This window comes from Pseudomonas sp. PME37.24/025 (assembly GCF_055556615.1).
Genome location: NZ_JBVHNK010000006.1, coordinates 56983 through 284847, shown reverse-complemented (window position 1 = coordinate 284847; position 227865 = coordinate 56983). Strand labels below are relative to the sequence as shown.

The window sequence follows — 227865 nt, the reverse complement described above, 5'->3', positions numbered from 1 at the left end:
ACGCCGGCGCGTGATGGAGAACCGCGACAAAGCGATGTCCACCAACGGGTGGCGGTCGGTAAACACGTCGATGCTGCGGTGCAGCTGAATGGCCGCTTCGATCTCCGGATCGAACTGCCCTTGCAGCCGTCCTTTGACGAAATCGCCATACAGACTGCCGAGCATTTGACCGGGGCGCTGGCCACCGAGGTGCAGATGTGCGAGATAGTTCATGCGCGCAGCTTAGCACTGCGCCATCCATATCGTTATAACCCGATATACCGATTTACGCGGTCATCAGATCAAATTCATATTGGTATATCGCGAAGTACCGATTTAAAGTTCGCCTCATCGCGATATAGCGTTTTACTCATCACGAGCCCAAACCATGACCATCGACCTCGACGAAATAATAAAAGCGCTGGCACACCCAGTACGCCGAGACATTCTCATCTGGCTGAAAGACCCCAAGGTCCAGTTCCCGGAACAGCTCCACAACCACGAGTACGGCATTTGCGCCGGACAGATCGATCAACGCTGCGGCCTGTCGCAGTCGACCGTGTCCGCCCATTTGGCGACCTTGCAACGGGCGGGACTGATCAGCAGCCAGAAAGCCGGTCAATGGCACTTCTTCAAACGCAACGAGGACGTGATTCAGGCGTTCCTCGACGCCATCGACAAGGAGCTCCGCGCTCCGACAAGGAACTGACAATGCCCCTCTCGCTACTCATTCTGGCCTTGAGCGCCTTCGCCATCGGCACCACCGAGTTCGTCATCATGGGCCTGTTGCCCGAGGTGGCGGCCGACCTTGGTGTGTCGATCCCCGGCGCCGGCTGGCTGGTGACCGGTTACGCCCTGGGCGTGGCCATCGGTGCACCGTTCATGGCACTGGCCACCGCCAGACTGCCGCGCAAGGCCGCTTTGGTAGCATTGATGGGCATCTTCATCATTGGCAACCTGCTCTGCGCCCTGGCCAGTGACTACAACGTTTTGATGTTTGCCCGTGTGGTCACCGCTTTGTGTCACGGCGCCTTCTTCGGTATCGGTTCGGTGGTAGCTGCAGGCCTGGTACCGGCCAACAAACGTGCATCGGCCGTGGCCCTGATGTTCACCGGCCTGACCCTGGCCAACGTCCTCGGCGTGCCGCTGGGTACTGCGCTCGGTCAAGAAGCCGGCTGGCGCTCGACCTTCTGGGCGGTGACGGTGATCGGTGTGATTGCGCTGATCGGCCTGATCCGCTTCCTGCCGGCCAAGCGCGACGAAGAGAAACTCGACATGCGCGCCGAACTGCGCGCCCTCAAAGGCGCCGGCATCTGGCTGTCGTTGAGCATGACTGCGTTGTTCGCTGCCTCGGTCTTCACCTTGTTCACCTATGTCGCCCCTCTGTTGGGCGAGGTCACCGGAGTCTCGCCACGCGGCGTGACCTGGACCTTGATGCTCATCGGCCTGGGCTTGACGGTCGGCAACATCATCGGCGGCAAGCTGGCGGATAAAAGCATGGCTGCGACGCTGATCGGTGTGTTCATCACCATGGCGGTCGTGTCCACCGTGCTGACCTGGACCAGCATTGCCGTGATTCCAACCGAAATCACCCTGTTCCTCTGGGCCACCGCGTGCTTCGCCGCCGTGCCAGCCCTGCAAGTGAACGTGGTGACCTTCGGCAAGGCGGCACCCAACCTGGTCTCGACCCTGAACATCGGCGCGTTCAACGTCGGCAACGCGCTCGGTGCCTGGGTCGGCGGCAGCGTCATCGCCCACGGTTTCGGTCTGACCAGCGTGCCGCTCGCGGCAGCCGCACTGGCGGTACTCGCCCTGCTGGTGACCCTGATTACTTTCCGTCAGAGCGGCGATCCCGAACTGGCCCCTGCTACCAACTGATACCTAACGAGGGTTGTATTAAATGACGACTATTTTCGATCCGATCAAACTGGGCGACCTCGAGTTGGCCAACCGCATCATCATGGCGCCGCTGACCCGCTGCCGCGCCGACGAAGGCCGTGTGCCGAACGCGCTGATGGCCGAGTACTACGTGCAACGCGCCTCTGCCGGTCTGATCCTCAGCGAAGCCACGTCGGTGACGCCGATAGGCGTGGGCTACCCGGACACTCCCGGCATCTGGTCCAACGACCAGGTGCGCGGCTGGAGCAACGTGACCAAAGCAATCCACGGCGCTGGCGGCAAAATCTTCCTGCAGCTGTGGCACGTGGGTCGGATTTCCCACCCCTTGTACCTGAACGGCGAAGCACCGGTCGCGCCGAGTGCCATCCAGCCTAAGGGTCATGTCAGCCTGGTGCGTCCATTGGCCGACTTCCCCACCCCGCGCGCGCTGGAAACCGCTGAAATCGCCGACATCATCGACGCATATCGCGTGGGTGCCGAGAACGCCAAGGCGGCCGGTTTCGACGGTGTGGAAATCCACGGCGCGAACGGTTACCTGCTCGACCAGTTCCTGCAAAGCAGCACCAACCAGCGCACCGATAACTACGGCGGCTCCCTGGAAAACCGTGCGCGCCTGTTGCTGGAAGTGACTGATGCCGCCATCGAAATCTGGGGCGCGGGCCGCGTAGGTGTGCACCTGTCACCACGTGCCGATCTCCATGACATGGGCGACGACAACCTGTCCGAGACCTTCACCTACGTCGCTCGCGAACTGGGCAAGCGTGGTATCGCCTTCATTTGCTCGCGCGAGAAAGAAGCCGGCGACAGCCTCGGCCCACAACTGAAAGAAGCCTTCGGCGGCCCATACATCGCCAACGAACGCTTCACCAAGGACAGCGCTAACGAGTGGCTGGCCAGCGGCAAGGCCGATGCGGTCGCCTTTGGCGTGCCGTTCATTGCCAACCCGGACCTGCCGGCACGCTTAAAGGCCGATGCGCCGTTGAACGAGGCGCGTCCGGAACTGTTCTATGCGAAGGGTCCGGTCGGCTACATCGACTACCCGGCGCTGTAAACGTCTGCCGTTGAAACGCAAAAGCCCCGACTCGAAAGAGCCGGGGCTTTTGCGTATGGAAGATCAAAGGGTCGTTTGGAGGCGATCCTGTCAGCGCTTGCGCTGCCCCCAGGCGACCGCAAGACCGCTGAGGCAAATCACCGCGATACCGATCACGCCAAAGCTGTCCGGGGTATGGTCGAAGATCAAATACCCGTACATCCCGGCAAACAGAATCTGCCCGTAACTGAAGGGGGCCAGCATCGCCGGCGCCGCATGGCGGAAGGCCTGGGTCAGCAGCATGTGACCGAGCATGCCGCAAGTGCCCAGGCCAATCATGAACAGGCCGTGCAGCAGCGTTGGCGTGCTCCAGAAGAACGGCAACAGTGCAGTCATGATCAGGCTGTTGAGAATGCCGGTGAGAAAGTTGCTGGTGGTCGGACTGTCGATACCGCTGAGCAAGCGGGTGAGCAATTGATAGAAGCCAAAACACAGCGCCGAACACAGCGGCAGCAAAATCGCCGGGGTGAACAGCGCACCGCCGGGCCGCACGACGATCAACACCCCGACGAATCCACCCAGCACCGCCAGCCACTGATTGCGGGTTACCCGCTCATGCAGCAACGGTACGGACAACGCGGTCACTAATAAAGGAGCAAGAAAGGTGACGGCGGTGGCTTCGGCCAAGGGGATGTAACGCAGGCCGGTAGTGAAAAACAAGCTGGTGCCGATCAGGCACAGGGCGCGTAATAACTGCAAACCCGGACGCTTGGTGCGCACTACCACCGAGAAACCACTGCGTGGCACGAAAATCACCAGCATCAACAAGGTGTGCACCACGTAGCGTGCCCAAACCACCATCACGATCGGGTAGAACCCGGACAGGTACTTGGACAACGTGTCGTGACTGGCGAACAACAAAACCGCCAGGCAGATCAGCGCAATACCCTTTATCGGCTGCTCGGCGCCCTTGTAGCCCGGGTTGTTAACATTCATTCACAGACTCGACACAAAATTCCTACAAAATACGTAGCTCGCTACCTATCAACCTGGCAAACGTACGTATATAAAAGCACCCCATTACAGAAAGGCGAGCGAAGCAGGGACATTTCCCCCGCTTCAAGTCTTGACACAAACGGATCCAATTACGCATTTTGTTTCAATTGCGCAGGCTCGGACTCAAGCGCAGCATATCCAACCCTGTATCGACCAAACGCTCGGCTTCGGTGTGCAGTTGAAAACTGTCGGGGGCCAACAGCCACTGATACAGGATGCCGTCGACGTACGCATGCAGGCTGATGGCCGCGCGGGCAGTGTCGAGGTCTTCCGGCAATTGCCCGCGATTCATTGCATTACTCAGGGCCAGAGCAATTCGCACATTGCAATCGAGACTGGCCGTTCGGCGCTGCTGGCGCAGATCGCACATTTCATCGGTGAATTCGCACTTATGAAACAGAATCTCGTTGATGCGTCGGGTTTTCGGGTCCAAGGCAACTTGATGAAACAAATGAATCAGCAGCTTGCGCATGCAGCCCAGCGGATCGAGTTCATCTTCGCTTTCACTGGCCTTGGCCATTTCATCCAGCGGCTCATGCAAGGTATCGAGCATCGCCTGCACCAGATCCGCCTTGTTACTGAAATGCCAGTAGATGGCCCCGCGAGTCACGCCGGCCAGGGTAGCGATGTCCGCCAGCGTCGTGCGGGCCACGCCCCGCTCGAAAAAGGCTTTTTCTGCCGCTTCGAGTATCTGGCTTCGGGTTTCTTGAGCTTCCTCTTTGGTACGACGGACCATGGCAGTAAAACCTCAATCAGGGGTGCTTCAGCGATGTCTGAATATCAGCTGAATAAAAGTGGGGCGAGCGCTCTTGGGCGTCTCATCAGGCCTGGAATTCAAACCTTTGAACGGCTTCTGTAACCGTGTGGGTACACCGCCAAGGCCTTTACAAACAACCATGAACGTAAGTATATTCATTAGCAAGCTACTTATCCACCCGGCAAAAATTTTTTAACCTTCCACATTTCTTGTGCGCAATTTGCGCGCCTGACCCGAGGATCTTCATGCAATTCAAGCCAGCTGTTACCGCTCTGGTTACTGCCGTCGCCCTGGCATCGCTGCTCAGCGGATGTAAAAAGGAAGAGGCGGCACCTGCCGCACCCACCCCTCAGGTCGGCGTCGTAACCCTGCAACCACAAGCCTTCACCCTGACATCCGAACTTCCGGGGCGCACCAGTGCGTTCCGCATCGCCGAAGTTCGCCCACAGGTCAACGGCATCATTCTCAAGCGACTATTCAAGGAAGGCGGCGACGTCAAGGCCGGTCAGCAGCTCTATCAGATCGACCCATCGGTCTATGACGCCACCCTGAAAAGCGCCGAAGCCAACCTGCGTTCGACCAAGTCGATCTCCGACCGCTACAAGCAATTGGTCGACGAACAGGCTGTCAGCCGTCAGGAATACGACACCGCGCTGGCCAACCGCCTGCAATCGGAAGCGTCCCTGCAAAGTGCCCAGATCAACGTACGCTACACCAAGGTTTACGCACCGATCTCCGGTCGCATCGGCCGCTCGTCGGTGACCGAAGGCGCGCTGGTCAGCAGCGGCCAGACCGACGCCATGGCAGTCATCCAGCAACTGGACCCGATCTACGTCGACGTAACCCAGTCTTCGGTGGAGCTGCTTGAGCTGCGCCGCGAACTGGAAAGCGGTCGTCTGCAAAAGGCTGGCGATAATGCCGCCGCGGTCAAGCTGACTCTCGAAGACGGCAGCCAGTACAAGGTGGACGGCAAGCTCGAGTTCTCCGAAGTTTCGGTTGACCAGACCACTGGCTCCGTGACCCTGCGTGCCGTGTTCCCGAACCCTGATCACATTTTGCTGCCGGGCATGTTCGTTCACGCCCAGTTGCAGGCCGGTGTGAACAGCGCGGCGATTCTGGCCCCGCAACAAGGCGTGACCCGCGACCTCAAGGGCTCTCCGACCGCGCTGGTTGTCGGTCCGGACAACAAGGTCGAACTGCGTCAGCTCAAGGCCAGCCGCACTGTCGGTAACCAATGGCTGATTGAAGACGGTCTGAAGGCAGGTGATCGCGTGATCACCGAAGGGCTGCAATTCGTCAGACCTGGCGTTGAAGTCAAGGCCACTGAAGCCACTAACGTTGGCATAAAGAGCCCGGCCCCCGCACAGGCAGCTAACACAGCTGTCGGCGGCAAAGGGGAGTAAACCATGTCGAAATTTTTTATCGACCGTCCGATTTTCGCCTGGGTGATTGCCCTGGTGATTATGCTGGTCGGGGCTCTATCGATCCTCAAACTGCCGATCAACCAATACCCGAGCATTGCGCCTCCAGCCATTGCGATCTCTGTGACCTACCCGGGCGCGTCTGCACAAACCGTGCAAGACACCGTGGTGCAAGTGATCGAGCAACAGCTCAACGGTATCGATAACCTGCGTTATGTCTCGTCGGAAAGTAACTCCGACGGCAACATGACCATTACCGCGACCTTCGAGCAGGGCACCAGCTCCGATACCGCGCAGGTTCAGGTCCAGAACAAGCTGAACCTGGCCACCCCGCTGCTGCCGCAAGAAGTGCAGCAACAGGGTATCCGCGTGACCAAGTCGGTGAAGAACTTCCTGATGGTCATCGGCGTGGTATCGCGCGACGGCAGCATGACCAAGGACGACCTGTCCAACTACATCGTGTCGAACATGCAGGACCCGATCTCGCGCACAGCCGGTGTCGGTGACTTCCAGGTCTTCGGTGCCCAGTACGCAATGCGGATCTGGCTCGACCCGGCCAAGTTGAACAACTACAACCTGACCCCGGTAGATGTAAAAACCGCCATCGCGGCGCAGAACGTCCAGGTATCGTCCGGTCAACTCGGCGGCTTGCCTGCCCTGCCCGGCCAGCAACTGAACGCTACGATCATCGGCAAGACCCGTCTGCAGACTGCCGAGCAGTTCAAGGCGATTCTGTTGAAGGTCAACAAGGACGGCTCGCAAGTGCGTGTCGGCGACGTTGCGGAAGTCGGTCTGGGCGGTGAAAACTACTCGATCAGCGCCCAGTTCAACGGCGCCCCGGCCTCCGGTCTGGCGGTGAAACTGGCCAACGGCGCCAACGCCCTCGACACCGCAAAAGCCCTGCGCAAGACCATTGACACCCTCAAGCCCTTCTTCCCGGAAGGGATGGAAGTGGTGTTCCCGTACGACACCACCCCGGTGGTGACCGAGTCGATCAAGGGTGTGGTTGAAACCCTGGTCGAAGCGATCGTACTGGTGTTTTTGGTGATGTTCCTGTTCCTGCAAAACTTCCGTGCCACCGTCATCACCACGATGACCGTGCCGGTGGTATTGCTGGGTACGTTCGGGATCCTCGCGGCGTTCGGTTTCAGCATCAACACCCTGACCATGTTCGGTATGGTGTTGGCCATCGGCTTGCTGGTGGACGATGCTATCGTCGTGGTGGAGAACGTCGAACGGGTCATGAGCGAAGAAGGCTTGTCACCCAAGGAGGCCACCAAGAAATCCATGGGTCAGATCCAGGGTGCGCTGGTCGGTATTGCCCTGGTTCTATCGGCGGTACTGCTGCCGATGGCGTTCTTCAGTGGCTCCACCGGTGTGATCTACAAGCAGTTTTCGATCACCATCGTCTCGGCCATGGCCCTGTCGGTACTGGTAGCGTTGATCTTCACCCCGGCGCTCTGCGCCACCATGCTCAAGGCGATTCCAAAAGGTGAGCACGGCACGCCGAAACGCGGCTTCTTCGGCTGGTTCAACCGCAGCTTCGACCGTGGGGTCAAAAGCTACGAGCGTGGCGTGGGCAATATGCTCGCGAACAAGGCGCCGTACTTGCTGGCCTACATCATTATCGTCGTCGGCATGATCTGGCTGTTCACCCGTATTCCAACGGCGTTCCTGCCGGAAGAAGACCAGGGTGTATTGTTTGCCCAGGTGCAGACCCCGGCCGGTTCCAGCTCCCAGCGCACGCAAGTGGTCGTGGACGAAATGCGCGAGTTCCTGCTGCGTCCAAGCAACGAGGGTGGCGAAGGCGATGCGGTGGCCTCGGTGTTTACCGTGACCGGCTTCAACTTCGCCGGCCGTGGTCAGAGTTCGGGTATGGCGTTCATCATGCTCAAACCATGGGACGAACGTAACGCCGACAACAGCGTGTTCAAACTGGCGGCCCGCGCCCAGCAGCACTTCTTTACCTTCCGCGATGCGATGGTGTTTGCCTTCGCCCCGCCAGCGGTACTGGAACTGGGCAACGCCACCGGTTTCGACGTGTTCCTGCAGGACCGCGCCGGTATCGGTCACGACAAGCTGATGGCGGCACGTAACCAGTTCCTCGGCATGGCGGCACAAAGCAAGGTCCTGTCGCAAGTCCGTCCTAACGGCCTGAACGACGAGCCGCAATACCAGCTGGAAATCGACGATGAGAAGGCCAGCGCCCTGGGCGTGACCCTCACCGACATCAACAACACCCTGTCGATTGCCCTGGGCAGTAGCTATGTGAACGACTTCATCGACCGCGGTCGAGTGAAGAAGGTTTACATACAAGGCCTGCCTGGCGCTCGCATGAGCCCCGAAGACCTGAAGAAATGGTATGTGCGCAACAGCGCCGGCACCATGGTTCCGTTCTCGACGTTCGCCAAGGGTGAGTGGATCTACGGTTCGCCGAAACTGGCCCGTTACAACGGCGTGGAAGCGATGGAAATTCTCGGTGCCCCGGCGCCAGGCTATTCCACGGGTGAAGCGATGGCCGAAGTCGAAGCCCTGGCCAAGAAACTGCCGGCCGGTGTCGGTATTTCCTGGACCGGTCTGTCGTACGAGGAACGTCTGTCCGGCTCGCAAGCACCAGCGTTGTACGCCTTGTCGCTGCTGATGGTGTTCCTGTGTCTGGCGGCGTTGTATGAAAGCTGGTCGATCCCGATCGCAGTGATGCTGGTGGTGCCGCTGGGGATTATCGGTGCGCTGATGGCGACCAGCCTGCGCGGCCTGTCCAACGACGTGTACTTCCAGGTGGGGCTGTTGACCACGATCGGTCTGGCGGCGAAAAACGCCATTCTGATCGTCGAGTTCGCCAAGGAACTGCATGAGCAAGGACGTAGCCTGCGCGATGCCGCGATCGAAGCCTGCCGGATGCGTTTGCGACCGATCATCATGACCTCGCTCGCGTTCGTGCTTGGTGTGGTTCCGCTGGCCATTTCCACGGGCGCAGGTTCGGGTAGCCAACATGCGATCGGTACCGGGGTGATTGGCGGTATGATCACGGCCACTGTGCTGGCGATCTTCTGGGTCCCATTGTTCTTCGTCACCGTGTCGTCCATGGGCCAGCGCAAAGTCGCCGACCAGGATGACGCCATTGAACCTTCTAAAGAGGCTGGCTAATGAGCAAGTCGCTACTCTCCATCGCAGTCGCCGCCTTCGTGCTGAGCGGCTGCTCGCTGATACCCGATTATCAGCAGCCTGAAGCGCCGGTGGCGGGCCAATACCCGCAAGGCCCGGCCTATTCGCCGGCCCAGGCGCCTAACCAGGCCGCCGCCGAACAGGGCTGGAAGCAGTTTTTCCATGACCCGGCGCTGCAACAGCTGATTCAGACCGCGCTGGAGAACAACCGTGACCTGCGCGTCGCGGCGCTGAACATCGACGCTTACGCGGCTCAGTACCGCATCCAGCGCGCCGATCTGTTCCCGGCCGTTTCGGCCACTGGCAGCGGCAGCCGTCAGCGAGTTCCGGCACGGTCATCGCAAACCGGTGAAGCGGCCATCAGCAGTTCCTACTCGGCCACCGTCGGCATCAGCGCCTATGAACTCGACCTGTTCGGTCGGGTGCGCAGCCTGAGCGAAGAAGCCCTGCAGAAGTACTTCGCCACTGAAGAGGCGCGCCGCAGCACCCAGATCAGTCTGGTGGCCAGTGTGGCCAATGCCTACCTGACCTGGCAGGCTGACAAGGAGCTGCTGAAACTGACCCAGGAAACCCTCGGCGCCTTCGAGGAGAGCTACAAGCTCACCTCGCGCAGCAACGAAGTGGGCGTAGCCTCGGCGCTGGATCTGGCCCAGTCGCGTACCTCGGTGGAAAACGCCCGTGCACAACAGGCCAAATACACCCGTCAGGTCGCCCAGGATGAAAACAGTCTGGTGCTGCTGCTCGGCACCGGTATCCCGGCCAATCTGCAAGCGGCCAAGCCACTGTCGGACGACCTGCTGAGCGAAGTACCGGCCGGCCTGCCGTCGGACTTGCTGCAACGTCGTCCGGACATCCTTCAGGCCGAGTACAACCTCAAGGCTGCCAACGCCAACATCGGCGCTGCACGGGCTGCGTTCTTCCCGAGCATCAGCCTGACCGCCAATGCCGGCTCCCTGAGCCCGGACCTGTCCGGTCTGTTCAAGGGCGGTTCGGGCACCTGGTTGTTCCAGCCGCAGATCAACCTGCCGATCTTCAACGCCGGCAGCCTGCGCGCCAGCCTGGATTACTCCAAAATCCAGAAAGACATCGGCGTGGCGAACTACGAGAAGTCCATTCAAACGGCCTTCCAGGAAGTCGCCGACGGCCTGGCCGCACGCCAAACCTACACCGAGCAGTTGCAGGCTCAGCGTGACTTCGTCAGCGCCAACCAGGACTACTACCGTTTGGCCGAGCGTCGCTACCGCATCGGTGTCGACAGCAACCTGACCTTCCTCGATGCCCAGCGCCAGCTGTTCAGTGCCCAACAAGCGCTGATCACCGACCGTCTGGCGCAGCTGGTCAGCGCGGTCAATCTGTACAAGGCGTTGGGTGGCGGCTGGAATGAACAGACGGCGAAGAACGAGCCGTTGAAAGAAGAAGCGCCGAAGATGAAGTTGTTCTGATAGCGCGGTAAACACGAAGCCCACCGATTGGTGGGCTTTTTGTTGGCCATCGGAAAAGTTGTATTGACCATGCTGGCCCCATCGCGGGCAAGTCGGACCGCCGCACCGCCACTCCCACAGGTTCAGCGGGGCTCACAGAGTTTGTGTTCGATATGGACACCGCTCAGCGGGCTCACAGAATCTGGGTTCGACACGGACACTGTGGGAGCGGGCTTGCCCGCGATGAGGTCGGTCCCGACACCACAAAGTCCGGATCAATCTTACGTTCGATAATCGCCCAAAACCCGCCCTCCCCCGATTGAACCATTTAGTCCATTTCCCTCACCATCTGTCGTACAAAACCAATAACAACAGGTTCGACACCATGTCCCCGCGCCCTGCCCTGTCCGGCTGACTTCGCCCCCGCTTTTCTGAATTCGAATCTTTTGTCTGCAACCCGAACGTTGCGGCATCGCCCAGTTTTACCTCCAGGAATTAGAGAGACCCGAGCCCATGACGCCTTCCACGCAGTATTTCTTTCCCAGCCTGATCGCCATCGCACTGACCGGCGCGGCCCTGCCCGTCATGGCCGAGGAAGCCGGTTTTGTCGAAGGTGCCAAGGTCAACCTGAACCTGCGCAATTTCTACATCAACCGTAACTTCACCAACCCGACCAAGAGCCAGGGCAAGGCTGAAGAGTGGACGCAAAGTTTCATCCTCGACGCTAAATCCGGGTTCACCCAGGGCACCGTCGGGTTCGGCATGGACGTGTTGGGGTTGTATTCGGTCAAGCTCGACGGCGGCAAAGGCACCGGTGGTACGCAGTTGTTGCCGCTGGATCACGATGGTCGCCCGGCGGATAACTTCGGTCGCACCAACGTAGCGTTCAAGGCCAAGCTGTCCCAGACCGAAGTGAAGGTTGGCGAATGGATGCCGGTGCTGCCGATCCTGCGTTCGGACGACGGTCGCTCGCTGCCGCAAACCTTCCGTGGCGGCCAGATCACCTCGAAGGAAATCGACGGCCTGACCCTCTACGGCGGCCAGTTCCGCGCCAACAGCCCGCGCGACGACAGCAGCATGAACGACATGTCGATGACCGGCAAAACGGCCTTCAAGTCAGACCGCTTCAACTTCCAGGGCGGCGAATACGCCTTCAACGGCAAGCGCACTCAAATCGGCCTGTGGAACGCGGAACTCAAGGACATCTACAGCCAGCAATACGTCAACCTGATCCACACCCAACCGCTGGGCGACTGGACATTCGGCGCCAATCTGGGGTTCTTCTACGGCAAGGATGACGGCAGCGCCCGGGCTGGCGAGCTGGACAACAAGACCTGGTCGGGCCTGTTCTCGGCCAAATATGGCGGCAACACCTTCTACGTCGGCCTGCAAAAACTCACCGGCGACAGTGCCTGGATGCGGGTAAACGGCACCAGCGGCGGCACCTTGGCCAACGACAGCTACAACGCCAGCTACGACAACGCGAAAGAAAAATCCTGGCAACTGCGCCACGACTACAACTTCGCCGCCCTTGGCGTGCCAGGCCTGACCCTGATGAACCGCTACATCAGCGGCGACAACGTACACACCGCAACCACCACCGACGGCAAGGAATGGGGCCGCGAAAGCGAACTGGGCTACACCGTGCAGAGCGGCACGCTCAAAGACCTCAACGTCAAATGGCGCAACTCGACCATTCGCCGCGACTTCAACAACAACGAGTTCGACGAGAACCGTTTGATCGTCAGCTATCCGATCAGTCTGCTGTAAACACAAAAAATGTGGGAGCGGGCTTCTGTGGCGAGGGGGCTTGCCCCCGTTGGGGCGCGAAGCGGCCCCCAAAGCTTTGCGACTGCTTCGCAGCCGAACGGGGGCAAGCCCCCTCGCCACAGAAGCTCGCTCCCACAGGGATTGTGGTGAACAGTTACTCCCGCGATTCAACCCCCAACTCATCCCACACCGACTCGGCCAAATGGAAGGTCGCGTTGGCCGCCGGGATGCCGCAGTAGATTGCGCTCTGCATGATCACTTCCTTGATCTCGCCGCGGGTCACGCCGTTGTTGGCGGCGGCGCGCAGGTGCAGTTTGAGTTCTTCGTTGCGGTTCATGCCGATCAGCATGGCGATGGTGATCAGGCTGCGGGTATGACGCGGCAAGCCTGGACGGGTCCAGATGTCGCCCCAGGCGTGGCGGGTGATCATCTCCTGGAACTCCGAGTTGAACTCGGTCAACGCATTCAGGCTGCGGTCGACATGGGCGTCACCCAGGACCGCGCGACGGACATTCAAGCCCTCGTCGTAACGTTGTTTCTCGTCCACAACAATCCCCTCAATGAGCTGACAAAAACGCCACTACCCGGTCGCTGAAGGCAGCGCCGGCCTGGACGTTGGACAGGTGCGCGGCGTAAAACTCGGCGTACTCGGCGCCCCGCACATGTTCCTGAATGAAATGCCCGCCGGACGGCGGCGTCACCGCGTCTTCGGTGCCAGCGATCACCAGCAGCGGCACCTGAATCAAGGACAACTGATCACGGAAATCAGCATCGCGCACCGCCGCACAATTAGCCGCGTAACCTTCAGGCGAAGTGGCCGCGAGCATGTCGGTAATCTTCTTGGCTATAGCAGGATTGGCCTCGGAAAAGTCTGGAGTGAACCAGCGCGCAATCGATGCATCGCGCAGGGCAACCATTGCCGTCGCGCCGTCACGCAGCACCGTTTCGATCCGTGGATTCCACACCGACGGATCGCCGATTTTCGCCGCGGTGTTGCACACGATCAGTTTGTTCAATCGCTGACCGGCATTGATTCCCAGCCACTGGCCGATCAACCCGCCCATGGACAAACCACAGAAATGTGCGCGTTCGATGTGCAAGGCATCCAGCAACGCCAGCACGTCGTGGCCCAATTGTTCGATGCTGTACGGCCCCGGCGTCACCAACGACTGGCCGTGGCCACGGGTGTCAAAACGCAGCACGCGAAAATGCTCGGTGAGCGCCGGGATCTGCGCGTCCCACATGTGCAGGTTGGTGCCCAGCGAGTTGGACAGCACCAGCACCGGCGCATCGACCGGCCCATCGAGTTGGTAATGCAGTTCGCCCTCGGCGAGTTGTACGAATGCCACGGCAGTCTCCTTCAAAAGGTCAACGCAAAATGTTCAGCCACCGCTCGCTCGACCCAGGTATGGGCCTGACCGAGGTAATGGGCAGGGTCCAGCAGACGATCGAGTTCAGCGTCCGACAGCTCGGCAGTCACCTGCGGCTCGTCGCCGAGTATCGCGCGCAGATGACGTTGCTCGGCCACTGCGCGCTTGCAGCATTGCTCCAGCAGATGGTGCGCGGTGTCGCGACCGACCCGCTGCGCCAGGACGATGCTCACGGCTTCGGCCAACACCAGGCCCTGGGTCAAGTCGAGGTTGCGCGTCATTCGCATCGCGTCCACTTCCAGTCCGTCGGCCACCAACAGCGCTTGCTGCAGGCTGCCTGACACCAAACAGCAGATCTCCGGCAGGGTTTCCCATTCGGCATGCCACAGGCCCAGGCTGCGTTCGTGCTCCTGCGGCATCGCGCTGAACAAGGTCGAGAGCAAACCCGGCACCCGCGTCGCCGCGCCGATCAGCACCGCTGCGCCCACCGGGTTGCGTTTGTGCGGCATGGTCGAAGAACCGCCCTTGCCCGGTGCCGACGGCTCGAACACTTCGCCGGCCTCGGTCTGCATCAACAGGCTGATGTCGCGACCGAGTTTGCCGAGGCTGCCGGCGATCAATCCAAGCACCGCGCCGAACTCCACCAGACGATCACGCTGGGTGTGCCAGGGTTGATCCGGCAAGGTCAGTTGCAGTTCTGCGGCCAAGGCTTCGGCAATCGGCATCGCCTGCTCGCCAAGAGCCGCGAGGGTGCCGGAGGCGCCGCCGAATTGCAGCACCAACAGGCGCGGTTTGAGTTCCAGCAGACGCTGACGGCTGCGCGTCACCGCGCCCAGCCAACCGGCGATTTTCATGCCGAGGGTGACGGGCGTCGCGTGTTGCAACCAAGTGCGCCCGGCCAGCGGCGTGGCGACGTAACGCCAGGCCTGGGTCGCGAGGGTTTCCCCCAGTTGCGCCAGATCAGCTTCGATCAATTCAAGCGCGCGGCGCAGTTGCAGCACCAGGCCAGTGTCCATCACGTCCTGACTGGTCGCGCCCAGATGCACGTAGCGCTCGGCTTCGGCATCGTTCTTGGCGATCTGCTTGCCCAATGCCTTGACCAGCGGAATCGCCGAATTCCCCGCCGTGGCAATCGCCTCACCAAGCGCGGCGAAGTCGTAATGCTCGGCCCGACACGCCGCTTCGATAGACGCGACAGCCGTCTGCGGAATCAGCCCGACCCGCGCCTCGGCCCGGGCCAGTGCCGCTTCGAAATCGAGCATGGCCTGAACCCGGCCCTGATCACAGAACACCTCACGCATGTCGCGTGCCGTGAAGTAGGCATCGAACAATTGATTGCCCGGTCGCTGATTCATAAACAGTCCTTGCAGGCGAGGGCCGGTCCGGCCCCCGCGTAAAGATCAAAGGTCGTTTTGCAAATACTTCGCCTGTTTCGGCAGGCGCAGGCTGAACAGGAACGCGACCGCCATCATCACCGTCACGTACCAATAGAACGAGTTTTCCATGCCCCCGGCTTTAAGGCTCAGCGCCACATACTCCGCCGAACCGCCGAAGATTGCATTGGCCACCGCATACGCCAGGCCGACGCCCAAGGCGCGCACCTCTGGCGGGAACATTTCGGCTTTCACCAGACCGCTGATCGAGGTGTAGAAACTCACGATTGCCAGCGCCAAGGTAATCAGGACAAAGGCCAGGAACGGACTGCTGACACTTTTCAGGCTCAACAGGATCGGTACGGTGGACAACGTCCCGAGGGCGCCGAACCACAGCATCGAATTGCGCCGGCCGATCTTGTCGGCGAGCATGCCGAAGAACGGTTGCATGCACATATAAAGGAACAACGCGCCGGTCATGATGTAGCTCGCGGTCTTGGCGTGCATGCCGGCGGTATTCACCAGGTACTTCTGCATGTACGTGGTGAAGGTGTAGAAAATCAGCGAGCCACCAGCGGTGTAACCCAGCACGGTAATGAAGGCTGCCTTGTGATCACGGAACAGCGCACGGACACTACCGGCGTCCTTGTTTTCGCGCATTTCCTTGCTACTGGTTTCCTTGAGCGCACGACGCAGGAACAACGAAATCAATGCCGCAGCCGCACCGACCACGAACGGAATTCGCCAGCCATAGGCACGCAATTCATCCTCGCTGAGGAACTGTTGCAGGACCACCACCAGCGACACCGCCAGCAACTGCCCGCCAATCAGCGTGACGTACTGGAATGAAGCAAAGAAACCGCGCTGGCCCTTGAGGGCGACTTCGCTCATGTAGGTCGCGGTGGTGCCGTACTCGCCGCCCACCGACAAGCCCTGCAGCAAACGCGCGAACAACAGCATGATCGGCGCCCAGACCCCGATGCTGTTGTAGGTCGGCAGACAGGCGATGAGCAACGAACCGAAGCACATCATCAGAATCGAGATCATCATCGAATTCTTGCGCCCGTGTTTGTCCGCCACCCGACCAAAGATCCAGCCGCCAATGGGCCGCATCAGAAACCCGGCAGCGAATACGCCTGCCGTGTTCACCAGCTGCACCGTAGGGTTGTCGGAGGGGAAAAACGCCGGAGCGAAATAGATTGCGCAGAAGGCGTAGACGTAAAAGTCGAACCATTCAACCAGGTTGCCGGACGAGGCGCCGACAATCGCAAAGATCCTTTTATTGCGTTCTTCACGGGTGTAGAGCGCTGTGAGGGTTGTCATTGTTTTTCACTCTTTTGGGGACCGTGAGAGTCTAGACACACTTTGCAACAATCCCGTTCCGCAGATGCATAACCTGAGAGCAATGCAATCTCTGTGGCGAGGGAGCTTGCTCCCGCTCGGCTGCGAAGCAGTCGTAAAACCGGTTGGCGCGGTTTGCCTGATGCATCCTGTCTGCCGGGTTTGGGCTTGCTTCGCAAGCCAGCGGGAGCAAGCTCCCTCGCCACAAGAGCAACGATCACTCAATAATCGAAGAACACCGTCTCGGCATCCGTCCCCTGCAGAATCACATTCCACTGATAAACACCCGCAGCATCCTGCTTCGCCAGCAAGGTCCCGCGGCGTTCGGCAGGCACGCACTCCAGCAGCGGATCGGCGACGTTGGCCGGTTCACCATCAAAGTAAATCCGCGTCAGCAAGTGCTTCACCAACCCGCGAGCAAACACCAGCACCACCAAATGCGGCGCCTGGGTCGTGCCCTTCAAGCCTTCCACTGTGCCCGGTTTGATCGTGGTAAAGCGGAAGCGCCCTTGCGCATCCACCGGCACCCGGCCAAACCCTTCGAAGTTCGGGTCCAGGGGTTTGTCCTGATCGTCTTCTGGGTGGTCGTACTTGCCGGCGGCGTTGGCCTGCCAGACTTCCAGCATGGCGTCGTTGACGAAGTCGCCATTGCCATCGACGACTTGCCCGGTGATCGCCACGCGCTCGCCCAGGGTCTGCGCAACGGTCAGGTCTTCGCGGTTCAGCCAGGTCAGGCCGATGTGGTAATACGGCCCGACGGTGTGGGACGTGGTCGCGTTCAGCGTCATCTTATTTCTCCATCGGCGTGGCTTCGCGGCCGCGCAAGACGATGTCCCAGCGATAACCGAGGGCGTAGGAAGGGATGGTTTTTTCCAGGTCGAAACTGGCGATCAAACGCTCTTTGGCACTCGTATCAGGCACGCAGTTGTAGATCGGGTCGTAGGCCAGCAACGGGTCGCCCGGGAAATACATCTGGGTCACCAGGCGCGTGAGAATACTCGGCCCGAACAGTGAGAAATGGATGTGCGCCGGGCGCCAGGCGTTGTGATGGTTACCCCACGGATAGGCGCCGGGCTTGATGGTCTGGAACTGGTACCAGCCATCGGCGTCGGTCACGGTGCGGCCGGTGCCGGTGAAGTTCGGGTCCAGCGGCGCGTCGTGCAGGTCGCGCGCATGGTTGTAACGACCGGCGGCGTTGGCCTGCCAGATCTCCACCAGAATTCCCGGCACCGGCAGACCGTTTTCATCCAGCACACGGCCGTGGATGATGATCCGTTCACCCAGTGGTTCGCCCTGATGCTGAGCGGTCAGGTCGTTGTCCTGCTCCTGGATGCGATCGGCGCCAATGGTCGGGCCGGTGATTTCCGACAGCGAATGAGGCAAAAACACCAACGGCTTGGACGGCGAGCGAAGGTTGGTGGATTGATAAGGAGGGTGCAGGTATTCCGGCTGAGTGCCCGCCTGTGGGCGACGGTAACCAGGTTTGTCAGTCATTGCGCTTTCCTCAGTTCTTATTAGTCGACGCTTTTAATTCACAGCCAGCGTGTCAGACCCGTTCGATCGCCAAGGCCAGACCTTGTCCGACACCGACGCACATGGTTGCCAGGCCTTTCTTGCCACCGGTCTTTTCCAGTTGATGCAGCGCGGTCAGTACCAAGCGTGCACCGCTCATACCCAGCGGATGGCCCAAGGCAATGGCGCCACCGTTCGGGTTGACCTGGGCCGCGTCATCCGCCAATCCCAGTTCACGCAGCACGGCCAAGCCCTGGCTGGCGAAGGCTTCGTTGAGTTCAATCACGTCGAAATCGCTGACCGCCAGGCCCAGGCGCTCAGTCAATTTGCGCACCGCGGGCACCGGGCCGATGCCCATCACACGAGGCGCGACACCGGCACTCGACATGCCCAGCACTTTGGCGCGGGCGGTCAGGCCGTGTTTTTTTACGGCGTCGCCGGAGGCCAGAATCAACGCCGCCGCACCATCGTTCACGCCGGAAGCGTTGCCGGCAGTAACGGTTTTGTCCGGGCCATTGACCGGTTTGAGTTTGGCCAGGGTTTCCAATGTCGTGTCAGCGCGGGGATGCTCATCCTGCGTGACCACGCTTTCACCCTTCTTGTGGGCAATGCGCACTTCGACGATTTCTTCGGCAAAAAAACCTGCAGCTTGTGCGGCGGCCGTGCGTTGCTGACTGCGCAGGGCGAAAGCATCCTGATCGGCGCGGGAAACCTGGTAATCGTCGGCGACGTTATCGGCAGTCTGCGGCATCGCATCCACGCCGTACTGGGCTTTCATCAACGGGTTGATAAAACGCCAGCCGATGGTGGTGTCCTCCAGCTTCATGTTGCGCGAGAACGCCGCATCGGCCTTGCCCATCACGAACGGCGCACGGGACATCGACTCGACGCCGCCGGCTATCGCCAACTCCATCTCGCCGCTGGCGATGGCCCGGAACGCCGTGCCGATCGCATCCATGCCCGAAGCGCACAGGCGATTGAGGGTGACCCCGGGAATGGTTTCCGGCAGGCCCGCCAGCAGCAATGCCATGCGCGCCACGTTGCGGTTGTCTTCGCCGGCCTGGTTGGCGCAGCCGAGAAACACCTCGTCCACCGCGTTCCAGTCCACCGAGGGGTTGCGCGCCATCAGCGCCTTGATCGGCACGGCGGCCAGGTCGTCGGCGCGAACCGCCGACAGACCGCCGCCGAAACGGCCGATGGGGGTGCGAATGGCGTCGCAGATATAAACGTCACGCATCAGGCTTCTCCGGGTGTTTGGCCGTGGGCCGCAGCGGTGCGGGCTTCCAGATCGCGCAGCGCGGTCAGCTCGACATCGGTTGGCTCGGCGGTGTTTTCCACCTGATCGGCGAAGCGAATCGCCCAACCGGTGGCGGCGATCACTTGCTCGCGGGTCACGCCTGGGTGCAGCGCGGTCACCACGAATTCATGGGTATCAGCTTCGGGCTCCATGATGCACAGGTCGGTAATGATGCCGACAGGACCGGCGCCCGGCAGGCCGAGACGCTTACGTGAATCACCGCCCTCGCCATGACCGACCGAGGTGATGAAGTCGAGTTTGTCGACAAAGGAACGCGCCGACTGTTTGAGGATGATCAGCACACTCTTGGCGGAACCGGCGATTTCCGGCGCGCCACCGGCACCCGGCAGGCGAACTTTCGGTTGATGGTAGTCACCCACCACCGTGGTGTTGATGTTACCGAAGCGGTCGACTTGCGCGGCGCCGAGGAAACCGACGTCGATGCGCCCGCCCTGCAACCAGTAGCGAAAAATCTCACCGGTCGGGACGACAGTGTCGGCGGTTTCCGCCAGTTCACCGTCACCGATCGACAGCGGCAATACGCTCGGCTTGGCACCGATCGGACCCGATTCATAGATCAGGACTACATCTGGCGAGGAAGTCAGACGTGCCAGGTTGGCGGCTTTCGACGGCAGGCCGATGCCGACGAAGCACACCGAACCGTTTTTCAGACGGCGGGCGGCGGCAACGGTCATCATTTCATTGGTGGTGTAAGTCATTACTTGGCCTCCGAAGCAGCGGCCAGCTTGGCCTGGAACTCGCTGAAATCAGCACTACCGTGGATGTACTCGTTGATCCACGCGGTGAAGGTTTCACGGTCGCGGGCAATCGGGTCCCAGGCCTGGTAGAAACGGTTGTCGCGTTCGGTGTAACCGAGGGCGTAGGACGGATGCGCGCCACCCGGTACATGGCAGACCGCGCTCAAGGCCCAGGTCGGCAGCACGCAAGCGTTCATCGGGGCGTTGAGGTCGTCGACAATTTCTTCAACAGTGACGATGCAGCGCTTGGCGGCCAGCGCGGCTTCTTTCTGCACGCCGAGAATGCCCCAAAGCAGCACGTTGCCTTTGCGGTCGGCTTTCTGCGCGTGAATCACGGTGATGTCCGGGCGCACCGACGGCACCGCCGCCAGCACTTCGCCGGTGAACGGGCACGTGACGGTTTTGATCAACGGGTTGACCTTTGGCAGGTCGGAGCCAGCGTAGGCACGCAGCACCGCAAACGGTAAGCCCGAAGCGCCCGCGACGTAGGCATTGGCCAGGTCGGCGTGGCTGTGTTCTTCGATTTCCAGCGCATGTGGCCACTGCCTTTCGACCGCGTCACGCAGACGGTGCAGCGAGCCCACGCCCGGGTTGCCGCCCCAGGAGAAAATCAGCTTGCGAGCACAACCGGCACCGATCAATTGGTCATAGATCAAGTCGGGCGTCATCCGCACCAGGGTCAGATCTTTCTTGCCCTGACGGATGATTTCGTGACCGGCCGCCGTAGGAATCAGGTGAGTAAAGCCTTCGAGCGCGACGGTATCGCCGTCGTTGACGAACTGCTTTACCGCGTCATGCAGCGAAAGGATTTCAGCCATGGGGCAGGCTCCCGTTTTGTTATGAACCGACAGTGGTAGAAAAAGGCGCGAGGTTCAGCGCCGGAATGACTGAAGAGTAAGCCCCTGGAAAAACCCAAACAATCCGATAATCGACTGAGTGTTCGTTTATCGAACAGATTGTTGTCTCCCTACCGATCCCTAAAAGCATCGCGGACAAGCCCGCTCCCACAGGTTGATGCGCAATCCTTGTGGGAGCGGGCTTGCCCGCGAAGAGGCCATCAGACTCGCTAAAGAATCTGAAACCCGTCCTCAGGTCGCATCCGCATGGCTGACCATGCCCTTGATCACCACCGCCGTGGTTGCCAATGCGGCTGGAATCACCAGCGCCGTCAGCACCTGTTCGAAATTCCAGCCCAGACCCAGCAACATTGCGCCCATCCACGCACCGAGGATCGCGCCGAAGCGGCCAATCCCGAGCATCCACGACACACCGGTCGCCCGCCCTTGAGTCGGGTAGAACCGCGCCGCCAGCGACGGCATCGCCGATTGCGCGCCGTTGACACACATCCCGGCCACCAACACCAGGGTTGCCAGCAACGTGATGTTGCCCAGGCTCTGCCCTACCGCGTAGGCAAACACCCCGGCGAATAAGTAGAAAATGCCGATGACCTTGTGCGGATTGAATCGATCCATCGCCCAGCCCACACCCACTGCGCTCAACACCCCACCGAACTGGAACAGCGCACCAATGAATGCGGCCTGCTCCATGCTCGCGCCGCTGTCGCGCATCAGCGTCGGCAGCCAACTGGTCAGCAAGTAAACGATCACCAGGCCCATGAAGTACGTCAGCCACAGCAACAACGTGCCGGTGCTGTAAGTGCCGGAGAAGATCACCGCAAACACATTGCGCGCCTTCACGGTTTTCTGTTCCGGCACGCTGAAGCTCGAAGCCTGAGCCACCACCGTCGGGTCGATCGGCGCCAAGGCCTTGCGCACTTTGTCCGTGCCGCGATTGCGCACCACCAGATAGCGCGCCGATTCCGGCAACCAGAACAGCAAGACGACGGCGAGGATCAACGGCAGAATTCCGCCGATCATCAACAGACTGTGCCAGCCGAAGGCCGGGATCAGTTTGGCCGAGATGAATCCGCCCCCAGCCATGCCAAGGTTGAAGCCACAAAACATGCTGGTCACCAGCAGGGATTTCTTGCGCTCCGGGGTGTATTCGGACAGCAGCGTGGTGGCGTTCGGCATGCCGGCGCCCAGACCCAGACCGGTGAGGAAACGCAGTACCAGCAACTGATCGACGTTGGTGCTGTAGGCCGACGCCAGGCTGAAAGCGCCAAACAACAATACCGCGCCCACCAGTACGACTTTTCGCCCGAATCGGTCAGCCAACGGGCCGGAACCCAAAGCGCCGAAGACCATGCCGATCAACGCCGCACTCATCACCGGGCCGAGACTGGCGCGATCGATGCCCCAGTCCTGGGACAGTGCAGGCGCGATAAAACCCATGGCCGCGGTGTCGAGGCCATCGAGGAAAACAATCAGGAAACATAGAATCACCACCCGCCATTGGTAGCGCGAAATGGGTTGAGCGTTGATGAAGGACTGCACGTCGAGGCAGTTTCCTACGGCAGACTGAGGCTGGTTCATTATTTTTATTCCACGCAAAGAACGCAGTCGAACAAGTGCCAGCCAGGGCTGACGCTGTCACTAGAAAAGGAGGTCGGGATCAGGCGATTCGGTTTCGGCAGCTAAACCGGCGGGAACAGCGACAGTCGGGAAACGTGCGCATGACGATGCCTCTTCTCATTATTATTGGGGCGTGGTCCGGCGGCTGACTGAAGGCCAACAGTGCCGGATGACGCTGCCGCGACATTAATGATCCAAGGGAAAGAGCGTCAATTCGATAAACGCGACTCTGTGCGTTTATCGAACAGCTTAGGCGAAGAGTTGCGCGCTCAGGTCACGACTGGCGCTTAGCAGACCGGGCAAGAAACGCTGTTCCAGCTCGCTGCGACTGACCCGGCCGGCGTGGGTGCTGACGTTTAACGCCGCCACTACTTGGCCGGAAGCGTCGTACACCGGAACGGCAATCGAGCGCAGGCCCTGCTCCAATTCCTGATCGACGATGCACCAGCCTTGTTGCCGTACCTCTTGCAGGCATTCGAGCAACGCCTCGGGGGTATGCAACGTGCGACTGGTCTTGGCTTGCAGCTCTGCATGGTCGAGGTATTCGCGCAGTGACGTGTCGTCCAGCGCGGCGAGAAGAATTCTGCCCATGGACGTGCAATAGGCCGGTAAACGTCCACCCACCGAGAGGTCGACGGAAATCAGCCGCTGGGTGGTCGCCGAGCGCGCGATGTACAAAATGTCATCGCCTTCCAGCGTGGCCATGTTGCAGGCCTCATGCAGTTGCTCGCTCATGCGGTCCAGGTACGGCTGGGCAGAAACCGCCAATGGCGTCGACGACAAATAGGCATGGCCCAGGGTCAGTACTTTGGGCAGCAGCGAATAGGTGCGCCCGTCGGTGGTGGCGTAGCCGAGCTTGATCAGGGTATGCAGGCAACGTCGCACTGCGGCGCGAGGAATTTCCGTGCGATGGCTGATCTGCGCAATGGTCAGGTGCCGCTTGCGCTCCTGGAACGCTTGCACCACCGCCAGACCACGGGCCAGGGAGGTCATGAAATCCGGGTCACCGGTCAAGGCCTGGATTCGCTTGGCGGGCGAGGCAACGATCGGCGGTGCCACTGAAGCGAAGGAATTGCGCATTTGATCGTTCATATCAGTTGTTTCCCACACGGATCAGCGACTATTACAAGCGGCTCCCGGCCTGACACACAAGCCACCGGCCACCAAGATTGGGCGATTATCGAACCGCAGGCCGATAATCGCAATCGATGGTTGCTTAGGGTGAGTCATACTGCTTTCACTCCTCATGCAATACGATTGTTATTTTTGGTCACTCATTTAAAGAAGCACAGGTGTACTAATTCATTCGGCTTAATGGCGCCAGAAAGTCACCACCGTAACTGGCATCACCTGCACCGTAGTTACCGGTAAAGTTTGCGAGTAACAAAACAATCACACACGAGGAACTACTTTTAACTCTCAAGAGATAGTGTTCTTCGGATCGACCGCTATAATGCATCTCAGTGGCGAGCGGTTTTTTACGTGCCGACTCTGCCAACCGGCAGCGCAATATCCATTGCCGCTGTCCGCAGCAAGCGCCTGACGCTCATTTCATATGCACCGCCAACGCGCTCGCTGAAACAGGAGACTGATGCTACGTCAGCTGTTTTTCTCTGGTGCCGTGGCCGCCTGCAACAAGGACGAATTGATTACTCCGAGGGAACGATGCCGTGTCAGGCATTGTCCCTTCAACGAGCGTGGTCAATAAATCGATGCAGCGCGTTTCACCAGAATTAATCTCAACTCAATCAGGTAGCACTGTGACGAAAGACGAACTGCGCGCGGAACTTGAGCGCCAGGAACAACGTTACAAGGAAGTTTACGGCGGGGAAGTCACCACCTACGCCGCTCAGCCCGAACCCGAACGCAAACCCTGGCGTAAACGCGCCACCGTTCAGGACCAGGCCTTCTCCCAGGAATTGCAGAAGATGGAAAAGGAACTCAAAGCCGAAGAGCCATGACTGCCTCGGCTTGAATCCTTTCAAGAGCCTGCGCCCGCACCCGTTAAAAGCGGGTTGTATGGATGATGCTTTTCGCGCCCGCTACAAGCGGGCAGCGGTCCTCCTCATCCGTTGGATGAGGCAAATGGCTCATGTCTGACCCTTTTCCGAGAAATTTCACACAACGCGTTCAAGCCTCTCGCCTCGCAGGGAGAAACCCTTGTGGCTGCGGCCTTTCCAAGTAAATTCAACGACTTGTAAAACCCTGAAAAACCCCGGGCCTTGGGGGATTGCCACAAATTAATTCGTTGAAGAATGTTACCGATGAGCAGCAAGTGCATCGATTAGCAGTCTTTTCTGGCATAATCGCGCCCCCTTACGACCGGGTCAGAAAACCTTCATGATCGATTTATTCAGCGGACTGGATGCTTGGGTGCTTGTGAGCCTCTTGCTCGCCCTGGCCTTTGTCCTCGCCTTCGAGTTCATCAACGGCTTTCATGACACCGCAAACGCGGTGGCCACTGTTATCTACACCAAAGCCATGCCGCCTCATCTGGCAGTGTTCTTTTCCGGTGTGTTCAACTTCCTCGGCGTGCTGCTGGGCGGTGTGGGCGTGGCATATGCCATCGTCCATTTGCTACCGGTAGAACTGCTGATCAATGTGAACACCGGTCATGGACTGGCCATGGTGTTCTCGTTGCTCGCCGCCGCCATCACCTGGAACCTGGGCACTTGGTACTTCGGTATCCCCGCCTCCAGCTCCCACACGCTGATCGGTTCGATCCTCGGTGTCGGCCTGGCCAACGCCCTGATCAACGATATTCCGTTGGCCGATGGCGTGAACTGGCAGAAGGCGATCGATATCGGTGCGTCCCTGGTGTTCTCGCCGATGGCTGGCTTCCTGGTCGCTGCCCTGGTGCTGATCGGCCTTAAATGGTGGCGTCCGCTGTCCAAGATGCACAAGACCCCGGAACAGCGCCGCAAGATCGACGACAAGAAACACCCGCCGTTCTGGAACCGTCTGGTGCTGGTGATTTCGGCGATGGCAGTCAGCTTCGTGCACGGCTCCAACGACGGCCAGAAAGGTATCGGTCTGATCATGCTCGTGCTGATCGGTATCGTGCCGGCCCAGTTCGTCCTTGACCTGAACAGCACCACCTACCAGATCGAGCGGACTCGCGATGCGACCCTGCACCTGAGCCAGTTCTACAAGCGCAATGCCGATACGCTGGGTGAATTCCTGGCCTTGGGCAAAAGCGTGGAAGGTGATCTGCCAGAGAAATTCCGTTGCAACCCGCAACAGACCGAACCGACCATCGCCGCCCTGCTCGACACTCTCAAAGGCGTAGCCGACTACCACTCGCTGCCGTCGGAAAGCCGCATCGAAGTGCGTCGTTACCTGCTCTGCCTGGACGACACGGCGAAGAAAGTCAGTAAGTTGCCTGGCCTCGCAGCCCGTGAAAAGGCGGACCTGGACAAGCTGCGCAAAGACCTGACCACCACCACCGAATACGCCCCGTTCTGGGTGATTCTGGCGGTCGCACTGGCACTGGGCCTGGGTACCATGGTGGGCTGGAAACGCGTGGTACTGACCATTGGCGAGAAGATCGGCAAGCAAGGCATGACCTATGCCCAAGGCATGTCGGCGCAGATCACCACAGCGTGCATGATCGGCCTGGCCAACATCTTCAGCCTGCCCGTCTCCACCACCCACGTTCTGTCTTCAGGCGTGGCTGGTACTATGGTCGCCAACAAAAGCGGCCTGCAAGGCGGCACTGTCAGAACCATCCTGCTGGCCTGGGTCCTGACCCTGCCAGCCACCGTGGCCTTGTCAGCCGGCCTGTTCTGGCTGGCGTCGAAGGCACTGGGTAGCTGATACACCGCTACTGAAAAAGGCGCGTTCCGTGAGGTTCGCGCCTTTTTTATTGCTGCAATATCTGAGCTCGGCGCAGATCCCTGTGGGAGCGGGCTTGCCCGCGATGACGGCGGCAGATCCGACATTGGTGTAACAGACATACCGCTATCGCGGGCAAGCCCGCTCCCACAGTTGCCGCATGCATCCGATAGAAATTCGCAGGCAAAAAAAAGGGCGACCGAAGTCGCCCAAAATGCCTTGCGTGCTCATTGCTCCAGAAAGACCTACGGTTTGCGCTTATGCGAATCCTTCCAGATAAAAAATCCAAACCCTGCAAAAAACAGAACCATGAGGCCGACTGTCAGCACTCCGGCGATCACCACGTTATCGAAAAACATGACTAGCCTCCTGCACTTGCCCTGTTGCGATGGGGCTAAGTTAACCAATCGGGCAGGAGAGAAAATTGACCGGGATCAATGCCGCCCGAGACAGGCGTAAAAGGAAGGGAAATAACTGACCTGCATCAACCGATGCAGGGTGTTTCAACGTTTTTTCGGTTTGTTCTTCGGCTTTTTCTTCGCTTTGCCCAACGGCATCGCCTGCTCGAACGCCTGGCGCACTTCGTTCAGGCGCTTTTCATTAAGGTCATGAACCCGCTTGGCGCGTTCGGTATTGAGGTCGATCAGCTTGTCATCTTGGCTCATGGCGTTCAGTGCATCGCTTGGAAATGAATTCAACTGCCGGTAAAGGCGACAGGATTACGCCAATAATGCGGTCTGGCGCGGGCGCTTACCAGTGATCCGACACTTCAGATTTCAATATCGACCCACACCCCCTGACGTGGCTGATCCTCCATCAACGGCACCACCGGTACGGTGTTGTCAGCATTGAGCTCATTACCGGGAATCGCCAGGTGCTCTTCGGGATCTTCATCGGCCTCACGACGGCGCCGCTCCCGTTCCTGCTGCCGACGCTGTTCCTCGCGCAGTTGCAGGCCCGCCTCTTCCGGATCGCGCTTTTGCAGGTCGATGGTACTTTCGTTGGAGCTTTCCTGCACCGGCACCACGGGCGGAATATCCGGGCGCTGGCGGATCGGATCCTGCTGTGAGGTGATCGGTACGGCGCTCAAGGGGAGCATCGGTGGCAGCATATTATTAGTCTCCTGTCAGCAGGCTGTCGGCTGCGGGAATGGCGACTTGAGCCATCGGTCGCAAACTTGTGACCCGCCCGGCACCGTATGAGCTGGCGCAGCCTGGGATCTTTTGATCTTCATCTCCCGAAAAGTTCGCATCCTCCCGCAGCCCGCGCATGTAATCCTTTGGTCCTGAAGGCTCATTCCGTTAAGATAGCCCGCTTTTTCAAGGTGGGAGTCAGGCAGCATGGCGCAGCAGTATCAACCGGGGCAACGCTGGATCAGTGACAGCGAAGCCGAGCTGGGTTTGGGCACCGTTCTGGCACAGGACGGCCGCTTGTTGACCGTGCTCTACCCGGCCACTGGCGAGACTCGCCAGTACGCGCTACGGAATGCGCCCCTCACCCGCGTGCGGTTTTCGCCGGGTGACAGCATCACTCACTTCGAAGGCTGGAAACTGACCGTACAGGAAGTCGACGACGTCGATGGCCTGCTGGTCTACCACGGCCTCAACGCGCAGAACGAAGTGGTCACGCTGCCGGAAACCCAACTGTCGAATTTCATTCAGTTCCGTCTGGCCAGCGACCGTTTGTTCGCCGGACAGATCGACCCGCTCGCCTGGTTCTCCCTGCGCTACAACACCCTGGAACACACCAGCCGCCAGTTGCAATCCTCGCTCTGGGGCCTGGGCGGCGTGCGTGCGCAACCGATCGCGCACCAACTGCACATTGCCCGTGAAGTTGCTGACCGCATCGCGCCACGGGTTCTGCTGGCAGACGAAGTGGGCCTGGGCAAGACCATCGAAGCCGGTCTGGTGATCCATCGCCAATTGCTCTCGGGCCGCGCCAATCGCGTGTTGATCCTGGTGCCGGAAAACCTGCAGCACCAGTGGCTGGTGGAGATGCGCCGCCGCTTCAACCTGCAAGTCGCGCTGTTCGACGAAGAACGCTTCATCGAAAGCGATGCCGCCAACCCGTTCGAAGACACCCAGCTTGCATTGGTTGCGCTCGAATGGCTGGTGGACGACGAGAAGGCCCAGGACGCGTTGTTCGCTGCCGGCTGGGATTTGCTGGTGGTCGACGAAGCGCACCACCTGGTGTGGCACGAAGACCAGGTCAGCCCTCAGTACTCACTGGTAGAGCAACTGGCCGAAGTCATTCCCGGCGTCTTGCTGCTGACCGCGACCCCGGAACAACTGGGTCAGGACAGCCACTTCGCCCGTCTGCGCCTGCTCGACCCGAACCGTTTCCATGACCTGCACGCCTTCCGCGCCGAAAGCGAAAACTATCGCCCGGTGGCCGAAGCCGTTCAGGAGCTTCTGGACAAAGGGCGCCTGTCGCCTGAAGCGCACAAGACCATCCACGGTTTCCTCGGCAACGAAGGCGAAGCCCTGCTGACCGCCGTCAATGATGGCGACACCGAAGCCAGCGCCCGTCTGGTCCGCGAATTGCTGGACCGCCATGGCACCGGCCGCGTGCTGTTCCGTAACACCCGCGCCGCCGTGCAGGGTTTCCCGGAGCGCAAACTGCACCCGTACCCGCTGCCGTGCCCGGCCGAATACCTCGAACTGCCATTGGGCGATCACGCCGAGCTGTACCCGGAAGTCAGCTTCCAGGCCCAGCCGGACGCCAATGAAGAAGAGCGCTGGTGGAAATTCGACCCACGCGTCGAGTGGCTGATCGACACCCTGAAGATGCTCAAGCGCACCAAAGTGCTGGTGATCTGCGCCCACGCCGAAACCGCCATGGACCTGGAAGACGCCTTGCGCGTACGTTCCGGTATTCCGGCCACGGTCTTCCACGAAGGCATGAACATCCTCGAGCGTGACCGCGCCGCCGCCTATTTCGCCGACGAAGAATTCGGCGCTCAAGTGTTGATCTGCTCGGAAATCGGCAGTGAAGGTCGCAACTTCCAGTTCTCGCACCATCTGGTGCTGTTCGATCTGCCGTCGCACCCGGACCTGCTGGAGCAGCGTATCGGTCGTCTCGACCGGATCGGTCAGAAGCACATCATCGAACTGCACGTGCCGTACCTGGAAACCAGCCCGCAAGAACGGCTGTACCAGTGGTACCACGAAGCGCTGAACGCCTTCCTCAACACCTGCCCGACCGGCAACGCCTTGCAGCATCAGTTCGGCCCGCGCCTGCTGCCGCTGCTGGAAAACGCCGACGATGGCGAGTGGCAAGCGCTGATCGACGAAGCCCGTGCCGAACGTGAGCGTCTGGAAGCCGAACTGCACACCGGTCGCGACCGCTTGCTGGAACTCAACTCCGGCGGTGCTGGCGAAGGTGATGCGCTGGTCGAAGACATCCTCGAACAAGACGATCAGTTCGCCCTGCCGATCTACATGGAAACCCTGTTTGACGCCTTCGGCATCGACAGCGAAGACCATTCGGAAAACGCGCTGATCCTCAAGCCAAGCGAAAAAATGCTCGACGCCAGCTTCCCGCTGGGCGACGACGAAGGCGTGACCATCACCTACGACCGCAACCAGGCGTTGTCTCGCGAAGACATGCAGTTCATCACCTGGGAACACCCGATGGTTCAAGGCGGCATGGACCTCGTCCTGTCCGGTTCGATGGGTAACACCGCTGTGGCGCTGATCAAGAACAAGGCGCTGAAACCGGGTACCGTGTTGCTGGAACTGCTCTACGTCAGCGAAGTGGTTGCCCCGCGTTCGCTGCAACTGGGCCGTTACCTGCCGCCGGCCGCCCTGCGCTGCCTGCTCGACGCCAACGGCAACGACCTGTCGACCCGGGTGTCGTTCGAAACCCTGAACGATCAACTGGAAAGCGTGCCCCGCGCCAGCGCCAACAAGTTTATCCAGGCCCAGCGCGACCAGCTGACGCCACGGATCAACGCCGGCGAAGAGAAAATCACCCCGCGTCACGCCGAGCGCGTGGCCGAGGCGCAACGTCGTCTGGCGGCGGATACCGACGAAGAACTGGCACGCCTGACCGCGTTGCAAGCGGTCAACCCGACCGTGCGCGACAGTGAACTGGTTGCCCTGCGCAAGCAACGTGAGCAAGGCCTGGCCATGCTCGACAAAGCAGCGCTGCGACTGGAAGCGATTCGGGTGTTGGTGGCGGGTTAACACCCCTCCTCCACCGCTATAAAAAAAGGCCCGCAGCGATGCGGGCTTTTTTTTGTCTGTTTAGTTGTTGTGGTGTTACTGGTGGCCTCATCGCGGGCAAGCCCGCTCCCACAGGACTTCGGCTGAATACAAGTTTTGTGAGCAACCGAGATCACTGTGGGAGCGGGCTTGCCCGCGATGCGGTTAAGCCGTCGCCGCAGAACCCACAGGCTCAACCACCGCGACCAACCCTTCCTTCATCCGCTTGGCATCCCTGACAAAACACCGCGACGCCAAAAACAGAAACACCATGGTAAAGAACAGCGCCACCGGAATCAGGTACATCGCATCATGCAAACCAACAGCCTTGAACGCTTCAGTCATCTGCCCGGCACCCGCCGAGAGCATCGCGGTGTGCGCAAAGTGATCCGACAATCCACCCACCACCACCGGCCCCAAGCCACCACCCAACAGGTATAACCCGGCAAAGAACAGCGCCATCGCCGTGGCCCGCAGGCGCGGTTCGACCACGTCCTGGATCGCCGTGTACACGCAGGTATAGAAGTTGTAGGCGAACAACCAACCCAAGCTGAACACCGCAACAAATACCCCGATCTCGATGCGTCCGGCGTGCAGCGCCCAAGCCGTGCACAAAGTCGAAATGATCAGGCTGAATGCGGCGAACAACAGTCGTCCATTGGCCACACGCTGGTGAATCTTATCGGCAATCCAGCCGCCAAGCGTCAGGCCGAACAGCCCGGTCACCCCGACGATCACCCCGGTCGCCACCGCCGCGTCCTGTAACGGCATCAGGAAATAACGCTGCAGCATCGGCACCAGAAACGAGTTGCAGGCATAGGTGGCGAAGTTGAAGCACAGCCCCGCCATTACCAGCCACAGGAAGGTCGGCACCGCCAGCACTCGACGGATCGGCCGGTCTACGCGCTCCTGAGACACTTGCACGCTTTCCGCCGCGCCGCGTTTCGGCTCCTTAATGAAGAACATGAAGACCGCCAGGATCAGCCCCGGCACTGCCGCGATAAAGAACGGCGCGCGCCAGCTGTCGAACGCCTTGACCATCCAGCCGATGGTGAAAAACGCCAGCAGTAACCCCAGCGGCAGGCCAAGCATGAAAATGCCCATGGCCCGCGCCCTACGATGAGCCGGGAATAAATCGCCGATCAGCGAGTTGGCGGCCGGTGCATAACTGGCTTCACCGATGCCGATGCCCATGCGCACGATCAGGAAACTCCAGAAACTGCCTACCAGCCCGTTGACCGCAGTCAGCCCGCTCCAGGCTGCCAGACCCCACCCCATCAACTTGCTGCGCGAACCGGTATCGGCCAATCGCCCCAGGGGCAGGCCGGCAATGGCGTAAACGATGGTGAATGCGGTCCCGATGATCCCCAGTTGAAAGTCGCTGAGGTGCCATTCCATGCGGATCGGCTCGATGATGATGGCTGGAATGGTGCGATCGAAGAAGTTGAACAGGTTGGCCAGGAACAGCAGGAACAGAATGCGCCAGGCATTCGCCGCTTGGGTCGAGTTCTGCATGGGTCCGTCTCTTTATTGTTATTGGGGCTTCACTGCCAACGCATTCGAGCCCGGAACCGTCAATCTAGTCAGGCCCGCCAGTGCTGTCTGTAATTATTCGTAATCCTGATACCCCTCCATGGCCACCCATGCGGGCCATGAAACAATTTATTTCCAATCGTTCTAAAAGCCATTCCAAAAACATTGGCATTAATATGCCACCACCTCTTGCGCTCCATGCAAGGCCTCTATACTGCAAGCATTCGCCAGCGTACATGGCGCAGGATGATTCAGAGATGGGGCATGCTATGGAGTGGCTTGGTTTGCATTTCATGACCGGGCTACCGGAGAGCGGGCAGGTCATACTCGATTGCACCCATAACCCTTTTCTGGTGTTGCTGGCCTATTTGGTGGCTTGCGCGGCCGGCTTCGCCACGCTGGACATGACCGAGCGGGTCGGCCATGTGGAAAAATCCGCCTCCCAACGACTGTGGCGCTGGGTCGGTGCCGGGTGTCTGGCAGGCGGTATCTGGGCCATGCACTTCATCAGCATGCTGGCGTTCCAGGCGCCGATCGAAATCCATTACCACCTGCCCACTACCCTGCTCTCGCTATTGTTCGCCCTGACCGCCTCGTGGCTGGCCATGCATACCCTCAGCCATCCTCAGCTGAATTTCTGGCAATACCTGCGGGCCGCGGTATGGATCGGCCTGGGCATCGCAACCATGCATTACGTGGGCATGGCCGCCCTGCGATCGAATGCGATGGCCTACTACCAACCCGTGCTGTTCGTGCTTTCCATTGTGATCGCCATCGGTGCCAGCCTGGCCGCCCTGTTGATTTCCAGTCACCTGCGCGATGGCGCCGGCGTGTTTCATCAATTGCTCAAATACACCGCCAGCCTGGTGCTCGGGGCCGGCATCGTCAGCATGCATTTCACCGGCATGGCGGCGTTCAACCTGGTGCTGCCCGCTGGCAGCCTTCAGCCGCTGCCCGGCGACAACAATCACCTGCAACTGGGGCTGACGGTGGCAGTGATGACGCTGTTGATCATCGGCAGCAGCATCAGCGCTGCACTGGCGGACAAGAAGCTGCAACACAAGGAGCATGACCTGCAGCGGGTCAACGCCCTGCTCAGTCAACTGGATCAGGCGCGCATGTCGCTGCAACAGGTGGCCCATTACGACCCCTTGACCAACCTGATCAACCGCCGAGGCTTCAATCAGATCTTCGCCGAGAAACTCATCGAGAAAACCAACGAAGGCGGCATGCTGGCGGTGATGTTCCTGGACATCGACCACTTCAAGCGGATCAATGACAGCCTCGGCCATGACGCCGGCGACGAGTTGCTCAAAGTCCTGGCCGGCCACATCAAGGCCTCGGTGCGCAGTCACGAAGACGTGGTGGCGCGCTTCGGAGGCGACGAATTCTGCATCCTCATCACCCTGTACGACCGTGAAGAAGCGCGGCAAATGGCCCAGCGCATCATGCTGAAAATGAAGGAGCCCATCGAGTTGTCCGGACGGCGTATGGTCATGACCACCAGCATCGGCATCAGCCTGTTTCCGGAAGACGGCAAGACCTGCGAAGAACTGCTGAAAAACGCCGACCTGGCGCTGTACCAGTCCAAGGATTGCGGTCGTAACGCCTTGCATTTTTTCAGTTCAAACCTGAAAACCCGCGCCACCCTGGAGTTGCAACTCGAAGAGGAACTGCGTCACGCCCTGCGCGAAAACATCGGGTTGATGCTGTATTACCAACCCATCTATGACCTCAGAATCGGCCAGGTCACCAAACTTGAAGCGCTGATTCGCTGGCAACACCCGGTTCACGGATTACTCACGCCGGATCGGTTCATCGCCATTGCCGAAGCCAATGGCCTGATCGCCGACCTGGACAACTGGGTGCTGCGCAAGGCCTGCGAAGACTTGGGCGAGCTGTCCCGCCACGACTGCGAAGAACTCAAAATCGCGGTGAATTGCTCGCCCCTGAACCTGGCGCGAGAAGAACTGGCCAATGAAATCGAACACGCCCTGCACGCCTTCGGGGTGGCGCCACACCGGCTGGAACTGGAAGTCACCGAGAATGCGTTGATGGGCAATATCACCAATACCCTGGTGTTGCTGCGGCAGATTCGCGCCCTCGGGGTCTCCTTGTCGATCGATGACTTCGGCACCGGCTATTCCTCCCTGGCCTACCTCAGGCGCCTGCCATTAAACACGTTGAAGATCGACCGCTCGTTCATTCAGGACATCCCCAAGGCCACCCAGGACATGGAAATCGTCCAGGCCATCATCGTCATGGCCCACACCCTGCATTTACAGGTTGTCACTGAAGGCGTTGAAACCTTCGAGCAATACGACTTTCTTGAACGCCATGGCTGCGATTTCGTTCAGGGCTACCTGCTCAGCCGTCCGGTGCCGCTGGCGGAGTTGCGTCCGGTGCTGGCCGAAATCAACCAGCGCAAGCACACACATACCGTCAATCCTTTGAGTCTGGCTCGCGGTATAGCTGCACTAGCGTCGACGGATCCTTATCCAGGAACCCCTGCCCCCCATGGAGGCGCATCAGTTGTGCGGCCAATCCGCTGATCGGCGTGGCCGAGCCTTGTTCGCGGGAGAATTTCACGGCGGTATCGAGGTCCTTGAGCAGCGTGCGCACGTGCCATTTCACCGGCTCGAAACGGCTTTCGGCCATTTGCGGCGCGAGAATCTGCAAGGGTTTTGAATCGGCGAAACCACCGGCCAACGCTTCGGCGATCAGCCGGGCGTCAACCCCGGAACGCTCGGCCAGGGCCACCACTTCGGCAATGACCAAGGCATTGCAGGCCACGATCATCTGATTGCAGGCCTTGGTCACCTGCCCCGCACCGACGGCGCCCATGTGGGTCACGCGCTGGCCAAGGGTCAACAACACCGGCCGCACGCGCTCAAGGTCTGCCGCTTCGCCACCGACCATGATCGCCAGGCTGCCGGCCTCGGCACCGACCACCCCGCCGGACACTGGCGCATCGAGCCAACTCATACCGGTTTTACTGGCCAATGCGCTTGCCATTTCCCGCGTCGCGGTGGGTTCCAGGCTGGAAAAATCCACCAGCAACTGGCCGCTTTTCGCACCCTCGGCAACGCCCGCCGCGCCAAACACCACCTCACCTACAACAGCAGTGTCAGCCAGACACAGCATCACCACATCAGCGTACTGACACAGTTCGGCCGGTGTCGCCACTTGCCGCGCTCCGGCCTCGACCAGCGCTACGCACTTGTCGGGGTTGCGGTTCCACACCGTCAGCGGATAGCCCGCCGCCAACAGGCGTCGGCACATTGGCAAACCCATCAGGCCGATACCGGCAAACCCCAACGAAGGTAACGCTGCCATCATTTAGCCTCTTTTTGATTAAAGATCATCGAATACTGGCCGATTCATCATGATTAAGGAAAGGATTCCCCCGAGCGATGCTCAGGCCCAGGCTCTGACGCTTGGGCCACATTCGCGCAGTAAAAAGACGCGAGATCCCATTCCGTGATGACTCGATGACACTTGTCGCCGAGCCGACCAGTCCAGGTATATGGCGCACAATGACTTCTAAAAACAATCCGGCCACCGTGGTATCCGACCTGACCCTGAGCCCCGCAGCGAACAGCCCCTCATCGTCGAAGCCATTGATCCCGTCGCGTCCGCTGGCAACTCAGCAATACCTGTACTTCACCGAAACCAATACCGACCGCATCCTCGACAACCTCGACGGCCTGCGCGACCTTGTGTTCCCGCGCCCGCCCCACTTGGAAGGCGACAGCGAACAGCACAGCGATCAGGAATTCCCGTCGGTGTGCCTGATCGGCCTGGGCCGCTGCGGTTCGAACATCGCACTGGACGTGGCGGAACTGGTGTACAACGCCCGCAAGTTCTACCTCAACGAATTCAACAACGAAGACCGCCTGTCGCCGGACAAACGCTATGCCGAAAAGGGCTACAGCCCGGCGCAGTGGATCCGCAACAACCTGCGCCTGGGGTCGAACAAGGCCAGCAAACCGGTGTTCCTGGTTGAGCCGCTGGTGATGCTCGGCGACTTGGACAAAGACATCGCCGGCCGCATCCGTTTCTCGCGCAAGGGCGAAAAAAGCGGCTTTTTGCGCGACTACAGCAAAATGAAAATCATGGACTTGTCGGAAGTCCACGCCGGTGGCGCCGGTAACGCGCCGATCCTCGGCCAGTACCTGGCCAAGATCATCCTGAACAAGGATACCCAGCGGTTTTCCAGCCCTGACTGGAAGATGATTCACTCGTACCTGATCGACAGCTGCGGGATCAAGGCCAACCAGTCGCGCCTGTATTTCTCGATCTTCAGTGCCGGCGGCGGTACCGGTTCGGGCATGGCCTCGGAGTTCGGCCTGGCTCAGCAGCACTCGTACATGAACAAGACGTTCGACACCAAACCGATGGACGAGCACGACAGCAAGAGCGGTCATTCCTTCGTCTTCGAGCCGATCTTCACCAGCGGCATTTGCGTACTGCCGAACATTTCCGATCACCGCAGCGAAATGTCCGAGGCGCTGCACATCAACGCCGGCCGCCTGCTGTGCAAATACCTGTCGGAAGAGTGGGACTTCTCCTACAACTTCGCCAATGAAGACAGCAGCGAAGCCAGCGTCATGGGGCGTATCCGCCCATGGAACGCGATGATGCTGATCTCCAACGACATCATGCGTTATGCCGAAGAAAGCGATGACGGCAACATCCAGAACATTGATGTCAATGCGATGGAAAAGCACGCCAACCAGTACATCTCACAGCAGATCTTCAACATTCTGACGGCGCAGGCGGTCACCACCGACTACGACCAGAACTATTTCCGTCGCGCCGGCATCGACATCGGCGAAACCATTCGCCTGGATGCCAACGACCTGTTCATGAGCCTGGCCGGCCCGGTGGCGATTGCCTACGCCGAGTCTGTGGTGCCGGAAACTCCGCCGCCGAGCAGCGACAAGTTCAAAGTGTTCGAGAAAGAGCCACAGCGCCTGAACATCGACGACCTGTTCTTCCGCTCCATCGACCTGCCGCACTTCAACAAGGTCACCCAGGCGATCGAAGGCATCAGCCTGTTGCCGATCGAGTCCAAGCGCTATCGCGCCTCGCTTGAGCAGTACAAGAATTCGGGCTATGACGCAGCCGCGTTGCACGACCTGCACTTCTTCAAGAATTGCTCGTCGGTGGTGTCGATTGTTTCGTTGCCCAAGGACTACAAGCTGTCCTACATGGACCTGAACCGGTTGAAGACCCATCTCAACAGCCTGTTCCCCAACACCACGCTCAAGCGTTACGCGCTAGTGATCGGTGCCTCGGCCAACCTGTCGCTGACCACCCTCATCGCCAAGAGCCCGTGCTTGTCGGACGACTTTCTGACCCTGATCGTCGCCTTCATCAAGCGCTGCTTCGCGAAAAACCCGTACCGCTTCGACGAGACGCTGGACAACTCGATCCTGGACTTCATCATCAATGAAGACTTCGACGAAGGCCGCATCGACGAACTGCTCAACGAATTCGAAAACCCGGCGAAGATCCTCGATACCAACTGGTACGCGATCAAACCGATGTACGAGAAGAAGTACCGTGAGCTGATCAACGACAAGGACAAGTTCGTCTCGATCAATGACATCCGCCTCTCTCGGGATTGCGTGAAGAAGGCGATCAAGTATCTGCGCGAGATTTACCGTCACCGGATTGGCAAGACCAAGGTTATTTCTTTGAATAACCATACGGGCAAGACCGCTTAAACCGCGGCACCGCCATTCGCGAGCAGGCTCGCTCCCACAGGGGACCGCGTTCTTTCAAGGAGGAATGCGATCACATTGTGGGAGCGAGCCTGCTCGCGATGGCGGCATAAGCATCAGCACAAATCCCAACATCCAGAAACAATTAAGCAGTCCATTGGCTGCTCAATAAACTGTTCCCGTTACGTTTACGTCACCCTCGCCAAGACCCTTCTGTGGCCTTTCTCTACGGCAACATGCCATCACGCTACTCGCCTACACACTTTTAACCGGCAAACCTGCGCACCAATTAAGTGCAAGCATTCAGCTCGTCGCCCTTTCCTGGATCAGAATCCACGGCGAAACCACCACGGCCCAAAGCTCCGGATCGCGTTCGAAAAGATCCAGCGCCCGCGTTTCAGACAGCTTGGCGACCTTGTCGGCGGCCAGCCAGGCAGCGACTTTCTCGCCTTCATCGGTTGCCACTGCTTCTGCTGCAGCGATCAAATCCAGGCCTGGATCGACCCACAATAGGGCACCCCTGGCGAAGAACGGCTCCAACTCTTTCCAGGTAATAGATGCGGTCTCACCAAGCAGCTTGGCATAGAGGGTGCTAGGTTCTTGAGTCATGGGTTTCTGTCCGCAAAGAAAATCGACGTGAATGATAACGTCGGTATTGCGCCAGAAAAACCCGGATGCAATTGCGTTACCGATTGAAAAACGTAGGAAAGCCAAGGATTGCTGCTGAATCAAGTATTAGCCAGCTAACATCCCGCCGCGATTCTGTCTTTTTCTTTCAATAAAGCGACACCCTCAGGTTTTGCCCCCTGGCGCCAGCTTCCCAGGCTAACAATCGGCGCTCTACACTGTACCGGTACAGTTGCCGGGGGCATTTTCCGGAGGATATCGACGATATCTGACCCGGTTCTGCTGCTGCGGCGCCAGGACTATAAAAACTACAACAGTAAGAGTGGAGCACTATGACTAAGGCTACTAAGCAGATTTCAAAACTGTTTGCCGCTATGGTTCTGGCCGGGGTTGCCAGCCATTCGTTCGCCGCTGACACCATCAAGATCGGCATCGCCGGCCCTAAAACCGGCCCTGTAGCCCAATACGGCGACATGCAGTTCAGTGGCTCCAAAATGGCCATCGAACAAATCAACGCCAAGGGCGGCGTAAACGGCAAGAAACTCGAAGCCGTTGAATACGATGACGCCTGTGATCCAAAACAAGCGGTTGCGGTCGCGAACAAAGTCGTCAACGACGGCGTCAAGTTCGTGATCGGTCACCTGTGCTCCAGCTCCACTCAACCGGCTTCGGACATCTACGAAGACGAAGGCGTGATCATGATCACCCCGGCTGCCACCAGCCCGGACATCACTGCCCGTGGTTACAAAATGATCTTCCGCACCATCGGTCTGGACAGCGCCCAGGGCCCTGCTGCCGGTAACTACATTGCCGATCACGTCAAACCGAAAATCGTCGCTGTTCTGCACGACAAACAGCAATACGGTGAAGGCATCGCCAGCGCAGTGAAGAAAACCCTCGAAGCCAAAGGCATCAAGGTTGCCGTGTTCGAAGGTATCAATGCCGGCGACAAAGACTTCTCCTCGATGATCGCCAAGCTCAAGCAAGCCAACGTCGACTTCGTCTACTACGGCGGTTACCACCCGGAACTGGGTCTGATCCTGCGTCAATCCCAGGAAAAAGGCCTGAAAGCCAAGTTCATGGGTCCGGAAGGCGTGGGTAACGACTCCATTTCGCAGATCGCCAAGGAATCTTCCGAAGGCCTGCTGGTGACCCTGCCGAAATCCTTCGACCAGGATCCGGCCAACATCGCCCTGGCTGACGCGTTCAAAGCCAAGAAAGAAGACCCGAGCGGTCCGTTCGTGTTCCCGTCCTACTCCGCTGTCCAGGTGATTGCCCAGGCCATCACCACGGCCAAGAGCGAAGACGCAGGCAAAGTGGCTGAAGCCATCCATGCCGGCACCTTCAAGACCCCAACGGGTGACCTGAGCTTTGATGCGAAGGGCGACCTGAAGGACTTCAAGTTCGTGGTTTACGAGTGGCACTTCGGCAAACCTAAAACTGAAGTTTCGCCTCAGTAAGGCCTTGCCTGACTGACTGCCAATAAAGCCCACGGCGTGCCGTGGGCTTTGTTTTACGAACGTATTGGGCCGCGCTGGCGTGATCCGCCAGTCTCCCCACCTGAAAATCTCAAAACCGTCATCAGCGGTTCGCTGGCAAACCTCGAATTCGAAGTGGATGCAGATCCATGGGGCTCGAGCGGGAAAATGACTCCACCAGTGAAATGCGTATCAGGTTTTTAGGAGCGCTGTAATGCCTGACATCTATCACTTTTTCCAACAGCTGGTTAATGGTCTGACCATTGGCAGCACGTATGCCCTGATCGCCATCGGCTATACGATGGTTTACGGCATCATTGGAATGATCAACTTCGCCCACGGCGAGGTGTACATGATTGGCTCTTACGTGGCGTTCATCGCCATCGCCGGGCTGGCCATGCTGGGACTCGAGAGTGTTCCGTTATTGATGACCGCCGCTTTCATCGCGACCATCGTTGTTACCAGTGCCTACGGTTACAGCATCGAACGGATCGCCTACCGCCCCCTGCGCGGCAGCAACCGTCTGATTCCGCTGATCTCCGCCATCGGTATGTCGATCTTCCTGCAGAACACGGTTCTGTTGGCGCAAGACTCCAAGGACAAATCCATCTCCAACCTGATCCCTGGCAACTTCGCCATCGGGCCAGGTGGCGCACATGAAGTGCTGATTTCCTACATGCAAATCGTGGTGTTCGTGGTGACCCTGGTCGCCATGCTCGGCCTGACGCTGTTCATCTCCCGCTCTCGCCTGGGTCGCGCCTGCCGCGCCTGTGCCGAAGACATCAAGATGGCCAACCTCTTGGGTATCAACACCAACAACATCATCGCCCTGACCTTCGTCATCGGTGCCGCACTGGCGGCCATCGCGGCCGTGCTGCTGAGCATGCAATACGGCGTGATCAACCCGAACGCCGGTTTCCTGGTCGGCCTCAAGGCCTTCACCGCAGCCGTATTGGGCGGTATCGGCAGCATCCCCGGCGCTATGCTCGGCGGGCTCGTGCTTGGGGTGGCGGAAGCCTTTGGTGCCGATATCTTCGGCGACCAGTACAAGGACGTCGTGGCGTTCGGTCTATTGGTCCTGGTGTTGTTGTTCCGGCCAACCGGCCTGTTGGGCCGTCCGGAGGTTGAGAAAGTATGACTAGGAATCTTAAACAGGCGTTGTTCAGCGCCTTGCTGGTGTGGGCTGTTGCCTACCCGGTACTCGGTCTGAAACTGACCATTGTCGGCATCAACCTCGAAGTCCATGGCACCAGCACTGCAACGCTGATCACCATCGCCGTGTGCTCGGTGCTGATGTTCCTGCGGGTGCTGTTCGACCAGCAGATCAGCTCGGCCTGGAAATCCTCGCCGAACATGCCGGTGATGCCGGCCAAGGCCAGTACTTTCCTGACCCTGCCGACCACCCAGCGCTGGATCATCATTGCGTTGATCATCGGCTCACTGGTCTGGCCGTTCTTCGGCTCCCGCGGGGCGGTGGACATCGCCACCCTGGTGCTGATCTACGTGATGCTTGGCCTGGGCCTGAACATCGTGGTCGGCCTGGCCGGCCTGCTCGACCTCGGTTACGTCGGTTTCTACGCCGTAGGCGCCTACAGCTACGCGCTGCTGTCGCACTACTACGGCCTGAGCTTCTGGATCTGCCTGCCGATCGCCGGGATGATGGCGGCCACGTTTGGCTTCCTGCTCGGCTTCCCGGTACTGCGTTTGCGCGGTGACTACCTGGCCATCGTGACCCTGGGTTTCGGTGAAATCATCCGGCTGTTCCTGCGTAACCTGACCGGCCTCACCGGCGGCCCGAACGGCATCAGCAACATCGAGAAGCCAACGTTCTTCGGCCTGACCTTCGAACGCAAAGCCGCCGAAGGCCTGCAGACATTCCACGAGTACTTCGGCCTGGAATACAACTCGATCAACAAGGTGATCTTCCTTTACCTGGTGGCGTTGTTCCTGGCGTTGTTCGCCCTGTTCGTCATCAACCGCTTGCTGCGCATGCCCCTGGGCCGTGCCTGGGAAGCGCTGCGTGAAGACGAAATCGCCTGCCGTGCGCTGGGTCTCAATCCTACGATCATCAAGCTGTCGGCCTTCACCCTGGGTGCCTGCTTCGCCGGTTTCGCCGGTAGCTTCTTCGCCGCGCGCCAAGGCCTGGTGACACCGGAGTCCTTCACCTTCATCGAATCGGCGACCATCCTCGCCATCGTGGTGCTGGGCGGCATGGGCTCGCAACTGGGCGTTGTGCTCGCCGCTACGGTGATGATCCTGTTACCGGAAATGATGCGTGAGTTCAGTGAATACCGCATGTTGATGTTCGGCGCCTTGATGGTGCTGATGATGATCTGGCGTCCTCAAGGTCTGCTGCCGATGCAACGCCCCGAACTTAAATTAAGAGCGGAGCTGCGCAAATGAGCCGCGAGATCCTTAAAGTAGAAAATCTGAGCATGCGCTTCGGCGGCTTGCTGGCGGTCAACGGCGTAGCCCTGAGCGTCAAAGAAAAACAGGTGGTGGCACTGATCGGCCCCAACGGCGCCGGCAAGACCACCGTGTTCAACTGCCTGACCGGTTTCTACAAACCGAGCGGCGGCAGCATTCTGCTGGATGGCGAGCCAATCGAAGGCCTGCCCGGCCACAAGATCGCCCTCAAAGGTGTGGTGCGTACCTTCCAGAACGTGCGGCTGTTCAAGGACATGACCGCGGTCGAGAACCTCTTGATCGCCCAGCACCGTCACCTGAACACCAACTTCCTGGCGGGCCTGTTCAAGACGCCGGGCTTTCGCAAAAGCGAACGCGAGGCAATGGAGTTCGCCGAGTATTGGCTGGACAAGGTCAACCTCAAGGCGTTCGCCAACCGTCCGGCCGGCACGCTGGCCTACGGTCAGCAACGTCGCCTGGAAATCGCTCGCTGCATGATGACCCGCCCACGGATCATCATGCTCGACGAACCGGCCGCCGGCCTGAACCCGAAGGAAACCGAAGACCTCAAGGCGCTGATCGGCATGCTGCGTGAAGAGCACAACGTCACCGTGCTACTGATCGAACACGACATGAAACTGGTCATGAGCATTTCCGACCACATCGTCGTGATCAACCAGGGCACGCCTCTGGCCGACGGCACGCCGGAACAGATCCGCGACAATCCTGAAGTGATCAAAGCCTACCTGGGGGAAGCGTAAATGCTGCAGTTCGAAAACGTTTCCACCTTCTACGGCAAGATTCAGGCGCTGCACAGCGTCAACGTCGAAGTCCGCCAGGGCGAGATCGTGACCCTGATCGGCGCCAACGGTGCCGGCAAGTCGACCCTGCTGATGACCCTCTGCGGTTCGCCGCAAGCCCACAGCGGCAGCATCCGCTACATGGGTGAAGAGCTCGTCGGCCAGGACTCGTCGCACATCATGCGTAAAAGCATCGCCGTGGTCCCGGAAGGTCGTCGGGTGTTTGCCCGTCTGACCGTGGAAGAGAACCTCGCCATGGGCGGATTCTTCACCGACAAGGGCGATTATCAGGAACAGATGGACAAGGTCCTTGGACTTTTCCCACGCCTGAAAGAGCGCTTCGCCCAACGTGGCGGCACCATGTCTGGCGGCGAACAGCAAATGCTCGCCATCGGCCGTGCGCTGATGAGCAAGCCCAAGCTGCTGCTGCTCGACGAGCCGTCGCTGGGCCTGGCACCGATCATCATCCAGCAGATCTTCGACATCATCGAACAACTGCGCAAGGACGGTGTAACGGTGTTTTTGGTGGAGCAAAACGCCAACCAGGCCCTGAAAATCGCTGACCGTGCCTACGTGCTGGAGAACGGCCGGGTGGTGATGACAGGGACAGGTGAAGCGCTGTTGACCGACCCGAAAGTGCGCGAAGCGTATCTTGGTGGTTGAGTGATTGCGGTAAACAAGAAAACGGCCTTCGGGCCGTTTTTTTTATGTCTGCCACCCACCTGACAACAATGCCTCCCATAGGGGATTTTTGATGATTTGGGGGAGTGTGTTTAATCAGTGTGTATTTTTCAAAAATAAACGCCGCTTGATCTACAGATACATTATCAATATATTTGTATCCACAGACAAAACCAAAGTGATTACCATGACAGCAACCCTCCAAGCACAAGGATTCACCAAAGACCAATGCGTGACTGGCTTGCGAGCTGCTGTAGGCATACTCGAAAAGTGGCAGGCGTCGAGCGATCAGGCCTGTCGTATCCTGCGCATTTCCCGCAGTACGTACTCCCGGGCAAAGCAGCGCGATCCCGATTGGTCCGTCAGCCTGGATTCAGACCAGATGCAGCGCATTAGTTTTATTCTCAACATCCACGCCACGCTGCGCCTTGTCTTTGATAACCCTGAAAACGTCTATGGTTTTCCGGCGATGGCGAACGAAAACGAGTTCTTCAACGGGCGTACCCCGCTCGAAATCATGTCTCAGGGGGATATGATTTCCCTGTATGAGACGTTTCGGCGAATCGACGTGCTGCGAGGCGCACAATGGTGATGGTGAGCCAGTTGGCGACATTGCCCGGTGAGCAGTTGCAGGCCTATCGATTGGTCAATTCAAAGTTTCCGCCCATCGCGTTGTTTGACGACGTGGCGGATGCGGACGAATTTGATGTTCTGTATCAGATACAGGCCCTCACAAACCCGAGGCTGCAAAATGAGCTAGGTCGGCTTGAGCTGATACCGCGTGCGCAGATTCCTTTTGGCATCCCTGGATGCTCTTACGCAACAGCTCCTTTCACCCATATCAACCCAGCTGGTTCGCGTTTCAGCGATGGCAGTTTCGGCGTGTTGTACTTGGCCGCCTCGATGGAAACCGCGCTGGCTGAGGTGCAGCATCATCAGAATCAGTATTGGTCGAAAGTCCAGAGTCTCAATTATGAGAGGTTTGTTTTCCGGGGGTTATCCTGCACTTTCATTGACGAAGCAATGAAGGATGCCGTATCCATCCCGATGAACGATCCTATCTACGATCCCGTCGATTACACGCACTCCCATTGCTTGGGAAAGGCAATCAAGGATGCTGGGTGGCGGGGTCTGCGGTACAACTCCGTGCGCATGCATGGGAACTACTGCTGGGCCCTCATGACCCCGAGACCCATCTCATCAGTCACTCAAACAGCCCACTACGAGATGATCTGGAACGGATCGATCACCAGCGTCAATAAAATCAGCATTGCCTGACAACCTTATTGGTGCGATAGCACGAATCCGCTATCAATCAGCATCAACACTGAATTTCATGGCGCTATCGCAAGTCCCCTCCCAAAGGGGATTTATGGTGTTTTGAGAATTTCTGAAAAAGTTTTGGGGTGCGCTGTAACGCATCGCCCTGTCGTTTCTCTAGAGCAGTAAGCAAGCACAAACGCTTGCCAACCCAAGCTCAATTTCGGAGAAACATCATGACTGCTACCACCCGCACCCTGTCCGCCACCGCCCTGGTTCTGGCCCTCGGTTCTGCCCTGAGCATTGCCGCTGTCTCCACTGCCCACGCCGCTGACGCCAACATGGAAAAATGCTTCGGCGTGGCCATGAAAGGCCACAACGATTGCGCCGCAGGCGCTGGCACCACTTGCGCTGGCACGGCAAAAACCGACTACCAGCCAAATGCTTTCAAACTGGTGCCTAAAGGCACCTGCGCCACCACGATGAGCAAAACCTCGCCAACCGGTTTCGGCCAGATGGAAGCCTACAAAGCCAAGTCGTAATCAGCACCCAGCCGGAGTGCCGACCATGAACTCTTTATCTTCCGGGCTCCCGCCCCGCTCCGGGCTGGGGCTCAAGACCGAGCACTTTCGTGAAGTGCTCGGTGCACAACCGGACATCGGTTTCTTCGAAGTCCACGCCGAAAACTACATGGTGGCCGGCGGCCCGTTTCATCATTTTCTGGGGTTGATCCGCGAGCAATATCCGCTGTCGCTACACGGCGTTGGCCTATCCATCGGTGCCGAAGGTCCGCTGGATAGTCAGCACCTGCAAAGGCTGGCCGCGCTGATCGAACGCTATCAACCCCAATCCTTTTCCGAACACCTTGCCTGGTCCAGCCATGGCCCGGTGTTTCTCAACGATCTGCTGCCCCTGGCCTACGATGCGCCGACGCTGAACCGCGTCTGCGAGCACATCGATCAGGTGCAGAGCACCCTCAAACGCCCGATGCTGCTGGAGAACCCGGCGACGTATCTGGCATTCCAGCGCTCGACAATCGATGAAGCCGACTTCATCAGCGAAGTCATTCATCGCACTGGCTGCGGCCTGCTGCTGGACGTCAACAACGTCTACGTCTCCTGCATCAATCACCAAAGAGATCCGCTGGCCTACATCGACGCACTGCCGCTGCACACAGTGGGAGAGATTCATCTGGCCGGGTTTGCCGAAGACACCGACAGCCTCGGCGACCGTCTGCTGATCGACGATCACGGCGCCCCCATCGATCACGCGGTGTGGGCACTGTATCGGTGGGTGCTGGAGCGAGTCGGCCCGATCGCCACGTTGATCGAGCGCGATAACCGGTTACCGGCCTTCAGCGTGCTGCATGCCGAAGCTCGCCAGGCCGATGAGTTGCTGCATTGCGCGGGGGGCCGATCATGAGCACTCAAGTCGCGTTTGCCACCGCCCTGCTCGATTCGCATCGGCCCTGCCCCGACGGTTTGCTCAGTGCCAACGGCGCCGATCCGGCCAGCCGTTTCGCGGTATATCGCAACAATGTGCAGAGCTCGCTGATCAACGCCCTGGCCGACAGTTACCCGGTGGTTTTGCAGTTGGTGGGCGATGAGTTCTTTCGGGCGATGGCGGGGCTGTATGTGCAGAGTTCCCCGCCTCAAGGCCCACTCATCAACGACTACGGCAAGGACTTCGCCGAGTTCATCGATAGCTTTGAACCGGCAGCCAGCGTGCCATACCTGGCCGACATGGCGCGGCTGGAGCGGTTGCGCGTTCAGGCCTATCACGCGGCCGATGCGCAGCCCCTGCGCCATGAACAGATTGCCGCCGGGCTGTCGGACCCGCAGGCGCTGAGCGAGCTGACGGTCGGGTTTCATCCTTCGCTGAATCTGCTGACTTCGGCCTTCGCCGTGGTTGCGATCTGGGCGGCGCATCAACAGGACACAACGCTGGCCGGGATCGATCTCGGCCACGGGCAAAATGCGCTGGTGTTGCGCAATGGCCTGGAGGTTGAGGTCTTTGCCATCGACCACGGCGCCAGCACCTTCATTCAGAACCTGCGAAACGGCCAATCCCTGACCAGAGCGTTAGAGACAGCGCCCGCCTTCGACCTCAGCCAAACCCTGGCGCTGCTCATCAGCCACGACGCCATCACCCACTTGCACCCTGACAAGGTATCGCCATGAACGTCCATCAGAACCCCATCGCCCGCGTCATCGCGCTGCTGGAAAAAATCCCCCACAGCCTGATCGCCTTTATCGCGCGTTTTTCCATTGCCGCGGTGTTCTGGAAATCCGGGCAAACCAAGGTGGAAGGCCTGGCCATCGACTTGATCGACGGCACGTTTCAACTCGGCGTACCGAGGCTGGCGGACTCGACTATTGCGTTGTTCCAGAGCGAATATCACCTGCCGCTTCTCTCCCCGGAACTGGCGGCGCACCTGGCGGCCTTCGCCGAGCATTTCTTTCCGGTACTGATTCTGATTGGCTTCGCCACACGTTTTTCGGCGCTGGCACTGCTGGGTATGACGCTGACTATTCAGCTGTTCGTGTACCCCGATGCTTATCCGACCCACGGCACCTGGGCTGCGGTGTTGCTGTACTTGATGGCGACCGGGCCGGGCAAGTTGTCGATTGATCATCTGATTGCCCGACGTTACGCCCGCTGATGCCGACCTCAGAACTCCAGACAATAAAGAACCCCTGTGGGAGCGAGCCTGCTCGCGATAGCGGAGTGTCAGTCAGCATCAATGTCGAATGTCACACCGCTATCGCGAGCAGGCTCGCTCCCACAAGGGTTGCGTGGTGAGACGTCATCGTTGAAGCCGATCCAATGCCTCGCCGCTGCGCTTGAACCAACCAATCAAATAATCCGCCAGCACTTGGGTACGTTTCGGCAAACCGCCCTGATACGGGTGCACCAGGTACATCGGCATGCTGCGAGTCTGATAATCGCGCAGGAGCCAGCGCAAACGCCCGTCAGCCAATTCCTCTTGCAACAAATAGGACGGCAAACGCGCAATGCCCGCATCCGCCAGCGCGGCTTTCTTCAAGAGGTTGTAGTGGTTGCTGGCGAACGGTCCCGACACCCGCACCCGCAGTAACTCGTGCTGTTGGTGATAGAGCCATTCTTCGCGACCGCTGTAATGGCTGTTGAGCAGGCAGCGGTGTTCGGCCAGGGCCTGAGGCGTCAGCGGTTCACCGAATCGCTCAAGGTACGCAGGGCTGGCGCAGGTCATCTCGTGCCAGGCCAGCAACGGGCGGGCGACCAGGCGTTCGTCATTGGCCACTTCCGAGCGGATCGCCAGATCGAAACCGTCCCGGGACAGGTCACGGTAGTCATTGTTGAGCTCCAGTTCGATCTGCACCTCGGGGTACTGCCGGGAAAATTCCAGCAGCGCGCCGTCAAAGAAGGTTTCCCCCAATGAAACCGGAACCGTCATCCGCACCGGGCCGGCCATGTCGTCTTTCAACCGCGCCAAGGCCTGACGCGCTCGCTCAACTTGAATCACCAATGCCTGGGCTTGCGGCAACAACGCCGCGCCCGCCGCCGTCAGGCTCAAGCGGCGCGTGGTGCGTTGCAGCAACACCACGGCAAACCGCGTTTCCAGCAGGCTGATGCGTTTGGAGAGTTGCCCTTTGCTGCAACCCAGTTGCTGCGCCGCCAGGGTGAAACTGCCCGCCTCGATCAACACCGCGAACGCCGCCAGGTCGTCCATTTCGCTCATGGGATTGTTTCCATCTGAAAACCAAAAGTTGCCTATTAGCACGCTTATCAATGGAAAAAACCACTCTAAACTTGAACTTCAATCCAACCCATTCAGGTACAGCACGATGAAAATTCTTTTGATTGGCGCTTCTGGCACCGTCGGCTCGGCCATTGACCATGAACTGTCCCAGCGCCACGAAATCATCCGTATCGGCCGTAAAAGCGGTGAGTTTCAGGTCGACATCAGTGACAGCACCTCGATCCGCAAATTGTTCCAACAGACCGGCAACTTCGATGCGCTGATCTGCGCCGCCGGCAGCGTCAACTTCGTGCCGCTGGCGACCATGACCGAACAAGACTTCGAGCTCGGCTTGCGGGATAAGCTGATGGGTCAGGTCAACCTGCTGCTGATCGGCCGGGAATTCGCCAATGACGGTGCATCATTCACCTTCACCACCGGCATCCTCAGCCACGATCCGATTCGCACCGGCAGTTCGGCCTCGCTGGTCAATGGTGCGCTGGACAGCTTCGTCCGTGCAGCGGCTATCGAACTGCCGCGCGGTCTGCGCATCAACTCGGTCAGCCCGAATGTGCTGGTCGAAGCCATGGGCAGCTATGCCCCGTACTTCCGTGGTTTCAAACCGGTGCCCGCCGCCGAAGTGGCGCTGGCCTACGCCAAGAGTGTGGAAGGCTTACAGACCGGCCAGACCTACCGCGTCGGCTGACCCTGGTCCATATGGCACCCGCGACGATCATTCAATCAATGTGGGCAGGAGTTTTTTAGCAATTGATCGCGGCATCGCAATCCTGAGCTGCGCCCCCAGAACCGAATGCACCGTCGCTGTACTTATCGGATGGCCATTGATCGATAAGGTCAATGGCTGGCCCAACGACTCACGACTGATTTTTTGTATACGCTCGGTGGCCTGCGGACTCAACGTGACTGCCAACATGACGTGATCCGGATTGGCACCGTCGTTATCCTTCAGTAACATTTCCATCCTGATAAAGTCGGCGGCTGACGAGAAATCAATCTCGCCAGCATGGCTCGACCCGGCGCTCACCATCGCCAATAGCACCATCCAGATCTTCCAGCTCATGACGCCTTCCTCCTATCCTCATCACGTTTCAAATGCTGGGTACCTTACCTGTCAGGACCAGGGCTTGCGCGCAAAAACAATACACAGAATGTTGCTAACGTCACCGGTGACTGACGCCGGATGAATACTCACCTTGTGATCGCCGGCAGGGCTCAGTAACGTGACGACACTTGTCAGGAGACTCAAAGATGCGTGTTGCCCGTTCCTTAGTGCTTGTTGCCCTGCTTCCGCTGTTCGCCGCCTGCCAGTTGCTCGATGGCCCACGGGAAAGCGCTTCCCATGTGGGCCAGACTCGCATGCAAGGCCAGTTGACGGCGGCCGACGGCAAGCTGCTGTTCCAGCCATGCAATGAGCAGCGCAGTTATGTGGTCAACGACACCGGCGGCACCAGCGTCCTGCAAGAGGCCGCGACCCTGGCCGATGATCAGGGCAAGTTGTTTGCCGACGTGCGTGGCCGGATCGTTGCCAATGGTGCCGATAGCCGGCTCGATCTGGCCCAGCTGTACCGCGTCGAGCGCTCGGGCACGGCATGCGACGATCCCAATTTCAAACTGCTGATCCTGCGCGCCGCCGGCCATGGCCCTGAATGGAACGTCAAAGTCAGCGGAAAGGGCATGGTCATCGACCGCGCCGGCCAGCCGCCCTTGGCCCTGCCGTACGTTGAAGAGCAACTGGGCGATGGCCGTTTCAACCTGAGCACCGAAGCCAATAATCAACGCATCGAGCTCTGGGTCGCACCGCAACGTTGCGTCGACAGCAGCACCGGCAGCGTGCAACACATGAGCGCCGAGCTGCGCATCGATGGCCAGGTGCAACGCGGCTGTGGGTATTTTGGCGGATCGCGCGACGACTGATCGTTTTTGCCTCACGGGAATCATCCTTTGAGGCTTATAATCGCGGGCTTCAAACGCCCTGGCGCAGTTGTGCGCCCCGCGAACCGGATCCCGTCATGTTACGAATCACCGAACTCAAGTTGCCGATCGACCATCCCGAAGAAGACCTGCGCCCTGCCATCGTGCAGCGCCTGGGCATCGCCAGTGATGACCTGCTCGATTTCACCTTGTTCAAGCGCAGCTACGATGCGCGCAAAAAGTCCTCCGAACTGTGCTTCATCTACACCATCGACCTCAACGTTCGCGATGAGGCGTCGGTGCTGCACAACTTCGCCGATGACCGTAACGTCAACGTGGCGCCGGATGTCAGCTACAAAGTGGTCGGCCAGGCGCCGGCCGATCTTGAGCAACGTCCTGTCGTGGTGGGTTTCGGCCCGTGCGGAATCTTCGCCGGGCTGCTGCTGGCGCAAATGGGCTTCAAGCCGATCATTCTCGAACGTGGCACTGAAGTGCGTCAGCGCACCAAGGACACCTGGGGCCTGTGGCGTAAAAGCGTGCTAAACCCCGAATCCAACGTGCAATTCGGTGAAGGCGGCGCGGGTACGTTTTCCGACGGCAAGCTCTACAGCCAGATCAAGGACCCGAAATTCATCGGTCGCAAAGTCTTGCACGAGTTCGTCAAGGCCGGCGCGCCGGAAGAAATCCTCTACGTCAGCAAACCGCACATCGGTACGTTCCGTCTGACCGGTGTAGTGGAAAACATGCGTGAGCAGATTCGCGCCATGGGTGGCGAAGTGCGCTTCCAGCAGCGCGTCACTGACGTATTGATCGAAGACGGCCAATTGGTCGGCGTCGAGCTCAATGGCGGTGAGCAGATCCATTCGAAACACGTGATTCTGGCCCTCGGCCACAGCGCCCGGGACACCTTCCGCATGCTGCACGGTCGTGGCGTGTACATGGAAGCCAAGCCGTTTTCGGTGGGTTTCCGCATCGAGCACCCGCAATCGCTGATCGACCGCGCGCGCCTGGGCAAATACGCCGGGCACCCGAAACTCGGCGCTGCCGATTACAAACTGGTACATCACGCCAGCAACGGTCGTTCGGTCTACAGCTTCTGCATGTGCCCGGGCGGCACCGTAGTGGCGGCGACCTCCGAGCCGAACCGCGTGGTCACCAACGGCATGAGCCAGTACTCGCGTAACGAGCGCAACGCCAACTCCGGGATCGTCGTCGGGATCACCCCGGAAGTCGATTATCCAGGTGGCCCACTGGCTGGTATCGAGTTGCAGGAACGCCTGGAATCCCACGCCTTTGTGTTGGGCGGCAGCAACTATGAAGCACCGGCGCAATTGGTCGGTGACTTCATTGCAGGCAAACCATCGACCGAATTGGGCAGCGTCGAGCCGTCCTACAAGCCGGGCGTTGCCTTGGGCGATCTGGCCCTGGCGTTGCCGGCGTTCGCTATCGAAGCGATACGCGAAGCCTTGCCTGCGTTCGAGAAACAGATTCGTGGCTACTCGCTGCACGACGCCGTGTTGACCGGGATCGAGACGCGCACGTCATCGCCACTGCGGATTACCCGTAACGAGTCGATGCAGAGTTTGAACGTGAAGGGCTTGTTCCCGGCCGGTGAAGGCGCGGGTTATGCGGGCGGGATTCTGTCGGCGGGCGTCGACGGGATTCGGATTGCCGAAGCAGTGGCCCGAGACATCCTTGGCCTCGAAGCCTGACACGCAAATCCCCGACACAACGTAATACCTGTGGGAGCGGGCTTGCCCGCGATAGCGGTGGATCAATCAACATTTCTGTTGAATTTGAATCCGCCATCGCGGGCAAGCCCGGCTCCCACAAGGGTCTTCAGCGTCTGAAATATCTTAGATATTTGCGCGCAACACGCTGGCCGGCAGCGGCTCGCCGCGCTCGACACTCGCCGCCACGGCATCCATCAACCCACTCAACTCATACCCTTGGGCCTTGAGCCAGGCCTGATCGTAATAAGTGGTGGCATAGCGCTCGCCGCCATCGCACAGAATCGCCACGATCGACCCCGATTCCCCCGCCGCTTTCATCTGTTGCGCCGCCATCAAGGCGCCGATCAGGTTGGTCCCGCTCGACCCGCCAACGTGACGCCCCAAACGCTGGGCCAGATAATGCATGGCCGCCAGCGACAACGCGTCCGGCACCTTGACCATCGCATCGATCACCTTGGGCAGGAACGACGCTTCCACTCGCGGCCGACCAATGCCTTCAATCCGTGACCCGCACTCCAGGCGCAGGCTGGCATCGCCGGTCTGGTAATAATCGAAGAACACCGAACGCTCGGCATCGGCGCACAGCACGCGGGTGCAGTGCTGGCGATAACGCACGTAACGGCCCAGCGTCGCGGTGGTGCCGCCGGTACCGGGGCTGGAAATCAGCCAGTTCGGCTCCGGGTGCTGCTCGAAGCGCATCTGCTGGAAGATCGATTCGGCGATGTTGTTGTTCGCCCGCCAGTCGGTGGCGCGCTCGGCGTAGGTGAACTGGTCGATGAAGTGCCCATCGTGTTCGCGAGCCAGGCGTTCGGACTCGGCGTAGATCTGGGTCGGATCGTCCACCAGATGGCTCTTGCCACCGTAGAAAGCGATCTGCGCGATCTTCTCTTTGGAGGTGGTCGCCGGCATCACCGCGATGAATGGCAAGCCCAGCATTCGAGCGAAGTACGCCTCGGAAATCGCCGTCGAGCCGCTGGAGGCTTCGATCACCGGCGCACCGGGTTTGAGCCAGCCGTTACACAGGGCGTAGAGGAACAACGAGCGCGCCAGCCGATGTTTCAGGCTGCCGGTGGGATGGCTCGACTCATCCTTGAAATACAACTCGATGCCCGGCAACCCCGGCAGAGGCAAAGGGATCAGGTGGGTATCGGCGCTGCGCTGGAAGTCGGCTTCGATGATCCGGATGGCTTCGCGGGCCCACTGTCGGTTGTCGCTCATGATGGTCTTCTCGTTGAATCAGGCAAAGAGTCGGCCTTGTCGCAAGGCTCAGCCCACAAGCTTAGGAAAGAACCTGCATCATGCACAGATACAGCTGAGGTCCAATACGTCCGGCAACTGCTAGGCTCAGGCCTTTGCTGCCCGTCCACGTTGTAACGGCATATAACAAAAAAGAATATAACTTTTGTTTTAACAACTAACGGTACGGGTTAGGGTGTGCCACCTTTTGAATTCATCGATGGAGAGCGACCTTGCCTCTGCGTAGCACGTTCACGCGTTTCTTTCAGTTGGAAGCTGCCAGCGGTCTGTTATTGATCGCCGCGGCCGCTCTCGCCCTGATCATCAACAATTCATCGCTGTCGTGGCTCTATAGCGGCTTGCTGGACACCCCCGTGGTGGCTCAGATCGGCGCGCTGAAAATCGCCAAGCCGCTGCTGCTGTGGATCAACGACGGCCTGATGGCCCTGTTCTTCCTGCTGATTGGCCTGGAAGTGAAACGTGAGGTTCTCGACGGCCAGCTGTCAAAACCGTCGCAAATCGTACTGCCCGGCGCGGCGGCGATTGGTGGCATGGTGGTGCCGGCGCTGATTTACTGGTTCCTCAATCGCGACAACCCGTCCGCCTTGGGTGGCTGGGCCATCCCGACCGCCACCGACATCGCCTTCGCCCTCGGCGTACTGGCCCTGCTGGGCAAACGCGTGCCGGTGTCGCTGAAACTGTTCCTGATGACCCTGGCGATCATCGACGACCTGGGCGCGATCATCATCATCGCGATCTTCTATTCCGGCGCGTTGTCGACCTTATCCCTGGCGTTGGCTGCGGCCTGCATCGCGGCCTTGATCGGGATGAATCGACTCGGCGTGGTGAAGCTCGGGCCGTACATGATCATCGGGCTGATCCTCTGGGTCTGCGTGCTCAAGAGCGGCGTGCACGCCACGCTGGCCGGCGTGACGCTGGCCTTCTGCATTCCACTGCGCACGAAAAACGCCGAGCCTTCGCCGTTGCTGACCCTGGAACATGCCCTGCACCCGTGGGTGGCCTACGGCATTCTGCCGCTGTTTGCCTTCGCCAACGCCGGCCTGTCACTGAGCGGCGTGACGGTCGAAAGTTTCACCCACGACGTGCCGATGGGCATCGCCGTCGGCCTGCTGCTGGGCAAGACGGTCGGCGTGTTCGGCCTGACCTGGCTGGCGGTGAAAATCGGCATCGCCGCCCTGCCCCAAGGCGCCAATTGGGGCCAGGTACTGGGGGTGGCGATCCTCTGCGGCATCGGTTTCACCATGAGCCTGTTTGTCGGCTCCCTGGCCTTCGTGCCCGGCGCCAGTGAGTACGCAGGGATGGATCGAATGGGGATTCTGACCGGCTCGATTCTGGCGGCATTGATCGGTTATGCGGTGACGGCGGCGGCGAGTCGCAAGAGCACTGCACCTGTTTTCCTGAGCGAAAAAGAACACTCTTAACGACATTCAGGATTCGTCCTACAGCCACGATTAGCCACGTTCGTTAACGTCGCGCAGCCCGCTTTCGGGGGTTGCCGATGGACGAGCGAAAGGACAATCAGTGGCTGGCAACAAGGACATTCCACGGGTTAAAAACCCACCGTCAGGTGATGGGCATCACGTCACCCACCGCTACATGACGGCCACCGAACTGGCCGAGCGCGATGCCAGACAAAACGCTTACGACGCCATGCTCGCCCGGCAGCAGATCTTCGAAGACAGCCTTCAAGTCGCTGCGAAAAAGGACGACGTTGTCCGCGCGGGATGCGTGTTCGCCAAGTCCTGCAAGCTGTCCGATGCAATCATCGACTACACGAATCCCTCCGGCGTTGTTCCGACTGACAGCCTGAAGGATTACGGCGAACTGGTTCTGCTCGGCGCTCGCGAGGCCGATGAAAGTGGCGTCATGCCGCTGAAGAAAATCAGCGGCACCGCGATTCCGGCGGGTTTCGGCAGCTTTGCTTTGACCGGCTCGGCGTTCGCCGCACTGCCCGCTGTCGCCGCCAGCACCGCTGCGGCCACCCTGGCAGGTTTGGTGGCCCTGGTCATACCGTCGAGCCTTGGCGACAGCTCGCTCTACACCGAAGACCAACTGCGCGCCCTTAAACAGGCCCGCACTCGCGTTCGCCTGCGTGTCGAGCAACAGGCTGACGGCAGTCTGAAGGGATACGGGTTCTACACCGGCAAAAACCGTGACTGGGAGATGGTCGATGTCGTGCAGTTCACCTTGCGCGGCAGTCAGCAGGTGGCTGACCTTGGGGACGGCGTTGAGCTGATCTGGACACCGGCCGAGGACGGTTCAAACATCCTCGGCATCCCCGCGCTGGAAGCCGCACCGCAAGCGCCGCATATTTGGGTTTATCCGCCGACGAAGGCGGCTGACAACATCATCGTGAACCCGGTATATCCGCCGGAGTACAAGGATTTCATTCTTGTGTTTCCGGCGGATTCGGGGGTGTTGCCGGTTTATATTGTGGTGAGTAATGCTGGAAGACGAATTCCTAACCCCGATCACGACTATCACTCTGCACCTGAAACAGAGGAAATCACTGGCTTCTCGGGTTTGAAAGAAGCAAAAAAGAAAACCCCACGACAAGGGGGCGGTGGACTTCGAGAGCGTTGGATTGATGCCAAAGGTCGAACAATTTATGAATGGGACTCTTTGCATGGGGAGCTGGAAGCTTATCGGGCAAGCGATGGGAGCCATCTAGGCTCGTTCGACCATACAACAGGCGAGCAAATAGATCCGCCCAAGAAAAACCGCAGCATTAAAAAGTACTTGTGAGGATGGCATGGGACTGAAAGTCAGATTGGATTGGTATGACAAGGAAACGGAAATAGCGGAAGGAAAGGAGTACTCCGCAGACCTTGGCGACGATGGTTCAATCATCGAAGCATTAGGTTTGATGGGAGAAAGCGAGATCTATGATGGAGGATTTGATGTTTTAGCGTCTTGGGTGCCGGAGCTTCAATCTCTGTTCAACCATCAAATTGATATCACCGCTTTTGACTACCAAGTTGCGTTTCGATATCGGCAAGTATGGTGAGATCCAAGGCCGATATTTTCCAGAACCTAGCCCCATAACGCACCGACGCAGTAGGCCAAGACTGTCAGTGACATACCTGAGAGGCGCATATCGATAAAGTAATGATGGGGAAGAGAATGATATTTATCGCAATCTCCGGTTTCTTCGACGAACCGAACCCGGACGATTCATTGCAATACAAAAAGGATGTGCCGCAGGCCTTAGAGGGAGTGGTACTTAATGTCATGGGCTGGTCAATTTTGTGGGACGTACCGATGGGAGAGCACAAATTATCCACCACTCAAGCCAGCACAATTATGGAATCGGTCGGCGACTCTTTCAGAGACGACTTGGTGTACTACATGGGACTTTGCCAAAACTAACGATGTTGAATCTGACGTCACTGAAAGCAGCAGACACAAAAAACCCCGACCAGTCACCTGATCGGGGTTTTCTTTTACCCTTCGCTCCGCTTAGTGCGCAACGCGGCTCGTACCATCAACAGTGGCGATCCGCACCCGCTCACCCACGCGGAATACTTCGTTTGGCTGAACTTCCTGCACGTAGGCGCGCATGCTGCCATCGTCTTCGCGCACGGTGATCTCAACACCTTGCGTACGGGTCAGGCCTTCTTCGGCAGCCGAGCCCATCAGGCCGCCGGCGACGGCGCCGATGACCGCTGCGACGATGCTGCCGCGACCGCCGCCGATGGCGCTACCGCCGACACCGCCCACGACTGCACCGGCGGCGCCGCCGATCGGGGTTTTGGTGCCTTCGATTTTCACTGGGCGCAGGGCTTCGATGGTACCCATGCGAATCGTCTGCACACGACGCGCTTCGTCACGGGAGTAGGAGTCACCGGTCAAGCTCGATTGGCAGCCAGTGAGCAACATCGCCATCGTGGAAAAGGAAGCAACCAGCAGAACAGACTTACGCATAGCATCAAACTCCATAGGACAGGTATCCATTAAACTCCGCAGCTTGACGCCTGTCACGGCATCGCCGGGATAAAATTGGTTTCATTCAGGCCAAGTACAGGCGCTTTCTCGAACCCACACACAGTAGCGTCAAATTACAAAATCTGCGCCACCGACCCAAGGATTTTCATGGATTACTTCATCATTGTCGTCACGACCGTCGCCGGTTTGTACTTCCACTGGTGGCTGTACGTGCGGATCAAACGCTGGATGGACCGCGATCTGGCGTTGTCACTGGCGGGTAAAGACGAACAGAAAAGAGCCTTTATGCTCCAGCAACTGGCGAACGCTCAAACGCAGAAGATCAAGCGGCGGGACCTGCCGCAGTGGCTGGAGGCCGCTGCGGCAGGGTATCCCGATCGGTAGGCTGTTTACGGCGCCAGGCGTTCACGAACCCAGTCGGTGCCTTGCAAGCGGTAGTTGAGGCGATCGTGCAGACGGCTCGGACGGCCCTGCCAGAATTCGATGCGCTCGGGTAGCAAGCGATAACCGCCCCAGTGCTCGGGGCAGTGAGGCTGAGTGTCGCTGAAACGTTGCTCGGTGTTCTTGAGCAGCGCTTCCAGCTCGGCGCGATCAGCAATCACCCGGCTCTGGGGCGAGGCCCAGGCACCGAGGCGGCTGCCCAGAGGACGAACCTGATAATAAGCGTCGGACTCTTCAGGCGTGACCTTCACCACCCGCCCTTCGATGCGCACCTGACGCTCCAGGGCTGGCCAGAAGAACGTCATGGCCGCAAATGGATTGGCTGCCAGATGCTGACCCTTGTCACTTTCATAGTTGGTGAAGAAGGTAAAGCCCTGCTCGTCCAGGCCCTTGAGCAGCAGAATGCGGCAATGCGGCCGACCGTCTTGATCGACGGTGGCCAGCGTCATGGCATTCGCCTCCACCGGCACCTGCTCGGTTTTCACCGCATCGGCAAACCACTGATGGAACAGCTCGAACGGCTCGGCCGGAGCTTGCGCCTCGGTCAGGCCATCTCGGGTGTAGTCGCGACGCATATCTGCCAAGGGCCGGGTCATGGCGCATTCCTTTTGGTTAACGAATCACTTTTTTGTGTCATCAACGGCGGCGGTGCTCTTCGAATCAACAGCGGCTTTGGCCGGCGCAGTCTTTTTCACCACTGCTTTTTTGGCTGGAGCCTTGGCGGCCGCTTTCTTGGCTGGTGCCTTTTTCGTCGCAGGCACAGCCGCTTTCTTCGCAGCAGGCGCCGGAGTCACAGGCTTGGCCACTGGCTTGATGTCTTGTGCAACGACCGTAGTTTTCACCGGTGCTGGTGCCGGCATGTTGTACTTGCTCAGCAACGCGACCATGGTGTTTGCCGGCGTCACCAACAGCTCGACGCGACGGTTCAAGGCACGACCTTCAGAACTGTCGTTGGCGGCACGCGGAGCCTCACCACCCATGCCGCGCAGCATCAGGCGATCACGCTGCAGACCGCTGAGACGGAAGATCGCCGCCACTGCCTGGGCGCGTTCCTGGCTTAGCTTCACGTTGGCCGGTGCGGCGCCCGACGTATCACTGTGACCGAGTACCAGCACGGCGGTCTTTGGATCGGCTTCAAGGATTTTCGCGACACGGGTGAACGGGCCGAGTGTTACCGGCAGCAGCATGGCCGGACGATCGGGGTTGAACGAGCCGTCTACCGGTGCCGTGACAACCAGCACGTTTTCACGGCGCTCAAGTTTCAGATTGCTGTCCTTGATCGCCTCGCGCAGACGCGGTTCGTAATCGTCGAGCCAGGCCTGGGTGACTTTCGGGTCAGGCATCGGCACGACTTTGGCGGTGCTCTGCTCCTTGCCGCCGAACGGCCACCACCATTTGCCACCGGCATCGGCTTCAGCCTTGGCCACAGCGACCGGTTTGGCTTCAGGTTTAACCTCAGGCTTCACGTCGGGCTTGGCGACCTTGTCGGCAGCGTCATCGGAACCGAACGGCCAGTACCAAGGGGATGCACTGTCAGCCTTGGCGACGGGTGCTGTTGCAGCAGGTTTCAGCGGGGCCGGGGCCGGCGCTTTGGTCGCAACCTTATCGGAAGAGCCGAACGGCCACCAGCTGCCGCCGTCTGCGTCATTTTGTGGGGTTTGTGCGCAACCGGTGATAGCGAAGCACAGGGCCAGGGCGAGAGTTTTATTGGATGACATTGGATATCCACAAAATGAAGTAATGAAAAATCAGACCGGGTTAGCCCGGATAAACAGCGCTTTGAAACCACAAAGGCTTTCGGGTTCCGGCCCTGGCCCCCTTAAGCGTGATTTACAGACAAGTGGCCAGTACTCGCACAAGCTTTTGCGCTCGTGGATCCATCAAGACGTACGGCCCCAGGGTATTTGTCACAAAGCCGAAGGCCACATCGTATTCTGGGTCAGCAAAACCGATGGAGCCGCCGGCGCCCGGGTGACCGAACGCCCGTGGGCCGAGGCCGTAGGTGGCGTTGGGTACATCCGGTTGATCGAGCATGCAACCCAGGCCGAAGCGGGTCCGGGTCAATAAAGTCTTGTCTTCGCCGACGCTGTGTTCGCGGGTCAGCTCGTCGAGCATTTCGCTTTCCAGCAGACTGCCGTCGAGCAGACCGGCGTAGAACCCGGCCAGGCTACGGGCATTGCCATGGCCATTGGCGGCCGGTTGCTGCATGCGCCGCCATTCCGGTTTGTTGGTACTGGTCATTATAGACGGCGGGTTGGTGAAGGCCCGCGTGCTCATGGCTGTCGGTTCGCGCATGGTCACTTGTAGCAAGCGCTGGGCCGCGGCATCGCCGAGGTTGCCCTTACTACGAGCAATGTGCGCCACGCGATGGAACTCTTTGTCGGCGAGGCCAACGTGGAAGTCCAGCCCCAAAGGCTTCGCGACCCGTGCCACGATGGATTCGCCCGGTCCACGACCGTCAGCGCGACGCAGCAACTCACCGACCAGCCAGCCATAGGTGATCGCCGCATAACCATGACCTTCACCCGGCGTCCACCATGGCGCCTCGGCGGCCAGGGCATCGACCATGGTCCGCCAGTCATAAAGTGCTTCAGGGGCCAGCAACTCGCGCAGCGCAGGCAGCCCGGCCTGATGGCAGAGCAAGTGGCGCAGGGTCACGGATTCTTTGCCGGCGGCAGCGAACTCAGGCCAGTAACGAGCAACCGGGGCATCCAGTTGCAGCTTGCCTTCAGCCACCAGTTGCAGCGCGGTCACGGCGGTGAAAGTCTTGGTGCAGGAAAACAGGTTGGCAATGGTGTCACTGTGCCAGGCTTCAGTGCCATCCTTATCGGCGGTACCGCCCCAGAGATCGAGGACAGTTTCACCGCCAATCCGGATGCACAACGCCGCGCCACGTTCCTGAGGATCGTCGAACAGCGCCGCAAAAGCTTCGCGCACCGCTTCGAACTTAAGCTCGTAATGACCCTGAATCTGCACCCACAACTCTCCCGGATAAACGCTCTATAAAGTGGCCCGCATTGTTCCAGCCCTTGAGGGTTTTGGGAACAGGGCCGGGCCGGGCGGTGTACCCACCCATAGAATTAATCAGAAACCTTTGTGGCGAGGGAGCTTGCTCCCGTTGGGCTGCGAAGCGGCCCCAAAAAAGGGACTGCTGCGCAGTCCAACGGGTGCAAGCTCCCTCGCCACAGGGGATATCAGTGCTTAATGGCCACTGCCCGAATGCCCGCCCGCGTGGCCAGCGCCCTCCCCCGGGCCTTTGCCTGCCTCACCTTTCCTGCCGCCCTCGGCATCGTGACCTGCTTTTTCCGCCTCGGCCCTTGCCTTCTCGGCCTCTTTGCCGAGTTGATCGACAGTCTGCAAATTGCTTTTGCGCACAGTGTCGACAAAGCCCTGGAACGGCAGGTCAGTAATGCCCACCAGCCCGAAGTGACCGTTCTCGCCATCCAACAGGCGACCGGTCACCGGTTGATCGAGGTACTGGAACCAATGCACCCCGACAATCGACGGTTCGCTCATCGCCTGTTTAAGGAAGTAGGCGTAGGCCGGGCCGCGGTCTTCTTCCTTCGCCAGTTGCGTCACGCCGCCCCAGAACGGGCCGCGATCCTTTGATCCGAAGTTGAATTCGGTGATCAGTACCGGCTTGTCCAGGCTGCGCAGTCTGGCGAAGTCGTAACCGTCCTGGGGTTGCAGGGTGTACATATTGAAGCTCAGCACGTCGCAGTATTGCGCGCAGGACTCGACGGCTTCGGGGGTACTGACGGCAAAACGCCCCCCCAGCAACAACTGGTTCGGCGCATGCCATTTGAGCGAATCGGAGACGGTTTTGAAGTAGGTGTCGGCGAACACTTTCTGGAAGTATTTGAAGTCGGCTTCGATTTCCGGGTATTCGGCGCTCGGCTGCGGCGGCACGAAGCCCGGGTCTTCCATCAACTCCCAGGCCGGCAGATCAATACCCCATGCTTTGGAAAGGCCCGCCTGGTTGCGGTACTTATCACGCAGCTGTTTGAGGAAGGCACGTTTGGCCGGCACATCGGTGGTCATTTTCAAAGTGCCGTAGGCCAGCGCGTAACGGGCCTTCGGGTCATCGCCGGGACCGGCCCAGGCCAGTTCATTGTCGGCGAAGTAACCGATCAGCCACGGATCGTCGCGATGGTCGCGAGCGGCGATGGCCACGGCACGTTCGGTGGCCATGGCGAAACGCGGATCGAACGGGTCGGGCATGCCGCCCCACCAATCGGTGCCGGTGCTGATGCTGGCGTAATCGCCGACGATCGACAGCGGCAAGGTGTACGGCACCCGATCAGCGTTGCCCAACACCGGTGCGCTCCAATTGCCGATGGTGTTGAAACCCCAGGCTTGCAGGCGATCGAGGGTATGACTGGCCCAGCGTTGTTCGTCGAAGATCACTTTGCAGGGTTCGGCGGCCGTTTGCTCGGCCGCTTTTTCGACTGACGCTTCAACGGCGCCGGTCTTGGCCGCGTCGGCAACACCCGCCGCGGATTCGGTCGCCGCAGGAGCGGCTGATTGCTCGGCAGCCTTATCGGTCGTCGCCTCGACCGCATCAGCCTTGGCCGCTTCAGCGACACCGGCCTTGGTGTCGCTGCCCGGTACGCAAGGTTTGCCATACAGACGCTGCAGGTTGGCGCCATAGAAATCGTACCAGCGACCGGCGTTGTAGGCTCGGCCCTGATCGACGCCATTGCCGCCACGGTTGTCGCCTTCGCCATAATAGCTGGCAAGGGGCTCGTCGGGTTTGGGCAGGGACTCGAACATCCACTCGCGACCGGCGACGTAGGTCTGGTTGACGCTCGGGGTCGCGCTGTTGACGCCGAGGGAATAGAACGGATGCCCTTCCGGGGTCACCAGGTACCAGCGGCCGTCACGCTTTTCGGTGCGGAAAAAGCCGCTGGCCTTGAACGCCGGGCCTTTGGTCCAGCCGCCGAACTTGTCCAGCGAGGTCTTCTCGCGCTCAGCCAGCCAGGTTTTCAGTTGTTGCTGTTCTTTGGCCGCCGCGGACTTCAGTTGCTCGTCGCTGCTGACCTTCTCTGGCCATTTGGCCCGGGTCGATTGACCGTAAGCATCCACCAGAGCGCCATAAGCGGCCTTGGTGACCGCCTCGCCATCCTGCACGCCGAAGCGCTCGAGCAGGATGCTTTGGGCGACTTTCGGCTGATCCATCGACAAAGTCACCGACACCACCTGGCTGCGGTCCAGCTCACCGGCGCTGCTGGCCAGCAATACACGCTGGCCTTCGAAGGTGATCGGCATCGGCGGGCCGGCTTTCATGCCCTGGCTCAATGGCGAACTCGGCTGCAGCGGTACCAACAACGTCTGCGCAGGCCCGGCCGGCAGATCGACGCGGCTGACCAGGGTCTTGCCGTCGTTGCTCTGGATTTTCACGTACAGGGTCACGGCCCAGTTCATCGCGCTCTGGATCCGCAGGCTCATGACACCCGACTGCGACCAGTCCCAGGCACCGGTCTGCGGCGTCAGGCGCAACGTCGGCTGGGCGACCGGGTTGAAGGTCACGCGGCGCAACACTTCGCCTTCGGCCGTTTGCTCAGCGTTGGATTGCGGCAGGCTGGCGTCCTGAGTCGCCACCTGGACCACGTCGGCGGGACGCACAAAGTTGAACAGCGTTTGCTGACCGGCAGGGGCTGCCAGCAAAGGGGCTGCGAACATCAAGGCAAAAACAGCGGGCAACGAACGGCGAATCATAGAAACGTGGATCTCCCAAGCGACCATCAATGGGCCAGTGGAAAAGCGGTGGCAATGAGGTAGACAACGCGGTGGGCTTATTTGCCCACCGGGGCATCAGGAAATTTCACGACGGAATGGCGGCAATGCATTGAGAATAGCTTTGCCGTAGCGCTGCGTGACCAGACGACGGTCGAGCAAGGTGATGGTGCCGCGGTCTTCTTCGGTCCGCAGCAAGCGACCGCAGGCCTGGACCAGCTTCAGCGAGGCGTCCGGCACGGAGATTTCCATGAACGGATTGCCGCCGCGAGCCTCGATCCATTCCGCCAGCGCCGCTTCGACTGGATCGTCGGGCACCGAGAACGGAATCTTGGCGATCACCACGTGCTCGCAGTACGCACCGGGCAAATCCACGCCTTCGGCGAAACTCGCCAGGCCGAACAGCACGCTGGAATCCCCGCCATCAACCCGCGCCTTGTGCTTGTTCAGGGTTTCCTGCTTCGACAGGTTGCCTTGAATGAACACTTGCTTGCGCCAGTCGCGGTCCAGACCGTCGAACACGTCCTGCATCTGTTTGCGTGAGGAGAACAGCACCAGGGTGCCACGGGAGCCTTCTACCAGTTGCGGCAGGTCGCGGATGATCGCCGCGGTGTGGGCCGGCGCGTCACGCGGGTCGGCTTTCAGGTCCGGCACCCGCAGCACACCGGCGTCGGCATGATGAAACGGGCTCGGGACCACCGCGGTCACGGCGGTTTTAGGCAGGCCGGCACGCATGCGGAAGCGGTCAAAGGTGCCGAGGGCGGTGAGGGTCGCCGATGTCACCAGCGCCCCGTAAGCCACGTTCCACAGGTTGCGTCGGAGCATGTCCGCCGCGAGGATCGGGCTGGCATTGACCTCGATGTCGAACAGCGAACCGCTTTCGGCCAGGGTCAGCCAACGGGCCATGGGCGGGTTGTCTTCCGGGTCTTCGACGGTGAAGGCGGTCCACAACTCCCAGTTGCCCGAAGATCGGGACAACAGGCTGCCGAACAGCGGATACCACTCTTCGGCCTGGTTACTGGCGATGCCGATGTTGACCTCGCCGTCCATGCCTTCCTTGAGCAGTTCGGTGAGCCGGGTGAACAGATCGGTCAGGCGGGCAAAGCCCTTCTTCAGCTCGATGCCCATTTCGCGCATGTGCTCGGGAATTACCCCGCCGACGAAACGGTGACGTGGCCGCTCGCGACCTTCGACATCTTCGCCGGGTTTGAAGTCGGCGGCTTGCTCACAGGCGCTGAACATGAATTGCTGCTGGGTTTTGATCTCCCGGGCAAGCTCCGGCACCTGTTCGATCAACTTGCCCAGATCGCCCGGCAGCGGGTGCTGAGCCAACAATTTGGTGAGGTTCTTGGCGGTGGTTTCCAGCCAGTCGGCAGTGGAGCGCAGACGCGTGTAGTGGGCGAAGTGACCGATAGCCTTGTCCGGCAGGTGATGGCCTTCGTCGAACACGTAGATGGTGTCCCGCGGGTCCGGCAGAACCGCGCCACCGCCCAGGGCCAGGTCGGCCAGGACCATGTCGTGGTTGGTGACAATCACGTCGACCTTGCCCATGCCTTCACGAGCCTTGTAGAAGGCGCACTGGCCGAAGTTCGGGCAATGACGGTTGGTGCACTGGCTGTGATCGGTGGTCAGGCGCGCCCAGTCGGCGTCTTCCAGCGCCGTCGACCAACTGTCGCGGTCGCCGTCCCACTTATTACCGGCGAGCTTCTCGATCATGCTGGTGAACAGCTTCTGGCTGGCCTCATCGACCTCGATCTTGAAGCCTTCTTCTTCGAACAGCTGCGCGGTGGCAGTCTGCGCGTGACCTTCCTGGAGCAACATGTCGAGCTTGGACAGGCACATGTAGCGCCCCCGGCCCTTGGCCAGGGCGAAGCTGAAATTCAGCCCGCTGTTGCGCATCAGGTCGGGCAAATCCTTGTAGACGATCTGCTCTTGCAGGGCCACGGTGGCCGTGGCGATCACCAGACGCTTGCCGGCGGCCTTCGCGGTCGGGATGGCCGCCAGGCTGTAGGCCACGGTTTTGCCAGTACCGGTGCCGGCTTCCACCGCGACAATCGCGGGGTCGCCACTGCGCCGGCCTTCGTCGTCGGTGTCGATGGCACCGAGGACCTTGGCAATTTCGGCGATCATCAGGCGTTGGCCGTAGCGCGGCTTGAGGCTCTTGGCTTCGAGAAAACGCGAGTAGGCGCCCTGGATCGTGGTTTTGAGTTCGGTGCTGATCATCAAAAAAGGCTGGATAAATTTTCAGTGGTTCGGATCGGCCGCTATCATACCCCGCTAATCAATCCCGCGCAGAACGGAGTACCTCAATGACACCTTTTGGCATCGTTTATACCCTGCATGTCCTGGCCGCCCTGGTGTGGGTCGGCGGCATGTTTTTCGCCTGGATGGTCTTGCGCCCCGCGGCAATGAAGGCGCTGGAAGGCCCTGCCCGGTTGAAGCTGTGGGTGGAAGTGTTTCAAGGTTTTTTCCGCTGGGTCTGGATCGCTGTGGTGCTTTTGCCGATCAGCGGCGTGGGCATGATTCATCTGCAGTTCGCAGGATTTGAAGCAGCGCCGCGGTATGTGCAGGTGATGATGGGATTGTATGTGGTGATGACGGCGCTGTTTATCCGGATTCAGGCGTTGTTGCTGCCGGAACTGCGCACGGCGGTGACGGCTCAGGATTGGCCGACAGGTGCGGCGGTGCTGGGTAAGATTCGGCGCCTGGTGGGGATTAATTTGGTGGTCGGGTTGGTGCTGGTGGCGATTGCGGCGGCTCGGCCGATGTTTTGAGGAATATATAGTTCTGGGAAGCTTTTGTGGCGAGGGGGCTTGCCCCCGTTGGGTCGCGAAGCGGCCCCAAAACCAGCGATCCCATTCGTTCAGAATGAACGCGGTGACTGGTTTACGACTGCTTCGCAGTCGAACGGGGGCAAGCCCCCTCGCCACAAGCAAGCTCCCTCGCCACAGAGTTACTTGCTGGCTCTTACAACCGCTGAATTGTCACCGAACCCGCCACCCCCGCAGGTCCCGGCTGGCCATCTGCGCCGGGACGACCACTCTTGCCACCATCGGCTTTATAGACGACGCAGCCCTTGGATTTGCCGCCCGCTCCCGGTTTGCCACCAGGTCCTGCCGCGCCACCCACCCCGCCGGCAATCTCGACCTTGATCCGCTGCGCAGGGTAATCACGCGGCACTTCCAGTCGAACCAACGCCCCCGGCGCACCCGGCTGACCGTCGCTGCCATTACTGCCATCGGCGCCGCGACCGGCCTGGCCCCAGGTGCAACCCGGTGCTTGACCGTTGGCCCCGTCGAGGCCGATAAAACCCGGAGCGCCCGCGCCACCGCGAGCGTCTACCGACAATTGCGGCGCGTTCAACGCTTTGATCTGCAGATCCAGATTGCGCCCGGAACGAGCGGCCTTGAGGTAAGTCCCCGGCGCGCCCCGTGCAGTGATCTGGCTGCCTTCGGCCAACTCGGCACGGCTGACCTTCAACACCAGGGCTTGCTCGCTCGGCACAATGGCGATCCGCGCGTCACGTCCCAGGTGCAGCTCACCGACCGTCACTTCGGTCACGTTCGAGGGAATCAGCAAGGTGCCGTAATCGGCGACTTCCAACCGCTCCAGTTGCAAGGTACTGGCGGTGTTGGGCAAGCGCATCAGCGAGTTGGTTTCGACGCTCACCACCTGCGCGCAGGCCAATGGGCTGATAAGTGCAGCGAGCAGACAGAGTTTACGCATGGGAGGCCTTCGAAGCGGCCGGGGCCGGAATGGTTTGCAGGTGGAAAACGCCGAAAAAGACAATCTTCAGGCGATCACGCCAAGGGTGGGCTCGACCTTTGAGGCTGCGGTTGCAGAACACCAACTCCAGAAGATGGAGCCCTGCCAACACGCTGCCCGCCAGATTGACCAACAGGTGCAGCGGATGAACAAACGGTATGAGCAGGTTGACTAGCGCCACCAACCAGAACAGCAGGGTCAGTAACTTCCCCAGCCCCCAAAACACCTTCATACGCTCCTCCGTTGAGAATTATTCTTTGCGCGCACAGTAACGGCTTACGTGCGGGATAAGCCAGAGGGCAACAAAAAATTCTTCCCGAAGGTCGCGGATTGGCCGCCGGACAAGCCTGAATCGTCATCCGACGGCTCTATCACATGGCTCAGCGATTGATATGCAACTCCACGCGACGGTTTTGCGCCCGCCCTTCTTCCGTGTCGTTATCGGCTATCGGTTGGCTTTCGCCCCGGCCTTCGCTGGTGAGTTTGTTCGGCGCCAGCCCCAGGCTCAACAGGTAGGCCGCCACGCTGCTGGCACGCCGTTCCGAGAGTTTCTGGTTATAGGTGTCCGAACCCTGGCTGTCGGTATGGCCGACGACTTTGACGCTCACCACATCGGCGCTCTGCAACTTGGCCATCAACGAATCCAGCTGACTGCGCGCTTCGGGCATCAGGTCGGATTGGTTGTAGGCGAACAGCACGTTGCCGTTCAGGGTGATGACTTCCGATACCGGTGGTTCAACTGGTTTCACGCTGGCCGGGTATTGCGGCAGCGGGCAACCGTGATGTTCGACGGGGGTATTGGCAGGCGTATCAGGACAGCGATCACGTCGATCGAAGACACCATCATCGTCTTCATCGCCATCCTGGGCGTAGCAGATCAGGCCACCGGTCAAGATCCCGAGCGCCGCTCCACCCGCTGCCCAGCCACTGCTTTCAATTGCGCCCAAACCGCCACCGACCAGCCCGCCTATGACACTGCAGATCGGCCAGGTGCGTTGATTGAGGGGGGCGGTACCATCGCTGTGAGTCGCACAACCGGTCAGAAGACTGCCAAGCAGCAGAACCGGCAAGACGGTCCTTGTGAGAACGCTCATTGTGAATGCTCCTGTGTCACCGGCCCATACCGGTCACACAGGAGTAAAGACCCGCATCCGCGACTGTACAAGCCGCGGAGCACAAGGGATCTAGCGGTTGATTTTGATTTCCGTGCGACGGTTCAACGCACGGCCGTCAGCGGTTTTATTATCGGCCACCGGCTGGCTTTCACCGGCACCGGTCACGGACACGAAACTGCTGCGTGGCACGCCTTGGGAGATCAGGTATTCCACCACCGAATGGGCGCGTCTATCCGACAGTTTCTGGTTGTAGGCATCACTGCCTACGCTATCGGTATGACCGGTCACGGTCAGTTGGGCGCTGGAGGATTCCTGTTTCAGACGCGTGGCAATGGTGTTGAGTACGTCTTTATCGGCAGGGGTGAGCTTGGCCGAGTCGAACTGGAAGTGCACATCACGGATAACGATGACTTCTTCCTTGACCACCGCCGCCTCCTCGACCACCGGCGCAGGCGCTGGTGGAGGGCAGCCGTCGGCATCGACCCGCACGCCTTTAGGTGTACCCGGGCACTTGTCGCGGCTGTCCAGCACACCATCGCCGTCTTCATCGCCATCGCCGTGCACCCAGCACCAGGCTGCCGCCGTGCCGCCGACCAGCAGCGCGCCATACCCCGCCCATGCCGAGCTCTCGGTCGCGCCGAGCCCTGCACCGACGACACCACCGACCGCCGCACAGGTCGGCCAGTCGGTTTTCTGCAAACCTGCGCAACCAGTCAACACACTGGTTAGCAGAACCAAGGGTAATGCTGTCCGAATTATGCTCATCTAGTTCTTCTCCTGAGGGATCGGCTTAAAACCGATTCTAGGGAGTAAAGACCCGACTTTTAATCTCCGCCAGCAATAGGCCATTGCTGTTTGGCCCCCTGTTCATGGAAGATCGGTGCTTTTTGGCTAAACCGGCGAGACAGGAACTAGGCTCGGACGTCTGGGCAGGCTAGTCTTGGCGATCTGATTGAGGATCTTCGATGATTGCAGGTATCTCTTCGCGCACGCCCCAACAGGCGTTGGCTGCTTTGCTTGATCGTTATGCCCCGGCGCGTCTGTTGCTGATTGGCGCCAGCGAATTCCCCGCGCTCGAAGCGTTCAAAACCGCGCACCCGGATAGCAACGTCGCCTTTGCGGCGCCCGGGCCATTGCCGGCCGAACTGGCGGCGCAACGGTTTGATCTGGCGCTGGTGGTCGATTGTCTCGAGCACTTGCCCAAGCGCGACGGCCTGAATCTGCTCGGTGGAATACGCAACCTCAATGCCAGTCGCATCGCGGTGCTGGCCGACTTGCCGGCCAGCGGCTGGCAGGAGACGGACTTTTTTTCCCTGGCGTTGCAAGCCAGTGAACGCTTCCAGCGCGACGATCAAGTGCTGACCCTGTTTACCTATGATCTGCTTGACTATAAACAGGTGCCCGACTGGCTCAACTCACGCTTCTGGGCCAATCCGGAAAATTTCGGGAAATATTGGTGGTAACGCAATGACTACATCCATTTGCCCTTGCGGCAGCGGCACGCTGCTCGATGCCTGCTGCGGTCATTACCACGCCGGCCACCCCGCCCCCAGCGCCGAAGTCTTGATGCGTTCGCGCTACAGCGCCTATGTACTGGGGTTGATCGATTATCTAGTGGCGACCACCCTGCCCTCGCAACAGGCCGGCCTGGATCGCCAGTCGATCAGCGACTGGAGCGCCCAAAGCACCTGGCTGGGCCTGGAGGTGGAAAGCGCCGAGGTTTTCGGCGGTCAGCCGGAGCACGCTTTCGTCACTTTCACCGCTCGCTGGCACGACAGCAGCGGCGAACACAGTCATCGCGAACGTTCGTCATTCGTACAGAACGCCGGCCACTGGTATTTCATCGACCCTACCGTGTCACTCAAGGCGGGACGCAATGACGCGTGCCCTTGCGCCAGCGGGCAGAAATTCAAGAAGTGTTGCGCGAGTTATTTCAGCGTTTGAGGTCACCGACCGCAAAAAAGATCGCAGCCTTTGGCAGCACCTTCTATAGGGAATCGACCTGTAGGCGCTGCCAAAGGCTGCGATCTTTTTTGCGGCTAGACTGGGGTCAAGGGAGAAACACGACTATGACCAACCGGCGACTCGCGCTCTGTCTAATCACCTCGTTCCTGTTTCTGGGACTCGGCGGTTGTGCATCGTGGTTCGACTTCGACAACGACCTCCCGGAGCCGCAAGTGCACTTGGTCAAGGTCGAGGTGGTCCGGGCCAAACTACTGGAGCAGAAGTTCCTGCTGCACTTTCGCGTCGACAATCCCAATGACCAGGACCTGACGGTGCGCGCCCTGGAATATCGCATTCACCTCGGGGACATACTGCTGGCCGAAGGTGAGCACGAACACTGGTTCACGGTCGGCCCCAAACACAGCGCTTATTTTAAAGTGCCGATCCGCACCAACCTTTGGCCGAAAGTCCGGGACCTGGTGAAATTGCTGAAAAAACCCGACCAACCCATTCCCTATCGTCTGGAAGGTGAACTGGAAACCGGTTTATTCATCGCGCACTACGTGCACCTGGCACGTAATGGCGTAATAATCGCCGCCGATTTAATTCCGGAGTGACCCCGATGACCCAGCAACCTCATGTCCATGGCCCTGACTGCAACCACGATCACGACCATCACGACCATCACGACCACCATGATCACGACCATGGCCATGTCCACGGCCCGAACTGCGGCCACGCCCACCAGGAACCGGTGCGCAACGCCCTGAAAGACGTCGGCCGCAACGACCCTTGCCCATGCGGCAATGGCAAGAAATTCAAGAAGTGCCACGGCGCTTGATGCTTCGGGCGGATATCTTTTTCGCCTGTTGAATCGCTATCGCGAGCAGGCTCGCTCCCACAGGGATCTTTTGTGAACCACAAAATTGTGAACACCGCCGATCAACTGTGGAGCGGGCTTGCCCGCGATGACGGCGGCACATTCAATACAACTGTTTCAGTTAGATCCTCATCGCGGGCAAGCCCGCTCCCACAGGTTTTTTAGTCGGCCTGCAGAATTTTCGCAGTACTGACGACCGTCGCATACTCACCCTGCAAATTACCCAGCGACATCGCATGCACTTCCTCGGCTGAATGGGCATTGCCGAAAAAGTCCGCCTTGTCGAAGGTAAAGCACGCATCCTGCGCAACCCACGTTTCAAACCCCAGATTCCCGGCCGTTCGCGCCGTGGACTCCACCGAGTTGTGGGTCGCCACGCCAACGATGATCAACTGATCGATCCCCGCCTCGCGCAAACGCGCCTCCAGACCCGTCGAGCAAAAGGCATCCGGCACCTGTTTCTGAATCAGCCACTCACCGATTGATGGTTGAAAACGCTCCTGAAACTCCACCCCCGATTGCTGTGGCCAGAACACTGAATCCTCTGAGCGGGACAGGTGCTGCACATGAATCACCGGCCGCCCGGTTCGACGCCAATGCCCCAGCAATTCCAGGATGCGCTCTTCGGCTTGAGGGTTGTTTCGACGGCCCAGTTTTGGATGCAGGATGCCTTTTTGTTGATCGATGATGATCAGCGCCGCGTTTGTCTTGAGCTCCATGCCGACTTTTCTCCTGCTGGGGCATTGAATTTCCCGCACTTCAGCATCACCTCTTCCTACTGGCAAGCCATCAAACGCAAACAGGACGACCTGATGCCGACGGTCGCTGTCCGACATCCAGAACCGCCCGGCGACGGTGAAAGGCGTATGCGCTGGTGGCCAAGATTAATCCGCCTAAACCCTGATGCGAACACACCCCCTCAGGTATCCACCAACCCTGTGGCGAGGGAGCTTGCTCCCGCTCGGCTGCGAAGCAGTCGCAAAATAGACGCTGTGCTCTCGAATAGTATGCAGGGCCTGGGTTGGGAGCGCTTCGCACTCCAGCGGGAGCAAGCTCCCTCGCCACAAGGGCCATTATTGTCTGTGGATTTGCGGTTTATCAGACATTTCCTGAAATAACCCCATACCCCGCTTGCGCGGCCACCTCCTGCTCACTAACGTAGCGCCTTTATTGTGCCCCGCCTCGGAAGTCCGTTCAGTTTTGACGAGTGGCTAATGTTGTCAGACAAGGCGCCGCGACGAGTCATAGCCCGCTATGGCGAAGAGCGGCAACGCAGTCTGACGACATTAGACACCGTCAACACTGAACAGCGAATTTCGAGGCGGGGCACCACTTACCCCCGCAGGAGCTTTGCCATGGCCTCGCCAGCCCTCACACATTTTCTTCCCCGGTTCGGCGTTGCCGCAGCAGTGGCCAGTGTTTTGAGCCTGACTGGTTGTCAGACCTGGAACACCCAGGACACCCTCCCGCCAGCCTCCGGCGTGCAACCGCTCAAAGGCCTGGCGCAGAACGTTTCGGTTCGGCGCAATGCCATGGGCATGCCGCTGATTGAGAGCAACAGTTTCCACGATGCGCTGTTCACCCTCGGCTACGTGCATGCCAGCGACCGCATCAGCCAAATGGTCACCCTGCGTTTGCTGGCCCAGGGCCGTCTGGCGGAGATGTCCGGTTCGGACCTGCTCGATGCCGACCGCTACATGCGAGCAGTCAATCTGAAGAAAAGCGCGGGTGAGCTGTATAAGGCCTCCTCGCCACGCCTCAAGCGTTTCTTCGAAGTCTATGCCCGTGGGGTCAACGCCTACCTGTTCCGCTATCGCGACAAACTGCCTGCCGATCTCGCGGCCACTGGCTACAAGCCTGAGTACTGGAAGCCGGAAGATTCGGCGCTGATTTTCTGCCTGCTGAATTTCAGTCAATCGGCGAACCTGCCGGAAGAAATTTCCTCGCTGATGCTGGCCCAAACGGTCAGTACCGACAAACTGGCATGGCTTGCGCCGTCCGCCCCGGACGAAAAACTGCCGGTCGCTGAAGCCGAAAAACTTCAAGGCATCAAACTCAACGGGCAAATCCCGGGGCTGAGCGAAATCAGCAAGGCCACCGGCCAACTGTCCGACCTGAATCTGCTGGGCGCCACCTCTTCGAACAACTGGGCGATCGCCCCGCAACGCAGCCGCAGTGGCAAAAGCTTGCTGGCCAGCGATAGCCATGGGCCGCTGGGCGTGCCGTCGCTGTTCAGTTACGTGCAGATTCGCGCGCCGAAATACCAGGCTTCCGGCGTGACCATTGCCGGGCTACCGATGGTGCTCGGTGGTTTCAACGGCAAAGTGGCGTGGAGCATGACCACGGTCATGGGCGACAACCAGGACCTGTTCCTGGAAAAAATCAAACGCCAGGGCAACGGCCTTTCTTACGAAGTGGGCGGCAAATGGCAGCCGGCGATCGTGCGCAACGAAACCTACTTCGTCAAAGGCCAGCGGCCGATTCGCGAAGCGGTGTACGAAACCCGCCACGGGCCGCTGCTCAATAGCGCCCAAGGCACCGCACTGGCGAATGGTTTCGGCCTGGCCTTGCAGACGCCGAACTTCACCGACGACAAAACCCTGGACGCCTTTTTCGACCTGTCCCGAGCGCAAAGCGTCGAGAAGGCCTCGGACGCCAGCCGTGAGATACGCGCCATCGCCCTGAATCTGGTGTTTGCCGATGCCAGCAATATCGGCTGGCAAGTTACCGGCCGCTACCCGAACCGTCGCGAAGGCGAAGGCTTGCTGCCATCTCCGGGTTGGGAAGGTCGCTACGACTGGGACGGTTACGCCGACCCGATGCTCCATCCGTATGACCAGGACCCGGCTCAAGGCTGGCTCGGCACCGCCAACCAGCGGGTCATTCCTCATGGCTATGGCATGCAGCTGTCCAATTCCTGGTCGGCACCGGAACGCGGCGAACGCATGGCCGAACTGGCGGGTGTGGGCAAACACGACACGCGTAGCCTGATCGCCATGCAATACGACCAGACCACCACCTTCGCTGCCAAGCTGAAGAAAATGTTTGAAGCGCCGGGCATGTCCCAGCCACTCAAGCAAGCCATCGAAGCGCTGCCGGTTGCCGATCGCGGCAAGGCTCGCGAGGCCTACACGCGCTTGATGGCTTTCGACGGCAAACTCAGCCCGACCTCCGCCGACGCGGCGATTTACGAGCTGTTTCTGCAGGCAAGCACTCAACAGATTTTCCTCGACGAACTGGGCCCGGAAAGCAGCCCGGCGTGGAAAGCCTTTATCGCCAACGGCAAGTTGTCCTATGCGGCGCAGGCCGATCACCTTCTGGGCCGCGAAGACAGTCCGTTCTGGGATGACGTGCGCACTGCGCAGAAAGAAGACAAACCGACGACTCTCGCCCGCAGCCTGGCAGCCGCGATCAGCGCGGGTGACAGCCAGTTGGGTGGCGATCACAAAGCCTGGCAGTGGGGCAAACTGCATCGCTACGAGTGGAAGAACGCCAGCGGTCAGACCGTGCGCGGTCCGTTGGCAGCCGGCGGCGACCACACCACGCTCAACACCGCCGCGTTCACCTGGGGTCAGGACTTCAACACCACGCTGGCGCCGGCCATGCGCTTTATCGTCGATTTCGGCCAGGCCGAACCGCTGATGGGCCAGAACGGTACCGGCCAGTCCGGCAACCCGGCCAGCCCGCACTACCTCGACAGCGTCGATCCATGGCTCAAGGGGCAATACATGAGCCTGCCGATGCAGCCGCAGAACTTTGACAAGGTGTATGGCAAGACGCGGTTGACGCTGACGCCTGGCAAGTAACTTCGAGTGGGACCGGGCTTGCTCGCGAAAGCATGCTGCCGGTCCCATTGTTGCTGAAAATCCATTGTGGCGAGGGAGCTTGCTCCCGCTCGACTGCAAAGCAGTCGCAAAACAGACGCCGGTGTTCTATCTGGATTCCCTCGGCGGCAGATTCGGGGCCGCTGCGCGCCCCAACGGGAGCAAGCTCCCTCGCCACAAGTGCGATGTTCCTCTCTAAGAACTTTCACTGGCTTGCTCGCGAAGGCGGTCTGATTAACGCCTCTATTCTTCTTCGAAAATAAATAGAACTTCTCGTCTCGCGCAAACCTCCTAGCTAACAGGCCTCTCCATTTGGGTAACAATATGGACCTTGTTATCGCTCGTCCTGAAGGTTTGTACTGCCCGCCCGGTGATTTCTATATCGACCCATGGCAGCCGGTCGAACGCTCGGTCATCACCCACGCCCACAGCGACCATGCTCGCCGCGGCAATCAACATTATCTGGCGGCGGCACCGGGTGCAGGCATTCTGCGCGCGCGTCTGGGCCAGGACATCAACCTGCAAACGCTGCCCTATGGCGAGCCATTGCTGCACCAAGGGGTAAAACTGAGTTTTCACCCCGCAGGCCACGTGCTCGGCTCGGCCCAAGTGAGTTTGGAATATGGCGGGGAAGTCTGGGTCGCCTCGGGGGATTACAAAACCGAACCCGACGGCACCTGTGCGCCGTTCGAACCGGTGCGTTGCCACACGTTCATCACGGAATCGACGTTCGGTCTGCCGATTTACCGCTGGCAACCCCAGAGGCAGATCTTTGCCGAGATCAATCAGTGGTGGCAGACCAACGCCGCAGCCGACAAAACCAGCGTGCTGCTCTGCTACGCCTTCGGCAAGGCTCAGCGGATTCTCCACGGCATCGATGCCAGCCTCGGCCCCATTCTGGTACATGGCGCGGTTGAACCCATCAATCGGATTTATCGCGAGAGCGGCATTTACTTACCGCCAACGATCTATTGCGCCGAAGTAAAAAAACATGACCCGATGATGCGCAAGGCCTTGGTTCTCGCGCCGCCTTCGGCGGGTACCAGCCCTTGGGTACGGCGTTTCGGTGACTACAGCGATGGCTTCGCCAGCGGTTGGATGCGCTTGCGCGGTACACGGCGCCGGCGCGGCGTGGACCGTGGCTTCGTGCTGTCTGATCACGCTGATTGGCCCGGCCTGCTGTGGGCCATCGAACAAACCGGAGCCGAGCGCGTGATCGTCACCCATGGATCGATCGGGGTGCTGGTGCGCCATCTACGCGAATCAGGCCTCGATGCCATGAGTTTCAGCACCGAATACGGCGATGATGAAGACACCACAATTCTCGAACCCGAGCGCGCCGAGGTGCTGGCATGAAAGCCTTCGCCGACTTGTATGCCGAACTCGATACCACCACCTCGAGCAACACCAAACTGACGGCGATGCAGAACTATTTCGCCCAAGCCTCGCCCGAAGATGCCGCCTGGGCGGTGTATTTTCTGTCCGGTGGACGACCTCGGCAATGGGCGCCGGTACGAATGCTGCGGGAAATGGCCACAGCGTTTTCCGGGCTCTCGCCCTGGTTGTTCGAAGAAAGTTATCAGGCCGTCGGTGATCTGGCGGAAACCATCTCGCTGGTGCTGCCCGAAACGCAGCACACTTCTACCGACGGACTGGCGGTGTGGATTGAAAACAAACTGCTGCCGCTGCGTAATGCGCCTCCACTGACCCTCGCCGAATGCTTGCCCGCCCTGTGGGCGCAACTGGATCGCCAGAGTCTGATGCTGTGCATCAAATTGATCACTGGCAGTTTCCGTGTCGGTGTCTCCAAATTGCTGGTCACCCGCGCGCTGGCGACCATGGCCGGGCTCGACAGCAAGCGTGTGGCCCAGCGGCTGGTGGGTTATACCGATCTGTCCAACCGCCCAAGCGCCGCCAGTTACCTGAAGCTGATCGCCCCCGAATCACCCAATGAGCATGCCCAACGGGGTGGCCAGCCGTACCCGTTTTTCCTCGCCCATGCTTTGTCGCATCCGGTCGAGCAGTTCGAAGCCGTGCTCGGCCCGGCCAGTCAATGGCAAGTGGAATGGAAGTGGGACGGCATCCGCGCTCAAGTGGTCAAACGCGACGGGCGCTTGTGGATCTGGTCGCGAGGTGAAGAACTGGTGAGCGAACGCTTCCCCGAACTGGAGAGCCTGGTTCGTGACTTACCCGATGGCACGGTGATCGATGGTGAAATTGTCGCCTGGAAAGCCGTGCAACCGGGCATCGAGGACGCTTTCGACGCGCAATCGCCATCGTCACCTTCTGTGCTGCCTTTCGCCCTGCTGCAACAGCGGATCAGCCGTAGAACGCTGAGCAAGAAAATCCTCGATGAAGTGCCCGTGGTCATCCAGGCCTATGACCTGCTGGAATGGCAGGGTGAGGATTGGCGCAATCAGACTCAAGCCACGCGCCGCACTCAGCTGGAACAACTCGTCAATTCCTGCGCAAACCCGGTGTTATTGAGCTCGCCCGTACTGGCCGGTGAAGACTGGTTCGACCTCGCCCGCCAACGAGAGGCCTCTCGCAAATTGGGCGTCGAAGGCATGATGCTCAAGGCCCGCGATGCGCTGTATGGCGTCGGGCGGACCAAGGACATGGGCGTATGGTGGAAATGGAAAGTCGACCCGTTCAGCGTTGATGCAGTGCTGATCTATGCCCAGCAAGGCCATGGCCGCCGGGCCAGTCTCTACACCGATTACACCTTCGCTGCGTGGGACGGCCCGCCCGACGCGAGCGAGCGAACGCTGGTGCCTTTCGCCAAGGCCTACTCCGGATTGACTGACGAAGAAATGCGGCAGGTCGATAGCATCGTGCGCAAGACCACGGTGGAAAAATTCGGACTGGTCAGTAGTGTGAAGCCGACTTTGGTATTTGAGCTGGGGTTCGAAGGTATTGCCCTGTCGAAACGGCACAAGAGCGGGATTGCGGTGCGGTTTCCGCGGATGCTGCGTTGGCGGCACGACAAATCGGTGGAGGAAGCTGACAGCTTGGCGACGTTGCAGGATTTGCTCGCCTGACCTGATCCCTGCATTGCACCAATGCAGGTCAGTGAAGTTGCAGAACCTGTGGGAGCGGCGGTGCGACGATTCGACTTGCTCGCGAAAGTGGTGTGTCAGGCAACATTAATGTCGACTGACACTCCCTCTTCGCGAGCAAGTCGAATCGTCGCACCGCCGCTCCCACATGGATTGTGACTACTGATCTGGCATTGTCTCCCCCACACTTGGCACCACCCTGGCGCAGGAATCTGGCGATGCCCATTTTCGTGCACTATCGCGCTTTGCCACTTCTTGTATTACCTTTTAAACGCTTGTTCGGGACTCTGGTTCGGAAATTGCTACTTTTAATAGGTCTTACGCTTTCCAGTAACAGTACTTCTGCGCCACAAGCGCTCATATTGGTTCTTAGGGATTGAATAATGAAAAAAGCATTGCTGACCCTTTCTGCACTGGCGTTGTGCATGGCTGCTGGCTCCGCGCTGGCCAAGGAATACAAAGAATTGCGTTTTGGCGTTGACCCTTCCTACGCGCCGTTCGAGTCCAAAGCAGCCGACGGCAGCCTGGTAGGCTTCGACATCGACCTGGGCAATGCGATCTGTGCCGAACTGAAGGTCAAGTGCAAATGGGTCGAAAGCGATTTCGACGGCATGATTCCAGGCTTGAAAGCCAATAAATTCGACGGTGTGATCTCATCGATGACCGTCACCCCGGCCCGCGAAAAAGTCATCGACTTCTCCAGCGAGCTGTTCTCCGGCCCTACTGCTTACGTGTTCAAGAAAGGTTCCGGCCTGACTGAAGACGTCGCTTCACTGAAGGGCAAAACCGTCGGTTACGAGCAAGGCACCATTCAGGAAGCCTATGCCAAAGCCGTGCTGGACAAAGCCGGCGTGAAAACCCAGGCCTATCAGAACCAGGATCAGGTGTATTCCGACCTGACTTCCGGCCGTCTCGACGCAGCCATCCAGGACATGTTGCAAGCCGAGCTGGGCTTCCTGAAGTCGCCAAAAGGCGCCGATTACGAAGTCAGCAAGCCAGTCGACAGCGAATTGCTGCCCGCTAAAACAGCGGTCGGTATCTCGAAAGGTAACAAAGACCTCAAAGCACTTTTGGATAAAGGTATCAAAGCGTTACACGACGATGGCACCTACGCCACCATTCAGAAGAAACACTTTGGCGATCTGAATCTGTACAGCGGCAAATAATGCCCGGCGCCCATCTCGCGATGGGCGCTTTTTTCACCCGATCAGGTTGCTGATTTATGTTCGAAAACCTCTTACAAAACCTGGGGCTCTCAGCCTTCAGCCTCCAGGGCTTCGGCCCGTTGCTGATGGAAGGCACCTGGATGACCATCAAATTATCGGTGTTGTCGCTGTTAGTGGCCGTGTTGCTCGGCCTGTTGGGCGCCAGTGCCAAGCTGTCAAAAGTCAAACTGCTGCGGGTACCGGCCCAGCTCTACACCACGCTGATTCGCGGGGTGCCGGATCTGGTGCTGATGCTGCTTATTTTCTACAGCCTGCAAACCTGGCTGACCTCGTTTACCGATTTCATGGAATGGGAATACATCGAGATCAACCCGTTCAGCGCCGGGGTCATTACCCTGGGCTTCATTTATGGCGCGTATTTCACCGAAACCTTCCGTGGCGCGATCCTCGCCGTACCGCGGGGCCAGGTCGAAGCCGCCACCGCCTATGGCCTCAAACGCGGTCAGCGTTTTCGTATCGTGGTGTTCCCGCAAATGATGCGCTTCGCCTTGCCCGGCATTGGCAACAACTGGATGGTGATGCTCAAGGCCACTGCGTTGGTTTCGATCATCGGCCTCGCCGATCTGGTCAAGGCTGCGCAGGACGCCGGTAAAAGCACTTATCAACTGTTCTACTTCCTGGTGCTTGCCGCATTGATTTACCTGCTGATCACCAGTGCGTCCAATTTTGTCCTGCGCTGGCTCGAACGCCGCTACGCCGCCGGTTCCCGGGAGGCGGTACGATGATCGAACTCTTGCAGGAATACTGGAAACCCTTCCTTTATACCGACGGCTACAACATCACTGGCCTGGCCATGACCATGTGGCTGCTCAGCGCGTCGATCTTCATCGGTTTTCTGGTGTCGATCCCACTGTCCATCGCCAGGGTTTCGCCCAAGGTCTACGTCCGCTGGCCGGTGCAGTTCTACACCTACCTGTTCCGGGGTACGCCGCTGTATATCCAGTTGCTGATTTGCTACACCGGCATCTACAGCCTGGCCGCCGTGCGTGCCCAGCCAGTCCTTGATGCGTTCTTTCGCGATGCGATGAACTGCACGATCCTGGCTTTCGCCCTGAACACCTGCGCCTACACCACGGAGATCTTCGCCGGGGCGATTCGCAGCATGGCCCACGGCGAAGTCGAAGCGGCCAAGGCCTACGGCCTGTCAGGCTGGAAGCTCTATGCCTACATCATCATGCCGTCGGCCCTGCGTCGCTCGTTGCCTTATTACAGCAACGAAGTGATTCTGATGCTGCACTCGACGACCGTGGCGTTCACCGCGACCATCCCGGATGTACTGAAAGTCGCTCGCGATGCGAACTCTGCGACCTTCCTGACATTCCAGTCGTTCGGCATCGCCGCGCTGATCTACCTGACCGTTACCTTTGCGCTGGTCGGCCTGTTCCGTCTCGCCGAACGCCGATGGCTGGCCTTCCTCGGGCCGACTCACTAGGACAACTCGTTCATGCGCCACCAGATTCATGACCTGCTGGCCCCGCTGCCGGGGACCGTGCGACAGATTCACAGCTTCCACTTCGGCCCGCAGTCGGCCAAAGGCAAGATTTACATTCAGTCCTCCCTGCATGCCGATGAATTGCCCGGCATGTTGGTGGCCTGGCACCTCAAACAACGTCTGGCGGAGCTGGAAGCCGCCGGCCGGCTGTGCAGCGAAATCGTGCTGGTGCCCGTGGCCAACCCGGTCGGCCTGGAACAAGTGTTGATGGACGTTCCACTGGGCCGCTACGAGCTGGAAAGCGGGCAGAACTTCAATCGCTGGTTCGTCGACTTGAGTGAAGAAGTCGGCAATGAGATCGAAGGCCTGCTCGGCGACGATCCGCAACGCAACCTCGAACTGATCCGCGACAGCCTGCGCAAGGCGTTGGCGCGGCAGACCGCAGGCACGCAACTGCAATCCCAACGCCTGACCCTGCAACGGCTGGCCTGCGATGCGGACATGGTGCTGGACCTGCATTGCGATTTCGAAGCCGTGGCGCACCTTTACACCACGCCCGAGGCTTGGCCGCAGGTCGAGCCGCTGGCGCGCTACATCGGTTCCGAAGCCAGCCTGCTGGCCACCGACTCTGGCGGCCAGTCGTTCGATGAATGCTTCACCCTGCTCTGGTGGCAGTTGAAAGAGCGCTTCGGCGAGCAGTTCGAGATTCCGCTGGGCAGTTTTTCGGTCACCGTCGAATTACGCGGCCAGGGCGACGTCAATCACCCGCTGGCCAGCCTCGATTGCCAGGCGCTGATCGATTATCTGATTCATTTCGGCGCGATTGCCGGTGAGCCGGCGCCATTACCCGACCTGCCCTACCCGGCCACACCGTTGGCCGGCGTCGAACCGGTGGCGACGTCGGTGGGTGGGCTGCTGGTGTTCACCGCCCTGCCCGGGGAATACCTGGAGGCCGGGCAACTGATCGCCGAAGTGATCGACCCGATCAATGATCGTGTCACCCCTGTTCATTGCACCGCCGCCGGGCTGATGTACGCCCGCTCGCTGCGGCGCATGGCCACTGCCGGCATGGTGATCGCCCACGTTGCGGGCACCGAAGCCTATCGCAGCGGTTACCTACTTTCGCCTTGAGGATGCATGCCCCATGTACAAACTGACCATCGAAGGCCTGCATAAAAGCTATGGCGATCATCAGGTGCTCAAAGGCGTTTCGCTCAAGGCCAAAACCGGCGACGTCATCAGCCTGATCGGCGCCAGCGGCTCGGGCAAAAGCACCTTTTTGCGCTGCATCAACTTTCTCGAACAGCCCAATGACGGCGCCATGACCATGGACGGCCAGACGATCCGCATGATCCATGACCGTCACGGAATGCGCGTCGCCGATGACGATGAATTGCAGCGAATCCGCACGCGCCTGGCCATGGTGTTCCAGCACTTCAACCTGTGGAGTCACATGACGGTGCTGGAAAACATCACCATGGCTCCGCGCCGGGTGCTCGGTTGCAGCAAGAAAGAGGCCGAAGACCGTGCCCGACGTTACCTCGACAAGGTGGGTCTGGCGGCACGCGTGGCGGATCAATACCCGGCGTTCCTTTCAGGCGGCCAGCAACAACGGGTAGCCATTGCCCGCGCGCTGGCCATGGAACCGGAAGTCATGCTGTTCGACGAACCGACCTCGGCGCTCGACCCGGAACTGGTGGGCGAAGTGCTCAAAGTCATCCAGGGCCTGGCCGAAGAAGGCCGGACCATGATCATGGTCACCCACGAAATGAGCTTCGCCCGCAAGGTATCGAGCCAGGTGCTGTTTCTGCACCAGGGATTGGTGGAAGAAGAAGGTGCGCCGGAGGATGTGCTGGGTAATCCGAAGAGCGAGCGACTGAAGCAGTTCTTGAGCGGCAACCTGAAATAAAAAGATCGCAGGTTTCGCCCACCTCTACAGATCGCTCTGTAGGAGCTGGCGAAGCCTGCGATCTTTTGATCTGGCTTTTCGGCTGTGAAATCTCGCAACCCACCAAAGATCGTCCGAACGCGGCCCGAGCCTTCGGCAGCGCCTACAGGAGCGGATTTCAGCGACAGGGATCAGACCACAGGCGCAGGAGGCGGCTCATCCGGCAGAGTGGGCTCTCCGGGTTCTGTCGGATCTTCATTGGGGGTGTCGGGATCAGGCTGATGGGGGATGCCCCCTGCCATGCTGACTGGCGGATATGCCAACAAGGACCAAGCCAGCAGGCCAACCTGATTGGGCTCAAGCCTTGCCAGTTCGGCACTTATTCGCGGATCGATCTTCATGAAACACTCCTGAGCGATGGCCCGATCCGCCTTGCGCGAATCGGAGCAGTACATTCCATAGAGTGTACGCCCGCTCAGGAATTCCAACGGCTTGTCAGACGGCTGACTCAGGTACGCGGCAGGGTCACGCCACGCTGGCCCTGGTACTTGCCGCCACGGTCCTTGTAGGAGACTTCGCACTCTTCGTCCGACTCAAGGAACAACATCTGCGCCACACCTTCGTTCGCGTAGATTTTCGCCGGCAGATTGGTGGTGTTGGAGAACTCCAGGGTCACGTGACCTTCCCACTCAGGCTCGAGCGGCGTGACGTTGACGATGATGCCGCAACGCGCGTAGGTGCTTTTACCCAGGCAAATGGTCAATACGTTACGCGGGATGCGGAAGTATTCGACGGTGCTGGCCAGAGCGAAGGAGTTCGGCGGAATGATGCACACGTCGCTGTGGATGTCGACGAAGCTGCCAGCATCGAAGTTTTTCGGGTCGACGATCGCCGAATTGATGTTGGTAAACACCTTGAAGTGATTGGTGCAACGCACATCGTAGCCGTAGCTGGACACGCCGTAGGAGATCACACGGCTATCGTCGCTGCCGCGCACCTGGCGCTCGACGAAAGGCTCGATCATGCCGTGTTCCTGCGCCATGCGGCGAATCCACTTGTCCGATTTGATGCTCATGGCGGGTGTCCTGAATAGCGAGGTGGAAAAATTCTGTCCGGCATCTTACCGGGCAGGCGCTCCGGGTTCAAAGTCCGGGAGACAATTCTCGACGATCCCCCGTGAATTCAGGGCCTTCACCGCCATTCGATGCACCGTCAGTCATGAAAACAGAGAAACCTTCGCAAGAACCATTGGCACGTTCCGGAAAAAGGGTTAAGGTGGCGCCACTGTGCTGCTTGTGTCACTGAGAATCTCTACACGATATGTTGAATTTCGATCCAACCATCTACAAGAATTTTTCCTGCTCTTTGCACTCAGTCTCGGCCAGGGTTCTTCCTGCGTCGCAGTTATCTTTGTTCAAGGAGTTACACCATGTCTAATCGCCAAACCGGTACCGTTAAGTGGTTCAACGATGAAAAAGGCTTCGGCTTCATCACTCCACAATCCGGTGACGACCTGTTCGTTCACTTCAAAGCTATCCAATCCGACGGCTTCAAAAGCCTGAAAGAAGGCCAACAGGTTTCTTTCATCGCTACCCGCGGTCAGAAAGGCATGCAAGCTGAAGAAGTTCAAGTTATCTAACTTGTAACTGCTTTAGTAAAAAGCCCCGCCCTTAAAAGCGGGGCTTTTTTGTGCCTGTGTGTTTTGCATGGCAAAAAAGATCGCAGCCTTCGACAGCCCCTACAGGATGTACCTCAATCCCGTGCAGGAGCTGCCAAAGGCTGCGATCTTTTAATTTTTCAGCGTGTTACCAGGCCACGCCAAACCCTGCGGTGTATCGGGTTTTGCTCAGGTCAGCCTCATCACTTCCGCTGATGATATCTCTCTCGGCCTTCAGGTTCAGCGACGCCCAATCGGTAACTTTGTAGCGCAGGCCGACCTCGGCATCGAGGGCGTAATCCGCCACGCCCGACAATGGTTTTCCGACCTCACCATTGGTGAAGAACTCGACCTTCTTGCCGACCAGATAGCGGTTGTAGTCCCACTTCATCGCCAAGGAATAGAAGTTTTCCTTGCTGCCGTTGGAATACTCATAATCCGTGTTATTCAGCAGCGAACCCAAGGAGAAGGCGCCCAGCTCGTTATCCCAGAATTGATAACCGGGACCGGTACCGATGGTGCGCTGACGGGAAAGCTCTTCGACCTTGTCTCGCTTATAGTTCAAACGACCTTGCCAGAACCACTTCTCGGTGAGGAATCGGTCAAGAGAATATTCGGCACGCCAGTTATCAGTGGTGACGACGTCATCCTGGAACTCGCGGTTGTATTCACCTTCCGCCGTATGACGCCACCGACCGTGACGTGCGCTGGTTTTGAAGCCCACGTCATAATCATCGGTATCTTTTTCGGCCCGCCGATAATCCAGCGCCATGTCGACATTACCTTTCCACACCAAATCCTCGACCACCGGCTTGGGCTTGAGCATCTGCCGGATGCTCGCCAGCTCCACCGTTTTGGGTGCGTCACCATTGGCCAGAGTGACCTTGCCGTCTTCCGCCGCGTGCAGCGACTTGGCCACCTCGCCGCTGTAGGCATCCTGCTTGACCAGCATATGCTGATCACTCTCCAGGGTTTTTACCTTGTCCCAATCGATCGGCACTGCACCGGCATACTCGGTCTGGACCAGCAGCTTGCCACCGTCGAAGAGCGTGATTTTACCGCTCAATTTGTCACCGTTCTTCAACCAGACGGTATCGGCAAGCAAGGGAGTGGAAGCACTGACGACAGCAAGGCACAGCAAGGTTCTGGACAACATAAGCGAATCGAAGGCTCAACTTTGCGAAAAAAAGTCGGCATTATCCTTACGAATAAGGCCCTGACAAGGACTGACCCGACTATTTCTATTGAGTTCAATTCTCAATAGGCGATCCAGGATTTACTCTACAGACGGTCAATGCACATTTTTCAGGAAGCCCGGGACGTGACCGATTCAACCTCTGAAACCGAAAGCGCGGCGCAAATCCGACGCACGGCGCTCTACCTGACCCTGGCACAAGTGCCCGAGGGCAAAGTCGTGAGCTATGGCCAACTGGCCGAGCTCGCGGGACTGGGTCGTGCTGCCCGCTGGGTCGGGCGAACACTGAGCCAACTGCCCGGCGACACCAAATTGCCTTGGCACCGCGTGCTGGGTGCCGGCGGACGAATCAGCCTGCCCGTGGGCAGCCCCTCGGGGGATGAACAACGGGCCCGATTGCGCATGGAAGGCATCAGTATCCTGAACAATCGTGTTGATATTCAGCGCCATGGCTGGCGCCCGGTAGAGCACAGCGGTTAGAGTGCGCGCTTTGTTTCCGTAATTCTTGAGGCAGACTCCAGCCCATGCCCCGTAAAACCTGGCGCGCCGCGCTCGCCGCCTATGCCAGCCCCTCGACGCTCGTGCTATTGCTGCTTGGTTTCGCCGCCGGCCTGCCCTACATGCTGGTGTTTTCGACGCTTTCAGTCTGGCTGCGCGAGGCCGGTGTTGCCCGCGAAACCATCGGCTATGCAAGCCTGATCGGCCTGGCCTACGCCTTTAAATGGGTCTGGTCCCCGCTGCTCGACCAATGGCGCCTGCCACTGCTCGGCAAGCTCGGTCGACGACGCTCCTGGCTTGTGCTTTCCCAGGCACTGGTTATTCTCGGCCTGATCGGGATGGGTTTCTGCGACCCGCAAAAGCATTTGTCCTGGCTGATCGCTATTGCTGTGGTCGTTGCTTTCGCCTCGGCGACACAAGACATTGCAGTAGACGCCTATCGCCTGGAAATCGCCGACGACACCCGCCAGGCCGCGCTCGCCGCCAGTTACATGTCCGGTTATCGGATCGCTGCGCTGCTGGCCACCGCCGGCGCCCTGTTCTTCGCCGAAGGCTTCGGTTCCACCGGTTTCAACTATAAGCATTCGGCATGGGCCGGCACTTACCTGCTGTTTGGCGCGCTGATGGTCCCGGCACTGCTGACGTCCCTCTTCATGCGTGAACCGCCAGTGCCGTTGCGAACTCAACTTCAGGCCGGGCGCTACAGCTTTGTGCATCAACTGGCATCGGTGTTTGTGCTGATCGTGCTGCTGGTTTCCGTGCCAGCCATGTTTACCCAGCTGTACAACACCGATTTCGCCAGCGTGCTGTTCGAAGGCGTGAGCGTGCTCGACCTGCTGCTCGAAGACCGCGCATTCCTGCGTGCGATCCTCTACACCACGCTCACTGCCATGTGCCTGTCGGCCATTGGCCGACGTGGCTTGGCTCCGGTGCTGACGCCGATCAACGACTTCATTCTGCGCTACCGCTGGCAAGCGTTCCTGCTGCTTGGGCTGATCGCCACCTATCGGATGTCCGATACGGTCATGGGTGTGATGGCCAACGTGTTCTACATCGACCAAGGCTTCACCAAGGATCAGATTGCCAGCGTCAGCAAGATCTTTGGCCTGATCATGACCCTGGTCGGCGCCGGCATGGGCGGCCTGCTGATCGTGCGCTTCGGCATCTTGCCGATTCTGCTCATCGGCGGCATTGCATCAGCCGGCACCAACCTGCTGTTCCTGATGCTCGCCGACATGGGCGCCAACCTGAACATGCTGATCCTTACCATTTCCCTGGATAACTTCAGCTCGGGCCTGGCGACTTCGGCGTTTGTCGCCTACCTGTCGAGCCTGACAAACTTGAAGTTCTCCGCGACCCAGTACGCCCTGCTCAGCTCGATCATGCTCCTGCTGCCTCGCCTGATCGGCGGCTACTCAGGGGTCATGGTGGAGAAGTTCGGCTATCACAATTTCTTCCTGATCACCGCCCTGCTGGGCGTCCCAACCCTGCTGTTGATCGCCTTGCACTGGTTCCAGGAAAACCGCCGCGCCGGCCCGACACCGACGCCCGAACCAGCTCAAACCCAGGTCGCGGAAGAGTCGTAGGCTTTTTTACGCAGGAAGCATTGCAGAGGGCGGGCAGATTCTCGCCCTCCGCGACACAGCCGGCCGCACTCCTGTACGCCAGCAGATCTCGCCCGTACAATGTTCCGTCATTTCTCGTCATCAGCAACCGACAACGGCCAACCATGCGCACCAGTCAATTTTTGCTCGCCACACAGAAAGAAACGCCTTCCGACGCGGTCGTCATCAGCCATCAGCTGATGTTGCGCGCCGGCATGATCCGCAAACTCGCCTCGGGCCTGTACACCTGGCTGCCCATGGGCTTGCGAGTGATGCGCAAGGTCGAAGCCATCGTGCGTGAAGAAATGAACGCCGCCGGCTCTCTCGAAGTGTTGATGCCGAGCACGCAACCGGCTGAGCTGTGGCAGGAATCCGGTCGCTGGGAAGAATACGGCCCGGAATTGCTGCGCTTCAAGGATCGCCACGGTCGCGACTTCTGCGCCGGCCCGACTCACGAAGAAGTCATCACCGACCTGATGCGCAACGAGCTGAGCAGCTACAAACAGCTGCCGATCAACCTGTATCAGATCCAGACCAAATTCCGTGACGAAATCCGCCCACGCTTCGGTTTGATGCGCGGTCGCGAGTTCATCATGAAGGACGCCTATTCGTTTCACGCTGATCAGCCTTCGCTGCAGATCACCTACGACCGCATGCACCAGGCGTACTGCAACGTGTTCACCCGTCTGGGCCTGAAGTTCCGTCCGGTTGAAGCCGACAACGGCTCGATCGGTGGCGCCGGCTCCCACGAGTTCCACGTACTGGCCGAATCCGGCGAAGACGATATCGTTTTCAGCAATGGTTCCGACTACGCGGCGAACATCGAGAAAGCCGAAGCCGTGCCACGTGAAACCTCCCGCGCCGCACCTAGCGAAGAGCTGCGCCTGGTCGACACGCCGAACGCCAAGACCATTGCGCAACTGGTCGAAGGCTTCAACCTGCCGATCGAAAAAACCATCAAGACCCTGGTGGTGCACGCTGAAGAGCAAGGCAAACTGATTGCCCTGATCATCCGTGGCGACCACGAGCTGAACGAAATCAAGGCCGCCAACCAGCCTGGCGTTGCCAGCCCGCTGGTCATGGCTTCCGAAGCCGAACTGCGCGACGCCATTGGCGCCGGCGCTGGCTCTCTTGGTCCGTTGAACCTGCCACTGCCGATCATCATCGACCGTTCCGTCGAGCTGATGAGCGACTTCGGCATCGGTGCCAACATCGACGACAAGCACTACTTCGGCGTGAACTGGGAGCGTGATCTGCCGGTTCCGACCGTCGCCGACCTGCGTAACGTCGTGGCCGGTGATCCGAGCCCTGACGGCAAAGGCACCCTGGAAATCAAGCGCGGCATCGAAGTCGGGCACATCTTCCAGCTGGGCAACAAGTACAGCAAAGCGATGAAGTGCGAAGTGCTGGGCGAGAACGGCAAGCCGGTCACCCTGGAAATGGGCTGCTATGGCATTGGCGTGTCTCGCGTGGTGGCTGCCGCCATCGAACAGAACAATGACGAGAACGGGATTATCTGGAGCGATGCTCTGGCTCCGTTCCAGGTTGCCCTGGTTCCGCTGCGCTACGAAACCGAACAGGTTCGCGAAGCCACCGACAAGCTCTACGCAGAACTGACTGCCGCCGGCTTCGAAGTGCTGCTGGACGACCGCGACAAGAAAACCAGCCCGGGCATCAAGTTCGCCGACATGGAACTGATCGGCATTCCACACCGGATCGTGGTCAGTGATCGCGGCCTCGCCGACGGCAATCTGGAATACAAGAGCCGCACAGAGGCCGAGGCGCAAGCGCTGCCGGTCGCTGACGTGTTGTCTTTCCTCCAGGCCCGTATCCGCCGCTGACACCAGATAGAGACGTCATGTTCAAGCGAAACACCTTAGGCCTCGGTAGCGCCGCCCTGTGCGGCGCGCTGCTGGTCAGCGGCTGTGCCAATCAGATGTCACAACGCAGCGAGCACGAGGAACGGGTCGAGCGCAAATTGCTCGATCACAGCCTGCAGATCGATGTCGGCGAGCCCAAGGTGCTTGAGCTGCCGCAACGTCGGGTGAAAATCCACGAGCAGAAAACCTTCGAAGTCACCGAGTTCGAAGTCACGCGCCGCTATGATCGCTATACGCCTTACCAACCCTGGAGGGAGGTCTACGAGATCCCGCTGGGCGCGGTGGCCGTGGTGGCCGGCGTCGGTGCGAATGTGGTCAACGTGTTCGCCCTCGGCAATCTGCCGGACAGCGTGACGAAGGACTGGCTCAGCTATGGTTTCGCCGGGCTCAATCCGTTCATGAACGCGCAGTCCCATGGTCGGGCGCAACAGAACCTGGCGGGTATCGACGAAGTCCAGCGCGACAAGCGCACGGAATACTCGAGCCTGCCATGGAGCGAGCGCCCGGTGCAGGTCAAGGCTGGCAAGAACACCTTCGAACTGAGCACTGACCGTAACGGCGTGTTACGCCTGAACCTGCTGGACAGCCCATTCGCCGAACATGACCTCAATCATCTGGGCAAGCTGCAGATCAGTGTCGAGGACAACAAGGACGATGTGCATACCGACTCGTCTTTGGCGATCAGCAACACTTTGCGCAGTAAGCTGCTCGAAGCGCACGGGCTGATTTACGACGACCTCGAAGACGACGAAGTGAGCCAGTGGGTACACCGGGTTAAACGTCTGTCGGAACTGGGCCTGGAAGAAGAAGCCAGCGAGCTGGAACAGAGCCTGATCGAACTGACCCGCAACGACCCCGAGTTGCAGACCGAATTCCTCAAGTCGCTGACCAAGGATGCCGGGCGACTGGTGGCGGACCCGGGGCCGAATTAAACGCTTAAAAGCATCGCGGGCAAGCCCGCTCCCACAAGGACGATGCAGTTACCTGTGGGAGCGGGCTTGCCCGCGATGACGCCATTACATTCACTGCAAAACTACCGCTCAAACAACTCCATCTGCTCAAACCCGCCCCGCAAATCCTCGAGCCTCACCCCAATCCCCAATAACCGCACCGGTTTCCCACCACGGTTAAAGGCTTGGGTCAGCAGCAACTGATAACTCCCCAGATCCCGCCCTGCCCCGGCCTGCTCCAAAGTAGTCTGGGTAAAATCATGAAATTTCACTTTGACGAACGGCTTGCCCGGGCGATAACTGCTGTCGATCCGTGCCATGCGGCCATTCAGCGATTCCAGCAACTCGGGCAATTTATCCAGACAACTCACCAGGTCCGGCAGATCCACGTCGTAAGTGTTTTCGACGCTGATCGACTGCCGTCGACTGTCGTTGTGCACCAACCGCTCATCAATCCCACGGGCCAGGCTCCAGAGTCGCTCGCCAAAGCTGCCGAATTCGCGCACCAGCGCCAACTTGTCCCACTCACGTAAATGCGAGCAATCGACGATGCCGAGCTTGCCCAGCTTATCGGCGGTCACTTTGCCAACCCCGTGTAGCTTGCTCACCGGCAAACCACTGACGAAATCTTCCACCTGATCCGGTGTGATCACGAACAAGCCGTTAGGCTTCTTCCAGTCACTGGCGATTTTGGCGAGAAACTTGTTCGGCGCCACACCGGCCGACACGGTGATGTGCAATTGATTGGAGACCCGGCGGCGAATGTCCTGGGCGATTCGCGTGGCGCTGCCGCCGAAATGCGCGCTGTCCGACACGTCGAGGTAGGCCTCATCCAGGGAAAGCGGCTCGATCAGGTCGGTGTAATCGCGAAAGATCGTATGAATTTCCTTCGATGCCTCTCGATAGGCATCCATGCGCGGCTTGACGATGGTCAGGTCCGGACACAGTTTCAAGGCATGTCCGGAAGACATGGCCGAGCGTACGCCATAAGCCCGCGCTTCATAGTTACAGGTGGCAATCACCCCACGTCGATCCGCCGAGCCGCCCACCGCCAATGGCTTACCGGCCAGGCGCGGGTCGTCACGCATCTCGATGGCGGCGTAGAAACAGTCACAATCGACGTGGATGATTTTTCGCTGCGTCATATAAAAGCAGTGTTCATGGCGAAGAAATGATGTGTGGGTGAGTCGTACCGGCAGTATCTCACTGACACCTGTATATAGCACCAGTACTCTGAATGTTCTTTTTCCTTTGTAGGAAAAGTACACAGGAATTTATTTTCTCAATCGAAAGAGCCCTACCGATAGAGCCACAAGCCTTACCCTGGCTGCGTTTCAGACCGATCAGCCATTGCTTTTTTCACCTAAACGATTGAACAGGAACAGGTTTTACCGAGATTGAAGGTTGACAGCCCTGCGATCCTCTGTAGAATGCCGACACACAGACGCGGGATGGAGCAGTCTGGTAGCTCGTCGGGCTCATAACCCGAAGGTCGTCGGTTCAAATCCGGCTCCCGCAACCAAACATCAAAAAAGGCTACTCGAAAGAGTGGCCTTTTTTGTGCGCGCCTGTTTTATAAAAAATCAACGATCCATGCCTTATGGCACAGAAACAAGAAATCGTTCTGATTCCGAAACTTAGGTCTCCCCTGCGACCGTTCGCCATCGTTTTACATTTATTTGAGCCATACTGGGATTAACGGTTGACACTCCGGCGTTCGCCTGTAGAATGCCGCCACACAGACGCGGGATGGAGCAGTCTGGTAGCTCGTCGGGCTCATAACCCGAAGGTCGTCGGTTCAAATCCGGCTCCCGCAACCAAACATCAAAAAAGGCTACTCGAAAGAGTGGCCTTTTTTGTATCTGTTGAAAAAGTCCTTTCGCAACAATGATCTGTCACTGTGCAGCGAGCTGTTCGGGATCGCCAGACTGTGAGTTCAGAGCAGACTGAACCGCAGATGAAACCTTCTACGACTGATGACGCGCCATCGCCCACATCCGGTGAGAGGCGTTAATATTTGTGATTATTTTTTTCTACAGGGATTGGTAACTTGGCTGGATACCTCCATCCTGTCGCGCACAATCCAAGAGGTGATTGATGCGCGCCAACTCGTCTGATCCACAAGACACCGTCACAGCGACACAACCGATCAAAGCCGAGCGTCTGCGCTTGCTGGATCGAATCAGCAAATATCGCCAACCCATTGGTCTGGCGGTCACTTTGCTGTTGTTCGCCATTGCGCTGATTGCCTGTCGTCACCTGCTGAGCGAACTCGATCTGTACGCGCTGCACGACTCGATTCTGGAAGTGCCGAAACCTGCCTTGCTGGGCGCGCTCGGCGCGACCGTCATCGGCTTCATCATTCTGCTGGGTTACGAATGGTCGGCCAGCCGTTATGCCGGCGTGACGCTGGCGCCGCGACTATTGGCATTGGGCGGCTTCACCGCGTTTGCCATTGGCAATGCCATCGGCCTTTCGCTGCTGTCAGGCGGCTCGGTTCGCTACCGTTTATATGCACGTCATGGTGTGGGGGCTTCGGAAGTTGCGCACATGACCCTGTTCGCCAGCCTCTCGCTCGGCTGCGCCCTTCCGCCCCTGGCCGCCCTCGCCACCCTCAGCAACCTGCCCGCCGCCTCCATGGCCCTGGGTTTCTCCGAGACGTTGCTGGGTGCGATTGCAGTGATCGTGCTGCTGCTCTCTACGGTACTGGCCATCGGCATCTATCGCCGTCGCTTGCCGGAACAGCCTTACCCGGACAACCTGCTGGTCAAGGTCGGCCGTCGCACCTTGCGCCTGCCGGGTCGCCGACTGACGTTCCTGCAACTGGTCATCACCGCTCTGGACGTGGCCGCCGCCGCGACAGTGCTCTATCTGTTGCTGCCGGAAGCACCGCCCTTCGGTGCGTTCCTGCTGGTCTATCTATTGGCCCTGGCCGCTGGCGTGCTCAGCCATGTACCGGGCGGTGTCGGGGTATTCGAAGCGATTTTGCTCGCGGCCTTCGCCGACAAGCTCGGTGCCGCGCCACTGGCCGCCGCGCTGCTGCTCTACCGCCTGATCTACGTAGTGCTGCCGCTGCTGGTGGCTTGCGTACTGCTGCTGATCAACGAAGGCCAGCGCCTGTTTCAATCGCGCCAGTCCTTGCGTGCTGCATCTGGCATGGCCGCGCCGATTCTGGCGGTGCTGGTGTTCCTGTCCGGCGTGGTGCTGCTGTTTTCCGGCGTGACGCCAGAAATCGATACCCGCCTTGAACACATTGGCTTTCTGATTCCGCATCGTTTGGTCGACGCCTCGCACTTCGGTGCCAGCCTGGTGGGCGTGCTCTGCCTGCTGCTGGCTCAGGGGTTGCGTCGCCGTCTGTCAGCCGCGTGGATGCTGACCACCATTCTGTTGTTGGTCGGCGCCCTGCTCTCTCTGCTTAAAGGCTTCGACTGGGAAGAGGCTTGCCTGATGACCCTGACGGCGAGTTTGCTGGGGGTTTTCCGACGTTCGTTCTATCGCCCCAGTCGCCTGACTGAAGTGCCGTTTTCACCGCTGTATCTAGTGTCCAGCCTCTGCGTGCTCGGCGCGTCGATCTGGTTGCTGCTGTTCGCCTATCAGGACGTTCCCTACAGCCATCAACTCTGGTGGCAGTTCACCCTCGACGCCGATGCCCCGCGAGGCCTGCGCTCGCTGCTCGGCGCTGCGGTCCTGCTGGTGGTGGTGTCCCTGACCTGGCTGCTGCGCACCGCGCGCCCGGTGATCCACCTGCCAACGCCCGATGAACTGGAGCGCGCGGTAAAGATTCTCATGGCCTCCGCCCAGCCGGATGGTGGCCTGGCCCTGACCGGTGACAAGGCGCTGCTGTTTCACCCTAACGACGAGGCGTTTCTGATGTACGCCCGCCGTGGTCGCAGCCTGGTGGCGTTGTATGACCCGATCGGCCCGACCCTGCAACGGGCGGAAATGATCTGGCAGTTCCGCGACCTCTGCGATATCCACCACGCCCGCCCCGTGTTCTACCAAGTGCGCGCCGAGAATCTGCCGTACTACATGGATATCGGCCTGACTGCGATCAAGCTCGGCGAAGAAGCCCGGGTCGATCTGCACCGCTTTGATCTCGAAGCCAAGGGCAAAGAGATGAAGGACCTGCGCTACACCTGGAATCGCGGCACCCGTGATGGCCTGTCGCTGGAAATCCATGAGCCTGGGCAAGCGCCGATGGACGAGCTCAAGGTGATTTCCGATGCCTGGCTGACCGGCAAGAACGTGCGCGAGAAAGGCTTCTCGCTCGGGCGTTTCAGTGATGATTACCTCAAGCACTTCCGTGTCGCGGTGATTCGTTTCGAAGGGCGCCCGGTGGCATTCGCCAACCTGCTCGAGACCTACGGCCATGACCTGGCCAGCCTCGACCTGATGCGCGCGCACCCCGACGCCCCGAAGCTGACCATGGAGTTCATGATGGTCGGCCTGATTCAACATTATAAAAATCATGGATACGCGCGCTTCAGCCTGGGCATGGTGCCGTTGTCGGGGTTGCAACCCCGACGCGGCGCGCCATTGACCCAGCGCTTGGGCTCGATGGTATTCCGCCGTGGTGAGCAGCTGTACAACTTCCAAGGTTTGCGCCGCTTCAAAGACAAGTTCCAGCCCGACTGGGAACCCCGTTATATGGCCGTGCCCGCCGGACTCGATCCGCTGGTGGCCTTGGCCGACACTGCCGCCCTGATTGCGGGCGGCTTGACTGGATTGGTGAAACGCTGATGATTCAACGCTCCCTGCGGTACGTACTGGCCACACTGGTAGTGCTGGCCCTGATGGTCGGTGGCGGTTACTGGTACCTGAAACGCCCGGCACCAGAACCGACCCTCGAACGGCTAACGCCGGCCGATGGTGCCGCGATGACCCGCGTCATCCCCGGCAACACGCCGAAGGCTCAGGTGCTGGTGGCGGTCAATGAAGACCAGAAACTCAATGACAAGCAATTGACCACCCTGAGCCGCAGCGCCTCGGCGCAAATAGTTCAGGTGATCTTGCCCAAGGACTGCCTGCTGCAAAGCCGCGCCCTGCAAGCGGGTTTGCGCGAACTGAAAGGCCCGGCCACTCTGGTCAGCGGCATCGGCCCTGGCGCCGTGTTGGCATGGCGCTGGCTGGCCGAGCAGAAGGACGACAAGGCCCAGGCCATTTCGGTTGACCTGGCCCTGGAAAAACCCGAGGGCTGCACTCACCTGCTGCCAAAAAGCGCCGCCCACGGCCACTGGCTCGTGGCATGGAACGACAACCCGGACGACACCAGCGCCGGCTTCGTGCGTGACCAGCCCAATGCCGAAACCAGCATCAGCGACTACGACATCAACCTGCCGCAAGTGCTGAACAACGAACTGCGCAAGATCCTCGTCGGCGGCGATAAAGCCGCTGGTGGCCTGCAGATTCCGGTGGTCGAAGTGCCGGCCGGTCAGGCCAAGGACACCGTCACCCTGTTCCTTTCCGGCGACGGCGGCTGGCGCGACCTGGACCGCGACGTGGCCGGCGAGATGGCCAAGATCGGCTACCCGGTGGTCGGCATCGACACCCTGCGCTACTACTGGCAGCACAAGAGCCCGGAACAAAGCGCTCTGGACCTGACCGAACTGATGCAGCACTACCGGCAGAAATGGGGCACCAAGCGCTTCATCCTGACCGGCTACTCGTTCGGCGCGGACGTACTGCCCGCCATCTACAACCGCCTGCCGGAAGCCGAACAGCAGCGGATCGACGCAATCATCCTGCTGGCCTTCGCCCGCACCGGCAGCTTCGAAATCGAAGTCGAAGGCTGGCTCGGCAACGCCGGCAAAGAAGCCGCCACCGGCCCGGAAATGGCCAAGCTACCGCCGGCAAAAGTGGTGTGCATCTACGGTGAAGAAGAAGTCGACGAGAGCGGCTGCACCGACAAGACCGCCGTGGGCGAAGCGATGAAACTGCCTGGCGGCCATCACTTCGACGAGAACTACCCGGCGTTGGCCCAGCGGTTGGTTGATGCCATCGAGAAGCGTCAAGCGAAGGAGACGGCGGCTCAAGAGTGATCTGAGCCGCGCTCACAAAAAAGCCCCCGAGACCTCATGGTGCGGGGGCTTTTTCATTTGTACAAAGATCATCTAGACGCCGCAAATTCCTGTGGGAGCGGGCTTGCCCGCGATGGCGGTATGCCTGTCACATTAATGCTGGAACTACCGCCGTCATCGCGGGCAAGCCCGCTCCCACAGGGTTCTTCGTTGGATTGAGATGTAACCCTGTCCGCTGTCCTAGGACAAAGGACACTCGCCAACCCAGGCCAAATGGACAATCAATTCGATTTATCGCTGGGAAGACAACTTCTCAGGCACTCCTTATATCTGTGAAATCGCTTGTTTAATTCAGGCATGGCGATTTCGGATGACTCTCACAAACCTTGTAGGCAAACTCCGAATCTTGCGTTTTGGCACTTTGATGCCTTGTTGCGTTTTTCTTCGACGGGATACTCTCCGGACGTCGCTGACCATTCAGCGATCGGGCTTGGAAACCCGTCGAACCAAAGCGCACCAGCGCCCTATCATGACTGCAGACGTTTTTTACGACTGCAATCCTGAGTTATGGTGGCTGTGCGTGGGACGCCTTTGGGCGTGCCGGTTCCTTGGTTCCCGGTTTTCCAACCTGCGTACAGCCGCCACCTATTCGCTTGGAAACGAAAGTGTCGGCTCCTCGAACCTTGGAGTAACACAATGACGAAAACAGATACGTCCGCGATTTCAGAACTAAAAACCATCGGCCTCACCCCGCTCATCTACTGCTCGGATCAGGCGTTGTTCAACGTCCGCGCCGGCGTCCCCATCATTGATGCATTGTCACAAGCCTCCGATCTGCTGTTCCTCGCCAAATCATTTACCGAGGATGCAGCCTACATAAAAGACACCGACCGCCACGCCTGGGCCGCGCATTATTTGACGGCTATGTCCAAGGCAGTGATTGATGATGTGGTGAAGGTGCTGACACCGCGACCTGCCCGGACAAAGACCGAGTCTGAAGAAGAGCTGCCTGAAAGCCAGTAAAGGCGCAGGGACGGAAAAGCCGCGTTCCAGCAGACACTCAAATACCTGTGGGAGCGGGCTTGCCCGCGATGACGGCAGCAGATCCAACATTGATGTGGCAGACATACCGCTATCGCGGGCAAGCCCGCTCCCACGGAGTTCTTCGTTGGATTGGGATCAAATGCCGGTCAATAAAAAGCCCCCGCTACCTTCATGGCAGCGGGGGCTTTTTCATGTGGCTTACATCTCGACTTGCGTACCCAACTCAATCACCCGGTTCAGCGGCAAATTGAAGAACCGCAGGTTGCCATTGGCATTCTTCAACATGAAGGCGAACAACAACTCGCGCCAACGGGCCATGCCTTCGAGTTTGGAGGCGATGACCGTCTCGCGACTGAGGAAGTAGGTCGTGCGCATCGGACTGAAATTCAGGTCATCCAGATGGCACAGTTTCAAGGCCTCAGGCACGTCTGGCTCGTCGGTGAAACCGAAGTGCAGGATCACCCGGAAGAAGCCTTCGCCGTAGGAATCGACATCGAAACGCCGTTGTGGCGGGACGCGCGGGATGTCTTCGTACACCACTGTCAGCAACACCACTTGCTCGTGCAACACCTGGTTATGCAGCAGGTTGTGCAATAGCGCGTGAGGCACGGCATCCGGGCGAGCGGTAAGGAACACGGCGGTGCCCTGAACCCGATGCGGTGGTTGCACACGGATGCTGCTGATGAAGATCGGCAGCGGTAACCCGCCTTCGTCCAGTCGCTCCACCAGCAATTGCTTGCCGCGTTTCCAGGTGGTCATCAACACGAACAGCGCAATACCAGCAATCACCGGGAAGGCACCGCCCTGAATGATTTTCGGCACGTTGGCGGCGAAGTACAGACCGTCCACCAACAGGAAACCCAGCAATACCGGAACCGCGAGGATCGGTGGCCACTTCCACAACAGCAACATCACCGCCGACACCAGGATGGTGGTCATCAGCATCGTGCCAGTCACCGCCACGCCGTAAGCCGAAGCCAACGCGCCGGAGGACTCAAAGCCTATTACCAGCAGGATCACGCCAACCATCAGCGCCCAGTTCACCGCGCCGATATAGATCTGGCCTTGCTCGGCACTGGATGTGTGCTGAATGTGCATGCGTGGAATGTAGCCGAGCTGGATCGCCTGACGGGTCAAGGAGAACGCACCGGAGATGACCGCCTGCGAGGCAATCACCGTGGCCATGGTTGATAACGCCACCAACGGGATCAACGCCCAGCTTGGTGCCAGCAGATAGAACGGGTTACGGGCGGCTTCCGGATCACCGAGCAGTAACGCACCCTGACCGAAGTAATTCAGCACCAGGGCTGGCAGAACCAGAATGAACCAGGCCCGGGCGATAGGCTTGCGACCGAAGTGGCCCATGTCGGCGTACAGCGCCTCGGCACCGGTCAATGCCAGCACCACGGCGCCAAGAATCGTGACCCCCATGCCCGGGTGGACCATGAAGAAACGCACGCCCCACACCGGATTCATCGCCTGCAACACTTCCGGATGCTGACTGATGCCATACACGCCCAGCGCGCCGAGCACCAGAAACCAGGTGACCATGATCGGCCCGAACAGAATGCCGATCCGCGCCGTACCGTGGCGCTGAATCAGGAACAATGCCACCAGCACGATCAACGACAGCGGCACCACCCAATGGTCGATGCCCTCGAAAGCCAGCCCAAGGCCTTCAATGGCCGAGAGAACGGAAATTGCCGGGGTGATCATGCTGTCGCCATAGAACAGCGCCGCGCCGATCAGCCCGCAGACCACCAGCAAAGTACGCAATTTTGGATGCCCCGCCGCTGCCCGTCGGGCCAGGGCGGTCAAGGCCATGATCCCGCCCTCGCCCTGGTTGTCGGCACGCAGCACGAACATCATGTATTTGATCGAAACGACCCAGATCAGCGACCAGAAGATCAGCGCCAGAATGCCCAACACGCCGTCATGGTTGACGGGCACGCCATAGCCACCGGAAAACACTTCTTTGAGGGTGTACAGCGGGCTCGTGCCGATATCGCCATACACCACCCCGACCGCCGCAACCAGCATGCCGATCGGTTTTGCTGCCGAATGCTCGGCGCCCGCCGCTTGACTACTTGCCTGCCCCATCCAAAACTCCTACTACTCAAACCCGGACTTCTTATAAGAAGCACTATGCCTTGTCGTGCAGCATGCGCTGTTTTACTTGTTGTTACAGACGTTTTATTGACTGTAGAAAATCGGTAAAGCGTAACGGCGCGAAGCATAGCGCAGCACTCGTCGTATTTCCCTGCATAAAGCTGGTCAAGTGCGCCGCCCATCGCTAGAATTGCGCACTTTTTGATCAGAGGCGCAGAAAACGTCCTTTCTCACGAGTCACTGCTATTTTTTGACGAGTCAAAAAGCAGCGTATTCAGGAGACAGAACGTAAGCGCCCGTCTGTCGCCTTGCCGTTCTCGGCTGGAGGCGTCCCAAAACACCGAGGTTAGACATGTCCACCACTCCTGCGCCGGCCAATCCAAAAGTTGGCTTCGTATCCCTGGGTTGCCCCAAAGCACTGGTCGACTCCGAGCGCATCCTTACCCAGCTGCGCATGGAAGGCTATGACGTTGTGTCCACTTATCAGGACGCCGACGTCGTGGTGGTGAACACCTGCGGCTTCATCGACTCGGCCAAGGCTGAGTCTTTGGAAGTGATCGGCGAAGCCATCAAGGAAAACGGCAAGGTCATCGTGACCGGCTGCATGGGCGTCGAAGAAGGCAATATCCGCAACGTGCACCCAAGCGTATTGGCCGTGACCGGTCCGCAGCAGTACGAGCAAGTGGTCAACGCCGTGCACGATGTTGTGCCACCGCGTAAGGATCACAACCCGCTGATCGACCTGGTGCCGCCGCAAGGGATCAAACTGACCCCGCGCCACTACGCCTACCTGAAGATTTCCGAAGGCTGCAACCACAGCTGCAGCTTTTGCATCATCCCGTCGATGCGCGGCAAGCTGGTCAGCCGTCCGGTCGGTGATGTGCTCGACGAAGCCCAGCGCCTGGTCAAATCCGGTGTCAAAGAGCTGTTGGTGATTTCCCAGGACACCAGCGCCTACGGCGTCGACGTGAAATACCGCACCGGTTTCTGGAACGGCGCGCCGGTGAAGACTCGCATGACCGAACTTTGCGAAGCCCTGAGCACCCTCGGTGTCTGGGTGCGTCTGCACTACGTTTACCCGTACCCGCACGTCGACGAGCTGATCCCGCTGATGGCCGCCGGGAAAATCCTGCCGTACCTGGACATCCCGTTCCAGCACGCCAGCCCGAAAGTCCTGAAAGCGATGAAACGCCCGGCTTTCGAAGACAAGACCCTGGCGCGGATCAAGAACTGGCGCGAGATCTGCCCGGACCTGATCATCCGTTCGACCTTCATCGTTGGCTTCCCCGGCGAAACCGAAGAAGACTTCCAGTACCTGCTGAACTGGCTGACCGAAGCGCAACTTGATCGCGTTGGCTGCTTCCAGTACTCGCCCGTCGAAGGCGCACCAGCCAACCTGCTGGACGCGGCCATCGTGCCGGACGACGTCAAACAAGACCGTTGGGACCGCTTCATGGCGCACCAACAGGCCATCAGCTCGGCGCGCCTGCAAATGCGCATCGGCCGTGAAATCGAAGTGCTGGTCGATGAAGTCGACGAGCAAGGCGCGGTCGGCCGTTGCTTCTTCGATGCCCCGGAAATCGACGGCAACGTGTTCATCGACAACGGCAGCAACTTGAAGCCGGGCGACAAAGTCTGGTGCAAAGTGACCGACGCCGACGAATACGACCTGTGGGCTGAACAGATCTAAACGCAAAAAATACAAAAAGCCCTGCTCTCTTGACGAGATGCGGGGCTTTTTTACGTCTATCGTTTTGTGAGAGAAAGAACTCGCGTCATCCACGCAAGAGAGGCCAGCGGGCATGCGCCAACACTCGATCATTCACACACCGAAACAGAGCGACTACGAAGAACTCACCCAAGTGTGGGAAGCCTCGGTGCGCGCCACCCATGACTTTCTGCCCGACAGCTACATCGACCTGCTGAAGAATCTGGTGCTGACCCGCTACCTCGACGCGGTGATGCTGATCTGTACCAAAGACTCGCGCCAGCGCATCACCGGGTTCGCCGGCGTGGCGGCGGGCAAGATCGAAATGCTCTTCATCGACCCGGCGCATCGCGGCAAAGGCCTGGGCAAACAATTGCTGCGCTACGCCCTGGAACACCTGAACGCCGATGAACTGGACGTCAACGAGCAAAACCCGCAGGCGTTGGGGTTTTACTTCAAACAGGGCTTTGAGGTGATCGGTCGCTCCGAGCACGACGGTATGGGCCAGCCCTATCCGTTGCTGCACATGCGTTTGCGCCAAAACCAGCAAAGTTCACAGCATGGCTGACACAACACGGAACAAATGTGTGTGGGCTTGCTCGCGAATGCGGTGTGTCATTCACCAGATAAATTGACTGATCTACCGCCTTCGCGAGCAAGCCCGCTCCCACAAAAAGCTGCGCAGCGTAAATGGAGCCGGGATTAACCGGCGCCAGGCAGGTACAATGCCCACCCCTTTTTTGTTACGGCCCTGTCATGACTGACCCGATTCGTCTCTCCAAACGCCTCATCGAACTCGTCGGCTGTTCCCGTCGGGAGGCTGAGCTGTTCATCGAGGGCGGCTGGGTCACCGTGGACGGCGAAGTCATCGACGAGCCGCAGTTCAAGGTCGACACCCAAAAAGTCGAGCTCGACCCAGAGGCCAAGGCCACTGCGCCGGAGCCGGTGACCATCCTGTTCAACGTCCCTGCGGGCATGGACGCGGAAACGGCCATGGCGACCATCAGCGCCGAGACCCTGAGCGAAGAACACCGCTTCGGCAAACGTCCGCTCAAGGGCCACTTCCTGCGCCTGACCGCCAGCACCGATCTGCAGGCCAATGCCAGCGGTCTGCTGGTGTTCACCCAGGACTGGAAGATCCTGCGCAAACTCACTGCAGACTCCGCCAAGATCGAGCAAGAGTATGTGGTCGAAGTTGAAGGCGACATGGTGGCTCACGGCCTCAACCGCCTGAATCACGGCCTGACTTACAAGGGCAAGGAACTGCCGCCGGTCAAAGCCAGCTGGCAGAACGAAAACCGCCTGCGTTTTGCGATGAAGAACCCACAACCGGGCGTCATCGCCCTGTTTTGCCAGGCCGTGGGCCTGAAGGTCGTCGCCATCCGCCGCATCCGCATCGGCGGTGTGTCCATCGGCAAAGTGCCGTTGGGGCAATGGCGCTACCTGTCCGGCAAAGAGAAGTTCTAAGACTTTTCACGCCGCCATACATTTCGGCGCCGCTGTTTATGCGGCGCCCACTGCTGAATATCAGGATTGCACACCATGATTCATAACGACGTACTGCGCAGCGTGCGCTACATGCTCGACATCAGCGACAAGAAAGTCATCGAGATCATCAAGCTCGGCGGCATGGACGTGTCCATGGAAGACCTGCTGACGTACCTCGACAAGAAAGAGGAAGACGAGGAAGGCTTCGTACGCTGCCCAGACGAAGTCATGGCGCATTTCCTCGATGGCCTGGTGATCTTCAAGCGCGGCAAGGACGAAAGCCGTCCGCCGCAGCCGATCGAAGTGCCGGTGACCAACAACATCATCCTGAAGAAGCTGCGTGTGGCCTTCGAACTGAAGGAAGACGACATGCACGCGATCCTCAAGGCTGCAGAGTTCCCGGTGTCCAAGCCTGAGCTGAGCGCGCTGTTCCGCAAGTTCGGCCACACCAACTACCGCACCTGCGGCGACCAGCTGCTGCGCAATTTCCTCAAGGGCCTGACCCTGCGCGTTCGCCCGCAGTAAATCGCCCACGAACCTGTAGGAGCACAGCTTGCTGGCGAAGGCGATCTTGAAAACGCCTTCGCCAGCAAGCGGTGCTCCTACAGGGACGGTGGCAATTCAAGGCTGTATAGACCCTCATTCCTCGCAAAAATAGTGGCTCCGCTTCTGGCGGCTGACGACTAGGGTGTATTGACCCTCAGCTCTCAGGATTCGCCATGCATCCCTACTTTTCCCTGCAAGGCCGCACCGCTCTGGTGACCGGCGGCACCCGCGGTATCGGCAAAATGATCGCCAAGGCTTATGTCGAGGCTGGCGCCACTGTGTACGTGTGCGCCCGCGATGCCGACGCCTGCCAGCAAACTGCCTTTGAGCTGAGTGCCTTCGGGGTTTGTCACGCGGTAGCTGCCAACCTGGCCCATGAAGAAGGCGTCCAGCAATTGGCTGCGCACCTGAGTGAGCAGATCGGTCAGCTGGATATTCTGGTGAACAACGCTGGCACCACGTGGGGCGCGCCGCTGGAGAGTTACCCGGTCAGGGGCTGGGAAAAGGTCATGCAGCTCAACGTGACCTCGGTGTTCAACTGCATTCAGCAATTTCTGCCGCTGCTGCGCAAGGCCGGGTCCGAAGCGAATCCGGCGCGAATCATCAACATTGGTTCGGTGGCCGGGATTTCGTCCTTTGGCGAACAGGCGTATGCCTACGGCCCGAGTAAAGCCGCCCTACATCAACTGTCGCGGATTCTGGCGCGGGAGCTGGTGAGCCAGCACATCAACGTCAACGTGATTGCGCCGGGGCGGTTCCCGAGCAAGATGACTCAGCATATTGGGAATGATGAGCAGGCGTTGGCGGAAGATATGGCGCTGATTCCAATGCAGCGTTGGGGGCGGGAGGAAGAGATGGCGGCGTTGGCGATCAGTCTGGCGAGTACGGCCGGGGCGTATATGACTGGGAATATTATTCCTTTGGATGGCGGGTTTAGTCTCTAAGATTGGCGGTGCGGCTATCGCGGGCAAGCCACGCTCCCACAGGGTTCTTGAGCGAACACAGATTTTGTATACGACATAAGACCTGTGGGAGCGTGGCTTGCCCGCGATGACGGACTGATAGGCAACACCGATCTCGAGGCCGCTCGGGTTATCATGCCGCCCTAATCCCCCGCCTCGACCCCAAACCATGACCTATAGCGTTTCCCCCATCGGCTTCGTGCGCTCCTGTTTCAAGGAGAAGTTCGCCATTCCGCGCCAGCCGCAACTGGCGCCGGCCGCTAGAGGCGTGCTGGAGCTAGTGGCGCCGTTCGATCAGGGTGATGCGGTGCAAGGACTTGAGCAGGTCAGCCATGTCTGGCTGCTGTTCCTGTTCCATCAGGCCCTGGAAGAAAAGCCACGCCTGAAAGTCCGCCCTCCGCGTCTGGGTGGTAACAAATCCATGGGCGTATTTGCCACTCGAGCGACGCACCGGCCCAATGGCATTGGTCAATCGGTGGTCAAACTGGATAAAGTCGAAGCCAATCGGCTGTGGATCTCCGGCATCGACTTGCTGGACGGTACGCCGGTGCTCGACATCAAACCCTACGTGCCTTACGCCGACATCATCGACACAGCCTCCAACAGCATCGCCAGCGCCCCGCCATCGCTGATTCCCGTGCAGTGGACAGACTCAGCACTGCAACAGGCTCACGGCCACGCTCAGCGGCTTGATGAGCCCTTGGTCGAGCTGATCGAGCAATGCCTGGCACAAGACCCACGCCCGGCGTACCAGATTCCTGCACCGGAAAGGGAATACGGCGCGCAGTTCTGGGATGTGGATGTGCGCTGGCATTACCCCACGCCTGACCTGATCCGCGTCCTCGAGGTCATTCCCGCAAACGTCTGAACGCCAGAAACGAAAAAGCCCGCGCTACCTCTGAAGGCAACGCGGGCTTTTTTATGGTCACCACCAAACCAATGTGGGAGCGAGCCTGCTCGCGATGGCGGCGTAACATTCAACGATGACGTTGACTGACAGTCCGTTATCGCGAGCAGGCTCGCTCCCACAGGTAGAGCAGTGCAGCGGTTTCTTACTTCTCGACGAACGCACGCTCGATCAGGTAATCACCCGGCTCGCGCATCCGCGGCGAAACTTTCAGGCCGAAGCTGTTCAACACTTCGCTGGTCTCGTCGAGCATGCTCGGGCTGCCGCACAGCATGGCGCGGTCGTCCTGCGGGTTGATCGGTGGCAGACCGATGTCGCTGAACAGCTTGCCGCTGCGCATCAGGTCGGTCAGGCGGCCTTCGTTCTCGAATGGCTCGCGGGTCACGGTCGGGTAGTAGATCAGCTTGTCACGCAGCGCCTCGCCGAAGAACTCGTTCTGCGGCAAGTGCTCGGTGATGAACTCGCGGTAAGCGACTTCATTGACGTAACGCACGCCGTGGCACAGGATCACTTTTTCGAAACGCTCGTAGGTTTCCGGGTCCTGGATGACGCTCATGAACGGCGCCAGACCGGTACCGGTGCTGAGCAGGTACAAATGTTTGCCAGGCTTCAAGTCATCCAGCACCAGAGTGCCGGTAGGCTTTTTGCTGATGATGATCTCGTCGCCTTCCTTCAGATGCTGCAACTGGGAAGTCAGCGGGCCATCAGGCACCTTGATGCTGAAGAACTCGAGATGCTCTTCCCAGTTCGGGCTGGCAATCGAGTAAGCGCGCATAAGCGGGCGGCCGTTGGGCTGTTGCAGGCCGATCATCACGAACTGACCGTTCTCGAAGCGCAGGCCCGGATCGCGGGTGCACTTGAAGCTGAACAGAGTGTCGTTCCAGTGGTGAACACTGAGGACACGCTCGTGGTTCATGTTGCTCATGTACGTGGGACTCCTGGAGATTTGCCTGCGCCGATGATGTGCGCAATTGCAGCGCATTCTAATGGCAGCGACAATATCTGTTAACTGGATTATTAAGATAAGGGTTATCGGTTATATCGATATGCGATTTACTCTCCGTCAACTTCAAGTATTCGTCGCCGTCGCCCAGCAGGAAAGCGTATCCCGTGCTGCCCTGACGCTCAACCTCTCGCAATCGGCGGCGAGCACCTCAATCACCGAGCTAGAGCGTCAGTGCAGCTGTCAGCTGTTCGATCGCGCCGGCAAACGGCTGAGCCTCAACGCCCTCGGCAAACAACTGCTGCCGCAGGCGGTGGCCCTGCTCGATCAGGCCAAAGAGATCGAAGACTTGCTCAACGGCAAGTCCGGTTTCGGCTCGCTGGCGGTCGGCGCGACGCTGACCATCGGCAATTACCTCGCCACCCTGCTGATCGGCAGCTTCATGCAGCGCCATCCGGAAAGCCAAGTGAAGCTGCATGTGCAGAACACCGCCAACATCGTGCAACAGGTCGCGCACTATGAAATTGATCTGGGTCTAATCGAAGGCGACTGCAGCCATCCGGACATCGAAGTGCAGAGTTGGGTCGAAGATGAGCTGGTGGTGTTCTGCGCGCCTCAGCATCCGCTGGCCAAACGTGGCATTGCGACCATGGAGGAGCTGAGTCATGAGGCGTGGATTCTCCGCGAGCAAGGCTCGGGCACCCGGCTGACGTTCGACCAGGCCATGCGACACCATCGCAGCGCGCTGAACATTCGCCTGGAGCTGGAACACACCGAAGCGATCAAGCGCGCGGTGGAATCAGGTTTGGGGATTGGCTGCATTTCGCGTCTGGCGCTGCGCGATGCCTTTCGCCGCGGCAGCCTGGTGCCGGTGGAAACACCGGATCTGGACTTGGCGCGGCAGTTCTATTTCATCTGGCACAAGCAGAAATATCAGACATCGGCGATGCGCGAATTCCTCGAACTGTGCCGCGCGTTCACCGCCGGGGTTCAGCGCAGCGACGAGATCGTCCTGCCCACCATCGCTTAAAGCAGGATCACCGCCCACACCAGCGCAATCATGCTCAACGCAACCAATTGAGCAGCGCTGCCCATGTCCTTGGCGTTCTTGGACAGCGGATGCAACTCAAGGGAAATGCGGTCGATGGCCGCTTCCACCGCCGAATTGAGCAACTCGACGATCAAGGCCAACAGGCAGACCGCAATCAGCAGCGCCTGCTCGACGCGGCTGACGTTCAGGAAGAACGACAGCGGTATCAGGATGACGTTAAGCAGCACCAGTTGCCGGAAAGCCGCTTCACCGGTGAAAGCCGCGCGCAGGCCGTCCAGTGAGTAGCCGGAGGCGTTGAGGATGCGTTTGAGGCCGGTCTGGCCTTTGAAAGGTGACATAAAGTGGGCAACTGACAAAAAAGGAGTGGGAAAGCTAGATCAAGCAAAGTCAAAAAAGCGTGAACATGTAGCACTTAGTTGCTCGAAATTGACTCAAGTTGTTGCAAGAGCAGCGCTGCCTGAGTCCGGGTCCGCACATTCAGCTTGCGGAAAATGGCCGTGACGTGGGCCTTGATCGTCGCTTCGGAAACGCTCAACTCGTAAGCAATCTGCTTGTTCAGCAAACCTTCACAGACCATGGTCAACACCCGGAATTGCTGAGGTGTCAGGCTGGCAAGGCCTTCGCTGGCAGCCTTGGCTTCGGCGGAAACGCTGACCGCTTCGAAGGCCTGGGGCGGCCAGAAAACATCGCCATCCAGCACCGCGCGTACGGCTTTCTGAATGACGCTCAAATCACTGGACTTGGGAATGAAACCGCTGGCGCCGAACTCACGGGATTTCACCATGACCGACGCTTCTTCCTGAGCCGACACCATCACCACCGGAATCTGCGGGTACTGCCCACGCAACAGCACCAGCCCGGAAAAACCGTAAGCCCCCGGCATGTTCAGGTCCAGCAATACCAGATCCCAGTCGGCCTTTTCGTCCAGGCGGGTTTCCAGTTCGGCAATGCTCGCCACTTCCACCAGACGGACATCCGGGCCCAGGCCCAGGGTCAACGCTTGATGCAGGGCGCTACGAAAAAGAGGGTGGTCATCGGCAATCAGGATTTCGTATGTGGCCATTTTTCAAATGATCCTGTTTTTTTATGGGACGCCTGATGCATTTCAGGCCTCGCCAAAACAACTCGAGGTGCAGCCACGCAGCAGCACCAACAGGGCACGTTCAACGCCAATTACGTAAAAAAAGCAGCGTTTCAAACCTTGGCCGCGCCCTAATCGGCGCCAAGCATGCCCAGCGAAGCCGGGGTGGTCAAGTTGCATGGCCCTGCCAGCAAGCCTGGTTCTTTTGCAGTATGGGCGACTCTCAGCAAACGACGGGAGCCGCGTGCTGAACAAAGGGCATCAGCTCGGCATGGGCCGGTGTTGCAACATTCATATCCAGCTGATGTTTAGCGTCCAGGTAATGCTGGCTGAACACATCAAAATAAGCGTCCAGTGCCGATGCAGCGTCTGTATCACCGGCCAGATCGAGGCACAACGCCGCCACTTCGGCCGTGCACAGGTGCTCGCTACGGGTGGACCTGCGCAATCGGTACCGTGAGAGCTTCTCAGGAAGCAGGCTCAGAATCGGGAACGCATCAAAATAGGGGCTTTTACGGAAAATCTTCCGGGCTTCGGTCCAAGTGGCGTCCAGTAGAATAAACAGTGGGCGCTTGGTGCTATCGACCTCGACGCTGTGGGTAACTCGCTCGGGCTCGACGTATTCGCCCGGAAACACCAGATAGGGTTGCCATTGTGGGTCGGCCAACAGTGCAAGCAGTTGTTCATCGACTTCCGTGCGCGACCAAATGAATGCATGGTTGTCGCGCACCACATCGGCAATCAGCCAACCGGTGTTGCTTGGTTTAAACACTTCTTTATTGGTCATGATCAGGCACACGCCGCTACGGGTGTCGACCTGCGGGCGCCAAGCGCATAAACAGTGGCTCTCTATCACGCGGCAGGCACGGCAACGGGTTGCCCGCCAGCCACGGGCCTGAATCGGCTTGATTCCCGCCTCTTCGCGTTCATCGCGCAAGCGGGCTACGGCGTTGGGAGCATGGTTCATCGTGGGCAACACCGGCAGACAGGAAAACTCGACACAAACGGCACTCGGCAAGGCAATAAAGGCCAGCAGTTTATCAGAGCTGCCGGCGCAAGCCTGTACCGTCCAGGCCGCCTCCCCTATAATTCGCCGCCACTGAACGCACAGTCACGTGACGGGTCGAACCACCAGTCACTGAACCAGGAGAGTTTCATGCTGCGCCTTATCGTTCCCACCGCTGCCGTTTTGCTGGCGTCGTCCTTTAGTGCTCAGGCTGCGTCCTTGAGTGAGCAGAACCTCAACAGAGAGCTGCGAAACGTCGCCGTACAAAGCAGTGTCGGCACGCCACGGGCGATCAACGAAGACATTCTTGATCAGGGTTATACCGTCGAAGGCAAACAGCTGATCAACCATCTGAGTGTTCAAAGCAGCCACGCCGACAAGATGCGCGCCGATCCGAAAGCCGTGTACTTCCAGCTTGGCGCCTCCGTCTGCAGAAACGAGGGGTTCCGCAAGCTGATGGCCAAGGGTGCGATCATGCGTTACGACTTTACCGAAGTGAAAACCAATCGCCCGGTCGGCTCCGCAAGCTTCCAGGAATCGGATTGCCCGAAAGCCACACCGGCCAAGAAAAAGTAATCAACGGGAATTGGCGCGCCGCTGTTCATCCTCGGCGCGCAGTTCTGCCAACAGCGCCTGCAAGTAGCGCGAACGTCGCTCTCCGCCCTCCAGACGTCGGCAGCACTCCTCTTCGAGACTCAAATGATTGGCCTCGGCTGATAACTTCAGCAATCGATACAGTTGCGCATCGATTTCCAGAGTCACTCTGGTCATGGTTTCCCGCCTCCCTGCACGCATTGATCGCCTTTGATCACGCGATAAATCCCTGGAATTGCTTGAACGTTGCGTCTGCCGTTGACGCAAAGTTGTCGTGTCACGCCTGTAACTTAGTAAATCAGAGCGCAGGACAGATGGCTTGCGTTCAGACGAGCGGTGAAAGCACCTTGCAAATCGTCAATAAGCGGTTGCCAGGAAAGACTTTGCGGCGCAATGATCAAGCAGCAAAAATCGTTGCGAGGGTCTAAATTCAAAGTGTTCACGTTGATTTTTTTCAGGGCAGAAAAGGGGCTGCCCATTGCGTGCCTTATTGTGCGAACGTTTCTTTCATTCAAGGGATAAGCAGAGCCCGTATGGATGGCTCGATTGCAAACGAGTCAAGTGGAGCGCCCAGGCAAGGGCTTGGGCAGACAGCGACACAAGGGGTGTCGCGGCGCCGACGATTGTTTTGTCGGGCCAAGGGTTCTGTGCAGAAGGAGAAGTTGAATGCCTTACCAACCGAATGACCTCCTGAGCCGTCATTTTCAAGAAAGCGGCCACGACCTCACCAGCAAGGTCGAAGAACAACTCAACCTGGTTTCACCCAACAGCCCCAACATCCCGATTTACCGCGACATGATCCTGACTGTGCTACGCATGGCCCAGGAAGATCACAACCGCTGGAATGCCAAGATCACCCTGCAAGCCTTGCGCGAACTCGAGCATGCCTTCCGTGTGATGGAGCAGTTCAAGGGACGACGCAAAGTCACTGTTTTCGGCTCGGCCCGCACGCCGATAGAACATCCACTGTATGGTTTGGCCCGAGAGCTTGGCGCCGCTCTGGCGCGCTCGGACATGATGGTCATCACCGGTGCCGGCGGCGGCATCATGGCGGCGGCCCACGAAGGCGCCGGCCTGGAACACAGCCTGGGATTCAATATCACCCTGCCCTTCGAGCAACATGCCAATCCCACGGTCAATGGCACCGGGAATCTACTGCCCTTCCACTTTTTCTTTACCCGCAAGCTGTTCTTCGTCAAGGAGGCCGATGCGCTGGTCCTGTGCCCAGGCGGTTTCGGTACGCTGGATGAAGCACTGGAAGTGCTGACCCTGATCCAGACCGGCAAAAGCCCATTGGTGCCCGTGGTGCTACTGGATGCGCCGGGCGGCAAGTTCTGGCAAGGCGCGCTGGACTTCATTCACCATCAACTGGAGGAAAATCGCTACATCCTGCCAACCGACATGAAGCTGTTGAGCCTGGTCTACAGCGCCGAAGAGGCAGTGGAGCAGATCAATCAGTTCTACAGCAACTTCCACTCCAGCCGCTGGCTCAAGCATCAGTTCGTGATTCGCATGAACCACAAACTCAGCGACCGGGCGCTTGAACACATGCAGGAGGCATTCGCCGACCTGTGCCTGAGCGATCATTTCCATCAGCACGCCTACAGCGGTGAGGAGCACGACGAAGCACAGTTCAGCCATCTGGCGCGACTTTCCTTCACCTTCAACGCCCGTGATCATGGTCGTCTGCGGGAGTTGGTGGATTACATCAACCTGCCGGAGAACTGGGCCCAGTCCAAACCCCAGGCACAACAACGCACACGGGAACCGTCCAAGGTAACGTGAGGCAAAAAAAACGGCCCGCTATCGAAATAGCGAGCCGTTCATTCAATCGTCCATCCCTCGGCCGCTGAACAAGCGGCTGATCATTTCCATGGAATACCCCCGATAACTCAGGAACCTGCCCTGTTTGGCACGTTCCCGGGCGTCTATCGGTAGGTGCCCAGCAAATTTGCGCCGCCAGGTGTCTTCCAATTGTTCCTGCCAGTTGATACCGCTCTCGCGCAAAGCGAGTTCGATGTCGGTACGTTGCAGGCCGCGCTGGCTCAACTCTTCGCGAATTCGCAAAGGGCCATAACCGGAACGGGCACGGTAAGAAACAAAGCTTTCGAGGTAACGGGACTCGGACAACAGGCCCTCTTCCGTCAAGCGGTCGAGTGCTGTGTCGATCATTTCAGGGAGGGCGCCGCGCTGACGCAGTTTACGCGTCAGCTCGACTCGACCGTGCTCGCGTCGCGCGAGCAGGTCCATTGCGGTTCGCCGCACCGCGACGAGTGTATCGAGTACGGCGGTCATCGGATCAATCAGATATCAGCGTCAGCCAGGTCATCAGCCGTCTCTTTGACTGGCGATGCTTTGACGTCCGGCGCTGGAGTCAACAGCTTGTCGCGCAGTTGCTTCTCAAGTTTCGCGGCGATCTCCGGATTGTCCGCCAGGAACTTGGCCGAGTTGGCCTTGCCCTGGCCGATCTTGGTGCCTTCGTAGGCATACCATGCACCGGATTTCTCGACAAAACCGTGCAGAACACCCAGGTCGATCATCTCACCGTTGAGGTAGATGCCCTTGCCGTAAAGAATCTGGAACTCGGCCTGACGGAACGGCGAAGCTACTTTGTTCTTCACGACTTTGACGCGGGTTTCGCTACCGACGACTTCATCACCTTCTTTCACCGCACCAGTACGGCGGATGTCCAGACGAACCGATGCGTAGAACTTCAGCGCGTTACCACCGGTGGTGGTTTCCGGGCTGCCGAACATTACGCCGATTTTCATACGGATCTGGTTGATGAAGATCACCAGGCAGTTGGCGTTCTTGATGTTACCGGTGATTTTACGCAGCGCCTGGGACATCAGACGGGCTTGCAGGCCCACGTGCATGTCACCCATTTCGCCTTCGATTTCAGCCTTTGGCACCAGAGCCGCCACGGAGTCGACGATGATCACGTCAACCGCGTTGGAACGCACCAGCATGTCGGTGATTTCCAGGGCCTGCTCGCCGGTGTCCGGCTGGGAAACCAGCAGGTCGTCGACGTTGACGCCCAGTTTGCCGGCGTACTCAGGGTCGAGGGCGTGTTCGGCGTCGACGAATGCGCAGGTCGCGCCGGCTTTTTGAGCCTGGGCGATCACCGACAGTGTCAGGGTGGTTTTACCGGAGGATTCAGGACCGTAGATCTCAACGATACGGCCTTTTGGCAGACCGCCAATGCCGAGCGCGATGTCCAGACCCAGAGAGCCAGTGGAAATAGCCGGGATCGCCTGACGGTCCTGATCGCCCATACGCATTACGGCACCCTTGCCGAATTGACGTTCGATCTGACCCAGGGCCGCAGCCAAGGCTTTCTTCTTGTTGTCGTCCATTAAAGTCCTCACGTAATCAATAAGGCCTGACGGCCAACACCTGTATAAGTAGCCAGTATTATTCCACAGCGTTTCAGGATCGCCTACCCCTGATTTGAGATTTCTCCAGCGGCATGCCGCAGCAGCCCCTCTAGCGCGGCCTTCACCGTTTGTCGGCGGACCTCGTCACGGTTACCGGCAAAGTACTGCACCTCGCTGAACACCTGATCACCGACGCCCCAGGCCAGCCACACCGTGCCCACAGGCTTGCTCGGCGAACCGCCATCCGGCCCTGCCACACCGCTGACCGCCACGGCAAAACGCGCCCGGCTTTTTTCCTGCGCGCCGCGGACCATGGCCTCGACCACCTCGCGACTGACCGCCCCGACGGTTGGAAACAACTCGGCCGGGACGTCCAATTGCTGGGTTTTCTGGCGGTTGGAGTAGGTGACATAACCGGCCTCGAACCACGCTGAACTCCCCGGAATGCGGGTGATCGCCTCGGCAATCCCGCCACCGGTACAGGATTCGGCGGTGGTGACGTGGGCATTAAGAACCTGCAAGCGTCTGCCAAGTTCAGCGGCCAGCTGAGTGATATCTTTCACGGCTCTCTCCTGATCGAGCGGAATGAGGCCTACCGTACACGAGCCGATCACGCTTGCAAGGTTCAGGATCGATCAAAATGTTAGCGAGCGAGGGCTCTGACATAGGCCTGACACGCCTGCAGGGCAATCAGTCCGCTATCGCCTGCATCGGTGATGGCGATAATTCGTTGAGCATGCGCCGGGTCAAGTCGGGCTCGCGGGGCGCCATGATCCATCCCGCCGGTGCCGGAGGCGGCTGGCACTGCACCGGTTGAGGTAGCATCGTTGGCATCAAGGAGGACTGACAAGCGCACATCAGCAGTGGCAAGACGATCGCGCAGGCGACCTTGATCACGTTCGGCATCGCTAAGCGCTCGATAATGGGTTTGTTCACTGGCCGAGAGCCGTTGTTCCAGGGCCAGGCGTTTATTCTGTTCGGCCTGTTGCTCGACGGCCGCCGTTAGTGTCTGTTGATTAAGTGCCTGGGCGTGCAGCCTGGCCTGCTCCGCCAGTTGCCGGCCGTAGCGCCAATCCTGAAACTGCCAGGCCAATGCCGCCGAACAACCGGCCAGCACCAGCAGACCAATCAGTCGCCAGCCAATCAGACCGAAGGCTGGCATAGCACCGCCCTCGCCCGCGCCCAGAGTTCCAGTCGATCCTGCAAACCGTTCAACCCGCCGTTGATACGGCGAGTGATGCTGTTGAACTGGCCGCGGTCGGCCAATTCATTCAATCCGTTCTGCTCCCAGAACCATGCTGCCGATTCGGCGGCCCATTGGGGTTGTTCCAGCAGTTCAGGCAGGGTCAGCAGACGCTCATCGCCGAACAAGCCGAGGCTGCATTGACGGTAGTTGTTAAGGCCGGTGATCTGGATCAGGCCACGGCCACGGTATTTTTGACCGTCGCCGTCGGGTTCTGGAGTGTTGCCCAAACGGGTGGCCAGGTTGCCGGTGTCGTATTTGTTCAGATATTGAGTGCTGCCCAGTTCACGTACGTACTGCAACTGCCCTGATTCGTGACCGACTTGTGCGAGGAAGGCGGCGATGCGTTTGGGGGTGTTGATGTTGCGGTGAGACATGGCGGTGTTCAGGGCGGAAATGAAAACGCCCGCTTGGTGGCGGGCGCTGGGGAGTATCTGCAATAACTTCTGTTGGGTGAGGGGCATCACTCATACTCCGCTGAGTGTTTGTACCAACCAATCCGGGGCCAATGGTTTACTGGCCTCTTTTGGAAAACCAGAGGTCATGGGCCAATCACGCAACTCCTGCCGATAATCCAGCAGATCATGGAAATCATCAGTGGTCAAAGTAAGCGGCACACTAGCGGCCTCCTCATCCCGATCCCGATCAACCAGCCATTGAGTGGCCACAAGTTGTTCGTCACGCCATCTACGCGCCGATGCTATCAGTTCAAACTCGGTCGCCGGAGCGGAATCGATCAGAATCGGCAAACCATCGGCATCGTGACTGCGATCTTTGCCAGGCTTCGGGTCACCAATAACTGCCAGAAAGCGCTCTTGAGTAATAGGCACCGCATCGTTTGGCATCTTCGTATGCAATCCAGCCAAATAAATACAACCCGTGGATTGGCTATAAAAACGTTTCATTATTCCCCCTTAACGCCCTATAGCGATGGCACCGAAACCGCATGGCAGTATCGATGAGTACAAAGTGAACCCCGTCAGAGTCTTAGGTCCCAACGATACACTTGCCGGAGCAGAACCATTCAGGGTAGTAGGAAACACTCCAAAACAGGCATTTGGAAATGCAAGCGTAAAACTTGAATAGGCGCCTTGAATGCCGAGCGTTGAAGTCCCGATCCATTGAATGATCAGACCTCCAAGCCACGATGGAAAAACAATATATCCGTTAGTCGTGAGGCTGATAGCAAAACCGAAGCGCAAGTTTTTTGGCGTTACTATCGTTGCTTCATTCACTCCCTCATTGGTTTGGGCCAGACTTGCTGTTTTCGCCACACCCGCAATGGTCTCGGTTGCCTGCTTAACATTTTTAGCGATTGCTTGAAAGACTCTTAAGGAAGTCATCCGTTTTGCATTATCGATGCCTGTCTCTGCTTCCTGTTGGGACGCGACAGGGATAATGCTGTCTGCCACTTTAATGGCGATCGCCGCGCTCAGTTGAGTGTTGTCCTGTTCATCTGGCACCAGCCCGGCAGATTGAATGACACTAATCATTTCTTCACTGACTGCATTGCCCCACTGAGCGGGAATCAATGACCCGGCCGATCCGGTTATGGGGTTCTCATTCACAAACTTCCCATTCACCAAACCCGCGCTGGGAACACTCTTTGGATAATCCATCTTTCGATCCTTAAATTAACATTTTCTGACAAAACACATGCCAGACAGTCTGGCGACATTCGGTCGGGCAGTTATTGTTGGAAAGCTGTCAGCGGTAAGCGCGTCAGCCCGCGGCATAGATGAGATACAGAATTTCTTGCGTCATCCCCTTTGCCCCAGACTGCCGGAAACTGCTATCCCCATAACTAATAAAACGTTGACTATTTCTTGATCGAGCCAGGAGCGAGAGGCCAAACGATCTCCGTTGGAAAACTCGTTTGTTGCTCAATCCGGTTCAGCTCGACGCTGTAGAGTTTCCACTCAATCAGGGCCAACTGTTCATCGTGAGAGGCATCACCGATATCCTCGGCATATTGAAGTGGCGCTATACGCAAAACGGCCTCACGAAGAAGCGTGTCGCGCTTGGCCAGGACCTGAACTTTGATGTCGAACAGGCGAGCCACCTCGTCAAGTTTCCAGCCATTGTCATTCCAGACGTAGTAGTTGCCCGGCCACGGTTCGACTGTAAAAACTTCCGGTAACTCTCCGAGTTCACTCCAGACTTGCTGGGCCCCGCCATCCTTGCGATAAACCAAACCGCGACGATTAATCACTTCCCGGGGAACATTGTTCACCAGCGCCCAGATATGGCCGCTTTCCGCAGGCGGGAGCTCAAATGAAAGCTCAACGGCATTACTAGGTAGTTGAATACCGATACCCGGAGTGACCGGAAACTCTACAGCCCCCGACAAGACGCCAGAGTTATCAAATAGATAATAAAACATGGACACCTCAGATAAGTTTTATACGACCGGGATAAGCGATGTTGCGAGGGCGCGTGACGCCACCATGGTTAGTCAACTCCGAATCAGGTAGTTGCGTAACAGGTGGAGGTGGTGTGATGTATTTGACGGTGGCCCCCACGTAATCCGTATAAGCCGCCCCATCAAGACCCAGCTGAGTCTTTTGACTATTGATGTGCGACGCAAACAGAATGTTGTCAGCTATACCGTTATCGCCCTGTACCAATGAGCCTTTTTGCCATGAACCTGGAGCTCGACCCGGATCGACATCGCGCCCCTCAGCCAGTAAACGAAGAAACTCTCCACGGGCCTCCGGCGTTCGAAAGGTTGTCGAACCATCTCCGGGCGTCCACGAGCCCCCACGGTCACTTTCAGAACGCAACATGCCCGACTGTTGTGCATGATCCCAAAGCCACGGCCATTCGGCGCGATTGAGCAGAGATCCATTGAGCGCACCATAACCACCAGGCACAACCACCGTAGTCGTCTCAAAAACAGCCCGTCCAAGCGTAGTACCGTCAAACCGTCCAACTGGCCACCAACTACCCGCTGGATCACTGCGCAGGTGCCACCAATCGCCTGCCCCCATCAACACCAGAAACGGATAGCCGCCTGCATTCAGATGGGTGTGAAACTTGATAGAGTCCGTTCCCGCACACTGAATAACCAAACGATTGCCGCTGTTATCAACACGTCTAACGATGACGTCGCGCACGCCCAACGCGATATTGGCTGGCGGCAGACTGATGGTGGCGGCACCGGAACTGGCATCAATCAACACAAGACCAAGTTCTTCGGCGGTCAGAGCTTTTGATGCGACTAGCCGCGTGATTACCGAGCGCATCGGATTAGTCTTGCCAATAATCGCCAGGATAGCCTTTAGCAGTTGATTATTGTCCGCTTCGGAGGGGGCCAGTCCGCCCTCGGTAATCACGCCCAGGACTTCTTGTGTGACGCTGTTTCCCCATACTGCCGGAATCAACGAGCCCGGCGTTCCGGCGACGGGGTTTTCATCGACGAACCGGCCATTGACCAGTCCGACGCTGGGGACACTTTTTGGATAATCCATACGTCTTTCGTTCCTCTGAAATAACAAATGAACCGTGTCGACGCGGTTGTCGGTGCAATCGCGCCTACGGTTTTTTTCAAGAAAAAAAGCCCACGAATACGTGGGCCTGAACAGGGGAAATGAATGGCTCTCGCCTAGTCAGCCAGGTCACTGACGAGTTCACGAATAGCCACCAAGCCTTCATCGCCCGCGCTGCGGGCCAAATCCATCTTGCCCTTGGCCGCGTGCCCGCGAATTTGCGTTTTGGCCTTGAGGCGCAATGTGCGCAGGGTCAGTAAGTTGTCGCTCAGCTGTGCGGCTTTGCTCAGAATCTGCTCGGCGGCCTGTTTGGCTGTACGGCCTTTAACGACCCATGCGGACACGGCCAGCGGTACGTCTTTTTTCGGGTAACCCGCATCCTGAAAGGCCTGGGCATCAGCAGCGGCCTGGGCGTATTCCATGGCTTTGAGTGGATCACCAGCCAGAGCAATACGTGCTTTGTCTGCTGCCGCATCGACTTTGGCGCACAGGCGTTCGGTTTCCTGTTGTTCCAGCAGGGCGACTTTCGCGGCGTCCAATATCCATTTTTCACCGTCCCAATCATGGGCGGCAGAAGGCTGTGCGGAACGTAGCCCGTCCTCGAACTGATGCAGCTCTTGAATAACGTTCATCGAATCAACTCCCAGGAAAGACTGACATTGACTGCCGCCGCGAAGTTGACCGCGATTCCTGTGGCGTAATCAGACACGGGGTGGTTCTTGATCCCCATACTGAACAGCAATTCATCGCTGACGGCGCTGGTCGAACCGAGCATGTGTTCGGTCTGGTAGGACTGCCACAACGAGCGCAATTGCGAATGGTCGAAACTGGCGGTCAGGGTCGTGACCGTGGCGTCGTTGACAAAGTTATTGGTAAAGATCACGCACGGCATCGGGTTAGCCCAACCACCATCGTGATTGGAGCTGGTGGTCAGCGCCGGTGAGAGAAAGCAGTAGTTGCCGCCAACCCAACCTGTCGGCGCAAATGACACCCCAGTGATCTCCGTCGCCGAAGGCGTCGGGTTCCCCACTACCAGACGTGCCGCCCGGGCATGAGGATCCAGAGGCAGGTAAACCACACCGCTGCCGTTGACGGTTTGCGTCCACGCCAACCGGTTACGGTTGTAGAGCGGCCTGACGATCGGTACGGAACCCGGCGCAGCCGTCATCACCCAGGCAATGCAGATATCCAGCGGCGTGGACTGAAAACCGCCCCCCGCCCCGCCATTGACAGTGCCCTTTAAACCTTCGGGCGTAGCGTCATAGATTGTTCCGCGCTGCATGTAGAACGTCAGCACACCACCGATCACCTGCGCCCGCAGAAAGTAGCTGGAGGTCGACAACAAATCACTGCTCCACGCTTGGGTGGTAAACGTCCGCGCCCTGCCCAACTGCCCCGCGACGACTTCCTGGCCAATGCTGACCAATACCCCCGCCGGAATCGACACCCGGCCACCGCTGGTCGAAACTGCCGTCGGGGTCACCGCCAAACGCCCATCCGCCGTCGCCACCGTGGCCGGTGGCAACGAGCCGATCGGCAATGCCGAATCCAGATTCCAACCCTTGGCGGACACGCTCTGAATGGCTTGCAGCAACTGATCGTACTTCGTCTCGTCCGGAGTCAGATCCCCAGCCTTGATGACGTTCACGATCTCCTGCGTCACCCCATTCCCCCAATCCGCCGGAATCAACGACCCCGGCGTCCCGGTCAGCGGGTTCTCATCCACAAACTTCCCATTCACCAACCCGGCGCTGGGCACACTTTTCGGAAAATCCATCCCTCTACTCCCTAGTCATAATTGATGTGTACCTTGGTATGCGCCGGTGCGCTGCGGTGGATCAGGCATTCCAGTGCCGAGCCCGGGTTCACGCCGAAGCGTTCGCCCCAGTAACTGGCGCCAAAACGTCGTCCCAGCAGCAATCGCCCACCGGTATTGAGCGTCCACATGAATTGCGCTTCCCAAGTGCCCCAGTGCGCCGCACCGAAACGCGAACGCCCCATGCGCGGGGCTTCCAGCTCGGTGATAGTGGCGTTTGGGTAACCCTGGCTTTTGGCGATTTCCAGGTAGTAGCCGACGGCCTGGCTGCCGACCGCGAGCAGGCGGCGACGTACCGCGAGGCGGCGGTCGTCGAACAAGGGGGCGGCGCCGAGGCATGGGTCGGGCAGGTTCATCACCCGCTCCCAGTCAGGCACAAGTTCGCTGACGCCGGCCGGGTCCATTTCGTTGAGCAGGTCGGCGGCGCGGGCGTCGAGGCGGGCCAGTTCCTGGGCGACGCCTTCGAGGACTTCTTCGAGTTCCGGCACCCGTTCAGGGTCCCAGGCCGGGCCGCTGGGCAGCAGGCTGCGCAGTTGGGCGTGGTATTGCGCGGCGGTTCTTATGCCCCCCATACGCAACCTCCGAAGGTCAGCAGCTCATTGCGCTCGGTTTCGACATCCGCGACAGGCGAGGTCAGTACGTGGTCGTTTTCGCCGCTGGTGCTGCTGATCGCTTCACGGATGTGACTGATCAACAACTTCTGGCCGAGGTCGGCCTCACGGTTATGCAGGTCTCGCAACTGCGCTTCGACGGCGGCGCGTATGGCGGTGGTGTCGGGGGTCAGCGTCAGGTGATAGACCACCGGCACCTGAACCGGCCGCTGCACATGCACCTCGGCGGTGACCGGGCGCAGAGGCTCGATGTAAGCCTGGACTTCGGCCAGTTGTTCGTCGTTCGGCACCGGTTGCGGGTCGTCGTCACGCATGATGAACAGGCTGACGGTACCCGGCCCCAACAAACCGCCACGGCACCAGACGCGGGTCACGCCGGGGCACTCCAGGGCCCAGGTTTCATAGTCCTGGGCCGAACCGCCGTGAGGGATGATGCGGTAGGAGCGGATCACCCGCGAACGCAGCGACTCCAGGCTTTCCCGCGCCACACCGCCGCTAAGCCCCGGCGCCAGCACGGTAAAGCTATTGCCGACGATACCCGCAATCGGTTGCACCGGAATCAGCGCCAGACCGGCCTCGGCATTGCCCAGGCTGCCGGCCTCGAGCGCGGCGATGGTGGTGCTGTTGAGGCCGTTGCTGGTGGTGCGCGCGGCGGTGACTTTGTAGGTGCGACCGTCGCTCGATTGCAGCAGGGTGTCGACATCCAGCACGGCACCGGCGCTGGCGCTGAAGCTGACGCTGCCGCTGGCCGCTTGTGCGGGTTTGCGCGGCTGGTTCAGACGCAGTGCGGCGATCCGTTCCAGGGTCGATTCATCGGCCTTGTCCGGGAGGATCTGCTCGGCGATCCAGTCCAGGTAGCCATACAGGCCATAGGCGGCGCCACCGAGGGTGCGGGCGAGCACTTGCGCATCGGACTGGCGCAGCGAATCGCTGGCCAGGTCGCTTTGGGTGCGCTTGATCAGCACCGGCAGCGAAGGGGTTTCAAACGGCATAGATCACCTGCCAACTGTTATCAGGGTTGATGTCCAGGCGCTCGCCGTCGGCCAGGGTCAGGACCGTGCGCAGGTTCAGGCGCTGGGCGTCGAGGCGTTCGCTGATGATGTCGATAGCGCTGCAATGGCCGTCGTCGATCAGCCATTGCAGGGCTTCGCGGGCATAAAATTCGGCGTCCATCTGGGTTTGTCGGGTCAGCTTGACCCGGCGCAGCAGCCACAGCCGCGAACCGATGCGGTCGTCGGCCACCGTAGGAAAGGTGTCACCCCACCAGCCGAAACGTTCTTCGTCGTCGAGGGCATCGTCATCGGCGGCGCGGCGCCAGGTAAACAGGCTGATCAGCACTGAACGGGTCAGCGCGGCATGCAGGTTTTGGCTGATAAACATCACTGCCCTCCTGCCGGTACGCCGGTCTGGCCATTGCCCGCTTGAACGCCGACATGCACGTGTTTGATCTGGCTGATGCCACCGGCAATCTGGTCGCCCTTGGAGACGATCTTGCCGGTCTGGGTCAGGGTCGGTGTGTCGATGTTCACGGCGCTGCTGGCGCGGATGTTCAGGGTGGCGGTTTCGATGTCGATGATCCGCCCGCGCTTGAAGTGAATTCTGTCGCCTTCGTCGGTGTAGATCGCCACTTCGCCAGCGGCCAGGGACTGGAGGCGATAGCGACGGTCGGCGACCACCAGCACGATGGCGTGGGAGCGATCACCGCCCAGAAAGGTGGCGATACCTTCGGCACCGGCCAGCGGATTGCTGGTGAAACCGTAGGGTTCGAAGTGCTCCATGTCGTCGTTCACTTCGCCAGCGGTGAGGCGCATTTGCAACGATTGAAGCTTGGTGGCCGAATTGGCGAGCACGACAGTGCCGCGCGCCAGGAGGCGTGTCAGTAGGCTCATGGGTTGTCCTCAAGAGTCGGCGAAACACAGACAAACCTGTGGGAGCGGGCTTGCCCGCGATGGCGGTATGTCAGGTAAAGGAGTGTTGCTGCGAACACCGCTTTCGCGGGCAAGCCCGCTCCCACAGGGTTCGGCGTTGTTCACAGCATTGGCATTCCAGATACCATTCAGGGTAAGTGTCGGGCTCAGGTTTTCTTCGGAGGCTCTGGATTGGCGTCAAAGGTATGCGGCGGTGCAACTTGCAAGGTGGTGACCGAACCTTGCGCCGACAGCGAGTAGGTCACCTTGGAGATCAGCATGTCGTCATCGAACCCCAGCACCGGATCCTTGACCCTGACCTGCGTGTTGTGACGCCACAAATCGCCGTTGGATTGCCGCCAGCCCTGCACCTGATAGGTGGTGGCTTTGGCCTTGCCCACGCGGGTGGCGCTTTCCCAATTGGCCCGTTGCAAGGCGAGATCGGGATTGATCTGCATGCCTTCGTTGATCACCGTGACCCGCCGACGCTTGTAGCTCAGGTCGGCGGACACCGATTCAACCTCGCTGACCGCTGCCCCGCTCTTCTTGTCCGTGCCCTTGTGCTGACCGATTACCCGGTATTCGGAGAACACCTGGCTGTAATCCATCGGCGCGTTGGCCGACAGAATATTTTTGCCCAACTCCAGCGCATCGCTGGCCCGGCCACCGCTGCCAGGCCGGGCCAGCACCAGCCGGCCCTGGGCATCATCGGTAGAAAACACCCGGAACAATGTCAGCAAGCGGTCGATGGATTGAAACACCGTTTCCCCCGGCACAATGGTGTGACTGCTGAGCCGGGCGGTCTCGGGAATTTCGCTGACCACAAAGACCTTGTAGGTGATCGCCAACGCTTCGACGATGCTCAACAGCGATTGCTCATGCCATTGATTCGGGCGATTGGTCGCGGCGCAATCCACCAGATCCTGGGTGCAGGAACTGCCTTCGATATTCAGGCTGATCTGCCGCCCGTCATAACTGATCGGGGCCTTGAACACATACCCGGTCAGCACCAGATCCTGGCCGATGCGCACTTCACAGGCGTCACCGGGCTGGATCCGTTTGTCCACGGTCTGCCCCGGCCATTGCCAGGTGATGTTGAGTTTAAAAGTGCGGAACTGGCGCTCCAGATCCGCCGTGATTTCCACGCTTTTCCAGCCACCGTATTCCAGGCCGCCGACGGTCAGGGTGACCCGGTTATCCATGTCGTTCATGGTTCACTTCCCGGAAACTTTCACATCATTCGGCGGCAGGAACAACGGATGGGCAACACCGTTGCGCTGAGTCACCTCCGTAACCCGCGTGGCATCGGCAAATTGCCGATAGGCCACAACGACGGCAGGCAAGCTCTCCTGAAAGGATTTACTGACCAGCCGCACGCCGGACGACGCCACGGCTTTTAGGTGCGCATTCAATTTCTGCTTCAGGTCATTGATGGCTTGATAGTGCGCGGGGCTGGCCTTGTTCAGTGCCAGTTGGATCGCTTCGTTCAACTCCTTTTGCAACAACTGCAAATCGTCGGTGACCGGCACTTCCTGACGGCTGACCGGCTGCAGTGTCTGATGATCCAGCGACGGCTGCGAGGTCAGTTTCACCGGTGTCGACGCAACAGGCATCGAAGCGACCCATTGCGCCACTTTCACCAGCAGCGTGTCCTGCACCAGATCGGCCATGGCTTGCGCCGCCGCCGTGGTGTCCTTGCCGGTGGTGAGCTTCGGTGCATCGGCTTTGCGGATGGCTTCGAGCTGCTGGGAAACGTTGGCAATCACGCCACGATAGCCCTGCTTCGCGAAGTCCTTGAGCGATTTGATGTCGCCGAGCAATCCCTTGAATTCCGCCGCCACTTCCTTGGGCAATTCCTTGACTGCTTTGACCAGCTCGCTGATTTGCCGGTACTCCTCGATCAACGGTTTGAGCTGTTCCTGGATCACTTCATAGACCCCGGTCAGGCTGTTGCGCAGATTGGCGATGCCGATCCGCGCGGCCTTGATCAGGGTCATGGCCTGTTCGAAACGCGCCACCGCCGAGCCCAGCAGCGTGTCCGCCGATGACAACAGCATTTTTTGCGTGCTGACCGTGGCCGTCGGAAATTGCAGCGGTTGATCGGGGTAGAACTTCAGGGCAAAGGTCACCAGCCCGCCGTCCTGACGGGTCTGGGTCATGTCGCATTCACCGACCTTGACTTGCATCCGCCCCAACCACGGGTGGACCAGTTCACCACTGCCCTGCTCCAACGCCTTGAGCAGTTTGTCGCGCTGCTCCAGGCAATCGGCGCCGACAATGAATGCCGTCAGATCGTGGATCTTCGACTGCTGCCCAAGGCCCTCGAAATACGGCTGATCGCGTTGTGGATACTCGTGCAACTGGCCCTTGTGGCCGACCGGGGTTTTCGCCTGATCGACCCAAAAACCGACACCGCGAAAGGATGCCGGCAACAAACGGTCACGCCAGTTCATTGGAACCTCCCAGAGACAACGAGCGATAGCCGATGCGCGAATTGAGCGACAGCCCCGGTTGATTGGTTTGCGATTGATCGGTGCGCAGCCCGGCCGGTGCGTTTTCGAAGCGCACGGTCAGGCCGCCTTCGAGTTGCGTGCGGTTGTTGGCGGCGGTTTGCTGGATCAGGGTGCTGGAGTTTTGTGTCAGGGAACCGGGCTGCATCGGCGACTTGATCGGCAAACTGCCGGGAGCCGTCAGCGCGCTCGAGGCTGGCTCGGAAGCATCACCAAAGAACGCCGCTGCTGGCGCGAACTCACCCTTGCCTTCGGCATTGGTTTTCTTTTGCACCTCGGTGAAGCCTTCGACCTTGCCGGTAATTTTGGCGATAAAGCCACCAAAGCTACCGCCCAGCATCTCCTGGATCGGCGCCAGAATGGCCCGGAGCTTTTCCGCTTTTTCACTGAAAAACTGAACCACAGATGCCCATGTTTCGCTCAGTGCGTCCAAGGGCGACCAAGTGAACAGGCCACCGAGGTAGGAAAAGAATTCCTGCGCCCCAAGCTTGATTGACTCCCAGTAGCCCGAGAAGATGGCAGGCACCTGATCCCATGCAGCGGCAATCGCGTCCAGCGGCACCCAGTCGAACAGGCTGCGCAGTTTCTCCTTCACCGGCACGGTCAGTGCCATGAGCAGATCCCAGATGGCCGAAAACAAACCGACAACGGCCCCCCAGTTGTTCAGGATCATTCCGTAGGGAGTCCAGGCAAACCACGCCTTGAGGAAATCGAATCCCGCACTCACGACTGCTTTTACTCGATCAAAAATATCCGAGAAAACTCCGCTGATTGGCGCCCAATAACTGACAACCTTTTGCCAGAGCCCAGCGAAAAACGTCGAAATCGGCTCCCAGTTGGCAATGATCAAACCGGCCGCCACGGCAATGCCCATGGCAATCAGCATGATCGGATTGGTCTTGAGCACCATGTTCATCAGATCGAATACTTGCGTCGCGCCGGTCACGGCCGTTTGCATCGCCGAGAACGCAATGGCACCTGCCGCCAGCCCTTCAACCAGTTTCGGGTTGTCATCGAGCAGGCTGCCAAACCCAACCAACAAAGGTTGAAGACCTGCCGCTACCGTAGCGACGGCAGGCTGCAAGGCCGTGTTGGCCGCGATCGACACCTGCTCCATCGATCGACTGAACACATTCATGTTTTGTGTAGCGCTTGCCGGCGCCTTCGGCAAATCAACGCCTTCGGCCGATTCGCTGACCTCGGTCAATTTGCCTTTGAACGCGTCGGACGCCTTGATCGCATCCATGAACGGCGTGATAACGCTACCGCCCTTGAACAAACCGCTGATGTCCAGTTTGCCGAGGCCGGTCTGCTCCAGGTTTTTCTTGAAGCTCTCGACTTTTGCCCGCAGGGCGCCGAGTTTGGGTGACAGTTCGTCGATGCCCGTGAGCAGCACCGACGTTTTCTCTTTCGTTTCTGTGTTCGCCATCACTGCACCTGCTGCATCGCATTGATCCGTTGCGCGTGCTCCAGCGATTCGCGGAGCACATCCAGTGGCCTGGCCATCATCTGTTCGGGGTCAACCTTCCAGAACCAGGCCAGGTCATAGGCGACTGCGATCAGGTCGGTGATGGCTCCGACGCCGCACTCATGAAAAAACTCGCGACGGCCCAACTCAGCGCGTTGAGGTCAGCCAGATCCAGCTGGTTGACCGACGACGGCGGGATGCCGGCGCACACGGCGATGTATTTGGCCGCGACGTCCATGTCGAGGCTGACCTCTTCGCTTTTGTCGATCTTGTACGGCAGCGCCTTGATCGCCCGAACTTCCTGCACCGTTGGGCGGCGCAGGTTGAGTTCGGTCAAGGGCTCGCCGTGGGCTTCGATCGCAACGTGAAGCTTCACGGCGTTGCTCATTGCCAGGTCCCCTTGATGCCTTCGAATTTCAGTTCGATGGTGGCGTCGTCGCCTTTGGATACCGGTTCTTCCACCAGGTAAGCGCCGGCCAGTACGTAGACTTTGCCGTTGCTGAATTCGCAGGTGACGGTCATATCTACGCCGGCGATCAGTTGCTTGAGCGGGAAGTCCGCGGTGTGCAGCGCCGTCACTTTGAACGACGGCGCGATGTCGGTTTCCTTGTAGAAGCCCGGCACGACGGTTTCCCGTTTAACGGCCATCAATGGAGCTTCGCAGCCGCCATTGATGGTCAATTGAGCGCCGTCCACTTTGACGTAGCAGGTGCCCGCAATCAGTTGACCCATGGTGTTTCTCCCTTCAAATAAAAAGCCCACGCGAGGTGGGCTGAAATCACACAGTCAAAGGCAGCGATCAGGCTGCGTCGTCGTACTGCAGACGGAACTGGTTGAGCAGCGCGAACACGCGCAGGCCGTTGATGTAATCCGGCGGGAACAGCACGTTGACCCGGCTCGGGTCCTGAACATCGCGCTCGACGATCAGGTGTTCGGCGAACAGTTCGGCGTTTTCCACGTGGCCTTCCAGTTCGAGCTTGGCGTACTGGGCGATCAGCTCACCGCGAATGGTGCTTGGGGTGACGATGGGCTGGCCGGCGCCGAAACGGGTGCCGTCGGAGGCCAGTTTGTGGCGACCGTATTTGCTGGTGATTACGCTTTGCAGACGACGCACGATGAACGCCGACTGGTGCATGGTTTCGCTGTCCAGGTAGGAATTGTCTGCCTGGCCGTAGGCGTTCTTCTGATAGGTGGTGATCGACCGCTGAATGCGCACGTAGCCGCCTTCGTAGTACGCGGTGGCGATGCCGTAGTTAAGCAGCGACTGACGCTCGGTCAGGGTGAAACGCTCGCTCGCTGGTGCCGGGTCGAGACCTGGCAGGCTGCCGCTTTGGGTCGGACGGCTGGCGTCGGCAGAGATGAACACCGAGGTGCGTGCAGCCAGTGCAGCGGCCTGCATCCAGAACGGTTGCGGTACGCCCGGTTCCAGCGCCTGGAGGGTCATGTGCTGGTCGTTACGCGCCTGACCGGCCGCCACCAGAGTACCGATGGTGCCGCGCTTGGCGCTGTAGACGTGACCGAACAATTGCTTGGCCCAGGACCACCGACCGGTGCTGTCATCCATGACGGCTTGCCAGGTGTTGAGGGTCGACAGATCCGACCACGGCATGCAGATGAACTCGAACGGTTCATCGCCCAGTGCCGCCACGGCGGCCACTTGATCCGGCACACCGGCACCGCCGGTCATGGCGGTGATGGCTGCGGTCAGGCCGGCCGGGGTTTCTTCGCCGTTGCTCTTGCCCAGGCGATTGAATTGCAGACTGATGTCGTTGCCGCTGTCGCCCGTCCATTTGGCGCTCAGGGTGACCACACCGTCGACCGCTGCAGCGCTGACCGGCAGATCGGCAGAGGCATTGATTTTCAGCGCCAGGGCTGTGGCCGCTTGCGCCGCAGTGGCACCGTTGACGATGGCCGCCTGAACGCGAACGCCGCCGACGTACAGGTTGAGCACACCGCTTTGAGTCGCCGCACCGGTCAGGGTCAGCACACCTTTGGCAATGCTGCCTTCAGTGTTGTGCAGCGGCAGGCACCAGATCTCGCCGATCGGGTCGGTCTTGCGCCAGGTTTCGTACATCGAGGCGAGCATCGAGCCTTGGCCGCCAATGCTTTTGGCCAGCGCCACGCTGGACACCAACACCAGTTTGCCGACGTCGGCCGGCGCGATGTTGTCGTTGACCTGAGCAACGATCAGGCGGCGCATGGCCGACGACGCGCTATTGGCGGCCGAGTTGTCCATTTCGGCGTAGAACAGCGGAACACGAATGTCCGCGGGGATGTTGCTGAATCCGATCGCCATTATTTGGCTCCCTGTGGTTTCGCCGCTTTCACGGCTTTGGTAGTGATATCGCCATCGGCCAGACGTCGACGCCACCAGGCGTTGTCCGGCACTTCACGGCCCTCGAGGGGCAACAGATCGCCCGCTTCCGGATCCGGCACGACACGGCCCGGGGCCGGCAGCACGGTGATGCGTTTGCTCATGGGGTTACGTCTCCAGAGAAAGTCAGTTCCAGGCGCCCGTCGGGGCCTGGGCGTTGCAGATTGGGGTCCGCCGGATCGATCGCATCGACCCGCACGGTGACCCCGGTAAAGGACGACAAGCCGTCCAGTTCACGCTCGTGCCAACTCTCCGCCGGCTGACCCGGCAAATTGCGACCGAGCTGGAATTCGGCAAAAAAGCGCAGGCGATACAGCACGCGGCTGCTGTTGATGGAAACCAGTTCGCCACCGTCGTACTCGATGGCCTCGTAGTCGCTGCCGGGCTTGAAACCCACCAGTGCGCGCCAGAGTTCGGCGCGTAGGTCATGCAACAGATCCAGCGCTTTTGTAGCGTCCGTGGTGTCGAGTACCAGCGTCACTTCGAAGCGGTCGCGGATCGGTTGCAGCATCAGGTTTTGCGCGAGGCTTTTGCTTGCCAGATCGGCGATCGGCACCACATAGGCGCAAGGTGTTTGCAGCGAGGTATTGGCTTGCAGCGTGGCGAGGTCGATGCCGGCGGCCACTCGATTGGCCAGGGTTGGGCATTGCTCACGCAGCTGCGTGATCAGAGCTGTGATCTTCATGATTCTTCACCGGGCAATAAAAAACCCGCGGCGGCGGGTTTGAGTGAACGGTACTGGCCGTGGGAAACCCGCATCCTTGCGGGTCAGTGCGCTATGCACTGTGGATGACGCTCCTTGAGATTAAGGGCTCAATGATCCTGAGACGTATCACGCGGTGGAACTTCACAAACGCCAATCCGCTTGGCCGCCCAACGCTCGTAAAGCCCAATGGCCACGTCCGCCCCGGCCATTGCCGTCAGGCAGCCAAACGCACCCGCGGCCCAGATCGACACGCCGGCGGCGTACAGCAGCATGATGGCCGAGACCCCGCAGATCATGCAGGCCCCGGAGCGCAGCGCCAGGCGCCGCAGCAGCGACCAGCCACGGGCGCCCTCCTTGTCGGCGCGCCACATTTCGCCGGACACCCCGCCCACCAGGGCGAGGACGATGACCAGCCAGATCGGCATGTCCAGCAACGCTTGTTGCTCGTTTGTCATGTCACGCCTCCTGGGGGTGATTGATGAGTGATTGGGTGGTGTGTTTCGGATGCAGTCTTGGTGATCAGCAGTCGCCGCTCAAGCGCAGAGAAACGACTGCCAGCACTGTTGATGTCAGGGGTTTTAAAGAGGCTCAACAATCACATTGTCGATAAAGGCAAAGTTGGCGTACGGGTTCTGCTCGTTGGAGAAGGCCAGGGTCGTTTGAGCCGTGGTGGCGGTGAAGTCGTAAGTAATGGTGCTCCACTCGACTGTTGTACCGTCAGCGGACGGGGTGTTGAAGGTGACGGTTTGCCCAGCCACTTTCACCTGGATGACACCGTCGCCGGAGCGACCGGCGTAGCGCGAATTACCCGCGCTGAAGGTCAATCGGTACTGGGCGCCGACCGTGGTGGCAAAGTTCTGCTGAATGCCGCCGCCGTTGCCATAAACGTAGTTGGCCAGGTCGACAATCACAACGCCATCCGCGGCGACAGAACCGCCGATCGAGGCGGGCATATTGAAGTACTCGGCACCGGACAGAAACGTCGTCCAACCCGTGATGAAGTTGGCTTGCTCCGTGGTATCCAATATGCAACTACCGCTGCAGCCTGGCTGTTCAAAGCTGCCGTTGACCAAAAGGTTGGCGGCAACAGCGTTGCCCCCAGCGCCGAGCAGAGCAGCGGACAGCAACAGCGGGGCAACGTATTTCTTGAAACTATTCATGGTTCACCTATTGAGTTAACTGAGTTGATTGCGCTGCTGATGCAACGCTCATGTCGCTCACAGGCGATCGCTCGAGGCTCGTGGCCTTCACATGATTCAGCGTCCCGCATCGGGAACATTTGATCTGGAGCTCGGTGTATTCACCCATTCGGGCGAGAAGTCTTTTGCAATATCCACATCTGCAATCTTTCAACATCTGCAATGCCTTTTGATTTCTGCCGGATCCTTCCTGTTGCTCTGGCGATGCCGAGACGAGGCTTGATGTGCCTGATGAGCCAGGCATTCCAAAAAGCCCGGTCGCCCAGGCTTTTCAGTAATGCACTTGTGCGATCTTTCGGCGCTACTGGCGCGGTACGGATCCATTCAAATTGTTTTTCCGACCGCGGTCCCTGCCCGCCGGATAACTGCTTCTGGTGCTTTACGCTGCACACCCGGGTCAGTTGCCAACCCTCTGAACCGTTGAGGCCGGTTCATCGCTGCCTTTGTGGTGGAACTAAAGAACTTCGTTTCGAGCCGCTTTGTTGAGCTGCTTGAGACAAAGAATATGCATGGATGCATATACAGTCAATGCATAAATGCATTTATTTATGCATATGAAATGCACGAACGCATTGAAGCCCCACAGACAAAGGCGTTGGCGGTTTTTGGCAGGCGAAAAAAAACCCGCCGGACAGCGGGTTTTATCTGACAGCGGTGAGGTTAACGGGCGTACATGCCCCACCAGAAGACGTGACCGAGGATGACAATTTGCTCCTCCTGGATTTCCTGGAAGCTGTAGTCCTCGTCCGGATGCTCATCGCGATTGAAGCTGCGCAGGCGAATCCCTGTCGGCAGGCGATATAGCTGTTTCACCCGCAACTGGCCGTTGTGATTGATGGCGTACAGGTCGCCGTCGACGATGTCGCCAATCCCGCATTTACCGGCATTCACCCCGACCGTGGCGCCATCGCGCAGCACCGGCAACATGCTGTTGCCGCGCACGGTGACGCATTTAGCCTGGTCGAACTGCACACCGTTGTGGCGCAAGCTGCGTTTGCCGAAGCGCAGGCTAGAGCGCTCGCTTTCTTCGATGACGAATCTTCCTGATCCAGCAGCCAATTCAACCTCGCGAAGAAAGGGGACCGACACCTCGTCGTCATCGACTGGCGTATCGTCGTCCCACAGGCTTATGTCCTTGAGTTCCGAATGCGACTCATCGCGCCCAGCGCTGGCGGCGTGTGCGACATCCACACGGCCACGCAACTGATCGGTGCTCACGGCGAAGTATTCGGCAATCTTCGAAATATGTTTATCCGAAGGATCGACAATCTTCCCGCTGAGGATCCGCGAGAGAGTGGATTGAGGCACGCCGGTGCGACGGTGAAGCTCCGTGGGGGAGATCCCGTGCTGATCGAGCAGCGCTCTTAAGACGGTAGAAACATTGCGTTTTTGCATAACGCGCATAGTGCTTGATCTTTTTTCGGAAGACAAATGCTGATTTGCATAGATCGTGCATAGCCAGCAGAAATGTGCCGTGGAGCTTTCATGCCTGCGTAGGTCGGACTGCCCATGTTAACCTTGCGCCCATCGCGGAAAAGCCGGGCCGATGCCCCTCCTTTGCCCTACACCTTTCAACGAGTTTTCCTGAATTTCCGATGAATAAAGCCCTCTCCGATCTGTCTTCCCACACCCCAATGATGCAGCAGTACTGGCGCCTGAAGAACCAGCACCCTGACCAGCTGATGTTCTATCGCATGGGCGACTTCTACGAGATCTTCTATGAAGACGCGAAGAAGGCCGCCAAGTTGCTGGACATCACCCTGACGGCTCGTGGGCAATCGGCGGGTCAGGCGATTCCGATGTGTGGGATTCCTTACCACGCCGCGGAAGGTTACCTGGCGAAACTGGTAAAGCTCGGCGAGTCGGTGGTGATTTGTGAGCAGGTCGGCGACCCGGCCACCAGCAAAGGCCCGGTGGATCGTCAGGTGGTGCGGATCATCACCCCCGGCACGGTCAGCGATGAAGCGCTGCTGGATGAGCGTCGGGACAACCTGATCGCAGCGGTGCTGGGCGACGAGCGTCTGTTCGGTCTGGCCGTGCTGGACATCACCAGCGGCAACTTCACTGTGCTGGAGATCAAAGGCTGGGAAAACCTGCTGGCGGAACTGGAGCGGGTCAATCCGGTAGAGCTGATGATCCCGGATGACTGGCCGAAAGACCTGCCGGCGGAAAAGCGCCGTGGGGTTCGTCGCCGTGCACCGTGGGATTTCGAGCGCGACTCGGCGTTGAAAAGTCTTTGCCAGCAGTTTTCCACCCAGGACCTGAAAGGTTTCGGCTGCGAGAACCTGACCCTGGCGATCGGCGCTGCCGGTTGCCTGCTCAGCTACGCCAAGGAAACCCAGCGCACCGCCCTACCGCACTTGCGCAGCCTGCGTCATGAGCGCCTGGACGACACTGTGGTGCTGGATGGCGCGAGCCGTCGCAACCTGGAACTGGATACCAACCTGGCCGGCGGTCGTGACAACACCTTGCAATCGGTGGTCGACCGCTGCCAGACCGCCATGGGCAGCCGCTTGCTGACTCGCTGGCTGAACCGTCCGCTGCGGGATTTGACCGTATTGCTGGCGCGCCAGACTTCGATTACCTGCCTGCTCGATGGTTACCGCTTCGAGAAACTGCAACCGCAGCTCAAGGAAATCGGTGACATCGAGCGGATTCTGGCGCGGATCGGCCTGCGCAATGCCCGTCCTCGTGACTTGGCGCGTCTGCGCGATGCCCTCGGTGCACTGCCAGAGTTGCAGGTAGCGATGGCCGAGCTTGAAGCTCCGCACATCATTCAACTGGCCACCACCACCAGCACCTATCCGGAACTGGCGGCGCTGCTGGAAAAAGCCATTATCGACAACCCGCCCGCAGTCATCCGTGACGGTGGCGTGTTGAAAACCGGTTACGACTCCGAGTTGGACGATCTGCAATCGCTCAGCGAAAACGCCGGGCAGTTCCTGATCGACCTCGAGGCCCGCGAGAAGGCCCGCACCGGCCTGGCCAACCTCAAGGTCGGCTACAACCGCATTCACGGTTACTTCATTGAACTGCCGAGCAAGCAGGCCGAATCGGCACCGGCGGACTACATACGTCGCCAGACCCTCAAAGGCGCCGAGCGCTTCATCACCCCGGAATTGAAAGAGTTCGAAGACAAGGCGCTGTCAGCCAAGAGCCGCGCCCTGGCCCGGGAGAAGATGCTCTACGAAGCGCTGCTCGAAGATTTGATCAGCCAACTGCCACCGTTGCAGGACACCGCCGCAGCCCTGGCCGAGCTGGACGTGCTGAGCAACCTCGCCGAGCGTGCACTGAATCTGGACCTGAACTGCCCGCGTTTCGTCAGCGAACCGTGCATGCGCATCACCCAGGGTCGTCACCCGGTGGTCGAGCAAGTTCTCACCACGCCGTTCGTGGCCAACGACCTGAGCCTTGACGACAATACCCGCATGCTGGTGATCACCGGTCCGAACATGGGCGGTAAATCCACCTACATGCGTCAGACCGCATTGATCGTACTGCTGGCGCATATCGGCAGTTTCGTGCCGGCGGCCAGTTGCGAATTGTCCTTGGTAGACCGAATCTTCACCCGGATCGGTTCCAGCGATGACCTGGCGGGTGGACGATCGACCTTCATGGTCGAAATGAGCGAAACCGCGAACATCCTGCACAACGCAACCGAACGCAGCCTGGTGCTGATGGACGAAGTCGGTCGCGGCACCAGCACCTTCGACGGTCTGTCCCTGGCCTGGGCCGCGGCAGAACGCTTGGCGCACCTGCGGGCCTACACACTGTTCGCTACCCACTATTTCGAGCTGACAGTGCTGCCGGAAGCCCAGCCGCTGGTGGCCAACGTGCACCTCAATGCCACTGAGCACAACGAACGCATCGTGTTCCTGCACCACGTGTTGCCCGGGCCTGCCAGCCAGAGCTATGGCCTGGCGGTTGCGCAGTTGGCCGGTGTGCCGAGCGAAGTGATCGTGCGTGCTCGCGAGCATCTGAGCCGACTGGAATCCACAGCCCTGCCTCATGAAGTTCCAAAGCCAGCGAAGGGCAAACCGGTCACGCCGCAGCAGAGCGACATGTTCGCCAGCCTGCCGCACCCGGTGCTGGATGAACTGGCCAAACTTGATCTGGATGACATGACACCGCGTCGTGCGCTCGAAATGCTCTATACATTAAAGACACGGATCTAACGCACTTGCCTGCAAGCTGTTAGAATCTCGCGCGGTTTGGGATGCTGCAGGCTAATAGCCTGGCCTGCAGACTATCGCTCCCGAACCTGGCGACCCCGTCCTGAAGGGGCTCCGCTGCCGCCGCCTGAGGAGAGAATTAGAAATGACCTTCGTCGTCACCGACAACTGCATCAAGTGCAAGTACACCGACTGCGTAGAAGTCTGTCCGGTGGACTGCTTTTACGAAGGCCCGAACTTCCTGGTGATTCACCCGGATGAGTGCATCGACTGCGCACTGTGCGAACCCGAATGCCCTGCCGTGGCCATCTTCTCCGAAGATGAAGTTCCGGAAGATATGCAGGAATTCATTCAGCTGAACGTTGAGCTGGCTGAAATCTGGCCGAACATTACCGAGAAGAAAGAATCGTTGCCTGATGCCGAAGAGTGGGATGGCGTCAAAGGCAAGATCAAAGACCTCGAACGCTGATCAAACCGCGTTCCCGAAAAGGCCCCTTGTGGGCCTTTTTGCTTTTCTGCAGGCAAAAAAAGGGGCGGTATGACCCGCCCACATTTTTTCCCTATTCCTTGTGTTCCTTTTCATCGTCCTGATGAACCGCTTCCTGCGATGTCCCTTCCCCTCTTCCTTGAAGGGCGTGTCTATCCGTCGACACAGTTCAGATACTAGAGAATTCCCCACCAAGAGCAATCGACCCTTGTCGTTGAAATCGCCTGTCACATGCCGTTAATCTAAAAAAATACTCATATAAATCAATAATATAAATAAACATCACAGGTTAAATAGACAACTGCCAGGGTGTAAAAATAACGAACACTTACGAAAGAGTAAGCAAAGACTTACAACACGAGACTACAAACCTGAGGTGGTGCAAAAAACAACGCACTTCTCATATTTCCGGCAACAAAAAACCCCAAACCAGTTGGGGCTTTTTGTACCGGTTGAACGAGTTGCTTATTGGAACAGCGACTCGCTCGACAGGCCATTTTTCTCGAGAATCTCCCGAAGACGCTTGAGGCCTTCAACCTGAATTTGCCTGACCCGCTCCCGGGTCAAGCCGATTTCCAGGCCTACGTCTTCAAGTGTGCTGCTCTCGTGACCTCGCAAGCCGAAGCGGCGTACGACCACCTCGCGTTGCTTGTCGGTCAGCTCCGAGAGCCACTGATCGATGCTCTGTGACAGGTCGTCGTCCTGCAACAGTTCGCATGGATCGGTCGGGCGGTCGTCGGTAAGGGTGTCCAGCAGGGTTTTATCCGAATCAGGACCCAGCGAGACGTCGACCGAAGAAACCCGCTCGTTCAGGCCGAGCATGCGCTTGACCTCGCCTACCGGTTTCTCCAGCAGGTTGGCGATTTCTTCGGGTGAGGGTTCGTGATCGAGCTTTTGAGTCAGCTCTCGTGCAGCCCGCAAGTACACGTTGAGCTCTTTGACCACATGGATCGGCAACCGGATGGTCCGGGTCTGATTCATGATCGCGCGCTCGATGGTCTGACGAATCCACCAAGTGGCGTAAGTCGAAAAGCGGAAGCCACGTTCTGGATCGAACTTTTCCACTGCCCGGATCAAGCCGAGGTTGCCCTCTTCGATCAGGTCCAGCAGCGACAGCCCACGATTGACGTAACGTCGGGCGATTTTCACCACCAGCCGCAGGTTGCTTTCAATCATGCGTTTGCGCCCGGCCGGATCGCCACTTTGCGACAAGCGCGCAAAATGAACTTCTTCTTCCGGGGAGAGCAATGGGGAAAAGCCGATTTCGTTGAGGTACAGCTGCGTGGCATCGAGTGCCCGCGTGTAATCGATGTACTTGTGTTGCTTAAGCGAAGCGGAGTGTTTGGATTTGGCACGAACGGAAGGTGGTGCATCCCCTTCATCATTCGACATCGAATCCGTGGCGATGCCGGTCTCCATCAGGAGAACCTCATCGTCGATGTCAAACTCCGGCACTTCTTTACTGAGAGCCATTGTTATAGTCCTTTGGTGAGTTCGACCTCAAGCTCAAGCGGCGCCTTTATCCCTGGCAACGCTGGAGCCTGTTCCCTCTACGTGACGGAACAGGCTGGCTAACAAATCAACGACGTGGCAGGAATTGCAGCGGATCTACAGGTTTACCTTGTCGGCGAATCTCAAAATGCAGTTTCACCCGGTCTGTACCCGTTGACCCCATTTCGGCAATTGTCTGTCCGACTTTGACCTGCTGCCCCTCCCGAACCAACAGCCTGCGGTTATGTCCGTAGGCACTGACGTAGGTATCGCTGTGTTTGATGATGACTAATTCGCCGTAGCCCCTTAAGCCACTCCCGGCGTATACCACCGTCCCATCAGACGCAGCTAAAACAGGCTGTCCCAAATCTCCGGCGATATCAATTCCTTTATTCAAACTACCGTTTGAAGAGAATTTACCAATCAGAATGCCATTAGAAGGCCACCCCCAGCCTGTCGGGGCCGGACCGGCAGGAGGCAATGGAGCGAGTGCCGGCTTGTTGGCGACGGACGGTGCAAGCACTGTTGTACTGGTCGTCGCGCCATTTGCCTGGCGCCGAATGACGGTGGTTTTACTCGACGACGAAGGTGAGGAACTGGACGAACTCACTACCGCCGTCGGCGTTGAACCGCTACGACCGTCGAAGCGAATTGTCTGACCCGGATGGATCGTGTAAGGCGTAGGAATGTTGTTCCGAGCCGCGAGGGCTTTGTAGTCCCAACCATAGCGAAAGGCGATGGAGAACAAGGTGTCCTTGGGTCGGACAACGTACTGGCCGGTGGTCACGGCCGGACGCTGGGCGACCGCGTTGTTACGATCGACGACGTTCGCACTACCTGATTTGGTGCTGGAACATCCGACCAGCAAGGTACTCAAGACAAGGCCAGTCACCAGACGCTGAAAACTCGTTATACCCATTCGCTGCGCAATGACTGTGAGACTCACCCGCCGCTCCCTTTGTGGTGGCTGAAAATATGGATTGCCGTGCTCCGGCACGAAATGTCGCAAGTATAACGGGCCGAACAGGCTTTACCTTTAATGAAGCGGATTCGCTTTGCGCATACGTTTGCTGTTTGACGATGAATTGCGTTTAACTCATTGATGCCGCTGTAAGACCCGGGCAATCGAAGAGAATTCAGCGCGCGGAAACAAATGCTCAGGCCAACGGCCCATTGAGCAATGGCACAAAACGCACCGCCCCTAGAACACGCCTGGAAAAGCCCTGCTCTTCACGGATGATCAACATCAATTGTTGAACTTCACCGGAGCCGACCGGAATCACCAATCGCCCACCCGGTGCCAACTGATCGAGCAATGCCTGAGGCACGTCGGTGGCCACGGCGGTGACAATGATGCCGTTGTATGGCGCCAGTGCCGGCCAGCCTTCCCAGCCATCGCCCCAGCGAAATACCACGTTGCGTAGATTCAGTTCCACCAGGCGCTCCTTGGCCCGGTCTTGCAGCACCTTGATGCGCTCCACGGAAAAAACCCGCTCGACCAATTGCGACAACACGGCCGTCTGGTAACCCGAACCGGTACCGATTTCCATGACCTTGTCCAACGGACCGGCTTCCAGCAGCAGCTCGCTCATGCGCGCCACCATATAAGGCTGGGAGATTGTCTGGTTATGCCCGATCGGCAGCGCAGTATCTTCATAGGCTCGATGGGCCAGCGCCTCATCGACGAACAGATGACGAGGTGTACGGCGGATGACTTCCAGCACCTTGGCGTTGGATATTCCCTCTTCATAGAGGCGCTGAATCAGACGCTCACGGGTTCGTTGGGAGGTCATCCCTATACCGCGATGCAGAATATGGTCTTGTTCACGAGCCATTAACGCAGACCCTCCAGCCAGCCATCGAGACTTTTGAAGGCATCATTAAAGGTGCGATCCAGTTGCAGTGGCGTGATTGAAACGTAGCCTTGCATCACCGCGTGGAAATCGGTGCCCGGGCCGCCATCTTCAGCGTCGCCCGCTGCGGCGATCCAATAACCGGGTTTACCGCGCGGGTCGACCACTTTCATCGGTGCCGCAGCGCGGGCGCGATGGCCGAGACGGGTCAACTGGATACCGCGGATGTGCTCCAGCGGCAAGTTGGGAATGTTCACGTTCAGTACCGTGCGCGGTGGCAGATCAAGGTCCGCGTGAGCCTCTACCAGTTTGCGCGCAAAATAGGCAGCTGTGGGAAGGTTCTCTACTTGCCGTGAGACGAATGAAAAGGCAAACGAAGGACGCCCAAGGAAACGCCCCTCAAGGGCCGCCGCCACAGTGCCGGAATACAGCACGTCGTCCCCCAGGTTGGCACCCAGATTGATGCCGGAAACCACCATGTCCGGCTCGAGTTCCAGCAAGCCGTTAAGCCCCAGGTGCACGCAGTCGGTGGGTGTGCCGTTGAGGCTGATAAAGCCGTTGGCCAGGGTTTGCGGGTGCAATGGACGGTCGAGCGTCAGCGAGCTGCTGGCGCCACTTTTGTCCTGGTCCGGGGCGATAACCACGCATTCGGTGTAATCCGCCAGCGCAGCATAAAGCGCGGCGAGACCGGGTGCGGTTACCCCATCGTCGTTAGAAATCAGAATACGCATGGGCTGTCCGTCTGCCCCACCGGCACCAGATCGACGAGTTCACGCACCAATACGGTGGCGAAGCATCCGGCCGGCAGGACGAATTCCAGTTGCAGAATGTCAGGCTCGGGATAATGCCACGTCAACCCACCAATGGGCAGCCGCAGGATGCGACGTTCGTGGCTCATTCCGGCGTTAATCAACCAATCGCGCAGATCCGCTTCGCGTGCAGCGATTGCCTGCTCCAATTCATGGACAGCGCCTGACGCCGGCGAGTCACCTTCGCCCCACTGCGGGCCGGTCGGATGCAGGTCCAGAATCGCCAAGCGCGGGTCGCTGCATTCGGCAACACCTGCTGGAAAAAAACTGCGGCTGTCGGTGAACGCCAGCAGATCGCCCACCTGAGCGCGCTGCCAAGTGCCATCGGCGACACGCGCCGCCAACACTTGATTGAACAGAAAACTGCGGGCGGTGGAGAGCAGCCGCGAGCGCACGTTGCGTTGTTCTGGCAGAGCCTTACGCGCCGCCCAGGCACGGGCGTCGATCACGTTGCCGCCATCAAAGCCGAACCGCTGGGTGCCAAAATAATTGGGAATACCTTGCTTGGCGATCAGTTGCAGACGCTCTTCGATCGCCGCCTTGTCACCGGCGAACTGGGTCAAGCGCAAGGTGAAGCCGTTGGCCGAATGGGCACCGCGTTGCAGTTTGCGTTTATGCCGACCGGTCTTGAGGATTTTCAGCGTGTCGTTTTCCGCCGCCGACAGATCAGGATCGGCCTTGCCCGGCAGTTGCACGCTGAACCACTGGCGAGTCAGCGCCTGACGGTCCTTGAGGCCGGCATAGCTGACGGTGCGCAACGGCACACCCGCCGCCTTGGCGATGCGCCGTGCCGCTTCTTCGGTATTCAGACCGCGCTTTTCCACCCAGATCCACAGGTGTTCGCCGTCGCCGCTCAGGGGAATATCAAGGACTTCGTCGACCTGGAAATCTTCCGCCGTGGCTTTCAGTACCGCGCTGCCGAGGGTTTGACCATAGGCCCGAGGGCCGAGCAATTGCAGTTCGTTCATGCGCGCAGCAACAGGGCAACGGAGTGCACGGCAATGCCTTCTTCGCGACCGACAAAGCCAAGCTTTTCGGTGGTGGTAGCTTTCACGTTCACTTGATCCAACTCAATTTGAAGATCCGCGGCAATCAGCGCGCGCATCGATTCGATATGCGGGGCCATTTTCGGGGCCTGGGCAACGATGGTGTTATCGACGTTGCCGACTTTCCAGCCTTTGGCGTGGATCAGTGCGACGACGTGACGCAACAGCACACGGCTGTCGGCGCCCTTGAATTGCGGGTCGGTGTCCGGGAAGTGCTTGCCGATATCACCCAGCGCGGCAGCACCGAGCAACGCGTCGCTCAAGGCGTGCAGCAGGACATCACCGTCGGAATGGGCGAGCAGCCCGAAGCTGTGTGCAATCCGCACGCCGCCCAGTGTGATGAAATCGCCTTCAGCGAAACGGTGCACATCGTAGCCGTGGCCAATACGCATAAAAAAACGCCCCGATTATTGTCAGGGCGTGATTCTACCTGCTTTGTCAGATATTAGGGTCTGTTGACGTTTGGTGGCGAGCCGCGTTGCAGTGCCAAGTTGTGCGAGGCAAGGCGCGGGATGCAGCCAATGGTTGTTCCCTTGGCAAATCCCGCAACGCAGCATCGCGCAACTTGGCGCGCAACGCGGCCGTCACCGAACGTCAACAGACCCTACGCGCCTAGAGCGCGCGCGTGATGTTGCAAGTGGTCGTCAATGAAGCTGGCGATGAAGAAATAACTGTGGTCGTAGCCCGGTTGCAGTCGCAACGTCAGCGGATGACCCGCCAGTTTGGCGGCCTGTTGCAAGGCTTCAGGCTTGAGCTGGGTGGCCAGGAAATCATCGCGATCGCCCTGATCCACCAGCAGCGGCAGCTTCTCGTCAGCCTCGGCGATCAATGCACAGGCATCCCATTCGCGCCACTTCGAACGGTCTTCTCCCAAGTAACGGGAAAAGGCTTTCTGGCCCCAAGGGCAATCAATCGGATTGTTGATCGGCGAGAACGCCGACACCGACAGATAACGCCCCGGATTGCGCAACGCGCAGACCAGCGCGCCGTGGCCACCCATGGAGTGACCGCTGATGCCGCGCTTGTCCGACGTAGGGAAATGCGCTTCGACCAATGCCGGCAGTTCCTGCACGACATAGTCATGCATCCGATAGTGCCGGGACCACGGTTCCTGCGTGGCATTCAGATAAAACCCGGCACCGAGACCGAAGTCCCAGGCGCCGTCCGGATCACCCGGCACATCAGGACCGCGAGGGCTGGTATCCGGTGCGACGATGATCAGCCCCAGCTCGGCGGCCATGCGCATGGCGCCGGCCTTTTGCATGAAGTTCTCGTCGGTGCAGGTCAGGCCGGACAACCAGTACAGCACCGGCAGTTTACCGCCCTGCTCCGCTTGCGGTGGCAGGTACACGGCAAACACCATGTCGCAACCGAGCACGTCGGAGCGGTGCCGATAGCGCTTGTGCCAGCCGCCGAAGCTTTTCTGGCAGGAGATATTTTCCAGGCTCATGACCGACCTCAGAAATGGATGACGCTACGGATGCTTTTGCCTTCATGCATCAGGTCAAACGCCTTGTTGATATCTTCCAGGCCCATCGTGTGGGTGATGAAGGTATCCAGCGGGATTTCGCCGGTCTGGGCCATTTCGACATAGCTTGGCAACTCGGTGCGCCCACGCACACCACCGAACGCCGAACCGCGCCAGACTCGACCGGTCACCAGTTGGAACGGACGGGTGGAAATTTCCTGACCGGCGCCGGCCACGCCAATGATCACCGACTCACCCCAACCTTTGTGGCAGCACTCAAGTGCAGCACGCATCAACTGGACGTTACCGATGCATTCGAAGGAAAAGTCGACGCCGCCATCGGTCATGTCGACGATCACTTCCTGAATTGGACGATCGAAGTCTTTCGGGTTTACACAATCGGTAGCGCCCAATTGCCTGGCGATCTCGAACTTGGCCGGGTTGATGTCGATGGCGATGATCCGCCCTGCCTTGGCTTTGACCGCGCCAATCACAGCCGACAGACCGATGCCGCCCAGACCGAAGATCGCGACGGTATCACCCGGCTTGACCTTGGCGGTGTTGATTACCGCGCCGATGCCAGTGGTGACGCCACAACCCAGCAGGCAGACTTTTTCCAGCGGTGCTTCTTTAGGAATTTTGGCGACTGAGATTTCCGGCAGCACGGTGTACTCGGAAAAAGTCGAGGTGCCCATGTAGTGGAAAATCGTTTCGCCCTTGTAGGAAAAACGCGAAGTGCCATCCGGCATCAGGCCTTTACCCTGAGTCGCACGAATCGCCTGGCAGAGGTTGGTTTTGCCCGACAGACAGAATTTGCACTTGCCGCATTCCGGGGTGTACAGCGGGATCACATGGTCGCCGACGGCGACCGAGGTCACGCCCTCGCCGATCGCTTCGACCACCGCGCCACCTTCGTGACCCAGGATCGACGGGAAGATGCCTTCCGGATCAGCGCCCGAAAGGGTGTAGGCATCGGTATGGCAGACACCGGAGGCGACGACGCGCAGCAGGACTTCACCCGCCTTGGGCATGGCGACATCGACTTCAACGATCTCGAGGGGTTTCTTGGCCTCGAAGGCAACGGCGGCGCGCGACTTGATCATGCTGGCTCTCCAGTGAATAAAAACAAGACAAGGAGTGTAATACAGCGGCTTACGATGAATAATCAGGACAAAAGCAAAACATTATTGCCATACAGGGATAATCCTGATGTCCGACAATCGCTGGGAAGGCATCGATGAGTTCGTCGCCGTCGCCGAATGCAGCCAATTCACCGCTGCGGCTGAACGCCTTGGGGTGTCTTCCTCTCATATCAGTCGCCAAATCGTACGGCTGGAAGAGCGCCTGCAAACCCGTTTGCTCTATCGCAGCACCCGCCGGGTCACGCTGACCGAGGCCGGGCAAACCTTCCTGCAACATTGCCAGCGCTTGCAGGACGGTCGCGAAGAAGCGTTGCGCGCTGTCGGCGACCTGACCAGCGAACCCAAGGGCATGCTGCGCATGACTTGCGCCGTGGCCTACGGCGAACGATTCATCGTGCCACTGGTGACTCGCTTCATGGGGCTGTATCCACAGCTGCGCGTCGACATCGAACTGAGCAACCGCCCGCTCGACCTTGTGCATGAAGGGTTGGACCTGGCCATCCGCCTCGGCCGTCTGCAGGATTCAAGATTGGTTGCCACACGTCTGGCGCCACGGCGTATGTATCTGTGCGCCTCGCCGTCCTACCTGGAAAGGTATGGTCGCCCACACAGCTTGTCGGAATTGACTCGCCATAACTGCCTCATCGGTAGCTCGGACATCTGGCAACTGGAACAGAACGGGCGGGAATTTTCCCAGCGTGTACAGGGAAACTGGCGCTGCAACAGTGGGCAGGCAGTGCTGGATGCCGCGCTACAAGGGGTTGGGTTGTGTCAGTTACCGGATTACTACGTGCTGGAATACCTGAAAAGTGGCGAATTGATCTCGCTGCTGGAAGCACATCAACCACCAAATACAGCGGTTTGGGCGCTTTATCCACAGCAACGGCATCTGTCGCCGAAGGTGCGCAAGTTGGTGGATTACTTGAAGGAAGGGTTGGCCGAACGGCCGGAGTATCGAACTTAGATCTGCCTTCACTTTTCAGTGACAGATTTGTTGCCTGACGCACCGCAATCGCGAGCAGGCTCGCTCCCACAGAGAATCAATGGCGAACACTGAACGACGTGGCAACGCTAAAAAGTGTGGGAGCGAGCCTGCTCGCGATTGCGATAGAAAACAAACTCACCTTTCAGCGGCGGTTAGCCCAACGCTGGCGCAACCACTCAAGGTCTTCAGGGCGAGTGACTTTGATGTTATCGGATCGCCCCTCAATCAAGCGCGGCGCCTGGCCCGACCACTCCATGGCCGAGGCTTCATCGGTGACGACAACGTCCGCCACCAGACTGTCCGCCAACGCCCGATGCAATGCGCCAAGGCGAAACATTTGCGGCGTATACGCCTGCCAGATCACGCTGCGATCCACTGTTTCCAGCACGCGCCCATGCTGGTCGACCCGCTTGAGAGTGTCCCGCGCAGGCACCGCCAACAGACCGCCTACCGGATCGTCAGCGAGTTCACTGAGCAATTTATCAAGATCATCACGCGCCAGATTCGGTCGTGCGGCATCATGAACCAACACCCAATCCTCATCGTCAGCGCCTTGAGCATGCAGATGCAGCAACGCATTGAGCACCGACCCGGAACGCTCGGCGCCACCCTCAACCCGCTGAATACGAGGATCGGCAGCACACGCCAGGTTCGGCCAGTAAGGATCGTCGATTGCAAGACTGACCACCAACCCCTTCAGGGCAGGATGATCGAGGAAACAGCCGAGGCTGTGTTCTAGAATAGTGCGCCCGCCCAGTTGCAAATATTGCTTGGGACGGTCCGCGGCCATACGGGCACCGACGCCCGCGGCAGGAATCACGGCCCAGAAGGCCGGTAACGACTCAGTCATTGGGCCAACTGGTAAAGGGTTTCACCGTCCTTGACCATGCCCAGCTCATGGCGAGCCCGCTCTTCAACGGTCTCCATGCCTTTTTTCAATTCGCTGACTTCGGCGTCCATCACCCGATTGCGTTCCAGCAAAGACTCGTTCTCGGCGTGTTGATCCGCGATCTGCTGCTTCAACTCCGCCACTTGCGCCAGACTGCCATTACCCACCCACAGGCGGTACTGCAGGCCAGCCAGCAGCAAGAGCAAGACGAGAAACAACCAATTGGGACTGCGCATCGAATATCAGGTATCCAGTGAAAAAAGACAGCCATGCCAAAACTTTGAAGCTTCTGATAGCACGAAGCCTGGAAGAACCAGGCTTGTGCTCTTAAGGCATCAGATTAGTGGCAAATCCATCGCTGCTGCGATTTTTCCGACACAATCCGGTGTCTTTTTACTATCTCATGCCCTGCCTCACCAATACGCTGCTCTTTGACACCGTCAAAAAGAAGCAGTATTGGCGAGTCGGGGCACCTTACTCAGCCGCGGAATTCGCTACGACCGTTGTACTTGGCTTTGCCATTCAACTGCTCTTCGATACGCAGCAGTTGGTTGTACTTGGAAACGCGGTCGGAACGGCACAGAGAGCCGGTCTTGATCTGGCCAGCCGCAGTGCCCACAGCCAGGTCGGCAATGGTCGAATCTTCGGTTTCGCCGGAGCGGTGCGAGATCACAGCGGTGTAACCAGCGGCCTTGGCCATCTGGATCGCTTCCAGGGTTTCGGTCAGGGTGCCGATCTGGTTGAACTTGATCAGGATCGAGTTGGCGATCTTTTTATCGATGCCTTCTTTCAGGATCTTGGTGTTGGTCACGAACAGGTCGTCGCCCACCAGCTGAGTCTTCTCGCCGATCTTGTCGGTGAGGATTTTCCAGCCAGCCCAGTCGGACTCGTCCAGACCGTCTTCGATGGAGATGATCGGGTAACGCTCGGTCAGACCTTTCAGGTAGTCGGCGAAACCTTCAGCGGTGAACACCTGGCCTTCGCCGGACAGGTTGTACTTGCCGTCTTCGTAGAATTCGCTGGCGGCGCAGTCCAGAGCCAGGGTCACGTCAGTGCCCAGCTTGTAACCGGCATTGGCCACGGCTTCGGAGATCACTTTCAAAGCGTCTTCGTTGGAGGCCAGGTTCGGCGCGAAACCACCTTCGTCACCGACGGCAGTGCTCAGGCCGCGAGCCTTCAGTACAGCTTTAAGGTGATGGAAAATCTCGGTGCCCATGCGCAGACCTTCCGAGAAAGACTTGGCGCCTACTGGCTGAACCATGAACTCCTGGATGTCGACGTTGTTATCGGCGTGCTCGCCACCGTTGATGATGTTCATCATCGGAACCGGCATCGAGTAAACACCCGGGGTGCCGTTCAGGTTAGCGATGTGAGCGTACAGCGGCAGGTCCTGATCCTGTGCTGCTGCCTTGGCCGCAGCCAGGGAAACGGCGAGGATCGCGTTGGCGCCCAGGGTCGCTTTGTTTTCGGTGCCGTCCAGCTTGATCATCGCGTGATCCAGCGCTTTCTGGTCGCTTGGGTCTGCACCCAGCAACAGGTCGCGGATCGGACCGTTGATGTTGGCGACGGCTTTCAGAACGCCTTTGCCCAGGTAACGGCTCTTGTCGCCATCACGCAGCTCGAGTGCTTCACGCGAGCCAGTGGAAGCACCGGATGGCGCGCAAGCGCTGCCGATGATGCCGTTATCGAGAAGCACGTCTGCTTCCACAGTGGGATTGCCACGGGAGTCGAGAACTTCACGACCTTTGATGTCGACGATTTTTGCCATTGTTGTAAACACTCCAAAGTTGACGAAAACGACGCAGCTGAAGGAAATCTTTTATCGTCGGCAAGCGACAGACAGCGGGCAGGCTTGCGGACGACAAGGCTCAAGCCCGAGGGCCTGAGCATTAAATCGTGCGGTACTTTACCGGAGAATTGAGGTTTACGCGGTTTCTACCGTCGGAAAACTCTTCACCAGTTCGTCCAGTGCTTTGAGCTGGGCCAGGAAGGGCTCCAGTTTGTCCAGACGCAAGGCGCAAGGGCCGTCGCATTTGGCGTTATCCGGGTCCGGGTGCGCTTCAAGGAACAGACCGGCCAGCGACTGGCTCATGCCTGCCTTGGCCAGGTCGGTGACCTGGGCACGACGACCGCCAGCGGAATCGGAGCGACCGCCGGGCATTTGCAGCGCGTGGGTCACGTCGAAGAACACCGGGTATTCGAACTGCTTCATGATGCCGAAGCCGAGCATGTCGACAACCAGATTGTTGTAGCCGAAGCTCGAGCCGCGTTCGCAGAGGATCAACTGATCGTTACCGGCTTCTACGCATTTGCTCAGGATGTGTTTCATCTCATGAGGGGCGAGGAACTGGGCTTTCTTGATGTTGATCACCGCGCCGGTCTTGGCCATCGCGACCACGAGGTCGGTCTGGCGCGACAGGAAGGCCGGCAACTGGATGATGTCGCAGACTTCAGCGACGACCGCGGCCTGATCAGGCTCGTGGACGTCGGTGATGACCGGCACGCCAAAGGCTTGCTTGATGTCCTGAAAAATCCGCATGCCCTCTTCCAGGCCGGGGCCACGGTAAGAGGTCACGGAAGAACGGTTCGCCTTGTCGAAACTGGCCTTGAACACGTAAGGGATACCGAGTTTTTCGGTGACCTTTACGTACTCTTCGCAGACCTGCATCGCCATGTCGCGGCTTTCCAGCACGTTCATGCCACCGAACAGCACCATTGGCTTGTCGTTGGCGATCTCGATGTTGCCTACGCGGATGATTTTCTGCGCCATCAGGTTTACGCCTTCTTCTGGTGTTGAGCCAAAGCGGCTTTAACGAAGCCGCTGAACAACGGGTGACCGTCGCGTGGTGTAGAGGTGAACTCAGGGTGGAACTGGCAAGCAACGAACCATGGATGATCCGGCGCTTCGACCACTTCAACCAGCGCGCCATCACCGGAACGACCGGAGATTTTCAGACCGGCCTCGATGATTTGCGGCAGCAGGTTGTTGTTCACTTCGTAGCGATGACGGTGACGCTCGACGATCACGTCCTTGGCGTAGCAATCGTGCACCAGGGAACCTGGCTCAAGCAGGCAATCCTGAGCGCCAAGGCGCATGGTGCCGCCCAGATCAGAGGTTTCGGTGCGGGTTTCGACTGCGCCGGTGGCATCTTCCCACTCGGTGATCAGACCCACGACCGGGTGACCGCTGGCGCGATCGAACTCGGTGGAGTTGGCGTCTTTCCAGCCCATGACGTTACGAGCGAACTCGATAACGGCCACTTGCATGCCCAGGCAGATACCCAGGTATGGAACCTTGTTTTCGCGAGCGTATTGAACGGCAGTGATCTTGCCTTCAACGCCACGCAGACCAAAGCCGCCCGGTACCAGAATCGCGTCGACGCCTTCCAGCAGCGCGGTGCCCTGGTTTTCGATGTCTTCGGAATCGATGTAACGCAGGTTGACCTTGGTGCGGTTGCTGATGCCGGCGTGACTCATCGCTTCGATCAGCGACTTGTAGGCGTCCAGCAGTTCCATGTACTTGCCGACCATCGCGATGGTGACTTCGTGCTCCGGGTTCAGCTTGGCATCAACCACCGCTTCCCACTCGGACAGATCGGCGCTGTCGCATTGCAAGCCGAAACGCTCGACAACGAAATCATCCAGACCCTGGGAGTGCAGAATGCCCGGGATCTTGTAGATGGTATCGGCGTCTTCCAGCGCGATCACCGCACGTTCTTCAACGTTGGTGAATTGCGCGATCTTGCGGCGCGAAGAGATGTCGATCGGGTGATCGGAACGGCACACCAGCACGTCAGGTTGCAGGCCGATGGAACGCAATTCCTTGACCGAGTGTTGAGTCGGCTTGGTTTTGGTTTCGCCGGCGGTGGCGATGTACGGCACCAGCGTCAGGTGCATCAGCATCGCGCGCTTGGCGCCGACTTCGAAACGCAATTGACGGATCGCTTCGAGGAACGGTTGCGACTCGATGTCACCCACGGTGCCACCGATCTCGACCATGGCCACGTCGGCATCGCCGGCGCCCTTGATGATCCGGCGCTTGATTTCGTCGGTGATGTGCGGGATCACCTGAATGGTTGCGCCCAGGTAATCACCACGGCGCTCTTTGCGCAGGACGTGTTCGTAGACACGGCCGGTGGTGAAGTTGTTGTTCTGGGTCATGGTCGTGCGGATGAACCGCTCGTAGTGGCCCAGGTCCAGGTCGGTCTCGGCGCCGTCGTGGGTGACGAACACTTCACCGTGCTGGAACGGGCTCATGGTGCCCGGGTCAACGTTGATGTACGGGTCCAGCTTCAGCATGGTGACCTTAAGTCCCCGCGCCTCCAGGATGGCCGCCAATGAAGCCGAGGCAATGCCTTTCCCCAATGAAGAAACAACACCGCCCGTGACGAATATGTAGCGCGTCATGAAAAACCCTAGAAGTCTGCGTTAAAGCGGTCCGAGCCGCCGGGGAAAGCGAAGGAAGGCCGAAGCCCCCGATCACCTGCATTAATCACAGTGCACCTTTCAAAAAAACCGCCGCGTTGGGACAGACCGGTGGATGAAACACCGGTAGGTTGCTCGCTACACATTTTTTGGAATCGCCCAGCAAAGACTGCTTGGTAATCGGCAACTCCTGCGATTCAGGCGAATCCACAGAAGTTGTATCAAGAAGGGAGCGTAGTCTACCGGAAAGCCCCTTTCAGCTCAAACCTTGATCTTCGATCGGCGGCTGCCAATGCAAATACCAGCCACCTTGCTCACCGCCATTTAGCCCCCGCAGGTTCGCCACCGCCAGCAATTGCTGGCCTCTGTAGACCAGCGGCAATCTGCCACGGGCGAAGCCCGGCACACCGTTTTCGTTGAGCAAACGCTTCAGGTCACGGTGGCCACGATCGGGCAGGTTCATCACCTCGCCCCCCTCACGATAGCGGATCTGCAGTGGGCCATCGGGGGGCTGACCGGTCAACGTAACTACGCCGTTATCCGGCAACGCCAGTGATACCGAGGGATCAGCCCAAGACACCAGGGATGGCGGAGTGCGCAGCCAGCCACCAGACAACCACCAGAGACGCCCGCCCGCACGATGTAATTCACCCATCGCGAGCCGCCAGACCGGACGCGCATCGCCGGTCGCATCGCGCAAATTCTCCCAACCCGACCAATGGTCACTGTCCGGCAAAGTCGTCAGCGGTTTGAGCCAGTGACTTAGCGCGTTGCGCTGGCGCGCATCAGACAGTTTTTCCAGGGGGGCCAGCTCCAGCGACGGCAAACCCAGCCAATCGAAATCGCTGATCGTGGAGGCGTGGGTCAGATCGATTTGTGCCAACTCGTCGAGCAACTCCTGCGCTTCCCTCAGATGTGCAGCACTGCGGGCCATGGTCGCCACCGCTTGCGGCCAGCGCGCGGTCAATACGGGGAACACCTGATGACGCAGGTAATTGCGCGAGAACTGGCGGTCCTGATTCGAAGGATCTTCGATCCAGCTCAATTGATATTCAGTCGCGTAGGCCTCAAGTTCGGCGCGAGTGACGTCGAGCAACGGTCGCAGCAGATGCCCCCGACCCAAAGGACGCTCGCTCGGCATCCCCGACAACCCCCTCACCCCTGCCCCACGCAACAGCCGAAACAACAGGGTTTCCGCCTGATCGTCACGGTGTTGGCCAGTGAGCAGCACTTCACCAGCATGAGTCGCCGCGTTGAAGGCGCCATAACGCGCATCCCGCGCCGCACGCTCAAGGCTCGCGCCCGATTTAACCTGAACACGCACGACCTCCAGCGGCACTCCCAGCGCATCACAGACCGACTGACAATGTTCCGGCCACGCATCAGCCGCAGCCTGGAGGCCGTGGTGGACATGGATGGCGGTCAGTGCCGGCAGGGATTGGGTTTTCGCAAGGTGCGCGAGAAGGTGCAGCAGGACGGTGGAGTCGAGACCACCGGAGAACGCGATGCGCCAGATTGTAGCGGTGCGCCAAGGGGCTAGATTCAGTAGAAGCCTGGAAGGCAGATCGATCTTGGATGAGCTCATAGTGTTCACTTCGCCCAAATCAAATGTGGGAGCGAGCTTGCTCGCGATTGCGGTGTAACAGCCAACCTATTTGTTGAATGTTAAGCCGCCATCGCGAGCAAGCTCGCTCCCACATGGGTATAGCGAGGTCAGATCAGAGACCGTAGCTCATCAGTCGATCGTAACGGCGCTTGAGCAGCGCTTCGTTGTCGAACTTCTTCAGCATCGCCAGTTGCGAGCTCAGCTCTGCGCGGATCGAGGCAGCCGCGGCGGCCGGATCACGATGAGCGCCGCCCAATGGCTCGCCAATCACTTTATCGACAATGCCCAGGCCCTTCAGACGCTCGGCGGTGATGCCCATGGCTTCAGCGGCATCCGGCGCCTTCTCGGAAGTTTTCCACAGAATCGAGGCGCAACCTTCCGGCGAAATCACCGCATAGGTCGAGTACTGCAGCATGTTCAGCTGATCGCAGACGCCGATCGCCAGAGCACCACCGGAACCACCCTCACCGATCACGGTGGCGATGATTGGGGTTTTCAGGCGAGCCATGACACGCAGGTTCCAGGCAATCGCTTCGCTCTGGTTGCGCTCTTCGGCGTCGATGCCCGGGTAAGCACCCGGGGTGTCGATGAAGGTCAGGATCGGCATTTTGAAACGTTCGGCCATTTCCATCAGACGGCACGCCTTGCGATAGCCTTCCGGACGCGGCATGCCGAAGTTGCGGCGAACCTTCTCGCGCACTTCGCGGCCTTTCTGGTGACCGATGATCATCACCGGCTGGTCGTCCAGACGGGCAATGCCGCCAACGATGGCTGCGTCGTCGGAGAAGTGACGGTCGCCGTGCAGTTCGTCGAACTCGGTGAAGATGTGTTCGATGTAGTCCAGGGTATACGGACGTTTCGGGTGACGCGCCAGACGTGCGATCTGCCAGCTGGTCAGCTTGCCGAAGATGTCTTCGGTCAGCGTGCTGCTTTTGTCCTGCAGGCGGGAGATCTCATCGCCGATATTCAGCGAATTGTCATTACCTACCAAGCGCAGTTCTTCGATCTTGGCTTGCAGGTCGGCGATCGGCTGTTCGAAATCAAGAAAGTTCGGGTTCATAGGCGTCCGCTTGGGTCGACGTCCAAGAGAGCTTGGGCCGGCCGGTTGTCTATTCGCGCCCTACCATAAGGGAGAGGCGCGTTCAGGTCGAGATTAAAAATTTGGGTCGGGATCAGGCGCGCTCTAATGGTAAAGAATGGCACCTGACCGTCAACGGTATTGGAGGAAGACGTTGTCTCGCCCGAACTGGTCACGCAGGGCTTGAATCAAGGCATCCGCCGGGTCGATCCGCCAGGTCTCGCCGAACTGCAACAAGGCCTTCGCATCGGGACTGGTGTACTCCATGGTGATCGGGCACGCGCCGCGGTGGCGCTTGAACAGCTCACCCAGCCAGCGTAGCTGATCACCCTTCAAATCCTTGGTGTGCAATTTCAGGCGCAGGCTTTCGGCCAGGTTGGTGCGCGCATCTTCCATGCTCATCACCCGCTTGACCCGCAACCGCAGGCCACCAGAGAAGTCGTCGTTGCTGACTTCGCCTTCGACCACCACCATCGCGTCGGTCTGCAACAGCGACTGCGCGGAGTGGAAGGCGTCGGCGAACAGCGAGGCTTCGATCCGCCCGGAGCGATCGTCGAGGGTAATGAAACCCATCTTGTCGCCCTTTTTGTTCTTCATCACTCGCAGGGCGATGATCATGCCCGCGACCGTCTGGGTATCACGAGCCGGTTTCAGGTCGATGATGCGCTGACGGGCGAAGCGACGGATCTCGCCTTCGTACTCGTCAATCGGGTGACCGGTCAGGTACAGGCCCAGGGTGTCTTTCTCGCCTTTCAGGCGTTCCTTGAGGGTCAGTTCCTTGGCCTTGCGATGATTGGCGTAGACGTCGGCGTCTTCCTCGACGAACAGACCGCCAAACAGATCGGCGTGGCCACTGTCGTGGGTGCGAGCGGTTTGTTCGGCAGCCTTGATCGCCCCTTCCATCGCGTTCAACAAGACCGCGCGATTCTGGTCGATGCTGGCTTGATAGGCTTTTGGTTCGTCATGGAAGTACGGGCCCAGACGATCCAGCGCGCCGCTGCGGATCAAACCGTCCAGGGTGCGCTTGTTGATCCGTTTGAGATCGACACGGGCGCAGAAATCGAACAGATCCTTGAACGGCCCGTCCTGACGAGCCTCGGTGATCGCTTCCACCGGCCCTTCGCCTACACCCTTGATTGCGCCGAGACCATAAATAATGCGGCCTTCGTCATTCACCGTGAACTTGAACTCCGAAGTATTCACATCCGGCGCGTCGAGACGCAGCTTCATGGTGCGAATTTCTTCGATCAAGGTCACGACCTTGTCGGTGTTGTGCATATCCGCCGACAGTACCGCGGCCATGAACGGTGCCGGGTAGTGAGTTTTCAGCCATGCGGTCTGGTACGACACCAGGCCATACGCGGCGGAGTGGGATTTGTTAAAGCCGTAACCGGCGAACTTTTCTACCAGGTCAAAGATGTTACCAGCCAGGTCCCCGTCGATATTGTTGGTGGCGCAACCTTCAATGAAACCGCCACGCTGCTTGGCCATTTCTTCGGGTTTTTTCTTACCCATGGCTCGACGCAGCATGTCTGCACCGCCAAGGGTGTAACCGGCCATGACCTGGGCAATCTGCATCACCTGTTCCTGATACAGGATGATGCCGTAAGTCGGCGCCAGGACTGGCTTGAGGCCTTCGTACTGGTAATCCGAATGCGGGTACGCGAGCTCCGCGCGACCGTGCTTACGGTTGATAAAGTCGTCAACCATGCCTGATTGCAACGGGCCCGGACGGAACAGGGCCACCAGTGCGATCAAGTCTTCCAGGCAGTCGGGCTTGAGCTTTTTGATCAGCTCTTTCATGCCGCGCGACTCGAGCTGGAACACCGCGGTGGTTTCAGCTTTTTGCAGCAGCGTGTAAGTCGGTTTGTCGTCCAGCGGAATGAACGCGATGTCCAGCGGCGGTTCGTTGACCTTGGCGCGATCGCGGTTGATGGTTTTCAGCGCCCAGTCGATGACCGTCAGGGTCCGCAGCCCCAAGAAGTCGAACTTCACCAGACCGGCAGCCTCGACGTCATCCTTGTCGAACTGGGTTACCAGGCCATCGCCCGCTTCGTCGCAATAAATCGGCGAGAAGTCGGTCAGCTTGGTCGGCGCGATGACCACACCACCGGCGTGCTTGCCGACGTTACGCACAACGCCTTCGAGCTTGCGCGCCATCTCCCAGATTTCCGCAGCCTCTTCATCGACCTTGATGAAGTCGCGCAGGATTTCTTCCTGCTCGTAGGCTTTTTCCAGAGTCATGCCGACTTCGAACGGAATCATCTTCGACAGACGATCCGCCAAGCCGTAGGACTTGCCCTGCACCCGCGCCACGTCACGGACCACCGCTTTCGCCGCCATGGAACCGAAGGTGATGATTTGGCTCACCGCGTTACGGCCGTATTTCTCGGCCACGTAATCGATGACCCGGTCACGGCCGTCCATGCAGAAGTCGACGTCGAAGTCGGGCATGGATACCCGTTCCGGGTTCAGGAACCGTTCGAACAGCAGGTCATATTCCAGCGGATCGAGGTCGGTGATCTTCTGCACATAGGCCACCAGCGACCCGGCACCCGACCCACGACCCGGACCTACCGGCACGCCGTTGCTCTTGGCCCACTGGATAAAGTCCATCACGATCAGGAAGTAACCGGGGAAGCCCATCTGGATGATGATATCCAGCTCGAAATTCAGCCGGTCGACATAGACCTGGCGCTTGGCTTCGTAGTCTTCGGTGGTGTCCTTGGGCAGCAGAACGGTGAGGCGCTCTTCCAGACCGTCGAAGGAAACCTTGCGGAAGTACTCGTCGATGGTCATGCCATCGGGAATCGGGAAGTTGGGCAGGAAGTGCTTGCCCAGTTTCACGTCGATGTTGCAGCGCTTGGCGATCTCGACGGTGTTTTCCAGCGCCTCGGGCAAGTCGCTGAACAGCTCGGCCATTTCCTCGGCGCTTTTGAGGTATTGCTGATCGCTGTAATTCTTCGAACGCCGCGGATCGTCGAGGGCGCGGCCCTCACCGATGCAAACGCGGGTTTCGTGGGCCTCGAAGTCTTCCTGCTTGATGAAGCGCACGTCGTTGGTCGCCACCAGCGGCGCGCCGATCTTCGCCGCCAGCGCCACGGCGCCGTGCAGTTGCTCTTCGTCATTGGGGCGGCTGGTGCGCTGGACTTCCAGATAGAAGCGATCCGGGAACACCGCCATCCAATCGCGCGCCAGGGTTTCGGCTTCGTCCGGGTTGCCGCTGAGCATGGCCAGACCGATCTCGCCCTCCTTCGCCGCCGACAGCATGATCAAGCCTTCGCTGGCTTCAGCCACCCACTCGCGCTCGATGATGACCGAGCCATTGCGCTGGCCGTCGATGAAACCACGGGAGATCAGTTCGGTCAGGTTGCGATAACCCACGGCGTTCATCGCCAGCAGGCTGATCCGGCTCAAGGCGTTGTCCGGATCCTTGTTCGACAGCCACAGATCGGCGCCGCAGATCGGCTTGATCCCCGCGCCCATGGCAGCTTTATAGAATTTGACCAGGGAACACATGTTGTTCTGGTCGGTGACCGCCACGGCAGGCATGTTCATGCCGACCAGGGTCTTGACCAGCGGTTTGATCCGCACCAGACCGTCGACCAGGGAATATTCAGTGTGCAGGCGTAGATGAACGAATGAAGCCGGCATAGTGATCCTGTCTAGAAACTAGAAACGTAAAGACAACAAGGCCCGGATTGTACCGGGCCTTGAGTAAAACATCAGCCTTGCGACTAACTACCGATCAGGTTTTCCCGCGCTTCATACGCCAAGCGTACCGGGGCGAACGAGCGGCGATGGATTGGGGTCGGACCCAAACGGGCCAGCGCTTCCAGATGAACGGGTGTCGGGTAGCCTTTATGGCCTCCGATCCCGTAACCCGGATAAATCAGTTCGAATGCGGCCATTTCTCGATCACGACTGACCTTGGCCAGAATCGATGCCGCGGCAATGGCCGGCACCTTGCCATCGCCCTGGATCACCGCTTCCGCACGCATCAAGAGTTTCGGGCAGCGGTTGCCGTCGATCATCGCCAGTTTCGGCTGAATGTGCAGCCCCTCGACGGCACGCTGCATGGCCAGCATGGTGGCATGAAGAATGTTCAGTTCGTCGATTTCTTCGACTTCGGCGCGCGCGATGCACCAGCTCAGGGCTTTTTCGCAGATTTCGTCGTAGAGCTTTTCACGGCGGGCTTCGGTGAGCTTCTTCGAATCGTTGAGGCCAAGAATCGGCCGGCTCGGATCGAGGATCACCGCCGCCGTCACCACAGCACCACACAGCGGGCCGCGACCGACTTCATCGACACCTGCCACCAGATCTGCAACTTCATCGACTAGCATAAAATCCAGGCCCAGCTGCTTACTTGCTTTGCTCATTATGCTCTGCCAATCAGGTTCAGTACTGCGTCCGCTGCCTGATTGGAGGCGTCCAAGCGCAGGGTTCGGTGGATTTCGTCAAAGCCCCGGGTCTGCTCCTGGCCACCTTCGATCAGTGGCGACAGGGTCTGGGCCAAGGCCTCAACCGTCGCATCGTCCTGCAATAACTCCGGCACCAGCAGGCGCTGGGCCAGCAGATTTGGCAAGGAGACGTAAGGACTTTTCACCATCCGTTTGAGAATCCAGAACGTCAGCGGTGCCAAGCGATAAGCGACCACCATTGGCCGCTTGTACAACAACGCTTCCAGCGTAGCCGTGCCCGAAGCGATCAACACGGCGTCGCAAGCAGCCAAGGCCAGATGGGATTTACCATCGAGCAAGGTCAGCGGCAGATCGCGACCGGCCAGCAGCTCTTCAAGCTGGGCCCGGCGCTGCGGGCTCGCGCATGGCATGACGAACCGCACGCCGGGACGCATGGCCCGCAGCCGCTGGGCGGTGTCGAGGAATAACGCACCAAGGCGCCCAACCTCACCACCCCGACTACCCGGCATCAGGGCGACCAACGACCCATCCGGCAAGCCAAGTTCGGCCCGCGCTGCAGCGCGATCAGCCTCAAGCGGAATCGCATCGGCCAGGGAATGGCCGACAAACCGCACCGGCACGCCCTTCTCTTCATAAAATTTAGCTTCGAACGGGAACAGCGTCAGCATCAGGTCGCAACCTTCGCGAATCTTCAGCACCCGCTTCTGCCGCCAGGCCCAGACCGACGGGCTGACGTAATGCACGGTCTTGATCCCGGCCTGACGCAGCTTGAGTTCGATATTGAGGTTGAAGTCCGGGGCATCGATACCGATGAACACGTCCGGCTTCTCGGCGATCAGGTCCGCGACCAGTTTCTTGCGACGTGCCAACAGCTCGCGCAAACGGCCCAGCACTTCCACCAGCCCCATGACAGAAAGGCGTTCCATCGGGAAATACGAGGTCAGGCCTTCGGCCTGCATCAGCGGACCGCCGACACCGATGAACTCGACCGCCGGGTGCTGAGCTTTGAGCGCGCGCATGAGGCCCGCACCCAGAATGTCACCGGAAGCCTCTCCCGCCACCAGCGCAATACGCAGATTGGCCATGGTTAACGGGTGATGCCGCGGGTCGAAGACTGGATGGAATCACGGAACACCGCGACTTCCGGGAACTGAAGCGAAGGTTCGGCCAGCTCGGCGAGCGCCTGTTCGACTGTCAGGCCCTGGCGGTAAACCACCTTATAGGCACGACGCAGGGCGTGGATCGCATCTTCGCTGAAACCGCGACGGCGCAGGCCTTCGAAGTTCATGCTGCGGGCTTCGGCGGGGTTGCCGAATACCGTGACGTAGGCGGGAACGTCCTTGCCGATGGCAGTGCCCATGCCGGAAAAGCTGTGGGCGCCAATGTGGCAATACTGGTGAACCAGGGTAAAACCGGACAGGATCGCCCAGTCTTCAACGTGCACATGGCCCGCCAACGCGGTGTTGTTGACCAGAATGCAGTGATTGCCGATAACGCTGTCGTGACCGATGTGGGCATAGGCCATGATCAGGTTGTGATCGCCCAGGGTCGTTTCAGAACGGTCCTGAATGGTCCCGCGGTGAATCGTCACGCCTTCACGGATGACGTTGTGGTCACCGATGACCAGACGGGTTTCTTCGCCCTTGTATTTCAAATCGGGCGTGTCCTCGCCTACCGAAGAAAACTGGTAGATGCGGTTGTGCTTACCGATTCGGGTCGGGCCCTTGAGAATCACATGCGGCCCGATCACTGTCCCCTCGCCGATTTCCACACCTGCGCCGATGATCGACCAAGGGCCGACTTCGACGTCGTCGGCCAGAATGGCCGTCGGATCGATGATTGCGCGAGGGTCAATCAAACTCATAGTTTGCGTTCCGCGCAAATGATTTCAGCGGAGCAGACTGGCTTGCCGTCGACCGAAGCCTGGCACTCGAACTTCCAGATCTGACGCTTGCAGCTCAGAAACTTGGCTTCCAGGATCAGCTGATCACCTGGCAGCACGGGCTGACGGAAACGCAGCTTGTCGGAGCCGACGAAGTAATAAAGCGTGCCATCGGCAGGCTTCACGTCGAGCATTTTGAAACCAAGGATCCCGGCAGCCTGAGCCATCGCTTCAATGATCAATACGCCCGGCATGATTGGATGCGCAGGGAAGTGACCATTGAAGAACGGTTCGTTGATGCTGACATTCTTGTAGGCGCGAATGCGCTTGCCTTCCACATCCAGATCCACGACCCGGTCCACCAGCAGGAACGGGTAACGGTGAGGCAGGTATTCGCGAATCTCGTTGATGTCCATCATTTCGGGGGGAAGCCTATGTAAAGATTGGGAGCGCGCGACTGACGCGCACTCCTCTAGCAAATCAAGGAGGCAGTCTAGCGGCTGTGCACACTTGATATGGAAATGGTATCAGCCATCTGATGAAGCATTACCGTCAGGGGTCACGTCCCCTACACGCTTTTCCAGCTGTCGCAGTCGTCGCGCGATGTCATCGAGCTGACGGATACGTGCCGCGCTTTTGCGCCATTCGGCTGCCGGTTGCATCGCCGTACCGGAAGAATAGGAACCCGGCTCGGTAATCGAGTGGGTCACCATGGTCATCCCGGTCAGGAAAACGTTGTCGCAAATCTCGATATGCCCCACCAGCCCTACGCCACCGGCGAGCATGCAATGCTTGCCGATTTTGGTGCTGCCGGAGATCCCCACACAGGCGGCCATGGCGGTGTGGTCACCAACCTGGACGTTGTGAGCGATCTGAATCTGGTTGTCGAGCTTCACACCATTGCCGATAACGGTATCGGCCAGTGCGCCGCGATCGATAGCGGTATTTACGCCTATTTCCACGTCATCGCCGATCGAAACACCGCCGATCTGCGCGATTTTCTGCCAGACACCTTTTTCGTTGGCAAAACCGAAGCCTTCACCGCCGAGCACGGCACCGGATTGAATCACCACCCGTTTGCCGATGCGTACGTCGTGATACAGCGTGACCCGCGGGGCCAACCAGCCGCCCTCGCCGATTTCGCAGCGCGCACCGATGAAGCAATGAGCGCCAACGGTCACACCTGCGCCAATACGCGCTGCACTTTCGATCACCGCAAAAGCACCGATGCTCGCCGCCGGGTCGACCACTGCATCCGCTGCCACCACCGCTGTCGGATGAATACCGACAGGCGCCTTGGGCTTGGGATCGAACAGGTGGGAAACGCGCGCGTAGGCCAGATATGGATCCGGCACCACCAGTGCATCACCGGCAAAACCTTCAGCGTCAGCAGCCTTCAGCAATACAGCTGCGGCCTGACTGTCCGCCAGGTATTTACGGTATTGAGGATTTGCCAGAAAGCTCAACTGAGCTGGGCCAGCCTCTTGCAAAGTGGCTAGCCCAGTAATTTCTTTCTTCGGGTCGCCACGTAAAGTGGCGCCGAGGAACTCGGCCAACTGGCCGAGCTTTATAGTCGCTGTCATGGGTTACTTCAGCTGATTCATGCGCTCGATAACCTGGCGAGTGATGTCGTACTGAGGCTTGACATCAATCACTGCGCCACGCTCGAAGACCAGGTCAAAAGCACCTTTCTTGATGACTTCTTCCACAGCGCTGTCCAGTTTCGGCTTGAGCTGTTTCAGCATTTCACGGTCGGCGACGGCCTTGGCTTCGTTCAGTTCCTTGGACTGGAACTGGAAATCACGGGCCTTTTGCTTGAACTCGAGTTCCAGACGTTCACGCTCGCCTTGCTGCATTTTGTCGCCGCCAGCCATCAGACGGTCCTGGATACCCTTGGCGCTGCTTTCCAGGCTTTTGAGCTTGGTCAGTTGCGGGCCGAACTTCTTCTCGGCATCCACGGCGTATTTTTTCGCTGCGTCGGATTCCAGCAGTGCCATCTGATAGTTCAGAACAGCGATTTTCATGTCGGCAAAAGCCGGACCTGCTACCAGTACGGTCGCCAGGAGAACCAATTGAGTCAACTTACGCACGATGCACTCCTACAAAATCCATTGTCGTTATCTTGGGTCAGACGCTTAGAACGTCTGGCCGAGGGAGAATTGGAACACTTGAGTCTCAGCGTCATCCGGTTTCTTGACCGGCATCGCCAGTGCGAAGCTCAAAGGACCGAGCGCGGTCACCCATGTCACGCCGATACCAACGGAACTGGCCATATTGCTCAGGCTAATATCGTTGCACTGCGTATTGGACTTCGAACCGTCAGCGTTCCTGGACTCTTTGCACGTCGAGTCGAACACGTTACCCACGTCCCAGAATACCGAAGTACGCAGGGAGCGCTGATCCTTGACGAATGGCAGAGGGAACAGAACCTCAACACCACCCTGGACCAGGACATTACCACCGAATGGCAGTGGATCCTGGTCTGGATCTCGCAACGTACCCGGGTTAGTGCCCTGGCTTGGTGTACTGCGAGGACCAAGGGTACTGTCCTTGAAGCCACGAACCGAGTTGAAACCACCAGCATAGTAGTTTTCATAGAACGGCAAGCCATCGGTCGAACCGTAACCATCGCCGTAGCCCAGCTCGGTGTGCAGGCGCATGGTGTAGTTTTCGGTCAATGGCTGGAACAGCTGGCCACGGTAATCGAGCTTGAAGAACGACAGGTCACTGCCAGGCGTCGTGGTTTCCAGGGTCAGGCTCTGGGAATGACCACGGGTTGCCAGCACGCCCTTGTTCAGGGTGGACTCGGACCAACCGGCCGAAGCCTTGAAGTTCAGGTAGTCATCGCCCTCGCGGTTAACGAAGTCGAAAATCTCGTCAACGGTGTACCGACCCGTCTTGATCTTGTCCTGCTGCGCCGACAGGCCGAAGGTCAGGCGCGAAGTCTCGCTGATCGGGTAACCAACACTCACGCCTGCACCCAGGCTGTCTACGGCATAGCTGGCCACGTCGGCATCGAGCTCGTCGTAGTCGGTGGTGCGGTAGAACGCGTTGTAACCCAGGCTCACACCGTCAGCAGTCCAGTAGGGGTCGACATAACCGAAGTTATAGCGGCTCTGGTATTCACTGCGGGTCAAACCGATGCTGACCTTGTTACCGGTACCCAGGAAGTTGTTCTGGGTGATCGAACCACCGAGGATCAGGCCGGCGCTCTGGGCGAAACCGACGCTGGCGGTAATCGAACCGGACGCCTGCTCTTCAACGCTGTAGTTCACGTCAACCTGGTCATCGACACCGGGCACGGCCGGTGTTTCGACGTTGACTTCCTTGAAGAAGCCCAGACGCTCCAGACGCGTCTTGGACTGGTCGATCAGGTAAGTCGAAGCCCAACCGCCTTCCATCTGACGCATTTCACGGCGCAGCACTTCGTCTTCGGACTTGGTATTGCCACGGAAGTTGATGCGGTTCACGTAAGCACGCTTGCCCGGATCGACAGCGAAAGTGATGTCGACCGTATGATCGTCATCGTGAGGCTGAGGCACGCCGTTGACGTTGGCGAAGGTATAACCCTCGTTACCCAGGCGACGGGTGATCAGTTCGGACGTGGTGGTCATCAGTTTGCGTGAGAACACCTGGCCTTTCTGAACCAGCAGCAGGGACTTGACCTGGTCTTCAGGCACTTTCAGGTCGCCGCTGAGCTTGACGTCACGAACGGTGTACTTCTCGCCTTCGTTGACGTTGACGGTGATGTAGACGTGTTTCTTGTCCGGGGTGATGGACACCTGGGTCGAAGCGATATCCATGTTGATATAGCCGCGATCCAGATAGTAGGAACGCAGACGCTCCAGGTCACCGGAGAGCTTTTCACGGGCGTACTTGTCATCGTTCTTGAAAAACGAAAGCCAGTTGCTGGTCTTGAGTTCGAACAGGTCGATCAGGTCTTCATCAGGAAAAACCGTGTTACCCACCACGTTGATGTGCTGGATAGCTGCAACGGTGCCTTCGTTGATGTTGACCTTCAGGCCCACGCGGTTACGCGGCTGTGGCACCACCTCAGTATCGACGGTGGCCGAGTAACGGCCCTGAGCGACGTATTGACGTTGCAGCTCGTTACGCACACCTTCAAGGGTGGCGCGCTGGAATATCTCGCCTTCGGCCAGACCGGATTGCTTGAGGCCCTTCATCAGGTCTTCAGTGGAGATCGCCTTGTTGCCTTCGATCTCGATGCTGGCGACCGACGGACGCTCGACTACAGTGATGACGAGGACGTTGCCATCGCGACCCAGTTGGATATCTTGAAAGAACCCGGTTTTGAACAACGCACGAGTGGATTCCACCAGGCGACGATCATCCGCCTGTTCGCCGACGTTCAACGGCAAGGCACCAAAGACGCTACCCGCGGAGACCCGCTGGAGGCCATTGACGCGAATATCAGAGATAGTGAAGGACTCGGCGTGAACTTCGGCGATCATCAATACGGTGAGAACCGCAGTTAGCAGCAGACGTTTCATGAAGTCCTTTCTTATTCCAACTGGCAATAAAAACTGCCGCAAAATGCGGCAGATTCGCAATTCAGCGAAGCGTTACAGTCGACCCAGATCATTGACCAGAGCAAGTAACATCACCCCGACCACCAAACTGATACCGATCTGTATCCCCCAACCTTGCACCCGATCCGACAAGGGACGACCACGCGCCCACTCGATCAGATAAAACAACAAATGCCCCCCATCCAGTACAGGAATGGGCAACAAATTCAGAACCCCCAAGCTAATACTCAGATAAGCAAGGAAATTCAGGAAATCAGCGACGCCAGACTGGGCAGAAGCGCCCGCCACTTTAGCAATGGTTATCGGTCCACTCAAGTTTTTTACCGAGAGCTCACCGAACAACATTTTCTTGAGCGAATCGAGGGTCAGTACGCTCATGGTCCAAGTGCGTCGGGCACCCTCGCCAATCGCAGCCACCGGACCGTAACTAACTTCGCGAATCATCTCTGGTGGCCAATCGACCGCTTTCACCCCGGCACCCAGATAACCACTGGGTGACTTGCTCTCGCCGCGAGCGGCCAACGTCACAGGGACGTCGATTTGAGCACCATCGCGCTCGACGCGCAGCATGATTTTGGTATCCGGATGCATACGGACGATATCGACTACCTGTTGCCAGTCGTCCAGCGCCTTGCCATCAAGGGCCAACAAGCGGTCACCCGGCTTCAGGCCCGCAGCCTTCGCCGGCCCTTTCGGATCAAATTCGGCCAGGACTGGTGGCAACGCCGGACGCCAAGGACGAATACCCAGCGAGCGAATCGGATCCGGCTCATCAGCCCCCTTGAGCCACTTGTCCAATATCAGCTCACGGGGTGAGTCCACCGTGGAGCCCTGTTCGCGAACCAGCAATTGAAGGGAACCGCTCTCACCCAGGCGACGGATCAGCTGCAGGTTCACCGCACCCCAGCCGGAGGTTGGCTCGCCATCGATGGCCATGATTTCCTGGCCCGGGCTCAAACCTGCCTTGGAGGCAATACTGCCGGACTCGACCGCACCGATAACCGGCCGCACCTGCTCGCTGCCCAGCATTGCCAGTGCCCAGAAAAACACCATTGCCAATAGAAAGTTGGCGATCGGGCCGGCCGCGACAATGGCGATGCGCTGACGGACAGATTTGCGATTGAAGGATTGATCGACCTGATCGGCCGGGACCTCGCCTTCGCGCTCGTCGAGCATCTTCACGTAGCCACCCAACGGGATAGCGGCGATCACGAATTCAGTGCCTTTGCTGTCGTGCCAGCGCAGCAGCGGCATGCCGAAGCCTACGGAGAAACGCAGCACTTTGACCCCACAGCGACGCGCAACCCAGAAATGGCCGAATTCGTGGAAGGTGACCAGCACGCCCAGCGCTACCAGGGTGCCGACAATCATATAGAGCGCGCTCATGTATTTTCTCCGCAACTATCAGTGCTGCATGGGGCAACGTATTGCAGCACTTATCGCCCGTGACGGCTCAACCATTGCCCGGCCAGTACCCGTGCTTTCGCATCAGCCGTAAACACTGCCTCGAGATCATCTACCGCAACCACAGGCTCGAGGTTCAACACTTCCTCGATAATACTCGCGATTTCCAGGTAGCGAACCCGTCCGTCGAGAAAGGCCGCCACAGCCACTTCATTCGCGGCATTGAGAATGGCCGGCGCGCTGTTGCCAGCCTCGGCGGCTTGTCGTGCTAGTCGCAGGCAAGGGAAACGCTCTTCATCGGGCGCCTGGAAATCCAGGCGAGCGATGGCAAACAGGTCTAGCGGTGCAACACCCGAGTCGATTCGCTCCGGCCAGGCCAAGGCATTGGCGATCGGCGTGCGCATGTCCGGATTGCCTAACTGCGCCAGTACCGAACCATCGATGTAGTCGACCAGCGAATGAATCACGCTCTGCGGATGAATCACCACTTCGACCTGGGAAGGCGTGGCATCGAACAGCCAGCAGGCCTCGATCAGCTCGAGCCCTTTGTTCATCATGCTGGCCGAATCCACCGAAATCTTGCGCCCCATGGACCAATTCGGGTGCGCACACGCTTGCTCGGGGGAAACATGCGCCAGCTCGGCCATTGGCGTCTGCCGGAACGGGCCACCAGAGGCTGTCAGTAAAATCCGACGCACACCGACCGCACCAAGCCCGCGAGCGAAATCCTGTGGCATGCACTGGAAAATCGCGTTGTGTTCGCTGTCGATCGGCAGCAGCACTGAACCGCTTTTGCGCACGGCCTGCATGAACAGCGCACCGGACATCACCAGTGCTTCTTTATTGGCCAGAAGAATTTTCTTGCCAGCCTCGACCGCCGCCAGGGTCGGACGCAAGCCCGCCGCACCGACAATGGCCGCCATCACCGCATCGACTTCCGGATCGGAGGCGACCTGACACAAGCCCTCCTCTCCCACCAGAACGCGGGTCGACAGACCGGCCGCACGCAAATCGTCCTGCAAACCCCGGGCAGCGCCAGATTCCGGCACGACGGCGAAGCGCGGCGAGTGACGCACACACAGCGCCAGCAACTCACTCAAACGAGTGAAGCCGCTCAAGGCGAAAACCTGATAACGCTCGGGATGACGAGCAATCACGTCGAGGGTACTCAGACCAATCGAACCGGTCGCTCCCAGCACGGTAATCTGTTGCGGGCGGCTCACGGTGCCGCCATCCATAGCAGCACAGCGAATACCGGAATCGCCGCCGTCAGGCTATCGATGCGGTCCAGCACGCCGCCGTGACCGGGCAGCAGATTACTGCTGTCCTTGATCCCCGACTGGCGCTTGAACATGCTTTCGGTGAGGTCGCCGACCACTGAAATGAATACGATTATTGCGGCACCGAACAGACCCATCAGCATCTGAACGAAACCCCAGTCCCGCACAAAACCGACGACGGCTGTAATCACCAGACTCATCAGCAAGCCGCCGTACACGCCTTCCCAGCTCTTGCCAGGGCTGACCTGTGGCGCCAGCTTGCGCTTGCCGAAGGCCCGGCCGGAAAAGTACGCACCTATATCGGCACCCCAGACCAGCACCATCACCGCCATAATCAGCCAATTGCCCAGGGGCTCCTGCTTGATCAAAACCAGGCCTTGCCAGGCTGGTAACAGAATCAACAATCCGATCACCAGTTTGCAGGCTGCGCTGGCCCAGTGTTCGCTGGACTGCGGATAGGTCAATACCAGATATGTGGCCACGCCCCACCAGAGCACTGAGGCGCCCAACACCCAAGGCGCGAGCCCCGGCACGACATGCATGACAAACAGCGCCAACGCGACCACAGCCGCATAGGCAACGCGAATCGACTGAGCCGCGAAACCTGCCAGGCGCGCCCACTCCCACGCTCCGAGCGTCACCACCAGCCCGATGAACAGCGCAAAACCGGCCCCTTCGAGCAGGAAAAACCCGCACAGGGCAATCGGCAGCAGAATCAGCGCCGTGATGATTCGTTGTTTAAGCATTAAACCCGGGCTCCAGCCTCGACCTGCTCGCTCGTTTTACCGAAGCGACGCTGGCGAGAAGCGAAATCGGCCAGCGCGTTGCGCATGGCGTCGTGTTTGAAGTCCGGCCAGAACAGGTCGGAGAAGTACAACTCGGCGTAAGCCAGCTGCCACAGCAGGAAGTTGCTGATGCGATGCTCGCCACCGGTACGGATGCACAAGTCCGGCAACGGCAGATCACCGGTCGCCAGACACGTTTGCAACAGCTCAGGGGTAATGTCCTCCGGACGCAAATGCCCGGCCTGAACTTCCCGCGCCAGACGCTGCGCGGCTTGCGCAATGTCCCACTGACCGCCGTAATTGGCGGCAATCTGCAGGACAAAACGGTTGGCACCGACAGTCATCGCCTCGGCTTCGCGCATGGCGGCCTGAAGCTCCGGGTGAAAACGCGAACGATCGCCAATGATGCGCAAACTGATGTTGTTGTCGTTGAGGCGCTTGGCCTCGCGACGCAACGCCCTGAAAAACAAATCCATCAAGGCACTGACCTCATCGGCCGGGCGCTGCCAGTTCTCGCTGGAGAAGGCGAACAAGGTCAGTACTTCGACCTTGGCCTCGGCACACACCTCGATTACCGCACGAACCGCATCCACACCCGCTTTATGCCCGGCGACACCCGGCATAAAGCGTTTTTTCGCCCAGCGATTATTACCATCCATGATGATCGCGACATGGCGCGGCACCGCGGGCGGTGCAGTCTGCTTTGTCTTATCCATTAAAACGTGACCCTTATACGGCCATCAGGTCTTTTTCTTTCTGCGCCAAATTCGCGTCGATTTCAGCCACGTATTTTTTGGTCAGATCATCAATTTCGCCAGTGGCGCGACGCTCTTCGTCTTCACTGATTTCTTTTTCCTTGACCAGATCCTTGAGCTGGCTGTTCGCATCACGACGGATGTTGCGCACCGCAACACGGGCATCTTCAGCGACGTCACGAGCCTGCTTGGTGAAGCCCTTGCGGGTTTCTTCGGTCAGGGCCGGCATGGAGATCAGCAGCAACTCGCCGAGGTTGGTCGGGTTGAGGTTCAGGCCCGCGCTACCGATGGCTTTGTCGACGGCACCCAGCATGTTGCGCTCAAAGGCAACCACTTGCAGGGTACGGGCGTCTTTAACGGTGATGTTCGCCACTTGCTTGATCGGAGTGTCGGAACCGTAATACGGCACCATCACGCCTTCAAGAATGCTTGGGTGCGCCTGGCCTGTACGAATACGACCGAAGTTGTGCGCCAGCGATTCCACGGATTTTTTCATGCGCTCTTGCGCGTCTTTCTTGATTTCATTGATCATTGTTGGCCTTCCTCGATCAGGGTCCCTTCAGCGCCGCCATGTACGATATTCAGCAGGGCGCCGGGCTTGTTCATGTTAAATACGCGCAGCGGCATCTTGTGGTCGCGGCACAGGCAAATAGCCGTCAAATCCATTACACCCAGCTTGCGATCCAGTACTTCATCATAAGTCAGATGATCGAACTTCTCGGCATGCGGGTCTTTGAATGGATCAGCCGTGTAAACGCCATCGACCTTGGTTGCCTTGAGCACCACGTCAGCGTCGATTTCGATTGCACGCAAGCAGGCTGCCGAATCCGTGGTGAAGAATGGATTACCGGTACCGGCCGCAAAAATCACGACTTCCTTGGCGTTCAGATGGCGCATGGCTTTGCGGCGATCGTAGTGATCGGTCACACCAACCATGGAAATGGCCGACATCACGATGGCCGAGATATTGGCACGTTCCAGCGCATCGCGCATCGCCAAGGCGTTCATCACAGTGGCCAGCATGCCCATGTGGTCGCCAGTAACCCGATCCATGCCCGCCGCGCTGAGCGCCGCGCCGCGGAACAGGTTGCCACCACCGATCACCAGACCGACCTGAACACCGATGCCGACCAGTTGGCCAACTTCCAGCGCCATGCGATCCAGAACTTTGGGGTCGATCCCGAACTCTTCCGAGCCCATCAGGGCCTCGCCGCTAAGCTTGAGTAGAATGCGTTTATAGCGAGCCTGATAACCACTGCCCTGCTGAGCCATTGCGAATCTCTCCTGCGGCGTATTTTAAAAATTCTTTGCGAGCTGTTTACAGCTGGCGTTCACTCTAGCTTGGCACTGCTTCAGCGCCATCGGAACATGGCTTTGTAAGCCAGTTCCAAAAGGAAACCAATTAAAATTGGCAACCCCATCTGAAAAGAGGCTGCGCGCGTGAGCGGGCAGCCTCTTCAGGGCGACAGTTAAAAAACCGTCTTATTGCTTGGCGGCGGCCAGCTGGGCAGCAACTTCTTCAGCGAAGTTGTCGACCGGCTTCTCGATGCCTTCGCCTACTTTGAAGTAGGTGAAAGAAACGATTTCAGCACCGGCTTTCTTGGCCAGTTCGCCGACCTTGATTTCAGGGTTCTTGACGAACGCCTGCTCAACCAGGCTCGCTTCAGCCAGGAACTTGCTGATACGACCTTTGACCATGTTTTCAACGATGTTTTCTGGCTTGCCAGCGATCTTGTCAGCGTTGAGGGTCAGGAACACGCCTTTCTCGCGCTCGACCGCTTCAGCGGAAACTTCCGATGGCAGCAGGAATTCAGGGTTGGTGGCCGCTACGTGCATAGCGATGTCCTTGGCCAGCTCAACGTTGCCGCCTTTAAGAACAACCGCGACACCGATCTTGTTGCCGTGCAGGTAACCACCAACAACATCACCTTCAACGCGAGCCAGGCGACGGATGTTGACGTTTTCGCCAACCTTGCCGACCAGAACCAGACGATCGGCTTCTTGAGCCTCGATCAGCGGAGCGACGTCAGTCAGTTTGTCAGCGAACGCTTTTTCTACGCTGGAAGCAACAAACGCCTTGAAGTCGTCTTGCAGGGCCAGGAAGTCGGTCTGCGAGTTCACTTCCAGCAGAACGGCGGATTTACCGTCTTCTTTAAGAGCGATCGCGCCTTCAGCGGCAACGTTGCCAGCTTTTTTGGCAGCCTTGATGGCGCCCGAAGCACGCATGTCATCAATGGCTTTTTCGATGTCGCCGCCAGCCTTGGTCAAGGCCTTTTTGCAGTCCATCATGCCTTCGCCAGTACGCTCGCGCAGTTCTTTGACCAACGCTGCAGTAATCTCTGCCATTTTCAAATTCCTCTTGGATAGGTTTTCAACCATTCCACCCGATCGAACGGGCGTTCAATTCTTCCCGAACCACCCTTGTTAGCCGCTGCACGTTACAAATGCTGTAGCTGCGCTGCTCACAAATGGTTTTCGAGGTGGCAAAAAGGGGGCCAAGCCCCCTTTTTGCTTACTGAGTCAACGCCAGGGCGTCAGTTACTCAGCTGCAGCCGCCGGAGCTTCTTCAACGAACTGCTCGGTGCCGCCAGCAACGTGGTTGCGACCGCGGATTACAGCGTCAGCCATCGAACCCATGTACAGCTGGATAGCGCGGATTGCGTCATCGTTGCCTGGGATGATGTAGTCAACGCCTTCCGGGCTGCTGTTGGTATCGACTACGCCGATAACCGGGATGCCCAGCTTGTTGGCTTCGGTGATCGCGATGCGCTCGTGATCAACGTCGATAACGAACAGAGCGTCTGGCAGACCGCCCATATCCTTGATACCACCCAGGGAACGATCCAGCTTCTCAAGATCGCGAGTGCGCATCAGCGCTTCTTTCTTGGTCAGCTTGGCGAAAGTACCGTCTTCGGCTTGCACTTCAAGGTCACGCAGACGCTTGATGGAAGCACGGATGGTTTTGAAGTTGGTCAGCATGCCGCCCAACCAGCGGTGATCGACGTACGGCGAACCGCAACGTGCTGCTTCTTCAGCAACGATCTTGCCAGCGGAACGCTTGGTGCCGACGAACAGAATCTTGTTTTTGCCCTGGGCCAGACGCTCTACGAAAGTCAGAGCTTCGTTGAACATTGGCAGGGTTTTTTCAAGGTTGATAATGTGGATCTTGTTACGCGCGCCGAAAATGTATTTACCCATTTTCGGGTTCCAGTAACGGGTCTGGTGACCGAAGTGCACACCGGCCTTCAGCATATCGCGCATGTTGACTTGGGACATGATAGTTCCTTAATAAGTCGGGTTTGGCCTCCACGTATCCCAATGACCAACCAGCAGCATCAGCTGAAGGCACCCAGGTCATCGTGTCGACACGTGTGTGGATTTAAGCTTTCTAGGGTATCCCCGGAAAGCGGCGCATTTTATATCACAAGGCAGAAAAAAACGGAACCCGGATTCTGAAAACCTGGGAAATGCTTTTGGCCCCCGCCTTGGAATCCCCCCAGAATGCGCCATCCTATAGAGAGAAGCGATGCACAGAGGCTCAGATTTGCGCTGATCGTCTGATAGAATCGTGTTTTTCAGGGCCGCGACAATTATTCGTGCAATGCCCATTTCGTTTTAGAAGGCGCCATTGAGCGCAGAGAGAGCCTGTATGACCGTCACCCTCAAAACCCCAGAGGACATCGCAAAAATGCGGATCGCCGGCAAATTGGCCGCCGATGTGCTGGAAATGATTGCCGATTATGTCAAACCGGGTGTCACCACCGAAGAGCTGGACCGCATCTGCCACGACTACATCGTCAATGAGCAGAAAGCCATCCCTGCCCCGCTCAACTACAAGGGCTTCCCGAAGTCGATCTGCACCTCGATCAACCATGTGGTCTGCCACGGCATTCCGAACGAGAAGCCGCTTAAAGATGGCGACACCGTGAATATCGACGTGACTGTGATCAAGGACGGTTACCACGGCGACACCAGCCGCATGTTCCACGTCGGTACCGTGCCGGTCTGGGCCGAGCGTCTTTCCCAGGTGACTCAGGAATGCATGTACAAGGCCATCGAACTGGTCAAGCCCGGCTGCCGCCTGGGCGATATCGGTGAAGTGATCCAGAAGCACGCGGAAAAGAACGGCTTCTCGGTGGTTCGTGAGTTCTGCGGTCACGGCATCGGCAAGGTGTTCCACGAAGAACCGCAAATTCTGCACTACGGCCGCGCCGGCACCGGCATGGAACTGAAAGCCGGCATGACCTTCACCATCGAGCCGATGATCAACCAGGGCAAGGCCGACACCAAGGTGCTGGGCGACGGCTGGACCGCCATTACCAAGGACCGCAAGCTGTCGGCACAGTGGGAACACACCTTGCTGGTGACCGAAACCGGTTACGAGATCTTCACTTTGCGCAGCGACGATACCATCGCGCGCGTTTCGGCCTGATCTCGCCCGCTCCGTTCCCAGCTTTATAGAAAGGAAAGCCAATCGATGCCGCAGGTGGATCCCGAACTCTTCGACCGCGGCCAGTTCCAGGCTGAACTGGCCCTGAAGGCAAGCCCTATTGCTGCTTTCAAGAAGGCGATCCGTCAGGCCCGCGAGGTGCTCGACGAGCGGTTTCGCAGTGGCCGGGACATTCGTCGGCTGATCGAGGATCGCGCCTGGTTTATCGACAACATCCTGCAACAGGCCTGGGAACAGTTTAACTGGAGCGAAGACGCCGATATCGCCCTGGTGGCCGTCGGCGGCTACGGTCGCGGCGAGTTGCACCCCTATTCCGACATCGATCTGCTGATTTTGCTGGACAGCGCCGATCACGAAATTTTTCGGGATTCCATCGAGCGCTTTCTGACGTTGCTGTGGGACATCGGCCTGGAAGTCGGCCAGAGCGTTCGTTCGGTGGATGAATGCGCCGTTGAAGCCCGTGCTGACCTGACGGTTGTCACCAACCTGATGGAAAGCCGCACCATCTGCGGCCCTGAGCGCCTGCGCCAGCGCATGCTGGACGTCACCAGCACCGCGCACATGTGGCCCAGCAAGGAGTTCTTCCTGGCCAAACGCGCCGAGCAGAAAGCCCGTCACCACAAGTACAACGACACCGAATACAACCTGGAGCCCAACGTCAAAGGTTCGCCCGGCGGACTGCGGGATATTCAGACGATTCTCTGGGTTGCCCGTCGTCAGTACGGCACCCTGAACCTGCGAGCCCTGGCGGGCGAAGGCTTCCTGGTGGAGAGCGAAAACGCCCTGCTGGCCTCGTCCCAGGAGTTTTTGTGGAAAGTACGTTACGCCCTGCACATGCTCGCCGGCCGCTCCGAAGACCGCTTGCTGTTCGATCACCAGCGCTCGATTGCAGGGCTGCTGGGTTTCGCAGGCCATGATGCCAAGCAAGCCATCGAAAACTTCATGCAGCAGTACTACCGGGTGGTCATGAGCATTGCCCAGCTCAGCGACCTGATCATCCAGCACTTCGAAGAAGTAATCCTGGCCCCCGAAGACGAAGCACCGCCGCAACCGATCAATTCGCGGTTCCAGCTGCATGACGGCTACATCGAGGCGCGCAGCGACAACGTGTTCCGCCGTACGCCATTCGCCATGCTCGAGATCTTTGTGCTGATGGCCCAGCAACCGGAGATCAAAGGCGTACGCGCCGATACCATCCGCCTGTTGCGCGAGAATCGTCATCTGATCGATGACGACTTCCGCAACGATATTCGTAATACCAGCCTGTTCATCGAGCTGTTCAAGTGCAAGATCGGCATCCACCGCAATCTGCGGCGGATGAACCGGTACGGCATTCTTGGGCGCTATCTGCCGGAGTTCGGTTTCATTGTCGGGCAGATGCAACATGACCTGTTTCACATCTATACGGTCGACGCGCATACCCTGAACCTGATCAAGCACTTGCGTAAGCTGCAGTACACCCAGGTGTCGGAAAAATTCCCGCTGGCCAGCAAGCTCATGGCCAAACTGCCCAAACCCGAACTGATTTACCTGGCTGGCCTGTATCACGACATCGGCAAGGGCCGGCATGGCGATCACTCGGAAATCGGCGCAGTGGATGCCGAAGCCTTTTGCCAGCGCCACCAGTTGCCGATTTGGGACAGCCGCCTGATCGTGTGGCTGGTGCAAAACCATCTGGTGATGTCGACCACGGCCCAGCGCAAGGACCTGTCCGACCCGCACGTAATCCATGATTTCGCGCAGACTGTCGGCGATGAAACCCGCCTCGATTATCTGTACGTGCTGACCGTTGCAGACATCAACGCAACCAATCCGACGCTGTGGAACTCCTGGCGCGCGAGCCTGTTGCGCCAGCTCTACACCGAGACCAAGCGCGCCTTGCGTCGAGGCCTGGAAAACCCGGTGGATCGCGAAGAACAGATCCGCCAGACCCAAAGCGCTGCGCTGGACATCCTGGTGCGCGGCGGCAACGATCCGGACGATGTCGAGCAGCTCTGGGCGCAATTGGGCGATGACTATTTCCTGCGCCACACCGCCGGCGACGTGGCCTGGCACACTGACGCGATTCTGCAGCAGCCGGCCGACGGCGGCCCGCTGGTGCTGATCAAGGAAACCACCCAGCGCGAGTTCGAGGGTGGTACGCAAATCTTCATCTACGCACCGGACCAGCACGACTTCTTCGCCGTGACCGTGGCAGCGATGGACCAGCTCAACCTGAACATTCACGACGCCCGGGTCATCACCTCCAGCAGCCAGTTCACCCTCGACACCTATATCGTGCTCGACACCGATGGCGACTCGATCGGCGACAACCCGGCGCGAGTCAAGCAGATCCGTGAAGGCCTGACTGAGGCCTTGCGCAATCCAGACAACTACCCAACGATTATTCAGCGTCGGGTGCCGCGCCAGCTCAAGCATTTCGCGTTTGCGCCACAGGTGACGATCCACAACGACGCTCAGCGTCCGGTGACGGTACTGGAGCTAAGCGCCCCGGATCGCCCCGGTCTGTTGGCGCGGATCGGCACAATCTTCCTCGAGTTCGACCTGTCGTTGCAGAACGCCAAAATCGCCACTCTGGGCGAGCGCGTGGAAGACGTGTTCTTCATCACCGACGCGAACAATCAGCCACTGTCCGACCCGTTGCTGTGCAGCCGCTTGCAGGACGCAATCGTCGAACAGCTGAGCGTCAGCCAGGAACCCGATACCAAACTTTCGCGCATCAGTTTCTGAACCAACAATTTTCCCCTGTGGGAGCGGGCTTGTGTGGCGAGGGAGCTTGCTCCCGTTCGACTGCGCAGCAGTCGCAAAGCTTTTGGGGTCGCTTCGCGACCCAGCGGGAGCAAGCTCCCTCGCCACACAAGCCCGCTCCCATATTTATAGAGGCCCCCCATGAACAACGCTCTGAACCAGTTGCAGCCTTACCCGTTCGAAAAGCTCCGCGCCCTGCTCGGCAGCGTCACGCCAAACCCGGACAAGCGCGCCATCGCGCTGTCCATCGGCGAGCCGAAACACCGTTCGCCAAGCTTCGTCGCCGAAGCGTTGGCGAGCAACCTGGATCAGATGGCCGTATACCCGACCACCCTGGGCATCCCGGCCCTGCGTGAAGCCATTGCCGCCTGGTGCGAACGTCGCTTCAGCGTCCCGAACGGCTGGCTCGACCCGGCGCGCAACATACTGCCGGTCAACGGCACCCGTGAAGCGCTGTTCGCCTTCACCCAGACCGTGGTCAACCGTGGCGACGATGCGCTGGTGGTCAGCCCGAACCCGTTCTATCAGATCTATGAAGGTGCGGCGTTCCTCGCCGGCGCCAAGCCGCATTACCTGCCGTGCCTGGACGAAAACGGCTTCAACCCGGACTTTGACGCCGTTTCGCCAGACATATGGAAGCGCTGCCAAATCCTGTTCCTGTGTTCGCCGGGTAACCCGACCGGTGCGCTGATTCCGGTTGAAACCCTGAAGAAGCTGATCACCCTGGCCGACAAATACGACTTCGTAATCGCCGCCGACGAGTGCTACAGCGAACTGTACTTCGACGAACAAACCCCACCGCCAGGCCTGCTCAGCGCGTGCGTGGAACTGGGCCGCAAGGACTTCAAGCGTTGCGTGGTGTTCCACAGCCTGTCCAAGCGCTCCAACCTGCCAGGCCTGCGTTCGGGCTTTGTGGCCGGTGATGCGGATATTCTCAAAGGCTTTCTGCTGTATCGCACCTACCACGGCTGCGCGATGCCAGTTCAAACACAACTGGCCAGCGTTGCCGCCTGGAATGACGAAGTGCATGTACGCGCCAACCGCGCGCTGTATCGCGAGAAGTACGATGCGGTGCTGGAGATTCTCAGCCCGGTGATGGATGTGCAGCGCCCGGACGGTGGTTTTTACCTGTGGCCGAACGTGGCCGGTGACGACGCAGCGTTCTGCCGGGATCTGTTTGAGCAGGAGCACGTGACCGTGGTACCGGGTTCTTACCTGTCAAGGGATGTCGATGGCGTGAATCCTGGTGCCGGGCGCGTGCGCATGGCATTGGTTGCACCATTGGCCGAGTGTGTCGAAGCTGCCGAGCGCATTCGCGCATTTATTACTCGCCGCCGCTCGTAATATTAAAACCCGCACGGCGCAATGCCGTGCGGGCTTACACAAAACATAAAGCAATATAACCAACTTACTTTAAACTTCCATTTTCCGCCCTTACAAGTTTATTCTTTTTTAGCATTTTAACTAAAAAGCTTATGCATACGTTGATGACATCGTATCGCACAGCAAACAAAGACAATAATTACGGATATCAATTATATGGACACGCTACATCTATGCAGAGGCCTTGCTCCTGTCGACGAGGAAATAGCTTTTAAATATGCGACACAAGAAGATTTCGCCAACAGCCAAAACAACGGAGATGGCAGCCTTCAAACGCGTAGCATTGGTACTCATAGTAAATTCTGGGCTCAACACAGAACGTTGAAGATTGGCTTTTTTTTCAAAGAAAAAGATTTTATAAAACTCATTAAATCAGCCATCCAGCTCTGGACCCCCCATATCAATCTTAATATAGAGTTTGTTGAAACCGTGGAAGAAGCAGATATACGCATTTCCAATAACAAAAACATCGACGGACACTGGTCAAGGCTTGGAACTGATGCCTTGGCCGTACCTGCCACCCGAGCAACGATGCACTTTGACACGACTAACAATATTTATACCGACAGGGAATGGACATCAATAATACTGCATGAATTCGGTCACGCAATTGGTTTGAGTCATGAACATCAACACCCAGATGCCAACATCGACTGGAACACTCCCGCTGTTTATCGGGAATGCGAAAAAAATGAAGGCTGGTCGCAAAAAATCACTTATCACAATATTTTCAGACGACTCGAGCATAGTAAAACAACCTCAACCCCGTATGACCCGAAATCGATCATGCACTACGGTTTTGGTGCGTCTTTTATCTGGAACAAAATAGCGATACCAACCAACTTCACACTCTCAGAAAAAGATATCAGCCTTGTAAAATCAATCTACCCTCCGAAAGCCTAGCCTTGGCATTCGATCAGACCTCCCCAGAATTTTCCTCATTTCAAACCCAGCCCCCGTTACCTCACAAAACACGTCATCACCCATCGGGGTGATGACGATGGAGTTTGTATAAAAGCGCGGTTTCCGGGCAATCGACAGCATCGAAGCCGCTTAGACTGCTGGCCGATCTGCGTCGCAGTGAATCACTGATGACCAAGAGAAACAGACAAACCCGACCACAGCCGACGCGAAACCGTCCGGTCATGGCATAATCCGTCACCTTTTATTTTCAGCACCTGCAAAGGGGGCAATTCCTTGACCGTTTCAAGCAAAACGTTGCACCTTTTCGGCATCAAAGCCTGCGACACCATGAAAAAGGCGCGCACCTGGCTCGATGAACACGCTGTCAGCTATGACTTCCATGATTACAAAACGGTCGGCATCGACCGTGAACACCTGAGCCAATGGTGCGACGAGCACGGCTGGCAAGTGGTGTTGAACCGTGCAGGCACGACCTTTCGCAAGCTCGACGACGAACGCAAAGCCGATCTCGACCAGCCGAAAGCCATCGAACTGATGCTCGCGCAACCTTCGATGATCAAGCGCCCGGTGCTCGATCTCGGTGACCGAACCCTGATTGGCTTCAAGCCAGATATCTACGCGGCCGCACTCAAGTAAGGCAGCCCGTTCCATTTTGTTAGAGGTATCAACATGTCCACTACCCTGTTCAGCCTGGCCTTTGGTGTCGGCACTCAAAACCGTCAAGGCGCATGGCTGGAAGTGTTTTACGCGCAGCCACTGCTTAACCCGTCGGCCGACCTGGTCGCTGCCATTGCGCCGGTTCTGGGTTACACCGACGGCAATCAGGCCATCGCCTTCAGCACTGCTCAAGCTTCGCAATTGGCCGAAGCGCTGAAAAGCGTCGACGCTGCCCAGGCTGCATTGCTGACCCGTCTGGCCGAGAGCCACAAGCCGCTGGTCGCGACAATTTTGGCCGAAGACGCTCAGCTGACTTCCACGCCTGAGGCTTACCTCAAGCTGCATTTGCTGTCTCATCGCCTGGTCAAGCCGCATGGCCTGAACCTGGCCGGCGTGTTCCCGCTGCTGCCAAACGTGGCCTGGACCAGCCAGGGCGCGATCGACCTGGCCGAACTGGCCGAGCATCAACTGGAAGCCCGCCTGCGCGGCGAGTTGCTGGAAGTGTTCTCGGTGGACAAGTTCCCGAAAATGACCGACTACGTGGTACCGGCCGGCGTGCGTATCGCTGACGCGGCGCGTATTCGTCTGGGCGCTTACGTCGGCGAAGGCACCACCGTGATGCACGAAGGTTTCGTCAACTTCAACGCCGGCACCGAAGGCCCGGGCATGATCGAAGGCCGCGTTTCCGCTGGCGTGTTCGTCGGCAAGGGTTCGGACCTGGGCGGCGGTTGCTCGACCATGGGCACCCTGTCGGGTGGCGGCAACATCGTGATCAAGGTCGGCGAAGGCTGCCTGATCGGTGCCAATGCCGGTATCGGTATCCCGTTGGGCGACCGCAACACCGTTGAGTCGGGCCTGTACGTGACCGCCGGCACCAAGGTTGCGCTGCTGGACGAGCACAACAAACTGGTCAAAGTCGTTAAAGCCCGTGAACTGGCCGGTCAACCTGACCTGCTGTTCCGCCGCAATTCGGAGACTGGTGCCGTGGAGTGCAAAACCCACAAATCGGCCATCGAACTGAACGAAGCGCTGCACGCTCACAACTAAGTGCCGCAGGCACCTGTGGGAGCGAGCTTGCTCGCGATGCTTTTTGGCGCTCTAACGGACGCCATCGCGAGCAAGCTCGCTCCCACAAGGTCCGGTGTACACCCGCCCAAGTTCACAGGGCTCAACACATGATGATTGCCTCTCCCTGGCGCGCCGATTTTCCGGCCATCGCCGCATTGCAACGGCAAGACCAGACTTATCTGGACAACGCCGCCACCACGCAAAAACCTCAAGCCCTGCTGGATGCCCTGGCGCATTACTACGCCAACGGCGCGGCCAACGTGCATCGGGCGCAACACTTGCCCGGCGCCCATGCCACCCAGGCATTCGAGGACAGCCGCAGCAAAGTTGCGCAATGGCTTAATACCGGCGATTGCGGGCAAATCATCTTTACCCACGGTGCGACGTCCGCGCTGAACCTCCTGGCCTATGGCCTGGAACACGTATTCAATCCGGGCGATGAAATTGTCATCAGCGCTCTGGAGCATCACGCCAACCTGTTGCCGTGGCAGCAACTGGCCCACCGTCGCGATTTGAAACTGGTGATCCTGCCGCTGGATGCCGACGGTTTGATTGACCTTGAAGCCGCTGCTCGCCTGATCGGCCCGCGTATCCGCCTGCTGGCGGTCAGTCAGCTGTCCAACGTGCTCGGCGCCTGGCAACCGTTGCCCGCGCTACTGGCGATGGCCAAAGCGCACAATGCGCTGACCGTGGTCGACGGCGCTCAAGGCGTGGTTCATGGCCGGCATGACGTGCAGGCGCTGGGTTGCGACTTCTATGTGTTTTCCAGCCACAAGCTCTACGGCCCGGATGGTTTGGGTGTGCTGTTCGGTCGTCATGAAGCGCTTGAGCAACTGCGTCCGTGGCAGTTCGGCGGCGAAATGGTGCTGGATGCCAACTACCACGACGCACGCTTTCGTCCTGCGCCACTGGGGTTCGAGGCGGGTACGCCACCGATTTCCAGCGTGATTGGCCTGGGGGCGACCCTGGATTATCTGGCCGGACTCGATCAGGACGCCGTGTCCGCCCACGAAGCCGCGCTGCATGACTATTTGCTCAAAGGCCTTGAAGCGCGCAACGGCATTCGTCTGCTGGGCAAGCCGCAACTGGCGCTGGCCAGTTTTGTCGTCGAGGGTGTGCATAACTCTGATCTGGCGCATTTGCTGACCGAACAGGGAATCGCCGTTCGCGCCGGTCATCATTGCGCCATGCCATTGCTCAAAAGCTTTGAACTGGCCGGGGCAATTCGGGTGTCATTGGCGTTGTACAACGACTCCGAGGATCTTGAGCGCTTTTTTGAAGCGCTGGATCAGGCACTGGAGTTGTTGCGATGACCTTGCCCGCCGATGCCGTCATGGCGCTAGATACTTTTCAGAAGACTGCGAGCTGGGAACAGCGGGCGCGGTTGCTGATGCAATGGGGCGACCGCCTGCCTGCGTTGAGCGATGTGCATAAAGTCGAGGCCAACCGCGTGCATGGCTGTGAAAGCCAGGTCTGGCTGGTCGGTACGCTGCAGGATGGCCATTGGCAGTTCAGCGCCAGCAGCGATGCCCGCTTGATTCGCGGGTTGGTGGCGTTGCTGCTGGCGCGGGTCAATGGGTTGTCCGCTGCCGAGCTGCAACAGGTGGATTTGCCGGATTGGTTTAATCAGTTGGGCCTGTCGCGGCAGTTGTCGTCATCGCGCAGCAATGGCCTCAACGCCGTGCTACAGCGGATGAATGAGTTGGCTCAGTAAAAGGGCTGCTTCGCAGCCCATCGCGGGCAAGCCCGCTCCCACAGGGATTTGCGGTGAACTCAAATCTTGCATCCAACCCGGACTCCTGTGGGAGCGGGCTTGCCCGCGATGAGGCCATCAGCCACAACCCATCAAGCCTCAGGTTTAACCCGATCCGCGGGGCGCCGTACCCCGGCCACAATCTTATCCACAGCCTTGGTCGCCGCGACCATGCCGAATGTCGCCGTCACCATCATCACCGCGCCAAAGCCCCCGGCGCAGTCGAGCTTCACGCCATCCCCGACAAAACTCTTCTGCAAGCAAATGCTGCCATCCGGTTTCGGGTAGCGCAGTTGCTCGGTGGAAAACACGCAGGGCACGCTGTAGTGGCGAGTCACGGTGCGGGAAAAACCGTAGTCGCGGCGCAACGTGGAGCGCACTTTCGACGCCAGCGGATCGTTGAACGTGCGGTTCAGGTCGCAGACCTGAATCAGTGTCGGGTCGATCTGCCCGCCCGCGCCACCGGTGGTGATGATCTGGATTTTGCGTCGTTTGCACCAGGCGATCAGCGCCGCTTTGGCGTTGACGCTGTCGATGCAGTCGATCACGCAGTCGATGTTCGGCGTGATGTACTCGGCCATGGTTTCGCGGGTAACGAAGTCCGCCACTGCATGCACCGTGCAATCCGGGTTGATCCCGCGCAGGCGCTCGGCCATCACCTCGACCTTGGGCTTGCCAACGGTGCTGTCCAGTGCGTGCAGCTGACGGTTGACGTTGCTGACACAGACGTCATCCAGGTCGAACAGCGAAATCTCGCCCACGCCACACCGGGCAACAGCTTCCGCCGCCCAGGAACCGACGCCACCGACGCCGACGATCGCCACATGGGCCGCGCGCAAGCGCTCAAGGCCTTCGATGCCATACAAGCGGGCGATGCCAGCAAACCGCGGATCTTCTGTACTCATGACCATTACCCCAAAAACCGGCGCGCATTATAGGGCCGTCGGCGGTCAAGAGCACCTTTGGGCTATGGACGGCAGTCTGGACGGCTTCAATTGACTACAAATTTATTGGAATTGGGTTATACCGCACCGGTCAAAGAACTTAAGTCGACCTGGATTGCCCAATGTCGGGCGTTTCCCTGTTCGCTGTACGGTCAGAGAACCTCCAGTGTAGGATGCGCGCCCCTGCCACCTGGCAGCCGGCCGCCAACCGTTCCTTCGTTCCACAGCCTTTGGAACCCGAAAAAGCTATGTCATCGCGTAAATTTGGACTCAACCTGGTCGTGGTGCTCGCCATCGCAGCCTTGTTTACCGGCTTCTGGGCGCTGGTCAATCGCCCGGTCACCGCCCCCAACTGGCCTGAACAGATCTCCGGCTTTTCGTACTCGCCGTTTCAACAAGGCCAGTACCCGCAAAAAGCTCAGTACCCGACCGACGATGAAATGCGTCGCGATCTGGAGATCATGAGCAAGCTGACGGACAACATCCGGACCTACTCGGTCGACGGCACCCTGGAGAACATTCCCAAACTGGCGGAAGAGTTCGGCCTGCGGGTGACCCTGGGGATCTGGATCAGCCCGGACGAAGAGCGCAACGAGCGCGAGATCACCCGCGCCATCGAAATCGCCAATTCCTCGCGTAGCGTGGTTCGCGTGATTGTCGGTAACGAGGCGATCTTCCGTAAGGAAATCACCGCTGCAGAGCTGAGCCTGATCCTGGATCGCGTCCGCGCGGCCGTAAAGGTTCCGGTCACCACCTCCGAACAGTGGCACGTCTGGGAAGAAAACCCGAGCCTGGCCAAGCACGTTGACCTGATCGCGGCTCACGTTCTGCCCTACTGGGAGTTCATTCCGGTGGACAAGGCCGGTCAGTTCGTTCTCGACCGCGCCCGTGACCTGAAAAAAATGTTCCCGAAAAAACCGCTGCTGCTCTCCGAGGTCGGCTGGCCGAGCAACGGCCGCATGCGCGGTGGCGCCGATGCGTCGCCGGCGGACCAGGCGATTTACCTGCGCACGTTGGTCAACAAGCTCAACCGCCAGGGCTTCAACTACTTCGTGATCGAAGCGTTTGACCAGCCGTGGAAGGCCACTGACGAAGGTTCGGTGGGCGCGTATTGGGGCGTGTTCAACGCCGCGCGCCAACAGAAATTCAATTTCGAAGGCCCGGTGGTCGCGATCCCGCAATGGCGTGTGCTGGCGATCGGCTCGGCCGTGTTGGCTCTGCTGTCGCTGACCCTGCTGATGATCGACGGCTCGGCTCTGCGTCAACGTGGCCGCACCTTCCTGACCTTTATCGCGTTCCTGTGCGGTTCGGTGCTGGTATGGATCGGTTATGACTACAGCCAGCAATACAGCACCTGGTTCAGCCTGACGGTGGGTTTCTTGCTCGCCCTCGGTGCACTCGGGGTGTTTATCGTTCTGCTGACCGAGGCCCATGAACTGGCCGAAGCGGTCTGGACCCACAAGCGCCGGCGTGAATTCCTGCCGGTGGTGGGCGAATCGGACTACCGACCGAAGGTGTCGATTCACGTCCCTTGCTACAACGAGCCGCCGGAGATGGTCAAACAGACCCTCAACGCCCTGGCCAACCTCGACTATCCGGACTTCGAAGTCCTGATCATCGACAACAACACCAAAGACCCGGCGGTCTGGGAACCGGTTCGCGATTATTGCGAAACCCTCGGCCCGCGCTTCAAGTTTTTCCACGTCGCACCGCTGGCCGGTTTCAAGGGCGGCGCGTTGAATTACCTGATTCCGCACACCGCCAAGGATGCCGAGGTGATTGCGGTGATCGACTCGGACTACTGTGTCGACCCGAACTGGCTCAAGCACATGGTGCCGCACTTCGCCGATCCGAAAATCGCCGTGGTGCAGTCGCCACAGGATTACCGCGACCAGAACGAAAGCACCTTCAAGAAGCTCTGCTACGCGGAATACAAAGGCTTCTTCCACATCGGCATGGTCACCCGCAACGACCGTGACGCGATCATCCAGCACGGCACCATGACCATGACCCGGCGCTCGGTGCTCGAGGAACTGGGCTGGGCCGACTGGTGCATCTGTGAAGACGCCGAGTTGGGTCTGCGCGTGTTCGAAAAAGGTCTGTCGGCGGCGTATTACCACGACAGTTACGGCAAAGGCCTGATGCCCGATACCTTTATCGACTTCAAGAAACAGCGTTTCCGCTGGGCCTACGGGGCGATTCAGATCATCAAGCGTCACACCGCCAGCCTGCTGCGCGGCAAGGACACCGAACTGACCCGTGGCCAGCGTTACCACTTCCTCGCGGGCTGGTTGCCGTGGGTGGCGGATGGCATGAATATCTTCTTCACCGTCGGCGCACTGTTGTGGTCGGCAGCAATGATCATCGTGCCGCAACGGGTCGATCCACCGCTGCTGATTTTCGCGATCCCGCCGTTGGCGCTGTTCGTGTTCAAGGTCGGCAAGATCATCTTCCTCTACCGTCGTGCGGTCGGGGTCAACCTCAAGGATGCGTTCTGCGCGGCATTGGCAGGGCTGGCGTTGTCGCACACCATCGCCAAAGCGGTGCTGTACGGCTTCTTCACCAGCAGCATTCCGTTCTTCCGTACCCCGAAAAACGCCGATAACCACGGCTTCTGGGTAGCCATTTCGGAAGCACGCGAAGAGGTGTTCATCATGCTGCTGTTGTGGGGTGCGGCGCTGGGGATCTTCCTGGTGCAAGGCCTGCCGAGCAACGACATGCGCTTCTGGGTGACCATGCTGCTGGTGCAGTCGCTGCCGTACCTGGCGGCGCTGATCATGGCGTTCCTGTCGTCGCTGCCCAAACCGGTAGCCGAAGCCGCAACCGCACCGGCTGTCTAAATCAGTACAGATGCACTAAACGGCGGCCAATGGCCGCCGTTTTGCTTTAAGATAACCGCCATTTTGCAGGGCTTGGCGGAATACGGTTTGCCGATCAAACCTAATCCCTGTGGGAGCGAGCTTGCTCGCGATGGCGGTGTCACAATCAACGTCTATGTTGACTGACACACCGCCATCGCGAGCAAGCTCGCTCCCACATAGTCCGCGCCCATATTCAAGTCTTCCGGAGTCTTACATGACGGCCCACGCCGACCTTTCGCCGACCCTTCAACTCGCCATCGACCTGATCCGCCGTCCGTCCGTGACGCCGGTCGACGCCGATTGCCAGAAGCAGATGATGCAGCGCCTGGGCGATGCCGGTTTCAAACTGGAACCGATGCGCATCGAAGATGTGGATAACTTCTGGGCGACTCACGGTAAACACGAAGGCCCGGTGCTGTGTTTCGCCGGCCACACCGACGTGGTCCCGACCGGTCCGGTAACCGCCTGGCAGATCGATCCGTTCAACGCGGTGATCGATGAGCACGGCATGCTCTGCGGCCGTGGCGCGGCGGACATGAAAGGCAGCCTCGCCTCCATGACAGTGGCAGCCGAGCGCTTCGTCGCCGACTACCCGGACCACAAGGGCAAGGTTGCGTTCCTGATCACCAGCGACGAAGAAGGCCCGGCCCATCACGGCACCAAGGCTGTAATCGAACGCCTCGCCGCCCGTAAAGAACGTCTGGACTGGTGCATCGTCGGCGAACCGTCGAGCACTACCCTGGTGGGTGACGTGGTCAAGAATGGCCGTCGCGGCTCCCTCGGCGCCAAGCTGACCGTGCACGGTGTGCAGGGTCACGTGGCTTACCCGCATCTGGCGAAGAACCCGATCCACCTCGCAGCCCCGGCGCTGGCCGAGCTCGCCGCCGAGCACTGGGACCACGGTAACGATTTCTTCCCGCCGACCAGTTTCCAGATTTCCAACGTCAATTCCGGCACCGGCGCGACCAACGTGATCCCGGGTGATCTGGTGGCGGTATTCAACTTCCGCTTCTCCACCGAATCCACTGTCGAAGGCCTGCAAAAGCGCGTCGCCGACATTCTCGACAAGCATGGTCTGGACTGGCACATCGACTGGGCGCTGTCCGGCCTGCCGTTCCTCACCGAACCGGGCGCCCTGCTCGACGCGGTATCGGCAAGCATCAAGGACATTACCGGTCGCGAAACCACAGCCTCCACCAGCGGCGGTACATCCGACGGGCGCTTCATCGCGACCATGGGTACTCAGGTTGTCGAACTGGGCCCGGTCAACGCGACGATCCACCAGGTCAACGAACGCGTGCTGGCGGCCGATCTCGATGTGCTGACCGAGATCTACTACCAGACCCTGATCAAGTTGCTCGCCTGATGCTTGCGTGTCCGATCTGCAGCGAACCGCTGAACGCGGTGGACAACGGCGTGGCCTGCCCCGCCGGGCATCGTTTCGACCGTGCGCGGCAGGGTTACCTGAACCTGTTGCCCGTGCAGCACAAGAACAGCCGCGACCCTGGGGATAACTTGGCGATGGTCGAAGCCCGTCGCGATTTTTTGAACGCCGGCCATTACGCGCCGGTGGCCAAGCGTCTGGCGGAACTGGCGGCGCAATTCGCGCCCCAGCGCTGGCTGGACATCGGTTGTGGCGAAGGTTACTACACCGCGCAAATCGCCGAAGCGTTGCCCAACGCCGATGGCTACGCCCTGGACATTTCCCGGGAAGCGGTCAAACGCGCCTGCAAACGCAACCCTGCGCTGACCTGGTTGATCGCCAGCATGGCCCGGGTGCCATTGGCCTCAGGCAGCTGCCAGTTTCTCGCCAGCGTTTTCAGCCCGCTGGACTGGGAAGAAGCCAAACGCCTGCTCAGCCCCGGCGGCGGCTTGATGAAAGTCGGGCCGACCAGCGGCCATCTGATGGAATTGCGCGAGCGGCTGTACGACGAAGTGCGCGAGTACACCGACGACAAGCATTTGGCGTTGGTGCCAGAAGGCATGGCGCTGCAGCACAGCGAAACCCTGGAGTTCAAACTGACGCTGGTTAACGGTCAGGATCGCGCGAACCTGTTGGCCATGACACCCCACGGCTGGCGCGCGAGTGCCGAACGCCGGGCGGCAGTCATCGAACAGGCCGAGCCGTTCGAGGTCACTGTTTCGATGCGCTACGATTACTTCGTACTTCAATAACTTCTTAATTTTTGGTCTTGAGCAACGGCTTGAGGCCGGCTAAATCCGCGAATGGATTTTTCAGACCCGCAGTGAGGACATCCATGCGCCAACCCGATATCGAGATTTACCTGAAAGACGCCGACGTCGACTACAAGGCCATCGCAGCCTGGCTCGGCGCGGCTTTAGGCCCGTGCACCGATTGGGTTCAGAAAGGCCAGACCTACAAGTGCAAGGCCGGCAATGTGCCGGTTACCTGGCTACCGAAAGCTGTCGGCAAATGGAACAGCCTGTACCTGGAAAGCGACCAGACCCCATGGGAAGACGACATCGCCTGCGCCCGCGCAGCCTTTGCCGCGCTGAACGTCGAAGTGCGTTGTGCGCCAGGCAGTTGGGTCGAGGAAGAAGGTGAAGAGACGGCGGATCGCTGGATGCGGATCAGCGCCGATGGTGAAGAAGAAATCACCTGGAAAACCGCGTAAAACCAGTACAGAAACCTGTGGGAGCGGGCTTGCCCGCGATTGCGGTTTGTCAGTCACATCATTGTTGGATGTGCCGCCGTCTTCGCGGGCAAGCCACGCTCCCACAGGGTGTTATGTGATCTGCAGGATACGGTTTACAGACCTACAACATCCTCAGCCTGCAAACCCTTCTCGCCGGTCACCACGGCGTATTCAACCTGCTGACCTTCAGTCAGCGAGCGATGCCCTTCGCCGCGGATCGCGCGGTAGTGCACGAACACGTCCACCCCGTCCTCGCGCTGAATGAAGCCATAGCCCTTGGCGTCGTTGAACCACTTCACATTGCCGGTTTCGCGCGTAGCCATATCGAGTTACCCCCTTGTTTTTATTTTGAACGGCCGAGTATATGACAGCCATCAAAACTCTCAACTCAAGTTTACTTAGGCGCTTTTTTGCCGATTTTCGACGAATACGGCACACTATCGGCCGCCCGAGCATTTGCTTGGTTTTATCCACTCACGCAGAAGCCGTATGACCCGCTCCCCGTTCCGCCGTCTTGTGTTTGGCACCCTGCGCCGACTGCTGTACCTCTGGGTTCGCTCGGAGACGATCAACCAGTCGTCGTTCACCCTCAACCTCGACCGCAGCCGGCCGGTGTTCTACGTCCTGCAAAATCCTTCACTGACCGACCTCGCCGTGGTCGATACCGAATGCAGCAAGGCCGGCCTGCCCCGCCCGGTGTTGCCGGTATCGGTGGGTGCGCTGGTAGAACCCGCCGCGTTCTTTTACCTGACGCCGGAGCCCGACTGGCTCGGCCGTCAGGACAAGCGCGGCGCGCCACCGACCCTGACCCGTCTGGTCAGCGCCCTGAGCCAGAACGCCGCCGAAGACGCGCAGATCATTCCGGTCAGCGTGTTCTGGGGCCAGTCGCCGGACAGCGAGTCGAGCCCGTGGAAACTGTTGTTCGCCGACAGTTGGGCGGTCACCGGGCGTTTGCGTCGGCTGCTGAGCATCATGATTCTGGGGCGCAAGACCCGGGTGCAGTTCTCGGCGCCGATTCATCTGCGTGAACTGATCGATCACAACAAAGGCCACGAGCGCACCGTGCGCATGGCCCAGCGGATTCTGCGGGTGCACTTCCGTAATCTGAAAGCCGCGGTGATCGGCCCGGACATTTCCCACCGTCGCAACCTGGTCAAAGGCCTGCTCAATCAGCCCTCGGTCAAACAGGCGATCCTCGACGAGGCTGAGCGCGAGAACATCTCGCCGGAAAAAGCCAAGGCCCAGGCCTTGCGCTACGGCAATGAGATCGCCTCGGACTACACCTACACCGCGATCCGCTTTCTGGAAGTGGTGCTGAGCTGGTTCTGGAACAAGATCTACGACGGGATCAAGGTCAACCACATCGAAGGTGTGCAGAAAGTCGCCCAGGGTCACGAAGTGATCTACGTGCCGTGCCACCGCAGCCATATCGACTACCTGCTGCTCTCGTATCTGCTGTTCCGCAACGGCCTGACCCCGCCGCACATCGCCGCCGGGATCAATCTCAACATGCCGGTGATCGGCAGCCTGCTGCGCCGTGGCGGCGCGTTCTTCATGCGCCGGACGTTCAAGGGCAATCCCCTCTACACCTCGGTGTTCAACGAATATCTGCATACCCTGTTCACCAAAGGCTTCCCGGTCGAGTACTTCGTCGAGGGCGGCCGTTCGCGCACCGGGCGCATGCTGCAACCGAAAACCGGGATGCTCGCGATCACGCTGCGCAGCTTCCTGCGTTCGTCGCGGATGCCGATCGTCTTCGTGCCGGTGTACATCGGCTATGAGCGCGTGCTGGAAGGACGCACCTACCTCGGCGAATTACGTGGCGCGAGCAAGAAGAAAGAATCGATCTTCGACATTTTCAAAGTCATCGGCGCGCTCAAACAGCGCTTCGGTCAGGTCGCGGTCAACTTTGGCGAGCCGATCAAACTGGCGGAGTTCCTCGACAGCGAACAACCAGACTGGCGCCAACAGGAGCTCGGTCCGCAGTTCAAACCGGCCTGGCTCAACGAAACCACCAACCGCCTCGGCGAGAAAGTCGCGCAGCATTTGAATGAAGCGGCGGCGATCAACCCGGTGAATCTGGTGGCCCTGGCGTTGCTGTCCACCAGCCGTCTGGCCCTGGACGATCGCGCCATGGCGCGGGTGCTCGATCTGTATCTGGCGCTGTTGCGCAAGGTTCCCTACTCCTCGCACACCACCCTGCCGGAGGGCGACGGTCGAGCGCTGATCGAACACGTGAAGGACATGGACCTGCTGTCCGAGCAAAGCGATGCGCTGGGCAAAATTCTGTACCTGGACGAACAAAACGCCGTCCTGATGACCTACTACCGCAACAACGTGCTGCACATCTTCGCGTTGCCGTCGTTGCTGGCGAGCTTCTTTCAGAGCACCTCGCGCATGAGTCGCGAGCAGATCCTGCGCTACACCCGTGCGCTGTACCCGTACTTGCAATCGGAGCTGTTCATTCGCTGGTCGCTGGATGAACTCGATGGCGTGGTCGATCAATGGCTCGAAGCCTTCGTCGAGCAAGGCCTGCTGCGTTTCGAGAAAGATGTGTACCTGCGTCCGGCACCGAGTTCGCGGCATTTCGTGCTGCTGACGCTGCTGTCGAAAAGCATCGCCCAGACCTTGCAGCGCTTCTACATGACCGTTTCCTTGCTGCTCAACAGCGGCCAGAACAGCATCAGCGCCGAAGAGCTCGAAGACCTCTGCACCGTCATGGCCCAGCGCCTGTCGATCCTCCACGGCCTGAACGCCCCGGAATTCTTCGACAAGAGCCTGTTCCGTCACTTCATCCAGACAATGCTGGACCTCGACGTGCTGCGCCGTGACGAAGCCGGCAAGTTGAGCTATCACAAACTACTCGGCGAACTGGCCGAAGGCGCCGCCAAACGTGTGTTGCCGGCTGAGATTCGCTTGTCGATCCGTCAGGTCGCGCTGCATCGCAGTGAAGATGCGGCGGACCAAGTCGCGGCTCCAGCGCAGACCGTCTAAATTCCTAAAGGCGCCAGGCTTCTTCTGGCGCCTTGATACGGAGATCTCGATGAAAAAACTCTCTCTCGTCCTGCTGACTGCCCTGCTCGGTGCCTGCCAGTCGACACCACCGACCGCCAACGCCAGCCTCGACGGCGAAGTGTTCTACCTGCAACGCATTGCTCTGCCACCGAACGCGATCTTGAGCGTCAGCTTGCAAGATGTGTCCCTGGCCGACGCTCCGGCGGTAGTGCTCGACGAGCAGAAGGGCCCGGTCAAAGGCCAAGTGCCGTTGCCATTCCATTTGAGCTACGATCCGGCTCAGGTCAAAGCCGGCCACCGCTACTCGGTCAGCGCCCGCATCGAAGTCAATGGCGAGCTGATGTTCATCACCACTGAAAACCACGCCGTGCAACTGGACGGCAAAGACCCGCAGCCACTGAAAATTCGCGTGGACGCCGCCCGCTAATTCTATTTTCTGAACCTTTTTTTTAGCCTTTTTTTCTGAATAAGGAAGCCGCCATGCTCCGCCCTACCCTTCGCTTCGCCGGCCTGTGCGCAGGCTTGATGTTCTGCGCCAACGCCCTGGCAGTGTCTCTCAGTGACCTGTCGCAACAAGACGCCACCGGCGGTCTCAAGGACGCCCTGACCCAAGGCGCGCAACTGGCCGTCAAACAACTCGGCACACCCGGCGGCTTCAGCAACAACCCGGAGGTGAAGATTGAGCTGCCGGGCAAGCTGGGTAAGGTCGCCAAGAAAATGAAACAGTTCGGCATGGGCGATCAGGTCGATCAACTGGAAACCAGCATGAACAAAGCGGCTGAAACGGCCGTGACCCAGGCTCAGCCGATCCTGGTGGATGCGGTGAAGAAGATGACCGTGGAAGATGCCAAGGGGATCCTCAGCGGCGGCAAGGACTCGGCGACTCAGTACCTGAGCAAAACCAGCCGCGAACAGATCCGCACCAAGTTCCTGCCGATCGTCAAACAAGCCACCGACCAGGTCGGCCTGGCCCAGCAATACAACTCGTTTGCCGGGCAAGCGGCGACTCTGGGTGTGCTGGATGCGAAAAATGCCAACATCGAAAGCTACGTGACCGAGCAGGCGTTGAACGGTTTGTTCGAGATGATTGGCAAGCAGGAAGAAACCATTCGCCAGAACCCTGCGGCGGCGGCGACCAGTTTGGCGAAGAAGGTGTTTGGTACGCTCTAAACCTCAACTCCGATCCTGTGGGAACGAGCTCTTGCTCGCTCCCACGAAAATCAGATCGTCGACACTGCCCGCAGGAAGAACACCCACTCGCGCCCCATCTTCCTTTTCTCGAACACCTTTAACTCGACCAACCCGTTCAGGGTGGCCGACGCGGTGTTGTAAGAGCAGTTCAGATTCTCCTTCACATTGACCGCCGTGAATTCCTTGGCCATACCACTCTTGGCCACTTGGTATACAGCTCGCTGTTTCTCGGTGAGCTGGTCAAAGAAACCTGACTCCAGCAGCCATCGATCAAAGCTTTCGGTATAGGCCAGGCTTTTTCGATAAGCCTCGGTAAAAGCGCTGACTGCCCGGAAGATGACTGAACACTGGAAATCGATGAAATAGGTCAGGTCCAGATCATCAGCTTCGGTATTCAGATACGAGCGCCCGTATTTCACCGGTGCATTGCGCAGCAAGAGACTGATCGCAATGTAGCGAAAGGCCGAGAAGTCATTCTTGAACATGAACCAGTAAAACAGCGCCCGCGCGACCCGACCGTTGCCGTCGCGAAAAGGATGCTCATAGCCCAGGGCAAAATGCAGCGCGATACCTTTGATCAATGGATGAAGGTAATCCACTTGATTGGGATCGTCGTGAGACTGGTTGATCCACTTCGACAGCACCTGCAATCGTGACGCGAGTCCCGCTGCGGGTGGCGGCGTATGAACAGTATTGCCCTCACCGTCCTGCACCACCACGTCATCGTTGATCCTGAAGGCACCCGGTGAATATTGCGGGTCATCGATACCTTCGACTCCGACACGATGCATCGCCGCGATCAGCTCGACGCTCAAGGGCTCATAACGCTTTTCCCAGGCGAAGTTCATCATCTTGTAGTTGCCGATAACCATCCGCTCATCCGGCGTGCGCGGCAGGCGTTTGCGCTTGAGCATGTCCTTGGCCACCCGGGTTGTGGTCGCCGCACCTTCGAGCTGGCTGCTGCTGATGGCTTCATCGTCGATCAGATCGTGGAGCAGATAGCTGAAATGCGCGCGCTCGCCGATTTGTCCGGTCATGTATTCCAGCGCAGCCGTCGTCGCTTGTCGATCAACGGCCGAAACAGCTTTCTGGGCCAATGGGGTCAGCACAAATCGGCCCCACTCAATGGGCTCGCCCAATGGCAAAAGACTGGAATACTGCGCGGTTCTAGCTTTCTTGACCAAGGCCCAGCACAGATTCGAATCCAGCCCCGGCGCCCAGCGGTAGCGCAACTCATCGAATGGAAGACAACGCCCCTGATCGTCCAAAGGCTTGAGCAGTGCGAGATAGTCCGAGAGGCGTTCCTTGTGGGGCGATTGCCCCAACCGATCGAACACCGGGTCGGATCTGCCCTTCAGCATGGGCGGCTTTTTCATTATCGGCGGCTCAAAAACTCACGAAATTGAGTCTTGAGTACAACAGCGCACCTACGTTGACTCAATATCAGACGGATCTGAAATATGTGTAGGAGCCTGGACCGCCTTCGCGGGCAAGCCTCGCTCCTACAGTTGGACTGGGTACATCCAGGAGAGATTGGTCGGCTGTCAGGTCGCCATCGCAGGCAAGCCAGCTCCCACAATGGAGCGGCGTACCACCGCTTTTCACCACTCAACAGGCCGAGCGTTAGCTCGCCTGCCGCTTTTGATCTTGATGCACCGCCCCCTCGAGAGGCCGAGTGGAGGTTCTGCGCAGTGGGCAACCCGGCATGGATGCCGGGTTAGCCGCGCACGGCCATGGATGGCCGATCGCGGCGGGCCCACGGAGCAGGACCGGAGCGAGGGCATGCCGAGCCTAAGCGAGGCACCGAACGAAAGGGGCAAGAGCCCTTGGTTACTTGGGGCTTTTCCAAGTGACTCGCCGTAAGGGCGAAACCGCCAGCCGCCGTGACCGCAGCAACGGATATGCCCCCACCAACAAGAGCATGGTCGGCCCGAAGGCCGCCAAGATCAAACAATCACACAGGCTCTTGCTTGACCCTGAACCAAGCCGCATACAGCGCCGGCAAAAACAGCAACGTCAACGCCGTCGCCACAATCAGCCCGCCCATGATCGCCACCGCCATCGGCCCGAAAAACACACTGCGCGACAATGGAATCATCGCCAACACCGCCGCCAACGCCGTCAGCACAATCGGTCGGAACCGCCGCACCGTCGCCTCGATAATCGCCTGCCAAGGCTTAAGCCCGGCAGCGATATCCTGCTCAATCTGATCCACCAGAATCACCGAGTTACGCATGATCATCCCGGACAAGGCGATCGTCCCGAGCATCGCCACAAAACCGAACGGCTGGCGGAACACCATCAGAAACAGCGTCACACCAATCAGCCCCAGCGGTGCCGTCAGAAACACCATCACAGTGCGTGAGAAACTGCGCAGTTGCAGCATCAGCAACGTCAGCACCACCACGATAAACAACGGCACACCGGCCTTCACCGAGTTCTGCCCGCGAGCCGAGTCTTCCACCGTACCGCCGACGTCCAGCAAATAGCCGTCCGGCAATTCGGCACGAATCGGATCGAGGGTCGGCATGATCTGCTGCACCAGCGTCGCTGGTTGTTCCTTGCCATAGATGTCGGCGCGAACCGTCACGTTGGGCAGACGGTTACGGTGCCAGATAATGCCTTCTTCGAAGCCATACTCCAGCGTTGCAATCTGCGACAGCGCCACACTGCGACCGTTGTCGGTCGGCACCGCAAGACTTGGCAGCAACGCCAGCTCGGTGCGTTCATGCACTGTGCCGCGCAACAGTATCTCGATCAATTCGTTATCTTCGCGATACTGGCTGACGCTGGCACCGGTCAGCGAGCTCCGCAGAAAACCCGAGAGGTTCGCCGTGCTCACACCCAGCGCTCGCGCGCGGTCCTGATCGACGTTCAGGTAAACGACTTTGCTCGGTTCTTCCCAGTCCAGATGCACGTTGGCCACGTGTGGGTTCTCGCGAACCTTGGCCGCCACTTTACGGGCCAATGCGCGGACTTCCTCGATGTGCTCACCGGTTACCCGGAACTGCACCGGATAGCCAACTGGCGGGCCGTTCTCCAGCCTCGTGACACGTGAACGCAAGGCCGGGAATTGTTCGTTGAGGGTTTCGATCAGCCAGGTTCGCAGGGTTTCGCGTTCCTCGATAGTTTTGGCCAAGACGACAAACTGCGCGAAGCTCGCTGCCGGAAGTTGCTGATCCAGCGGCAGGTAGAAACGCGGCGAACCGGTGCCGACATACGCCACGTAGTTGTCGATCCCGGCGTGATCCTTGAGCAGGCCTTCGAGGCGTTTGACCTCATCGCTGGTGTTGCTCAACGACGCACCTTCGGCCAGTTTCAGATCGACCATCAACTCCAGTCGCCCCGAAGCCGGGAAGAATTGCTGCGGCACGAAACGGAACAGCACCACTGACGCGACGAACATCACGATGGTCAGGACGATCACCGTTTTGCGCCGGCGCACGCACCATTCCACCAGCCGTCTGACGCGCTGATAGAACGGCGTGCCATAAGGGTCGGGTTGGCCATCGCCGGTGCCATGTTTGGCGGCGTGAATTTTCGCCAGGTCCGGCAGGAGTTTTTCCCCCAGATAAGGCACAAAGACCACGGCGGCAACCCACGATGCCACCAGCGCGATGGTCACCACCTGGAAGATCGAGCGGGTGTACTCGCCGGTGCCCGATTGCGCGGTGGCAATCGGCAGGAAGCCGGCAGCGGTGATCAACGTGCCGGTGAGCATCGGGAATGCGGTGCTGGTCCAGGCATAGCTGGCGGCTTTGACCCGGTCGAAGCCCTGCTCCATTTTGATCGCCATCATTTCCACAGCGATGATCGCGTCGTCCACCAGCAACCCCAGCGCCAGCACCAGCGCGCCGAGGGAAATCTTGTGCAGGCCGATGCCAAGGTAGTACATGCAGGCGAACGTCATCGCCAACACCAGCGGAATCGCCAGCGCCACGACCATGCCGGTGCGCACACCGAGGGAGAAGAAGCTCACCAGCAATACAATCGCCAGCGCCTCCACCAGCACCTGAACAAACTCGCCGACACCGGTTTTCACCGCAGCGGGTTGATCGGACACCTTGCGCAACTGCATGCCGGCCGGGAGATTTGTCTGGATTCGGGCGAATTCGACTTCCAGCGCTTTACCCAGAATCAAAATGTCGCCACCGCCCTTCATGGCCACCGCCAGACCGATGGCGTCTTCAGCCATGAAGCGCATGCGCGGCGCCGGTGGATCGTTGAAGCCACGGCGAACATTCGCTACATCGCCGATACGGAACGTGCGATCACCAACGCGGATCGGGAAGTTCTTGATCTCGTCGACCGTCTGAAAATTCCCCGAAACCCGTAGCTGCAAACGCTCGCTGGTGGTTTCGAAGAAACCAGCGGTGGACATCGCGTTCTGCTCTTCAAGCGCCTGCTGCACCGTCGCCAACGGCAACCCGAGGGTGGCCAGTTTGACGTTGGAGAGCTCGATCCAGATCTTCTCGTCCTGCAGCCCGAGCAGATCGACCTTGCCCACATCCTTGACCCGCTGCAGCTGAATCTGGATACGGTCGGCGTAGTCCTTGAGCACCGCGTAATCAAAACCTTCGCCAGTCAGGGCATAGATGTTGCCGAAGGTGGTGCCGAATTCGTCGTTGAAAAATGGCCCCTGGATGCCCGGTGGCAGGGTGTGGCGAATGTCGCTGATCTTCTTGCGGACTTGATACCAGAGCTCCGGGATCTCCACCGAGTGCATGGAGTCCCGAGCCATGAACGTCACCTGGGACTCGCCCGGGCGGGAGAACGACGTGATCCGTTCGTACTCGCCGGTTTCCATCAGTTTCTTTTCAATACGCTCGGTAACCTGGCGCGACACTTCCTCGGCCGTGGCCCCCGGCCAATTGGTGCGAATCACCATGGCTTTGAAAGTGAACGGTGGGTCTTCGCTTTGGCCGAGTTTGGTGTAGGACAGCGCGCCGACGACGGCCAGCAAGAGCATCAGGAACAGTACGATCTGGCGGTTACGCAGCGCCCATTCGGAAAGATTGAAACCCATCGGGGATTACTCCTTGTGCGCCAGATTGACCACGCGGTTGGAGCGATCCACCGGGCGCACTTGCTGCCCGTCGTGAAGCACATGAACACCGGCCGCCACCACCCAGTCGCTGGCATTCAGGCCTTCGAGCACCGGCACGGTTTTCTCGCCGAATGCACCGACCCGCACCGGGACTTTTTTCAAGGTGTTGTTGGCGCCGACCACCCACACATAAGTGGCACCGTTTTCCGCAGTGACCGCCGACAATGGCACCGACAATGCCACTACTTCGGCGGTCTGGATGAACACCCGGGCGCTCTGGCCGAGTTCGGCCGCAACCTTGCCGGCGGTGAATGCAACGCGGGCAGCAAAGGTGCGGGATTTCGGATCGGCCGCAGGCGACAGTTCACGGATGCGTCCGGGGAAACGTTGATCGGGTTGGGTCCAGAGTTCCACCGAAACCGGTTGGCCGACCTTGAAGCGACCGAAGCTCTGCTCCGGGAGGCTGATCAACACTTCACGCTCGCCATCGGTGGCGAGGGTAAACACGGTTTGCCCGGCCGCGACCACTTGCCCGACTTCAACCGCACGTTTGGCCACCACGCCATCCTGCGGTGCACGCAGCACCGCGTAACTGGCCTGATTGGTCGAAACGTTGAATTCGGCTTTGATTTGCTTGAGGCGTGCTTCACCGGAGCGGTAGAGGTTTTCCGCGTTGTCGTACTGCGAACGGCTGACCATCTGCCGCTCCATCAGGGTCTTGTAGCGATCACGCTCGGCGCGCACCAGGCTCAGGTTGGCTTCGGCGGCCGCGACCTGGGCACGGGTGGCTTCCAGTTGCAGGCGCACGTCCTGAGGATCGAGTTCCGCCAAGGGCTGGTCAGCCCTGACCCGCTGGCCTTCCTCGACCAGTCGTCGGCTGACTTTGCCGCCAATGCGAAAGGCCAGATCTGGCTCATAGCGCGCGCGAACTTCACCGGGATAACTTTCCATGGCCTGAGCCGAAGGCTCTGGCTGTACGACCATGGCCGGGCGGACGGTGACTTGAGGCGCCTCTTCATGGCCACACGCAGACAATAAAAAAGCCAGACTGACCGGCAATGCGAGGGACAAGGCATAGCGGAACATGGTGAAGGACCTTTCGCTAATGGTGCTTGGAATAATTATACTGGCCGGTATGTTATTAATAGCAAACTCACCAGTCCAGTATTAAAGCGAAGAATGTCTAACAATCTTTCAACACCCAGCGGTCCGGGCCGTCCCAAGGATCTGGCCAAGCGCCAGGCAATCCTCGACGCGGCGAAAATCCTGTTTCTGAGTAAGGGTTACGCCAACACCAGCATGGATGCCGTGGCGGCCGAGGCCGGCGTGTCGAAGCTGACGGTCTACAGCCATTTCAATGACAAAGAGACGCTGTTTGCCGCCGCGGTGATGGCCAAGTGCGAGGAGCAACTGCCAACGCTGTTTTTTGAATTGCCTGACGGCATTGCCGTGGAAACCGTGCTGCTGAACATCGCGCACGGTTTTCATCAGCTGATCAACAGCGACGAATCGGTGAACCTGCACCGGCTGATGATGACGCTGGGCAGCCAGGACCCGAAGCTCTCGGCGATCTTCTTCGAGGCCGGGCCAGAGCGCGTACTGCACGGCATGGAGGGGTTGTTGAGCAAGGTTAATCAGAGCGGCGCGTTGAGCATCGATAAACCGCGCAATGCGGCAGAGCATTTCTTTTGCCTGCTCAAGGGCGCGGGGAATTTCCGGTTGCTGTACGGCTGCGGCGAGCCGGTGACCGGGGATGCGGCCGAAGCGCATGTGCGGGAAGTGGTGGGGTTGTTTATGCGGGCTTATCGGCCAGAGTCAGCCTGATCGATTTGTAGTGTGTGGGCCGACGCTATCGCGGGCAAGCCCGCTCCCACAGGTTCCGAGGTGTTCTCGGATATTGTGCCCAACACAAAACCTGTGGGAGCGAGGCTTGCCCGCGATGGGGCAACACGGTCTTAAGGCTTGAGCGCTTTCTTCGGATAGATGTCGTATCGGCTGGATTTGCCATCCAGCGCATGACTCGGCTTCGGTCCGTCGATGCACGGCGCCTTGCGCGGACGCTTGACCACCACCCGGTGACTGGCCAGGGCCAACGCCGCTTCGAGCAGGGCTGGGGCATCCGGGTCATCGCCTACCAGCGGCCGGAACAGGCGCATTTCCTTCTTCACCAACGCGGTTTTCTCGCGATGGGGAAACATCGGGTCGAGGTAGATCACCTGCGGTGGCTCGCCTTCCCAGTTGCGCATCACTTCGATCGAATTGCCCTTGAGTAAACGCATCCGCGCCACGATCGGTGCCACGTCGAAATCTTCCGCGCCACGCGCCAAGCCGTCTTCAAGCAAGGCACCGATCAGCGGCTGGCGCTCGATCAGGCTCATCTCGCAGCCCAGGCTGGCCAGCACGAACGCGTCTTTGCCCAGCCCCGCCGTAGCATCCAGCACTCTCGGGCGCACGCCTTGGGCGATGCCGACGGCCTTGGCGATCATCTGACCGCTGCCGCCACCGTACAACCGACGATGGGCCGCGCCGCCCTCGACGAAGTCCACCCGCACCGGTCCCGGTGCGTCAGGCCCGAGTTGCTGCAGCTGCAACCCCTGCTCGCCCACCTGCAAGGCAAACTCGCCGTCATCCACCTGCAACGGCAACCCCAGGCGCTCGGCCCATTGCTCGGCCTGTGGCTGAAAGGTCGTGCCCAAGGCCTCGACATGAATGCGGCAGGCCGCAGGTTGCTCAATCATGGGAAAACACGCTCAAAAAATTAATGATCGGCAAAAACGGCCGATAACCAAACTATCGAGCATTTTGCCAGAGCTGAGCGTCGACCGAGAGAAATGTCAGACATTCAACGCACATCGATAGGTTACATCTCGCCCCACGGCGATTTTGGCCTGCGAAACTCCCAAGCACTGAGCGGCGTCAGTCACCTGTGGCAGGATTTTTTTGCCCAGGCCCTGGCCGATCAGTCGGGCGATGTCGTGCCGGAGTCTCTCAACTTTCCGCCGGTCGATCTCGACAGCCCGGTCGAACCGACCGTCGGCAGCGAGCTGCTGGCGCACATCATTTCCCAACGCGAATGTGATGTGATCGAAACACCCGTCCGCCCGCCAGAGCCGCTATTCCTGCCGATTGCCGAGTTCGAAATGGACCTGGCCGACAAACCGTTCCCGCCGTTCCCGCCGGAAGAAATCGTCGCGCAACAGAAACAACAGGACTTCGACAGCGGCTGGGTACGCCCGATCGTGCTCACCGCCGGTCAACCGCTGCCAGAGCCTGGCACCGCACCGCAACCACTTCCGCTGCACTTGCCGATCGCCGAGTTCGAACTCGATCTGCTGGACAAGCCGTTCCCGCCGTTCTCGCCAGAAGAACTGGTGGAACAACAGAAACAATTCGATTTCGATAACGGCTGGGCACGCCCGATCGTTCTGCAGAACCTGCGCATCGCCGCATAACCCTTCAGCGACACCGCCACCACGGCCCGACATCCACATGAAAGTGATTGCGATGGGCGGCGTTGTAGTCCGGACTCAACACCACACTGAACATGTCGCAAGCGCCGTCGCGGACCTGATGGAGAAATCGCGCGTCCTGATTATCCTTCGGCCAATCCTTGAGCACGCTGATGAATCGGCCGTCCGCCAGCCGGAATCCGCTGATATCCAGCGCATCGGCCGTGGCATGCTGGCTGCGTCTGCCGTTTTCGCGGTTGTAGACGTTGCGACAGGCGAAACTGCCGAGATGATCGACCCGTTTCACAGCCTGCCCGTAGACAGCCTGAGCCGCCGGTTGCAGGGCGTGGCGCTCGAACAAGGCGAACGCCACCGCCAGGCTGCAACTGGCGAGGAAACTGCTGCTCAGCGCCGCCTCGCCACCTTGCACACGCAAGGTGTTGGTCAACGGACAGGTCGCGTCCGGGCTGTCGGCCTGACGGGCCACCCGCAAATCTGAGCTGCTCAGGGCCTGGTCGCATAACTGCGGATCATCGCGCAGACGCATCAGTTTGTAGCGGGTCAGCAGGTTCGGTTCGGCCTTTACGTCCAGCGGCGTCCATGGGTTCCATTGCGGGGGAATGGCAACCCAGCCACGCCAGACGCTCAACCCGGCAGCGCCGATGAGCAACAGCACCAGCAACAGCCCCCAGCGAAACCGCATCGTCAGCCTTTGAACAATTGATTAACCTTCTGGAACGGCATCGACCGGGAGGTAAAACCGAAGGTCCCGTGTTGCTGGATTTCCTCGGCGGCGCGCAAGAACTCGCCATACGCCGCCAAGGCCAGGGCCGAACCGACGCTGATGCGTTTGACGCCCATTTCACTCAACTGCTCGACCGTCAGCTTGAGCCCGCCAGACATCAACACATTGACCGGTTTTGGCGCCACGGCACGGACCACCGCCAAGACCTCTTCAGCGCTGCGCAGGCCCGGCGCATAAAGCACGTCGGCCCCCGCCTCGGCGAATGCCTGCAAGCGTCGAATGGTATCGTCGAGGTCAGGATTGCCGTGCAGAAAGTTCTCGGCACGCGCCGTCAGCACAAAGGGGAAAGGCAAACTGCGAGCCGCCGCGACGGCAGCTTCGATACGCGCCACGGCATGCTCGAAGCAGTAGATCGGACCGTCCTCACGCCCGGTGGCATCTTCGATTGAACCGCCAACGGCACCAGCCTTGGCGGCCCGCAGAATACTTTGGGCGCAGTCGGCGGGGGCGTCGGCAAAACCGTTTTCGAGATCCACCGCTACCGGCAGATCGGTGGCCGCGACAATCGCCTCAACGTTTGCCAGGGTCTCGTCGAGCGTCAGCCCACCATCGGGACGGCCCCGGGAAAAGGCGTAACCGGCACTGGTGGTCGCCAGCGCCTCGAAGCCAAGGCTGGCGAGCATTTTCGCCGAGCCAGCGTCCCAAGGATTGGGAATGACAAAAGCGCCCTCGCGTTCGTGCAGTGCTTTGAACGCCTGGGCTCGAAGGGTTTGCGCATCCATAGGCAGGCTCCTGAAAAAGGGAAAACCCGCTTCAGAGCAAGCCAAGTTGCTCGGCGGCGGGCTCTCTGTATAGCTCAGGCAGCGACGGCAAGCCAGGCAAACGTAGCATCAGTTGCGCGTGGAAACGTAGTGCCAGTTTAGCTGCCAGCAGGTTATCGGCGGTGTGCAGGAAGATATAGGGCGTGCGGCCCTCTTCGATCCAGACAGCGATTTTCTCGACCCATGGCACCAGGAATGGATCGTTGGCTTCAAGCTCTGGATGGCCGATGAAACGCACCTGTGGAAACTGCGTAAACGCAGCAGGACGAGGCGGCACCCTGGGCTTTTTCGATTGAGCGTGGAGCACCGAAGGATCGCTCGAGGTGCAGCTGAACAGCGCTCGCGGATCGAGACAGATGCGCTCGACACCGCGGTCCAGCAACAGGCGATTGAGCATTCGCTCGGCATCGCCCTTGGCGAAGAACTCATCGTGCCGCACTTCGACCGCCAAAGGCCGGTCCACCGCGTCGATAAAACCGGCCAGCTCGGACAAGCGCTGAGGGGTGAAGCTTTTCGATAATTGCAGCCAGAGCGGAGAAACCCGTTCACCCAGAGGGCTGAGCAATTGCACAAAGGTTTCGGCAGCGGTCAATTGTTCGCGCAGGTCGCCGCTGTGGCTGATGTCGCCGGGGAACTTGGCGGTGAAGCGAAAGTGTTCGGGCATGGTTTCGGCCCAGCGCTGCACGGTGGCGGCAGAGGGGCTCGCGTAGAAGGTCGTATTGCCTTCCACGGCGTTGAACACTTGAGAATAAAGATTGAGAAACTCGGCGGGCCTGGCGTCTTGCGGATACAAGTACTCGCGCCAGGCGTTTTCACTCCAGGACGGGCAGCCGAGGTAGTAAGGCAGCATCAGATGTACAGATCGAGACCCAATACATCCGCATCCCAATCGACAAAAGTGGCGGTGCTCAGGTAACTGGCCAGTGCCATCGCCGCGCTTTTGCTCATGGCGCGGTGATAAATCATGTCTTGTTGACGAGCGGGGAGATTGCTCAGGCGTTGCGCGGAGGCTTTGGCGGCGCGGGCGGCCAATTGCTCTTCGGTAGGGAATTCCAGCTCGCCGTCGATATCGACGTAGTCGTCATCCGCCACAGGGCCTTTGCGGGGCTTGCGCTTGATGGGGTAGGACTGGGAGGAAACGCCGTCTATACGCATGAGTACATGTCCGGTATCAGTGATGGCAGCTTAGTGGCACATAGCCCACTTCGCAAACTGCCGAGTGATAACTAGAACACAGAAAAGCGAAAAGGTTTAAAAGCGGCGGGTAGAAAACTGACGATTGGCTGCGGCTGGAACACTTTGTGGCGAGGGAGCTTGCTCCCGCTGGGCTGCGAAGCTGCCCCCCAAGCGCAGTCAGGTACACCGCGCCGTCAGGTTCTACGACTGCTCCGCAGCCGAACGGGAGCAAGCTCCCTCGCCACAGGACAACCGGGATTAACGCGCCTTGGGAGTCGCAACTTTATCGCGTAGATACACCGGCTGCGCCTCATCAGCCACGATCGCTTCACCGCGTTCCCAGGCAAAGCGCGCCAGGGTCAGCAGGTCTTCGGCGTGGGGCAGCATGCCCGCGTCTTGCCCGCTCAGGTTGACGGCAATGCGCTCGGAATATCCCCAACCGGTGCCCGCGCCGAACCACTCGCCGCTGGCATCGGCCGGCAACGCAGCGGCTTCCGGTGGCAATACCGCTTCGTTGCCCACCAACCGCATCTCCCCCGCCGTTTCGCGGTAGCAACCCCAATACACCTCATCCATGCGCGCATCGATGGCCGCCGCGACCTGGCTGACGCCGTGTTCGCGATAAGCCCGTTGAGCGAGTACGGCGAGATTGGAGACCGGCAACACCGGGCGATCCAGCGCAAACGCCAAACCTTGCACCACGCCGATGGCGATCCGTACACCGGTGAACGCGCCCGGACCACGGCCGAACGCAATGGCATCGACCGCTTGCAGCGTGGTTCCGGCATCGGCCAGCAGTTGCTGGATCATCGGCAGCAGCTTTTGCGCATGCAGGCGCGGGATCACCTCGTAATGACTCGTGACTTTGCCGTTATGCAGCAAAGCAACGGAGCAAGCTTCAGTCGCGGTGTCCAGGGCCAGCAAGGTGCTCATCGATGTTTCCGTAAGAGAGGTCAGAAAAAGTGCGCCAGTATAAACAACTACGGCCCGCAAGCGGGCCGTAGAAGATGAAGCCGATCAGACTTTTCAGCTCAGTGCTTCAAGCACCTTGCCGGTGATCACTTCAACCGAGCCAACACCCGGAATATGGCTGTATTTCGGCTTGCCCTGCGCAGAGGCCAGACCCTGGTAGAACTCCACCAGTGGTTTGGTCTGGGAGTGGTAGACCGACAGGCGATGACGCACGGTTTCTTCGGTGTCGTCCTTGCGCTGCACCAGCTCTTCGCCGGTAATGTCGTCTTTGCCGGCGATTTTTGGCGGGTTGTAGACGGTGTGGTACACGCGGCCGCTGGCCTCGTGAACGCGACGACCGGCGATACGCTGAACGATTTCTTCGTCATCGACGGCGATTTCGACCACGTTGTCCAGCTCCACACCAGCTTCTACCAGCGCTTCAGCTTGCGGAATGGTGCGCGGAAAACCGTCGAACAGGAAACCGTTGGCACAGTCAGGCTGCGCGATACGGTCCTTGACCAAGGCGATGATCAAATCGTCAGAGACCAGACCACCGGCATCCATGATGCCTTTGGCTTTAACACCCAGCTCGGTACCGGCTTTTACAGCAGCACGCAGCATGTCGCCGGTGGAGATTTGCGGGATACCGAATTTTTCGGTGATGAACTTAGCCTGAGTACCTTTACCGGCCCCGGGAGCTCCCAGCAGAATGACGCGCATCGATGTGCTCCTCAATTTTTTATATAGATAACGTCAGATTCGCCTCGTGGGGCCAATCTCAAAAATAGGATCGCGACCGCCCAAACGGCCAAAGGCTGATCAAGATACACAGCAGGCCCTGCCCACACAAGCCGCCGAAAGTCGGAGAAACCCGCATCTGGCGAGCCCCTGCGAAGGGGTAACCCAAGTCGCAACCCCATCATTAACTGTCGCGTGACAGACCTTTTCGACCGCTCGCCAGCAGGCACTCGACGCTCGCGCCGGGTGCCTGTCCCCCACGACGAAAACCTTAGCCGGTATTTCGCAAACCGGCGGCAATCCCCGCCACAGACACCAGTAACGCCTGTTCTACCGGGCTGCCCTGGGCCACATCCTGTTGCCGCGAGCGTGCCAACAGTTCGGCCTGCAATAGATGCAGCGGGTCGAGATAAGTGTTGCGCAGGCGGATGAACTCAAGGGTAGCTGGGCTATGTGCCAGTAGCTGCGACTGACCGGTCAACCCCAGGACCACCGCACACGCCTGCGACAATAGGTCGCGTAAATGCGCACCCAAAGGAAGCAGTTCCGGCTCGACCAGGCGCTCATCGTAAGATTGGGCGATATCGGCGTCAGCCTTGGCCAGCACCATTTCCAGCATATCGATGCGGGTGCGGAAGAACGGCCACTGCTCGCGCATCTGTCCCAGCAACTCACCCTCGCCACGCTGCAGCGCCTTGCTCAATGCCGCTTCCCAGCCAAGCCAGGCCGGTAGCATCAGGCGCGTCTGGGTCCAGCCGAAGATCCACGGAATGGCGCGCAGGCTTTCAATCCCGCCAGCGCGGCGCTTGGCCGGGCGGCTGCCCAAAGGCAAACGCCCCAACTCCTGCTCCGGGGTGGACTGGCGAAAATACTCGACGAACTGCGGATTTTCCCGCACCACGGCGCGATAAGCCTTAACACCATCGGCGGCCAATTCGTCCATCAAATGGCGCCAGGCAGGCTCAGGCGGAGGCGGCGGGAGCAAGGTCGCTTCCAATACCGCCGCGAGGTACAGATTGAGGTTTTGCTCGGCGATGTCCGGCAGGCCGAATTTGAAACGAATCATTTCCCCCTGCTCGGTGGTGCGGAAACGCCCCGCCACCGAACCCGGCGGCTGCGACAGAATCGCCGCGTGCGCCGGACCACCGCCACGGCCCACGGTGCCACCGCGACCGTGGAACAACAGCAGTTCCACTTGTTGCTCGCGACAGATGTCGACCAAACGCTCCTGCGCCCGATACTGCGCCCAGGCCGCCGCGGTGGTGCCGGCGTCCTTGGCCGAGTCGGAATAACCGATCATCACTTCCTGCGGCCCTTGCAGGCGCGAGCGATAGCCCGGCAGCAGCAACAGTTTTTCGATCACCGGGCCAGCGTTATCGAGGTCGGCGAGGGTTTCGAACAGCGGCACCACGCGCATCGGCCGCAAAACACCGGACTCTTTAAGCAGCAATTGCACGGCCAGCACGTCGGAAGCGGCACCGGCCATGGAAATCACATACGAACCGAGGGAAGCCCCCGGTGCCGCAGCGATTTCCCGGCACGTCGCCAGCACTTCGGCGGTGTCGGCAGACGGCTTGAAGTACGCCGGCAGCAATGGCCGGCGATTGTTCAATTCGCGCATCAGGAAGGCGATGCGCTCCTCTTCGCTCCAGTCCTCATAACGGCCCAGGCCGAGGTAATCGGTGATTTCGGTCATGGCCGCCGTGTGGCGAGATGAGTCCTGTCGCACATCGAGGCGCACCAGAAACAGCCCGAACGTCACCGCACGGCGCAGGCAATCGAGCAACGGGCCGTCGGCGATGACGCCCATGCCGCATTCATGCAGCGAGTGGTAGCACAGCTCCAGCGGGTCCAGCAGGTCGCGATTGTTTTGCAGCACATCGGCCGATGCGGGCGTGGTTGCCGTCAGGGATGCGTGGGCCCAGTTACGGGTCGCACGCAAGCGTTCACGCAACTGTTTGAGTACTGCGCGGTAAGGCTCGGCGCTGTCGCCGGCCTTGGCTTTCAGCTCGTCACTGGCCTGCTGCATCGACAACTCGGCGGCGAGGTGATCAACATCGCGCAGGTACAAATCGGCGGCCATCCAGCGCGCCAGCAGCAACACTTCGCGGGTCACGGCGGCGGTGACGTTGGGGTTGCCGTCGCGGTCGCCGCCCATCCATGAGGCAAAGCGAATCGGCGCGGCCTCCAGTGGCAGGTGCAGGCCGGTGGCGGCATGCAGAGCCTGATCGGCCTTGCGCAAATAATTGGGAATCGCCTGCCACAGCGAATGCTCGATCACCGCGAAGCCCCACTTGGCTTCGTCCACTGGCGTGGGGCGGGTGCGGCGGATTTCTTCGGTGTGCCAGGCTTCGGCGATCAGGCGCTGTAACTTCGTCTTGATCTGCTCGCGCTCGGCGCTGGTCAGGTCACGGTGGTCCTGGGCGGCCAGTTGCGCGGCGATCGCATCGTACTTCTGAATCAGCGTGCGACGCGCCACTTCGGTGGGGTGCGCCGTCAATACCAGCTCGATTTCCAGCCGCCCCAATTGCCGCGCCAGGGACTCGGCATCATGGCCCGCAGTCAGCAGGCGAGTGAGCAGTTCCGGCAACACCCGGGCCTCGAACGGCGCGGGTTGTGATTCTTCACGGCGATGAATCAGCTGATATTGCTCGGCGATATTGGCCAGGTTGAGGAACTGGTTGAACGCTCGCGCCACCGGCAGCAACTCGTCTTCGCTCAACTGGTTGAGGCTGGCGCTGAGTTCGGCGTCCATCGAGCCGCGACGGTCGGCCTTGGCGCCTTTGCGGATCTGCTCGATCTTGTCGAGAAAGTCGTCCCCGTACTGCTCACGAATGGTGTTGCCCAACAGCTCACCCAACAGGTGAACGTCCTCGCGCAAGCGTGCATCAATATCGGTCATCAGCAGTTCTCCAGCGAAAATCCGGGCAGCTATGCTCAATGTGTAGGAGCCGCACCGCTGGCTCCTGCACCGGCATAGCTCTGTCATAGAGAGTGCCGTCGTAAAGCGCTTCTTACAAGCAGACGACGGGACTTCAACTGAAGCTAGTCCCAACAATAAGCTGTACAACGGCTTGCCGCCGGCCACCGCCGCACACTCAACCGGCCTGCCACGAGCAGGTGCGCCATGAGGTCATTATGAAAATCCGCGAACTCGCCAAGCACTGGGAAGAAAACGCCAAGGGTCGCCTGACCGACTCGGGCTACACGATTCGTCTGGACGTGGAGGCCGCCGCACGGCTGGCGGCGATTATCGAGATGTACCCCAAACGGCACCCCGAAGAACTGCTCGGCGAGTTGATCGGCGCCGCCCTGGAAGAACTCGAAGCGAGTTTTCCGTACGTGAAAGGCTCAACGGTGGTGGCCACTGACGAAGAAGGCGACCCGCTGTACGAAGACGTCGGTGCGACCCCGCGTTTTCTCGCCTTGTCCCGGCGTCATCTGCATGATTTGTCGGACGATAGCGACAAGCAAAAACACTGAATTTGCCGCCGAACGTGTGGGAGCGGGCTTGCTCGCGAAGAGGCCATATCAGTTGAAATAAACGCTGACTGACCTACCGCTTTCGCGGGCAAGCCCGCTCCCACACTGGCTTGCTATTCCTTCGCTAATTGCATGTTCCCGGGCCATGAAACGGTCGGGAATACCGCTGCACATCGTCAAAGTTCCCGCCCTAGAGCCTTACCCACGCGGACAGGATTTTTTCGGGCGATAGGCCATCTTCTCTGAACTTTTGAAAAACACCTTGGGTCAACCCAGTAACCACGCCTGGGACGGCCGTTTCAAAAAGCACTCTGGAAATTGTAGGTTGCGGCTCCTTGCCCAGGATGGATTCAGATGTTTTCAGGAGTTATCCAATGGAGTTGAAGACCATGAAGACCAGCACTGCCCCATCCTCGTTCACCCATCTGCGCGGTCTCAAACTGGCTGCCCTGGCCATCGGCAGCAGCTTCGTTCTGGCCGGTTGCGCTGGTAACCCGCCGAGCGAGCAATACGCCGTGACCCAATCTGCCGTGAACAGCGCCGTCAGCGCCGGCGGTACCGAATTCGCCGCGGTGGAAATGAAGGCCGCTCAGGACAAGCTCAAACAAGCCGAAATCGCCATGCACGACAAGAAGTATGACCAAGCCAGAATGCTGGCCGAGCAAGCCGAGTGGGACGCCCGCGTCGCCGAGCGCAAGGCCCAGGCGATGAAAGCCGAACAAGCTGTGAAGGACTCCCAGAAAGGTGTTCAGGAACTGCGTCAGGAAAGTCAGCGCCCCGTGCAGTAAGCGCGCATCCCGATTTTCAGACCTGAAACTCTTATCGATAGAAAGGACGAACCATTATGCGCAAACAATTGATGATCCCCGCCCTCCTGGCCGCAAGTGTTGCACTGGCTGCCTGCTCCACACCGCCCAACGCGAACCTGGAGCAAGCCCGTACCAACTACGCCGGCCTGCAAGCCAACCCGCAAGCCAGCAAAGTCGCGGCGCTGGAAACCAAAGACGCCAGCGAATACCTGGACAAGGCCGACAAGGCTTACCTGGACAGGGAAGACCAGGCCAAGGTCGACCAACTGGCTTATCTGACCAATCAGCGTGTAGAAGTGGCCAAGCAGACCATCGCCCTGCGCACCGCTGAAAACAACCTGAAAAATGCCGCGGCACAACGGGCCCAGGCTCGTCTGGATGCCCGCGACCAGCAGATCAAACAGCTGCAGGACAGCCTGAACGCCAAACAGACCGATCGCGGCACGCTGGTGACGTTTGGCGATGTGCTGTTCGCCACCAACAAGGCGGACCTGAAGTCCAACGGCTTGGTGAACATCAACAAACTGGCGCAGTTCCTCCAGGAAAACCCGGACCGTAAAGTGATCGTCGAAGGCTACACCGACAGTACTGGCTCGGCGTTGTACAACCAGTCGCTGTCCGAGCGTCGTGCGACCTCGGTGCAAGTGGCCCTGATCAAGATGGGTGTCGACCCTGCGCGCATCGTGGTCCAGGGTTATGGCAAGGAATACCCGGTGGCGGAGAACTCCAGTGTTTCGGGCCGCGCAATGAATCGTCGGGTGGAAGTGACCATTTCCAATGACAACCAGCCGGTCGTCCCGCGTTCGGCAATCAGCGCCAAGTAAGCTGGCCACGCTGAAACTTAAAAGCCCCGCCTGAATTGATCAGGCGGGGCTTTTAATTGGCTGAACACTCGACCTGTGGGCAAACACCCTGTGGCGAGGGGGCTTGCCCCCGTTGGGGCGCGTAGCGGCCCTAAAACCCGCATTCGCGTTTTGTCAGGTATATCTGGTGGGATGGTCTCACGACTGCTTCGCAGCCGAACGGGGGCAAGCCCCCTCGCCACAAGGGTTCATCGTTGCCGATGGATGCGAGACTTATTGCTCGAGTTTTTGCGGGGTTTCCTGGCCCATGCAGCGCACGGCTTTTTTCTTGCCGTTGATCAACACGCCGGTCAGGCCTTTCTGTTCGGTGTCGAACAGCACCAGCACGCCATCGATGCACTGGGCCACTTGTGGGGCCGGTTCCAGGGAGACCTTGTAGTCTTCGCCCGGCACGGTCTTGAGCATGGTGAAGTCGCTGAGCAGCAAGGCATCTTCGGGTTTGGCGAAGTGCAGGTAGCCGTACCACCACAGGGCGCCAACGGTGCCGAGGATGCTGCAAATACCGGTGATGATCAGCGGGATAGCGTTACGTTCTTCACTCATTGCGGACTCTCTGGTGGTTCATCTTCAGAATTCGGGGGTGCCGGGTAATTCGGGATCTCACCCAGGCGGCGCAGACCGTTGAAATGCTGTGGGTCTTCGAGGTAACGCAGCATGACCTTTTGCCAGACCGGGTCGGCGAAGGTTTGCACATGACCGCCCCGGGTCAGTTGCAGCACTCGCGGCGGCGGCGCAGCTTGATACAGTCGGATGCCGTTGGAAAGGGGCACCAGCTGATCATCGATGCTGTGATAAATCAGTTTCGGTACGCCGTTAAGCTGTTTCATGGAATGGATCGCGCTGTCGCCGTCCGGCACCAACCAGGACAACGGCACCTGGAACGGCCAGGTCATCCACGACGTGCTCAGAGCAAAACGGCCGACATCGCGGTAACTGGCAGGCACGCCATCGAGCACAAACGCCTTGAGTTGCCGCTGGCGCTCGGGATGTTGGGCCAGGAAATGCACGGCCATCGAACCGCCAAGGCTCTGACCGAGAAGGATCAACGGCTTGCCCTTGACCTCCGGGGCCTGGTCGAGCCATTTGAACGCGGCATCGATGTCCTGATAGATCGCCGGCAACGCGGGTTTACCTTCGGACCAACCGTACCCGCGATAGTCCACCAGCAACACCTGATAGCCCTGCTCCGGCAACCACCAGCTCCCACCCAAATGCCACGCCAGGTTGCCGCCGTTGCCGTGCAAATGCAGCACCGTGCCTTTGACCTCGACACCTTTTTTCGCCGGCAGCCACCAGCCATGCAGCTTGAGGCCGTCGGCGGTGATCAGGGTGACGTCGCGGAATTCGAGTTTGGCTTTTCCCGGGGTGAACGGCTGGCCGGGCTCGGGGTAGAACAGCAGAGAGTCGCAACCGCCGAGGGCCAGGAGCAGGCAAAAGATGCCGAGGATTCTCATCCGGTGAAGCCTCGCGAAAAATGGGTTGGAACACGATCCTGTGATAAATGATTTACCTGTGGGAGCGGGCTTGCCCGCGATGGCGACTTAACATTCAACATTAATGGTGAATGTGACATCGCTATCGCGGGCAAGCCCGCTCCCACAAGGGGATTCGTTGCTCACAAAATATTGGAATAATCCGCTTCGATCCGGTCCAGGCTCAGGTGGTTGAGGAAGTTGGAGAAGCACATCCAGGCCGACAGCGCGTTCATGTCACGGAATTGGTCGGGCAGGTACTTGGGCGGCACCACCAAGCCTTCGTCCACCAATTGGCGCAAGGTCCGCATGTCTTCCAGCGTGGTTTTGCCGCAAAACAATAGCGGTATCTGCTCCAATTTGCCTTTACGCACGGCCAACTGAATGTAGTTGTAAACCATGATAAAGCCCTTGAGGTAGGACAAGTCTTTGGTAAATGGCAGACCGGTCGGCACCGAGCCACGGAAAACCCGACTGGCGTTGCCGTAGCTTTCGGCCATTTCGAAGCCTTGCTCACAGAAGAAATCGTAGATCTGCAAGAAGTCCGCGCCCTCCTCCACCATATGAATGGCACGGGTGCGGTTAGTCAGTTTGCGCAGGCGGCTCGGATAAGAGGCGAAGGTGATGATTTCCATCAGGATCGCCAGGCCTTCCTGGGTCACGGTGGACGACGGCGGGCCTTTGGACAGGAAGGTACAGATCGGCTGATTCAGGCCATTGAGCGTGGTGCCCACATGCACCAGCCCTTCGTGGACTTCCAGCGCACGCACGTCGCGGTCGTTGAACATCGCGTCGGCGCGGATCTTGATGTAGTCAGCGCCGGCCGCCGCATCGGCGACGATCCCGTCGGATTCGAATACCCGAATGGTTTCCTCGGCCTCGCCAAACACCTTGTTCAACCGATGCTGCAGCAGGTCGACGGCCTCCTTGGCGGTAAGGACTTTCGGTTCGTCCTTGAGGTCGCCACGGCCATCGATGTTGTTCAGGTAATCGGAGAGCATCAGGCCCAGATCGGCCAGGGTCGGGTCGCCGGCGTGAAACGCATCGGACGCCGCGCCATACAACTCCTGGGAAATCAGCCCGAAATCCTCGGTGCCGCGCGCTTCGAGCATGCGCACCACCATCCGGTATTCCTTGCACATGCGGCGCATGATCTGGCCGACCGGGTTGAACTGGCCGAGCTGGCGGGTGATGTCGCGCTCGATATTCTGGAATTCCAGCTTCACTTTGCTGGAATCAAATGCCAGCGGTCGATTGAGGTAATAGTCGCGGTCCACGGCCGGCATTTCCTTGCCCTTGCCTTTGAAGAACCCCTTGCGAATGCTGTCGTCCCACTTGACCGCATCCAGAACGCGAATCGGCGTCTGCGCCAGCACTATGCGATCGGACAAAATGCGTATCGTCTGCTGGTAATCGTCCACCCGAAACTCCTGTAGAAAAACCGTTTACGTGCTGGGTTTATTTGGCTTTGGCCAGGCGCTGGTAGCGCACCGCTTCGACGAAAACATCGGAATTGGCCGGGTCATCGAGGTAGGCGAACACCTGATCCAGGCTGTTGTTGATCAACACCCCGTCGCCGTCATCGGTCCGGAAGCCTTGGCCACTGAGGGCTTCTTGGCCCATGGCCTGTTTAATCTGCTCGAGGTCGAGGTTATAGACCACCAGTTCGTGCTTATCGTTGAGCTCGAAACCAGTGATGGTGAAGTTCCCGCCGAACTGCGCTGGCACTTTCGCCGACAGGTACCAACGATTGCCATGGCGCGACACGGTGAACGGATAGGCTTCACGCTCATGGGGCTTGGCCTTGAAGTAGCTGATCGCCTGATAGCGATTGTCGCCGATGCGCGTCAGTTCCAGGTTCATCGGCTCGCCCCAGGCATTGGTGCTGGTCCATTTGCCGAGCAGCCCTTTGGGCGCGGGCTCGCTGGCGGGCAGCGGCTCCTTGAAGGTCACCAGACAGCCACTGAGCAGCAGGATCGACAAGGCGATCACAATGACGCGCCAGGCTTTCATTCAACACTCCCTATCGACACATCGCGACCTTAAACCGACACCGGCCCCTGTGGGAGCGAGCTTCTGTGGCGAGGGGGCTTGTCGGAACGCCGCATCGCCCCGTTGGGTCGCGAAGCGGCCCCAAAAGCTTTGCGACTGCTTCGCAGCCGAACGGGGGCAAGCCCCCTCGCCACAGATCTCCCACAGGGTGAAGCACCTGCCGGGGTTACACCGACGCCAGCACCAAATGCATGTAGCGGTTGAGGATGCCGAGCATTTCCTCTGCGGCAACAGGCTCGGCGTCGTTGAGCAGGCCCTGATATTCCATCCGTCCGATAATCGCAGTCAACACTTTGGCATCCTGTTGTGGCTCACGGGAACCCAATACTTCAAAAAGTTGGCAGGTGCCCTGCAGGAGAATTTGCTGATGGGAGCGCACCAACAACGCCAGACGCGGGTTGAGCAACGCTTCCTGGCGGAAGGCTTGTTCGGCCATCAAGTGCTCGCGGCGATTGATCAATTGCCGATGAACATAGTCAGCCATCAGCCGTGCGATATCGTCCGCCAGCTGTGAGCGGGACTCGGGGGTGCCATCGCCACTGACCACCATCTCGCGCAACAGGCCTTCGTTGCTGGCCCATAACCGGGCCATGAACGCCGCGCTACGCTCCACGTATTGGGCGAAGGTATCGGTGAGCAGGTCATCAATGTCCTTGAAATAGTACGTAGTGGCCGACAGCGGCACACCCGCTTCAGCGGCTACTGCACGGTGTCGCACGGCCCGCACTCCATCGCGCACGACAATGCGCATCGCCGCGTCAAGAATGTCCTGTCGACGCTGTTCACTGCCCTGTCGGCTGGCTTTGCGGCCCTGGTACTGAACACTTTCAGCGACCGCAGTGGCGATACCCGCTGCACCTTCTTGAGCAATTGCACGATTCACGACAGATATTCCTCTCTAAACGTCAAAAGTAACCAATTGATACGTTTGTACCAGACAGGCAATAAAAAGCCGCCTGTTATAGGCGGCTTTTTAATTGAAACACTTACGCTTGTGGCCGCATGTGCGGGAACAGGATCACGTCCCGGATCGACGGTGAGTTGGTCAGCAACATCACCAGACGGTCGATGCCGATCCCTTCACCGGCAGTCGGCGGCATGCCGTACTCCAGCGCGCGAACGAAGTCGGCGTCGTAGTGCATGGCTTCGTCGTCACCAGCGTCCTTGTCGGCCACCTGCGCCATGAAGCGCTCAGCCTGGTCTTCCGCGTCGTTCAACTCGGAGTAGGCATTGGCGATTTCGCGGCCGCCGATAAACAGTTCAAAACGGTCGGTGACGTTCGGGTTCTCGTCGTTACGACGGGCCAGCGGCGACACTTCGAACGGGTACTGGGTGATGAAGTGCGGCTGCTCCAGCTTGTGCTCGACCAGCTCTTCGAAAATCATTACCTGCAGTTTGCCCAGACCTTCAAAGCCCAGCACCTTGGCGCCGGCCTTCTTGGCGATGGTGCGGGCCTTGTCGATGTCAGTCAGGTCGTCAGCGGTCAGCTCAGGGTTGTACTTGAGGATCGAATCAAACACCGACAGACGCACGAACGGCTCGCCGAAGTGGAACACCTTGTCGCCGTAAGGCACGTCGGTGCTGCCCAGAACCAGCTGAGCCAGTTCGCGGAACAGCTCTTCGGTCAGGTCCATGTTGTCTTCGTAGTCGGCGTAAGCCTGGTAGAACTCCAACATGGTGAACTCAGGGTTGTGACGCGTCGAAACGCCTTCGTTACGGAAGTTGCGGTTGATCTCGAACACTTTCTCGAAACCGCCGACTACCAAGCGCTTGAGGTACAGCTCAGGCGCGATACGCAGGAACATTTCCATGTCCAGCGCGTTGTGGTGAGTCTCGAACGGCTTGGCCGCCGCGCCGCCTGGAATGGTCTGCAGCATCGGCGTTTCCACTTCCAGGAAGTCACGCTTCATCAGGAAGCTGCGGATGTGCGCAATCACTTGCGAGCGAACGCGGAAGGTCTGGCGCACATCTTCGTTGACGATCAGGTCAACGTAACGCTGACGGTAGCGCTGCTCGGTGTCGGTCAGGCCGTGGTGCTTGTCCGGCAGCGGGCGCAGCGACTTGGTCAGCAGGCGCACGCTGGTCATTTCGACGTACAGGTCGCCTTTGCCGGAACGCGCCAGGGTGCCTTCAGCGGCAATGATGTCGCCCATGTCCCAGGTTTTCACCGCGGCCAGGGTGTCTTCGGACAGGGTTTTACGGTTGACGTAAACCTGAATCCGCCCGGTCATGTCCTGAATCACCATGAACGAGCCACGGTTGAGCATGATGCGACCCGCCACCTTGACCGGGATCGCAGCCTCTGCCAGCTCTTCCTTGGTCTTGTCCGCGTACTGTTTCTGCAAATCTTCGCAGTAATTGTCGCGGCGGAAGTCGTTGGGGAAGGCATTGCCCTTGGCGCGCTCGGCAGCAAGCTTTTCCTTGCGCAGGGCGATCAGGGAGTTTTCTTCCTGTTGCAGGGCTTGCGGGTCGAGTTGTAGGTCGCTCATGTCTTTAAATATTCCATCAGGTTCGTTGCCCCCAGCCTGCGGCTGGGGATCGCGGGCAAGCCCGCTCCCACAGGGATCGCGCCGAGTCAGCGGGTCCCGTATTGCATGACTTACAGCCCTTGTTTCAGGCTGGCCACCAGGTATTCGTCGATGTCGCCGTCGAGCACCTTGTCGCAGTCGCTGCGTTCGATGTTGGTACGCAGATCCTTGATCCGCGAGGCATCGAGCACGTACGAACGGATCTGGTGACCCCAGCCGATATCCGACTTGGTGTCTTCCAGGGCCTGGGAAGCGGCGTTGCGCTTCTGCACTTCCTGCTCATACAAACGCGCCCGCAACATTTTCATCGCGGTGTCTTTGTTCGCATGCTGGGAACGTTCGTTCTGGCAGCTGACCACGGTATTGGTCGGTACGTGGGTAATCCGTACGGCCGAGTCGGTGGTGTTAACGTGCTGACCACCGGCACCGGAGGAGCGGTAGGTGTCGATGCGCAGGTCCGACGGGTTGATGTCGATTTCGATGTTGTCATCAATTTCCGGCGACACGAACACGGCCGAGAACGAGGTGTGACGACGGTTGCCAGAGTCGAACGGGCTCTTGCGCACCAGACGGTGCACGCCGATTTCGGTACGCAACCAGCCAAAGGCGTATTCGCCCTTGATGTGCACGGTAGCGCCTTTGATACCGGCGACTTCACCGGCCGACAGCTCCATGATGGTCGCGTCGAAACCGCGTTTGTCGGCCCAGCGCAGGTACATGCGCAGCAGGATGTTGGCCCAGTCCTGAGCCTCGGTACCGCCGGAGCCGGCCTGGATGTCCAGGTAGGCGTTGTTGGCGTCCATCTCACCGCTGAACATGCGACGGAATTCAAGTTTTTCCAGGGACTCGCGCAGACGCTCGACTTCGGCAGCGACGTCATCGACGGCGGCCTGGTCTTCTTCTTCGGCGGACATCAGCAGCAGGTCTTTGGCATCGGCCAGGCCGCTGTGCATTTCGTCGAGGGTTTCGACGATCTGAGCCAGCAGCGACCGCTCGCGGCCCAGCTCCTGAGCGTACGACGGGTTGTTCCAGACAGACGGATCTTCAAGCTCGCGATTGACTTCAGTCAGACGCTCATGCTTTTGATCGTAGTCAAAGATACCCCCGAATAGTTTCGGAGCGCTCGGACAGGTCCTTGATACTATTAAGGATCGGGTTGATTTCCATGGCGGGCAGCACTCGTTGGCGAACTTTTGAAAGCCGGCGAGTATACCGTAATCAGGCTGTCAAGGCAGCCCGCCTGGCGGCTTTAGCGGCGAATGAACCTGATGGTTCATTCAATCCCCACCTGATTACGCCCATTGTTCTTCGCCAGATACAGCCCCTTGTCCGCCGCCAAGATCAATTGCCGACAATCGCTGCCCGGCTGCGGGGTCATGGTCGACAGGCCGATGCTGATGGTCAGGCTCGAACCTTCGATCGGGAAAATGTGCGGGATCTTCAACCCGGCCACGGTCTGGCGCAGTTTTTCCGCCACCAGCCGCGCACCACCCGGCGAGGTGTTGGGCAGGACCAGGACGAACTCTTCGCCGCCGTAACGGGCCGGCAAGTCCGAAGGTCTGGAGCTGGCGTCGCGAATCGCCGTGGCGACTTTGCGCAGCGCCTCATCGCCTTCAAGGTGACCAAAGCTGTCGTTGTAGGACTTGAAGTAATCGACATCGATCATCAGCAACGACAGTTGGGTCTGGTCCCGCAGCGAGCGCCGCCACTCCAGCTCCAGGTATTCGTCGAAATGCCGGCGGTTCGACAGTCCGGTCAGGCCATCGGAGTTCATCAAGCGTTGCAGCACCAGGTTGGTGTCGAGCAACTGCTGCTGGCTGACCCGCAGCGCGCGGTACGCCGCGTCACGCTGCAGCAGGGTCATGTAGGAGCGCGAGTGATAGCGGATGCGCGCCACCAGTTCGATGTTGTCCGGCAGCTTGACCAGGTAATCATTGGCGCCGGCGGCAAACGCCGCGCTCTTGATCAGTGGATCTTCCTTGGTCGACAGGACAATGATCGGAATGTCCTTGGTCGCCGGGTGATTACGGTATTCGCGCACCAGGCTCAGGCCGTCGAGGCCGGGCATGACCAGATCCTGAAGGATCACCGTCGGCTTGATGCGAATCGCCTGGGCGATGGCCTGGTGCGGGTCGGCGCAGAAATGGAAGTCGATGTTTTCTTCGTTCGACAAACCACGCCGCACTGCCTCGCCGATCATCGCCTGATCGTCCACCAACAGCACCATGGCGGCGTTTTCATCGGTTTTGAAGTCGTCGAGCTGTAAGTCATTCATGTGCGGTCACCTGAGTACTGCTTTGGCCACGATTGCTGCTAATGATAGTCATTTTGAGAAGATCTCCAGCAATCGTGGCGCTATCTTGTCCAGTGGGCGAACTTCCACAGCCGCGTTAATGGCCGCAGCCGCCTTCGGCATGCCGTACACCGCACTGCTTTGTTGATCCTGGGCGATGGTCAGGTAGCCCTGCTGGCGCATGAGTTTAAGCCCCTGCGCGCCGTCGCGCCCCATACCGGTCAGCAGAACGCCCACGGCGTCACCGCTCCAGTAACTGGCCACACTCTCGAAAAACACATCGATCGAAGGCCGATAGATTTCATTGACCGGTTCGGCGGTATAGGCCAGCGTGCCGTTTTTCAGCAAGCGAATATGATGGTTGGTCCCGGCCAGCAGGACCGTGCCGCTTTGCGGCGGTTCGCCTTCCTGGGCCAGGCGCACGTTCAGGCCACTGGCACTGGCCAGCCATTCGGCCATGCCGGCGGCGAACACTTGATCCACATGCTGGACCAGCACGATGGCCGCCGAAAAATCCCGTGGCAGGCCCTTGAGCAGCACTTCCAGCGCCGCCGGGCCACCGGCGGATGAACCGATGGCCACCAAACGCTGGCGCGAGGACGAGTGGCGGTGCGAGCTCGGCGCCGATCGCACCCGATTGCTATGGTCGCCGATCAGCCAGCCAATGTTCATGATCTTGCGCAGCAGCGGTGCGGCGGCTTCCTGGGGATTGCCGGCCCCGATAGCCGGGGTATCGACCACATCCAGCGCGCCGTAGCCCATGGCTTCGAACACCCGATGCACGTTCTGCTCGCGGTCGACAGTGACAATGACAATCGCGCACGGGGTCTCGGCCATGATTCGCCGGGTCGCTTCCACACCGTCCATCAACGGCATGATCAAATCCATCAGGATCAGATCCGGGGTGTATTCAGTGCAACGTTGCACCGCCTCGGCCCCATTGCCGGCGACCCAGACCACCTCGTGCGCCGGTTCGAACGCCAAAGCGCGGCGCAAAGCCTCTACCGCCATGGGCATATCATTGACGATAGCGATTTTCATGCCCGCGCGCCTCCAATGAGCTCAACCACTGCATCCAGCAAAGCGTCATCATGAAAACTCGCTTTGGCTAGATAATAGTCGGCTCCGGCGTCCAGTCCACGGCGGCGGTCTTCTTCGCGGTCCTTGTAGGACACCACCATCACCGGCAGGGATTGCAGGCGACTGTCGCGACGCAATAAAGACACCAGCTCGATGCCATCCATGCGCGGCATGTCGATGTCGGTGATCAGCAGATCGAAATCCTCCGAACGCAGGGCGTTCCAGCCATCCATACCGTCCACGGCCACGGCGACGTCGTAACCGCGATTGAGCAGTAATTTGCGCTGCAACTCACGAACAGTCAGCGAGTCGTCCACCACCAGAATCCGTTTACGCGCCGCTTCGACGGCCTGATTGGCATGCCGGGCAATGCGCTCCAGACGCCCGGTATTGAGCAGTTTGTCCACCGAACGCAGCATGTCTTCGACGTCGACGATCAGCACCACCGAGCCGTCGTCGAGCAAGGCTCCGGCGGAAATGTCCTGCACCTTGCCCAGGCGCTCGTCCAGCGGCAGCACCACCAGCGTTCGCTCGCCGATAAACCGCTCGACCGCTACCCCGTAGATCGCCTCGCGCTCGCGGATGACCACAACTTTGAGGGTTTGCGTGCTGTTCTGGCTCGCCGGGCGATGCAACAGCTGACTGGCGGCGACCAGCCCGACATGCCGGCCTTCGTGCCAGAAGTGCTGCCGGCCTTCGACCTGCACGATGTCCGCAGGCTCCAGGTCGCACATGCGCTCGATGTGCGCCAGCGGGAAGGCATACGCCTCGTCACCGACTTCCACCACCAGGCTGCGCACCACCGACAGGGTCAGCGGCACTTCGAGATGAAAGCGGCTGCCCGCGCCCGCCGTCTGCTCCAGTACTACGGCGCCGCGCAATTGGCGAACCATGTGCTGAACCGCATCCAGGCCAACGCCGCGTCCGGAAACTTCAGTAACGGAGTCGCGCAGGCTGAAACCCGGCAGAAACAGGAACGTCAGCAGCTCCTCTTCGCTCAACTGAGCGGCGGTCTCGGCTGGGGATAACTGCCGCTCGACGATGTTGCGGCGCAGCTTTTCCAGGTCGACGCCATTGCCATCATCGCTGAGCTCCAACACCAGTAGACCGGCTTGATGGGACGCGCGCAGACGGATCAGGCCTTCCTCCGGCTTACCGGCCAGTAGCCGTTGTTCCCGGGTTTCGATGCCGTGATCCACCGCATTGCGCAGCAGGTGCGTCAGCGGCGCTTCGAGTTTTTCCAGAACGTCGCGATCGACTTGAGTCTTGTCGCCCTCGATCTCCAGCCGCACCTGCTTACCGAGGCTGCGGCCGAGATCGCGGACCATGCGCACTTGCCCGCTCAGCACATCGGCGAATGGCCGCATGCGACAGGCCAGCGCCGTGTCATACAACACCTGCGCCCGCTGGCTGGCGTGCCAGGCGAACTCATCCAGTTCGGCGTTCTTTTCCACCAGCAATTGCTGGGACTCCGCCAGTAACCGACGGGCATCGCCCAAGGCTTCCTGGGCTTCGAGGCTCAAGGCATGGTCCTTGAGATGGACGTTGAGGTTTTCCAGCGCCCGCAAGCCGTTGCTCTGCATGCGTTTAAGGCGCTGCATGGTGGCCAGGTGCGGCTTGAGCCGCTGGGTTTCCACCAGGGATTTACTCGACAGGTCGAGCAGGCTGTTCAAGCGCTCGGCCGTGACGCGCAATACGCGTTCGCCATTTTCGGTGGTGCGTTTAGTCGTGGGCGCTGGCTCGGCGGGTGCTGCCGGGGGAGCTTCGGTGGTGGCCGGCATGGGCGGCTCAACCTTGGGCGTCGGCGGTTCCAGCTGAAGTTCTGCCATCGGCGGCGTCATGGGGGCCGTGGCCGCCATGTGATCAAGCAACCGTCCCATCAAGACGACGTAAGCGTCGATATCCGCAGGCGCCGGAGCGTTGCCCGGCGTCGCAATCCGCATCAGCAGATCGGTGCCTTGCAACAGTGCATCGATGTGTTCGGGCCGCAGGTACAGGCGCCCTTCCTGGGCGCTGACCAGGTAATCTTCCATCACATGGGCAACGCTGACCCCGGCATCGACACCGACAATCCGCGCCGCGCCTTTGAGCGAATGGGCCGCGCGCATGCACGACTCAAGGTAATCGGCCTGGGTCGGATCACGCTCAAGCGCCAAAAGGCCTGCGCTCAGCACCAGGGTCTGGGCCTCGGCTTCCAGGCTGAACAGTTCCAGCAAAGAGGCGTCACGCATTTGCTCGGGGGTCATGTGAGGCTCCGGGTCACGGCGGACAGCAGCTGTTCTTCATCCAGCCAACGCAGGCTGCGACCTTTGAATTGCAAAACGCCACGGGTGTATTTGGCGCTGGCCTGGGTGCCGGACTGAGACGCCGCATCGAGAATGTGCTCGTCGATGGCATGAATCCCGTCGACCTCGTCCACCGGCACCACCACTGGCCCGCCGTGAGCGGCAATGATCAGCATCCGCGGCATCACCCGCGCGCCGGACGCCACGCCACTGGTGGCGTCGAGCCCCAGCAGTTCCACCAGCGACAGGCACGCCACCAAGGCACCGCGCACATTCGCCACGCCGAGCAACGCTCGGGAGCGCTGATGCGGCAAGGAGTGAATCGCCTGCAGCGGCGCCACTTCGACCAGGCTGCGAGTGGCCAGGCCCAACCATTCTTCGCCGAGGCGAAACATCAGCAGCGAGCGGGTTTTCACATCGCTCCCGGCCACTGTGGAAACTTGCTCGCGGTCGTCCTGCTGCAACGCATAGCGGTCGAGCAAGCGCGTGGCGGCAGCCGAATACACCGCACAGTTGCGGCAATGAATGTGCTCGCTCAGCAGCGGGCAGGACTTGTCGCCGTGAATACCGATGCGGTTCCAGCAGTCATCGATGGCCTGGGCATCTTCATGGGTGACGCTCAAGGTGTCGGCGGCGTTCATCGTTTACGCTCACTGTCAGCGGCGCGCTCGCTGCGGGCGGCGCGGGCCTGTAATCGTCTGGCACCGGCCGTGTCGCCCTGGGACTGCAGCAAGGCCGCCAGGTGCATCAATGCGTCGGGATGTTGTGGTTCGAGGTACAGCGCCTTGCGATAAAAACCCTGAGCCTCGAGAGCGCTGCCGGCGACATCGCTGAGCAGCCCCAGCCAATAGAACACCTGCGCTACCGGCTCGTGACTGCGCAAATAACTGTCGCACGCGGCGCGGGCCTCGGCGCTTTTGCCTTCATTGGCCAGCGCGGCGATGTTCGCCAGCAGCGTGGCGGCGTCCGAAGGAATGGATTTCGAAGGGTTGGCGGCGATCTGAGGCATCGGCACGACCGTCGCGAAAGGCCGACTGCGTACTGGTGGCGGTGTCACGCTGCGCACCGGTTGTTGCACCGGAAGCGCCAGCGGCGTCGGCACGAAGGTTGCCAGCGGTTCCGGCGCACTTTGACGACTGAAGGCAAATGACTGCGGGATACCAATCGAGCGCATGCCGAACCGCCCCAGCAGACTGCCCTCCGCCGGGCCGATAAACAGCACGCCGTCGACGTGGGTCAGGCGCTTGAGCACTTCGAACACTTGCTGTTGGGTCGTCTGATCGAAATAGATCAGCAAATTGCGGCAGAACACGAAGTCATAAGGTGGCTCACTGGCCAGCAAGGCCGGATCCAGCAGATTGCCGACTTGTAAACGCACCTGCTCAAGCACGCGCCCGCTGAGGCGATAGTTGTCGTTTTCAGCCGTGAAATGCCGCTCGCGAAAGTCGATATCCTGGCCACGAAACGAGTTTTTGCCGTACAGCGCGAGCCTGGCTTTTTCCACCGACAGCGGACTGACATCCATGCCGTCAACCTTGAACTGGTGCGGCGCCAGCCCGGCATCGAGCAATGCCATGGCGATGGAGTACGGTTCTTCGCCGGTGGAACACGGCAGACTGAGAATCCGCAGGGCGCGCATGTTATTGATCGCCACCAGCCGCTTGGCCGCCAGTTTCGCCAGCGTGGCAAAGGATTCCGGGTAACGGAAAAACCAGGTCTCGGGGACGATCACCGCTTCGATCAACGCCTGTTGTTCGTCACGCGAGCCCAGCAGAGTGTGCCAATACTCATCGGCCGTCAGCGCCCGAGCCGCCGTGCAGCGCTGACGCACCGCGCGTTCGATGATCGCGGGGCCGACCGAGCCAACATCGAGGCCGATGCGTTCTTTGAGGAAATCGAAAAATCTTTGATCGCTGCTCATCCCTGCTCCTCAAACTGCGCCAGGTCCAACGGCGGCGAGGGAAACAACAAGGCGCGGACCTGTTCGTCCAGCAAATCGGCAACCCGCACCCATTGCAGTAAACCCTGGGCATCTTCGCGCACCGGGCCCAGATATGGCGCCTGGCGATTGTCCAGGCCATAAGGCTGAAAGTCTGCCGGGTTGCAGCGCAACGTGTCGGTGGCCTGTTCCAGAATCAGCCCGAGCAATTGCCCAGGCGTCGCCTCATCCGGCCGATAGTGCACCAGCACCAGACGCGTGCTGGTGCGAGCCTGGGCCGGTTGGCCGAACGTCAGGGCGCTGAGGTCGATCACCGGCACCACCGCGCCGCGATAGGCGAACACCCCCGCCACCCAGTCCGGCGCTCGGGGAATGGGTTTCATCGGCAGTTGCGGCAGCACTTCGGCCACTTCGATGGCCTGCAAGGCGTAACGCTCGTTGCCGATGCGGAACACCAGAAACAACGATTGTTTCACCGGCATCACCGCGCCGCGTTTGACCGCGAGTTCACTCATCAGACTTTGAATCGCGAAACGCCGCCACGCAGCCCCACGGCCACCTGGCTCAGTTCATCGATGGCGAAACTGGCCTGACGCAGAGACTCGACGGTCTGGCTGCTGGCATCGCCCAACTGCACCAACGCGTGGTTGATCTGCTCGGCGCCAGTAGCCGGGGCCTGCATGCCTTCGTTGACCATCAATACCCGTGGTGCCAGCGCCTGAACCTGATGGATGATCTGCGACAACTGCTCGCCCACCGACTGCACCTCGGACATGCCACGACGCACTTCTTCGGAAAACTTGTCCATGCCCATGACCCCGGCCGACACCGCCGACTGGATCTCGCGCACCATCTGCTCGATGTCGTAGGTGGCCACTGCTGTCTGATCCGCCAGACGCCGCACTTCGGTGGCAACCACGGCAAACCCGCGACCATATTCACCAGCCTTCTCGGCTTCGATCGCGGCGTTCAGGGACAACAGGTTGGTCTGGTCGGCGACTTTGACGATGGTCACCACCACCTGATTGATGTTGCCAGCCTTCTCGTTGAGGATCGCCAGTTTGGCGTTCACCAGATCCGCTGCGCCCATCACTGAGTGCATGGTGTCTTCCATGCGCGCCAGGCCTTGCTGACCAGAACCGGCCAGCACCGAGGCCTGATCGGCGGCGGTGGAGACTTCGGTCATGGTGCGCACCAGGTCCCGCGAGGTGGCGGCAATTTCTCGCGATGTCGCACCGATTTCGGTGGTGGTGGCCGCGGTTTCGGTGGCGGTGGCCTGCTGCTGCTTGGATGTCGCGGCGATTTCCGTGACCGACGTGGTGACCTGCACCGAGGAGCGCTGGGCCTGGGACACCAGCGAGGTGAGCTCGGTCATCATGTCATTGAAGCCGGTTTCCACCGCGCCGAACTCATCCTTGCGATCCAGATCCAGGCGACTGCTGAGATCGCCGGTGCGCATGACTTCGAGGATATCCACGATACGATTCATCGGTGCCATGATCGCGCGCATCAGCAGCAGGCCACAGAGGCCGGCGACGATAATCGCCACCAGCAAAGAGACGCCCATGCTGATTTTTGCGGCCGTCACCGCATCACTGATGGCCAGCGTGGATTGTTCAGCCAGGGCGTGATTATTTTCAAGAAGGCCGTTCAACTGCTTGCGCCCATTGACCCAGGCCGACGTGAGCTTTTGCTCCAGGGCAAGACGCGCTGCCTCGTACTCTTTGCGCTGATAGAGGTCGAGGACATTGGTCATTTCTTGATTGTAGAGCTGATGACGCGCTTCGAACTCGTCGAAGAGGGCCTGATCGTCCGGTGTGAAAATGGTCTTGCGATAGTTGGCCATCTGCTCGTCCAAGCGCTCTTCGAAGCTCTTGTACATGGCTTGGTCGGCGGCGGTCATTTCGCGATGGCCGGAAAGGCCGACAATCTGCTGGGTGAGGTTAAAACTGTCGACCCAGGCACCGCGGATCATCGAACTGAAATACACCCCGGGAACCGCATCGGTGCGAACCCTGTCCGCGCCAGCGTCAATCTTCATCAGCCGGGAAAAAGACACCACGACCATCAACAGCATGATCGCGATAATCACCGCAAAGCTCGCCAAAATGCGTTGGCGCAACGTCCAGTTCTTCACAGTCAGTCCTCGGTGCGGGGTCAAATTGCGGGGGAGTATAGCCGAGGGCGGTGTTTCATTTATCAGACGCTGAGCTCCGCTTCTCATTCGGCCTGCGAAAGGCCGGGATTCGGCAGAAACGGACCGTGAATCGGTCATTGGGGAAAGCTGTCGCGGCCGAAGACGCCATCGCGAGCAGGCTCGCTCTCACACGTTGATTACCGTCGCACACAGACGGTGTGTTCACTGCAGATCTACTGTGGGAGCGAGCCTGCTCGCGATGGCATCCACCCAGTGAAAATCTGTTGCCTTACACACCGCTTTCGCGGGCCAGGCGGTCTGAATACCTACATAGAAGCCTGACGCACCTGCTTCTCCAACTCCGCCTTCAACCCCGGTTCCAGCTTCAACTGCCGCGCCAGCTCATCGAGGTAGGACTTCTCCATGAAGTTCTCCTCATCCACCAGCATCACACTGGCGATGTACATTTCAGCCGCCATTTCCGGGGTGCTGGCGGCGCGGGCGACGTCGTTCGGGTCCAGCGGTTTGTTGAGTTCGGCGTGCAGCCAGTGTTGCAGCTCCTGATCATTATCGAGCTTGCTGAACTCGCCTTCGATCAATTGACGCTCACGCTCATCGACATGACCGTCAGCCTTGGCCGCGGCGACCAACGCCTTGAGGATCGCCTGGCTGTGTTGCTCGACCTGGGCCGCCGGCAAGCGGTCGATAGTTTGCGGCTCGGTTGGGGCTGCGGTGCCCTGCTGGGCCTGCCAGTTGCCGTACGCCTTGTAGGCAATTACGCCCAATGCCGCAAGACCGCCGTAAGCCAGGGCCTTGCCGCCAACACTGCGAGCCTTTTTGCTGCCCAGCAACAGGCCCATGGCGCCCGCCGCCAACGCACCGCCGCCGGCACCTGAGAGCAAACTGCCGAGGCCGCCGGAACTACCGCTGCCGCCGAGCAAACCGCCCAAACCACCGCTGGACGCCTTGTTCTGGGTGCCACCAGCCTTGTTCTGCAACAGATCCTGACCGGATTTGAGTAGTTGATCGAGCAATCCACGAGTGTTCATTTTGCTGCCTCCACGAATTCGGGTTAACCGGATCTTTAAGGCCACCAGCCTAGATCGAAAGTGCCCGCCGTCTCTCGATGAGAGTGCTTCCAGATGTTGCTCACGTTTAGGAAAACAGCCGGGAACGTGCCCCACGCAAACTATTTCACCCAATGCAGCCTTTGAGATTTGTCGACCGTGAAACCGCGCACTAGGCTGGATAAATCCATAAGACAGCCCGGCCTCAATCTGCCTCTCACAAAGCGCACTAAGCTAATAACAAGCCACTCACGGCGCATCACCCCGTTCACTGCCCCGACCATAATTTAAAGAAGAGGGTTCACCATGCTTGTGCACAAGACCGCACTGCTCAGTGCAATCACCACGGCGCTACTGGCCAGCACCAGCCTGCAGGCCGCCGAACCGCTGAAAGCTGTCGGTGCCGGCGAAGGTCAGCTGGATATCGTCGCCTGGCCTGGCTATATCGAACGGGGCGAAACCGACAAGGCCTACGACTGGGTGACCGGTTTCGAGAAGGAAACCGGCTGTAAGGTCAACGTCAAGACGGCCGGCACGTCCGATGAAATGGTCAGCCTGATGGCCAAGGGCGGTTACGACCTGGTGACGGCGTCCGGCGACGCCTCCCTGCGCCTGATCGCCGGCAAGCGTGTGCAGCCGATCAACACCGCACTGATTCCCAACTGGAAGAATCTCGACCCGCGCCTGAAGGATGCACCGTGGTACGTGGTCAACAAGCAGACTTACGGCACCCCGTATCAATGGGGCCCGAACGTGCTGATGTACAACACCAAGGTGTTCACGCAACCGCCGACCAGTTGGGGCGTGCTGTTCGAAGAGCAGAAGCTGTCCGACGGCAAATCCAACAAGGGCCGCGTGCAAGCGTATGACGGCCCGATCTATATCGCGGACGCGGCGCTGTACCTGAAAACCGCCAAGCCGGAACTGGGCATCACGGATCCGTACCTGCTCGACGAAAAACAATACAAGGCCGTTCTCGACTTGCTGCGCGCCCAGCAAAAGTTGATCCACCGCTACTGGCACGACACCACCGTGCAGATGAGTGATTTCAAGAACGAAGGCGTGGTGGCTTCCAGCTCCTGGCCCTATCAGGTCAACGGTCTGATGAACGAGAAACAGCCGATCGCCTCGACCATCCCGAAAGAAGGCGCCACCGGGTGGGCCGACACCACCATGTTGCACGCCGAGGCCAAGCACCCGAACTGCGCTTACAAGTGGATGGACTGGTCGCTGCAACCGAAAGTCCAGGGTGATGTGTCTGCTTGGTTCGGCTCGCTGCCGGCGGTCCCGGCGGCGTGTAAGGCAAGCGAACTGCTGGGGGCCGAGGGTTGCAAGACCAACGGTTTCGACCAGTTCGAGAAGATCGCCTTCTGGAAAACCCCGCAGGCTGAGGGCGGCAAGTTTGTGCCTTATAGCCGCTGGACCCAGGATTACATTGCGATTATGGGCGGCAGGTAACACACCGGCCCCTGTGGCAGATGAGCTTTTGTGGCGAGGGAGCTTGCTCCCGCTGGGTGGCGAAGCCGCCCCAAAGCAGTCACTGCGGTCTTTCAGGTAAACCGCATTGACCCTTTTGGGGAGTGCTACGCACTCCAGCGGGAGCAAGCTCCCTCGCCACAAAAGCACACCGTTTCAGGTTTTTCAGAAGTCCAGGCAAGGCCCACTGTGACGACCCTCGCCTTTTCGGAGCTCCGCACCATGACGCTTGCAGTCCAGTTCACCAACGTTTCCCGTC

The 227865-nt window shown here is 59.2% G+C and carries 216 protein-coding genes and 2 tRNA genes (2 of these 218 cut by a window edge); 88 read left to right on the top strand and 130 right to left on the bottom strand.

Annotation, left to right across the window (positions count from 1 at the left end; translation table 11 throughout):
• Positions 1-213, bottom strand: partial view of an acyl carrier protein phosphodiesterase gene (locus tag ACZ3HH_RS13415; protein ID WP_465805229.1) — the 5' portion only. The gene continues 366 nt to the left of window position 1, outside the view; only the first 213 of its 579 coding nucleotides appear in the window; the start codon lies at positions 211-213; the stop codon falls past the left edge of the window.
• 154 nt (positions 214-367) lie between these two features.
• On the opposite strand from ACZ3HH_RS13415, the gene ACZ3HH_RS13410 reads away from it, so the two are divergent.
• The 3 genes from ACZ3HH_RS13410 to ACZ3HH_RS13400 are packed head-to-tail and all read left to right on the top strand — an operon-like array spanning position 368 to position 2929.
• Entirely contained in the window at positions 368-688 is a 321-nt protein-coding gene (locus ACZ3HH_RS13410) for an ArsR/SmtB family transcription factor (protein ID WP_007903797.1), read from the top strand.
• A 2-nt stretch (positions 689-690) separates the two neighbouring features.
• On the top strand, positions 691-1857 hold the full coding sequence (locus ACZ3HH_RS13405; protein ID WP_465805227.1) for an MFS transporter: 1167 nt from the start codon (positions 691-693) through the stop codon (positions 1855-1857).
• Positions 1858-1879: 22 nt separating this feature from the next.
• Positions 1880-2929: an alkene reductase gene (locus tag ACZ3HH_RS13400; protein ID WP_038979272.1), complete on the top strand. Its 1050-nt coding sequence runs from the start codon at positions 1880-1882 to the stop codon at positions 2927-2929.
• A gap of 90 nt (positions 2930-3019) precedes the next feature.
• Here ACZ3HH_RS13400 and ACZ3HH_RS13395 read toward each other — a convergent pair whose 3' ends face one another.
• Together ACZ3HH_RS13395 and emhR are read right to left on the bottom strand one after the other, a co-directional pair.
• Entirely contained in the window at positions 3020-3904 is an 885-nt protein-coding gene (locus ACZ3HH_RS13395) for a DMT family transporter (RefSeq protein ID WP_465805225.1), read from the bottom strand.
• A gap of 163 nt (positions 3905-4067) precedes the next feature.
• Complete coding sequence (gene emhR, locus ACZ3HH_RS13390) at positions 4068-4700, bottom strand: efflux system transcriptional repressor EmhR (RefSeq protein ID WP_465805223.1); 633 nt, start codon at positions 4698-4700, stop codon at positions 4068-4070.
• Between the two features lie 266 nt (positions 4701-4966).
• Between emhR and emhA the strand changes: the two genes are divergently transcribed.
• The 4 genes from emhA to ACZ3HH_RS13370 all read left to right on the top strand — a co-directional run bounded on the left by emhA (position 4967) and on the right by ACZ3HH_RS13370 (position 12498).
• Complete coding sequence (emhA, locus tag ACZ3HH_RS13385) at positions 4967-6124, top strand: efflux RND transporter periplasmic adaptor subunit EmhA (RefSeq protein ID WP_465805222.1); 1158 nt, start codon at positions 4967-4969, stop codon at positions 6122-6124.
• Positions 6125-6127: 3 nt separating this feature from the next.
• On the top strand, positions 6128-9289 hold the full coding sequence (emhB, locus tag ACZ3HH_RS13380) for an efflux RND transporter permease subunit EmhB (RefSeq protein WP_465805220.1): 3162 nt from the start codon (positions 6128-6130) through the stop codon (positions 9287-9289).
• A complete protein-coding gene (gene emhC / locus ACZ3HH_RS13375; protein WP_465805218.1) occupies positions 9289-10749 on the top strand; it encodes an efflux RND transporter outer membrane subunit EmhC in 1461 nt (486 codons plus the stop codon). The genes emhB and emhC overlap by 1 nt, the downstream gene beginning before the upstream one ends.
• A gap of 492 nt (positions 10750-11241) precedes the next feature.
• Positions 11242-12498: an OprD family porin gene (locus ACZ3HH_RS13370; protein ID WP_465805216.1), complete on the top strand. Its 1257-nt coding sequence runs from the start codon at positions 11242-11244 to the stop codon at positions 12496-12498.
• A gap of 154 nt (positions 12499-12652) precedes the next feature.
• On the opposite strand, the gene pcaC is transcribed toward ACZ3HH_RS13370, so the two are convergent.
• The 11 genes from pcaC to pcaR all read right to left on the bottom strand — a co-directional run bounded on the left by pcaC (position 12653) and on the right by pcaR (position 23715).
• Entirely contained in the window at positions 12653-13045 is a 393-nt protein-coding gene (pcaC, locus tag ACZ3HH_RS13365; RefSeq protein ID WP_008005892.1) for a 4-carboxymuconolactone decarboxylase, read from the bottom strand.
• Between the two features lie 10 nt (positions 13046-13055).
• On the bottom strand, positions 13056-13847 hold the full coding sequence (pcaD, locus tag ACZ3HH_RS13360) for a 3-oxoadipate enol-lactonase (protein WP_465805214.1): 792 nt from the start codon (positions 13845-13847) through the stop codon (positions 13056-13058).
• An 11-nt stretch (positions 13848-13858) separates the two neighbouring features.
• Positions 13859-15223: a 3-carboxy-cis,cis-muconate cycloisomerase gene (locus ACZ3HH_RS13355; RefSeq protein WP_465805212.1), complete on the bottom strand. Its 1365-nt coding sequence runs from the start codon at positions 15221-15223 to the stop codon at positions 13859-13861.
• 45 nt (positions 15224-15268) lie between these two features.
• Positions 15269-16564: an MFS family transporter gene (locus tag ACZ3HH_RS13350; RefSeq protein ID WP_465805211.1), complete on the bottom strand. Its 1296-nt coding sequence runs from the start codon at positions 16562-16564 to the stop codon at positions 15269-15271.
• A 239-nt stretch (positions 16565-16803) separates the two neighbouring features.
• A complete protein-coding gene (gene pcaG / locus ACZ3HH_RS13345; protein WP_465805209.1) occupies positions 16804-17370 on the bottom strand; it encodes a protocatechuate 3,4-dioxygenase subunit alpha in 567 nt (188 codons plus the stop codon).
• A gap of 1 nt (position 17371) precedes the next feature.
• The gene (gene pcaH, locus ACZ3HH_RS13340) at positions 17372-18076 is read right to left on the bottom strand and encodes a protocatechuate 3,4-dioxygenase subunit beta (protein ID WP_465805207.1); all 705 of its coding nucleotides are present in this window, start codon (positions 18074-18076) and stop codon (positions 17372-17374) included.
• A 52-nt stretch (positions 18077-18128) separates the two neighbouring features.
• Positions 18129-19334, bottom strand: coding sequence for a 3-oxoadipyl-CoA thiolase (pcaF, locus tag ACZ3HH_RS13335; protein WP_465805360.1), 1206 nt, complete (start codon positions 19332-19334; stop codon positions 18129-18131).
• Positions 19331-20110, bottom strand: coding sequence for a CoA-transferase subunit beta (locus ACZ3HH_RS13330; protein ID WP_310659743.1), 780 nt, complete (start codon positions 20108-20110; stop codon positions 19331-19333). Before ACZ3HH_RS13330 ends, pcaF begins: the two co-directional genes overlap by 4 nt.
• Positions 20110-20967: a CoA transferase subunit A gene (locus ACZ3HH_RS13325; protein WP_465805205.1), complete on the bottom strand. Its 858-nt coding sequence runs from the start codon at positions 20965-20967 to the stop codon at positions 20110-20112. Before ACZ3HH_RS13325 ends, ACZ3HH_RS13330 begins: the two co-directional genes overlap by 1 nt.
• Before the next feature lie 270 nt (positions 20968-21237).
• Positions 21238-22584, bottom strand: coding sequence for a 4-hydroxybenzoate transporter PcaK (gene pcaK / locus ACZ3HH_RS13320; protein ID WP_465805203.1), 1347 nt, complete (start codon positions 22582-22584; stop codon positions 21238-21240).
• A 288-nt stretch (positions 22585-22872) separates the two neighbouring features.
• Positions 22873-23715 (bottom strand): pca regulon transcriptional regulator PcaR, encoded by an 843-nt coding sequence (gene pcaR / locus ACZ3HH_RS13315; protein WP_007903845.1) that lies wholly within the window; start codon positions 23713-23715, stop codon positions 22873-22875.
• A 668-nt stretch (positions 23716-24383) separates the two neighbouring features.
• On the opposite strand from pcaR, the gene ACZ3HH_RS13310 reads away from it, so the two are divergent.
• Positions 24384-24584, top strand: coding sequence for a hypothetical protein (locus ACZ3HH_RS13310; protein ID WP_007903846.1), 201 nt, complete (start codon positions 24384-24386; stop codon positions 24582-24584).
• A 379-nt stretch (positions 24585-24963) separates the two neighbouring features.
• Positions 24964-26439, top strand: coding sequence for an inorganic phosphate transporter (locus tag ACZ3HH_RS13305; protein ID WP_460147702.1), 1476 nt, complete (start codon positions 24964-24966; stop codon positions 26437-26439).
• Positions 26440-26702: 263 nt separating this feature from the next.
• Here the strand turns inward: ACZ3HH_RS13305 and ccoM are convergent, their stop codons facing one another.
• The 3 genes from ccoM to ACZ3HH_RS13290 form a co-directional block, all read right to left on the bottom strand.
• Positions 26703-26816, bottom strand: coding sequence for a cytochrome c oxidase subunit CcoM (ccoM, locus tag ACZ3HH_RS13300; RefSeq protein WP_010462558.1), 114 nt, complete (start codon positions 26814-26816; stop codon positions 26703-26705).
• A 144-nt stretch (positions 26817-26960) separates the two neighbouring features.
• On the bottom strand, positions 26961-27122 hold the full coding sequence (locus ACZ3HH_RS13295) for a hypothetical protein (protein WP_007906621.1): 162 nt from the start codon (positions 27120-27122) through the stop codon (positions 26961-26963).
• A 104-nt stretch (positions 27123-27226) separates the two neighbouring features.
• Positions 27227-27568: an aspartate-semialdehyde dehydrogenase gene (locus tag ACZ3HH_RS13290; protein WP_465805200.1), complete on the bottom strand. Its 342-nt coding sequence runs from the start codon at positions 27566-27568 to the stop codon at positions 27227-27229.
• Positions 27569-27797: 229 nt separating this feature from the next.
• Here ACZ3HH_RS13290 and rapA point away from each other — a divergent pair, with 229 nt between their 5' ends.
• Positions 27798-30644 carry an RNA polymerase-associated protein RapA gene (rapA, locus tag ACZ3HH_RS13285; protein ID WP_123719763.1) on the top strand — a complete coding sequence of 949 codons (2847 nt, stop codon included), beginning with the start codon at positions 27798-27800 and terminating at the stop codon, positions 30642-30644.
• A 183-nt stretch (positions 30645-30827) separates the two neighbouring features.
• On the opposite strand, the gene ACZ3HH_RS13280 is transcribed toward rapA, so the two are convergent.
• Entirely contained in the window at positions 30828-32177 is a 1350-nt protein-coding gene (locus tag ACZ3HH_RS13280; protein WP_465805198.1) for a spinster family MFS transporter, read from the bottom strand.
• Between the two features lie 287 nt (positions 32178-32464).
• On the opposite strand from ACZ3HH_RS13280, the gene ACZ3HH_RS13275 reads away from it, so the two are divergent.
• Entirely contained in the window at positions 32465-34747 is a 2283-nt protein-coding gene (locus ACZ3HH_RS13275; protein WP_465805358.1) for a putative bifunctional diguanylate cyclase/phosphodiesterase, read from the top strand.
• Here ACZ3HH_RS13275 and ACZ3HH_RS13270 read toward each other — a convergent pair.
• Complete coding sequence (locus ACZ3HH_RS13270; protein ID WP_465805196.1) at positions 34638-35534, bottom strand: NAD(P)-dependent oxidoreductase; 897 nt, start codon at positions 35532-35534, stop codon at positions 34638-34640. The two genes, ACZ3HH_RS13275 and ACZ3HH_RS13270, sit on opposite strands and share 110 nt — an antisense overlap.
• A 197-nt stretch (positions 35535-35731) precedes the next feature.
• On the opposite strand from ACZ3HH_RS13270, the gene ACZ3HH_RS13265 reads away from it, so the two are divergent.
• On the top strand, positions 35732-37927 hold the full coding sequence (locus tag ACZ3HH_RS13265) for a hypothetical protein (protein ID WP_465805194.1): 2196 nt from the start codon (positions 35732-35734) through the stop codon (positions 37925-37927).
• Between the two features lie 300 nt (positions 37928-38227).
• Here the strand turns inward: ACZ3HH_RS13265 and ACZ3HH_RS13260 are convergent, their stop codons facing one another.
• Positions 38228-38533 carry a DUF2288 domain-containing protein gene (locus tag ACZ3HH_RS13260; RefSeq protein WP_007906642.1) on the bottom strand — a complete coding sequence of 102 codons (306 nt, stop codon included), beginning with the start codon at positions 38531-38533 and terminating at the stop codon, positions 38228-38230.
• Between the two features lie 350 nt (positions 38534-38883).
• Between ACZ3HH_RS13260 and ACZ3HH_RS13255 the strand changes: the two genes are divergently transcribed.
• The 11 genes from ACZ3HH_RS13255 (at position 38884) to ACZ3HH_RS13205 (ending at position 47838) form a co-directional block, all read left to right on the top strand.
• Positions 38884-40011 (top strand): branched-chain amino acid ABC transporter substrate-binding protein, encoded by a 1128-nt coding sequence (locus ACZ3HH_RS13255; protein ID WP_465805192.1) that lies wholly within the window; start codon positions 38884-38886, stop codon positions 40009-40011.
• Positions 40012-40243: 232 nt separating this feature from the next.
• Complete coding sequence (gene livH / locus ACZ3HH_RS13250; protein WP_008005854.1) at positions 40244-41167, top strand: high-affinity branched-chain amino acid ABC transporter permease LivH; 924 nt, start codon at positions 40244-40246, stop codon at positions 41165-41167.
• Complete coding sequence (locus tag ACZ3HH_RS13245) at positions 41164-42432, top strand: high-affinity branched-chain amino acid ABC transporter permease LivM (protein ID WP_465805190.1); 1269 nt, start codon at positions 41164-41166, stop codon at positions 42430-42432. The genes livH and ACZ3HH_RS13245 overlap by 4 nt, the downstream gene beginning before the upstream one ends.
• On the top strand, positions 42429-43196 hold the full coding sequence (gene livG / locus ACZ3HH_RS13240; RefSeq protein ID WP_465805188.1) for a high-affinity branched-chain amino acid ABC transporter ATP-binding protein LivG: 768 nt from the start codon (positions 42429-42431) through the stop codon (positions 43194-43196). Before ACZ3HH_RS13245 ends, livG begins: the two co-directional genes overlap by 4 nt.
• The gene (locus ACZ3HH_RS13235) at positions 43197-43898 is read left to right on the top strand and encodes an ABC transporter ATP-binding protein (protein ID WP_007906649.1); all 702 of its coding nucleotides are present in this window, start codon (positions 43197-43199) and stop codon (positions 43896-43898) included.
• Positions 43899-44103: 205 nt separating this feature from the next.
• Entirely contained in the window at positions 44104-44508 is a 405-nt protein-coding gene (locus ACZ3HH_RS13230) for an antitoxin Xre-like helix-turn-helix domain-containing protein (protein ID WP_465805186.1), read from the top strand.
• Positions 44502-45194, top strand: coding sequence for an RES family NAD+ phosphorylase (locus ACZ3HH_RS13225; protein WP_465805184.1), 693 nt, complete (start codon positions 44502-44504; stop codon positions 45192-45194). Before ACZ3HH_RS13230 ends, ACZ3HH_RS13225 begins: the two co-directional genes overlap by 7 nt.
• A 218-nt stretch (positions 45195-45412) precedes the next feature.
• Positions 45413-45718 carry a BufA1 family periplasmic bufferin-type metallophore gene (locus tag ACZ3HH_RS13220; protein WP_123360549.1) on the top strand — a complete coding sequence of 102 codons (306 nt, stop codon included), beginning with the start codon at positions 45413-45415 and terminating at the stop codon, positions 45716-45718.
• A gap of 25 nt (positions 45719-45743) precedes the next feature.
• Positions 45744-46598 (top strand): MNIO family bufferin maturase, encoded by an 855-nt coding sequence (gene bufB / locus ACZ3HH_RS13215; protein WP_465805182.1) that lies wholly within the window; start codon positions 45744-45746, stop codon positions 46596-46598.
• Positions 46595-47356, top strand: coding sequence for an HvfC/BufC N-terminal domain-containing protein (locus ACZ3HH_RS13210; protein WP_465805180.1), 762 nt, complete (start codon positions 46595-46597; stop codon positions 47354-47356). Before bufB ends, ACZ3HH_RS13210 begins: the two co-directional genes overlap by 4 nt.
• A complete protein-coding gene (locus ACZ3HH_RS13205) occupies positions 47353-47838 on the top strand; it encodes a DoxX family protein (protein WP_465805178.1) in 486 nt (161 codons plus the stop codon). The genes ACZ3HH_RS13210 and ACZ3HH_RS13205 overlap by 4 nt, the downstream gene beginning before the upstream one ends.
• Positions 47839-47982: 144 nt before the next feature.
• Here the strand turns inward: ACZ3HH_RS13205 and ACZ3HH_RS13200 are convergent, their stop codons facing one another.
• Positions 47983-48897, bottom strand: coding sequence for a LysR family transcriptional regulator (locus ACZ3HH_RS13200; protein WP_465805176.1), 915 nt, complete (start codon positions 48895-48897; stop codon positions 47983-47985).
• A 106-nt stretch (positions 48898-49003) separates the two neighbouring features.
• Here ACZ3HH_RS13200 and ACZ3HH_RS13195 point away from each other — a divergent pair, with 106 nt between their 5' ends.
• Positions 49004-49603, top strand: a complete 600-nt coding sequence (locus ACZ3HH_RS13195) for a short chain dehydrogenase (protein WP_465805175.1) — start codon at positions 49004-49006, stop codon at positions 49601-49603.
• 27 nt (positions 49604-49630) lie between these two features.
• On the opposite strand, the gene ACZ3HH_RS13190 is transcribed toward ACZ3HH_RS13195, so the two are convergent.
• A complete protein-coding gene (locus ACZ3HH_RS13190; protein ID WP_465805174.1) occupies positions 49631-49978 on the bottom strand; it encodes a hypothetical protein in 348 nt (115 codons plus the stop codon).
• Positions 49979-50166: 188 nt separating this feature from the next.
• Here ACZ3HH_RS13190 and ACZ3HH_RS13185 point away from each other — a divergent pair, with 188 nt between their 5' ends.
• On the top strand, positions 50167-50832 hold the full coding sequence (locus ACZ3HH_RS13185) for a COG3650 family protein (RefSeq protein WP_465805172.1): 666 nt from the start codon (positions 50167-50169) through the stop codon (positions 50830-50832).
• Positions 50833-50927: 95 nt separating this feature from the next.
• Positions 50928-52541, top strand: a complete 1614-nt coding sequence (locus ACZ3HH_RS13180) for an NAD(P)/FAD-dependent oxidoreductase (protein ID WP_465805170.1) — start codon at positions 50928-50930, stop codon at positions 52539-52541.
• A gap of 144 nt (positions 52542-52685) precedes the next feature.
• Here ACZ3HH_RS13180 and ACZ3HH_RS13175 read toward each other — a convergent pair whose 3' ends face one another.
• Positions 52686-53783: a PLP-dependent cysteine synthase family protein gene (locus ACZ3HH_RS13175; protein WP_465805356.1), complete on the bottom strand. Its 1098-nt coding sequence runs from the start codon at positions 53781-53783 to the stop codon at positions 52686-52688.
• A gap of 248 nt (positions 53784-54031) precedes the next feature.
• Here ACZ3HH_RS13175 and nhaA point away from each other — a divergent pair, with 248 nt between their 5' ends.
• The 4 genes from nhaA (at position 54032) to ACZ3HH_RS13155 (ending at position 57188) form a co-directional block, all read left to right on the top strand.
• The gene (gene nhaA / locus ACZ3HH_RS13170) at positions 54032-55240 is read left to right on the top strand and encodes a Na+/H+ antiporter NhaA (RefSeq protein WP_465805169.1); all 1209 of its coding nucleotides are present in this window, start codon (positions 54032-54034) and stop codon (positions 55238-55240) included.
• Between the two features lie 100 nt (positions 55241-55340).
• Positions 55341-56564, top strand: coding sequence for a colicin E3/pyocin S6 family cytotoxin (locus ACZ3HH_RS13165; protein WP_465805167.1), 1224 nt, complete (start codon positions 55341-55343; stop codon positions 56562-56564).
• Between the two features lie 7 nt (positions 56565-56571).
• Positions 56572-56826, top strand: coding sequence for a colicin E3-like toxin immunity protein (locus ACZ3HH_RS13160; RefSeq protein WP_367374420.1), 255 nt, complete (start codon positions 56572-56574; stop codon positions 56824-56826).
• A 116-nt stretch (positions 56827-56942) separates the two neighbouring features.
• Positions 56943-57188 (top strand): pyocin S6 family toxin immunity protein, encoded by a 246-nt coding sequence (locus ACZ3HH_RS13155; protein ID WP_465805165.1) that lies wholly within the window; start codon positions 56943-56945, stop codon positions 57186-57188.
• Positions 57189-57278: 90 nt separating this feature from the next.
• Here the strand turns inward: ACZ3HH_RS13155 and ACZ3HH_RS13150 are convergent, their stop codons facing one another.
• Positions 57279-57743, bottom strand: coding sequence for an outer membrane lipoprotein (locus ACZ3HH_RS13150; RefSeq protein WP_454187595.1), 465 nt, complete (start codon positions 57741-57743; stop codon positions 57279-57281).
• A gap of 168 nt (positions 57744-57911) precedes the next feature.
• On the opposite strand from ACZ3HH_RS13150, the gene ACZ3HH_RS13145 reads away from it, so the two are divergent.
• Positions 57912-58148, top strand: coding sequence for a hypothetical protein (locus ACZ3HH_RS13145; protein ID WP_008005816.1), 237 nt, complete (start codon positions 57912-57914; stop codon positions 58146-58148).
• Positions 58149-58153: 5 nt separating this feature from the next.
• Here ACZ3HH_RS13145 and pdxH read toward each other — a convergent pair whose 3' ends face one another.
• The 5 genes from pdxH to dinG all read right to left on the bottom strand — a co-directional run bounded on the left by pdxH (position 58154) and on the right by dinG (position 66164).
• Positions 58154-58801 carry a pyridoxamine 5'-phosphate oxidase gene (pdxH, locus tag ACZ3HH_RS13140; RefSeq protein ID WP_465805162.1) on the bottom strand — a complete coding sequence of 216 codons (648 nt, stop codon included), beginning with the start codon at positions 58799-58801 and terminating at the stop codon, positions 58154-58156.
• 24 nt (positions 58802-58825) lie between these two features.
• Complete coding sequence (locus tag ACZ3HH_RS13135; protein ID WP_465805160.1) at positions 58826-59923, bottom strand: OmpA family protein; 1098 nt, start codon at positions 59921-59923, stop codon at positions 58826-58828.
• Positions 59924-60035: 112 nt separating this feature from the next.
• On the bottom strand, positions 60036-61181 hold the full coding sequence (locus ACZ3HH_RS13130) for a serine hydrolase domain-containing protein (protein WP_465805158.1): 1146 nt from the start codon (positions 61179-61181) through the stop codon (positions 60036-60038).
• 225 nt (positions 61182-61406) lie between these two features.
• Positions 61407-63923 carry a beta-agarase gene (locus ACZ3HH_RS13125; RefSeq protein WP_465805156.1) on the bottom strand — a complete coding sequence of 839 codons (2517 nt, stop codon included), beginning with the start codon at positions 63921-63923 and terminating at the stop codon, positions 61407-61409.
• A gap of 96 nt (positions 63924-64019) precedes the next feature.
• On the bottom strand, positions 64020-66164 hold the full coding sequence (gene dinG, locus ACZ3HH_RS13120; protein ID WP_008005800.1) for an ATP-dependent DNA helicase DinG: 2145 nt from the start codon (positions 66162-66164) through the stop codon (positions 64020-64022).
• Positions 66165-66250: 86 nt separating this feature from the next.
• On the opposite strand from dinG, the gene ACZ3HH_RS13115 reads away from it, so the two are divergent.
• Positions 66251-66715: a CopD family protein gene (locus tag ACZ3HH_RS13115; RefSeq protein WP_465805154.1), complete on the top strand. Its 465-nt coding sequence runs from the start codon at positions 66251-66253 to the stop codon at positions 66713-66715.
• 193 nt (positions 66716-66908) lie between these two features.
• Here the strand turns inward: ACZ3HH_RS13115 and ACZ3HH_RS13110 are convergent, their stop codons facing one another.
• The 4 genes from ACZ3HH_RS13110 to ACZ3HH_RS13095 form a co-directional block, all read right to left on the bottom strand.
• Positions 66909-67667, bottom strand: a complete 759-nt coding sequence (locus ACZ3HH_RS13110; RefSeq protein WP_465805152.1) for a collagen-like protein — start codon at positions 67665-67667, stop codon at positions 66909-66911.
• Positions 67660-67938, bottom strand: a complete 279-nt coding sequence (locus ACZ3HH_RS13105) for a DUF1145 domain-containing protein (protein WP_123360569.1) — start codon at positions 67936-67938, stop codon at positions 67660-67662. Before ACZ3HH_RS13105 ends, ACZ3HH_RS13110 begins: the two co-directional genes overlap by 8 nt.
• Before the next feature lie 148 nt (positions 67939-68086).
• The gene (locus tag ACZ3HH_RS13100) at positions 68087-68800 is read right to left on the bottom strand and encodes a PA1041 family peptidoglycan-binding anchor lipoprotein (protein ID WP_465805150.1); all 714 of its coding nucleotides are present in this window, start codon (positions 68798-68800) and stop codon (positions 68087-68089) included.
• Between the two features lie 90 nt (positions 68801-68890).
• Positions 68891-69586, bottom strand: a complete 696-nt coding sequence (locus ACZ3HH_RS13095) for a PA1041 family peptidoglycan-binding anchor lipoprotein (protein WP_465805149.1) — start codon at positions 69584-69586, stop codon at positions 68891-68893.
• Positions 69587-69786: 200 nt separating this feature from the next.
• Between ACZ3HH_RS13095 and ACZ3HH_RS13090 the strand changes: the two genes are divergently transcribed.
• The 4 genes from ACZ3HH_RS13090 to ACZ3HH_RS13075 all read left to right on the top strand — a co-directional run bounded on the left by ACZ3HH_RS13090 (position 69787) and on the right by ACZ3HH_RS13075 (position 71606).
• Positions 69787-70284 (top strand): DUF6231 family protein, encoded by a 498-nt coding sequence (locus tag ACZ3HH_RS13090; protein WP_465805147.1) that lies wholly within the window; start codon positions 69787-69789, stop codon positions 70282-70284.
• 4 nt (positions 70285-70288) lie between these two features.
• Positions 70289-70765: a YchJ family protein gene (locus tag ACZ3HH_RS13085; protein WP_465805146.1), complete on the top strand. Its 477-nt coding sequence runs from the start codon at positions 70289-70291 to the stop codon at positions 70763-70765.
• Positions 70766-70890: 125 nt separating this feature from the next.
• The gene (locus tag ACZ3HH_RS13080; protein ID WP_465805145.1) at positions 70891-71382 is read left to right on the top strand and encodes an LEA/WHy family protein; all 492 of its coding nucleotides are present in this window, start codon (positions 70891-70893) and stop codon (positions 71380-71382) included.
• A 5-nt stretch (positions 71383-71387) separates the two neighbouring features.
• Positions 71388-71606 carry an SEC-C metal-binding domain-containing protein gene (locus tag ACZ3HH_RS13075; RefSeq protein ID WP_046046248.1) on the top strand — a complete coding sequence of 73 codons (219 nt, stop codon included), beginning with the start codon at positions 71388-71390 and terminating at the stop codon, positions 71604-71606.
• A 200-nt stretch (positions 71607-71806) separates the two neighbouring features.
• On the opposite strand, the gene ACZ3HH_RS13070 is transcribed toward ACZ3HH_RS13075, so the two are convergent.
• Positions 71807-72364 carry a cysteine hydrolase family protein gene (locus ACZ3HH_RS13070; RefSeq protein WP_465805142.1) on the bottom strand — a complete coding sequence of 186 codons (558 nt, stop codon included), beginning with the start codon at positions 72362-72364 and terminating at the stop codon, positions 71807-71809.
• 636 nt (positions 72365-73000) lie between these two features.
• Between ACZ3HH_RS13070 and ACZ3HH_RS13065 the strand changes: the two genes are divergently transcribed.
• The 8 genes from ACZ3HH_RS13065 (at position 73001) to ACZ3HH_RS13030 (ending at position 83095) form a co-directional block, all read left to right on the top strand.
• Positions 73001-75451 carry a penicillin acylase family protein gene (locus ACZ3HH_RS13065; protein ID WP_465805140.1) on the top strand — a complete coding sequence of 817 codons (2451 nt, stop codon included), beginning with the start codon at positions 73001-73003 and terminating at the stop codon, positions 75449-75451.
• Positions 75452-75793: 342 nt separating this feature from the next.
• On the top strand, positions 75794-76825 hold the full coding sequence (locus tag ACZ3HH_RS13060; RefSeq protein ID WP_465805138.1) for a ligase-associated DNA damage response exonuclease: 1032 nt from the start codon (positions 75794-75796) through the stop codon (positions 76823-76825).
• Positions 76822-78510 carry an ATP-dependent DNA ligase gene (locus tag ACZ3HH_RS13055; RefSeq protein ID WP_465805137.1) on the top strand — a complete coding sequence of 563 codons (1689 nt, stop codon included), beginning with the start codon at positions 76822-76824 and terminating at the stop codon, positions 78508-78510. The genes ACZ3HH_RS13060 and ACZ3HH_RS13055 overlap by 4 nt, the downstream gene beginning before the upstream one ends.
• A 401-nt stretch (positions 78511-78911) precedes the next feature.
• Positions 78912-79694: a transporter substrate-binding domain-containing protein gene (locus tag ACZ3HH_RS13050; protein ID WP_123360580.1), complete on the top strand. Its 783-nt coding sequence runs from the start codon at positions 78912-78914 to the stop codon at positions 79692-79694.
• A gap of 56 nt (positions 79695-79750) precedes the next feature.
• Positions 79751-80479 carry an ABC transporter permease gene (locus tag ACZ3HH_RS13045; protein ID WP_367374401.1) on the top strand — a complete coding sequence of 243 codons (729 nt, stop codon included), beginning with the start codon at positions 79751-79753 and terminating at the stop codon, positions 80477-80479.
• A complete protein-coding gene (locus ACZ3HH_RS13040) occupies positions 80476-81186 on the top strand; it encodes an ABC transporter permease (RefSeq protein WP_367374400.1) in 711 nt (236 codons plus the stop codon). The genes ACZ3HH_RS13045 and ACZ3HH_RS13040 overlap by 4 nt, the downstream gene beginning before the upstream one ends.
• A 12-nt stretch (positions 81187-81198) precedes the next feature.
• Positions 81199-82317, top strand: a complete 1119-nt coding sequence (locus ACZ3HH_RS13035; protein WP_465805134.1) for a succinylglutamate desuccinylase/aspartoacylase family protein — start codon at positions 81199-81201, stop codon at positions 82315-82317.
• A 13-nt stretch (positions 82318-82330) separates the two neighbouring features.
• A complete protein-coding gene (locus tag ACZ3HH_RS13030; RefSeq protein WP_465805132.1) occupies positions 82331-83095 on the top strand; it encodes an ABC transporter ATP-binding protein in 765 nt (254 codons plus the stop codon).
• Positions 83096-83265: 170 nt separating this feature from the next.
• Here the strand turns inward: ACZ3HH_RS13030 and ACZ3HH_RS13025 are convergent, their stop codons facing one another.
• Positions 83266-83475: a hypothetical protein gene (locus tag ACZ3HH_RS13025; protein ID WP_465805131.1), complete on the bottom strand. Its 210-nt coding sequence runs from the start codon at positions 83473-83475 to the stop codon at positions 83266-83268.
• A gap of 107 nt (positions 83476-83582) precedes the next feature.
• Positions 83583-84149, bottom strand: coding sequence for a dCTP deaminase (gene dcd / locus ACZ3HH_RS13020; RefSeq protein ID WP_007904652.1), 567 nt, complete (start codon positions 84147-84149; stop codon positions 83583-83585).
• Between the two features lie 354 nt (positions 84150-84503).
• On the opposite strand from dcd, the gene ACZ3HH_RS13015 reads away from it, so the two are divergent.
• Positions 84504-84713, top strand: coding sequence for a cold-shock protein (locus tag ACZ3HH_RS13015; RefSeq protein WP_002554837.1), 210 nt, complete (start codon positions 84504-84506; stop codon positions 84711-84713).
• 166 nt (positions 84714-84879) lie between these two features.
• On the opposite strand, the gene ACZ3HH_RS13010 is transcribed toward ACZ3HH_RS13015, so the two are convergent.
• A complete protein-coding gene (locus ACZ3HH_RS13010; RefSeq protein WP_465805100.1) occupies positions 84880-85887 on the bottom strand; it encodes a DUF481 domain-containing protein in 1008 nt (335 codons plus the stop codon).
• A gap of 138 nt (positions 85888-86025) precedes the next feature.
• Between ACZ3HH_RS13010 and ACZ3HH_RS13005 the strand changes: the two genes are divergently transcribed.
• The 4 genes from ACZ3HH_RS13005 (at position 86026) to ACZ3HH_RS12990 (ending at position 90840) form a co-directional block, all read left to right on the top strand.
• Positions 86026-86406 (top strand): MGMT family protein, encoded by a 381-nt coding sequence (locus ACZ3HH_RS13005; RefSeq protein ID WP_465805098.1) that lies wholly within the window; start codon positions 86026-86028, stop codon positions 86404-86406.
• A 44-nt stretch (positions 86407-86450) separates the two neighbouring features.
• A complete protein-coding gene (locus ACZ3HH_RS13000) occupies positions 86451-88010 on the top strand; it encodes an AmpG family muropeptide MFS transporter (RefSeq protein WP_465805097.1) in 1560 nt (519 codons plus the stop codon).
• 143 nt (positions 88011-88153) lie between these two features.
• Positions 88154-89869 carry a proline--tRNA ligase gene (locus ACZ3HH_RS12995; RefSeq protein ID WP_367374394.1) on the top strand — a complete coding sequence of 572 codons (1716 nt, stop codon included), beginning with the start codon at positions 88154-88156 and terminating at the stop codon, positions 89867-89869.
• Positions 89870-89886: 17 nt separating this feature from the next.
• The gene (locus ACZ3HH_RS12990; RefSeq protein ID WP_465805095.1) at positions 89887-90840 is read left to right on the top strand and encodes a hypothetical protein; all 954 of its coding nucleotides are present in this window, start codon (positions 89887-89889) and stop codon (positions 90838-90840) included.
• Between the two features lie 101 nt (positions 90841-90941).
• Here ACZ3HH_RS12990 and dinB read toward each other — a convergent pair whose 3' ends face one another.
• Positions 90942-92003 carry a DNA polymerase IV gene (gene dinB / locus ACZ3HH_RS12985; protein ID WP_305448445.1) on the bottom strand — a complete coding sequence of 354 codons (1062 nt, stop codon included), beginning with the start codon at positions 92001-92003 and terminating at the stop codon, positions 90942-90944.
• 300 nt (positions 92004-92303) lie between these two features.
• Between dinB and ACZ3HH_RS12980 the strand changes: the two genes are divergently transcribed.
• The 5 genes from ACZ3HH_RS12980 to ACZ3HH_RS12960 all read left to right on the top strand — a co-directional run bounded on the left by ACZ3HH_RS12980 (position 92304) and on the right by ACZ3HH_RS12960 (position 97898).
• Positions 92304-92380: transfer RNA gene (locus tag ACZ3HH_RS12980), tRNA-Met, on the top strand.
• 221 nt (positions 92381-92601) lie between these two features.
• A tRNA-Met gene (locus ACZ3HH_RS12975) sits at positions 92602-92678 on the top strand.
• 277 nt (positions 92679-92955) lie between these two features.
• The gene (gene mprF / locus ACZ3HH_RS12970) at positions 92956-95598 is read left to right on the top strand and encodes a bifunctional lysylphosphatidylglycerol flippase/synthetase MprF (protein WP_465805093.1); all 2643 of its coding nucleotides are present in this window, start codon (positions 92956-92958) and stop codon (positions 95596-95598) included.
• A complete protein-coding gene (locus ACZ3HH_RS12965; protein ID WP_465805091.1) occupies positions 95598-96896 on the top strand; it encodes a virulence factor family protein in 1299 nt (432 codons plus the stop codon). Before mprF ends, ACZ3HH_RS12965 begins: the two co-directional genes overlap by 1 nt.
• A 675-nt stretch (positions 96897-97571) precedes the next feature.
• Entirely contained in the window at positions 97572-97898 is a 327-nt protein-coding gene (locus ACZ3HH_RS12960; RefSeq protein WP_465805089.1) for a DUF3077 domain-containing protein, read from the top strand.
• A 219-nt stretch (positions 97899-98117) separates the two neighbouring features.
• Here the strand turns inward: ACZ3HH_RS12960 and ACZ3HH_RS12955 are convergent, their stop codons facing one another.
• Positions 98118-100019, bottom strand: coding sequence for a potassium transporter Kup (locus ACZ3HH_RS12955; protein WP_465805088.1), 1902 nt, complete (start codon positions 100017-100019; stop codon positions 98118-98120).
• A gap of 361 nt (positions 100020-100380) precedes the next feature.
• On the opposite strand from ACZ3HH_RS12955, the gene rimO reads away from it, so the two are divergent.
• The 6 genes from rimO to tsaA all read left to right on the top strand — a co-directional run bounded on the left by rimO (position 100381) and on the right by tsaA (position 105600).
• A complete protein-coding gene (gene rimO / locus ACZ3HH_RS12950) occupies positions 100381-101718 on the top strand; it encodes a 30S ribosomal protein S12 methylthiotransferase RimO (RefSeq protein ID WP_367374387.1) in 1338 nt (445 codons plus the stop codon).
• Between the two features lie 112 nt (positions 101719-101830).
• Complete coding sequence (locus ACZ3HH_RS12945; protein ID WP_465805086.1) at positions 101831-102304, top strand: GNAT family N-acetyltransferase; 474 nt, start codon at positions 101831-101833, stop codon at positions 102302-102304.
• Between the two features lie 188 nt (positions 102305-102492).
• Positions 102493-103203, top strand: a complete 711-nt coding sequence (locus ACZ3HH_RS12940) for an rRNA pseudouridine synthase (protein ID WP_465805084.1) — start codon at positions 102493-102495, stop codon at positions 103201-103203.
• A 75-nt stretch (positions 103204-103278) separates the two neighbouring features.
• A complete protein-coding gene (locus ACZ3HH_RS12935; RefSeq protein WP_008010137.1) occupies positions 103279-103749 on the top strand; it encodes a YehS family protein in 471 nt (156 codons plus the stop codon).
• Positions 103750-103943: 194 nt separating this feature from the next.
• Complete coding sequence (locus ACZ3HH_RS12930) at positions 103944-104714, top strand: SDR family oxidoreductase (protein ID WP_465805083.1); 771 nt, start codon at positions 103944-103946, stop codon at positions 104712-104714.
• A gap of 187 nt (positions 104715-104901) precedes the next feature.
• Entirely contained in the window at positions 104902-105600 is a 699-nt protein-coding gene (gene tsaA, locus ACZ3HH_RS12925) for a tRNA (N6-threonylcarbamoyladenosine(37)-N6)-methyltransferase TrmO (RefSeq protein ID WP_465805081.1), read from the top strand.
• A gap of 184 nt (positions 105601-105784) precedes the next feature.
• Here the strand turns inward: tsaA and fpr are convergent, their stop codons facing one another.
• On the bottom strand, positions 105785-106564 hold the full coding sequence (gene fpr / locus ACZ3HH_RS12920; protein WP_003443014.1) for a ferredoxin-NADP reductase: 780 nt from the start codon (positions 106562-106564) through the stop codon (positions 105785-105787).
• Positions 106565-106685: 121 nt separating this feature from the next.
• Between fpr and ACZ3HH_RS12915 the strand changes: the two genes are divergently transcribed.
• Positions 106686-107612 carry a LysR family transcriptional regulator gene (locus ACZ3HH_RS12915; RefSeq protein WP_007907288.1) on the top strand — a complete coding sequence of 309 codons (927 nt, stop codon included), beginning with the start codon at positions 106686-106688 and terminating at the stop codon, positions 107610-107612.
• On the opposite strand, the gene ACZ3HH_RS12910 is transcribed toward ACZ3HH_RS12915, so the two are convergent.
• From ACZ3HH_RS12910 to ACZ3HH_RS12900, 3 genes are all read right to left on the bottom strand, one after another.
• Positions 107609-107971, bottom strand: a complete 363-nt coding sequence (locus tag ACZ3HH_RS12910) for a diacylglycerol kinase (RefSeq protein WP_008153979.1) — start codon at positions 107969-107971, stop codon at positions 107609-107611. The genes ACZ3HH_RS12915 and ACZ3HH_RS12910 overlap by 4 nt on opposite strands.
• A gap of 74 nt (positions 107972-108045) precedes the next feature.
• Entirely contained in the window at positions 108046-108696 is a 651-nt protein-coding gene (erdR, locus tag ACZ3HH_RS12905; protein WP_465805077.1) for a response regulator transcription factor ErdR, read from the bottom strand.
• A gap of 241 nt (positions 108697-108937) precedes the next feature.
• Entirely contained in the window at positions 108938-109681 is a 744-nt protein-coding gene (locus ACZ3HH_RS12900; protein WP_465805075.1) for a tRNA-uridine aminocarboxypropyltransferase, read from the bottom strand.
• A 189-nt stretch (positions 109682-109870) separates the two neighbouring features.
• On the opposite strand from ACZ3HH_RS12900, the gene ACZ3HH_RS12895 reads away from it, so the two are divergent.
• On the top strand, positions 109871-110296 hold the full coding sequence (locus ACZ3HH_RS12895) for a PA3611 family quorum-sensing-regulated virulence factor (RefSeq protein ID WP_465805073.1): 426 nt from the start codon (positions 109871-109873) through the stop codon (positions 110294-110296).
• Here ACZ3HH_RS12895 and ACZ3HH_RS12890 read toward each other — a convergent pair whose 3' ends face one another.
• Entirely contained in the window at positions 110297-110491 is a 195-nt protein-coding gene (locus ACZ3HH_RS12890; protein ID WP_465805071.1) for a hypothetical protein, read from the bottom strand.
• 489 nt (positions 110492-110980) lie between these two features.
• Between ACZ3HH_RS12890 and ACZ3HH_RS12885 the strand changes: the two genes are divergently transcribed.
• Positions 110981-112099 (top strand): LOG family protein, encoded by a 1119-nt coding sequence (locus ACZ3HH_RS12885; RefSeq protein WP_465805070.1) that lies wholly within the window; start codon positions 110981-110983, stop codon positions 112097-112099.
• Between the two features lie 42 nt (positions 112100-112141).
• Here ACZ3HH_RS12885 and recX read toward each other — a convergent pair whose 3' ends face one another.
• From recX to ACZ3HH_RS12750, 27 genes are all read right to left on the bottom strand, one after another.
• Entirely contained in the window at positions 112142-112609 is a 468-nt protein-coding gene (gene recX, locus ACZ3HH_RS12880; RefSeq protein ID WP_048393833.1) for a recombination regulator RecX, read from the bottom strand.
• A gap of 8 nt (positions 112610-112617) precedes the next feature.
• Positions 112618-113670 carry a recombinase RecA gene (gene recA, locus ACZ3HH_RS12875; protein WP_007907270.1) on the bottom strand — a complete coding sequence of 351 codons (1053 nt, stop codon included), beginning with the start codon at positions 113668-113670 and terminating at the stop codon, positions 112618-112620.
• A gap of 83 nt (positions 113671-113753) precedes the next feature.
• Positions 113754-114254 (bottom strand): CinA family protein, encoded by a 501-nt coding sequence (locus ACZ3HH_RS12870; protein WP_465805066.1) that lies wholly within the window; start codon positions 114252-114254, stop codon positions 113754-113756.
• Positions 114255-114334: 80 nt separating this feature from the next.
• On the bottom strand, positions 114335-114853 hold the full coding sequence (locus ACZ3HH_RS12865) for a lysis system spanin subunit (protein WP_465805064.1): 519 nt from the start codon (positions 114851-114853) through the stop codon (positions 114335-114337).
• Positions 114835-115398 (bottom strand): glycoside hydrolase family 19 protein, encoded by a 564-nt coding sequence (locus tag ACZ3HH_RS12860; RefSeq protein ID WP_465805063.1) that lies wholly within the window; start codon positions 115396-115398, stop codon positions 114835-114837. Before ACZ3HH_RS12860 ends, ACZ3HH_RS12865 begins: the two co-directional genes overlap by 19 nt.
• A 3-nt stretch (positions 115399-115401) precedes the next feature.
• On the bottom strand, positions 115402-115839 hold the full coding sequence (locus ACZ3HH_RS12855; protein WP_465805062.1) for a phage tail assembly chaperone: 438 nt from the start codon (positions 115837-115839) through the stop codon (positions 115402-115404).
• Between the two features lie 9 nt (positions 115840-115848).
• Positions 115849-116553: a gp53-like domain-containing protein gene (locus ACZ3HH_RS12850; protein WP_465805060.1), complete on the bottom strand. Its 705-nt coding sequence runs from the start codon at positions 116551-116553 to the stop codon at positions 115849-115851.
• Positions 116554-116753: 200 nt separating this feature from the next.
• Positions 116754-117317 carry a tail fiber assembly protein gene (locus ACZ3HH_RS12845; protein WP_465805058.1) on the bottom strand — a complete coding sequence of 188 codons (564 nt, stop codon included), beginning with the start codon at positions 117315-117317 and terminating at the stop codon, positions 116754-116756.
• Positions 117318-117324: 7 nt separating this feature from the next.
• The gene (locus ACZ3HH_RS12840) at positions 117325-118404 is read right to left on the bottom strand and encodes a phage tail protein (RefSeq protein WP_465805056.1); all 1080 of its coding nucleotides are present in this window, start codon (positions 118402-118404) and stop codon (positions 117325-117327) included.
• A 134-nt stretch (positions 118405-118538) separates the two neighbouring features.
• Positions 118539-119054 carry a phage tail protein gene (locus ACZ3HH_RS12835; protein ID WP_465805055.1) on the bottom strand — a complete coding sequence of 172 codons (516 nt, stop codon included), beginning with the start codon at positions 119052-119054 and terminating at the stop codon, positions 118539-118541.
• On the bottom strand, positions 119051-120199 hold the full coding sequence (locus tag ACZ3HH_RS12830; RefSeq protein WP_465805053.1) for a phage tail protein: 1149 nt from the start codon (positions 120197-120199) through the stop codon (positions 119051-119053). Before ACZ3HH_RS12830 ends, ACZ3HH_RS12835 begins: the two co-directional genes overlap by 4 nt.
• Before the next feature lie 11 nt (positions 120200-120210).
• Positions 120211-120810: a YmfQ family protein gene (locus tag ACZ3HH_RS12825; protein ID WP_465805052.1), complete on the bottom strand. Its 600-nt coding sequence runs from the start codon at positions 120808-120810 to the stop codon at positions 120211-120213.
• Positions 120798-121841, bottom strand: coding sequence for a baseplate J/gp47 family protein (locus tag ACZ3HH_RS12820; RefSeq protein ID WP_465805051.1), 1044 nt, complete (start codon positions 121839-121841; stop codon positions 120798-120800). Before ACZ3HH_RS12820 ends, ACZ3HH_RS12825 begins: the two co-directional genes overlap by 13 nt.
• Positions 121831-122229: a phage GP46 family protein gene (locus ACZ3HH_RS12815; RefSeq protein WP_038979177.1), complete on the bottom strand. Its 399-nt coding sequence runs from the start codon at positions 122227-122229 to the stop codon at positions 121831-121833. The genes ACZ3HH_RS12820 and ACZ3HH_RS12815 overlap by 11 nt, the downstream gene beginning before the upstream one ends.
• On the bottom strand, positions 122229-122738 hold the full coding sequence (locus ACZ3HH_RS12810; protein WP_465805049.1) for a phage baseplate assembly protein V: 510 nt from the start codon (positions 122736-122738) through the stop codon (positions 122229-122231). Before ACZ3HH_RS12810 ends, ACZ3HH_RS12815 begins: the two co-directional genes overlap by 1 nt.
• Before the next feature lie 185 nt (positions 122739-122923).
• Complete coding sequence (locus ACZ3HH_RS12805) at positions 122924-123967, bottom strand: phage baseplate assembly protein (protein ID WP_465805047.1); 1044 nt, start codon at positions 123965-123967, stop codon at positions 122924-122926.
• Between the two features lie 3 nt (positions 123968-123970).
• Positions 123971-125209 carry a DNA circularization protein gene (locus ACZ3HH_RS12800; RefSeq protein ID WP_465805045.1) on the bottom strand — a complete coding sequence of 413 codons (1239 nt, stop codon included), beginning with the start codon at positions 125207-125209 and terminating at the stop codon, positions 123971-123973.
• The gene (locus ACZ3HH_RS12795; protein WP_465805043.1) at positions 125196-126695 is read right to left on the bottom strand and encodes a phage tail protein; all 1500 of its coding nucleotides are present in this window, start codon (positions 126693-126695) and stop codon (positions 125196-125198) included. The genes ACZ3HH_RS12800 and ACZ3HH_RS12795 overlap by 14 nt, the downstream gene beginning before the upstream one ends.
• Positions 126696-126825: 130 nt before the next feature.
• Positions 126826-127122, bottom strand: coding sequence for a phage tail assembly protein (locus ACZ3HH_RS12790; RefSeq protein WP_038979172.1), 297 nt, complete (start codon positions 127120-127122; stop codon positions 126826-126828).
• Entirely contained in the window at positions 127119-127466 is a 348-nt protein-coding gene (locus tag ACZ3HH_RS12785) for a phage tail tube protein (RefSeq protein ID WP_465805042.1), read from the bottom strand. The genes ACZ3HH_RS12790 and ACZ3HH_RS12785 overlap by 4 nt, the downstream gene beginning before the upstream one ends.
• 67 nt (positions 127467-127533) lie before the next feature.
• Positions 127534-129030: a phage tail sheath subtilisin-like domain-containing protein gene (locus ACZ3HH_RS12780; RefSeq protein WP_465805040.1), complete on the bottom strand. Its 1497-nt coding sequence runs from the start codon at positions 129028-129030 to the stop codon at positions 127534-127536.
• Positions 129030-129212, bottom strand: a complete 183-nt coding sequence (locus tag ACZ3HH_RS12775; RefSeq protein WP_007907211.1) for a DUF2635 domain-containing protein — start codon at positions 129210-129212, stop codon at positions 129030-129032. Before ACZ3HH_RS12775 ends, ACZ3HH_RS12780 begins: the two co-directional genes overlap by 1 nt.
• On the bottom strand, positions 129209-129793 hold the full coding sequence (locus ACZ3HH_RS12770) for a phage tail terminator protein (protein WP_465805037.1): 585 nt from the start codon (positions 129791-129793) through the stop codon (positions 129209-129211). Before ACZ3HH_RS12770 ends, ACZ3HH_RS12775 begins: the two co-directional genes overlap by 4 nt.
• Before the next feature lie 128 nt (positions 129794-129921).
• The gene (locus ACZ3HH_RS12765) at positions 129922-130269 is read right to left on the bottom strand and encodes a phage holin family protein (RefSeq protein WP_038979169.1); all 348 of its coding nucleotides are present in this window, start codon (positions 130267-130269) and stop codon (positions 129922-129924) included.
• 123 nt (positions 130270-130392) lie between these two features.
• A complete protein-coding gene (locus ACZ3HH_RS12760; RefSeq protein ID WP_465805035.1) occupies positions 130393-130974 on the bottom strand; it encodes a DUF642 domain-containing protein in 582 nt (193 codons plus the stop codon).
• A gap of 7 nt (positions 130975-130981) precedes the next feature.
• On the bottom strand, positions 130982-131170 hold the full coding sequence (locus ACZ3HH_RS12755) for a Com family DNA-binding transcriptional regulator (protein WP_465805354.1): 189 nt from the start codon (positions 131168-131170) through the stop codon (positions 130982-130984).
• Between the two features lie 503 nt (positions 131171-131673).
• Positions 131674-132408, bottom strand: a complete 735-nt coding sequence (locus tag ACZ3HH_RS12750; RefSeq protein ID WP_460148330.1) for a LexA family transcriptional regulator — start codon at positions 132406-132408, stop codon at positions 131674-131676.
• A gap of 200 nt (positions 132409-132608) precedes the next feature.
• On the opposite strand from ACZ3HH_RS12750, the gene mutS reads away from it, so the two are divergent.
• A complete protein-coding gene (mutS, locus tag ACZ3HH_RS12745; RefSeq protein ID WP_465805033.1) occupies positions 132609-135188 on the top strand; it encodes a DNA mismatch repair protein MutS in 2580 nt (859 codons plus the stop codon).
• A gap of 142 nt (positions 135189-135330) precedes the next feature.
• Positions 135331-135654, top strand: coding sequence for a ferredoxin FdxA (gene fdxA, locus ACZ3HH_RS12740; protein WP_003222178.1), 324 nt, complete (start codon positions 135331-135333; stop codon positions 135652-135654).
• Between the two features lie 483 nt (positions 135655-136137).
• Here fdxA and rpoS read toward each other — a convergent pair whose 3' ends face one another.
• The 8 genes from rpoS to ACZ3HH_RS12700 all read right to left on the bottom strand — a co-directional run bounded on the left by rpoS (position 136138) and on the right by ACZ3HH_RS12700 (position 143442).
• A complete protein-coding gene (gene rpoS, locus ACZ3HH_RS12735; protein ID WP_007907200.1) occupies positions 136138-137145 on the bottom strand; it encodes an RNA polymerase sigma factor RpoS in 1008 nt (335 codons plus the stop codon).
• Between the two features lie 106 nt (positions 137146-137251).
• Positions 137252-138109 (bottom strand): peptidoglycan DD-metalloendopeptidase family protein, encoded by an 858-nt coding sequence (locus ACZ3HH_RS12730; RefSeq protein WP_465805029.1) that lies wholly within the window; start codon positions 138107-138109, stop codon positions 137252-137254.
• A gap of 211 nt (positions 138110-138320) precedes the next feature.
• Complete coding sequence (locus ACZ3HH_RS12725; protein ID WP_177318845.1) at positions 138321-138956, bottom strand: protein-L-isoaspartate(D-aspartate) O-methyltransferase; 636 nt, start codon at positions 138954-138956, stop codon at positions 138321-138323.
• Positions 138957-138997: 41 nt separating this feature from the next.
• Positions 138998-139747, bottom strand: a complete 750-nt coding sequence (gene surE, locus ACZ3HH_RS12720) for a 5'/3'-nucleotidase SurE (RefSeq protein ID WP_465805027.1) — start codon at positions 139745-139747, stop codon at positions 138998-139000.
• Positions 139735-140793, bottom strand: a complete 1059-nt coding sequence (gene truD, locus ACZ3HH_RS12715; RefSeq protein WP_465805025.1) for a tRNA pseudouridine(13) synthase TruD — start codon at positions 140791-140793, stop codon at positions 139735-139737. Before truD ends, surE begins: the two co-directional genes overlap by 13 nt.
• On the bottom strand, positions 140790-141263 hold the full coding sequence (ispF, locus tag ACZ3HH_RS12710) for a 2-C-methyl-D-erythritol 2,4-cyclodiphosphate synthase (RefSeq protein WP_465805023.1): 474 nt from the start codon (positions 141261-141263) through the stop codon (positions 140790-140792). The genes truD and ispF overlap by 4 nt, the downstream gene beginning before the upstream one ends.
• A gap of 212 nt (positions 141264-141475) precedes the next feature.
• Positions 141476-142321 (bottom strand): S-formylglutathione hydrolase, encoded by an 846-nt coding sequence (fghA, locus tag ACZ3HH_RS12705; RefSeq protein ID WP_367374353.1) that lies wholly within the window; start codon positions 142319-142321, stop codon positions 141476-141478.
• A gap of 8 nt (positions 142322-142329) precedes the next feature.
• Positions 142330-143442 (bottom strand): S-(hydroxymethyl)glutathione dehydrogenase/class III alcohol dehydrogenase, encoded by a 1113-nt coding sequence (locus ACZ3HH_RS12700; RefSeq protein ID WP_018927002.1) that lies wholly within the window; start codon positions 143440-143442, stop codon positions 142330-142332.
• A 106-nt stretch (positions 143443-143548) separates the two neighbouring features.
• Here ACZ3HH_RS12700 and ACZ3HH_RS12695 point away from each other — a divergent pair, with 106 nt between their 5' ends.
• A complete protein-coding gene (locus ACZ3HH_RS12695) occupies positions 143549-144445 on the top strand; it encodes a LysR substrate-binding domain-containing protein (protein WP_465805020.1) in 897 nt (298 codons plus the stop codon).
• Positions 144446-144608: 163 nt separating this feature from the next.
• Here ACZ3HH_RS12695 and ispD read toward each other — a convergent pair whose 3' ends face one another.
• The 23 genes from ispD to rpsB form a co-directional block, all read right to left on the bottom strand.
• Entirely contained in the window at positions 144609-145316 is a 708-nt protein-coding gene (gene ispD, locus ACZ3HH_RS12690) for a 2-C-methyl-D-erythritol 4-phosphate cytidylyltransferase (protein ID WP_465805018.1), read from the bottom strand.
• Positions 145313-145591 carry a cell division protein FtsB gene (gene ftsB, locus ACZ3HH_RS12685; RefSeq protein ID WP_192344221.1) on the bottom strand — a complete coding sequence of 93 codons (279 nt, stop codon included), beginning with the start codon at positions 145589-145591 and terminating at the stop codon, positions 145313-145315. The genes ispD and ftsB overlap by 4 nt, the downstream gene beginning before the upstream one ends.
• A 242-nt stretch (positions 145592-145833) precedes the next feature.
• Entirely contained in the window at positions 145834-147123 is a 1290-nt protein-coding gene (gene eno / locus ACZ3HH_RS12680; RefSeq protein ID WP_007907175.1) for a phosphopyruvate hydratase, read from the bottom strand.
• A 156-nt stretch (positions 147124-147279) separates the two neighbouring features.
• Entirely contained in the window at positions 147280-148125 is an 846-nt protein-coding gene (gene kdsA / locus ACZ3HH_RS12675; RefSeq protein WP_465805016.1) for a 3-deoxy-8-phosphooctulonate synthase, read from the bottom strand.
• 5 nt (positions 148126-148130) lie between these two features.
• Positions 148131-149762: a CTP synthase gene (locus tag ACZ3HH_RS12670; protein WP_305423197.1), complete on the bottom strand. Its 1632-nt coding sequence runs from the start codon at positions 149760-149762 to the stop codon at positions 148131-148133.
• A 274-nt stretch (positions 149763-150036) separates the two neighbouring features.
• On the bottom strand, positions 150037-151365 hold the full coding sequence (gene tilS / locus ACZ3HH_RS12665) for a tRNA lysidine(34) synthetase TilS (RefSeq protein WP_465805013.1): 1329 nt from the start codon (positions 151363-151365) through the stop codon (positions 150037-150039).
• 133 nt (positions 151366-151498) lie between these two features.
• Positions 151499-152446, bottom strand: a complete 948-nt coding sequence (locus ACZ3HH_RS12660; protein ID WP_038979157.1) for an acetyl-CoA carboxylase carboxyltransferase subunit alpha — start codon at positions 152444-152446, stop codon at positions 151499-151501.
• Between the two features lie 150 nt (positions 152447-152596).
• A complete protein-coding gene (gene dnaE, locus ACZ3HH_RS12655) occupies positions 152597-156118 on the bottom strand; it encodes a DNA polymerase III subunit alpha (protein WP_465805011.1) in 3522 nt (1173 codons plus the stop codon).
• Positions 156119-156201: 83 nt separating this feature from the next.
• A complete protein-coding gene (rnhB, locus tag ACZ3HH_RS12650) occupies positions 156202-156843 on the bottom strand; it encodes a ribonuclease HII (protein WP_465805009.1) in 642 nt (213 codons plus the stop codon).
• Positions 156843-157970 (bottom strand): lipid-A-disaccharide synthase, encoded by a 1128-nt coding sequence (gene lpxB / locus ACZ3HH_RS12645; protein WP_465805007.1) that lies wholly within the window; start codon positions 157968-157970, stop codon positions 156843-156845. Before lpxB ends, rnhB begins: the two co-directional genes overlap by 1 nt.
• 2 nt (positions 157971-157972) lie before the next feature.
• Positions 157973-158749, bottom strand: a complete 777-nt coding sequence (gene lpxA, locus ACZ3HH_RS12640) for an acyl-ACP--UDP-N-acetylglucosamine O-acyltransferase (RefSeq protein ID WP_008010226.1) — start codon at positions 158747-158749, stop codon at positions 157973-157975.
• Complete coding sequence (gene fabZ / locus ACZ3HH_RS12635; RefSeq protein ID WP_007907157.1) at positions 158746-159186, bottom strand: 3-hydroxyacyl-ACP dehydratase FabZ; 441 nt, start codon at positions 159184-159186, stop codon at positions 158746-158748. The genes lpxA and fabZ overlap by 4 nt, the downstream gene beginning before the upstream one ends.
• Positions 159187-159294: 108 nt before the next feature.
• Positions 159295-160350, bottom strand: coding sequence for a UDP-3-O-(3-hydroxymyristoyl)glucosamine N-acyltransferase (lpxD, locus tag ACZ3HH_RS12630; RefSeq protein WP_465805005.1), 1056 nt, complete (start codon positions 160348-160350; stop codon positions 159295-159297).
• Positions 160351-160353: 3 nt separating this feature from the next.
• The gene (locus ACZ3HH_RS12625; RefSeq protein WP_007907155.1) at positions 160354-160857 is read right to left on the bottom strand and encodes an OmpH/Skp family outer membrane protein; all 504 of its coding nucleotides are present in this window, start codon (positions 160855-160857) and stop codon (positions 160354-160356) included.
• Positions 160858-160902: 45 nt separating this feature from the next.
• Positions 160903-163278, bottom strand: coding sequence for an outer membrane protein assembly factor BamA (bamA, locus tag ACZ3HH_RS12620; protein WP_465805002.1), 2376 nt, complete (start codon positions 163276-163278; stop codon positions 160903-160905).
• Between the two features lie 72 nt (positions 163279-163350).
• Positions 163351-164703, bottom strand: a complete 1353-nt coding sequence (gene rseP, locus ACZ3HH_RS12615) for an RIP metalloprotease RseP (RefSeq protein ID WP_465805000.1) — start codon at positions 164701-164703, stop codon at positions 163351-163353.
• A 50-nt stretch (positions 164704-164753) separates the two neighbouring features.
• The gene (gene ispC / locus ACZ3HH_RS12610) at positions 164754-165944 is read right to left on the bottom strand and encodes a 1-deoxy-D-xylulose-5-phosphate reductoisomerase (protein WP_465804998.1); all 1191 of its coding nucleotides are present in this window, start codon (positions 165942-165944) and stop codon (positions 164754-164756) included.
• Positions 165941-166747 carry a phosphatidate cytidylyltransferase gene (locus tag ACZ3HH_RS12605; RefSeq protein ID WP_465804996.1) on the bottom strand — a complete coding sequence of 269 codons (807 nt, stop codon included), beginning with the start codon at positions 166745-166747 and terminating at the stop codon, positions 165941-165943. Before ACZ3HH_RS12605 ends, ispC begins: the two co-directional genes overlap by 4 nt.
• Positions 166747-167502 (bottom strand): polyprenyl diphosphate synthase, encoded by a 756-nt coding sequence (uppS, locus tag ACZ3HH_RS12600; protein ID WP_367374342.1) that lies wholly within the window; start codon positions 167500-167502, stop codon positions 166747-166749. Before uppS ends, ACZ3HH_RS12605 begins: the two co-directional genes overlap by 1 nt.
• A gap of 13 nt (positions 167503-167515) precedes the next feature.
• On the bottom strand, positions 167516-168073 hold the full coding sequence (frr, locus tag ACZ3HH_RS12595) for a ribosome recycling factor (RefSeq protein WP_007907979.1): 558 nt from the start codon (positions 168071-168073) through the stop codon (positions 167516-167518).
• Positions 168070-168813, bottom strand: coding sequence for a UMP kinase (pyrH, locus tag ACZ3HH_RS12590; protein ID WP_003172271.1), 744 nt, complete (start codon positions 168811-168813; stop codon positions 168070-168072). Before pyrH ends, frr begins: the two co-directional genes overlap by 4 nt.
• A gap of 210 nt (positions 168814-169023) precedes the next feature.
• Positions 169024-169887 (bottom strand): translation elongation factor Ts, encoded by an 864-nt coding sequence (gene tsf / locus ACZ3HH_RS12585; protein WP_063342635.1) that lies wholly within the window; start codon positions 169885-169887, stop codon positions 169024-169026.
• Between the two features lie 192 nt (positions 169888-170079).
• Complete coding sequence (gene rpsB / locus ACZ3HH_RS12580; RefSeq protein ID WP_007907989.1) at positions 170080-170817, bottom strand: 30S ribosomal protein S2; 738 nt, start codon at positions 170815-170817, stop codon at positions 170080-170082.
• A gap of 373 nt (positions 170818-171190) precedes the next feature.
• Between rpsB and map the strand changes: the two genes are divergently transcribed.
• From map to ACZ3HH_RS12540, 8 genes are all read left to right on the top strand, one after another.
• Positions 171191-171973 (top strand): type I methionyl aminopeptidase, encoded by a 783-nt coding sequence (map, locus tag ACZ3HH_RS12575; protein ID WP_030127993.1) that lies wholly within the window; start codon positions 171191-171193, stop codon positions 171971-171973.
• 45 nt (positions 171974-172018) lie between these two features.
• The gene (locus ACZ3HH_RS12570; protein ID WP_465804987.1) at positions 172019-174721 is read left to right on the top strand and encodes a [protein-PII] uridylyltransferase; all 2703 of its coding nucleotides are present in this window, start codon (positions 172019-172021) and stop codon (positions 174719-174721) included.
• 159 nt (positions 174722-174880) lie between these two features.
• Positions 174881-176083: a succinyldiaminopimelate transaminase gene (gene dapC / locus ACZ3HH_RS12565; protein ID WP_465804986.1), complete on the top strand. Its 1203-nt coding sequence runs from the start codon at positions 174881-174883 to the stop codon at positions 176081-176083.
• Positions 176084-176278: 195 nt separating this feature from the next.
• Positions 176279-177025: a matrixin family metalloprotease gene (locus ACZ3HH_RS12560; RefSeq protein ID WP_465804984.1), complete on the top strand. Its 747-nt coding sequence runs from the start codon at positions 176279-176281 to the stop codon at positions 177023-177025.
• 294 nt (positions 177026-177319) lie between these two features.
• Complete coding sequence (locus ACZ3HH_RS12555) at positions 177320-177682, top strand: ArsC family reductase (protein WP_038979145.1); 363 nt, start codon at positions 177320-177322, stop codon at positions 177680-177682.
• A gap of 33 nt (positions 177683-177715) precedes the next feature.
• Complete coding sequence (gene dapD, locus ACZ3HH_RS12550) at positions 177716-178750, top strand: 2,3,4,5-tetrahydropyridine-2,6-dicarboxylate N-succinyltransferase (protein ID WP_465804982.1); 1035 nt, start codon at positions 177716-177718, stop codon at positions 178748-178750.
• Between the two features lie 128 nt (positions 178751-178878).
• On the top strand, positions 178879-180084 hold the full coding sequence (locus ACZ3HH_RS12545) for an aminotransferase class V-fold PLP-dependent enzyme (RefSeq protein ID WP_465804980.1): 1206 nt from the start codon (positions 178879-178881) through the stop codon (positions 180082-180084).
• Complete coding sequence (locus ACZ3HH_RS12540; protein WP_465804978.1) at positions 180081-180485, top strand: SufE family protein; 405 nt, start codon at positions 180081-180083, stop codon at positions 180483-180485. Before ACZ3HH_RS12545 ends, ACZ3HH_RS12540 begins: the two co-directional genes overlap by 4 nt.
• Positions 180486-180616: 131 nt before the next feature.
• On the opposite strand, the gene tcdA is transcribed toward ACZ3HH_RS12540, so the two are convergent.
• Positions 180617-181435, bottom strand: a complete 819-nt coding sequence (tcdA, locus tag ACZ3HH_RS12535) for a tRNA cyclic N6-threonylcarbamoyladenosine(37) synthase TcdA (RefSeq protein WP_465804976.1) — start codon at positions 181433-181435, stop codon at positions 180617-180619.
• Positions 181436-181716: 281 nt separating this feature from the next.
• On the opposite strand from tcdA, the gene ACZ3HH_RS12530 reads away from it, so the two are divergent.
• The 4 genes from ACZ3HH_RS12530 (at position 181717) to ACZ3HH_RS12515 (ending at position 186965) form a co-directional block, all read left to right on the top strand.
• Positions 181717-184308, top strand: a complete 2592-nt coding sequence (locus ACZ3HH_RS12530) for a glycosyltransferase (protein WP_465804975.1) — start codon at positions 181717-181719, stop codon at positions 184306-184308.
• Positions 184309-184543: 235 nt separating this feature from the next.
• The gene (gene dapE, locus ACZ3HH_RS12525) at positions 184544-185695 is read left to right on the top strand and encodes a succinyl-diaminopimelate desuccinylase (protein ID WP_465804974.1); all 1152 of its coding nucleotides are present in this window, start codon (positions 184544-184546) and stop codon (positions 185693-185695) included.
• Positions 185695-186504 (top strand): putative RNA methyltransferase, encoded by an 810-nt coding sequence (locus tag ACZ3HH_RS12520; RefSeq protein ID WP_465804972.1) that lies wholly within the window; start codon positions 185695-185697, stop codon positions 186502-186504. The genes dapE and ACZ3HH_RS12520 overlap by 1 nt, the downstream gene beginning before the upstream one ends.
• Positions 186505-186587: 83 nt before the next feature.
• Positions 186588-186965, top strand: coding sequence for a hypothetical protein (locus tag ACZ3HH_RS12515; protein WP_007897129.1), 378 nt, complete (start codon positions 186588-186590; stop codon positions 186963-186965).
• Positions 186966-187099: 134 nt separating this feature from the next.
• Here the strand turns inward: ACZ3HH_RS12515 and ACZ3HH_RS12510 are convergent, their stop codons facing one another.
• Positions 187100-187309 (bottom strand): cold-shock protein, encoded by a 210-nt coding sequence (locus tag ACZ3HH_RS12510; protein WP_007964248.1) that lies wholly within the window; start codon positions 187307-187309, stop codon positions 187100-187102.
• A 166-nt stretch (positions 187310-187475) separates the two neighbouring features.
• Here ACZ3HH_RS12510 and plsB point away from each other — a divergent pair, with 166 nt between their 5' ends.
• From plsB to ACZ3HH_RS12495, 3 genes are read left to right on the top strand one after another with little or no spacing between them, the layout of a single operon-like run.
• On the top strand, positions 187476-189980 hold the full coding sequence (gene plsB, locus ACZ3HH_RS12505; protein WP_465804970.1) for a glycerol-3-phosphate 1-O-acyltransferase PlsB: 2505 nt from the start codon (positions 187476-187478) through the stop codon (positions 189978-189980).
• 49 nt (positions 189981-190029) lie between these two features.
• Entirely contained in the window at positions 190030-190428 is a 399-nt protein-coding gene (locus ACZ3HH_RS12500) for a YbaY family lipoprotein (protein WP_465804969.1), read from the top strand.
• Between the two features lie 53 nt (positions 190429-190481).
• Positions 190482-191171 carry a DUF4197 domain-containing protein gene (locus ACZ3HH_RS12495; RefSeq protein WP_465804967.1) on the top strand — a complete coding sequence of 230 codons (690 nt, stop codon included), beginning with the start codon at positions 190482-190484 and terminating at the stop codon, positions 191169-191171.
• A 50-nt stretch (positions 191172-191221) separates the two neighbouring features.
• On the opposite strand, the gene ACZ3HH_RS12490 is transcribed toward ACZ3HH_RS12495, so the two are convergent.
• The 3 genes from ACZ3HH_RS12490 to ACZ3HH_RS12480 all read right to left on the bottom strand — a co-directional run bounded on the left by ACZ3HH_RS12490 (position 191222) and on the right by ACZ3HH_RS12480 (position 197325).
• Positions 191222-192568 (bottom strand): Fic family protein, encoded by a 1347-nt coding sequence (locus tag ACZ3HH_RS12490; RefSeq protein WP_465804965.1) that lies wholly within the window; start codon positions 192566-192568, stop codon positions 191222-191224.
• 578 nt (positions 192569-193146) lie between these two features.
• Complete coding sequence (locus ACZ3HH_RS12485) at positions 193147-196218, bottom strand: efflux RND transporter permease subunit (protein WP_465804964.1); 3072 nt, start codon at positions 196216-196218, stop codon at positions 193147-193149.
• 6 nt (positions 196219-196224) lie between these two features.
• Positions 196225-197325, bottom strand: a complete 1101-nt coding sequence (locus tag ACZ3HH_RS12480; RefSeq protein ID WP_465804962.1) for an efflux RND transporter periplasmic adaptor subunit — start codon at positions 197323-197325, stop codon at positions 196225-196227.
• A 93-nt stretch (positions 197326-197418) separates the two neighbouring features.
• Between ACZ3HH_RS12480 and ACZ3HH_RS12475 the strand changes: the two genes are divergently transcribed.
• On the top strand, positions 197419-198063 hold the full coding sequence (locus ACZ3HH_RS12475; protein ID WP_465804960.1) for a TetR/AcrR family transcriptional regulator: 645 nt from the start codon (positions 197419-197421) through the stop codon (positions 198061-198063).
• A 131-nt stretch (positions 198064-198194) separates the two neighbouring features.
• Here the strand turns inward: ACZ3HH_RS12475 and ACZ3HH_RS12470 are convergent, their stop codons facing one another.
• Positions 198195-198977 carry a class I SAM-dependent methyltransferase gene (locus tag ACZ3HH_RS12470; RefSeq protein ID WP_007906283.1) on the bottom strand — a complete coding sequence of 261 codons (783 nt, stop codon included), beginning with the start codon at positions 198975-198977 and terminating at the stop codon, positions 198195-198197.
• A gap of 93 nt (positions 198978-199070) precedes the next feature.
• Here ACZ3HH_RS12470 and ACZ3HH_RS12465 point away from each other — a divergent pair, with 93 nt between their 5' ends.
• A complete protein-coding gene (locus ACZ3HH_RS12465; RefSeq protein ID WP_465804958.1) occupies positions 199071-199691 on the top strand; it encodes an energy transducer TonB in 621 nt (206 codons plus the stop codon).
• 4 nt (positions 199692-199695) lie between these two features.
• Here ACZ3HH_RS12465 and ACZ3HH_RS12460 read toward each other — a convergent pair whose 3' ends face one another.
• The 7 genes from ACZ3HH_RS12460 to ppc form a co-directional block, all read right to left on the bottom strand.
• Positions 199696-200391, bottom strand: a complete 696-nt coding sequence (locus ACZ3HH_RS12460) for an extensin-like domain-containing protein (RefSeq protein ID WP_465804956.1) — start codon at positions 200389-200391, stop codon at positions 199696-199698.
• 2 nt (positions 200392-200393) lie between these two features.
• A complete protein-coding gene (locus tag ACZ3HH_RS12455; protein WP_465804954.1) occupies positions 200394-201215 on the bottom strand; it encodes an isocitrate lyase/PEP mutase family protein in 822 nt (273 codons plus the stop codon).
• 31 nt (positions 201216-201246) lie between these two features.
• The gene (locus ACZ3HH_RS12450; protein WP_465805351.1) at positions 201247-202107 is read right to left on the bottom strand and encodes a DUF72 domain-containing protein; all 861 of its coding nucleotides are present in this window, start codon (positions 202105-202107) and stop codon (positions 201247-201249) included.
• On the bottom strand, positions 202104-202409 hold the full coding sequence (locus ACZ3HH_RS12445; protein WP_038979126.1) for a hypothetical protein: 306 nt from the start codon (positions 202407-202409) through the stop codon (positions 202104-202106). Before ACZ3HH_RS12445 ends, ACZ3HH_RS12450 begins: the two co-directional genes overlap by 4 nt.
• A 279-nt stretch (positions 202410-202688) precedes the next feature.
• A complete protein-coding gene (gene tsaB, locus ACZ3HH_RS12440) occupies positions 202689-203363 on the bottom strand; it encodes a tRNA (adenosine(37)-N6)-threonylcarbamoyltransferase complex dimerization subunit type 1 TsaB (RefSeq protein WP_465804952.1) in 675 nt (224 codons plus the stop codon).
• Positions 203364-203456: 93 nt separating this feature from the next.
• Positions 203457-204104 (bottom strand): adenylate kinase, encoded by a 648-nt coding sequence (adk, locus tag ACZ3HH_RS12435; protein WP_007906266.1) that lies wholly within the window; start codon positions 204102-204104, stop codon positions 203457-203459.
• A gap of 289 nt (positions 204105-204393) precedes the next feature.
• Positions 204394-207024, bottom strand: coding sequence for a phosphoenolpyruvate carboxylase (gene ppc / locus ACZ3HH_RS12430; RefSeq protein ID WP_465804950.1), 2631 nt, complete (start codon positions 207022-207024; stop codon positions 204394-204396).
• A 236-nt stretch (positions 207025-207260) separates the two neighbouring features.
• Here ppc and ACZ3HH_RS12425 point away from each other — a divergent pair, with 236 nt between their 5' ends.
• The 3 genes from ACZ3HH_RS12425 to lptF all read left to right on the top strand — a co-directional run bounded on the left by ACZ3HH_RS12425 (position 207261) and on the right by lptF (position 209238).
• Positions 207261-207605: a pilin assembly protein gene (locus ACZ3HH_RS12425; protein WP_465804948.1), complete on the top strand. Its 345-nt coding sequence runs from the start codon at positions 207261-207263 to the stop codon at positions 207603-207605.
• 374 nt (positions 207606-207979) lie between these two features.
• Positions 207980-208393, top strand: a complete 414-nt coding sequence (locus ACZ3HH_RS12420; protein ID WP_465804946.1) for a DUF4398 domain-containing protein — start codon at positions 207980-207982, stop codon at positions 208391-208393.
• 56 nt (positions 208394-208449) lie between these two features.
• Positions 208450-209238: a lipotoxin F family OmpA-related lipoprotein LptF gene (lptF, locus tag ACZ3HH_RS12415; RefSeq protein ID WP_465804944.1), complete on the top strand. Its 789-nt coding sequence runs from the start codon at positions 208450-208452 to the stop codon at positions 209236-209238.
• Positions 209239-209490: 252 nt separating this feature from the next.
• Here lptF and ACZ3HH_RS12410 read toward each other — a convergent pair whose 3' ends face one another.
• The 15 genes from ACZ3HH_RS12410 to ACZ3HH_RS12340 all read right to left on the bottom strand — a co-directional run bounded on the left by ACZ3HH_RS12410 (position 209491) and on the right by ACZ3HH_RS12340 (position 226112).
• Complete coding sequence (locus tag ACZ3HH_RS12410; RefSeq protein WP_367374316.1) at positions 209491-209820, bottom strand: hypothetical protein; 330 nt, start codon at positions 209818-209820, stop codon at positions 209491-209493.
• A complete protein-coding gene (locus ACZ3HH_RS12405; protein WP_465804942.1) occupies positions 209817-210731 on the bottom strand; it encodes an alpha/beta hydrolase in 915 nt (304 codons plus the stop codon). Before ACZ3HH_RS12405 ends, ACZ3HH_RS12410 begins: the two co-directional genes overlap by 4 nt.
• 161 nt (positions 210732-210892) lie before the next feature.
• Entirely contained in the window at positions 210893-212170 is a 1278-nt protein-coding gene (locus ACZ3HH_RS12400) for a flavohemoglobin expression-modulating QEGLA motif protein (protein ID WP_465804940.1), read from the bottom strand.
• Positions 212171-212207: 37 nt separating this feature from the next.
• A complete protein-coding gene (locus ACZ3HH_RS12395) occupies positions 212208-212762 on the bottom strand; it encodes a hypothetical protein (RefSeq protein ID WP_465804938.1) in 555 nt (184 codons plus the stop codon).
• A 205-nt stretch (positions 212763-212967) separates the two neighbouring features.
• Positions 212968-213684: a TetR/AcrR family transcriptional regulator gene (locus ACZ3HH_RS12390; protein WP_465804936.1), complete on the bottom strand. Its 717-nt coding sequence runs from the start codon at positions 213682-213684 to the stop codon at positions 212968-212970.
• Positions 213685-213787: 103 nt separating this feature from the next.
• Positions 213788-215290, bottom strand: coding sequence for a lysine--tRNA ligase (gene lysS, locus ACZ3HH_RS12385; RefSeq protein ID WP_123719880.1), 1503 nt, complete (start codon positions 215288-215290; stop codon positions 213788-213790).
• 110 nt (positions 215291-215400) lie between these two features.
• Positions 215401-216496, bottom strand: a protein-coding gene (prfB, locus tag ACZ3HH_RS12380; protein ID WP_095920368.1) for a peptide chain release factor 2 whose coding sequence is annotated in 2 segments (ribosomal slippage) — positions 215401-216423 and positions 216425-216496 — 1095 coding nt in all. Because the reading frame shifts where the segments join, the coding sequence is not laid out codon by codon here.
• Positions 216497-216602: 106 nt separating this feature from the next.
• Complete coding sequence (locus ACZ3HH_RS12375; protein WP_465804933.1) at positions 216603-217604, bottom strand: diguanylate cyclase domain-containing protein; 1002 nt, start codon at positions 217602-217604, stop codon at positions 216603-216605.
• A 48-nt stretch (positions 217605-217652) separates the two neighbouring features.
• Positions 217653-218663, bottom strand: a complete 1011-nt coding sequence (gene cheB, locus ACZ3HH_RS12370; protein ID WP_465804931.1) for a chemotaxis-specific protein-glutamate methyltransferase CheB — start codon at positions 218661-218663, stop codon at positions 217653-217655.
• Positions 218660-220948: a response regulator gene (locus tag ACZ3HH_RS12365; protein WP_465804929.1), complete on the bottom strand. Its 2289-nt coding sequence runs from the start codon at positions 220946-220948 to the stop codon at positions 218660-218662. The genes cheB and ACZ3HH_RS12365 overlap by 4 nt, the downstream gene beginning before the upstream one ends.
• The gene (locus tag ACZ3HH_RS12360) at positions 220945-221628 is read right to left on the bottom strand and encodes a chemotaxis protein CheW (protein ID WP_465804927.1); all 684 of its coding nucleotides are present in this window, start codon (positions 221626-221628) and stop codon (positions 220945-220947) included. The genes ACZ3HH_RS12365 and ACZ3HH_RS12360 overlap by 4 nt, the downstream gene beginning before the upstream one ends.
• Positions 221625-222908, bottom strand: a complete 1284-nt coding sequence (locus ACZ3HH_RS12355; RefSeq protein WP_465804925.1) for a CheR family methyltransferase — start codon at positions 222906-222908, stop codon at positions 221625-221627. Before ACZ3HH_RS12355 ends, ACZ3HH_RS12360 begins: the two co-directional genes overlap by 4 nt.
• The gene (locus tag ACZ3HH_RS12350) at positions 222905-223441 is read right to left on the bottom strand and encodes a chemotaxis protein CheW (protein WP_465804923.1); all 537 of its coding nucleotides are present in this window, start codon (positions 223439-223441) and stop codon (positions 222905-222907) included. Before ACZ3HH_RS12350 ends, ACZ3HH_RS12355 begins: the two co-directional genes overlap by 4 nt.
• Positions 223441-225063, bottom strand: a complete 1623-nt coding sequence (locus tag ACZ3HH_RS12345; RefSeq protein WP_465804921.1) for a methyl-accepting chemotaxis protein — start codon at positions 225061-225063, stop codon at positions 223441-223443. The genes ACZ3HH_RS12350 and ACZ3HH_RS12345 overlap by 1 nt, the downstream gene beginning before the upstream one ends.
• A gap of 326 nt (positions 225064-225389) precedes the next feature.
• On the bottom strand, positions 225390-226112 hold the full coding sequence (locus tag ACZ3HH_RS12340) for a tellurite resistance TerB family protein (RefSeq protein WP_465804919.1): 723 nt from the start codon (positions 226110-226112) through the stop codon (positions 225390-225392).
• Between the two features lie 324 nt (positions 226113-226436).
• Here ACZ3HH_RS12340 and ydcS point away from each other — a divergent pair, with 324 nt between their 5' ends.
• Both ydcS and ACZ3HH_RS12330 read left to right on the top strand, forming a co-directional pair.
• Positions 226437-227588 carry a putative ABC transporter substrate-binding protein YdcS gene (ydcS, locus tag ACZ3HH_RS12335; protein ID WP_460147822.1) on the top strand — a complete coding sequence of 384 codons (1152 nt, stop codon included), beginning with the start codon at positions 226437-226439 and terminating at the stop codon, positions 227586-227588.
• A 240-nt stretch (positions 227589-227828) separates the two neighbouring features.
• A protein-coding gene (locus ACZ3HH_RS12330) for an ABC transporter ATP-binding protein (protein WP_465804917.1) crosses the window boundary here: on the top strand, positions 227829-227865 show its beginning. The gene runs 1001 nt beyond the window's last position; the window shows 37 of its 1038 coding nt (coding positions 1-37); its start codon is at positions 227829-227831; the stop codon falls past the right edge of the window.

Bases quoted from the DNA above. Each gene is read 5' to 3' on its own strand.
- ACZ3HH_RS12540 (WP_465804978.1), top strand. From the start codon at position 180,081: ATGACCTTGCCCGCCGATGCCGTCATGGCGCTAGATACTTTTCAGAAG.
- ACZ3HH_RS12510 (WP_007964248.1), bottom strand. From the start codon at position 187,309: ATGGCTACGCGCGAAACCGGCAATGTGAAGTGGTTCAACGACGCCAAG.
- ACZ3HH_RS12500 (WP_465804969.1), top strand. From the start codon at position 190,030: ATGAAAAAACTCTCTCTCGTCCTGCTGACTGCCCTGCTCGGTGCCTGC.
- ACZ3HH_RS13235 (WP_007906649.1), top strand. From the start codon at position 43,197: ATGCTGCAGTTCGAAAACGTTTCCACCTTCTACGGCAAGATTCAGGCG.
- uppS (WP_367374342.1), bottom strand. From the start codon at position 167,502: ATGGATAAGACAAAGCAGACTGCACCGCCCGCGGTGCCGCGCCATGTC.
- lptF (WP_465804944.1), top strand. From the start codon at position 208,450: ATGCGCAAACAATTGATGATCCCCGCCCTCCTGGCCGCAAGTGTTGCA.
- ACZ3HH_RS12545 (WP_465804980.1), top strand. From the start codon at position 178,879: ATGATGATTGCCTCTCCCTGGCGCGCCGATTTTCCGGCCATCGCCGCA.
- ACZ3HH_RS12475 (WP_465804960.1), top strand. From the start codon at position 197,419: ATGTCTAACAATCTTTCAACACCCAGCGGTCCGGGCCGTCCCAAGGAT.
- ACZ3HH_RS12865 (WP_465805064.1), bottom strand. From the start codon at position 114,853: ATGCCAGCCTTCGGTCTGATTGGCTGGCGACTGATTGGTCTGCTGGTG.
- ACZ3HH_RS13100 (WP_465805150.1), bottom strand. From the start codon at position 68,800: ATGAGCGTTCTCACAAGGACCGTCTTGCCGGTTCTGCTGCTTGGCAGT.
- pcaG (WP_465805209.1), bottom strand. From the start codon at position 17,370: ATGACGCTGAACGCGACCACGTCCCACACCGTCGGGCCGTATTACCAC.
- lpxA (WP_008010226.1), bottom strand. From the start codon at position 158,749: ATGAGTTTGATTGACCCTCGCGCAATCATCGATCCGACGGCCATTCTG.
- ACZ3HH_RS12800 (WP_465805045.1), bottom strand. From the start codon at position 125,209: ATGAACTGGCGTGACCGTTTGTTGCCGGCATCCTTTCGCGGTGTCGGT.
- ACZ3HH_RS12810 (WP_465805049.1), bottom strand. From the start codon at position 122,738: ATGAGCCTACTGACACGCCTCCTGGCGCGCGGCACTGTCGTGCTCGCC.
- ACZ3HH_RS13030 (WP_465805132.1), top strand. From the start codon at position 82,331: ATGTACAAACTGACCATCGAAGGCCTGCATAAAAGCTATGGCGATCAT.
- ACZ3HH_RS13355 (WP_465805212.1), bottom strand. From the start codon at position 15,223: ATGAATCAGCGACCGGGCAATCAATTGTTCGATGCCTACTTCACGGCA.
- ACZ3HH_RS13205 (WP_465805178.1), top strand. From the start codon at position 47,353: ATGAACGTCCATCAGAACCCCATCGCCCGCGTCATCGCGCTGCTGGAA.
- ACZ3HH_RS12770 (WP_465805037.1), bottom strand. From the start codon at position 129,793: ATGAAGATCACAGCTCTGATCACGCAGCTGCGTGAGCAATGCCCAACC.
- ACZ3HH_RS13050 (WP_123360580.1), top strand. From the start codon at position 78,912: ATGAAAAAAGCATTGCTGACCCTTTCTGCACTGGCGTTGTGCATGGCT.
- rnhB (WP_465805009.1), bottom strand. From the start codon at position 156,843: ATGAGCAAAGCAAGTAAGCAGCTGGGCCTGGATTTTATGCTAGTCGAT.
- ACZ3HH_RS12420 (WP_465804946.1), top strand. From the start codon at position 207,980: ATGGAGTTGAAGACCATGAAGACCAGCACTGCCCCATCCTCGTTCACC.
- bamA (WP_465805002.1), bottom strand. From the start codon at position 163,278: ATGAAACGTCTGCTGCTAACTGCGGTTCTCACCGTATTGATGATCGCC.
- recX (WP_048393833.1), bottom strand. From the start codon at position 112,609: ATGACCGCCGTACTCGATACACTCGTCGCGGTGCGGCGAACCGCAATG.
- fghA (WP_367374353.1), bottom strand. From the start codon at position 142,321: ATGAGCCTGGAAAATATCTCCTGCCAGAAAAGCTTCGGCGGCTGGCAC.
- erdR (WP_465805077.1), bottom strand. From the start codon at position 108,696: ATGGCCACATACGAAATCCTGATTGCCGATGACCACCCTCTTTTTCGT.
- ACZ3HH_RS12840 (WP_465805056.1), bottom strand. From the start codon at position 118,404: ATGGATTATCCAAAAAGTGTCCCCAGCGTCGGACTGGTCAATGGCCGG.
- ACZ3HH_RS13295 (WP_007906621.1), bottom strand. From the start codon at position 27,122: ATGAGCCAAGATGACAAGCTGATCGACCTCAATACCGAACGCGCCAAG.
- ACZ3HH_RS13160 (WP_367374420.1), top strand. From the start codon at position 56,572: ATGGGACTGAAAGTCAGATTGGATTGGTATGACAAGGAAACGGAAATA.
- ACZ3HH_RS12890 (WP_465805071.1), bottom strand. From the start codon at position 110,491: ATGACCAGAGTGACTCTGGAAATCGATGCGCAACTGTATCGATTGCTG.
- ACZ3HH_RS12935 (WP_008010137.1), top strand. From the start codon at position 103,279: ATGATTCATAACGACGTACTGCGCAGCGTGCGCTACATGCTCGACATC.
- pcaH (WP_465805207.1), bottom strand. From the start codon at position 18,076: ATGACTGACAAACCTGGTTACCGTCGCCCACAGGCGGGCACTCAGCCG.
- ccoM (WP_010462558.1), bottom strand. From the start codon at position 26,816: ATGTTTTTCGATAACGTGGTGATCGCCGGAGTGCTGACAGTCGGCCTC.
- pdxH (WP_465805162.1), bottom strand. From the start codon at position 58,801: ATGACCCGGCCCTTGGCAGATATGCGTCGCGACTACACCCGAGATGGC.
- ACZ3HH_RS13105 (WP_123360569.1), bottom strand. From the start codon at position 67,938: ATGAAGGTGTTTTGGGGGCTGGGGAAGTTACTGACCCTGCTGTTCTGG.
- dinG (WP_008005800.1), bottom strand. From the start codon at position 66,164: ATGATCAGCACCGAACTCAAAACCACGATCCAGGGCGCCTACTCGCGT.
- ACZ3HH_RS13220 (WP_123360549.1), top strand. From the start codon at position 45,413: ATGACTGCTACCACCCGCACCCTGTCCGCCACCGCCCTGGTTCTGGCC.
- pyrH (WP_003172271.1), bottom strand. From the start codon at position 168,813: ATGGCTCAGCAGGGCAGTGGTTATCAGGCTCGCTATAAACGCATTCTA.
- emhC (WP_465805218.1), top strand. From the start codon at position 9,289: ATGAGCAAGTCGCTACTCTCCATCGCAGTCGCCGCCTTCGTGCTGAGC.
- ACZ3HH_RS12965 (WP_465805091.1), top strand. From the start codon at position 95,598: ATGATTCAACGCTCCCTGCGGTACGTACTGGCCACACTGGTAGTGCTG.
- recA (WP_007907270.1), bottom strand. From the start codon at position 113,670: ATGGACGACAACAAGAAGAAAGCCTTGGCTGCGGCCCTGGGTCAGATC.
- ftsB (WP_192344221.1), bottom strand. From the start codon at position 145,591: ATGCGCAGTCCCAATTGGTTGTTTCTCGTCTTGCTCTTGCTGCTGGCT.
- bufB (WP_465805182.1), top strand. From the start codon at position 45,744: ATGAACTCTTTATCTTCCGGGCTCCCGCCCCGCTCCGGGCTGGGGCTC.
- ACZ3HH_RS13045 (WP_367374401.1), top strand. From the start codon at position 79,751: ATGTTCGAAAACCTCTTACAAAACCTGGGGCTCTCAGCCTTCAGCCTC.
- dapE (WP_465804974.1), top strand. From the start codon at position 184,544: ATGACGGCCCACGCCGACCTTTCGCCGACCCTTCAACTCGCCATCGAC.
- lpxB (WP_465805007.1), bottom strand. From the start codon at position 157,970: ATGGCCAATCTGCGTATTGCGCTGGTGGCGGGAGAGGCTTCCGGTGAC.
- ACZ3HH_RS12845 (WP_465805058.1), bottom strand. From the start codon at position 117,317: ATGTTTTATTATCTATTTGATAACTCTGGCGTCTTGTCGGGGGCTGTA.
- ACZ3HH_RS13110 (WP_465805152.1), bottom strand. From the start codon at position 67,667: ATGCGTAAACTCTGTCTGCTCGCTGCACTTATCAGCCCATTGGCCTGC.
- rpsB (WP_007907989.1), bottom strand. From the start codon at position 170,817: ATGTCCCAAGTCAACATGCGCGATATGCTGAAGGCCGGTGTGCACTTC.
- ACZ3HH_RS13025 (WP_465805131.1), bottom strand. From the start codon at position 83,475: ATGAAGATCGATCCGCGAATAAGTGCCGAACTGGCAAGGCTTGAGCCC.
- ACZ3HH_RS13070 (WP_465805142.1), bottom strand. From the start codon at position 72,364: ATGGAGCTCAAGACAAACGCGGCGCTGATCATCATCGATCAACAAAAA.
- ACZ3HH_RS12945 (WP_465805086.1), top strand. From the start codon at position 101,831: ATGCGCCAACACTCGATCATTCACACACCGAAACAGAGCGACTACGAA.
- ACZ3HH_RS12955 (WP_465805088.1), bottom strand. From the start codon at position 100,019: ATGGGGCAGGCAAGTAGTCAAGCGGCGGGCGCCGAGCATTCGGCAGCA.
- ACZ3HH_RS13330 (WP_310659743.1), bottom strand. From the start codon at position 20,110: ATGACTTACACCACCAATGAAATGATGACCGTTGCCGCCGCCCGCCGT.
- ACZ3HH_RS12785 (WP_465805042.1), bottom strand. From the start codon at position 127,466: ATGGGTCAACTGATTGCGGGCACCTGCTACGTCAAAGTGGACGGCGCT.
- tsf (WP_063342635.1), bottom strand. From the start codon at position 169,887: ATGGCAGAGATTACTGCAGCGTTGGTCAAAGAACTGCGCGAGCGTACT.
- ACZ3HH_RS13145 (WP_008005816.1), top strand. From the start codon at position 57,912: ATGGATTACTTCATCATTGTCGTCACGACCGTCGCCGGTTTGTACTTC.
- surE (WP_465805027.1), bottom strand. From the start codon at position 139,747: ATGCGTATTCTGATTTCTAACGACGATGGGGTAACCGCACCCGGTCTC.
- ACZ3HH_RS13085 (WP_465805146.1), top strand. From the start codon at position 70,289: ATGACTACATCCATTTGCCCTTGCGGCAGCGGCACGCTGCTCGATGCC.
- ACZ3HH_RS13075 (WP_046046248.1), top strand. From the start codon at position 71,388: ATGACCCAGCAACCTCATGTCCATGGCCCTGACTGCAACCACGATCAC.
- pcaR (WP_007903845.1), bottom strand. From the start codon at position 23,715: ATGAACGATCAAATGCGCAATTCCTTCGCTTCAGTGGCACCGCCGATC.
- ACZ3HH_RS13135 (WP_465805160.1), bottom strand. From the start codon at position 59,923: ATGTCATCCAATAAAACTCTCGCCCTGGCCCTGTGCTTCGCTATCACC.
- ACZ3HH_RS12805 (WP_465805047.1), bottom strand. From the start codon at position 123,967: ATGAACGACATGGATAACCGGGTCACCCTGACCGTCGGCGGCCTGGAA.
- emhR (WP_465805223.1), bottom strand. From the start codon at position 4,700: ATGGTCCGTCGTACCAAAGAGGAAGCTCAAGAAACCCGAAGCCAGATA.
- ACZ3HH_RS13290 (WP_465805200.1), bottom strand. From the start codon at position 27,568: ATGCTGCCACCGATGCTCCCCTTGAGCGCCGTACCGATCACCTCACAG.
- livH (WP_008005854.1), top strand. From the start codon at position 40,244: ATGCCTGACATCTATCACTTTTTCCAACAGCTGGTTAATGGTCTGACC.
- ACZ3HH_RS12910 (WP_008153979.1), bottom strand. From the start codon at position 107,971: ATGTCACCTTTCAAAGGCCAGACCGGCCTCAAACGCATCCTCAACGCC.
- ACZ3HH_RS12530 (WP_465804975.1), top strand. From the start codon at position 181,717: ATGTCATCGCGTAAATTTGGACTCAACCTGGTCGTGGTGCTCGCCATC.
- ACZ3HH_RS13155 (WP_465805165.1), top strand. From the start codon at position 56,943: ATGATATTTATCGCAATCTCCGGTTTCTTCGACGAACCGAACCCGGAC.
- ACZ3HH_RS12825 (WP_465805052.1), bottom strand. From the start codon at position 120,810: ATGGGGGGCATAAGAACCGCCGCGCAATACCACGCCCAACTGCGCAGC.
- ppc (WP_465804950.1), bottom strand. From the start codon at position 207,024: ATGACCGATATTGATGCACGCTTGCGCGAGGACGTTCACCTGTTGGGT.
- ACZ3HH_RS12700 (WP_018927002.1), bottom strand. From the start codon at position 143,442: ATGATCAAGTCGCGCGCCGCCGTTGCCTTCGAGGCCAAGAAACCCCTC.
- ACZ3HH_RS13305 (WP_460147702.1), top strand. From the start codon at position 24,964: ATGATCGATTTATTCAGCGGACTGGATGCTTGGGTGCTTGTGAGCCTC.
- ACZ3HH_RS12995 (WP_367374394.1), top strand. From the start codon at position 88,154: ATGCGCACCAGTCAATTTTTGCTCGCCACACAGAAAGAAACGCCTTCC.
- ACZ3HH_RS12375 (WP_465804933.1), bottom strand. From the start codon at position 217,604: ATGAATGACTTACAGCTCGACGACTTCAAAACCGATGAAAACGCCGCC.
- ACZ3HH_RS12795 (WP_465805043.1), bottom strand. From the start codon at position 126,695: ATGGCGAACACAGAAACGAAAGAGAAAACGTCGGTGCTGCTCACGGGC.
- ACZ3HH_RS13405 (WP_465805227.1), top strand. From the start codon at position 691: ATGCCCCTCTCGCTACTCATTCTGGCCTTGAGCGCCTTCGCCATCGGC.
- plsB (WP_465804970.1), top strand. From the start codon at position 187,476: ATGACCCGCTCCCCGTTCCGCCGTCTTGTGTTTGGCACCCTGCGCCGA.
- ACZ3HH_RS12515 (WP_007897129.1), top strand. From the start codon at position 186,588: ATGCGCCAACCCGATATCGAGATTTACCTGAAAGACGCCGACGTCGAC.
- mprF (WP_465805093.1), top strand. From the start codon at position 92,956: ATGCGCGCCAACTCGTCTGATCCACAAGACACCGTCACAGCGACACAA.
- ACZ3HH_RS12990 (WP_465805095.1), top strand. From the start codon at position 89,887: ATGTTCAAGCGAAACACCTTAGGCCTCGGTAGCGCCGCCCTGTGCGGC.
- ACZ3HH_RS12445 (WP_038979126.1), bottom strand. From the start codon at position 202,409: ATGCGTATAGACGGCGTTTCCTCCCAGTCCTACCCCATCAAGCGCAAG.
- ACZ3HH_RS12815 (WP_038979177.1), bottom strand. From the start codon at position 122,229: ATGTTTATCAGCCAAAACCTGCATGCCGCGCTGACCCGTTCAGTGCTG.
- ACZ3HH_RS13005 (WP_465805098.1), top strand. From the start codon at position 86,026: ATGCACATTTTTCAGGAAGCCCGGGACGTGACCGATTCAACCTCTGAA.
- ispD (WP_465805018.1), bottom strand. From the start codon at position 145,316: ATGACTGAGTCGTTACCGGCCTTCTGGGCCGTGATTCCTGCCGCGGGC.
- rpoS (WP_007907200.1), bottom strand. From the start codon at position 137,145: ATGGCTCTCAGTAAAGAAGTGCCGGAGTTTGACATCGACGATGAGGTT.
- ACZ3HH_RS12855 (WP_465805062.1), bottom strand. From the start codon at position 115,839: ATGAAACGTTTTTATAGCCAATCCACGGGTTGTATTTATTTGGCTGGA.
- ACZ3HH_RS12405 (WP_465804942.1), bottom strand. From the start codon at position 210,731: ATGAGAATCCTCGGCATCTTTTGCCTGCTCCTGGCCCTCGGCGGTTGC.
- ACZ3HH_RS12465 (WP_465804958.1), top strand. From the start codon at position 199,071: ATGTCAGACATTCAACGCACATCGATAGGTTACATCTCGCCCCACGGC.
- cheB (WP_465804931.1), bottom strand. From the start codon at position 218,663: ATGAAAATCGCTATCGTCAATGATATGCCCATGGCGGTAGAGGCTTTG.
- livG (WP_465805188.1), top strand. From the start codon at position 42,429: ATGAGCCGCGAGATCCTTAAAGTAGAAAATCTGAGCATGCGCTTCGGC.
- eno (WP_007907175.1), bottom strand. From the start codon at position 147,123: ATGGCAAAAATCGTCGACATCAAAGGTCGTGAAGTTCTCGACTCCCGT.
- ACZ3HH_RS12900 (WP_465805075.1), bottom strand. From the start codon at position 109,681: ATGAACCATGCTCCCAACGCCGTAGCCCGCTTGCGCGATGAACGCGAA.
- ACZ3HH_RS12570 (WP_465804987.1), top strand. From the start codon at position 172,019: ATGCCGCAGGTGGATCCCGAACTCTTCGACCGCGGCCAGTTCCAGGCT.
- ACZ3HH_RS12930 (WP_465805083.1), top strand. From the start codon at position 103,944: ATGCATCCCTACTTTTCCCTGCAAGGCCGCACCGCTCTGGTGACCGGC.
- ACZ3HH_RS13080 (WP_465805145.1), top strand. From the start codon at position 70,891: ATGACCAACCGGCGACTCGCGCTCTGTCTAATCACCTCGTTCCTGTTT.
- ACZ3HH_RS13040 (WP_367374400.1), top strand. From the start codon at position 80,476: ATGATCGAACTCTTGCAGGAATACTGGAAACCCTTCCTTTATACCGAC.
- map (WP_030127993.1), top strand. From the start codon at position 171,191: ATGACCGTCACCCTCAAAACCCCAGAGGACATCGCAAAAATGCGGATC.
- ACZ3HH_RS13195 (WP_465805175.1), top strand. From the start codon at position 49,004: ATGAAAATTCTTTTGATTGGCGCTTCTGGCACCGTCGGCTCGGCCATT.
- ACZ3HH_RS12485 (WP_465804964.1), bottom strand. From the start codon at position 196,218: ATGGGTTTCAATCTTTCCGAATGGGCGCTGCGTAACCGCCAGATCGTA.
- ACZ3HH_RS13395 (WP_465805225.1), bottom strand. From the start codon at position 3,904: ATGAATGTTAACAACCCGGGCTACAAGGGCGCCGAGCAGCCGATAAAG.
- emhA (WP_465805222.1), top strand. From the start codon at position 4,967: ATGCAATTCAAGCCAGCTGTTACCGCTCTGGTTACTGCCGTCGCCCTG.
- ACZ3HH_RS12410 (WP_367374316.1), bottom strand. From the start codon at position 209,820: ATGAGTGAAGAACGTAACGCTATCCCGCTGATCATCACCGGTATTTGC.
- ACZ3HH_RS12775 (WP_007907211.1), bottom strand. From the start codon at position 129,212: ATGAGCAAACGCATCACCGTGCTGCCGGCCCCGGGCCGTGTCGTGCCG.
- dapD (WP_465804982.1), top strand. From the start codon at position 177,716: ATGTCCACTACCCTGTTCAGCCTGGCCTTTGGTGTCGGCACTCAAAAC.
- ACZ3HH_RS13035 (WP_465805134.1), top strand. From the start codon at position 81,199: ATGCGCCACCAGATTCATGACCTGCTGGCCCCGCTGCCGGGGACCGTG.
- ACZ3HH_RS13200 (WP_465805176.1), bottom strand. From the start codon at position 48,897: ATGAGCGAAATGGACGACCTGGCGGCGTTCGCGGTGTTGATCGAGGCG.
- ACZ3HH_RS12780 (WP_465805040.1), bottom strand. From the start codon at position 129,030: ATGGCGATCGGATTCAGCAACATCCCCGCGGACATTCGTGTTCCGCTG.
- ACZ3HH_RS13115 (WP_465805154.1), top strand. From the start codon at position 66,251: ATGACACCTTTTGGCATCGTTTATACCCTGCATGTCCTGGCCGCCCTG.
- ACZ3HH_RS13060 (WP_465805138.1), top strand. From the start codon at position 75,794: ATGGACCTTGTTATCGCTCGTCCTGAAGGTTTGTACTGCCCGCCCGGT.
- dapC (WP_465804986.1), top strand. From the start codon at position 174,881: ATGAACAACGCTCTGAACCAGTTGCAGCCTTACCCGTTCGAAAAGCTC.
- ispF (WP_465805023.1), bottom strand. From the start codon at position 141,263: ATGCGTATTGGCCACGGCTACGATGTGCACCGTTTCGCTGAAGGCGAT.
- ACZ3HH_RS13210 (WP_465805180.1), top strand. From the start codon at position 46,595: ATGAGCACTCAAGTCGCGTTTGCCACCGCCCTGCTCGATTCGCATCGG.
- ACZ3HH_RS12365 (WP_465804929.1), bottom strand. From the start codon at position 220,948: ATGACCCCCGAGCAAATGCGTGACGCCTCTTTGCTGGAACTGTTCAGC.
- ACZ3HH_RS13260 (WP_007906642.1), bottom strand. From the start codon at position 38,533: ATGACTCAAGAACCTAGCACCCTCTATGCCAAGCTGCTTGGTGAGACC.
- ACZ3HH_RS12480 (WP_465804962.1), bottom strand. From the start codon at position 197,325: ATGTTCCGCTATGCCTTGTCCCTCGCATTGCCGGTCAGTCTGGCTTTT.
- tsaA (WP_465805081.1), top strand. From the start codon at position 104,902: ATGACCTATAGCGTTTCCCCCATCGGCTTCGTGCGCTCCTGTTTCAAG.
- ACZ3HH_RS13255 (WP_465805192.1), top strand. From the start codon at position 38,884: ATGACTAAGGCTACTAAGCAGATTTCAAAACTGTTTGCCGCTATGGTT.
- ACZ3HH_RS13095 (WP_465805149.1), bottom strand. From the start codon at position 69,586: ATGAGCATAATTCGGACAGCATTACCCTTGGTTCTGCTAACCAGTGTG.
- ACZ3HH_RS12470 (WP_007906283.1), bottom strand. From the start codon at position 198,977: ATGATTGAGCAACCTGCGGCCTGCCGCATTCATGTCGAGGCCTTGGGC.
- ydcS (WP_460147822.1), top strand. From the start codon at position 226,437: ATGCTTGTGCACAAGACCGCACTGCTCAGTGCAATCACCACGGCGCTA.
- ACZ3HH_RS13230 (WP_465805186.1), top strand. From the start codon at position 44,104: ATGACAGCAACCCTCCAAGCACAAGGATTCACCAAAGACCAATGCGTG.
- rimO (WP_367374387.1), top strand. From the start codon at position 100,381: ATGTCCACCACTCCTGCGCCGGCCAATCCAAAAGTTGGCTTCGTATCC.
- ACZ3HH_RS12755 (WP_465805354.1), bottom strand. From the start codon at position 131,170: ATGTTGAAAGATTGCAGATGTGGATATTGCAAAAGACTTCTCGCCCGA.
- fpr (WP_003443014.1), bottom strand. From the start codon at position 106,564: ATGAGCAACATGAACCACGAGCGTGTCCTCAGTGTTCACCACTGGAAC.
- kdsA (WP_465805016.1), bottom strand. From the start codon at position 148,125: ATGGCGCAGAAAATCATCCGCGTAGGCAACATCGAGATCGCCAACGAC.
- ACZ3HH_RS12460 (WP_465804956.1), bottom strand. From the start codon at position 200,391: ATGCGGTTTCGCTGGGGGCTGTTGCTGGTGCTGTTGCTCATCGGCGCT.
- ACZ3HH_RS13000 (WP_465805097.1), top strand. From the start codon at position 86,451: ATGCCCCGTAAAACCTGGCGCGCCGCGCTCGCCGCCTATGCCAGCCCC.
- lpxD (WP_465805005.1), bottom strand. From the start codon at position 160,350: ATGACAGCGACTATAAAGCTCGGCCAGTTGGCCGAGTTCCTCGGCGCC.
- ACZ3HH_RS12605 (WP_465804996.1), bottom strand. From the start codon at position 166,747: ATGCTTAAACAACGAATCATCACGGCGCTGATTCTGCTGCCGATTGCC.
- ACZ3HH_RS13280 (WP_465805198.1), bottom strand. From the start codon at position 32,177: ATGCAGAACTCGACCCAAGCGGCGAATGCCTGGCGCATTCTGTTCCTG.
- ACZ3HH_RS12725 (WP_177318845.1), bottom strand. From the start codon at position 138,956: ATGACCTCCCAACGAACCCGTGAGCGTCTGATTCAGCGCCTCTATGAA.
- rapA (WP_123719763.1), top strand. From the start codon at position 27,798: ATGGCGCAGCAGTATCAACCGGGGCAACGCTGGATCAGTGACAGCGAA.
- ACZ3HH_RS13225 (WP_465805184.1), top strand. From the start codon at position 44,502: ATGGTGATGGTGAGCCAGTTGGCGACATTGCCCGGTGAGCAGTTGCAG.
- pcaK (WP_465805203.1), bottom strand. From the start codon at position 22,584: ATGAACCAGCCTCAGTCTGCCGTAGGAAACTGCCTCGACGTGCAGTCC.
- ACZ3HH_RS13265 (WP_465805194.1), top strand. From the start codon at position 35,732: ATGACTTCTAAAAACAATCCGGCCACCGTGGTATCCGACCTGACCCTG.
- dnaE (WP_465805011.1), bottom strand. From the start codon at position 156,118: ATGCCGGCTTCATTCGTTCATCTACGCCTGCACACTGAATATTCCCTG.
- ACZ3HH_RS13125 (WP_465805156.1), bottom strand. From the start codon at position 63,923: ATGATTCGCCGTTCGTTGCCCGCTGTTTTTGCCTTGATGTTCGCAGCC.
- ACZ3HH_RS12455 (WP_465804954.1), bottom strand. From the start codon at position 201,215: ATGGATGCGCAAACCCTTCGAGCCCAGGCGTTCAAAGCACTGCACGAA.
- ACZ3HH_RS12820 (WP_465805051.1), bottom strand. From the start codon at position 121,841: ATGCCGTTTGAAACCCCTTCGCTGCCGGTGCTGATCAAGCGCACCCAA.
- ACZ3HH_RS12425 (WP_465804948.1), top strand. From the start codon at position 207,261: ATGAAAATCCGCGAACTCGCCAAGCACTGGGAAGAAAACGCCAAGGGT.
- ACZ3HH_RS12860 (WP_465805063.1), bottom strand. From the start codon at position 115,398: ATGCCCCTCACCCAACAGAAGTTATTGCAGATACTCCCCAGCGCCCGC.
- rseP (WP_465805000.1), bottom strand. From the start codon at position 164,703: ATGAGCGCGCTCTATATGATTGTCGGCACCCTGGTAGCGCTGGGCGTG.
- ACZ3HH_RS12765 (WP_038979169.1), bottom strand. From the start codon at position 130,269: ATGACAAACGAGCAACAAGCGTTGCTGGACATGCCGATCTGGCTGGTC.
- ACZ3HH_RS13090 (WP_465805147.1), top strand. From the start codon at position 69,787: ATGATTGCAGGTATCTCTTCGCGCACGCCCCAACAGGCGTTGGCTGCT.
- ACZ3HH_RS12830 (WP_465805053.1), bottom strand. From the start codon at position 120,199: ATGGATTTTCCGAAAAGTGTGCCCAGCGCCGGGTTGGTGAATGGGAAG.
- ACZ3HH_RS13275 (WP_465805358.1), top strand. From the start codon at position 32,465: ATGGAGTGGCTTGGTTTGCATTTCATGACCGGGCTACCGGAGAGCGGG.
- ACZ3HH_RS12490 (WP_465804965.1), bottom strand. From the start codon at position 192,568: ATGAAAAAGCCGCCCATGCTGAAGGGCAGATCCGACCCGGTGTTCGAT.
- fabZ (WP_007907157.1), bottom strand. From the start codon at position 159,186: ATGATGGACATCAACGAGATTCGCGAATACCTGCCTCACCGTTACCCG.
- ACZ3HH_RS13190 (WP_465805174.1), bottom strand. From the start codon at position 49,978: ATGAGCTGGAAGATCTGGATGGTGCTATTGGCGATGGTGAGCGCCGGG.
- ACZ3HH_RS12760 (WP_465805035.1), bottom strand. From the start codon at position 130,974: ATGAATAGTTTCAAGAAATACGTTGCCCCGCTGTTGCTGTCCGCTGCT.
- ACZ3HH_RS12940 (WP_465805084.1), top strand. From the start codon at position 102,493: ATGACTGACCCGATTCGTCTCTCCAAACGCCTCATCGAACTCGTCGGC.
- ACZ3HH_RS12750 (WP_460148330.1), bottom strand. From the start codon at position 132,408: ATGCAAAAACGCAATGTTTCTACCGTCTTAAGAGCGCTGCTCGATCAG.
- ACZ3HH_RS13245 (WP_465805190.1), top strand. From the start codon at position 41,164: ATGACTAGGAATCTTAAACAGGCGTTGTTCAGCGCCTTGCTGGTGTGG.
- ACZ3HH_RS13150 (WP_454187595.1), bottom strand. From the start codon at position 57,743: ATGCGTAAGTCTGTTCTGCTGGTTGCTTCCTTTTCCACGATGGCGATG.
- ACZ3HH_RS12850 (WP_465805060.1), bottom strand. From the start codon at position 116,553: ATGGATTATCCAAAGAGTGTTCCCAGCGCGGGTTTGGTGAATGGGAAG.
- dinB (WP_305448445.1), bottom strand. From the start codon at position 92,003: ATGACGCAGCGAAAAATCATCCACGTCGATTGTGACTGTTTCTACGCC.
- ACZ3HH_RS12360 (WP_465804927.1), bottom strand. From the start codon at position 221,628: ATGAACGCCGCCGACACCTTGAGCGTCACCCATGAAGATGCCCAGGCC.
- ACZ3HH_RS12495 (WP_465804967.1), top strand. From the start codon at position 190,482: ATGCTCCGCCCTACCCTTCGCTTCGCCGGCCTGTGCGCAGGCTTGATG.
- tsaB (WP_465804952.1), bottom strand. From the start codon at position 203,363: ATGAGCACCTTGCTGGCCCTGGACACCGCGACTGAAGCTTGCTCCGTT.
- ACZ3HH_RS12895 (WP_465805073.1), top strand. From the start codon at position 109,871: ATGCTGCGCCTTATCGTTCCCACCGCTGCCGTTTTGCTGGCGTCGTCC.
- ACZ3HH_RS13350 (WP_465805211.1), bottom strand. From the start codon at position 16,564: ATGACAACCCTCACAGCGCTCTACACCCGTGAAGAACGCAATAAAAGG.
- ACZ3HH_RS12660 (WP_038979157.1), bottom strand. From the start codon at position 152,446: ATGAACCCGAACTTTCTTGATTTCGAACAGCCGATCGCCGACCTGCAA.
- adk (WP_007906266.1), bottom strand. From the start codon at position 204,104: ATGCGCGTCATTCTGCTGGGAGCTCCCGGGGCCGGTAAAGGTACTCAG.
- frr (WP_007907979.1), bottom strand. From the start codon at position 168,073: ATGATCAATGAAATCAAGAAAGACGCGCAAGAGCGCATGAAAAAATCC.
- ACZ3HH_RS12520 (WP_465804972.1), top strand. From the start codon at position 185,695: ATGCTTGCGTGTCCGATCTGCAGCGAACCGCTGAACGCGGTGGACAAC.
- ACZ3HH_RS12695 (WP_465805020.1), top strand. From the start codon at position 143,549: ATGTCCGACAATCGCTGGGAAGGCATCGATGAGTTCGTCGCCGTCGCC.
- ACZ3HH_RS12835 (WP_465805055.1), bottom strand. From the start codon at position 119,054: ATGAACGTTATTCAAGAGCTGCATCAGTTCGAGGACGGGCTACGTTCC.
- ACZ3HH_RS12790 (WP_038979172.1), bottom strand. From the start codon at position 127,122: ATGAGCAACGCCGTGAAGCTTCACGTTGCGATCGAAGCCCACGGCGAG.
- lysS (WP_123719880.1), bottom strand. From the start codon at position 215,290: ATGAGCGACCTACAACTCGACCCGCAAGCCCTGCAACAGGAAGAAAAC.
- ACZ3HH_RS13180 (WP_465805170.1), top strand. From the start codon at position 50,928: ATGTTACGAATCACCGAACTCAAGTTGCCGATCGACCATCCCGAAGAA.
- tilS (WP_465805013.1), bottom strand. From the start codon at position 151,365: ATGAGCTCATCCAAGATCGATCTGCCTTCCAGGCTTCTACTGAATCTA.
- ACZ3HH_RS13185 (WP_465805172.1), top strand. From the start codon at position 50,167: ATGCGTGTTGCCCGTTCCTTAGTGCTTGTTGCCCTGCTTCCGCTGTTC.
- tcdA (WP_465804976.1), bottom strand. From the start codon at position 181,435: ATGGTCATGAGTACAGAAGATCCGCGGTTTGCTGGCATCGCCCGCTTG.
- ACZ3HH_RS13325 (WP_465805205.1), bottom strand. From the start codon at position 20,967: ATGGCTGAAATCCTTTCGCTGCATGACGCGGTAAAGCAGTTCGTCAAC.
- ACZ3HH_RS12915 (WP_007907288.1), top strand. From the start codon at position 106,686: ATGCGATTTACTCTCCGTCAACTTCAAGTATTCGTCGCCGTCGCCCAG.
- ACZ3HH_RS12885 (WP_465805070.1), top strand. From the start codon at position 110,981: ATGCCTTACCAACCGAATGACCTCCTGAGCCGTCATTTTCAAGAAAGC.
- truD (WP_465805025.1), bottom strand. From the start codon at position 140,793: ATGAACGAACTGCAATTGCTCGGCCCTCGGGCCTATGGTCAAACCCTC.
- ACZ3HH_RS12960 (WP_465805089.1), top strand. From the start codon at position 97,572: ATGACGAAAACAGATACGTCCGCGATTTCAGAACTAAAAACCATCGGC.
- ACZ3HH_RS13055 (WP_465805137.1), top strand. From the start codon at position 76,822: ATGAAAGCCTTCGCCGACTTGTATGCCGAACTCGATACCACCACCTCG.
- ACZ3HH_RS13065 (WP_465805140.1), top strand. From the start codon at position 73,001: ATGGCCTCGCCAGCCCTCACACATTTTCTTCCCCGGTTCGGCGTTGCC.
- dcd (WP_007904652.1), bottom strand. From the start codon at position 84,149: ATGAGCATCAAATCGGACAAGTGGATTCGCCGCATGGCGCAGGAACAC.
- ACZ3HH_RS13270 (WP_465805196.1), bottom strand. From the start codon at position 35,534: ATGATGGCAGCGTTACCTTCGTTGGGGTTTGCCGGTATCGGCCTGATG.
- ACZ3HH_RS13010 (WP_465805100.1), bottom strand. From the start codon at position 85,887: ATGTTGTCCAGAACCTTGCTGTGCCTTGCTGTCGTCAGTGCTTCCACT.
- ACZ3HH_RS12670 (WP_305423197.1), bottom strand. From the start codon at position 149,762: ATGACGCGCTACATATTCGTCACGGGCGGTGTTGTTTCTTCATTGGGG.
- ACZ3HH_RS13410 (WP_007903797.1), top strand. From the start codon at position 368: ATGACCATCGACCTCGACGAAATAATAAAAGCGCTGGCACACCCAGTA.
- ACZ3HH_RS13015 (WP_002554837.1), top strand. From the start codon at position 84,504: ATGTCTAATCGCCAAACCGGTACCGTTAAGTGGTTCAACGATGAAAAA.
- ACZ3HH_RS12560 (WP_465804984.1), top strand. From the start codon at position 176,279: ATGGACACGCTACATCTATGCAGAGGCCTTGCTCCTGTCGACGAGGAA.
- ACZ3HH_RS12340 (WP_465804919.1), bottom strand. From the start codon at position 226,112: ATGAACACTCGTGGATTGCTCGATCAACTACTCAAATCCGGTCAGGAT.
- ACZ3HH_RS12395 (WP_465804938.1), bottom strand. From the start codon at position 212,762: ATGAAAGCCTGGCGCGTCATTGTGATCGCCTTGTCGATCCTGCTGCTC.
- mutS (WP_465805033.1), top strand. From the start codon at position 132,609: ATGAATAAAGCCCTCTCCGATCTGTCTTCCCACACCCCAATGATGCAG.
- ACZ3HH_RS13400 (WP_038979272.1), top strand. From the start codon at position 1,880: ATGACGACTATTTTCGATCCGATCAAACTGGGCGACCTCGAGTTGGCC.
- ACZ3HH_RS12350 (WP_465804923.1), bottom strand. From the start codon at position 223,441: ATGAGTGAACTCGCGGTCAAACGCGGCGCGGTGATGCCGGTGAAACAA.
- emhB (WP_465805220.1), top strand. From the start codon at position 6,128: ATGTCGAAATTTTTTATCGACCGTCCGATTTTCGCCTGGGTGATTGCC.
- ACZ3HH_RS12355 (WP_465804925.1), bottom strand. From the start codon at position 222,908: ATGAGCAGCGATCAAAGATTTTTCGATTTCCTCAAAGAACGCATCGGC.
- fdxA (WP_003222178.1), top strand. From the start codon at position 135,331: ATGACCTTCGTCGTCACCGACAACTGCATCAAGTGCAAGTACACCGAC.
- ACZ3HH_RS13370 (WP_465805216.1), top strand. From the start codon at position 11,242: ATGACGCCTTCCACGCAGTATTTCTTTCCCAGCCTGATCGCCATCGCA.